The 209,368-nt window shown below is 67.9% G+C and carries 199 protein-coding genes, 2 tRNA genes and 2 riboswitches (1 of these 203 running past the window's edge); of the genes, 147 read left to right on the plus strand and 54 right to left on the minus strand.

Annotation, left to right across the window (positions count from 1 at the left end; genetic code table 11):
* A protein-coding gene (locus tag AC6EUH_RS05290; protein ID WP_056432741.1) for a LysR family transcriptional regulator crosses the window boundary here: on the minus strand, positions 1-108 show its start. 801 nt of this gene lie to the left of the window's left edge; only the first 108 of its 909 coding nucleotides appear in the window; its start codon is at positions 106-108; the stop codon falls past the left edge of the window.
* 146 nt (positions 109-254) lie between these two features.
* Here AC6EUH_RS05290 and tdh point away from each other — a divergent pair, with 146 nt between their 5' ends.
* From tdh to hutI, 4 genes are all read left to right on the plus strand, one after another.
* Positions 255-1,301, plus strand: a complete 1,047-nt coding sequence (tdh, locus tag AC6EUH_RS05295) for an L-threonine 3-dehydrogenase (protein ID WP_499738002.1) — start codon at positions 255-257, stop codon at positions 1,299-1,301.
* 50 nt (positions 1,302-1,351) lie between these two features.
* Positions 1,352-2,560 carry a glycine C-acetyltransferase gene (locus tag AC6EUH_RS05300; protein WP_499738003.1) on the plus strand — a complete coding sequence of 403 codons (1,209 nt, stop codon included), beginning with the start codon at positions 1,352-1,354 and terminating at the stop codon, positions 2,558-2,560.
* An 82-nt stretch (positions 2,561-2,642) separates the two neighbouring features.
* Entirely contained in the window at positions 2,643-3,767 is a 1,125-nt protein-coding gene (locus AC6EUH_RS05305; protein ID WP_499738004.1) for an NAD(P)/FAD-dependent oxidoreductase, read from the plus strand.
* Between the two features lie 11 nt (positions 3,768-3,778).
* Positions 3,779-4,987, plus strand: a complete 1,209-nt coding sequence (gene hutI, locus AC6EUH_RS05310) for an imidazolonepropionase (RefSeq protein WP_499738005.1) — start codon at positions 3,779-3,781, stop codon at positions 4,985-4,987.
* Between the two features lie 17 nt (positions 4,988-5,004).
* Here the strand turns inward: hutI and AC6EUH_RS05315 are convergent, their stop codons facing one another.
* A complete protein-coding gene (locus AC6EUH_RS05315) occupies positions 5,005-5,685 on the minus strand; it encodes a histidine phosphatase family protein (RefSeq protein WP_235500302.1) in 681 nt (226 codons plus the stop codon).
* Positions 5,686-5,762: 77 nt separating this feature from the next.
* Here AC6EUH_RS05315 and AC6EUH_RS05320 point away from each other — a divergent pair, with 77 nt between their 5' ends.
* Complete coding sequence (locus AC6EUH_RS05320; RefSeq protein WP_056432722.1) at positions 5,763-6,545, plus strand: CPBP family intramembrane glutamic endopeptidase; 783 nt, start codon at positions 5,763-5,765, stop codon at positions 6,543-6,545.
* Positions 6,546-6,725: 180 nt separating this feature from the next.
* Here AC6EUH_RS05320 and AC6EUH_RS05325 read toward each other — a convergent pair whose 3' ends face one another.
* Complete coding sequence (locus tag AC6EUH_RS05325) at positions 6,726-7,364, minus strand: VOC family protein (RefSeq protein WP_056432719.1); 639 nt, start codon at positions 7,362-7,364, stop codon at positions 6,726-6,728.
* Positions 7,365-7,568: 204 nt separating this feature from the next.
* Positions 7,569-7,684: riboswitch (SAM riboswitch) on the plus strand.
* Between the two features lie 62 nt (positions 7,685-7,746).
* Here AC6EUH_RS05325 and AC6EUH_RS05330 point away from each other — a divergent pair.
* The 5 genes from AC6EUH_RS05330 to AC6EUH_RS05350 all read left to right on the plus strand — a co-directional run bounded on the left by AC6EUH_RS05330 (position 7,747) and on the right by AC6EUH_RS05350 (position 13,311).
* On the plus strand, positions 7,747-9,063 hold the full coding sequence (locus AC6EUH_RS05330; protein WP_499738006.1) for a bifunctional o-acetylhomoserine/o-acetylserine sulfhydrylase: 1,317 nt from the start codon (positions 7,747-7,749) through the stop codon (positions 9,061-9,063).
* 182 nt (positions 9,064-9,245) lie between these two features.
* A riboswitch (SAM riboswitch) is annotated at positions 9,246-9,361 on the plus strand.
* An 11-nt stretch (positions 9,362-9,372) separates the two neighbouring features.
* Positions 9,373-10,539: a homoserine O-acetyltransferase MetX gene (metX, locus tag AC6EUH_RS05335; RefSeq protein WP_499738007.1), complete on the plus strand. Its 1,167-nt coding sequence runs from the start codon at positions 9,373-9,375 to the stop codon at positions 10,537-10,539.
* A 90-nt stretch (positions 10,540-10,629) separates the two neighbouring features.
* The gene (locus AC6EUH_RS05340; protein ID WP_499738008.1) at positions 10,630-11,169 is read left to right on the plus strand and encodes a DinB family protein; all 540 of its coding nucleotides are present in this window, start codon (positions 10,630-10,632) and stop codon (positions 11,167-11,169) included.
* 161 nt (positions 11,170-11,330) lie between these two features.
* A complete protein-coding gene (locus AC6EUH_RS05345; protein WP_056432708.1) occupies positions 11,331-12,713 on the plus strand; it encodes an MFS transporter in 1,383 nt (460 codons plus the stop codon).
* A 130-nt stretch (positions 12,714-12,843) separates the two neighbouring features.
* Complete coding sequence (locus AC6EUH_RS05350; protein WP_499738009.1) at positions 12,844-13,311, plus strand: SRPBCC domain-containing protein; 468 nt, start codon at positions 12,844-12,846, stop codon at positions 13,309-13,311.
* A 30-nt stretch (positions 13,312-13,341) separates the two neighbouring features.
* Here AC6EUH_RS05350 and AC6EUH_RS05355 read toward each other — a convergent pair whose 3' ends face one another.
* The gene (locus tag AC6EUH_RS05355; protein WP_499738010.1) at positions 13,342-14,241 is read right to left on the minus strand and encodes a LysR family transcriptional regulator; all 900 of its coding nucleotides are present in this window, start codon (positions 14,239-14,241) and stop codon (positions 13,342-13,344) included.
* Between the two features lie 196 nt (positions 14,242-14,437).
* On the opposite strand from AC6EUH_RS05355, the gene mmsB reads away from it, so the two are divergent.
* On the plus strand, positions 14,438-15,340 hold the full coding sequence (mmsB, locus tag AC6EUH_RS05360) for a 3-hydroxyisobutyrate dehydrogenase (RefSeq protein ID WP_499738011.1): 903 nt from the start codon (positions 14,438-14,440) through the stop codon (positions 15,338-15,340).
* A gap of 74 nt (positions 15,341-15,414) precedes the next feature.
* Positions 15,415-16,899: a CoA-acylating methylmalonate-semialdehyde dehydrogenase gene (locus AC6EUH_RS05365; RefSeq protein ID WP_056432696.1), complete on the plus strand. Its 1,485-nt coding sequence runs from the start codon at positions 15,415-15,417 to the stop codon at positions 16,897-16,899.
* 77 nt (positions 16,900-16,976) lie between these two features.
* Here AC6EUH_RS05365 and AC6EUH_RS05370 read toward each other — a convergent pair whose 3' ends face one another.
* Together AC6EUH_RS05370 and AC6EUH_RS05375 are read right to left on the minus strand one after the other, a co-directional pair.
* Positions 16,977-17,495 (minus strand): hypothetical protein, encoded by a 519-nt coding sequence (locus tag AC6EUH_RS05370; protein WP_499738012.1) that lies wholly within the window; start codon positions 17,493-17,495, stop codon positions 16,977-16,979.
* Between the two features lie 148 nt (positions 17,496-17,643).
* Positions 17,644-18,519: an SGNH/GDSL hydrolase family protein gene (locus tag AC6EUH_RS05375; RefSeq protein WP_235500301.1), complete on the minus strand. Its 876-nt coding sequence runs from the start codon at positions 18,517-18,519 to the stop codon at positions 17,644-17,646.
* Positions 18,520-18,589: 70 nt separating this feature from the next.
* Between AC6EUH_RS05375 and AC6EUH_RS05380 the strand changes: the two genes are divergently transcribed.
* On the plus strand, positions 18,590-19,240 hold the full coding sequence (locus AC6EUH_RS05380) for an alpha/beta hydrolase (protein ID WP_056432691.1): 651 nt from the start codon (positions 18,590-18,592) through the stop codon (positions 19,238-19,240).
* Between the two features lie 76 nt (positions 19,241-19,316).
* Here the strand turns inward: AC6EUH_RS05380 and AC6EUH_RS05385 are convergent, their stop codons facing one another.
* Entirely contained in the window at positions 19,317-19,553 is a 237-nt protein-coding gene (locus AC6EUH_RS05385; RefSeq protein ID WP_056432688.1) for an RNA-binding S4 domain-containing protein, read from the minus strand.
* 33 nt (positions 19,554-19,586) lie between these two features.
* Here AC6EUH_RS05385 and AC6EUH_RS05390 point away from each other — a divergent pair, with 33 nt between their 5' ends.
* The 3 genes from AC6EUH_RS05390 (at position 19,587) to AC6EUH_RS05400 (ending at position 23,221) form a co-directional block, all read left to right on the plus strand.
* The gene (locus tag AC6EUH_RS05390; protein WP_056432685.1) at positions 19,587-20,555 is read left to right on the plus strand and encodes a DMT family transporter; all 969 of its coding nucleotides are present in this window, start codon (positions 19,587-19,589) and stop codon (positions 20,553-20,555) included.
* A 261-nt stretch (positions 20,556-20,816) separates the two neighbouring features.
* Positions 20,817-22,202 carry a glycine--tRNA ligase gene (locus AC6EUH_RS05395; RefSeq protein WP_056432683.1) on the plus strand — a complete coding sequence of 462 codons (1,386 nt, stop codon included), beginning with the start codon at positions 20,817-20,819 and terminating at the stop codon, positions 22,200-22,202.
* 2 nt (positions 22,203-22,204) lie between these two features.
* Positions 22,205-23,221 carry a GNAT family N-acetyltransferase gene (locus AC6EUH_RS05400; RefSeq protein ID WP_499738013.1) on the plus strand — a complete coding sequence of 339 codons (1,017 nt, stop codon included), beginning with the start codon at positions 22,205-22,207 and terminating at the stop codon, positions 23,219-23,221.
* An 81-nt stretch (positions 23,222-23,302) separates the two neighbouring features.
* Here the strand turns inward: AC6EUH_RS05400 and AC6EUH_RS05405 are convergent, their stop codons facing one another.
* The 4 genes from AC6EUH_RS05405 to AC6EUH_RS05420 form a co-directional block, all read right to left on the minus strand.
* Positions 23,303-24,751, minus strand: a complete 1,449-nt coding sequence (locus AC6EUH_RS05405) for a short-chain fatty acid transporter (RefSeq protein ID WP_235500300.1) — start codon at positions 24,749-24,751, stop codon at positions 23,303-23,305.
* 73 nt (positions 24,752-24,824) lie between these two features.
* Positions 24,825-25,682, minus strand: coding sequence for a lysophospholipid acyltransferase family protein (locus AC6EUH_RS05410; protein ID WP_056432673.1), 858 nt, complete (start codon positions 25,680-25,682; stop codon positions 24,825-24,827).
* A 1-nt stretch (position 25,683) separates the two neighbouring features.
* Positions 25,684-26,544 (minus strand): DUF1295 domain-containing protein, encoded by an 861-nt coding sequence (locus tag AC6EUH_RS05415; protein WP_499738014.1) that lies wholly within the window; start codon positions 26,542-26,544, stop codon positions 25,684-25,686.
* Positions 26,544-27,302, minus strand: coding sequence for an alpha/beta hydrolase (locus AC6EUH_RS05420; protein ID WP_499738015.1), 759 nt, complete (start codon positions 27,300-27,302; stop codon positions 26,544-26,546). The genes AC6EUH_RS05415 and AC6EUH_RS05420 overlap by 1 nt, the downstream gene beginning before the upstream one ends.
* Positions 27,303-27,549: 247 nt before the next feature.
* On the opposite strand from AC6EUH_RS05420, the gene AC6EUH_RS05425 reads away from it, so the two are divergent.
* The 6 genes from AC6EUH_RS05425 to AC6EUH_RS05450 all read left to right on the plus strand — a co-directional run bounded on the left by AC6EUH_RS05425 (position 27,550) and on the right by AC6EUH_RS05450 (position 35,168).
* Positions 27,550-28,923, plus strand: a complete 1,374-nt coding sequence (locus AC6EUH_RS05425; protein ID WP_499738016.1) for an FAD-binding oxidoreductase — start codon at positions 27,550-27,552, stop codon at positions 28,921-28,923.
* A gap of 85 nt (positions 28,924-29,008) precedes the next feature.
* A complete protein-coding gene (locus AC6EUH_RS05430) occupies positions 29,009-30,463 on the plus strand; it encodes a YibE/F family protein (RefSeq protein WP_499738017.1) in 1,455 nt (484 codons plus the stop codon).
* Positions 30,464-30,528: 65 nt separating this feature from the next.
* Positions 30,529-31,710, plus strand: a complete 1,182-nt coding sequence (dusB, locus tag AC6EUH_RS05435) for a tRNA dihydrouridine synthase DusB (protein ID WP_499738018.1) — start codon at positions 30,529-30,531, stop codon at positions 31,708-31,710.
* Positions 31,703-32,992 carry a deoxyguanosinetriphosphate triphosphohydrolase gene (locus AC6EUH_RS05440; protein WP_056432657.1) on the plus strand — a complete coding sequence of 430 codons (1,290 nt, stop codon included), beginning with the start codon at positions 31,703-31,705 and terminating at the stop codon, positions 32,990-32,992. Before dusB ends, AC6EUH_RS05440 begins: the two co-directional genes overlap by 8 nt.
* A gap of 52 nt (positions 32,993-33,044) precedes the next feature.
* Positions 33,045-34,985, plus strand: coding sequence for a DNA primase (dnaG, locus tag AC6EUH_RS05445; protein WP_056432654.1), 1,941 nt, complete (start codon positions 33,045-33,047; stop codon positions 34,983-34,985).
* 110 nt (positions 34,986-35,095) lie between these two features.
* Positions 35,096-35,168, plus strand: a tRNA-Asn gene (locus tag AC6EUH_RS05450).
* A gap of 76 nt (positions 35,169-35,244) precedes the next feature.
* Here AC6EUH_RS05450 and AC6EUH_RS05455 read toward each other — a convergent pair.
* Together AC6EUH_RS05455 and AC6EUH_RS05460 are read right to left on the minus strand one after the other, a co-directional pair.
* Positions 35,245-35,652, minus strand: a complete 408-nt coding sequence (locus tag AC6EUH_RS05455; RefSeq protein WP_499738019.1) for a hypothetical protein — start codon at positions 35,650-35,652, stop codon at positions 35,245-35,247.
* Between the two features lie 688 nt (positions 35,653-36,340).
* Complete coding sequence (locus tag AC6EUH_RS05460) at positions 36,341-37,564, minus strand: multidrug effflux MFS transporter (protein WP_499738020.1); 1,224 nt, start codon at positions 37,562-37,564, stop codon at positions 36,341-36,343.
* 184 nt (positions 37,565-37,748) lie between these two features.
* Here AC6EUH_RS05460 and AC6EUH_RS05465 point away from each other — a divergent pair, with 184 nt between their 5' ends.
* The 6 genes from AC6EUH_RS05465 (at position 37,749) to AC6EUH_RS05490 (ending at position 43,149) form a co-directional block, all read left to right on the plus strand.
* Complete coding sequence (locus tag AC6EUH_RS05465; RefSeq protein ID WP_499738021.1) at positions 37,749-38,642, plus strand: phage holin family protein; 894 nt, start codon at positions 37,749-37,751, stop codon at positions 38,640-38,642.
* Between the two features lie 55 nt (positions 38,643-38,697).
* Entirely contained in the window at positions 38,698-39,339 is a 642-nt protein-coding gene (locus AC6EUH_RS05470) for a CDP-alcohol phosphatidyltransferase family protein (protein ID WP_056432642.1), read from the plus strand.
* On the plus strand, positions 39,339-40,268 hold the full coding sequence (locus AC6EUH_RS05475; RefSeq protein ID WP_056432639.1) for a DMT family transporter: 930 nt from the start codon (positions 39,339-39,341) through the stop codon (positions 40,266-40,268). Before AC6EUH_RS05470 ends, AC6EUH_RS05475 begins: the two co-directional genes overlap by 1 nt.
* A 79-nt stretch (positions 40,269-40,347) precedes the next feature.
* Positions 40,348-41,544, plus strand: a complete 1,197-nt coding sequence (locus AC6EUH_RS05480) for a glycosyltransferase (protein WP_056432637.1) — start codon at positions 40,348-40,350, stop codon at positions 41,542-41,544.
* A 77-nt stretch (positions 41,545-41,621) separates the two neighbouring features.
* Positions 41,622-41,698, plus strand: a tRNA-Ile gene (locus AC6EUH_RS05485).
* A gap of 260 nt (positions 41,699-41,958) precedes the next feature.
* Positions 41,959-43,149 (plus strand): acyl-CoA dehydrogenase family protein, encoded by a 1,191-nt coding sequence (locus AC6EUH_RS05490; protein WP_056432634.1) that lies wholly within the window; start codon positions 41,959-41,961, stop codon positions 43,147-43,149.
* Positions 43,150-43,201: 52 nt separating this feature from the next.
* Here AC6EUH_RS05490 and AC6EUH_RS05495 read toward each other — a convergent pair whose 3' ends face one another.
* Positions 43,202-43,786, minus strand: coding sequence for a murein hydrolase activator EnvC family protein (locus tag AC6EUH_RS05495; protein WP_499738022.1), 585 nt, complete (start codon positions 43,784-43,786; stop codon positions 43,202-43,204).
* 450 nt (positions 43,787-44,236) lie between these two features.
* Here AC6EUH_RS05495 and rpsB point away from each other — a divergent pair, with 450 nt between their 5' ends.
* The 6 genes from rpsB to AC6EUH_RS05525 all read left to right on the plus strand — a co-directional run bounded on the left by rpsB (position 44,237) and on the right by AC6EUH_RS05525 (position 49,332).
* The gene (gene rpsB / locus AC6EUH_RS05500; protein WP_056432628.1) at positions 44,237-45,118 is read left to right on the plus strand and encodes a 30S ribosomal protein S2; all 882 of its coding nucleotides are present in this window, start codon (positions 44,237-44,239) and stop codon (positions 45,116-45,118) included.
* Between the two features lie 157 nt (positions 45,119-45,275).
* Entirely contained in the window at positions 45,276-46,112 is an 837-nt protein-coding gene (gene tsf / locus AC6EUH_RS05505; protein ID WP_056432625.1) for a translation elongation factor Ts, read from the plus strand.
* Between the two features lie 222 nt (positions 46,113-46,334).
* Complete coding sequence (gene pyrH / locus AC6EUH_RS05510) at positions 46,335-47,072, plus strand: UMP kinase (protein ID WP_056432622.1); 738 nt, start codon at positions 46,335-46,337, stop codon at positions 47,070-47,072.
* A 122-nt stretch (positions 47,073-47,194) separates the two neighbouring features.
* Positions 47,195-47,752 (plus strand): ribosome recycling factor, encoded by a 558-nt coding sequence (gene frr / locus AC6EUH_RS05515; RefSeq protein WP_056432619.1) that lies wholly within the window; start codon positions 47,195-47,197, stop codon positions 47,750-47,752.
* Positions 47,752-48,672: a phosphatidate cytidylyltransferase gene (locus tag AC6EUH_RS05520; protein WP_056432616.1), complete on the plus strand. Its 921-nt coding sequence runs from the start codon at positions 47,752-47,754 to the stop codon at positions 48,670-48,672. The genes frr and AC6EUH_RS05520 overlap by 1 nt, the downstream gene beginning before the upstream one ends.
* Positions 48,673-48,753: 81 nt before the next feature.
* Positions 48,754-49,332: a DivIVA domain-containing protein gene (locus AC6EUH_RS05525; RefSeq protein WP_499738023.1), complete on the plus strand. Its 579-nt coding sequence runs from the start codon at positions 48,754-48,756 to the stop codon at positions 49,330-49,332.
* 3 nt (positions 49,333-49,335) lie between these two features.
* Here AC6EUH_RS05525 and AC6EUH_RS05530 read toward each other — a convergent pair whose 3' ends face one another.
* From AC6EUH_RS05530 to AC6EUH_RS05545, 4 genes are read right to left on the minus strand one after another with little or no spacing between them, the layout of a single operon-like run.
* Entirely contained in the window at positions 49,336-50,802 is a 1,467-nt protein-coding gene (locus tag AC6EUH_RS05530) for a sodium/solute symporter (protein ID WP_499738024.1), read from the minus strand.
* Between the two features lie 7 nt (positions 50,803-50,809).
* Positions 50,810-51,247 carry a DUF485 domain-containing protein gene (locus AC6EUH_RS05535; RefSeq protein WP_499738025.1) on the minus strand — a complete coding sequence of 146 codons (438 nt, stop codon included), beginning with the start codon at positions 51,245-51,247 and terminating at the stop codon, positions 50,810-50,812.
* On the minus strand, positions 51,244-51,963 hold the full coding sequence (locus AC6EUH_RS05540) for a LytR/AlgR family response regulator transcription factor (RefSeq protein WP_056432607.1): 720 nt from the start codon (positions 51,961-51,963) through the stop codon (positions 51,244-51,246). The genes AC6EUH_RS05535 and AC6EUH_RS05540 overlap by 4 nt, the downstream gene beginning before the upstream one ends.
* 42 nt (positions 51,964-52,005) lie before the next feature.
* Complete coding sequence (locus tag AC6EUH_RS05545; protein ID WP_056432604.1) at positions 52,006-53,223, minus strand: sensor histidine kinase; 1,218 nt, start codon at positions 53,221-53,223, stop codon at positions 52,006-52,008.
* 229 nt (positions 53,224-53,452) lie between these two features.
* On the opposite strand from AC6EUH_RS05545, the gene AC6EUH_RS05550 reads away from it, so the two are divergent.
* Both AC6EUH_RS05550 and AC6EUH_RS05555 read left to right on the plus strand, forming a co-directional pair.
* Positions 53,453-53,833 carry a DUF485 domain-containing protein gene (locus tag AC6EUH_RS05550; RefSeq protein WP_056432601.1) on the plus strand — a complete coding sequence of 127 codons (381 nt, stop codon included), beginning with the start codon at positions 53,453-53,455 and terminating at the stop codon, positions 53,831-53,833.
* Positions 53,830-55,446 carry a monocarboxylic acid transporter gene (locus AC6EUH_RS05555; RefSeq protein ID WP_056432598.1) on the plus strand — a complete coding sequence of 539 codons (1,617 nt, stop codon included), beginning with the start codon at positions 53,830-53,832 and terminating at the stop codon, positions 55,444-55,446. The genes AC6EUH_RS05550 and AC6EUH_RS05555 overlap by 4 nt, the downstream gene beginning before the upstream one ends.
* A 96-nt stretch (positions 55,447-55,542) precedes the next feature.
* Here the strand turns inward: AC6EUH_RS05555 and AC6EUH_RS05560 are convergent, their stop codons facing one another.
* A complete protein-coding gene (locus AC6EUH_RS05560; protein WP_056432596.1) occupies positions 55,543-56,016 on the minus strand; it encodes an Lrp/AsnC family transcriptional regulator in 474 nt (157 codons plus the stop codon).
* Between the two features lie 195 nt (positions 56,017-56,211).
* Between AC6EUH_RS05560 and pdhA the strand changes: the two genes are divergently transcribed.
* Genes pdhA through AC6EUH_RS05575 form a run of 3 tightly spaced genes read left to right on the plus strand, consistent with a single transcriptional unit; the run spans position 56,212 to position 59,794 of the window.
* The gene (pdhA, locus tag AC6EUH_RS05565) at positions 56,212-57,390 is read left to right on the plus strand and encodes a pyruvate dehydrogenase (acetyl-transferring) E1 component subunit alpha (RefSeq protein ID WP_499738026.1); all 1,179 of its coding nucleotides are present in this window, start codon (positions 56,212-56,214) and stop codon (positions 57,388-57,390) included.
* Positions 57,390-58,400 (plus strand): alpha-ketoacid dehydrogenase subunit beta, encoded by a 1,011-nt coding sequence (locus AC6EUH_RS05570; protein WP_499738027.1) that lies wholly within the window; start codon positions 57,390-57,392, stop codon positions 58,398-58,400. Before pdhA ends, AC6EUH_RS05570 begins: the two co-directional genes overlap by 1 nt.
* Positions 58,397-59,794, plus strand: a complete 1,398-nt coding sequence (locus AC6EUH_RS05575) for a dihydrolipoamide acetyltransferase family protein (protein WP_499738028.1) — start codon at positions 58,397-58,399, stop codon at positions 59,792-59,794. Before AC6EUH_RS05570 ends, AC6EUH_RS05575 begins: the two co-directional genes overlap by 4 nt.
* Positions 59,795-60,082: 288 nt before the next feature.
* Here AC6EUH_RS05575 and AC6EUH_RS05580 read toward each other — a convergent pair whose 3' ends face one another.
* Positions 60,083-60,430: a hypothetical protein gene (locus tag AC6EUH_RS05580; protein WP_499738029.1), complete on the minus strand. Its 348-nt coding sequence runs from the start codon at positions 60,428-60,430 to the stop codon at positions 60,083-60,085.
* Positions 60,431-60,705: 275 nt separating this feature from the next.
* Entirely contained in the window at positions 60,706-61,395 is a 690-nt protein-coding gene (locus AC6EUH_RS05585) for an SACE_7040 family transcriptional regulator (protein WP_499738106.1), read from the minus strand.
* A 169-nt stretch (positions 61,396-61,564) separates the two neighbouring features.
* Here AC6EUH_RS05585 and AC6EUH_RS05590 point away from each other — a divergent pair, with 169 nt between their 5' ends.
* From AC6EUH_RS05590 to AC6EUH_RS05620, 7 genes are read left to right on the plus strand one after another with little or no spacing between them, the layout of a single operon-like run.
* The gene (locus AC6EUH_RS05590) at positions 61,565-63,172 is read left to right on the plus strand and encodes a carboxyl transferase domain-containing protein (protein WP_499738030.1); all 1,608 of its coding nucleotides are present in this window, start codon (positions 61,565-61,567) and stop codon (positions 63,170-63,172) included.
* Positions 63,173-63,185: 13 nt separating this feature from the next.
* Positions 63,186-65,429, plus strand: coding sequence for an acetyl/propionyl/methylcrotonyl-CoA carboxylase subunit alpha (locus AC6EUH_RS05595; RefSeq protein WP_499738107.1), 2,244 nt, complete (start codon positions 63,186-63,188; stop codon positions 65,427-65,429).
* Positions 65,430-65,478: 49 nt separating this feature from the next.
* Positions 65,479-66,642 carry an acyl-CoA dehydrogenase family protein gene (locus AC6EUH_RS05600; protein ID WP_056432579.1) on the plus strand — a complete coding sequence of 388 codons (1,164 nt, stop codon included), beginning with the start codon at positions 65,479-65,481 and terminating at the stop codon, positions 66,640-66,642.
* A 39-nt stretch (positions 66,643-66,681) separates the two neighbouring features.
* Entirely contained in the window at positions 66,682-67,500 is an 819-nt protein-coding gene (locus tag AC6EUH_RS05605; protein ID WP_056432576.1) for a CoA transferase subunit A, read from the plus strand.
* Between the two features lie 3 nt (positions 67,501-67,503).
* A complete protein-coding gene (locus AC6EUH_RS05610) occupies positions 67,504-68,265 on the plus strand; it encodes a CoA transferase subunit B (RefSeq protein ID WP_499738031.1) in 762 nt (253 codons plus the stop codon).
* Positions 68,262-68,810, plus strand: coding sequence for a MaoC family dehydratase (locus AC6EUH_RS05615; RefSeq protein ID WP_056432570.1), 549 nt, complete (start codon positions 68,262-68,264; stop codon positions 68,808-68,810). Before AC6EUH_RS05610 ends, AC6EUH_RS05615 begins: the two co-directional genes overlap by 4 nt.
* A gap of 4 nt (positions 68,811-68,814) precedes the next feature.
* Positions 68,815-69,648: an HpcH/HpaI aldolase/citrate lyase family protein gene (locus AC6EUH_RS05620; RefSeq protein ID WP_499738032.1), complete on the plus strand. Its 834-nt coding sequence runs from the start codon at positions 68,815-68,817 to the stop codon at positions 69,646-69,648.
* A gap of 347 nt (positions 69,649-69,995) precedes the next feature.
* Here the strand turns inward: AC6EUH_RS05620 and AC6EUH_RS05625 are convergent, their stop codons facing one another.
* Together AC6EUH_RS05625 and AC6EUH_RS05630 are read right to left on the minus strand one after the other, a co-directional pair.
* The gene (locus AC6EUH_RS05625) at positions 69,996-70,730 is read right to left on the minus strand and encodes a response regulator (protein ID WP_056432565.1); all 735 of its coding nucleotides are present in this window, start codon (positions 70,728-70,730) and stop codon (positions 69,996-69,998) included.
* Entirely contained in the window at positions 70,727-72,307 is a 1,581-nt protein-coding gene (locus AC6EUH_RS05630) for an ATP-binding protein (RefSeq protein WP_499738033.1), read from the minus strand. The genes AC6EUH_RS05625 and AC6EUH_RS05630 overlap by 4 nt, the downstream gene beginning before the upstream one ends.
* 172 nt (positions 72,308-72,479) lie before the next feature.
* Here AC6EUH_RS05630 and AC6EUH_RS05635 point away from each other — a divergent pair, with 172 nt between their 5' ends.
* Genes AC6EUH_RS05635 through AC6EUH_RS05645 form a run of 3 tightly spaced genes read left to right on the plus strand, consistent with a single transcriptional unit; the run spans position 72,480 to position 75,557 of the window.
* Positions 72,480-73,508: a Bug family tripartite tricarboxylate transporter substrate binding protein gene (locus AC6EUH_RS05635; RefSeq protein WP_056432560.1), complete on the plus strand. Its 1,029-nt coding sequence runs from the start codon at positions 72,480-72,482 to the stop codon at positions 73,506-73,508.
* Positions 73,509-73,510: 2 nt separating this feature from the next.
* The gene (locus tag AC6EUH_RS05640) at positions 73,511-74,032 is read left to right on the plus strand and encodes a tripartite tricarboxylate transporter TctB family protein (RefSeq protein ID WP_056432558.1); all 522 of its coding nucleotides are present in this window, start codon (positions 73,511-73,513) and stop codon (positions 74,030-74,032) included.
* Entirely contained in the window at positions 74,025-75,557 is a 1,533-nt protein-coding gene (locus AC6EUH_RS05645) for a tripartite tricarboxylate transporter permease (protein ID WP_499738034.1), read from the plus strand. Before AC6EUH_RS05640 ends, AC6EUH_RS05645 begins: the two co-directional genes overlap by 8 nt.
* Positions 75,558-75,645: 88 nt before the next feature.
* On the opposite strand, the gene AC6EUH_RS05650 is transcribed toward AC6EUH_RS05645, so the two are convergent.
* The gene (locus tag AC6EUH_RS05650) at positions 75,646-77,157 is read right to left on the minus strand and encodes a lipase maturation factor family protein (RefSeq protein ID WP_499738035.1); all 1,512 of its coding nucleotides are present in this window, start codon (positions 77,155-77,157) and stop codon (positions 75,646-75,648) included.
* A gap of 144 nt (positions 77,158-77,301) precedes the next feature.
* Here AC6EUH_RS05650 and dxr point away from each other — a divergent pair, with 144 nt between their 5' ends.
* The 10 genes from dxr to AC6EUH_RS05700 all read left to right on the plus strand — a co-directional run bounded on the left by dxr (position 77,302) and on the right by AC6EUH_RS05700 (position 88,273).
* Positions 77,302-78,486 (plus strand): 1-deoxy-D-xylulose-5-phosphate reductoisomerase, encoded by a 1,185-nt coding sequence (dxr, locus tag AC6EUH_RS05655; RefSeq protein ID WP_499738036.1) that lies wholly within the window; start codon positions 77,302-77,304, stop codon positions 78,484-78,486.
* 33 nt (positions 78,487-78,519) lie between these two features.
* Positions 78,520-79,851: a M50 family metallopeptidase gene (locus AC6EUH_RS05660; protein WP_499738037.1), complete on the plus strand. Its 1,332-nt coding sequence runs from the start codon at positions 78,520-78,522 to the stop codon at positions 79,849-79,851.
* A gap of 249 nt (positions 79,852-80,100) precedes the next feature.
* The gene (locus AC6EUH_RS05665) at positions 80,101-80,889 is read left to right on the plus strand and encodes a MarR family transcriptional regulator (RefSeq protein WP_499738038.1); all 789 of its coding nucleotides are present in this window, start codon (positions 80,101-80,103) and stop codon (positions 80,887-80,889) included.
* On the plus strand, positions 80,865-81,338 hold the full coding sequence (locus AC6EUH_RS05670; protein WP_499738039.1) for a hypothetical protein: 474 nt from the start codon (positions 80,865-80,867) through the stop codon (positions 81,336-81,338). The genes AC6EUH_RS05665 and AC6EUH_RS05670 overlap by 25 nt, the downstream gene beginning before the upstream one ends.
* Before the next feature lie 52 nt (positions 81,339-81,390).
* Positions 81,391-81,684, plus strand: coding sequence for a YciI family protein (locus AC6EUH_RS05675; protein WP_499738040.1), 294 nt, complete (start codon positions 81,391-81,393; stop codon positions 81,682-81,684).
* A 38-nt stretch (positions 81,685-81,722) separates the two neighbouring features.
* On the plus strand, positions 81,723-82,889 hold the full coding sequence (gene ispG, locus AC6EUH_RS05680; RefSeq protein WP_056432543.1) for a flavodoxin-dependent (E)-4-hydroxy-3-methylbut-2-enyl-diphosphate synthase: 1,167 nt from the start codon (positions 81,723-81,725) through the stop codon (positions 82,887-82,889).
* Positions 82,852-83,739 carry a GNAT family N-acetyltransferase gene (locus AC6EUH_RS05685; RefSeq protein ID WP_499738108.1) on the plus strand — a complete coding sequence of 296 codons (888 nt, stop codon included), beginning with the start codon at positions 82,852-82,854 and terminating at the stop codon, positions 83,737-83,739. Before ispG ends, AC6EUH_RS05685 begins: the two co-directional genes overlap by 38 nt.
* A 442-nt stretch (positions 83,740-84,181) precedes the next feature.
* Positions 84,182-85,993, plus strand: coding sequence for a proline--tRNA ligase (locus AC6EUH_RS05690; protein ID WP_499738041.1), 1,812 nt, complete (start codon positions 84,182-84,184; stop codon positions 85,991-85,993).
* Positions 85,994-86,008: 15 nt separating this feature from the next.
* Entirely contained in the window at positions 86,009-86,803 is a 795-nt protein-coding gene (locus tag AC6EUH_RS05695; RefSeq protein ID WP_499738042.1) for a sulfite exporter TauE/SafE family protein, read from the plus strand.
* 42 nt (positions 86,804-86,845) lie between these two features.
* On the plus strand, positions 86,846-88,273 hold the full coding sequence (locus AC6EUH_RS05700; RefSeq protein ID WP_499738043.1) for a pyridoxal phosphate-dependent decarboxylase family protein: 1,428 nt from the start codon (positions 86,846-86,848) through the stop codon (positions 88,271-88,273).
* On the opposite strand, the gene AC6EUH_RS05705 is transcribed toward AC6EUH_RS05700, so the two are convergent.
* The 3 genes from AC6EUH_RS05705 to AC6EUH_RS05715 form a co-directional block, all read right to left on the minus strand.
* Entirely contained in the window at positions 88,270-89,352 is a 1,083-nt protein-coding gene (locus AC6EUH_RS05705) for an aminoglycoside phosphotransferase family protein (RefSeq protein WP_499738044.1), read from the minus strand. The two genes, AC6EUH_RS05700 and AC6EUH_RS05705, sit on opposite strands and share 4 nt — an antisense overlap.
* A 27-nt stretch (positions 89,353-89,379) precedes the next feature.
* On the minus strand, positions 89,380-90,111 hold the full coding sequence (locus tag AC6EUH_RS05710; RefSeq protein WP_056432851.1) for a VIT1/CCC1 transporter family protein: 732 nt from the start codon (positions 90,109-90,111) through the stop codon (positions 89,380-89,382).
* 94 nt (positions 90,112-90,205) lie between these two features.
* Positions 90,206-91,384, minus strand: coding sequence for a ferritin-like domain-containing protein (locus AC6EUH_RS05715; RefSeq protein ID WP_056432529.1), 1,179 nt, complete (start codon positions 91,382-91,384; stop codon positions 90,206-90,208).
* 97 nt (positions 91,385-91,481) lie between these two features.
* Here AC6EUH_RS05715 and rimP point away from each other — a divergent pair, with 97 nt between their 5' ends.
* The 5 genes from rimP to rbfA all read left to right on the plus strand — a co-directional run bounded on the left by rimP (position 91,482) and on the right by rbfA (position 97,547).
* Complete coding sequence (gene rimP / locus AC6EUH_RS05720; protein WP_056432526.1) at positions 91,482-92,099, plus strand: ribosome maturation factor RimP; 618 nt, start codon at positions 91,482-91,484, stop codon at positions 92,097-92,099.
* Entirely contained in the window at positions 92,099-93,079 is a 981-nt protein-coding gene (gene nusA / locus AC6EUH_RS05725) for a transcription termination factor NusA (RefSeq protein ID WP_056432523.1), read from the plus strand. Before rimP ends, nusA begins: the two co-directional genes overlap by 1 nt.
* A gap of 273 nt (positions 93,080-93,352) precedes the next feature.
* Positions 93,353-93,685, plus strand: a complete 333-nt coding sequence (locus AC6EUH_RS05730) for a YlxR family protein (protein ID WP_499738109.1) — start codon at positions 93,353-93,355, stop codon at positions 93,683-93,685.
* Between the two features lie 152 nt (positions 93,686-93,837).
* Positions 93,838-96,756 (plus strand): translation initiation factor IF-2, encoded by a 2,919-nt coding sequence (gene infB / locus AC6EUH_RS05735; RefSeq protein ID WP_499738045.1) that lies wholly within the window; start codon positions 93,838-93,840, stop codon positions 96,754-96,756.
* A 281-nt stretch (positions 96,757-97,037) separates the two neighbouring features.
* The gene (gene rbfA / locus AC6EUH_RS05740) at positions 97,038-97,547 is read left to right on the plus strand and encodes a 30S ribosome-binding factor RbfA (RefSeq protein WP_056432514.1); all 510 of its coding nucleotides are present in this window, start codon (positions 97,038-97,040) and stop codon (positions 97,545-97,547) included.
* 112 nt (positions 97,548-97,659) lie between these two features.
* Here the strand turns inward: rbfA and AC6EUH_RS05745 are convergent, their stop codons facing one another.
* Complete coding sequence (locus AC6EUH_RS05745) at positions 97,660-98,793, minus strand: ScyD/ScyE family protein (protein WP_499738110.1); 1,134 nt, start codon at positions 98,791-98,793, stop codon at positions 97,660-97,662.
* A gap of 205 nt (positions 98,794-98,998) precedes the next feature.
* Between AC6EUH_RS05745 and AC6EUH_RS05750 the strand changes: the two genes are divergently transcribed.
* From AC6EUH_RS05750 to AC6EUH_RS05760, 3 genes are all read left to right on the plus strand, one after another.
* A complete protein-coding gene (locus tag AC6EUH_RS05750; protein WP_499738046.1) occupies positions 98,999-99,484 on the plus strand; it encodes a nucleoside deaminase in 486 nt (161 codons plus the stop codon).
* A 101-nt stretch (positions 99,485-99,585) separates the two neighbouring features.
* Entirely contained in the window at positions 99,586-100,023 is a 438-nt protein-coding gene (trxA, locus tag AC6EUH_RS05755) for a thioredoxin (protein ID WP_056432507.1), read from the plus strand.
* Positions 100,024-100,051: 28 nt separating this feature from the next.
* Complete coding sequence (locus AC6EUH_RS05760) at positions 100,052-100,399, plus strand: CU044_2847 family protein (protein WP_499738047.1); 348 nt, start codon at positions 100,052-100,054, stop codon at positions 100,397-100,399.
* A gap of 6 nt (positions 100,400-100,405) precedes the next feature.
* On the opposite strand, the gene AC6EUH_RS05765 is transcribed toward AC6EUH_RS05760, so the two are convergent.
* Together AC6EUH_RS05765 and AC6EUH_RS05770 are read right to left on the minus strand one after the other, a co-directional pair.
* Entirely contained in the window at positions 100,406-100,615 is a 210-nt protein-coding gene (locus AC6EUH_RS05765; RefSeq protein ID WP_056432501.1) for a hypothetical protein, read from the minus strand.
* A gap of 152 nt (positions 100,616-100,767) precedes the next feature.
* Positions 100,768-101,925: a pyridoxal phosphate-dependent aminotransferase gene (locus AC6EUH_RS05770; protein WP_056432498.1), complete on the minus strand. Its 1,158-nt coding sequence runs from the start codon at positions 101,923-101,925 to the stop codon at positions 100,768-100,770.
* A 69-nt stretch (positions 101,926-101,994) separates the two neighbouring features.
* Between AC6EUH_RS05770 and truB the strand changes: the two genes are divergently transcribed.
* From truB to AC6EUH_RS05785, 3 genes are read left to right on the plus strand one after another with little or no spacing between them, the layout of a single operon-like run.
* Positions 101,995-102,963 (plus strand): tRNA pseudouridine(55) synthase TruB, encoded by a 969-nt coding sequence (truB, locus tag AC6EUH_RS05775; protein ID WP_082492798.1) that lies wholly within the window; start codon positions 101,995-101,997, stop codon positions 102,961-102,963.
* Entirely contained in the window at positions 102,963-103,316 is a 354-nt protein-coding gene (locus tag AC6EUH_RS05780; RefSeq protein ID WP_499738048.1) for a hypothetical protein, read from the plus strand. The genes truB and AC6EUH_RS05780 overlap by 1 nt, the downstream gene beginning before the upstream one ends.
* Before the next feature lies 1 nt (position 103,317).
* A complete protein-coding gene (locus tag AC6EUH_RS05785) occupies positions 103,318-103,851 on the plus strand; it encodes a hypothetical protein (RefSeq protein ID WP_499738049.1) in 534 nt (177 codons plus the stop codon).
* Between the two features lie 5 nt (positions 103,852-103,856).
* Here the strand turns inward: AC6EUH_RS05785 and AC6EUH_RS05790 are convergent, their stop codons facing one another.
* Entirely contained in the window at positions 103,857-104,285 is a 429-nt protein-coding gene (locus AC6EUH_RS05790; protein WP_499738050.1) for a VOC family protein, read from the minus strand.
* A gap of 76 nt (positions 104,286-104,361) precedes the next feature.
* The gene (locus AC6EUH_RS05795) at positions 104,362-104,952 is read right to left on the minus strand and encodes an NUDIX domain-containing protein (RefSeq protein WP_499738051.1); all 591 of its coding nucleotides are present in this window, start codon (positions 104,950-104,952) and stop codon (positions 104,362-104,364) included.
* A gap of 289 nt (positions 104,953-105,241) precedes the next feature.
* Here AC6EUH_RS05795 and AC6EUH_RS05800 point away from each other — a divergent pair, with 289 nt between their 5' ends.
* Complete coding sequence (locus tag AC6EUH_RS05800) at positions 105,242-106,810, plus strand: HNH endonuclease signature motif containing protein (RefSeq protein ID WP_499738052.1); 1,569 nt, start codon at positions 105,242-105,244, stop codon at positions 106,808-106,810.
* A gap of 47 nt (positions 106,811-106,857) precedes the next feature.
* Here AC6EUH_RS05800 and AC6EUH_RS05805 read toward each other — a convergent pair whose 3' ends face one another.
* Positions 106,858-107,283, minus strand: coding sequence for a GNAT family N-acetyltransferase (locus AC6EUH_RS05805; RefSeq protein WP_499738053.1), 426 nt, complete (start codon positions 107,281-107,283; stop codon positions 106,858-106,860).
* Between the two features lie 203 nt (positions 107,284-107,486).
* Between AC6EUH_RS05805 and AC6EUH_RS05810 the strand changes: the two genes are divergently transcribed.
* Positions 107,487-108,056 carry a P-loop NTPase family protein gene (locus tag AC6EUH_RS05810; RefSeq protein ID WP_499738054.1) on the plus strand — a complete coding sequence of 190 codons (570 nt, stop codon included), beginning with the start codon at positions 107,487-107,489 and terminating at the stop codon, positions 108,054-108,056.
* 34 nt (positions 108,057-108,090) lie between these two features.
* The gene (locus AC6EUH_RS05815; protein ID WP_499738055.1) at positions 108,091-108,507 is read left to right on the plus strand and encodes a hypothetical protein; all 417 of its coding nucleotides are present in this window, start codon (positions 108,091-108,093) and stop codon (positions 108,505-108,507) included.
* Between the two features lie 53 nt (positions 108,508-108,560).
* Here AC6EUH_RS05815 and AC6EUH_RS05820 read toward each other — a convergent pair whose 3' ends face one another.
* Entirely contained in the window at positions 108,561-109,376 is an 816-nt protein-coding gene (locus AC6EUH_RS05820; RefSeq protein ID WP_499738056.1) for a DUF937 domain-containing protein, read from the minus strand.
* 234 nt (positions 109,377-109,610) lie between these two features.
* On the opposite strand from AC6EUH_RS05820, the gene AC6EUH_RS05825 reads away from it, so the two are divergent.
* From AC6EUH_RS05825 to AC6EUH_RS05895, 15 genes are all read left to right on the plus strand, one after another.
* The gene (locus tag AC6EUH_RS05825) at positions 109,611-110,606 is read left to right on the plus strand and encodes a bifunctional riboflavin kinase/FAD synthetase (RefSeq protein ID WP_499738057.1); all 996 of its coding nucleotides are present in this window, start codon (positions 109,611-109,613) and stop codon (positions 110,604-110,606) included.
* Positions 110,607-110,753: 147 nt separating this feature from the next.
* Positions 110,754-111,608, plus strand: coding sequence for a tryptophan 2,3-dioxygenase (gene kynA / locus AC6EUH_RS05830; RefSeq protein ID WP_056432471.1), 855 nt, complete (start codon positions 110,754-110,756; stop codon positions 111,606-111,608).
* A 65-nt stretch (positions 111,609-111,673) separates the two neighbouring features.
* Positions 111,674-112,897, plus strand: a complete 1,224-nt coding sequence (locus tag AC6EUH_RS05835) for a kynureninase (RefSeq protein WP_056432843.1) — start codon at positions 111,674-111,676, stop codon at positions 112,895-112,897.
* A 185-nt stretch (positions 112,898-113,082) separates the two neighbouring features.
* On the plus strand, positions 113,083-113,352 hold the full coding sequence (gene rpsO / locus AC6EUH_RS05840; protein ID WP_056432468.1) for a 30S ribosomal protein S15: 270 nt from the start codon (positions 113,083-113,085) through the stop codon (positions 113,350-113,352).
* 248 nt (positions 113,353-113,600) lie between these two features.
* Positions 113,601-115,850 (plus strand): polyribonucleotide nucleotidyltransferase, encoded by a 2,250-nt coding sequence (locus AC6EUH_RS05845; protein WP_499738058.1) that lies wholly within the window; start codon positions 113,601-113,603, stop codon positions 115,848-115,850.
* A 109-nt stretch (positions 115,851-115,959) separates the two neighbouring features.
* Positions 115,960-117,303: a M16 family metallopeptidase gene (locus AC6EUH_RS05850; protein ID WP_499738059.1), complete on the plus strand. Its 1,344-nt coding sequence runs from the start codon at positions 115,960-115,962 to the stop codon at positions 117,301-117,303.
* A gap of 148 nt (positions 117,304-117,451) precedes the next feature.
* A complete protein-coding gene (locus tag AC6EUH_RS05855) occupies positions 117,452-117,937 on the plus strand; it encodes a DUF1579 family protein (protein WP_056432461.1) in 486 nt (161 codons plus the stop codon).
* A 297-nt stretch (positions 117,938-118,234) separates the two neighbouring features.
* Positions 118,235-119,431: a substrate-binding domain-containing protein gene (locus tag AC6EUH_RS05860; protein WP_499738060.1), complete on the plus strand. Its 1,197-nt coding sequence runs from the start codon at positions 118,235-118,237 to the stop codon at positions 119,429-119,431.
* A 99-nt stretch (positions 119,432-119,530) separates the two neighbouring features.
* Positions 119,531-120,295 carry an ABC transporter ATP-binding protein gene (locus AC6EUH_RS05865; protein WP_056432455.1) on the plus strand — a complete coding sequence of 255 codons (765 nt, stop codon included), beginning with the start codon at positions 119,531-119,533 and terminating at the stop codon, positions 120,293-120,295.
* A complete protein-coding gene (locus AC6EUH_RS05870; RefSeq protein ID WP_499738061.1) occupies positions 120,292-121,092 on the plus strand; it encodes an ABC transporter ATP-binding protein in 801 nt (266 codons plus the stop codon). The genes AC6EUH_RS05865 and AC6EUH_RS05870 overlap by 4 nt, the downstream gene beginning before the upstream one ends.
* Positions 121,089-121,964: a branched-chain amino acid ABC transporter permease gene (locus tag AC6EUH_RS05875; protein WP_056432449.1), complete on the plus strand. Its 876-nt coding sequence runs from the start codon at positions 121,089-121,091 to the stop codon at positions 121,962-121,964. The genes AC6EUH_RS05870 and AC6EUH_RS05875 overlap by 4 nt, the downstream gene beginning before the upstream one ends.
* Entirely contained in the window at positions 121,961-123,232 is a 1,272-nt protein-coding gene (locus AC6EUH_RS05880) for a branched-chain amino acid ABC transporter permease (RefSeq protein WP_499738062.1), read from the plus strand. The genes AC6EUH_RS05875 and AC6EUH_RS05880 overlap by 4 nt, the downstream gene beginning before the upstream one ends.
* A complete protein-coding gene (locus AC6EUH_RS05885) occupies positions 123,229-124,908 on the plus strand; it encodes a class I adenylate-forming enzyme family protein (RefSeq protein WP_082492795.1) in 1,680 nt (559 codons plus the stop codon). The genes AC6EUH_RS05880 and AC6EUH_RS05885 overlap by 4 nt, the downstream gene beginning before the upstream one ends.
* On the plus strand, positions 124,905-125,585 hold the full coding sequence (locus tag AC6EUH_RS05890; RefSeq protein ID WP_056432443.1) for a TetR/AcrR family transcriptional regulator: 681 nt from the start codon (positions 124,905-124,907) through the stop codon (positions 125,583-125,585). Before AC6EUH_RS05885 ends, AC6EUH_RS05890 begins: the two co-directional genes overlap by 4 nt.
* Entirely contained in the window at positions 125,582-126,514 is a 933-nt protein-coding gene (locus AC6EUH_RS05895) for an alpha/beta hydrolase (RefSeq protein WP_082492794.1), read from the plus strand. The genes AC6EUH_RS05890 and AC6EUH_RS05895 overlap by 4 nt, the downstream gene beginning before the upstream one ends.
* A 53-nt stretch (positions 126,515-126,567) precedes the next feature.
* Here the strand turns inward: AC6EUH_RS05895 and AC6EUH_RS05900 are convergent, their stop codons facing one another.
* The 3 genes from AC6EUH_RS05900 to moaA form a co-directional block, all read right to left on the minus strand.
* Positions 126,568-126,849, minus strand: coding sequence for a hypothetical protein (locus AC6EUH_RS05900; protein WP_056432440.1), 282 nt, complete (start codon positions 126,847-126,849; stop codon positions 126,568-126,570).
* A gap of 120 nt (positions 126,850-126,969) precedes the next feature.
* Positions 126,970-127,236: a MoaD/ThiS family protein gene (locus tag AC6EUH_RS05905; RefSeq protein WP_056432439.1), complete on the minus strand. Its 267-nt coding sequence runs from the start codon at positions 127,234-127,236 to the stop codon at positions 126,970-126,972.
* 7 nt (positions 127,237-127,243) lie between these two features.
* Complete coding sequence (moaA, locus tag AC6EUH_RS05910) at positions 127,244-128,380, minus strand: GTP 3',8-cyclase MoaA (protein ID WP_200913075.1); 1,137 nt, start codon at positions 128,378-128,380, stop codon at positions 127,244-127,246.
* 128 nt (positions 128,381-128,508) lie between these two features.
* Between moaA and AC6EUH_RS05915 the strand changes: the two genes are divergently transcribed.
* The 7 genes from AC6EUH_RS05915 (at position 128,509) to AC6EUH_RS05945 (ending at position 134,427) form a co-directional block, all read left to right on the plus strand.
* Positions 128,509-130,242, plus strand: coding sequence for a molybdopterin-dependent oxidoreductase (locus AC6EUH_RS05915; protein ID WP_499738063.1), 1,734 nt, complete (start codon positions 128,509-128,511; stop codon positions 130,240-130,242).
* A 104-nt stretch (positions 130,243-130,346) separates the two neighbouring features.
* Positions 130,347-131,570 carry a molybdopterin molybdotransferase MoeA gene (locus AC6EUH_RS05920; RefSeq protein ID WP_499738064.1) on the plus strand — a complete coding sequence of 408 codons (1,224 nt, stop codon included), beginning with the start codon at positions 130,347-130,349 and terminating at the stop codon, positions 131,568-131,570.
* Positions 131,558-132,061, plus strand: a complete 504-nt coding sequence (gene moaC, locus AC6EUH_RS05925) for a cyclic pyranopterin monophosphate synthase MoaC (RefSeq protein ID WP_056432433.1) — start codon at positions 131,558-131,560, stop codon at positions 132,059-132,061. The genes AC6EUH_RS05920 and moaC overlap by 13 nt, the downstream gene beginning before the upstream one ends.
* Complete coding sequence (locus tag AC6EUH_RS05930; RefSeq protein ID WP_056432430.1) at positions 132,058-132,570, plus strand: MogA/MoaB family molybdenum cofactor biosynthesis protein; 513 nt, start codon at positions 132,058-132,060, stop codon at positions 132,568-132,570. Before moaC ends, AC6EUH_RS05930 begins: the two co-directional genes overlap by 4 nt.
* Positions 132,560-133,075, plus strand: a complete 516-nt coding sequence (locus AC6EUH_RS05935; RefSeq protein ID WP_499738065.1) for a molybdenum cofactor biosynthesis protein MoaE — start codon at positions 132,560-132,562, stop codon at positions 133,073-133,075. The genes AC6EUH_RS05930 and AC6EUH_RS05935 overlap by 11 nt, the downstream gene beginning before the upstream one ends.
* 105 nt (positions 133,076-133,180) lie before the next feature.
* On the plus strand, positions 133,181-133,939 hold the full coding sequence (dapB, locus tag AC6EUH_RS05940; RefSeq protein WP_056432424.1) for a 4-hydroxy-tetrahydrodipicolinate reductase: 759 nt from the start codon (positions 133,181-133,183) through the stop codon (positions 133,937-133,939).
* 5 nt (positions 133,940-133,944) lie between these two features.
* A complete protein-coding gene (locus tag AC6EUH_RS05945) occupies positions 133,945-134,427 on the plus strand; it encodes a hypothetical protein (protein ID WP_499738066.1) in 483 nt (160 codons plus the stop codon).
* A gap of 27 nt (positions 134,428-134,454) precedes the next feature.
* Here the strand turns inward: AC6EUH_RS05945 and AC6EUH_RS05950 are convergent, their stop codons facing one another.
* A complete protein-coding gene (locus AC6EUH_RS05950; RefSeq protein ID WP_499738067.1) occupies positions 134,455-135,690 on the minus strand; it encodes a heparan-alpha-glucosaminide N-acetyltransferase domain-containing protein in 1,236 nt (411 codons plus the stop codon).
* 116 nt (positions 135,691-135,806) lie between these two features.
* Here AC6EUH_RS05950 and AC6EUH_RS05955 point away from each other — a divergent pair, with 116 nt between their 5' ends.
* From AC6EUH_RS05955 to AC6EUH_RS05990, 8 genes are all read left to right on the plus strand, one after another.
* A complete protein-coding gene (locus AC6EUH_RS05955; protein WP_056432831.1) occupies positions 135,807-136,166 on the plus strand; it encodes a hypothetical protein in 360 nt (119 codons plus the stop codon).
* Between the two features lie 20 nt (positions 136,167-136,186).
* Positions 136,187-136,948 (plus strand): carbon-nitrogen hydrolase family protein, encoded by a 762-nt coding sequence (locus AC6EUH_RS05960; RefSeq protein WP_499738068.1) that lies wholly within the window; start codon positions 136,187-136,189, stop codon positions 136,946-136,948.
* Between the two features lie 117 nt (positions 136,949-137,065).
* Positions 137,066-137,974 carry a 4-hydroxy-tetrahydrodipicolinate synthase gene (gene dapA, locus AC6EUH_RS05965; RefSeq protein WP_499738069.1) on the plus strand — a complete coding sequence of 303 codons (909 nt, stop codon included), beginning with the start codon at positions 137,066-137,068 and terminating at the stop codon, positions 137,972-137,974.
* Positions 137,975-138,035: 61 nt separating this feature from the next.
* A complete protein-coding gene (locus AC6EUH_RS05970; RefSeq protein WP_499738070.1) occupies positions 138,036-139,727 on the plus strand; it encodes a ribonuclease J in 1,692 nt (563 codons plus the stop codon).
* Between the two features lie 187 nt (positions 139,728-139,914).
* Positions 139,915-142,872, plus strand: a complete 2,958-nt coding sequence (locus tag AC6EUH_RS05975; RefSeq protein ID WP_499738071.1) for an FtsK/SpoIIIE family DNA translocase — start codon at positions 139,915-139,917, stop codon at positions 142,870-142,872.
* Positions 142,873-142,881: 9 nt separating this feature from the next.
* Entirely contained in the window at positions 142,882-143,523 is a 642-nt protein-coding gene (gene pgsA / locus AC6EUH_RS05980) for a CDP-diacylglycerol--glycerol-3-phosphate 3-phosphatidyltransferase (protein WP_056432403.1), read from the plus strand.
* Positions 143,520-144,032 carry a CinA family protein gene (locus AC6EUH_RS05985; RefSeq protein WP_499738072.1) on the plus strand — a complete coding sequence of 171 codons (513 nt, stop codon included), beginning with the start codon at positions 143,520-143,522 and terminating at the stop codon, positions 144,030-144,032. Before pgsA ends, AC6EUH_RS05985 begins: the two co-directional genes overlap by 4 nt.
* Before the next feature lie 140 nt (positions 144,033-144,172).
* A complete protein-coding gene (locus tag AC6EUH_RS05990) occupies positions 144,173-144,625 on the plus strand; it encodes a helix-turn-helix domain-containing protein (protein WP_056432397.1) in 453 nt (150 codons plus the stop codon).
* Positions 144,626-144,705: 80 nt separating this feature from the next.
* Here the strand turns inward: AC6EUH_RS05990 and AC6EUH_RS05995 are convergent, their stop codons facing one another.
* The gene (locus AC6EUH_RS05995) at positions 144,706-145,215 is read right to left on the minus strand and encodes a MarR family winged helix-turn-helix transcriptional regulator (protein ID WP_056432827.1); all 510 of its coding nucleotides are present in this window, start codon (positions 145,213-145,215) and stop codon (positions 144,706-144,708) included.
* Positions 145,216-145,259: 44 nt separating this feature from the next.
* Here AC6EUH_RS05995 and AC6EUH_RS06000 point away from each other — a divergent pair, with 44 nt between their 5' ends.
* From AC6EUH_RS06000 to dapF, 6 genes are all read left to right on the plus strand, one after another.
* Complete coding sequence (locus AC6EUH_RS06000; protein ID WP_056432394.1) at positions 145,260-145,478, plus strand: DUF3046 domain-containing protein; 219 nt, start codon at positions 145,260-145,262, stop codon at positions 145,476-145,478.
* 280 nt (positions 145,479-145,758) lie between these two features.
* Entirely contained in the window at positions 145,759-146,811 is a 1,053-nt protein-coding gene (gene recA / locus AC6EUH_RS06005; protein WP_018774457.1) for a recombinase RecA, read from the plus strand.
* Positions 146,812-147,022: 211 nt separating this feature from the next.
* Positions 147,023-147,514: a regulatory protein RecX gene (locus AC6EUH_RS06010; RefSeq protein ID WP_082492793.1), complete on the plus strand. Its 492-nt coding sequence runs from the start codon at positions 147,023-147,025 to the stop codon at positions 147,512-147,514.
* Positions 147,515-147,553: 39 nt separating this feature from the next.
* Positions 147,554-149,128, plus strand: a complete 1,575-nt coding sequence (gene miaB / locus AC6EUH_RS06015; protein WP_200913074.1) for a tRNA (N6-isopentenyl adenosine(37)-C2)-methylthiotransferase MiaB — start codon at positions 147,554-147,556, stop codon at positions 149,126-149,128.
* A 126-nt stretch (positions 149,129-149,254) separates the two neighbouring features.
* Entirely contained in the window at positions 149,255-150,142 is an 888-nt protein-coding gene (miaA, locus tag AC6EUH_RS06020) for a tRNA (adenosine(37)-N6)-dimethylallyltransferase MiaA (RefSeq protein ID WP_056432821.1), read from the plus strand.
* A gap of 68 nt (positions 150,143-150,210) precedes the next feature.
* On the plus strand, positions 150,211-151,167 hold the full coding sequence (gene dapF / locus AC6EUH_RS06025) for a diaminopimelate epimerase (RefSeq protein WP_499738073.1): 957 nt from the start codon (positions 150,211-150,213) through the stop codon (positions 151,165-151,167).
* On the opposite strand, the gene AC6EUH_RS06030 is transcribed toward dapF, so the two are convergent.
* Positions 151,148-151,762 (minus strand): class I SAM-dependent methyltransferase, encoded by a 615-nt coding sequence (locus AC6EUH_RS06030; protein ID WP_499738074.1) that lies wholly within the window; start codon positions 151,760-151,762, stop codon positions 151,148-151,150. The two genes, dapF and AC6EUH_RS06030, sit on opposite strands and share 20 nt — an antisense overlap.
* Before the next feature lie 492 nt (positions 151,763-152,254).
* On the opposite strand from AC6EUH_RS06030, the gene hflX reads away from it, so the two are divergent.
* On the plus strand, positions 152,255-153,823 hold the full coding sequence (hflX, locus tag AC6EUH_RS06035; RefSeq protein ID WP_499738075.1) for a GTPase HflX: 1,569 nt from the start codon (positions 152,255-152,257) through the stop codon (positions 153,821-153,823).
* Complete coding sequence (locus AC6EUH_RS06040; protein WP_499738076.1) at positions 153,816-155,957, plus strand: ATP-dependent DNA helicase; 2,142 nt, start codon at positions 153,816-153,818, stop codon at positions 155,955-155,957. The genes hflX and AC6EUH_RS06040 overlap by 8 nt, the downstream gene beginning before the upstream one ends.
* 265 nt (positions 155,958-156,222) lie before the next feature.
* On the opposite strand, the gene lexA is transcribed toward AC6EUH_RS06040, so the two are convergent.
* Positions 156,223-156,972, minus strand: coding sequence for a transcriptional repressor LexA (gene lexA / locus AC6EUH_RS06045; protein ID WP_056432811.1), 750 nt, complete (start codon positions 156,970-156,972; stop codon positions 156,223-156,225).
* Positions 156,973-157,314: 342 nt separating this feature from the next.
* Here lexA and AC6EUH_RS06050 point away from each other — a divergent pair, with 342 nt between their 5' ends.
* From AC6EUH_RS06050 to AC6EUH_RS06085, 8 genes are all read left to right on the plus strand, one after another.
* Positions 157,315-157,839 carry a LysM peptidoglycan-binding domain-containing protein gene (locus AC6EUH_RS06050; RefSeq protein WP_326952626.1) on the plus strand — a complete coding sequence of 175 codons (525 nt, stop codon included), beginning with the start codon at positions 157,315-157,317 and terminating at the stop codon, positions 157,837-157,839.
* A gap of 133 nt (positions 157,840-157,972) precedes the next feature.
* Positions 157,973-159,091: a histidinol-phosphate transaminase gene (locus AC6EUH_RS06055; RefSeq protein WP_499738077.1), complete on the plus strand. Its 1,119-nt coding sequence runs from the start codon at positions 157,973-157,975 to the stop codon at positions 159,089-159,091.
* A gap of 64 nt (positions 159,092-159,155) precedes the next feature.
* Positions 159,156-159,782 (plus strand): imidazoleglycerol-phosphate dehydratase HisB, encoded by a 627-nt coding sequence (gene hisB / locus AC6EUH_RS06060; RefSeq protein ID WP_144674031.1) that lies wholly within the window; start codon positions 159,156-159,158, stop codon positions 159,780-159,782.
* Complete coding sequence (gene hisH / locus AC6EUH_RS06065; protein ID WP_499738078.1) at positions 159,779-160,558, plus strand: imidazole glycerol phosphate synthase subunit HisH; 780 nt, start codon at positions 159,779-159,781, stop codon at positions 160,556-160,558. Before hisB ends, hisH begins: the two co-directional genes overlap by 4 nt.
* The gene (locus tag AC6EUH_RS06070; RefSeq protein WP_200913073.1) at positions 160,559-160,717 is read left to right on the plus strand and encodes a CG2302 family histidine operon protein; all 159 of its coding nucleotides are present in this window, start codon (positions 160,559-160,561) and stop codon (positions 160,715-160,717) included.
* A 52-nt stretch (positions 160,718-160,769) separates the two neighbouring features.
* Positions 160,770-161,516 carry a bifunctional 1-(5-phosphoribosyl)-5-((5-phosphoribosylamino)methylideneamino)imidazole-4-carboxamide isomerase/phosphoribosylanthranilate isomerase PriA gene (gene priA / locus AC6EUH_RS06075; protein WP_056432369.1) on the plus strand — a complete coding sequence of 249 codons (747 nt, stop codon included), beginning with the start codon at positions 160,770-160,772 and terminating at the stop codon, positions 161,514-161,516.
* Between the two features lie 12 nt (positions 161,517-161,528).
* The gene (locus AC6EUH_RS06080) at positions 161,529-162,428 is read left to right on the plus strand and encodes an SseB family protein (RefSeq protein ID WP_499738079.1); all 900 of its coding nucleotides are present in this window, start codon (positions 161,529-161,531) and stop codon (positions 162,426-162,428) included.
* Between the two features lie 62 nt (positions 162,429-162,490).
* Complete coding sequence (locus AC6EUH_RS06085) at positions 162,491-163,858, plus strand: MFS transporter (RefSeq protein ID WP_499738080.1); 1,368 nt, start codon at positions 162,491-162,493, stop codon at positions 163,856-163,858.
* A 10-nt stretch (positions 163,859-163,868) separates the two neighbouring features.
* Here AC6EUH_RS06085 and AC6EUH_RS06090 read toward each other — a convergent pair whose 3' ends face one another.
* Positions 163,869-164,255: a DUF1844 domain-containing protein gene (locus tag AC6EUH_RS06090; RefSeq protein WP_056432358.1), complete on the minus strand. Its 387-nt coding sequence runs from the start codon at positions 164,253-164,255 to the stop codon at positions 163,869-163,871.
* Between the two features lie 456 nt (positions 164,256-164,711).
* Between AC6EUH_RS06090 and infC the strand changes: the two genes are divergently transcribed.
* From infC to AC6EUH_RS06110, 4 genes are all read left to right on the plus strand, one after another.
* Positions 164,712-165,782, plus strand: coding sequence for a translation initiation factor IF-3 (gene infC / locus AC6EUH_RS06095; RefSeq protein WP_499738081.1), 1,071 nt, complete (start codon positions 164,712-164,714; stop codon positions 165,780-165,782).
* 115 nt (positions 165,783-165,897) lie between these two features.
* Positions 165,898-166,092 (plus strand): 50S ribosomal protein L35, encoded by a 195-nt coding sequence (gene rpmI, locus AC6EUH_RS06100; protein WP_009358635.1) that lies wholly within the window; start codon positions 165,898-165,900, stop codon positions 166,090-166,092.
* Positions 166,093-166,210: 118 nt separating this feature from the next.
* Positions 166,211-166,690 carry a 50S ribosomal protein L20 gene (rplT, locus tag AC6EUH_RS06105; protein ID WP_056432352.1) on the plus strand — a complete coding sequence of 160 codons (480 nt, stop codon included), beginning with the start codon at positions 166,211-166,213 and terminating at the stop codon, positions 166,688-166,690.
* Positions 166,691-166,753: 63 nt separating this feature from the next.
* Positions 166,754-167,677, plus strand: a complete 924-nt coding sequence (locus tag AC6EUH_RS06110; RefSeq protein WP_499738082.1) for a TrmH family RNA methyltransferase — start codon at positions 166,754-166,756, stop codon at positions 167,675-167,677.
* 56 nt (positions 167,678-167,733) lie between these two features.
* On the opposite strand, the gene AC6EUH_RS06115 is transcribed toward AC6EUH_RS06110, so the two are convergent.
* Both AC6EUH_RS06115 and AC6EUH_RS06120 read right to left on the minus strand, forming a co-directional pair.
* Positions 167,734-168,354, minus strand: coding sequence for a dihydrofolate reductase family protein (locus AC6EUH_RS06115; protein WP_499738083.1), 621 nt, complete (start codon positions 168,352-168,354; stop codon positions 167,734-167,736).
* A 100-nt stretch (positions 168,355-168,454) separates the two neighbouring features.
* Positions 168,455-168,724, minus strand: a complete 270-nt coding sequence (locus AC6EUH_RS06120; protein WP_056432344.1) for a GlsB/YeaQ/YmgE family stress response membrane protein — start codon at positions 168,722-168,724, stop codon at positions 168,455-168,457.
* A gap of 307 nt (positions 168,725-169,031) precedes the next feature.
* On the opposite strand from AC6EUH_RS06120, the gene AC6EUH_RS06125 reads away from it, so the two are divergent.
* On the plus strand, positions 169,032-169,952 hold the full coding sequence (locus AC6EUH_RS06125; protein WP_056432341.1) for a cation diffusion facilitator family transporter: 921 nt from the start codon (positions 169,032-169,034) through the stop codon (positions 169,950-169,952).
* Between the two features lie 65 nt (positions 169,953-170,017).
* Here AC6EUH_RS06125 and AC6EUH_RS06130 read toward each other — a convergent pair whose 3' ends face one another.
* Positions 170,018-171,226, minus strand: a complete 1,209-nt coding sequence (locus AC6EUH_RS06130; RefSeq protein ID WP_056432340.1) for an MFS transporter — start codon at positions 171,224-171,226, stop codon at positions 170,018-170,020.
* Between the two features lie 171 nt (positions 171,227-171,397).
* Here AC6EUH_RS06130 and AC6EUH_RS06135 point away from each other — a divergent pair, with 171 nt between their 5' ends.
* The 4 genes from AC6EUH_RS06135 (at position 171,398) to AC6EUH_RS06150 (ending at position 174,772) form a co-directional block, all read left to right on the plus strand.
* A complete protein-coding gene (locus AC6EUH_RS06135; protein ID WP_056432337.1) occupies positions 171,398-171,853 on the plus strand; it encodes a (deoxy)nucleoside triphosphate pyrophosphohydrolase in 456 nt (151 codons plus the stop codon).
* Between the two features lie 86 nt (positions 171,854-171,939).
* Complete coding sequence (locus AC6EUH_RS06140) at positions 171,940-173,085, plus strand: Re/Si-specific NAD(P)(+) transhydrogenase subunit alpha (RefSeq protein ID WP_499738084.1); 1,146 nt, start codon at positions 171,940-171,942, stop codon at positions 173,083-173,085.
* Positions 173,085-173,402, plus strand: a complete 318-nt coding sequence (locus AC6EUH_RS06145; protein WP_056432805.1) for an NAD(P) transhydrogenase subunit alpha part 2 — start codon at positions 173,085-173,087, stop codon at positions 173,400-173,402. The genes AC6EUH_RS06140 and AC6EUH_RS06145 overlap by 1 nt, the downstream gene beginning before the upstream one ends.
* Entirely contained in the window at positions 173,399-174,772 is a 1,374-nt protein-coding gene (locus AC6EUH_RS06150) for an NAD(P)(+) transhydrogenase (Re/Si-specific) subunit beta (RefSeq protein ID WP_499738085.1), read from the plus strand. Before AC6EUH_RS06145 ends, AC6EUH_RS06150 begins: the two co-directional genes overlap by 4 nt.
* On the opposite strand, the gene AC6EUH_RS06155 is transcribed toward AC6EUH_RS06150, so the two are convergent.
* Positions 174,769-175,974, minus strand: coding sequence for an Rv2578c family radical SAM protein (locus tag AC6EUH_RS06155; protein WP_499738086.1), 1,206 nt, complete (start codon positions 175,972-175,974; stop codon positions 174,769-174,771). The genes AC6EUH_RS06150 and AC6EUH_RS06155 overlap by 4 nt on opposite strands.
* 124 nt (positions 175,975-176,098) lie before the next feature.
* Here AC6EUH_RS06155 and pcp point away from each other — a divergent pair, with 124 nt between their 5' ends.
* The gene (pcp, locus tag AC6EUH_RS06160) at positions 176,099-176,740 is read left to right on the plus strand and encodes a pyroglutamyl-peptidase I (protein ID WP_499738087.1); all 642 of its coding nucleotides are present in this window, start codon (positions 176,099-176,101) and stop codon (positions 176,738-176,740) included.
* 30 nt (positions 176,741-176,770) lie between these two features.
* On the opposite strand, the gene AC6EUH_RS06165 is transcribed toward pcp, so the two are convergent.
* On the minus strand, positions 176,771-177,409 hold the full coding sequence (locus tag AC6EUH_RS06165; protein WP_056432323.1) for an SIMPL domain-containing protein: 639 nt from the start codon (positions 177,407-177,409) through the stop codon (positions 176,771-176,773).
* Between the two features lies 1 nt (position 177,410).
* Complete coding sequence (locus AC6EUH_RS06170; protein ID WP_499738088.1) at positions 177,411-177,878, minus strand: hypothetical protein; 468 nt, start codon at positions 177,876-177,878, stop codon at positions 177,411-177,413.
* Positions 177,879-178,149: 271 nt separating this feature from the next.
* Between AC6EUH_RS06170 and pheS the strand changes: the two genes are divergently transcribed.
* The 3 genes from pheS (at position 178,150) to AC6EUH_RS06185 (ending at position 182,536) form a co-directional block, all read left to right on the plus strand.
* A complete protein-coding gene (gene pheS / locus AC6EUH_RS06175; protein ID WP_499738089.1) occupies positions 178,150-179,211 on the plus strand; it encodes a phenylalanine--tRNA ligase subunit alpha in 1,062 nt (353 codons plus the stop codon).
* Between the two features lie 2 nt (positions 179,212-179,213).
* Positions 179,214-181,757, plus strand: coding sequence for a phenylalanine--tRNA ligase subunit beta (gene pheT / locus AC6EUH_RS06180; protein WP_499738090.1), 2,544 nt, complete (start codon positions 179,214-179,216; stop codon positions 181,755-181,757).
* A 125-nt stretch (positions 181,758-181,882) separates the two neighbouring features.
* The gene (locus AC6EUH_RS06185) at positions 181,883-182,536 is read left to right on the plus strand and encodes a 4'-phosphopantetheinyl transferase family protein (protein WP_499738091.1); all 654 of its coding nucleotides are present in this window, start codon (positions 181,883-181,885) and stop codon (positions 182,534-182,536) included.
* A 39-nt stretch (positions 182,537-182,575) separates the two neighbouring features.
* On the opposite strand, the gene AC6EUH_RS06190 is transcribed toward AC6EUH_RS06185, so the two are convergent.
* The 4 genes from AC6EUH_RS06190 to AC6EUH_RS06205 form a co-directional block, all read right to left on the minus strand.
* Complete coding sequence (locus tag AC6EUH_RS06190; RefSeq protein ID WP_082492789.1) at positions 182,576-183,961, minus strand: M1 family metallopeptidase; 1,386 nt, start codon at positions 183,959-183,961, stop codon at positions 182,576-182,578.
* Between the two features lie 44 nt (positions 183,962-184,005).
* Positions 184,006-187,884 carry a Pls/PosA family non-ribosomal peptide synthetase gene (locus tag AC6EUH_RS06195; protein WP_499738111.1) on the minus strand — a complete coding sequence of 1,293 codons (3,879 nt, stop codon included), beginning with the start codon at positions 187,882-187,884 and terminating at the stop codon, positions 184,006-184,008.
* A gap of 249 nt (positions 187,885-188,133) precedes the next feature.
* Positions 188,134-189,099 carry a quinone oxidoreductase family protein gene (locus AC6EUH_RS06200; RefSeq protein ID WP_056432305.1) on the minus strand — a complete coding sequence of 322 codons (966 nt, stop codon included), beginning with the start codon at positions 189,097-189,099 and terminating at the stop codon, positions 188,134-188,136.
* A gap of 206 nt (positions 189,100-189,305) precedes the next feature.
* Positions 189,306-190,397: a fatty acid desaturase family protein gene (locus AC6EUH_RS06205; protein WP_056432301.1), complete on the minus strand. Its 1,092-nt coding sequence runs from the start codon at positions 190,395-190,397 to the stop codon at positions 189,306-189,308.
* 207 nt (positions 190,398-190,604) lie between these two features.
* On the opposite strand from AC6EUH_RS06205, the gene argC reads away from it, so the two are divergent.
* From argC to AC6EUH_RS06255, 10 genes are all read left to right on the plus strand, one after another.
* Positions 190,605-191,636 (plus strand): N-acetyl-gamma-glutamyl-phosphate reductase, encoded by a 1,032-nt coding sequence (gene argC, locus AC6EUH_RS06210; RefSeq protein WP_499738092.1) that lies wholly within the window; start codon positions 190,605-190,607, stop codon positions 191,634-191,636.
* Positions 191,633-192,799 carry a bifunctional glutamate N-acetyltransferase/amino-acid acetyltransferase ArgJ gene (argJ, locus tag AC6EUH_RS06215; protein ID WP_499738093.1) on the plus strand — a complete coding sequence of 389 codons (1,167 nt, stop codon included), beginning with the start codon at positions 191,633-191,635 and terminating at the stop codon, positions 192,797-192,799. Before argC ends, argJ begins: the two co-directional genes overlap by 4 nt.
* A gap of 24 nt (positions 192,800-192,823) precedes the next feature.
* On the plus strand, positions 192,824-193,780 hold the full coding sequence (gene argB, locus AC6EUH_RS06220; protein ID WP_056432292.1) for an acetylglutamate kinase: 957 nt from the start codon (positions 192,824-192,826) through the stop codon (positions 193,778-193,780).
* Positions 193,777-195,048 carry an acetylornithine transaminase gene (locus tag AC6EUH_RS06225; RefSeq protein WP_499738094.1) on the plus strand — a complete coding sequence of 424 codons (1,272 nt, stop codon included), beginning with the start codon at positions 193,777-193,779 and terminating at the stop codon, positions 195,046-195,048. The genes argB and AC6EUH_RS06225 overlap by 4 nt, the downstream gene beginning before the upstream one ends.
* Positions 195,045-196,034 carry an ornithine carbamoyltransferase gene (argF, locus tag AC6EUH_RS06230; RefSeq protein WP_499738095.1) on the plus strand — a complete coding sequence of 330 codons (990 nt, stop codon included), beginning with the start codon at positions 195,045-195,047 and terminating at the stop codon, positions 196,032-196,034. Before AC6EUH_RS06225 ends, argF begins: the two co-directional genes overlap by 4 nt.
* The gene (locus AC6EUH_RS06235) at positions 196,034-196,567 is read left to right on the plus strand and encodes an arginine repressor (protein ID WP_056432286.1); all 534 of its coding nucleotides are present in this window, start codon (positions 196,034-196,036) and stop codon (positions 196,565-196,567) included. The genes argF and AC6EUH_RS06235 overlap by 1 nt, the downstream gene beginning before the upstream one ends.
* A gap of 135 nt (positions 196,568-196,702) precedes the next feature.
* Positions 196,703-197,908: an argininosuccinate synthase gene (locus tag AC6EUH_RS06240; protein WP_499738096.1), complete on the plus strand. Its 1,206-nt coding sequence runs from the start codon at positions 196,703-196,705 to the stop codon at positions 197,906-197,908.
* A 5-nt stretch (positions 197,909-197,913) separates the two neighbouring features.
* Positions 197,914-199,350 (plus strand): argininosuccinate lyase, encoded by a 1,437-nt coding sequence (argH, locus tag AC6EUH_RS06245; protein WP_499738097.1) that lies wholly within the window; start codon positions 197,914-197,916, stop codon positions 199,348-199,350.
* Between the two features lie 157 nt (positions 199,351-199,507).
* The gene (locus AC6EUH_RS06250; RefSeq protein WP_499738098.1) at positions 199,508-200,038 is read left to right on the plus strand and encodes a pyridoxine/pyridoxamine 5'-phosphate oxidase; all 531 of its coding nucleotides are present in this window, start codon (positions 199,508-199,510) and stop codon (positions 200,036-200,038) included.
* A 38-nt stretch (positions 200,039-200,076) separates the two neighbouring features.
* Positions 200,077-200,817 (plus strand): maleylpyruvate isomerase family mycothiol-dependent enzyme, encoded by a 741-nt coding sequence (locus tag AC6EUH_RS06255; protein ID WP_499738099.1) that lies wholly within the window; start codon positions 200,077-200,079, stop codon positions 200,815-200,817.
* A gap of 59 nt (positions 200,818-200,876) precedes the next feature.
* Here AC6EUH_RS06255 and AC6EUH_RS06260 read toward each other — a convergent pair whose 3' ends face one another.
* Together AC6EUH_RS06260 and AC6EUH_RS06265 are read right to left on the minus strand one after the other, a co-directional pair.
* The gene (locus tag AC6EUH_RS06260; RefSeq protein ID WP_499738100.1) at positions 200,877-201,398 is read right to left on the minus strand and encodes a methylated-DNA--[protein]-cysteine S-methyltransferase; all 522 of its coding nucleotides are present in this window, start codon (positions 201,396-201,398) and stop codon (positions 200,877-200,879) included.
* Positions 201,395-202,939: an AlkA N-terminal domain-containing protein gene (locus AC6EUH_RS06265; RefSeq protein WP_499738101.1), complete on the minus strand. Its 1,545-nt coding sequence runs from the start codon at positions 202,937-202,939 to the stop codon at positions 201,395-201,397. Before AC6EUH_RS06265 ends, AC6EUH_RS06260 begins: the two co-directional genes overlap by 4 nt.
* 91 nt (positions 202,940-203,030) lie before the next feature.
* On the opposite strand from AC6EUH_RS06265, the gene AC6EUH_RS06270 reads away from it, so the two are divergent.
* From AC6EUH_RS06270 to tyrS, 5 genes are all read left to right on the plus strand, one after another.
* A complete protein-coding gene (locus AC6EUH_RS06270) occupies positions 203,031-203,723 on the plus strand; it encodes a DNA-3-methyladenine glycosylase (RefSeq protein WP_499738102.1) in 693 nt (230 codons plus the stop codon).
* Positions 203,724-203,803: 80 nt separating this feature from the next.
* Entirely contained in the window at positions 203,804-204,475 is a 672-nt protein-coding gene (locus AC6EUH_RS06275) for a hypothetical protein (protein ID WP_499738103.1), read from the plus strand.
* Between the two features lie 72 nt (positions 204,476-204,547).
* On the plus strand, positions 204,548-205,090 hold the full coding sequence (locus AC6EUH_RS06280; protein WP_499738112.1) for an adenine phosphoribosyltransferase: 543 nt from the start codon (positions 204,548-204,550) through the stop codon (positions 205,088-205,090).
* Positions 205,091-205,255: 165 nt separating this feature from the next.
* Positions 205,256-207,484 (plus strand): HelD family protein, encoded by a 2,229-nt coding sequence (locus tag AC6EUH_RS06285; protein WP_056432256.1) that lies wholly within the window; start codon positions 205,256-205,258, stop codon positions 207,482-207,484.
* A gap of 150 nt (positions 207,485-207,634) precedes the next feature.
* Positions 207,635-208,948: a tyrosine--tRNA ligase gene (tyrS, locus tag AC6EUH_RS06290; protein WP_056432253.1), complete on the plus strand. Its 1,314-nt coding sequence runs from the start codon at positions 207,635-207,637 to the stop codon at positions 208,946-208,948.
* Positions 208,949-209,368: the final 420 nt, after the last annotated feature.

The raw sequence follows: 209,368 nt of genomic DNA on the forward strand, positions 1-209,368 counted from the left end.
CAGCTGCTGCGACACGGCGGAGGGGGTAACCAGCAGGGTTTCGGCGACCGCCTTAACGCTGCCGAGTGCCCCGAGTTCGCGGAGCATCTCAAGCTGGTGGATTTCCATGCCGACCAGTCTATGCGCAAGTAAAAGCTAAATCGTCGATTGAGAAAAACCCGGTTGTGCTAATGCTTTGCAGCGGCTCTAATGGGGTGAGTTGACCCACACCACCTGTCCACAGGGCGGGTGCACCCAGAAGTTAGGAAGGCCCCATGAAGGCTCTCTACAAGGCCGGCGCCCATGCAGGATTCGAACTCGTCGACCGTCCGGAGCCCGAGACCGGCGCCGGCGACGTCAAGATCCGCGTGATGACCACCGGCATCTGCGGCACCGACCTGCACATCCAGTCCTGGGACGCCTGGGCGCAGGGCATCATCAACGCCCCCCTGATCGCCGGCCACGAGTTCTACGGCGAGGTGGTGGAGATCGGCGAGGACGTCCTGGACGTCAAAGTGGGGGACCGCGTCTCCGGCGAGGGCCACATCGTCTGCGGCATCTGCCGCAACTGCCGCGCCGGCCGCCGCCAGATGTGCATCAACACCGTCAGCGTCGGCGTCCAGCGCGACGGCGCCTTCGCCGAGTTCGTCGTGATCCCCGAGACCAACGTCTGGGTCCACACCGACCAGTCAGTGACGCCGGAACTCGGTGCCATCTTCGACCCCTTCGGCAACGCCGTCCACACCGCGCTCAGCTTCCCCCTCGTCGGCGAGGACGTGCTGATCACCGGCGCCGGCCCCATCGGCCTGATGGCAATCGCCGTCGCCCGCCACGCCGGCGCCCGCAAGATCGCCATCACCGACGTCTCCGCCCCGCGGCTGGAACTGGCCCGCAAGCTCGGCGTCGACCTGGCGATCGACGTCTCGAAGATGCGGGTCAAGGACGCGCAGCGCGAACTGGGCATGCGCGAAGGCTTCGACATCGGCATGGAAATGTCGGGACACCCCACGGCCCTGCCTGAGATGATCGACAACATGAACCACGGCGGCCGGATCGCGATGCTGGGACTGCCCAGCCAGTCCATCGACATCGACTGGGGCAAGGTGGTCACGCACATGCTGACCATGAAGGGCATCTACGGCCGCGAAATGTTCGAGACCTGGTACGCCATGAGCGCCATGCTGTCCTCCAACCCGGTCCTGCACGCCAACATCTCCGCCGTCGTGACGGACACCCTTCCTGCCACCGACTGGGAGAAGGGCTTCGAGATCGCCCGCGCCGGCGTGGGTGGCAAAGTGGTCCTCGACTGGACCTGCTTCTAACCTCCACCGTTCCGGACCACCGACCCCCACCCGCTGAGGAGCGCACCGACATGTATTCAGCCATCAAGGACCAGCTGCAGCACGAACTGGACGAGATCCGCAGCGCCGGCCTGTTCAAGACCGAGCGGCACATCGACTCACCCCAGGCCAACCACATCAAAGCCGGCCAGATCGGCGAGTCCAGCGCGGATGTGCTGAACTTCTGCGCCAACAACTACCTGGGCCTCGCGGACCACCCGGACATCATCGCCGCCGCCAAGGCCGCGATGGACGACCGCGGCTTCGGCATGGCCAGTGTCCGCTTCATCTGCGGCACCCAGGACCTGCACCTGGCCCTCGAGGAACGCGTCTCCAGGTTCCTCGGCACCGAGGACACCATCCTGTTCTCCAGCTGCTTCGACGCCAACGGCGGCGTGTTCGAATCACTCTTCGGCCCGGAGGACGCCGTCATCTCCGACGCGCTCAACCACGCCTCGATCATCGACGGCATCCGGCTCTGCAAGGCCCAGCGCTTCCGCTACGCCAACCAGGACATGGCCGATCTCGAATCCAAGCTGATCGAAGCCACCACGCAGGAGAACCCGGCCCGCCGCAAGATCATCGTCACGGACGGTGTCTTCTCGATGGACGGCTTCCTCGCCCCGCTGGAAGCGATCTGCGACCTCGCGGAAAAGTACGACGCCCTGGTCATGGTGGACGATTCCCACGCCGTCGGTTTCATGGGCGCCACCGGCGCGGGTACCCCCGAGCACGCCGGCGTCTCGGACCGCGTGGACATCTACACCGGCACCTTCGGCAAGGCCCTCGGCGGCGCCTCCGGCGGCTACGTGTCCGGCCGCCGCGAAGTCGTGGCCATGCTCCGCCAGAAGGCCCGCCCGTACCTGTTCTCCAACTCGCTGGCCCCCGCCATCGTTGCGGCCACGCTCAAGGCCCTGGACCTCGTGGAGAACTCCGGCGAACTGCGCAGCAAGCTTTTCGCCAACGCGGAGCTCTTCCGCAGCCGCATGTCCGAGGAAGGCTTCGAGCTGCTCCCGGGCGAGCACGCCATTGTCCCGGTTATGTTCGGCGACGCCGTCATGGCCGCCAAGGTGGCCGACGCCATGCTGCACCACGGCGTCTTCGTGACGGCGTTCAGCTACCCGGTGGTGCCCAAGGGGGCCGCCCGGATCCGCGTCCAGCTCTCCGCTGCGCACAGCGCCGAAGACGTGGAGGCCTGCGTCCAGGCCTTCGTGCGCAGCCGCGCCGCCGTCGCCGGCTAAGCGGAGCTTCAGCGGCTGCGAAGAACCGAGGTTGCGGCGCCACAAACGGCGCCGCAACCGTTCCGTCTGCAAGGATGGACCCATGTCAGCTAATTACGATGTCGTGATTGTCGGCGGCGGGATCGCCGGCCTGTCCCTTGCCTCAGCCCTGGCCGGAAAATGCAGCGTCGCGCTGGTGGAAGCCGAGCAGACCCTGGCGTACCACACCTCGGCGCGCTCGGCCCGGCAGTTGATCCCCAGCTACGGCCCGCCCGCGGTCCAGGAACTCACGCTCCGCACCCTCGAATTGATCGCCGCCCAGGATGCCGGCCGGCCCGCACCCGTGCTTACACCGCGCAGCTTTATGCTGATCGGCGACGACGCAGCCGTCCGGGAACAGGCCAGCGGCCACATGCGGCCGATCACCCACGCCGAGGCCCTGGCACTCTGCCCGGCCCTGCTCCCGGATTCCTTCGCCGCTGCCGGCCTGGACACCGGCTCCTTCGCCTGCAACGCGCCCCTGCTCCTCGAGGACCACCGCCGCCGCGCCGAAGCCGGCGGGGTGGACATCATCACCGGCGCCCGGGTGCACTCGGCCCAGCGCCTCGGCTCCGGCTGGGAACTCGGCGCCGGGCAGGAAGGCTTCCAGGCCGCCGTCGTGGTCAACGCCGCGGGCGCCTGGGCCGACGAACTTGCCGTGCTCAGCGGCGTCGAGAAGGTCCAGCTGCAGCCGTACCGGCGCACCGCGGCGATCGTCGACGTCGAACACCCCCTCCCGGAGAGCTGCCCCATGGTGGCGGCCGCCGACGACTCGTTCTATTTCCGGCGCGACGGCGAACAGGTCCTCATCTCGCCGTCGGAGCACGAACCGAGCGGGCCCGAGGACGCGCAGCCGCACCCCGGTGACGTCGAGGCGCTGATCGCCCGGCTCAACACCCTCACCACGTTCGGCATCCGTGGCGTCCGCACCGCCTGGACGGGGCTGCGGACGGAAGCGGCCGACGGTGTACCGGTAGTGGGGTTCGACGCCGAGGCCCCCGGATTCTTCTGGCTCGCCGGCCAGGGCGGCTATGGCTTCCAGACGTCCTCCGGCATCGCCGAACTGGCCGCGGACCTCATCCTTGCAGGCCAAGGCCCCTCGGCGGTTCCGGGCGGGGCCCAAGCGGCCGGTCCGGCATCCCGGACAGCGGAGGCGCTGGCGGCGACCCGCTGGTCCATCCGGCGCTGAAGAATGGACTCATGAGCACCCTCATTACCAATATTGCCGAGCTGATGACCCAGGACGCGGATCAGCGGGTCCTGAAGAACGCTGCGGTGGTGGTCGAGGGAGAACGGATCTCCTGGCTCGGCCCCGCGTCCGAAGCCCCGGCCGCCGACGACGCCGTCGACGCCGGCGGCCGCGCCCTGCTGCCGGGCTGGGTCGATTCGCACACGCACCTCATCTTCGCCGGGGACCGGACTGCGGAGTTCGAGGCCCGGATGGCGGGGGAGAGCTACAGCGCCGGCGGAATTGCCGTGACCACCGGCGCCACCCGGAGCACCAGCGACTTCGACCTCACCCGGCTCGCCATGGGCCGGGTGGCCGAGGCCGTCTCGCAGGGCACCACCTACCTCGAAACCAAGACCGGGTACGGCCTGGACGTGGAGAACGAGGCCCGCAGCGCCCGGATTGCCTCCACCGTCGCGGACGAGGTCACCTACCTCGGTGCGCACCTTGTGCCCGCCGGCGCGGACGCCGAGGAATACACGGAGCTGGTGTGCGGCCCCATGCTGGCCGCCGTCCGGCCGTTTGTGCGCTGGGCCGACGTCTTCTGCGAACGGGGGGCCTTCACCGAGGACCAGTCCCGGCGCGTGCTCCAGGCCTGCCGGGACGCCGGACTGGGCCTGCGCGTGCACGGCAACCAGCTCGGCGAGGGGCCCGGCGTGCGGCTCGCCGTGGAATACGGTGCGGCCAGCGTGGACCACGTCAACTACCTGTCCGCCGCCGACGTCGACGCCCTCGCGGCCAGCTGGTCCGGCTGGGACAGCGGCAGCGGCACCGGACGCGGCACCGTGGCCACGTGCCTGCCGGCCTGCGACCTGTCCACCCGCCAGCCGCTGGCGCCGGGCCGGGAACTGCTCGACGCCGGCGTGCAGCTCGCCCTGGCCTCCAACTGCAACCCGGGCACCTCCTACACCAGCTCGATGGCCTTCTGCGTCACCACCGCCGTGCTCCAGATGCACCTGAGCGTCCGCGAGGCCGTGCGCGCCGCAACCTACGGCGGTGCCTTGGCGCTCGGCCGGGAGACCGGGAACGACGCCGACGGCGAACGCGCGGTCGGCTCGATCGCCGTCGGACACCGCGCGGACCTCCATCTGCTCAACGCACCGTCAGCCACGCACCTGGCCTACCGGCCCGGCATCCCGCTGACCCACGCCGTCTGGCGGGCCGGGGTCCGCGCCCGCTGACCCACCCGTTTCGTTCGTTAGAAGAACATCGGCGGGGCGTCCAGCACCGTCTCATCGACGCGGCGGGCCTCCCACTGGCTAAACGGCTTGTCCAGCTCGTACTTGCCCTCCCCGGTGCGGTACAGGGTCCGGACCTCGGCATTCTCCGGATTGTTGAGGGACTCGAAGTACTCCACGGACCAGTGGAACCAGCGCATGCAGAACAGCCGCATGGTGAGCCCGTGGGTGACGAACAGCGCGTTCGGGGCGTAGCTCGGTTTCGACCAGTGCCGGTACAGGGTTTCCATGAAGGATGAGATCCGATCATACACATCGGATCCCGACTCGCCCTCCCGGAAGCGGTAGAAGAAGTGGCCATAGGCGTTCCGGAGTTCCTTCTGGTCCTCGATCTCACCGGCGATCTGGAAGTTGGCCCAGTCCTGCTCCCGCAGCCGCGGCTCCTCGATCACCCGCTCGACCAGGGGGCCGAGGTTGAGCGCCTCCAGGGTCTGGTAGGCCCGCAGGTACGGGGAGACATATACGCAGGCCTGCCGGCCGTCCAGCAGCCGCCGGACCTCCTCGCCGGCGGCCCGCGCCTGTTCCACGCCGAGTGCGGTCAGCGGAATCCGGTAATCGGGGACCCGGTTGTAGATCGAGGTGTCGGCGTTGGCGGCGGACTGGCCGTGCCGGATCATGATGATTTTCCCGGGCGCACTCATAAACCCCAAGCATAGGGCCCGGCGGTGTGGCGGCCCGGATTCAGGCAACTACCGGCAACTGCGGGCAAGATGGGACTATGTTGGTTCCCTCCCGCCGCCGGCTGCGGATTGAAATGTGGATTGTCCTGGGATTGTCCCTGGGCCAGTCGGCCGTGTATTCGGTGGTTCAGCTGCTGGACAAAATGACCAGGGCCCCGCTCGCGGAGGGGACTTCCACACTGAACCGCTCGCAAAGCAGCCGCGAGTACTTTGACCTCACCTACCAGCTGCTGGACATCATCTTCGCCCTGGTGCCCGTGGTCCTGGTGATCTACTTCCTGACCGAAAACCGGCCGTCCGGCCTGCCCGGGAGCAGCGGCCGCGGCATCACGGCCTTCCAGAGGCTCGGCCTCGATTTCGACCGGCCCGGCAGGGACCTGCTGCAGGCGTTCGGCCTGGCGGCGCTTATCGGAATCCCGTCGCTGGGCCTCTACGCCGCCGGCCGGGCGCTCGGCATCACGACGGCGATCATTCCCAGCGCGCTGGACGCGTACTGGTGGACAGTTCCCGTGCTGGTGCTCTCCGCGATCCGGCACGGGATCGTGGAGGAGGTGATCGTGGTGGGTTATCTCCTGGACCGGCTCGGGAAGCTCGGCTGGGCTACGCCCGCGGCGATCTTCGCCAGCGCCATGCTGCGCGGCAGCTACCACCTGTACCAGGGCTTTGGGCCGTTCATCGGCAACGCCATCATGGGCGTCATCTTCGCCGTGTTCTACACCAGGACCCGCCGGTTGATGCCGCTGGTGATCGCCCACGCCGTGCTGGACATTGTGGCGTTTGTCGGCTTCAGCCTCTTCGGCAGGGCCATCGGCCTGGGCTGAGCGTACACAAAACAACGCGGGTCACTTGTCACCCATCCGGAGCCCCTGGATGGACGCGATCTGACCCCGCGTTGCCTGTCACGGGCCGGCAACCCGTGCCGCTTAAAAGATTCGGCCGCCATCGGTGGGTGACGTCATTGGCACCCGCTGATGGCGGCCGAAGTGTGGGGCGGTGAAGGGTCAGATCGTGACGGCTCCGGAGGACGTCTCGAATGTGACCGAGAGGATGCCGGGTGTCCCGCGCGGAGCGAGCCAGTTCACGGCCACGTCTTCCAGCGGCTTCTCGACCGGGACACCGAGCCATTCGGTGACCCGCTCTGCCGAGCCTGCGATCGTGAGCGCGGACATCTTGACGTTGCTCTCGTAGGCCTTCGACGGGTGGAGTTCCGGGTCGCCTTCCCACTTGAGCATGTACGGAACCTGGGGATCGGCGATGAGCCCCAGGATGCCGATCTGCTTCCAGACGAGCTCGCGGCCGTCCGGGAACTTGCGGTTGCCGTTGACGGCGGCGCGGCCCAGCCGCTCCTCGAACGGGGCCAGGTCGTCAACCTCGACGCACCAGCCCATCCAGCCGCCGCCTGCTTCGGAGCGGGCACGGACGGCCTGGCCGAAGGGGGCCTTGTCGGATGCCGGGTGGTTCAGGACCTCCACGACCTCGACGTATTTGTGTCCCGCGAGCGGGATGATCATGTTGCGGGTCCCGAATCGGGGGTGTACTCCGCCCTTCACGGCTTCGACGCCGAGGGCAGACGCAATTCGTTCGGTGGTGGCAGCGAGGCCATCTTGTTCACAGGCGTAAGAGACGTGATCCATGCGCATGCCCTCATCTTGGCACTTTGTGATGCGGCTCTCAGCTTAGGCTGGCCTAACCGTGATGGGATGTCATTTTCGGCGAGCGCCGGAGGGGGACTTTTCCGCGTCCTGACGGGGAACCAAGGGCCCCGGCAGGACGCACCGGGCGCCTGGCTTCATCTTCGTCACAAAGCTATCCACGGCCCCGAACCGGTTCCTAGACTGAGGTCAGGTCATGAGTGCCAGCACACAGCCCCGGCTTGCTGGCCGGCAACCCTCGTATCGCGGTGGGGTGCCCCGGGTGAAGACCTGGCCGTCCGGCACCCGCCGGAAGGCAAGCGCGGCGCCAGTGTTAACCGGTCCATGGAGTTCCGGAGCTGGTGTGCCCAGACCCTTAAGGAGTCTCACGATGTCCAATGCCTGGTCCTTCGAAACCCGCCAGATCCACGCCGGACAGGAACCGGACGGCGCCACCGGCGCCCGGGCGCTCCCGATCTACCAGACGACGTCGTTCGTCTTTCCCAGCGCCGAAAGCGCCGCCAACCGCTTCGCCCTCGCCGAACTTGCCCCCATCTACACCCGGATTGGCAACCCCACGCAGGACGCCGTGGAGCAGCGGGTGGCCAGCCTGGAGGGCGGGCTCGCGGCGCTGCTCCTGAGTTCCGGACAGGCCGCGGAGACCTTCGCCATCCTCAATGTCGCCGAGGCCGGCGACCACGTGGTGGCCAGCCCCAGCCTGTACGGCGGCACCTACAACCTGCTGGCGCACACCCTGAAGAAGTTCGGCATCACGCTGACGTTCGTGGAGGACCCGGATAACCTGGCGCAGTGGCGCGACGCCGTGCAGCCCAACACCAAGCTGTTCTTTGGCGAAGTGGTCTCCAACCCGCGCCAGGACGTCCTGGATATTGAGGGCATCTCAAAGGTTGCGCACGAGGCCGGTGTCCCGCTCATCGTGGACAACACCCTCTCCACGCCGTACCTCATCCGTCCCATCGAGTGGGGTGCGGACATCGTGGTGCACTCCGCCACCAAGTACCTCGGCGGCCATGGCGCCGCGATCGCCGGCGTGATCGTGGACTCCGGCAACTTCGACTTCGGCGCGGATCCGGAGCGGTTCCCGGGCTTCAACACCCCGGACCCCACCTACAACGGGCTGGTCTACGCCCGGGACCTGGGCAAGGACGGCGCCCTGGGCGCCAACCTCTCCTACATCCTCAAGGCACGCGTGCAGCTCCTGCGCGACCTCGGCTCGGCAGTCTCGCCCTTCAACGCCTTCCTCATTGCCCAGGGCATCGAGACCCTGAGCCTGCGCGTGGAGCGGCACGTCGCCAACGCCACCAAGGTGGCCGAATGGCTCGAAGCCAGGGACGACGTCGAATCGGTCGCCTACGCGGGGCTGCCGTCGAGCCCCTGGTACGAGCGCGGCCGCAAGTACGGTCCCCGGGGGACCGGCGCCGTCGTGGCCTTCAATATCGGCGGGGGAGCGGAGGCCGGGAAGCGCTTTGTCGATGCCCTGGAGCTGCACTCCCACGTGGCGAACATCGGTGACGTGCGCTCGCTTGTCATCCACCCGGCGTCGACAACGCACAGCCAGCTCTCGGCGGAACAGCAGGCCGTTGCGGGCGTGAACCCGGGCCTCGTGCGTCTCTCCGTGGGCCTGGAACACATCGACGACATCCTCGCGGACCTCGAAGCCGGATTCCGGGCGGCCAAGAACGCCTGAGACACGTTAACGCCGAATTTCCCCACCTTTGCGGGCATGACGCCGGGAATCGCCGAGACTTCGGGGCGGCCCGCCGGACACGGCCTTCGAAGGTGGGGAAACTGCGGTGCTGGCGCGTACGGCTGTCACATGGAAGTCACAATCTTCGCCATTCCGCCGCCGTGTTTCGTAGACTCAGTGCAGGTCATGAGTGCCAGCGACAGCCCCGGCTTGCTGGCCGGCAACCCTCCTTTTGCGGCGGGGTGCCCCGGGTGAAGACCTGGCCTGCCGGTCAGCTGACGGTGGGCAAGCGCGAAGTTAGGTCCTCACATGACGATTGCCGTCACCCGCCAGGGTGCACCCGTAAACACGACCTCCCACCCCCAGGCAGCCCCTGTCTCCGAAGGCGCTGTCCTGGATGGAACAGTCCAGTACCTCCCGATCGGCGACCTGGACCTCGAATCCGGCGCCCGGTTGCCGGACGTCACCCTCGCCTATGAGACCTGGGGGACCCTCAACCCGGACGGCTCCAATGCGGTGCTGATCGAACACGCCCTGACCGGGGACACCCACGTCACCCGGGGCGCCGGCGAGGAACCGGGCTGGTGGGAGCAGCTCGCCGGCCCCGGTGCCCCCGTGGACACGGACAAGTACTTCGTTGTCTCGATCAACATCCTTGGCGGCTGCTACGGCTCGACGGGACCCTCGACGCCGGCACCGGACGGCCGGCCCTGGGGCTCCCGTTTCCCGTTGGTCACCCTGCGGGACACGACGGCGGCCGAGGCCAGGCTGGCAGACGCGCTGGGCATCCGGAGCTGGTACGCCGTGCTTGGCGGTTCGCTGGGCGGAGCGCGTGCCCTGGAGTGGGCCGTCAGCTACCCGGACCGGGTCCGGCGCTGCGGCGTGTTTTCGGTGGGGGCCAGCAGCACCGCGGAACAGATTGCCTTCGCCCAGGCCCAGACGCTTGCCATCCGGCAAGACCCCAATTTCAACGGCGGCGACTACTACGGGGGCCCGCAGCCGGAAGCAGGCCTGGCGCTGGCCCGGCGGATCGCGCACATCACCTACCGCTCCGCCGCGGAGCTGGACGGACGGTTCGGCCGGAAGGCCCAGGACCCGGAGGCACCGCTGGAAGCCGGTTCGCTCGCCGGGCGCGGGCGCTACCAGGTGGAGAGCTACCTTGACCACCAGGGCAACAAGCTCGTCCGCCGCTTCGACGCGAACAGCTACATCGCCATCACCGAAGCGCTGATGAGCCACGACATCAGCCGGGGCCGCGGCGCCCTCGCGGACGCCCTGGCTCCGGCCACGGCGGAATTCCTGCTGGCAGCCGTCGACTCGGACCGGCTCTACTTCCCGGCCCAGACCCGCGCGCTTGCGGCCGCCCTGCCGGGCGAGGTTGCCGTGCACACCATCGAGGCGCCGATCGGGCACGACGGCTTCCTGACGGAGATCGGCCAGCTCACCAACCAGCTCCGGCAGCACTTCTTCGGCTAGGCGGGCGGCGGGCCTTTGCGTGACCGGCCGGCAGAACAGCGTCGGGCCCGGACTTCCACTGACGCGAGTCCGCCGGTAGGCTCACGGCGCATGATCACCATCGATGAACAGGGACGTCCGGAACCTCCCCTTGCGGCCGATGAGGCCGCCACACTCCTGGGTTTCCTCGACTACCAGCGGGCCACCCTGGAGTGGAAGTGCGCCGGCCTTGATGCCGCCGCCCTGGGCGCGAAGACCGCCGTCTCCACCTTGACCCTGGGCGGGCTGCTGAAGCATATGACCTATGTGGAGGACAGCTGGTTCTCCCACTCGTTGCATGGGCAGGACCGGCAGCCGCCGTGGAACGCGGTGGATTGGAAGGCGCAGCCCGACTGGGAGTTTGACTCCGCCGCCGAGGACTCCGCCGACGACCTCCGCGGACGCTGGCAGGACGCCGTCGAGCGCTCGCGCTCCCTCGTGGCCGAGACCCTGGCCGGGAGAGGTCTGGACTCGCTGGCCAGGCGTGCATGGTCCGACGGCGGGGTGCCAAGCCTGCGCTGGATTATGTGCCACATGATCGAGGAGTACGCCCGGCACAACGGCCATGCCGATCTCCTGCGCGAATCAGTGGACGGAAGCGTCGGGGAATGAGCCCGGTTGTGCATTTTTGCAGATGCGCTCTGCACTAATGGCCGTTGAGGCCCGGGGCTTGAGCGTCCATACTCGTTGAGAATGATGCCCGTGTCACACATCACAGGTATCCATTGCCCAGAGGTCCATAGGGTGTCGACGGAGACGCCAAAGGAGTCGAAATGAGTACGCAAAACGCTGCCGCCAGGCGGCCGGAAGAGGAAGACGTCAAAGCGTCAGGCCTCAAGAAAGTAGTAACGGCCTCCATGGCCGGCACCGTTGTCGAGTGGTATGAGTTCTTCCTCTACGCCTCCGCGGCGACCCTCGTCTTCGGCAAGATCTTCTTCCCGAATTCGGGCACGGAGCTGGACGGCATCATCGCCGCGTTCCTGACCTACGCTGTCGGCTTCATCGCCCGCCCGATCGGCGGCATCGTCTTCGGCCACTTCGGCGACAAGTTCGGCCGCAAGCAGCTGCTCCAGCTCAGCATCATCCTGGTGGGTGTCTCCACGTTCCTGATGGGCTGCCTGCCCACCTTCCAGCAGATCGGCTACTGGGCTCCGGCCCTCCTGGTCTTCCTGCGCTTCGCCCAGGGCTTCGCCGTCGGCGGCGAGTGGGGCGGCGCTGTCCTGCTCGTGGCCGAGCACAGCCCCAGCAAGTCCCGCGGTTTCTGGGCCGCGTGGCCGCAGTCGGCCGTTCCGCTGGGCAACCTGCTCGCCACCGGTGTGCTGTTCACTCTGTCCGCCACCCTGTCTTCCGCCGATTTCCTCAGCTGGGGCTGGCGTGTGGCCTTCTGGCTCTCCGCCGTGATCGTGCTGGTGGGCTACTACATCCGGACCAAGGTCACTGACGCCCCCATCTTCCTGGAGGCCCAGAAGGAAGTCACCGTTGAGAAGAAGGGCTACGGCGTCGGCGAAGTATTCCGCCGCTACCCCCGTGGCGTCTTCACCGCGATGGGCCTGCGCTTCGCGGAGAACATCCTCTACTACCTCGTGGTCACGTTCTCCATTACGTACCTGAAGGTCATTGTGCAGACGGATACCTCCCGCATCCTCCTCCTGCTGCTGGTGGCGCACTTCATCCACTTCGCCGTGATCCCCATGGTAGGCAAGCTCTCCGACAACGTCGGCCGCAAGCCGGTCTACATGGCCGGCGCTGTCCTCGGCGGCACCTGGGGCTTCTTCGCCTTCCCGATGATGGACACCAAGAACGACCTCGTCATCCTCGCGGCGATCACCATCGGTCTGCTGTTCCACTCGCTCATGTACGCCGGCCAGCCGGCCATCATGGCTGAAATGTTCCCGACCCGGATGCGCTACTCCGGCGTCTCGCTGGGCTACCAGGTCACCTCGATCGTGGCTGGTTCGATGGCCCCGATCATCGCTGTCGCCCTGCTGAGCCAGTACAAGTCCTCCGTCCCGGTGGCCATCTATCTCCTCGGCGCCTGTGTGGTCACGATGGTGGCCGTGTTCTTCCTCAAGGAAACCCGCGGCATCTCCCTGCACGACGTCGACGCCGCCGATGCCCAGGGCACCGCGGACCTGCTTGCCGCTTCCAAGAAGTAGGCACGTGTAACGACGAATCAGCGGCAACAGCCCGGGCCCCGCACTGCGGGACCCGGGCTGTTGCCGCTGTGCTGTCCGGGCTGCTGGCCGCTCCTGCGGCAGGGACCCAGCACTGCGCTAGGCTCCGGTTATGCCAATCATCAACAGGTCGCTCGATGCTGCGGACAGGCGGTTGACCCACAACTGGTCCATGGCCGCGCCCCCGGAGCGCATCTGGTGGGGGCTCACCGACCCTGAGGCGTTGCCTCGCTGGCTGGGTCAGCTGACTTCTGGGAGCTTCATCGTCGGTAACGCCATCACGATTCAGCATGCCGAAGGCTATTTCTGCAGCAGCCGTATTCAGGAGTGTGAACCGGAGCGGATTCTTGGCATGACGTGGGAGTTCCCAGACGAACCACTCTCGCGAGTGAGGATTGTGCTCACCCCCGCCGGTGGGCCAACACACTTGGCGTTGCAGCACGAAGGGCTCGGAAACCAGGCCGCCGACTACCTGCCTGGCTGGCACACACACCTTCTTTACCTTGAAGCGCTGCTCTTGGGTCAGCCCCGCTCCATGGCCGACTTCTGGACCACCTATGATGGACTAGCCGACTCCTGAATCTCCGGATCGGGGCGCCTCCGCGACGGCTCAGCCTGCCAGGACTGCCTGGCGGGTGGAAATCTCGGTCCGGATGGTTTCGAGCACGGCCTGGACGGGGGCCGAGCGCAGTGATTCCGCGCGTGCCACCGCCCAGATGGGCAGCTGCCGTTGGAAGTCGTCCGGCAGTACCGGCAGGAACACGGGGTCACCGGCCACCAGGAAATTGGGCAGCAGGCCGATCCCGGCTCCCCGCCGGACGGCCTCCAGTTGGGCAAAGATGCTGGTGGCCTGGAAGCTGGACCGCGGGACGGGAAGCTGGGTGGAACGGTGGCCCAGTTCCGCGACCTGCAGCGCCGACTCCACGTAGGAGACAAAACCATGCTGCCGGACGTCGTCGAGCGTCTCCGGCAGTCCGTGTTCCCGGGTGTACTGCGGGCTCGCATAGAGCCGCAGGAAATAGTTGGACAGGAAAATCGTCTGCGCATTGCTGACGTCCAGGTTGCCCACCACCACTTCGAGGTCCACGCCGGAGCGGTTCTGGCTGACCTTGCGGGTGGCGCTGAGCATTTCGACGTTGAGCATCGGGTGCTGCCGCTGCAGCCGCACGAGGGCCGGCGCAACGAACCCGGCGCCGAAGCCGTCGGGGGTGCTGATGCGGACCAGGCCCGAGAGTGCATCTTCGGACTGCGCGATCCGGTTGCTCAGCGCGCCGAGGGTTCCCTCGATCGCCTCGGCGGCGGCCACTGCCTCGTTGCCGAGATCGGTGAGTTCCCAACCGTGAGGGCTCCGCTCCAGGGTGCGTCCGCCCAATTGTTTGTCCAGGGCCAGGATCCGCCGGGAGATGGTGGTGTGAGTGGTGCCGAGGGTCTCGGCCACCGCATTGAACCTGCCCAGCCGGGCGACGGTCAGCAGGATCAGCAGATCATCCGGACTCGGAAGCCGCCTCACGTCCACAAGAACTCCTCTGGATCCAGGTATGTGCATCCATGCACATACCATCTGTAAATTTTTCCCTTGATTGCACTGTAACAGGGTGTGATGCTTGACACGGACGATCCGGCGGACAGCCGGAGCACACGCACCGCGCACCGCAAACAGCGCAGCAAAGACGCACCGCACGACGCAAAGCAAAGGAGCTTATGCCATGGCAGTAATCGCTTGGATCGGACTGGGGAACATGGGCGGGTCCATGTCGGTGAATCTCGCCAAGGCAGGCCACGACGTCCGCGGATTCGACCTCAACGCGGAGGCCGTCGCCGCCGCGGAGGCAGGCGGCGTGAAGCCTGCCGGAAGCATCGCCGACGCCGTGGACGGGGCCGACGTCGTCTTCACCATGCTCCCGAAGGGCGAGCACGCCCGCGCCGTTTACCTTGGCGACGACGGCGTCTTGGCCCACGCCGACACGCGCACGCTGCTGGTGGACTCCTCCACGATCGACATCGCCTCAGCCCAGGCCCTGCACGACGCCGCGGCGGCCGCCGGCTTCCGCTTCGTCGACGCCCCGGTGTCCGGCGGCATGAGCGGCGCGAAGGCCGCCACCCTGACGTTCATGATCGGCGGCGAGGCCGGCGCCGTGGCCGAGGCCACCGAATACATCAAGCCGATGGCCGCCAACATCATCCCGACCGGCGGCGCCACTACCGGCCAGGCCGCGAAGATCTGCAACAACCTCATGCTCTTCATCAACCTCGCCTCCACCGCGGAAGGCGCTGTCCTGGCCGACCGGCTCGGGCTGGACAAGCAGGTCTTCTGGGACATCGCTTCGGTCTCCTCCGGCGACAGCTGGGCGCTGCGCACGTGGTACCCGGTCGCCGGCGTGGTTCCCACCGCGGCCTCCAACAATGATTTCGCCCCGACGTTCACCACCGAGCTGGCGAACAAGGACATCGGACTCGCCATCAGCGCCGCACGGGACACCGGCACCCCGCTGGAAATCGGCGAGCACGTCCAGCAGCTTTTCCAGCGCCTCATCGACTCCGGCCAGTCCGGCATGGACTGCTCCGCGATCGTCAAGCTGGTGGACGGCTCCCTCGACGCCGCCAAATAGCCGCCCCTGCCAGTTCCCCCGCAAAGCGGCCCCGCCGCGGCCCCGTACACAGCACCACGAAAGAGACATACCCCATGGAACGCATTCCGCACTTCATCAACGGCGCCCTGATTTCCGACGCCGAGCGCTACGGGCCGGTCTTCAACCCGGCCACCGGAGAGCAGGAGAAAGAGGTGGCGCTGGCCTCCGCCGCCCGCGTCGAGGAGGCTATCCAGGCCGCCCGCGCCGCCCTGCCCGGCTGGCGCGCCACCAGCCTCGCCAAGCGCACCAACATCTTCTTCAAGGTCCGCGAACTGCTGATGCAGCGCCGGCCCGAGCTGGCGGCCCTGCTGACCAGCGAACACGGCAAGGTCCTCTCCGACGCCGAGGGCGAGATCACCCGCGGCCTGGAGAACATTGAGTTCGCCACCGGACTGTCCCACATGCTCAAAGGTGAGCGCTCCGAGCAGGTGGCCGGCGGCGTCGACGTCCACTCGGTGCGCCAGCCCGTGGGTGTGGTCGCCTGCATCACGCCGTTCAACTTCCCGGCCATGGTGCCGCTCTGGATGATCGGCAGCGCCCTGGCCTGCGGCAACACCGTGCTGCTCAAGCCCAGCGAAAAGGACCCGTCCTCGGCCATCTTCATCGCGGAGGTCTTCGCCGAGGCCGGCCTGCCCGCCGGTGTGCTCAACGTGGTCCACGGCGACAAGGAGGCCGTGGACGTCCTGCTGGAGCACCCCGACGTCAAGGCCATCAGCTTCGTCGGCTCGACGCCGATTGCCCAGTCCATCTACAAGCGCGCCGCCGACCACGGCAAGCGCGTGCAGGCCCTGGGCGGGGCGAAGAACCACATGGTGGTCCTGCCGGATGCGGACCTGAACATGGCCGCCGACGCAGCCGTCTCGGCAGCCTACGGCTCCGCGGGCGAGCGCTGCATGGCGGTCAGCGTCCTGGTGGCCGTCGGCAACATCGCCGATGAGCTGGTCGAGGCGATCAGCACCCGCATGGCCACGCTCAAGATCGGCCCCGGCACCGACCCGGCATCACAGATGGGCCCGCTCATCACCGCCGAGCACCGCGACAAGGTGGCCTCCTACGTCGCCGGCGCGGCCCAGGAAGGCGCCACCGTGGTGGTGGACGGCCGGGACCAGGCCTTCGACTCCAACGGCTTCTTCATCGGCGTCAGCCTGGTTGACCACGTCAAGCCCGGCATGAAGGTCTACGACGACGAGATCTTCGGCCCGGTCCTGTCCGTGGTCCGCGTCGAGACCTACGCCGACGCCGTCAAGCTCGTCAACGACAACGAGTTCGGCAACGGCGTGGCGATCTTCACCCGCGACGGCGGCGCCGCGCGGCAGTTCGAGTTCGACGTCGAGGCCGGCATGGTGGGCGTCAACGTGCCGATCCCCGTCCCGGTCGGCACGTTCTCCTTCGGCGGCTGGAAGAATTCGCTCTTTGGTGACACCCACATGTACGGCCCGGAGAGCATCCGCTTCTATACCCGCGGCAAGGTGGTCACTACCCGCTGGCCGGACCCGTCCACCTCCGTGATCGACCTCGGCTTCCCCCAGGTCGACTGACGCCTGCCCCGACGAAAGGGGGCCCTGCAGCACTGCTGCAGGGCCCCCTTTCGTCGGCCTTGTTGGTGTGGCGCCGGTTAGCCCTTCATGATCTCCGCGCGCTGGGCCATGTAGTCCTCCATGGTGAGGTCGCCGTCGCTGTAGCGCTGGTCCAGTTCCGCGAGCTTGCGCGCCCGGAATCCCTGCGGCGCCGTCGGTGACGGCGGCGGGGGCACGGCGGGGCCGGGCTGGTTGGCCGGGTAGTCGGGGCTGTCCTCGTAGGGGACCGGGGGCTGGTACGCCTGCTGCCCCGGGTACGGCTGGCCCGAATTCTGCTGGCCCGGGTACGGCTGCCCCGGATTCTGCTGGCCATACGGCTGGTTTGCCGGGGGAGCGGGCTGCCGGGGAGCGCCCAGCTGGCCGAAGGCCCCGTAGTAGTCCCGTTGGGTGAATCCGTCACGCGGCTGCTTGTTCTGCTGGCCGGGGTAGTTTCCGGGAGCATCCCCCGGGAACTGCCCGAACTGGCCAGGGTAGCCGCCCGGCATACCCTGGTCCTGGTTCCGTCCGCGCACCGACTTCTTGTAGTAGCGCATCGCCATCGGGATCAGGAATGACAAAATGATGATCCAAAAGAACAAACTGTTCACAGCACCGGGCCTCTCAGGAAGTGTCCTTCCAGCTTAACGCCCGCGGCCATCCGTCAGTGCCCGCGCGGCCGTGCCCGGCTGCCTCGCGGCCGGGGCAGCTTAGAACTCAGGGCAGGGGTCAGGAGCGCACTGGCTCTTCGGCGCCGGGCGGACCCTCGCCCGAGCCGAGCGGCATCCCGGGGCCGAAGACCGGCCCGGGGAGCGGACGTTTGGCCGTGATGCCGTCGCCGGAGGAGCGGTGCCGGAGCCGGCGGACCACCCACGGCACAAAGTACTCGCGGGCCCAGACCAGATCGCCGGAGCGCGCCTGCCGCCAGCTTTGCTGCGGGAGGGGCTTGGGGGAGAGCGGCTCCAGGGTGTGCTCGACGTTGAGGGAATCCAAGACCATGGCCGCGATGGTGTGATGGCCCAACGGGGAGAAGTGCAGGCGGTCCACGTCCCACATCTGCGGATCGTTCAGCTGCCGCAGGGACCACATGTCCGCGATGACGGCGTCGTGCCGCGCCGCGACGGTGCGGAGGTTCTCGTTGTAGATCGCCACCTTGCTGCGCACCCGCCCCAGCACGGATGAACCGGTGTCGGGGCCGTTGAACAGCACCACCGTGGCGCCGGCCAGGGTGAGGATCTGCACCACCGAGTCCAGCTTTTCCGCCAGGGCATCTGGATCGCCACCGGGACGGATCAGGTCGTTCCCGCCGGCGGAGAGCGTCACGAGGTCGGGCCGGAGGGACAGGCAGTGCGCAAGCTGCTGGTCCACGATCTGTTGCAGGAGCCGGCCGCGGACGGCCAGGTTGGCGTAGGCGAAGCCTTCGTGGCCGCGGCTGAGCTCCTCGGCCACACGGTCTGCCCAGCCCCGGTGGCCCCCCGGACTGGCCGGCTCGGGATCACCGATGCCTTCCGTGAAGGAATCCCCCATGGCCACGTAGCGGGTCCAGGGGTGGGTCACGGCATTGTCTGGAGTGTTCTCCATGGCTTCGGTTTCGCTCACCTTCATATGGTGCACTGTTCCTGCAAAGCTACGCCACCGTAGGTTGTTACCAACGGGTAACTGTAAGAATGGAGCCATGACTCACGCCGCTGCCTTCCCCGCCCCCGTTGTCCTATGGTCGAAGCCCGAAGAGGAGCGCGCCGGAAAACCGCTCCTGGTCCTGCTGCACGGCTACGGAGCCAACGAAGAGGATCTCCTGAGCCTGGCGGACCTGCTGCCGCAGGAATTCGTGGTGGCCTCGGTGCGCGCTCCGATGGTGTCCGGGGCCGGCTTCACGTGGTTCCCGCTGACCGCCTCGATCGACTACTCCCTCGACGCGGTCAACGATGCCGCCTCATACGTGGAGAACTGGCTCGATACCGTCCGGCCCAACCACCCTTCCGTGACGCTGCTGGGCTTTTCCATGGGGATGGCCTTGGCCACCACGCTGCTGCGGCGCCGGCCCGCCGACTACGCCGCCGTCGTCGGGCTGTCCGGTTTTGCCGTCGACGCCGACGGTGACCCCGCCTTCCGCGACGCGGAACTGGACGGGACGGTGCCGATGTTCTGGGGCCGCGACCAGCAGGACCCGGTGATCACGCCGGACAAGGTCGAGTTCACCATGGGCTGGGTGCGCAAGCACGTGAAGCTCACCAAGGTGCTTTACACCGGGATGTGGCACGGCATCAACCAGCAGGAAATCGGACACGTTTCCGAGTTCCTCACGCACGGGGTGCTGAACAAGTAGGCCCACGAGGCGAGTAAACCTCACGACGGTGGGCGGGTTGCCGCCCGTCGTCCGGCGCCCTGCCCCGGTGCCGGGGCTAGGCTCCGGCGGGAGTGCTGATCCGCACGGTCCGGCCGTTGACGGTGACCGTGTCGCCGTGGTGGAGCTGGCGGCCGCGGCGTTCGTCGATCTCACCGTTGACCTTGACGAGCCCGGCTTTGATCAGCTCCGCCGCCTCCACTCCGTCCTCCACCAGGCTGGCGAGCTTCAGTAGCTGGCCGAGCCGGATCATGTCGTCGCGGATGGGGATTTCTTCAATTTCCGGGTTGCTCATACAAGCAATGATGCCTGACGTAAGGTGACAGCAATGACCCACACTCCCCGGCTTCCGTTCCTCGCGGGGCTGCCCCTCGCGGTGGCGGCGGGGCTGCTAATGCCTGTCCAGGGCAGGATCAACGGCGCCCTCGGGGCGGCGCTCGCTGACGGGATCGCCGCAGCGGTGGTGAGTTTCACCATCGGGCTGGCCCTGATGATTGTGATCTCGCTCGCGCTGCCACGCGGCCGGGCCGGGCTGCGGGGCATCCTCCCGGCCGTCCGGGAGCGCAAGTTCCCGCCCTACTACCTCCTGGCCGGTTGTATCGGCGGGTTCTTCGTCTTTGCGCAGTCCTTCACCGTGGGCCTGTTGGGGGTCGCCCTGTTTACCGTCGCCACCGTGACCGGGCAGACCCTGAGCGGGCTGCTCGTGGACAGGATGGGGATCGGCCCGGCCGGCAAGAGATCCATCACCGGGATCCGGGTGATCGGCAGCATCCTGACCGTCGCCGCCGTCGCCTGGGCCGTCTCGCCGCGGTTCTCCGGCGCCGGGCCGGGCCCCGGGGAACTGCTGGTTCCGGTGCTCCTTCCGGTGCTGGCCGGGTTTCTCATGAGCTTCCAGCAGGCCATGAACGGCACGGCCGCGGTGCATTACGGCACGCCCATTGCGGCGACCCTGATGAATTTCATCGCGGGGTCGGTCATGCTGTGGGCCGCCTGGCTGATCAAGACGGCCGTTACGGGACCGGGCAACGCGCTGCCGGGGGAGTGGTGGTATTACCTGGGCGGGCCCCTGGGGTGTGTGTTTATCGGGGTCGGGGCACTGCTGGTCCGCAGCCTGGGCGTGCTGGTGACGGGACTCGGCATGATCGCCGGCCAGCTGCTGGGCTCCCTGGGGCTGGACCTTGCCTTCCCGGCGCCCGGCACCGTGGTGGCGCTGCCCACCGTGCTCGGAACCCTGCTGACGCTCGCCGCGATCGTGCTCGCGAGCCTGCCCTGGCCCAAAGGTGCGCTTGGGCGGTGACGCTGGAGCGGCAACCCGCACGACGCCGGGCGGCCGTCCTGACGCTGACGGACCGGTAACTGGCGGCGCCCGGAGCCGGCAGGCCGGTAGGCTAGGAGGCGCAGCTTCCTGCGCCGCCATCATTCAGTACCGCACCTTGTTGTGTGTGCTGTTGGGCGGACAAGTTTTGCGTTTTTGTAGTGCCCCGTCCGGCAACCAGCCGGGGTCCCGGGGCTGAGACCGCGGACCGCACCCAGCGGCCCTGTAGAAAGTGGAGTTCCCATGGCAGCAAAATCCGTCCTCGACCAGATCATTTCCCTCGCCAAGCGCCGGGGTTTCGTATTCCAGGCCGGTGAAATCTATGGTGGCTCGCGTTCTGCCTGGGACTACGGGCCCCTCGGTGCCGAGCTGAAGGAAAACATCAAGCGCCAGTGGTGGCAGTCCGTGGTCCGCGGCCGCGAGGACGTCGTCGGCCTCGACTCCTCGGTCATCCTGCCCCGCCAGGTCTGGGAGGCGTCCGGCCACGTCGACGTGTTCTCCGACCCGCTGGTGGAGTGCCTCTCCTGCCACAAGCGCTACCGCGCAGACCACCTCGAGGAAGAATACGAGGAGAAGAAGGGCCGGCCGGCCGAGAACGGCCTCAAAGACATCGCCTGCGCCAACTGCGGCACCCGCGGCGAGTGGACCGAACCCCAGGAATTCTCCGGCCTTCTCAAGACCTACCTCGGCCCGGTGGCCAGCGAAGAGGGCCTGCACTACCTGCGCCCCGAAACGGCCCAAGGCATCTTCGTCAACTTCAGCAACGTCCTCACCACCTCCCGCAAGAAGCCCCCGTTCGGCATCGGCCAGATCGGCAAGTCCTTCCGCAACGAGATCACCCCGGGCAACTTCATTTTCCGCACGCGTGAGTTCGAGCAGATGGAGATGGAATTCTTCGTCGAGCCCGGCACGGACGAGCAGTGGCACCAGTACTGGATGAAGGAACGCATGTCCTGGTACACCGGCCTCGGCATCAGGGAAGACAACCTGCGCTTCTTCGAGCACCCGCTGGAGAAGCTCAGCCACTACTCCAAGGGCACCACGGACATCGAATACCGCTTCGGGTTCCACGGCTCGGAGTGGGGCGAGCTCGAGGGCATCGCCAACCGCACGGACTTTGACCTCTCCACGCACGCCAAGGCGTCCGGCCAGGACCTGAGTTACTTCAACCAGGCCACCAACGAGCGCTACACCCCGTACGTGATCGAGCCCGCGGCCGGCCTCACCCGGTCCTTCATGGCGTTCATGATCGATGCGTACACCGAGGACGAGGCACCCAACGCCAAGGGAGGCGTCGACATCCGCACCGTGCTCAAGCTCGATCCGCGCCTGGCCCCGGTCAAGGCGGCCGTGCTGCCGCTGAGCCGCAACGAGGACCTGTCCCCGAAGGCCAAGGACCTCGCCGCCCAGCTGCGCAAGAGCTGGAACATCGAGTTCGACGACGCCGGCGCCATCGGCCGCCGCTACCGCCGCCAGGACGAGATCGGCACCCCGTTCTGCATCACCGTGGACTTCGAGACGCTGGACGACCAGGCCGTCACCATCCGCGAACGCGACACCATGAGCCAGGAACGCGTCTCCCTGGACAAGGTGGAGGGCTACCTGGCCGCACGGCTGATCGGCGCCTGATCATGGCGATTGCATACCGTGAATGGCGCGACGGCGATGACCTCGCCCTCCTGGAAATCTGGGGCGGGCCCGAAACCGAACAGGCCCGGCAGTTCCGCGGCACCCTGGCACCCTCGGGCAACTCGCCGTGGCGCCGGTGCATCGTCGCCGAGGACATTGTCGACGGTGTGGCCATCCCGGTTGCGGCCGGTGTGGTCCACGAGGCCTCGCTGCACCCGGAACGGCTCTGGGCCTACATCGAGGTGGATCGGCACCACCGCCGCACCGGCGTCGGCTCCACCCTGCTGACCATGCTGCGGCACGAAGCCGCACAGTCGCCGTCGGGCATCTCCCGGCTCCGGACCAAGGTGGAACCGGGCACCCCCGGCGCGGCCTTCGCGGAAGCCGCCGGCCTCGCCCCGATCCAGCGGTCCCGGCTGGTCGTCGTGGAGCCGGGGGCGCTCCGGCTGCCCGTCTTCGGTGACGGTTCCGAGGCCGCCGCCTCCGAGCAGGTCGAGGACCTGGCCACCGGCTCGGTGGAGCTCAGCGACGTTGTGGGCCGGTACTACACGGCTGTTCACGGCTGGGACAGCCCCGGCGACCTCAGCATCGCGACGGTCCAGCGGTTGTTCCTGGACGAGCTCAGCGGAGCCCACGGCGCAATTGTGCTCCGGGCGCCGAAGGCCAGCGCGTTCGGCCAGGGCGTGGAGCCCAGCAGGAAGGGCCGGCTCGAAGCCTTCGCCATCAGCTACGCCGAGCTCGCTGCGGCAGACAACGCGGCGGGGGCCCATGGGGAGGGCGGGACGCCCGCGTCCGGCCAGCCGACCGACGTGTTCCTGGGCCACGATCCGAAACTCACCGCGGACGAGGCACAGGCCGCCGTCCGGGACTTGCTGGCGCTGATTGCGTTCCAGCACCCCGTGATGCTGGAACTGGACGACTCGATGGAGGCGCTGCGCGCCGTCGTCGAGCCCCTGCTGGAGACCGGCAAGGCCCGTGTCCGGGGCGCCGAAACGCTCGTAGTTTCGGACCCCGCCTAGGACTTAACCCAGCTGACCCGCAGTAGTGGAACTACTGCGGGTCAGCTGCGTTTAAGGTCGGTGGCGTTTGGGGCAGGGTGGCTACTTGCCCGGCGGCATCACCGGCGGAACGAAGTCGAAGGTCATGCCCAGGAGCCAGACGAGCAGCAGCACCACCGGCAGGTGGAAGACGAACTGCAGGAACGTGAAGCCGACCAGGTCGCGGGCCCGCAGCCGCAGCACCGCCAGCAGCGGCAGCATAAAGAACGGGTTGATCAGGTTCGGCAGGGCCTCGGCGATGTTGTAGATCTGCACCGTCCAGCCGAGGTTCATCTGCACATCCGTGGCGGACTGCATCACATACGGCGCCTCCACGAGCCACTTGCCGCCGCCCGAGGGGACCAGCAGGCCCAGCAGCGCCGTGTACAGCGCAATCACGACGGCGAAGCCGCCGCCGCTGCCGATTCCCGAGAAGAACTCGGCCAAATGCGCGGAGATGGTCATGCCGCCGTGGCCGGTGGCCTTGGTCAGGATCGCGGCCATCGCGGCGTAGAGCGGGAACTGGACCAGGATGCCGGCTGTCGCGGGGACCGCCTTGGTGACGGCCTGGAGGAAGTTCCGCGGGGTGCCGTGCAGCACCAGGCCCAGGATCAGGAAGACCAGCAAATAGCCGTTGAGGCTGCTCACCACGGTCAGGAAGGGCTTCGTCAGGAACTGCGAGACCAGCCATCCGAGCGTCAGGACCCCGGCCAGGACGGGCAGGAGCTTGCTGTATTCGAGCCATTCGCCCGGGCGGGAGCGCGGCGCCGGTTCGCTGGGTTCGTCGTCGAGGTCGACGCCCAGATCCGCCGCAGTGCGGATGGCCCCGCCCTGCGGCGCGGAAAAGTGCGCGATCACCGTGGTGAGCGCCATCAGGATGGCCAGGGTCAGCAGCGACTGCCACGTGAAGATGGTGGTGCCGAAGTCCAGGATGCCGGTGATCTTCAGCAGGGCCGGCGGCAGCGAGGCCTCGGTGGCCTGCAGCTGCGCCGCGGAGGAGGACAGGCCCAGCGCCCAGACGGCACCAAGGCCCATGAACGCTGCGGCGCCCAGGGCGCGGTAGTCCACGGTCAGGTCCCTGCGGCGCGCGATGGCACGGGCCAGCAGGCCGCCGAAGATCAGGCTGAGTCCCCAGTTGAGGACGGACACGGACATGGACATCAGCGCCACGAAGCTCACGGCGGTGCGTGCGGTGGCAGGAACCAGGGCCAGCCGGTTGATCAGCTTCGCTACGGGCGGGGAGGTTGCCACGACATAGCCGGTCAGCACCACCATGGCCATCTGCAGGGTGAAGGCGGTGAGGTCCCAGAAGCCGTTGCCGAAGGAATCGGCGATCGACTGGGGCGAGGCGCCGATGGCCAGGGCGGCCAGGGCGATGATCATGACGCCGGCCAGGGCGAAGACGTACGCGTCGGGGAACCACTTCTCGGTCCACGCCGCCATCCGTTGGGCTATTCGGGCGAGACCGCGTTCTTCGCCGATGCCGCTTTTCGTCAGGACTGTGTTTGCCACAGAGGAGTACCTCTCCATTGAGTGCGATTTTGTACCCCATGGAGTTTAGTCAAGACGATCGCGGAAACCGGGCTTATCGGCGCCGGCCCCCTGCGCGCCGCGGACCCTCGGCCTGGTCCAGGCGCTGCCGTTCCTCGTCGCTGGGCGCCCCGCCGCCCAGTTCCGCCGGCATCCACCACGCGCCCGGAGCCGGTTTCAAGGGGAAGTCCGCGATGCAGGCATCGATTCCGGCCTGGAGGGTTGCGCGCAGCGCCTCCGTGGCCGCCACGGCGTCCCGGGACGGGGCCATGATTACCGGTTCAAGGGTCACCGGTTCGCCGACATGGATCCGCACCGGGGCACGCCAGGCGCGGGCGGGGGAGAATCCGTGGCGGCGGGTCATCAGCCGGTGCGCGCCCCAGACGGAGACCGGAATGACCGGCACCCCGGCTTCTGCCGCCATCCGCACGGCTCCGGTCTTGCATTCGCGCACACGGAAACTGCGGCTGACACCGGCTTCTGGCAGGATCGCGATGTACTCGCCCGCCCGGAGCCGGGCGACGGCGGCGTCGTAGGCGTGGGTTCCGCTCTCATAACCGACCACAACGTGCCCGGCGGCACTGATGGCGGGCCCGGCAAACCAGTGGTCAGCGGCCCCCTGGGTGACAAGGAAGCGCAACTGGGCCCTGGTGTGCCGCCACAACAGCAATTCGGCGAACGCGAAGTCGAGGTAGCCGAAGTGCGTAATGGCGACGACGGCGCCCCGGCCCGGGACCACCCGGCGGGACGGTCCGTGCGGGGTGTTGCTGTTTGGGTCGCTGCGCGGCTCCGGCGGGGGGAGGTGCTCCTGTCCGGTCACAATGACGCGGATCCGGAACAGCCAGCGCAGCGCCAGGCCGGTGCGGACAATGAACCGGTAGAAGCGGTCGCTGGGCCGGGGGCGCCAGGGCATGTCAGCGCCCGCCCGGCTTCTGTTGGTCGGGCTGGGGTCCGCCCGGCCGGTGCCCGCCGCTGCGCGGCCGGCGCGGCGGCAGCGGCAGGAAACCCGAAGTGGATTCCACGTACTCCTTATAGCCGGGGCGGGCGGACATGGCCTTCTCGGTGAGGGGCTTGCCGGATTTGCCGGCGAGCAACCAGATCATCAGCGCGGGGGAGAGGACAGTCAGCACGCCCGGCCAGGAATCAGCGGCCACCAGGAATATCCCGGCCCAGACGGCGGCGTCGCCGAAGTAGTTCGGGTGGCGCGTGTAACGCCAGAGCCCGGTGTCGAGCACAGTTCCGCGCCTCGACGGATCGGCCTTGAACTGCGACAGTTGCCAGTCACCGACCGTCTCGAAGACAAAACCGACTACCCAGAGCACCACGCCCAGCCAGGCCAGCCAGCCGAGGTCTCCGGTGCTGAGCATTCCCACCTGGACCGTGAGCGAGACGAAGAACAGGATCACGCCCTGCGGCAGGTAGACCTTGCGCAGTGCGTAGACGTTGCGGGACCCCGGGGCGGAGGAGAGCATGTCCACGTACCGGGGGTCCTCGTGACCGCCCCGGGCCCGGAGGCCGATGTGGAGGGCCAAGCGGATGCCCCACACCGCCACGAGCGCCAGCAGCAGCAGGCGGCGGGCGCCGTCGCCGTGTCCGGCCGAAAGGAACCAGGAGATGGCGGCCGCGACGACGAAGCCGAGCCCCCAGACGGTGTCGATGACGGAATGGCGGCTCTGGCGGACTCCGACGGCGAACGTGACGGCCAGCAGGGCCGCGATCCCGGCCGCAACCCATGGCAGGCTGGCCAGGAAAGCCCCCAGCGGGAAGTCCGGCATCACAGCACCACCGGGAGGCTGGCGCCGGACGCGGGCAGGAGGCTGCGGAACGCGTCGGCGCCGCCGTCGTCGTTCCGGCCTGAACTGCGGGCGAAGGCATCAAGGATGAAGCCGTTCGCGAGTGAATTCCACAGGCCCACCCGCCGGAACATAAAGTGCCCGGCCCCTTTGAGGGCGACGTAGTCCACGGACTCCGCGACGCCGTCGGCCCGGCGGGCGTAGGCGAGCGAGTTCGCGGGGCTGGTCCAGCGGTCCTCGGTGCCATGGACAATCAGAATCCGGCGGCCGGCCACCCGGTTCACCGGGGTTTCGCCGTTGAGCCAGGGCGCGAGGGCGACGACGGCCTCCACTTGCGGGTGGTCCGCGACGCAAAGCGCGGTAAGACCGCCCATCGAGTGGCCGAGGAGATAAATGGGGACGCCGGGGTGTTCGCGGCTGATGTGGGAGAGCGCCCAGCGGGCGTCCTCGACGGGGGACATGTCCTTCCCGTTCCAGCCCCGGTACCGGTTCCGGAGGGTCCAGACCGCCAGCCCGTCGCCGCCGCCCGCACGCCGGAGGGCCCGTGCGAAGGGCAGCATCCGGGCGGGGCTGAGGTGCGTCCCACGGACGGATTCATAGCTGTCCGCGCGGCCGCCGTGCAGGACCAGGGCGACCCCCCGGGTTTCCCCGGCGGCCCCGGCAATGCTCAACACGGCCCTGGCGCCTGCCCCGGCGCCCGGCGCTGCAGGTTCACGGTCGTCTACCTTGCGTTTGGCCACGCTGTGTCCTCCACGTCTCGTCCGTCAATTCCATCATGCTATTGAACATTCGGAGCGGCGCCTCCGGAAGATGGGGCGGCGTAATCGCCGTCGTGCGGTGCTGCCCCTCCGGCCGCGGGCCGGATCCCCTTGACGGTTCCGGGGCGGAGGAGTAAGCCAGTGCTCGTAAACCTCCGGACGTCATGCCGGCTGGGAGCACAGAGATCGCCGTCCGGGTCGGAACCACGACGAAATCGACGGTACAGAAATGAACGGAACGATCTTCGATAGCCTGCGCGAGCAAGTCCGCGGGCAGGTCATCACGCCCGGCGATGCGGACTACGACGCCGCGCGGGCAGTGCACAACGGAATGATCGACAAGCGGCCGGCCGCGGTGGTCCGCGTGTCGCAGGTGGCGGACGTCATCGCCAGTGTCAACTTCGCCCGGGACAACTCCCTGGACCTGGCCGTCCGCGGCGGGGGCCACAGCGCCCCGGGGTTCGGAACCTGGGATGATGCCCTCGTCATCGACTTCGTCAATACCAGGGGCGTCCGGGTCGATCCGGCAAACAGGACGGCACGCTCCGAGGCCGGGGCCACGTGGGCGGACTTCAATCACGCCACGCACGCCTTCGGGCTGGCGACCCCCGGCGGCATCGTCGGCACCACAGGCGTCGCCGGGCTCACCCTCGGCGGAGGGATAGGCTACCTGGCCCGGAAATACGGGCTCAGTTGCGACAACCTCATCTCGGCCGACGTCGTCACCGCGGACGGGAAGTTCCTCACGGCCAGTGAAAGCGAGAACGACGACCTTTTCTGGGCGCTGCGCGGCGGTGGTGGGAATTTCGGCGTCGTGACCTCACTGGAATACCGTCTGCACCCGGTGGACATGGTATACGTCGGTATCGTCGTCTACCCCCTGGAGCACGCCGAAACCGTGTCGAGGTTCTATCGGGACCACCTGGCGTCGGCACCCGAAGAACTGGGAGCCTTTCTGGCGTTCGCCCTGGGCCCGCCGGTGCCGTTCCTGCCCGAGGAGTGGCACGGGAAGCCGGTCTGCATAGTGGTCGGGATGTGGACCGGAGACCAGACCGAGGGTGCGGCCCGCTGGCAGCCATTCCTCGACGTCGCCCCGGTGGCGGGTTCCATGATGGGACCGATGCCCTACCCGGCCCTCAACCAGGCCTTCGATGCCCTGCAGCCCAAGGGAATCCTGAGCTATTGGAAAGCGGACTTCATGACGGATCTCACGGACGCGGCCATCGGAGAGCACATCCGCTACGGGGCAACGATTCCCACCGTCCAAACCGCCGTGCATCTTTACCCCATTGACGGAGCGGTCCAGCGCGTGGGGACGACAGAAACAGCGTTCGCCAACCGTGACGTGAAGTTCGCCCCGGTTATTGCCGCTTTCTGGGACAATCCGGCAGACAATGATGCAAGAGTCAGCTGGGTGCGGGAATACGCGGAGGCGCTCCGCCCCCATTCGGCTCCCGGCGGCTATATCAACTTCATGGACCGCGACGATCTGCCCCGGGTCGCGGAAAACTACGGGCCGAACTACACCCGCCTGCGCGGGATCAAGGCCAAATACGATCCGCAGAACCTCTTCCACGTGAACCAGAACATCTCGCCCGGGTAGCCTTTTGCGGGCATTCCCGGCACATCACGCGTCCTGACGGCGCCCCGAAACCCCGTAAAGTCTTCGGCATGAGGTTGAACTGCTGATGGGCGCCGGACATTCACACGCTCCACAAGGGCAGACGGAACCGACGCCCCGGGCGCTCGCCGCCCGGAAGCGGGCCAACCTCATTCTGGCCGCCATCCTGATCCCGCTGACGCTGCTCACGCTCGTGGCGATGGCGTTGCTGTGGCCCTCGGGCAGCAAAGAGGGGATCACGCTGGCCAGCCCCTACGCGGCCGCACCGGGAGTCACGTTCGACACCGGAAAGATCCAGCGCGTTGTCACCGGCAGCTGCATGGACGCCACCCAGCAGGGACCGGCCGGGGCGGACGCGGCGCCGCAGCAGGGGTCCGAGTGCACTTTTGCGTTCACGGACCCGGACCGGGGCGGCAACCCCGTCAAGGTGGTCATCAACCCCGACGTCGCCAAATCCCACGGCGTGAAGACCGGCGACAACATCCGCTACCTGAATCTCTCCAAGGCCCAGGGCGCCGCCGCGCAGGGCACCCCGGCCTACGTCTTCGTCGACTTCGTCCGGACCCTGCCGATCATTTTCCTCGCGGTACTCTATGCCGTCGTCGTGATCGCCGTCGCGCGCTGGCGCGGGCTGCGCGCGCTGATCGGCCTCGTCGGCGCCTACGGTGTGCTGGTGTCCTTTATGCTCCCGGGACTGGTGGAGGGCAAGCCGCCGCTCCTGCTGGCGCTGGTGGGGTCCACCGTCATCATGATCGGGGTGCTGTATTTCGCCCACGGCTTCTCCGCCCGGACCTCGACGGCACTGCTTGGCACGATGTTCGGCCTGGCGATTACCGCGCTGCTTGCCGCCTGGGCCACCGACGCCGCCAACCTCGCGGGCGTCGGCAGCCATGATTCCGCCACCCTCGCGAACATCTCGGACAACATCTCCATCTCCGGCATCATTCTCTGCGGCCTCATTATTTCCGGCCTGGGCGTCCTCAACGACGTCACCATCACCCAGTCCTCGGCCGTGTGGGAGCTCTGGGAACTGGCCCCGGAAACGTCCGCCCGCCAGCTCTTCACCTCAGCCATGCGGATCGGCCGGGACCACATCGCCTCAACCGTGTACACCATCGCGTTCGCCTACGCCGGTGCGGCCCTGCCGGTGCTGATCCTGGTGATGCTCTACGAGCGGCCACTCGGTGACGCCCTCACCAGCGCCGAGCTCTCCGAGGAAGTCATCCGCACTCTCGTCGGCTCTGTCGGGCTGGTCCTGGCGATCCCGGTCACCACGCTGATCGCCGTGCTCGTGGTCAAGGCAACGGGAATGAAGGCCGCCGGCACGACGGCAACCGGCGTCGGGTCTTCCCGGAGCAGGGCCTTGGAAGACAGCGCACTCAGCGACGACGCCGGCCGGCGGCCGGAGGTCGACGCCGACGCGCCCGACGAGGCCCTCGAAACGGCGCCGGCGGGGCGCCGCGGGGCGTTCGACACGCCGCCGGAGGGGCGCCGCGGGCGCCGTGCCGCCGTCCCGGACTGACGCCGGGTTTTCCACATGGCCGGCGCGGATCCTGCCGATTTGCCCGGATTTGAGACAATGAACGGGTGACTGTTGTAGCGACCCCTCCCGCCCCCAAGCTGGAACTCCCGCCCCTGAAGCTGGGCCCCCTCACGGTGGACACCCCCGTGATCCTGGCTCCGATGGCGGGCATCACCAACTCCGCGTTCCGCAGGCTCTGCCGTGAATACGGCGGCGGCCTGTATGTCGCCGAGATGGTCACGTCCCGTGCCCTCGTGGAGCGCACGCCGGAATCCCTGCGCATCATTTCGCACGACGACGACGAGAAAGTCCGGTCCGTCCAGCTCTACGGTGTGGACCCTGTGACCGTCGGCCGGGCCGTCCGGATGCTCGTCGAGGAAGACCGCGCGGACCACATCGACCTCAACTTCGGGTGCCCCGTGCCCAAGGTGACCCGGCGCGGCGGCGGTTCCGCGCTGCCCTGGAAGATCGACCTCTTCACCTCGATCGTGCAGACCGCGGTCAAGGAAGCCTCCAGGGGCAACGTCCCGCTGACCATCAAGATGCGCAAGGGCATCGACGAGGACCACCTCACGTACCTCGACGCCGGCCGGATCGCCCGCGATTCCGGCGTCGCCGCCGTCGCACTCCACGGCCGCACCGCCGCGCAGTTCTACTCCGGCCAGGCCGACTGGTCCGCGATCGCGCGCCTGCGTGAAGCGCTGCCGGACATCCCGGTACTCGGCAACGGCGATATCTGGTCCGCCGAGGACGCCATCCGCATGGTCCGCGAGACCGGCGTCGACGGCGTTGTGGTGGGCCGCGGCTGCCAGGGCCGCCCGTGGCTGTTCGGAGACCTCATGGCCGCTTTCGAAGGCAGCGACGCCCGCCACAAACCGGATTTGGGGCAGGTGGCGGAAGGCGTGTACCGCCACGCCGAGCTGATGGTGGAAACCTTCGGCAACGACGAAGGCAAGGCGCTCCGCGAGATCCGCAAGCACATGGCCTGGTACTTCAAGGGGTACGTGGTCGGCAGCGAACTGCGGACCAAACTGGCGATGGTAACCAGCCTCGAAGTGCTCCGCGCGACGCTCGACCAGCTGGACCTCGATTCGCCGTACCCCGGCGTTGACGCGGAAGGCCCGCGCGGCCGCGCGGGTTCGCCCAAGAAGCCCGCCCTCCCCAAGGACTGGCTCCTGGACCGCAACATGGACGCCGAGCAGTCCCGCGAGATCTGCCACGCCGAACTGGACGTGTCCGGTGGCTGAAACCAGGACCACGGCACCGGTACTGGACGGCTATGTGGCCCGCGACTCCGCCCGCTGGGTGGAAGAGCCGCCCAAGTCCACCTACCGCTCCGACTTCGAACGTGACCGCGCACGCGTGCTGCACTCCTCGGCCCTCCGCCGGCTCGGGGCCAAGACGCAGGTGGTGGCGCCGGACACCGACGACTTCGTCCGTACCCGCCTCACCCACAGCCTCGAGGTGGCCCAGGTGGGCCGCGAACTGGGCCGTGCCCTGGGCTGCGATCCGGACGTCGTAGACACCGCCTGCCTCAGCCACGACCTCGGCCACCCGCCCTTCGGCCACAACGGCGAATCGGCCCTCAACGAAGTCGCCCACGCGATCGGCGGATTCGAAGGCAACGCCCAGACCCTGCGCCTGCTGACCCGGCTGGAACCCAAAGTCGTTGCCCTGGACGGGCGGCCCGCCGGACTGAACCTCACCCGGGCCAGCCTGGACGCCGCGGCGAAATACCCCTGGTCGGCCGAGAATGCCCCCGTCATCCACGGCGAGCGGACCAGCAAGTTCGGCGCCTACGAGGACGACCTGCCGATCTTCGACTGGATCCGCGAGGCCGCCCCCGAGCGCCGCTCCTGCCTTGAAGCGCAGGTCATGGACCTCGCAGACGACATCTCCTACTCCGTGCACGACGTCGAGGACGCTATCGTGGCCGGCCATTTCCAGCTCCGCTGGATGGATAATCCGGACCACCGTGCCCGCGTGGTGGGCTACGCCAAGCAGTGGTACCTGCCGCACAACGACCCCGCCGCGATCGATGCCGCCCTCGCCCGGCTGGAAGCCACCAGCGTCTGGGTCCGCGAGGCCGACGGCAGCCGCAAGTCCATGGCCGCGCTCAAGGACATGACCAGCCAGCTGATCGGCCGGTTCTGCCAGAGTGCCTTGGCGTCCACCCGCGCGGTGTACGGCCCGGAAAACCTGACCCGCTACAACGCGGAGCTGATCGTTCCGGACGAGACTGTGATGGAAATCGCCGTGATGAAGGGCCTGGCCACCACCTTCGTGATGACCACCGAGCACCGCCAGCCCATCTACGAACGCCAGCGCGAAGTCCTGCACGCCCTCGTCACCGCCCTGAGCGCCACCGGCGACCGCCATCTGGAGCCGATGTTCGCGGCCGACTGGCGCGACGCCGCCGACGACGGCGCTCGGCTGCGTGTGGTGATCGACCAGGTCGCGTCGCTGACGGACGGCTCCGCGCTGGCCATGTACGAGCGGCTCGTCGGAAGCCTGCCGTCGCTGTGGTGACTGGCGCCATAACCGGCCCTCCGGCGTCGTACCCGGGTACTAGGATGGCACTGTGGCCGGCCTGATCAAACGTGAAGACATCGACGAAGTACGCCAGCGCACGGACATCAAGGAAGTCGTCGACGGCTACGTGACGCTCAAGGGCGCGGGCCTGGGCTCCTACAAGGGCCTGTGCCCCTTCCACGACGAGCGGTCACCCTCGTTCACCGTCCGCCCCCAGGTGGGCAGGTACCACTGCTTCGGCTGCGGCGAGGACGGCGACGTCATCTCCTTCGTGCAGAAACTGGACCACACGTCGTTCCATGAAGCCGTGGAGAAACTGGCCGCCCGGATCGGCTTCGAGCTCCGCTACGAGGACGGCGGCTCCGGACCGAACCGCGAAGACGTCGGCCGGCGGCAGCGCCTGCTCGATGCCCACAAGGTCGCCGACGAGTACTTCCGCGCCCAGCTGCTGACCCCGGGTGCCACTGAGGGCCGCAACTTCCTGCACGCCCGCGGCTTCGACCGCGCGGCAGCGGACCAATTCGGTGTCGGCTACGCCCCGCAGGGCTGGGACTCCCTGCTCAAGCACCTCCGCGGCAAGGGCTACACCGATCCTGAACTGAAACTGACGGGAATGTTCTCCGAAGGCGGCCGGGGGATCTACGACCGGTTCCGGGGCCGGCTGATCTGGCCCATCCGGGACATCGCGGGGGAGACCATCGGCTTCGGTGCCCGCAAGCTATACGAGGACGACCAAGGCCCCAAGTACCTCAACACCCCGGAGACCGCGCTCTACAAGAAGTCTCAGGTCCTCTACGGGATCGACCTCGCCAAACGCAACATCGCCAAGGACCGCCAGCTCGTCGTTGTGGAGGGGTATACCGACGTGATGGCCTGCCACCTTGCCGGGATTCCGACGGCGGTCGCCACCTGCGGTACGGCGTTCGGCACCGAGCACATCAAGATTGCCCGCCGCCTGCTCTCCGATGACGGCAGCGGCGGCGAGGTCATTTTCACCTTCGATGGCGACGCCGCCGGCCAGAAAGCGGCCCTGCGCGCCTTCGAGGAGGACCAGCGCTTCGTCGCGCAGACTTACGTGGCCGTGGAACCCAACGGCGCAGACCCCTGTGAGCTGCGCCAGTCCAAGGGGGACGCCGCCGTCCGTGACCTGATCGGCACCCGGCGCCCGCTGTTTGAATTCGCCATCCGCGCCGCCCTGAAACGGCACAACCTGGACACCGTCGAGGGCCGGATCGCGGCCCTGCGCGAATCCGCCCCGGTAGTCGCCCAGATCCGTGACGCCGGCATCCGCCCCGCCTACGCCCGGGAACTGTCGGGCTGGCTGGGCATGCCGGTGGAGGAAGTCAGCCGTGCCGTGGGTGCCGCCGCCAAGCGTGCGGCCCAGCCGCCGTCGGGCAGCGCCGGTTCCGGCCACCAGGGGCAGGGAAACAGCCAGGGCCGCGGCTCAGGATACGGCGCGGGATCCGCGCCGGGAGTTGCGCCCCTGCCGCCGTCGCCCGCCCTGCCGTCGTTCAACCGGCCGGACCCGCGCGACCCCGTGGCCGCGATGGAACGGCAGGCGCTGGAGGTTGCCCTGCAACAGCCAGGGATGCTGGAAGGTGAGACCTGGCAGCGTTTCTCCGAGGCGAGGTTCTCGACGCCGGCCTACCTGGCCATCCACGAGGCCATCCGGGCCAGCGGGCTGGCGCTCACCGGCGACCCCGTGCGCTGGGTGGAACAATTGCTGCACGAGGTCCCGGAGCCACTGCGCCCGCTCGTGTCCGAGCTGTCCGTCGTGCCGCTGCCGGCCAGCACCGCCGACGGCGTCCTGCGCTACTGCCGGGACATCCTGGCACGCCTGTTCGAGCTGCAGATCACCAGGGTCAAGGCTGAAAAGATGGGACAGCTGCAGCGGCTGGACGCGACCTCCGCCCCGGAGGAGTTCCAGCGGCTGAACCGCGAACTTATGCAGCTGGAGATGCAACGGCGGTCGCTGCGCTCGGAGGGCTGATATCGCGGATTGTCCCGTTCGGCGGTCGTGACTGGTCCCATTCGGGGGTACCCGTTCGGGGTCAATTTCACTTCCCGGCCGGGAGTTTGCTAGGCTTATATCCGCTTCATTCCTCCTTAGCTCAATTGGCAGAGCATTCGACTGTTAATCGAAGGGTTGCTGGTTCAAGTCCAGCAGGAGGAGCGGACAGGTCCCGCAGCCGGTGAATCACTGGCTGCGGGACCTTTTTTGTGCCCTCTTACGGCGGCTCGTCCCGTCCTTAGACGAAGTACATCTCCACCTGCAGGAACCGCTCGGCTTCCGCCACGGCCCCCTGGAAGGCGTCGAACTCGGTGGGCGACTTGCGGGGTTCGCGCGGGTGCCACTCGTGCGGGGCGGAATGGATCTGGGTGAACCCGCCGCCTGGCGGGGCATAGAAGATGCCGAAGCGCTGCACCGGCCACTCGGGGGAGGTCTCGGGGGCGACCAGGAGCGCCGAATCGTAGGCCGGGTTGTACCACTGGGCGATCGGTCGCCGCCGGTCCTCGGCAAAGAGTCCAGCCGCGAAGAGCGCCGCCGACTGCTGGCTGGTCTGGCTGCACAAGCGATCCCACCACAGAGGCAAAATGCCGGCGTCACACCGCTGCCACGTGGCCGGTAGGGGCGGCTGTTCCTTCCAGTGGGGCACATCTACAACTTTATCGCCCGGGGGTGGGCGCGAACAGGGCCGGTGGGCGCCAGCCGCGTGCCCCGCCCTCCGGGACATGCCCCCTGCCGGCGCCGGGGAGTGGGCATAGGGCCCATATGCTCATTCCTGGCCGCGGCGACTGGACGTGCCCAGCGAGGGAGACTGCCCGGTGCCGGGGTCGCCGCTGGACATGCCCAGTGGGGGAAGGTGCCGGGTGCAGTCCTTGCCGCTGGACATGCCCAGTGGGGGAGGCTGCCCGGTGCCGGAGTTAGCCCGCCTCGCGACGTTCCTTCCCAGTTGCTGTGAAGCGCAGCGGAATCTCCCGGGAGATTCCGGGGCTTTTTTCGGGCCTAAGGCAGTCTCGGGGCAGGCAACTGGGCAGGAGCGCTTTCTGACTTGGCCGAGGTTCCGCTCGCCGTGGCGACTGGACATGTCCATTGGGGTAGGCGGCCGGGTCCTAACTTCGCAAGGGGGCATGTCCACTGCCGGCGCCATCGAGGGGACATAGCGCCCATATGCTCAGTCCTGACCGTGGCGACCGGGCATGCCCAGCGGGGAATGCGCCGGGCCCGACTCCGCAGGGGGGCATGTCCAATGTTGGTGGCATCGAGGGGACATAGCGCCCATATGCTCAGTCCTGGCCGCAGCGACTGGACATGTCCAGTGGGGGAAGGCGCCGGGTGTCGGGCTACTGGATCGGCGGGACGGTGCGGGGCCTGACGACCAGCCAGAGCGCGGCTGCCGCCAGGAAGATGCACGCGGCCTGGACGGCGCCCATCGGGGTGGCGGAGGAGACGCCCAACCAGCCCACCACCGGCGAGATGAGGCCGGCCATCAGGAAGGTCGCAGCACCGAGTAGGGAGGCAGCGGTGCCGGCCTGCGCACCGTGCTTGGCCAGCGCCAGCACCTGGACGCAGGGGAACGTGAAGCCGGCGCCAAGGATATAGAACCAGAGCGGCACCATGACACCCCAGAGCCCGAAGCCCAGCTGGTCGAAGATCACGATCAGGACGGCCATCAGGAACATCCATGCCGTGGAGCAGGCCAGGATCCACTGCGGCGGTACCTTCCGGATGATCCGCGAGCTGGTCTGCACCCCGGCGACAATGCCGAGGGAATTTATGCCGAAGAGGAGGCCATACTGTTGCGGGCTGAAGCCGTAGACGTCCTGGAAGAGGAACGGCGACGCGGAAAGGTAGGTGAACAGCCCGGCAAAATTCATTCCGCCCACCAACAACAGCCCAACAAAGATCCGGTCGGTGAACAGGACGCCGTAGCGCTGGCGGGCGGTCATGCCCGTTTTTCCGCGGAGTTCCCGGGGCAGCGTCTCGCGCACCACGAACACGGCGGCAATCAGCACACACATGCCGTAGCCGGCCAGGAAGAAGAAGATCCCCGGCCACGGCATGAACAGCAGCAACTGCGAGCCGATCACCGGCGCGAGGATCGGCGCCAGGCCGTTCACCAGCGCCATCCGGGAGAACATCCGCACCATGGCGAATCCGCTGAACAGGTCCCGAACCATGGCCATGGCCACCACACCGCCCCCCGCAGCGCCGATGCCCATCAGTACCCGGAAGGTGCCCAGAGTCGCGATGTCGGTTGAGAGCGCCGCCCCCAGGGAAGCCATGATGTGCACCGCAGTCGCCAGGATCAGCGGGATCCTGCGGCCGAACTTGTCGCTGAGCGGGCCCACCACAAGCTGGCCGACGGCAAAACCGATCGTGGTGCCGGTCAGCGTCAGCTGCACGGCCGCCTCGGAGACGCCCAGGCTCTCCTCCAGTGCCGGGAAGGCCGGAAGGTAGAGGTCCACCGTGAAGGGTCCCAAGGCGGTGAGGGCGCCGAGCATCAGTATGTAGAGGAGCTTGCGGCGGCGGCTCAGGGAATCGCCGGGATTGGTGGGTGTAGTCACAGAGGTCAATCCTAGGGCTCGCGGCACCCGTTCCCGTGTGCGGCCAGGGCGCGCCACAGCCCGCCGCCGCGTCCCGGTCAGGAGCCTGAATGGTAGTTTTGACACCGGGGTGTGCGTGAAGCTGCGCAGACCGGCAAGCCGCGCGAAAGCGGGAATCATGGATGTAACCAGTTAGGCGGGACCGATGAGCGGACGTCACAGCGGCGGGACAAGCGAGGGGCTGCGCATTTCCGCACTCCCCAGAACCCTCAAACTGATCTTCAAGCTGGCTCCGCGGCAGCTCAACGACGAGATCGCCCTCGCCAAAGTCGAGCTCAAGCGCAAGGGCATCGCGGTCGGTGTCGCCGCTGCGTTTCTCGCCGTCGCGCTGGCCTTTGTCGCGTTCCTGGTCGTCGGCCTCATCGTTGCCGCCATCATGGGCCTCGCCACGATCATGCCCGCCTGGCTCGCGGCGCTGCTCGTCTGTGGTGTTTTCCTGGTGATCGCCGCCATCGCGGGCCTGGTGGGGGTCGGCAAGTTCAAGAAAGCCATGCCGCTGGTTCCCGAGGATACGATCCGTGGCATCAAGTACGACCTCGGCATCGCCAAAGAAGGCGCCGCCTTCGATCCTGCCGTGCTGGACCCGGAGTCCGACGTCTACAAGGCGGCCAAAGCCGCCAAGGCGGAGGCCGCCGCGAAGGCCAAGGCTGAGAAGGAAGCCAAGAAGGCCGCCGAGCCGGACTTCGGTCCGCCGCCCACCGAAGCGGAGCTGCGACGCCGGGTGGACCAACGCCGCACGCACCTCACCGGGGTCCGCGATGAACTCAACGAGGAACTCGACGTCAAAACCCAGGCCCAGGCGCTGCTGGCCGCGGCCCAGGTGAAGCTGCGGGACGGCAAGGAACAACTCAGCGGCAAGGTGGCCGGTTTCCGGTCCGCGGCGGCCCGCACAGCGAAGCGTCCGGCGACCCCTGCCGGCGCCACTGGGGAGGGCACCGGCATGGCCGACCAGCTGAGCCAGCGGTGGAAGCCGCTCGTTGCGCTCACCGCCTCAGCAGCCGCCCTCGTGTTCCTCCTGCGCAAATTCATCAAGGGCTAGGCAGCCCGCTGAACTGCAACGCCCAATCGTTGCCGGCCACGGAAAGGGGGACTGGATGAAGTTCATCGGCGCTGGTTCCCGGCCTGGTCAGGCCCAGATCCACCACGACCGGGTCTTCACCGTCCCCAATGTCCTGACCATTGTGAGGTTCCTCGGCGTCCCGCTTTTCGTCTGGCTCGTCCTTGGGGTTCAGGAGTACGGCTATGCGGCACTCGTCCTTGCCATCATGGGCAGCACCGACTGGGTGGACGGCTACGTGGCCCGCCGCTTCAACCAAATGTCCAACCTCGGCCGGATCATGGATCCCATCGCGGACCGTCTGTCGCTGATCGCGGTTGCCGTCACTCTGGTAGTCGCCGGCGTCGTCGAATGGTGGTACCTCGCGGCGCTCCTCATCCCGGACGCCATCCTGCTCGCCTTGTCGCTCTACTACTTCCACGGCCACCCCGATCTGCCCGTCAGCAAGATCGGCAAGATCCGGACCGCGCTCCTGCTGGTCGGCACGCCGCTGCTCGTCCTCTCGAAACTTCCTGTCCCGGGCGCCGAGGCGTACTTCGTGGCCGCCTGGATCTTCCTCGGGCTGGGCCTCGTGGGGCACTGGATTGCCGCCTACAACTACTTCTGGGCCATTATCCGCAAGGGTAAAAAGGTCAAGAGCAGCATGCCCGACGCCGACGCCGACGGCGGCAGCCGCTGATGATGTGGTTCGCCGTACTGCTGGCCGTCCTGGGCGCGTTCTGCCTCGCGTTCGGCGCCCAGCGCCAAGGCAGTGCAGTCAAGGCGGATACCGGGGGACTGGCGCTCAGCAACCATGGCATGCTCCGGCTGCTCCGCAATCCCCGCTGGGTGTTCGGTCTGCTGCTCCTTTGCGTGGGCATGGCGTTGAACTCGGTCGCCCTGGTGATGGCGCCGTTGACCGTGATCCAGCCGATCGGAGCGATCGCCCTCGTTATCACCACGATCGTCAACGCCAAGGACCAGGGGCTGAGCATCAACCGGGCCACGGTAGTGGCCATCACCGCCTGCGTCACGGGTTCGGCCCTGTTCGTGATTCTGGCGGTTAACGTCACTCAGGAGAACCACCAGGTCAGCGCCTCTGACGAGCTGACGGTGGTGCTGCTGCTGGCCCTGGCTGTCGGGCTGTTCGGGACCCTCGCCCTGGTGTTCCGGCACCGGATGAGCGCCTTCATCTACATCCTTGGCGCGGGCATCCTGTTCGGCTTTGTCGCTGTCCTGACCCGGATCATCGGCAAGCACCTGCTGGATCCCAACGGCTTGGGTGTGCTGAACGTGCCATGGTACTCGGTGGTCGCGATTGTGGCCGCCGGCGTCCTAGGCTCGTGGTTCGTCCAGAACGCCTACTCCGGTGGCCCGCCGGATCTGGTGATAGCCGGGCTGACCGTGATCGACCCGATCGTGGGCATCGGGATCGGCATCACGATCCTCGGCGAACTCCGCCCGGATGTCCACGCCGTGACGGCGATTGCGATGGGCGCGGCCGGTTTGCTTGCTATCGTGGGAGTGATCGCCTTGTCCAGGCACCACCCCGAAGTCACCAAGCGCAAGAAGGACGCGCGGAAGGCCGCGGGGCGGGCGGCCCAGGACAAGACCAGACTTCAGCAGTAGGCCCGGTACGCCTGCGCCGACGGCCAGCCGGCCACTTCAGATCCAGCTGCCCGCACCGTGACCACCAGGAGCTCTCCACGTGACCATGCCTGACCACCAGCATCCGCTGACCATCCTGATAGCCGCGGACACCTACCCGCCCCACGTCAATGGCGCTGCGATGTTCGGCTACCGCCTGGCGAAGGGCATGACGGCACGCGGACACGATGTGCACGTCTTGGCCTGCCGTCCGGACAAGGGCAAGAGCTACACCGAGTTCAGCGACGAAGGCACAGTCCACCGGATCCGCTCCCACTCAGTTCCCACGCACGAGTACTTCCGGATTACCTTCCCGTGGGAGATCAAGAAGGAAATCAGCCTGCTGTTCGACCGGATCCAGCCGGATGTGGTGCACATCCAGAGCCACTACATGATCGGCGAGCACGTGCTCTACGAGGCCGTCAAGCGCGGCATCCGGATCGTGGCGACCAACCACTTTATGCCCGAGAACCTGAACCCCTTCCTTCCTTTCCCGCAATGGTTCAAGGACATCGTGGGTCGCATTTCGTGGAAGGACATGGGCAAGGTCATGGGCCAGGCCGACGTCGTCACCACGCCCACGCCGCTGGCCGCGAAGGCGATGCACCAGCATGCATTCCTCCGCCAGGTCCTGCCGCTCTCCAACGGCATCGACTCGGCGGCCTACGAACTCAAGCCGGGTGAGGAAGTGGCCCGGCACAGCAGCCCCACGGTGCTGTTCGCCGGCCGGCTCGCCGAGGAGAAGCACGTTGACGTGCTGATCGAGGCCGTTGCCAAGACTCCCAAGGAGCTGGACGTCCACCTCGAGATCGTAGGCGGCGGCGAGGTGCGGCCGGCGCTCGAGGCCCAGGTCGCGAGGCTGGGTCTCCAGGACCGGGTCAAGTTCCTGGGACTGGCGAGCGACGCCGAACTCCGCCGGGCCTACATCGCCGCCGACCTGTTCTGCATGCCGGGCACAGCCGAACTGCAGTCCCTCGTGACGCTGGAAGCGATGTCCGCGTCCACGCCGGTGCTGCTGGCGGACGCCATGGCACTCCCGCACCTGGTGCGGGACGGCGAAAACGGCTACCTGTTCACGCCCAACGACAGCGACGACCTCGCGGCCAAGATGGTCCGCGTCCTGTCGCGTCCGGCGGATGAGCAGGCGGCGATGGGCAAGGCCAGCCGGGGGATGGTGGAGAGCCACAGTATCGAGCGGACTCTGCAGGCCTTCGAGGATCTCTACTGCGGCGCAAGCTACGACGACCTCGTGGTCTGAGCCGGGCCACTACTATTGTTAGAGTGATTTTCGCCCGAGAACCATCCGGCCTTCGCCGGGCCGGTTTCCGGGCCCACGGGGCTATAGCTCAGCTGGTTAGAGCGCGGGACTCATAATCCTAAGGTCCTCGGTTCAAGTCCGAGTAGCCCTACCAACACGCGGAACCCGGACCGGGATCCGCGTCCTCGGGAGCCGGGCCGATGTTTCGACGTCGGCCCGGCTCCTTTCTCGTTTCGCCCGACTCCGGCGCTGTGCCGCCTTGGCCTGGCAGGAACCTTCCCGGCGACGCACGTCCCGATGGGTTCCGTCACTTGCGGGGGCTTGCTCACTGCGGTAAGTTACTGATGAGTAACATAGCGCAGGCGCGGAGCCGGCGTCATTCTGGTCGCCGCTGATCACACGTGAAGGAACACCATGTCCAAAGCTGACATTGACATCAACAACCTCCCGTACGCCGATGGCGACTTCTTCGCCTTCGAGCAGCTGCTCAGCGGCAAGGAGCAGGACCGTCTCGCAGAGGTCCGCGAGTTCCTCGCACGCGAGGTCAAGCCGATCGCCGTCGACTGCTGGAACCGCGCCGAGTTCCCGATGGACCTGATCCCGAAGCTTGCCGAGATCGACCTGGTCAGCCCGGTCCGGAGGCAGGGCTACTCCAACGTCTTCGCGGGAATCATGCACGCCGAGGCAACCCGTGCCGACACGTCCATCGCCACCTTTATGGGTGTCCATGACGGACTCTTCACCGGCTCCATCGAGGCACTCGCCTCCCAGGAGCAGCAGGAAGCGTGGCTGCCGGACATCTACTCCCTCAAGAAAATCGGCGCCTTCGGCCTCACTGAACCGCTCGGCGGATCAGACGTCGCCGGCGGCACCCGCACCACGGCGCGCAAGGAGGGCGACAGCTGGATCCTCAACGGCGCCAAGCGCTGGATCGGAAACGCCACCTTCTCCGACTGGGTGGTCATCTACGCCCGGGACCTCGCTGACAACCAGGTCAAGGGGTTCCTCGTCGATACCAAGACCGAGGGCTACCGCGCCACCAAGATCGAGAACAAGATCTCGCTGCGCACCGTGCAGAACGCGGACATCACCCTCGACAATGTGGTGGTACCGGACTTCTTCAAGCTCGCGAACGCCAACAGCTTCCGCGACACGAACAAGGTCCTTAAGGTCACCCGGTTGGCCGTTGCCTGGCAGGCAGTCGGCCAGCAGCTGGCGGCCTTCGACGTCGCCCGCCGCTACGCGGTGGAGCGCAGCCAGTTCGGGCGGCCGATCGCTTCCTTCCAGCTGGTGCAGCATCAGCTTGTGCAGATCCTCGGAAACGCCGTCAGCTCGATGGGCATGATGGTCCGGCTCTCCCAGCTGGAGGACCTCGGCCAGGCCAAGGACGAGCAGTCGGCCCTGGCCAAGGCCTTCACCACGGCGCGGATGCGGGAGAGCGTAGCCCTCGGCCGCAGCATCCTGGGCGGCAACGGGATCGTGACCGACTATGAGATGGCCAAGGTCTTCTCGGATGCCGAGGCCATCTACTCCTACGAAGGAACGCACGAGATCAACACGCTCGTCACCGGCCGGGCGATCACCGGCATCTCCGCGATCGTCTAGCCCGCGGCGCCGGGCCTGGCTGCGGCCCTTCGTTGCGCATCTCCGCCGCGCCCTATCCGGGCGCGGGATCCACGGGAGGGAGCAGGACGGAGGGCCGCAGGTCTGTCACGAAGGCCAGCGGATTGAGGTATTCATCGCCGCGGCGGACGCCCCAGTGCACGCAGGGCCCCGGTCCGCAGTGGCCGGGTTGGATCCACCCCAGGACCTCTCCCTCCGCGACGGCGTCGCCCGGGTTGAGATCGCTGCGCACTGCCTCGAAGCTGCTCCGCAATCCGGTTCCGTGGTCGATGGTGATGACCGGGCGGTCCACCACGATGCCGACAAAGCTCACCGTCCCGGCCGCCGGTGAGGTGACCGGGGCGCCGTCGAACCGGGCCTGAAGATCTACGCCGCGGTGACCGCTCAGCCATGGCCTTGCCGGCGGATCAAAGGCGCGCATAACGGCGGGCCGGGGATTCAGCGGCCAGCTCCAGCCGCCGGCCGCCATGCCGGAACCCGGGCCAGGCGTGATGCCGGAGCTTGGGCGGCCGTTGGGGCTGGACCCCATGGCCGGGCCAGCGCCCGCTGACCCCACCACGAGGGCGAGGGCGAGAAGCAGGGCGGGAACAAAGGCGGCACGGTTCGCCGGAATCTTCATACACCCAGCCTGCACCTGCCGCCGTTTTGCTGTAAGCGCCGCCGCTGGCTATGTGGATACAGCAAGGAGAGCAGGCTGCGGCCACCTCCGCAGCCCCTGCGAAGACCCTCCGCAGCCCCCGGAAACCGTCCATTTTGGCACCGCCCCTGTAGTACACTTGGTGGAGCAGTTTGCTGTGCCCTCACGCTTGATCAAGCCGGCACGCCTCATTCAGGGGTGCGGGGAAGCAGTGGCTGACTACGCGTATCCAGCCCTCCTCATTCGAAGCTTCAACTCTTCAGGGTGCGGAGGACTGCGCCTCTTTCGGTCCCGGCCCATCGTCGGGATAAGAAGCGCAGTGGATGCCAGGAGCACCGCCCGCCTGGGTGTTGCTAATCAACCGTCAACTATTGGCAGGGTAAGACAGCCCATGGGCTGTCTCATGAATGACCTGCCGGAAGGAGCGTCGGCATGCCCGTCGTAACTATGCGCCAGCTGCTTGACAGCGGCGTCCACTTTGGACACCAGACCCGCCGTTGGAACCCGAAGATGAAGCGTTTCATCTTCACGGAGCGCAACGGCATCTACATCATTGACCTGCAGCAGTCGCTGTCCTATATCGACCGTGCCTACGAGTTCGTGAAGGCCACCGTTGCACACGGCGGCACCGTCCTCTTCGTCGGCACCAAGAAGCAGGCGCAGGAATCCATCGCCGAGCAGGCCACCCGCGTTGGCCAGCCGTACGTCAACCAGCGTTGGCTCGGCGGTATGCTGACCAACTTCCAGACGGTCTCCAAGCGCATCCAGCGCATGAAGGAACTCGAAGAGATTGACTTCGACGACGTCGCCGGTTCCGCTTACACCAAGAAGGAACTGCTGCTCCTTCGCCGCGAACTCACCAAGCTGGAAACCAACCTCGGTGGTATCCGCAACCTGACCAAGGCGCCTTCCGCGCTGTGGATCGTGGACACCAAGAAGGAACACCTTGCTGTCGACGAAGCCAAGAAGCTGAACATCCCGGTTGTTGCCATCCTGGACACCAACTGCGATCCGGACGAAGTCGACTTCCCGATCCCGGGCAACGACGACGCCATCCGCTCCGTCAACCTGCTGACCCGCGTTGTTGCTGACGCCGTTGCTGAGGGCCTCATCGCCCGCAACCAGCGCGCCACCGGCACCACGGAAGCACCGGAAGAGCCGCTGGCCGAGTGGGAGCGCGAGCTCCTCGAAGGCAGCAAGACCGAAGAAGCTGCTGCTGCTCCGGCCGCAGAAGCCGCTCCGGCCGCTGAAGAAGCACCCGCTGCTGCCGAGGAAGCTCCGGCTGCCGACGACGCCGCCGGCGAAGCCAAGTAGTCAGACACCCTGACTGCCAGCTCAGCTGACAAATAAATCCGGATCTCCCCGCACGCTCTCCGCGGCGCAGGGGAACTGACAGGATGGCCGCTCACAAGGTGAGCTGCCGTCCTGTCAGTCCGTACACCACACAAAATTTCTAGACAGAGGGGTTCACATGGCGAACTACACTGCCGCTGATATCAAGGCTCTGCGCGAGCGCACGGGCGCCGGCATGATGGATGTCAAGAAGGCTCTTGACGAAGCCAACGGTGACGCCGAAAAGGCCATCGAAATCATCCGCATCAAGGGCCTCAAGGGCGCCACCAAGCGCGAAGGCCGCTCCACCGCAGAAGGCCTGGTTGCTGCCAAGGTCGACGGCGGCGTTGGCGTGATGATCGAAGTCAACTGCGAGACCGACTTCGTCGCGAAGGCTGACAAGTTCATCCAGCTCGCCGACAAGGTCCTGGCCATTGCCGTCGAGTCCGGCGCTGCCGACCTCGAGACCCTGCTGGCCACCGAGGTCGACGGCAAGCCGCTGTCCGAGGTCGTCGTCGAAGAGGGCGCCGTTCTGGGCGAGAAGGTTGTTGTCCGCCGCATCTCCCGCATCGAGGGCGCAACGGTCGACGCTTACCTGCACAAGACCTCCAAGGATCTCCCGGCCCAGGTCGGCGTCCTGTTCGCTGTTGACGGCGAAGGCGAAGCAGCTGCCACCGCAGCCCACGACGTCGCCGTCCACATTGCCGCGATGTCCCCGAACTACCTCTCCCGCGAGGATGTTCCGGCCGAGCTCGTCGAGTCCGAGCGTCGCATTGCCGAGGAGACCGCCAAGGCTGAAGGCAAGCCCGAAGCAGCAATGACCAAGATTGTGGAAGGCCGCGTCACGGGCTTCTACAAGGGCGAGGTCCTCCTCGACCAGGCATTCGCCAAGGATGCCAAGAAGTCTGTCGCACAGGTCCTCGAAGAGGCCGGCGTCAAGGGCACCGCATTCACGCGTTTCCGCGTCGGTTCCTAGTCAGACACTAGTCAGACACTAGTCAGACACTAGTCAGACACGCTGAGGGGGTGGTCACTGCGGTGGCCACCCCTTTTGCATGCACCCGGGACACCGTCCCGGAAAAAACCGGGTAGTCCCGGGTAGATCCGGGCAGTCCAGGAAAATCCGGGTCCGGGCCGAATGACTCCTTTGGCCCCCGGCACGATAACCTTTTGCAGAGTTCACCAACGGGAAGGCACCATGGAAACCGTCACTACTTCAGCCCAGCCAAAGAAGAGCCGGCGCCGAGTCCTGTTGAAGCTTTCCGGCGAGGTCTTCGGCGGCGGCAAGCTGGGCGTCGATCCCGATACAGTCCGCGGCGTGGCCAAGCAGATCGCCGCGGCAGTCCCCGACGTCGAGGTCGCGATCGTCGTCGGCGGTGGAAACTTCTTCCGCGGCGCCGAACTGTCGCAGAGCGGCATGGACCGTTCCCGCGCCGACTACATGGGCATGCTCGGCACGGTCATGAACTGCCTGGCCCTCCAGGACTTCCTGGAACAGGCCGGCGTCGAAACCCGTGTGCAGAGCGCCATCACCATGGGCCAGGTCGCCGAGGCATACATTCCCCGCCGCGCCATCCGCCACATGGAAAAGGGCCGTGTGGTCATCTTCGGCGCCGGCGCCGGACTGCCGTACTTCTCCACCGACACCGTGGCCGCCCAGCGTGCCATGGAGGTCCACGCCGACGTCGTCCTCATGGCCAAGAGCGGGGTCGACGGCGTCTACACCGCGGACCCGAAGAAGGACCCCACGGCCGAGAAGCTGCACCACCTCAGCTACGATGATGCGCTGCGCCGCGACATCCGCGTGATGGACCAGACCGCCATGACCATGTGCAAGGACAACAACCTCACCATGGTGGTGTTCGGCATGGAAGGCGAGGGCAACGTCACCCGGGCCATCCTGGGCGAGGACCTGGGCACCGTCGTCACCCCCTAGCAGCGGCTAGGATGTTTTCAGGACATTTCCGCACCTCGAAGCCCGGGGCCAGCAGGCGGAACGCCACCAAGACCGTGCAGCACCCCGCCAGCGGCGGGTGCACCAATTTCTGAGGAGAGATCGTGATCGAAGAAACCTTGCTCGAAGCCGGGGACAAGATGGACAAGGCGGTTGAAGTAGCCAAGGAAGACTTCGCCTCGATCCGCACCGGCCGCGCCAACCCGGGCCTCTACAACAAAGTGCTGGTGGACTACTACGGCTCACCCACGCCGTTGCAGCAGCTGGCTTCCTTTGCCATCCCGGACGCCCGCACCATCCTCATCACGCCGTTCGACAAGACCGCCCTGCGCGACATCGAGCGTGCCCTGAGCGACTCCGAAGTGGGAGCCAACCCCTCCAACGACGGCAACGTCATCCGGATCACCATTCCGGACCTGACGGCCGAGCGCCGCAAGGAATACGTCAAGATCGTCAAGTCCAAGGGCGAGGACGCCAAGGTGTCCATCCGCAACATCCGCCGCAAGGCCAAGGAAACCCTGGACAAGCTGGTCAAGGACGGCGAAGCCGGCGAGGACGAGGGCAGCCGCGGCGAAAAGGAACTGGACGCCATCACCAAGGCCCACGTCGACGGCATCGACGAGCTTCTCAAGCGCAAGGAAGCCGAGCTGCTCGAGGTCTGATGGCGCAGGAACAGGGGGACCCCGGAGCGCACCTCCGGGTACGGGGGAAGCAGCGGAGGAACCCGACGCCGAAGGCCGGCAGGAATCTTCCCGCCGCCACCGCTGTGGGCCTCGGCATGCTCATCTTCGTCCTTGGCGGACTATTGTTCCTTCCGCTGGGGTTTGTGCTCATTGTCACCACCTTCGCGATCTTCGGTGTCTGGGAAGTTTTCCGGGCACTGGAGACCTCGGGCACCCGGCTGCCGATCATTCCGGTGATGACAGGAACGGTTGCGATGCCGGCCGCGGCCTACTTCGGCGGCCTCGAAAGCCTCCTGTTCGCGATGATGCTCAGCAGCGTTGCCGCGCTGATCTGGCGGTCCCTCGAGGGCGCCGCAGGATCCGCGCGCAGCATCTTCGCCGGCGTCTTCACGCTGGCCTGGGTCCCGTTCCTGATCAGCTTCGCCGTGCTGCCGCTGCACACGTTCGTGGGGGAGACGCCCGTGGGGCTGTGGCCCGACGGCGTTGTTCCGCCGGGAGCGTGGCAGATCGCCACCCTGCTGCTGCTGGTGGTGGCCAACGACACCTTCGGGTACCTTGTTGGCGCCTCGCTCGGCAAGCACCCGATGGCGCCGAAGATCAGCCCCAAAAAGAGCTGGGAAGGCTTCGCCGGTTCGATGGGCGGGGCCACGGCAGTCGGTGTTCTCGCCGCCGTTTTCCTGCTGGACAGGCCCTGGTGGGTGGGAGTGGTGCTGGCCGTGGGCATGGTTGCCGCAGCCACCGCAGGGGACCTCTCCGAATCCATGGTCAAGCGCGAACTCGGCATCAAGGACATGAGCAGCATCCTGCCCGGCCACGGCGGGGTCATGGACCGCCTGGACTCGATCGTCTTCGCATCCCCGGTAGCCTTTATCCTCTACTCAATCTTTGCCGGCGCGTGAGGAACTTCCGCTTCCGTCCTCCGGCCCTAGAATGGTGCCGGGCAAACCAGCCGAACGGCATTGAAGGAAACAAAACTAACAGTGGACATTCAACGGCAGATTCCTGCTTCCTTTGACCGCGTGCAGCGGAATCAGTACGGCTACAACGCCAAGCAAGTGGACCAGTTCATGCAGCGGGCACGGGTGTCCTTCGAATCGCCCCGTTCCGCCGCCCGGCCGGTCAAGAGCGCGGACGTCCGGGCAGTCTCCTTTGACCCCGTCAAGGGCGGCTATGCCGCATCCGACGTGGACGCCGCCCTGGACCGCCTGGAGGACGCGCTCGCCTTGCGGGAGCGCGACGAACTGGTCGCCGAACGCGGCGAGGACGCCTGGCTGCGCGAGATCGGCCGGCTGGCCGGCCTGCTCCGCGGACGGCTGCACCGCCCCGACGGTGAGCGTTTCCGGCGTCCGGCCAAGGCCAAGGCACGCAGCTACAACACCGCGGACGTGGACGACCTCTGCCACGATCTGATCGGCTACCTCGAAGAGGACAAGCCGCTGAGCGTGGACAATGTGCGCCGCGCTGTGTTCCGGCCCGCCGTCGGCAAGGACGGCTACGAGGAAAACCAGGTGGACGCCTTCTTGGACCGCGTCGTCGAGCTGATGGCCGCCATCGACTGAGCGTCAGCGCTCGGTGACCAACGGCCGTTCCGGTGTATGCAGCCGGGTCATGAGCCGGGTGATGGTCCGCGGCACGCGGCCGCGGGTGGCACGGGAGACCAGGACCATCACGGCAAACGCTGCCGGCACCGTCCAGGCAGCGGGCTGCGCCAGCCAGGGCGGGGTCCCGCCGGGACTCAGCCAGGCTCCGGCCACCATCGCCCCGCCGCACAGCACGGCCCCCGTCACCATGCCGGCGATCGCCCCGGCGTCGGTCAGTCCGCGCCACCAAATGCCCAGCAGCAGCACCGGACAGATCGTCGACGCGGTAAACGCAAACACCATCCCCACGCTCCCGGCCAGCGCGAGCGAACCCGTCATGGACGCGATGCCCAGCGGGACCACCGCGGAAATCACGGCCGCCCGGCGGAAGCCCTGGACGCTGCCGCCGAACAGGTCCTGGCTGATCACCCCGGCGAGCGAGACCACCAACCCGGAGGTCGTGGACAGGAACGCGCCGAACGCTCCGGCCACCACCAGCGCGGACAGCAGGTCACCGGCCATCCCGCCAACCAGCTCCCCGGGCAGCAACAGCACCAGTGCATCGGCCTGCCCGCTTTGCGCCAGGTGCGGGGCGAACACCCGGCCGATCAGCCCGTACGCCGTCGGGAACAGGTAGAAGACCGACAAGAGGCCCAGCACTATCAGGGTGGTCCGGCGGGCCGACTGCCCGTCCGGGTTCGTGTAGAAGCGCACCAGCACGTGCGGCAGGCCCAGCGTCCCGAACAGCAGCGCCACCAGCAGGGAAACATTTTGGTACATGCCGGCCGGGGCCGCGCCGGTGGGGTTCACGGAGCCCTCCGCCACCGCGGGAGTCCCGGAGTCCGCCAGTACGAAGACGATGAACAGGATCGGCACCGCCAGCGCCGTTAATTTCAGCCAGTACTGGAACGCCTGGACAAAGGTAATGGACCGCATGCCGCCCGCGACGACCGTGACGCACACGACGACGACCACCGCCACCATCCCCACCCACGCCGGCAGCCCGGTGGTGATCCGGATGGCCAGCGCCGCGCCGTGGAGCTGCGGGACGATATAGAGCCAGCCGACAATGACGACGACGACGCTCGTGACGCTGCGGACCACCCGAGAATCGAGCCGGGCCTCGGTGAAGTCGGGAATCGTGTAGGCGCCGGAACGGCGGAGCGGGGCGGCGACGAAGAGCAGCAGCATCAGGTAGCCCGCGGTGTATCCCACCGGAAACCAGAGGGCGTCCGTGCCGGAGAGCAGGATGAGCCCGGCTACGCCCAGGAAGCTCGCCGCTGACAGGTATTCGCCGCCGATCGCCGAGGCGTTCCACCAGGGCCGCACCGTCCGGGACGCCACGTAGAAATCCCCGGTGGTGCGCGAGATCCGCAGCCCGTAGAAACCGATGCCCGCCGTGGCCAGCGAGACTGCGGCGAACGCTGCGATGGCAACGGCCGGGTTCACGGACGCCTCACTTGTCCCCGACGAGATCCCGGTAGCGGGACTCGTTCCGGGCCGCCGTCCGGATATACAGCCACGCGCTGAGCCCGACCACCGGGTAGATCCCCGCGCCCAGCAGCACCCAGTCGAAGGGCAGGCCCATGATCGTGGACTCCGCGAGCCCGGGGACCAGCCCCAGCATCAGCGGGAACGCGACCAGGATCAGCAGGAATCCTGCGGCCACCACCACCCCGAGCCGCAGCTGCGAGCGGATCAACGAGCGGACAAACACCTGGCCGGCGTCGGATTCCTCGGCGGCCTCGCGGGAAGCGGCGGCCAACCTCGCGGCCGTCACAGCGCTGCCGCCCTGACTGGCGCTGCCTGCCGTGACGCTGCCCGCTGTGGCGCTGCCTGCCGTGATGCCGCCAGCCCGGACGCTGCGGGGCGCGGTGACGCGGACGCGGGTCATGCCTGCGGCCGGATCCGGGTCGCCTCAAGCTTCTCCCGCACTGACGGCAGGTGCCGCCGGCTGATTGGCAGTTCGGCACCCGTCACGGTGACGCTGGGACGGGCGGCGGCGAGCTTCATGTGGCTGACGTGGTTCAGCGCGATGAGGTAGGACCGGTGGATGCGGATAAAACCTGCTTCGGCCCATTGCTGTTCCAGGTCGGCCAGCGGAACGCGGATGAGGTAGCTGGCGTCCGCGGTGTGCAGCCTGGCGTAGTCGCCCTGGGCCTGGACATAGGTGACATCCTCGCGGCGGATCATCTTGGTGGTGCCGCCGAGGTCCACGGTGATCATCTCCGGCCGCGGGGCGCCCTCCTTGAGCAGCTCGCTGATCCGGCCGATCGACTTCGCCAGCCGCTCGGCGCGGACGGGTTTCAGGAGGTAGTCCACGGCGGCCAGCTCGAAGGCTTCCAAGGCGCAGTCCTCATCGGCAGTGACGAAAACCACCGCGGGCGGCCTGCTGCTGCGCGAGATGACGCGCGCGATGTCCAAGCCGGAGAGGGCCGGCATGTGGATGTCCAGAAAGACGGCGTCGACAGCCTCAGCCTCGAGGGCGCGCAGGGCCTCGGTCCCGGAGGACGCGCGGTAGATGGTGCCGATCCGGTCGTCCCGGCCGAGCAGGAAGGCCAATTCCTCAACAGCGGGCAGCTCGTCGTCGGCGACGAGGACGTTAATCATGGATCAAGACTACTGCCGCAGGCACGGCAGCCGGCCGCAGGCTCAGGCATCGTGGCGGGGCTGCGACTTGGGGACGCGCATGGTGATCAGCGTGCCTTCCCCGGGCGCCGTCTCGATCACCAGCCCGTTGTCGTCGCCGTAGACCTGCCGCAGCCGGGCATCGACGTTGCGCAGCCCGACGTGATCGCCCTCGCCGTGCCCGGCGAGGACCGCCCGCAACTGCTCCGGATCCATGCCCACGCCGTCATCCTCGATGGTCACCTCGGCGAAGGCGCCGGAATCGTTGGCCGTAATGGAGATGTGGCCCGGTCCCTCTTTCGCCTCGAGACCGTGCCGGACGGCGTTTTCCACCAGCGGCTGCAGGCTCAGGAACGGGATCACGGTGCTGAGCACTTCGGGGGCGATCCGCAGGCTCACTTGCACGCGGTCGCCGAACCGGGCACGTTCCAGCAGCAGGTAGCGGTCGATGCAGCGCAGTTCCTCGGCGAGCGTGGTGAAGTCACCATGCCGGCGGAAGGAGTAGCGCGTGAAGTCCGCGAACTCCACCACCAGCTCGCGCGCCCGGACCGGGTCCGTGTTGATGAAGGAAGCGATCGCGTTCAGGGAGTTGTAGATGAAGTGCGGGCTGATCTGGGCCCGGAGGGCGCGCACCTCGGCCTCCATCAGCAGCGTGCGCGACGCGTCGAGTTCGGCCAGTTCCACCTGCGTGGCCACCCAGTCGGCCACCTCGCTGGTGGCCCGGACCAGGCCGGAGCCCACCGCCGGGGCGAAGGCGGCCACCACGCCCACCACCCTGGTCCCCGTTTTGATCGGGGCGATCACCGCGCCGCGTTCCACGTCCGTGCGGGTGGCCACGGTGCCCTGGCCCTGGGCCAGTTCCTGCACCTCGCCGGCCGGGATCACGGCGGTATGGCCGCCGTCGAGCACTCCCGCCGACAGTTCCATCAGGAGCGGCTTGAGCTCCTCCCCGGCCCCGTCCCAGGCGAGGACACCGGACGTGTCGGCTATCGCCAGCGCGTCGCAGCCCAGCAGGCTGCGCAGCTGCCGGCTGGCCTTGGCGGCGCCGGTCGGATTGAGCCCGGTCCGCAGATGCTGGCCGGCGCGCGAGGCCGCGTGCAGCGTCTTGTAGGTGGCCCGCTCCGCGTCGGTGCCAAGGTCCCTGAAGGAGCGGAGCACCTTGAGCCCAACGGCGACGACGACGGCGATCGCCGCTGCGATCACGGCGATGGCGGCGGCGGTGAACAGGGGAGAGTCGGGCATGGGCCCAGCGTATCGCGGCGCCCGCCGGGCGACGGCCGTTCGGGCGCCGGACCGTGCTGGAGGCACCGCTGACCGCAGCATCCCGACCGCTGAGCGACGCAGGGCCGGGCGGTTCTGTTGGTTGGCCGCATCACGGGAGACAGTGATAGCAGTCACATTGGCCCGTGGGCTGTTCGGAGCAGGTCAAAGCAAGCCGGTGTGGACTCGCCAGTCTCAATGAGGAGGAACGATGGGTCACGAAGCCCAAGAAACGGACGCTACGGCGGCCGTGGACTTCAAGGAAGTCCAGTCGACGGAGCGGTTCCAGGAACTGCGCAAACGTCACCGCAGCTTTGTCTTTCCGATGGCCATTGCATTCCTGCTCTGGTACTTCGCCTATGTCCTGCTGGCCGACTACGCGGTGGAGTTCATGTCCACCAAGGTCTGGGGCAACATCAACATCGGCCTGATCATGGGCCTGCTTCAGTTCGTGACCACGTTCGCCATCACCGGCTGGTACGTCAGCTACTCGAACCGGAGGCTGGACCCGATCGCAGCGGAAATCCGCCATGAAATCGAAGGCCACGAGTTCGACAAGCACGGCAACCAGATCAGCGGGGTAGAGAAATGACGTTTATGGTCCCCGCAGTGAACGTTGCGGATCTCAAGGAAACCACGCTGCTGAACATGGGCATCTTCGCCCTGTTCGTGGCGGTCACCATGATCATCGTGATCAAGGCAAGCCGAAACAATAAGACGGCCGCGGACTACTACGCCGCCGGACGGTCCTTCACCGGGCCGCAGAACGGCACCGCCATCGCCGGCGACTACCTGTCCGCGGCCTCGTTCCTCGGCATCACCGGCGCCATCGCCATCAACGGCTACGACGGCTTTATGTACTCCATCGGCTTCCTGGTCGCCTGGCTCGTCGCCCTGCTGCTCGTGGCCGAATTGCTCCGCAATACCGGCAAGTTCACCATGGCCGATGTTCTCTCCTTCCGGCTCAAGCAGCGCCCCGTGCGCATCGCAGCCGCCATCTCCACCCTCGCGGTCTGCTTCTTCTACCTCCTGGCCCAGATGGCCGGAGCCGGCAGCCTGATCTCCCTGCTGCTGGGCATCAGTGACTGGGGCGGACAGGCGCTGGTCATCATCGTCGTCGGCGCCCTGATGATCATGTACGTACTGATCGGCGGCATGAAGGGCACCACCTGGGTCCAGATCATCAAGGCCATGCTCCTGATCGCCGGCGCTGCCGTGATGACCTTCTGGGTCCTCGCTATTTACGGCTTCAACCTCTCCGACCTGCTCGGCGGAGCGGTGGAAACCTCGGGCAACCCGAACATCTTGAACCCGGGCATGCAGTACGGCAAGACCGAAACCTCCAAGCTCGACTTCATGTCCCTGGGCCTGGCCCTCGTGCTCGGCACCGCGGCCCTGCCCCACGTGCTCATGCGCTTCTACACGGTCCCGACCGCCAAGGAAGCCCGCAAGTCCGTGGTCTGGTCCATCTGGCTGATCGGCCTGTTCTACCTGTTCACGCTGGTCCTGGGCTACGGTGCTGCGGCGCTGGTGGGCGCTGAAACGATCAAGGCTGCTCCGGGCGGCGTCAACTCCGCGGCACCGCTGCTGGCGTTCCACCTCGGTGGCCCGCTGCTGCTCGGCTTCATCTCGGCCGTGGCGTTCGCCACCATCCTGGCCGTCGTCGCCGGCCTGACGATCACCGCGGCGGCATCGTTCGCCCACGATATCTACGCCAGCGTCATTGCCAAGGGCAAGGCTGACCCGGCCACCGAGGTCAAGGTGGCCCGCAAGACCGTCATCGTGATTGGTCTCCTGGCCATTGCCGGCGGCATTTTCGCCAACGGACAGAACGTTGCGTTCCTCGTGGCGCTCGCCTTCGCGGTGGCGGCATCGGCCAACCTGCCCACCATCCTGTACTCGCTGTTCTGGCGAAAGTTCACCACCCAGGGCGCCATCTGGAGCATGTACGGCGGGCTCGGCTCGGCGATCATCCTGATCGCGCTGTCCCCGGTGGTCTCCGGTGCCAAGACGTCCATGATCCCGGGCGCCAACTTCGCGATCTTCCCGCTCAGCAACCCCGGCATCGTCTCCATCCCGCTCGCGTTCTTCCTGGGATGGCTCGGTTCGGTGCTCGACAAGAGGCTGGAAGACACCACCAAGCAGGCCGAAATGGAAGTCCGCTCCCTCACGGGCGTGGGCGCCGAAAAGGCCACCGACCACTAAGGCATCACCCGCTGGTGATCCACACCGGCTGACAGACGGCAGGAGCCCCCATGCAACCGCATGGGGGCTCCTGCCGTTTGGCGTCCGGCGGAATCCTCAGCCTTCGGCGGAGCCACGTTCCAGCAGCGGCTGGATCCGGAAGGGGATCATCTCGCTCATGGCCAGGGCAGTGTCCGTCCGGTCCACGCCGTCGCAGGCCAGGATCTTGCCGTTGATCCGGAAGAGGTCCTCGGCGTCGAGGGCCACCACCCGCAGCAGCAGGTCCGCCGAGCCGGTCAGGCCGTAGCCCTCCAGGATCTCCGGAATATCGGCCAGTTCCGCCGCCAGCTGGCCGAGCTTCTGCTGCTGGACGTGCACCGAGATGAATGCCATCAGCGGGTAGCCCAGCGAGGCCGGATTGATGCGGCGCTCAAAGGACAGGAAGACGTGCTTCTTCTCCAGCTGCGCCATCCGGGCCTGCACGGTATTCCGCGACAATCCCAGTTTCTGGGCCAGCGCCACGACGGTCCGCCGGGGATCCCGGGCCATGGCCGAAAGCAGGCGGGTGTCGGTGCCATCCAAGGGTTGCATAATGCGCAAGATTAGCACGGTGCCAAACTGCCAGACAGTGCAGAATGCTCAACTTCTTTGCGGGTGGTTGTACCCAATGGGCATTGTGAGTAGGGTCACAGATATCCGGGGCAACGGCGCCCGGGCGGCCGGCGCGCACCGGGATCACGAGTCCTGCGAGCACCGGTCAGACGACGTCAGAAGGTGCGGACAACTGTGTTTACCGACGACGCGGGCAAGAGCGGCATTGCCGCCGGTGGCCCCGGGAACAGTGCAGAATCAAACAGGCGGACAGGCGGGGATCTCGTCCAGCTCGTCACTCCCGGGGGAGAACGGGTAAGCCATCCCGAGTTCGATCCCTGGCTCCAGGATGTCACCGATGAGCAGCTCGGTGCGCTCTACGAAGACATGGTGGTCATCCGCCGGATCGATACCGAGGCCACCGCGCTGCAGCGCCAGGGCGAACTCGCGCTCTGGCCGCCGCTGCTGGGCCAGGAGGCCGCCCAGATCGGCTCGGCCCGGGCCCTCCGCGACGATGACTTCGTGTTCCCCAGCTACCGCGACAACGGCGTCGCGTACTGCCGCGGGGTCAACCCGGAGGACATCGTCAAGGCCTGGCGGGGCAATGCCCTGGCGGGCTGGGACCCGTACACGGTCAACGTCGCAACACAGCAGATCATCATCGGCGCCCAGACCCTGCACGCCACCGGCTACGCGATGGGAATACAGAACGACGGCGCCGATTCGGTCGCCGTGGCCTACTTCGGCGACGGCGCCACGAGCGAGGGCGATGTCAACGAGGCCCTGGTGTTCGCCGCCAGCTTCCAGTCCCCGGTGGTCTTCTTCTGCCAGAACAACCACTGGGCCATTTCCGAGCCGGTCCGGCTGCAGTCCCACATCCAGATCGCGGACCGCGCCGCAGGCTTTGGCATCCCCAGTATGCGGGTGGACGGCAACGATGTCCTGGCCGTGATGGCCGCAACCCGCATCGCCATCGACCGCGCGCGCCGCGGCGGCGGCCCGACCTTCATCGAGGCCGTCACCTACCGTATGGGCCCGCACACGACGGCGGATGACCCCACCCGCTACCGTGACGCCAACGAGCTTGAGGACTGGGCGGCGAAGGACCCGATCGCCCGGCTGAAGTCGCTGCTGGAACGCAAGGGGCTGCTCACCGAGGACCTCGAAACCGCCGTCGCCGCCAAGGCCGACGCCGTGGCCAAGGCGCTGCGGGCGGGCACCATCAACATGCCCGAGCCGGCGCCGATGGACATCTTCAAGCACGTCTACAGCACCCCCCATTCCACGCTGGAGCGCCAGCAGGACCACTATTCCCGTTACCTGGCTTCCTTCGGCGATCCCGCAGAAGCCGCTTCTGAAGAAGGTGCACGCTGATGACGCAGATGACCTTTGCCCGAGCCATCAATTCGGGCCTGCGCAAGTCCCTGGAAAATGATCCCAAGGTGATCCTCATGGGCGAGGACATCGGCGCCCTCGGCGGTGTCTTCCGCGTTACCGACGGCCTGCAGAAGGACTTCGGGAAGCACCGTGTGGTGGACACCCCGCTCGCCGAGTCCGGCATCATGGGCACCGCCGTCGGACTCGCGTACCGCGGCTACCGCCCGGTGGTGGAGATCCAGTTCGACGGTTTCATCTACCCGGCGTTCGACCAGATCGTCAGCCAGGTCGCCAAGATGCACTACCGGACCCAGGGCGCGGTGAAGATGCCCATCACCATCCGCGTGCCCTTCGGCGGCGGCATCGGCTCTCCGGAACACCACTCCGAATCGCCGGAGGCCTACTTCACCCACACCTCGGGGCTGCGCGTCATCAGCGTCTCCAACCCCCAGGACGCCTACACGATGATCCAGCAGGCCATCGCCTCGGATGATCCGGTGCTGTACTTCGAACCCAAGCGCCGCTACCACGACAAGGGTGAGGTGGACGAGGCCCTTGACCTCGGTGCCGCCCTGTCCCTGGAGAAGGCCCGTGTGGTCACCGAAGGCACGGACGTGACGCTTGTGGCGTACGGCCCGCTCGTCAAGACCGCCAAGGACGCCGCCCTCGCCGCCGCGGACGAGGGCGTGTCGATCGAAGTCATCGACCTGCGCTCGCTCGCCCCGCTGGACTTCGCCACGCTGGAGGCCTCGGTCCGGAAGACCGGCCGGCTGGTCATCACCCATGAAGCCTCCCAGACCGGCGGCATCGGCGCCGAGGTTGCCGCCAGCATCACCGAACGCTGTTTCTACCACCTCGAGGCTGCCCCGGTCCGGGTCACCGGCTTCGACGTCCCGTACCCCTATTCGAAGCTTGAAATGCACCACCTCCCGGGTCTGGACCGGATCCTGGACGGCGTGGACCGTGCCCTGGGCCGCCCCAACTCCCTGAGCGGGCTGGAAGGATGAGCGCCACCATGATCAAGGAATTCAGGCTGCCGGACCTCGGCGAGGGTCTCACTGAATCGGAAATCGTCGCGTGGAAGGTCGCGGTGGGGGATACCGTCGCGCTCAACCAGATCATCGCGGAGGTCGAAACGGCCAAGGCCGTCGTCGAGCTGCCCTCGCCGTTCGCCGGTGTGGTCGCGGCCCTCCACGAACAGCCCGGCACCGTCGTCGAGGTCGGCAAGCCGATCGTTTCCTTCGAAGTGGAGGGCGACGACGGCGGTTCCGCCGGCGGTTCCGGTGCGGACGCGCCGGCCAAGCGTGAACCGAACCTCGTTGGCTACGGCGCCGTCCTGGAGAACTCCGGCCGGCCCGCCCGCCGCGCCCGCAGCTTCGCCGCCCCCGCCGTGGCCGACGCCGCGCCTGCCCCGGTGGTTGAGCCGGTCGCGCCCGCACCGGTGGTTGAGCCGGTCGCGCCCGCCCCGGCGGTTGCGGAGGCACTGCCTGCCGTGCCCCGGTCCGCGGAGCGCCCGCGGTCCACGCCGCCGGTGCGCAAGCTGGCCAAGGATCTCGACGTCGACCTCGCAGCCGTCACCGGTACCGGTGAGCACGGGCTCATCACCCGCGACGATGTGCGCAACTTCGTCGGAGGGGGAGACCTGCCGGTGGCACCGCAGGACCTGGCCGGTGTGTCCGCGCAGGCTCCGGCGCAGGGCGAGCGGGAAACCCGGACCCCGATCAAGGGCGTCCGGAAGTTCACTGCCGCCGCCATGGTTTCCAGCGCCTTCACCGCACCGCACGTGACGGAGTTCCTCACCGTCGACGTCACCCCGACCATGGAACTGCTGGCGAAGCTCAAGGCCAGCCGCGCGTTTGCCGGCTACAAGCTCACGCCGCTGACCGTCGTGGCAAAGGCCGTGCTCATCGCCCTGCGCAACCACCCAACGCTCAACACCCGCTGGGACGAGGCCAAACAGGAGATCGTGCAGTACAACTACGTGAACCTGGGCATCGCGGCCGCCACGCCGCGCGGCCTGACCGTGCCGAACATCAAGGACGCCGACCGGATGTCCCTGCTGGAGCTCTCCACCGCCCTGACCGAGCTGACGGACACGGCACGCGCGGGCAAGACCGCTCCGGCCGAGCTCTCCGGGGGCACCATCTCCATCACCAACATCGGCGTCTTCGGCATCGATGCCGGCACCCCCATCCTCAACCCGGGTGAGGCCGCGATTTTGGCGCTCGGTGCGGTGCGGAAGATGCCCTGGGAGTTTCAGGACGAGGTGGCGCTGCGCCAGGTCATGACGCTCAGCCTGTCCTTCGACCACCGCCTGGTGGACGGCGAGCAGGGCTCACGCTTCCTGCAGGACCTCGGCGCCATCCTGTCCGACCCGGGCATGGCGCTTGCCATGGTTTAGCCGACCCAAGCTCAGAGCTGCCGGCCGCCCCTGCCCAGGGGCGGCCGGCAGTTTTGTTGTCTGGAGTACGTGGCGGCGGCGTATTTGCCGTCCGGGGGCACTTTGCGGCCAACGTTCGACGTCGGAGCCCTGGTTCCCGGCGTGTCCGCGCCAAAGTGCCCCCGGAGCGCGGGCAGGCCACAGCACCAATGCTTGTGCTCACCCTTTTGTAAGTCTGGCGGAAGCGGCTCGTTAGGCTTCAATCCGTGGGTGCCGGCAACAGGGTGGCATGCTTGACGCCCCGCCTGTCTATTTTTTCCTGAAGAGTCTCTTGATTGCTTCAGTCAGCATTCCACGTATGGATGAGTCCTCGCCCAGATGTGACCTCTGGTCAAAGTTCAGGTCTTCAAGTTGGTTCTCTTGCAGGTTTCGGGCCAACCATACGATGCCCAGTTCGGCAATGACTTCTCCAGCGGCTTGGTCCGATATTGGGTAGAAATCCAGCATCTCTTCTTCCGCAGAAGAGCTTGCTATGAAGGTCCAGGTCCCAAGGGCGTCCGGATAAACCAGAATCAGGCGATTGGTCCAGGCCCCTTGGGTAATGACGCCGAGACGGCCATCATCCCCCCAGAAGTCCGGGTCGCGTAATGCCGCCACTCGAACCCCTTCTTGCCGGTTGAATTGGAATGAACAGTAAGTCAATTGACCACGGCTGCCAAAGCCCTGGTGCCCTGTTGCCTGACTGGAAGTGTAAGCCTGGTGGCTGCCCTTCCAGGAGGCGGCGCGGCCACCGGCGCTTCTCCGCCCGGGGGCACTTTGGGCGCGATGTCCGACGTCGGGGTCCTGATTGCCGGCGTGTCCGCGCCCAAGTGCCCGGACCGCCGACGGCGGGAACCCGCGGAGGCGAACGGGGGCGCCGCGGTGCTCTTGGCTCAGCCGGGCAGGCCGGGGAGGGCCGGGGCCATCAGTGCCGCCAGTGCCATACTCTGCAGGAGAGGCCGGGCCCGCTTGACCGCGATCCGCCGCCCGTGGCTGCGCACCGAGTGCGGGGTGGAGTTGATCAGGCCGAACGTGGCGTGGGCGCGCATCCGGAGTTCGGCATCCTCGGTGTCGGGGTGCAGCCCGGACAGGACGTCGACCCACAGCTCCACATAGTTGCGTTGCAGGGTGCGGACCTCGGCCTGGTCGTCGTCGGCGAGGTTGCTGAAGTCCTGGTCCTGCACGCGGATGACGTCGGGATTGTTGAGCGCGAAGTCCACATGGAACTCGACCAGGCTGCGCAGCGCAACGGCGGCGCCGTCGGAATCGGCAACCACCCGCCGGCCGCCGTCGAACAGATCCTGGCTGACGCTCAGCAGCAGCGCCCCCAAGACGGCCTGTTTACCCGCAAAATGTCGGTAGACCGCCGGCCCGCTGACGCCGGCCGCGGCGCCCAGGTCCTCCAAGGACACCCGGTTGAAGCCGTCGACGGCGAACAGGGCGGCCGCTGAGGACAGCAGCGCCTGGCGGCGGTTCTCCTTGGCCTGGCCGCGCTGGGTGGTGGGCGGCAGCGGCGTCGGGGGCAGGACGGCCGCAGGCGGGGCGCCGGTCTGGTTCGTCTGGCTGGGGTCGGTCACCGGCACATTCCTCGTCTTGTGAACCAGCCGCCCGCGCGGCGTCGCGCAGGGTGCTGTGTTGGACATCACAGTTAATAGAGACTAACCTAAATCTCAGTTATGCGGTACTAACCGAAGTGGCTGGAACGGTTGCAATTGAGGCCCCCAGCATGAAGGCCCGGAACGGAAGCAGTCAATGGAGACAATCGCCAGCCAGGTGGACGCCACGAGCGCCGCCTTCGCCGCGAACCGCGAGGCCCAGCTGGGGCTGGCCCGCGAGCTGAAGGAACGCCTCGCCGCGGCAGCCCTGGGCGGACCGGAAAAGTCCCGGGAACGCCATGTGGCCCGCGGCAAACTCCTGCCGCGCGAACGCATCGACCAGCTGCTGGATGACGGCAGCCCCTTCCTGGAGATCGCGCCGCTGGCCGCCAACGGCATGTACAACGACGATTCGCCCGGTGCAGGTGTCATCGCCGGGATCGGCCTTGTGCACGGCCGCCAGGTGCTGGTCATCTCCAACGACGCCACGGTCAAAGGCGGCACCTATTACCCGATGACGGTCAAGAAGCACCTTCGGGCCCAGGAAATCGCCCTCGAGAACCGGCTGCCCTGCATCTACCTCGTGGACTCGGGCGGGGCCTTCCTGCCCAAGCAGGACGAGGTCTTCCCGGACAAGGAGCACTTCGGCCGGATCTTCTTCAACCAGGCCAAAATGTCCGCGGCGAAGATCCCGCAGATCGCCTCCGTAATGGGTTCCTGCACGGCCGGCGGCGCCTACGTCCCGGCGATGAGCGACGAGACCGTGATCGTCCGCAACCAGGGCACCATCTTCCTGGGCGGCCCGCCGCTGGTGAAAGCCGCGATCGGGGAGATCGTCACGGCGGAGGAACTCGGCGGCGGCGACGTGCACTCGAAAATCTCCGGGGTCACGGACCACCTGGCCGAGAACGATGAGCATGCCCTCCAGATCGTCCGCGACATCGTCTCCACCCTGCCCCGCCCATCCGCCCCCGCCTGGGACATCGATACGGTCGTCGAACCCCTGGCTGACCCGGAGGAGCTGTACGGCGCCGTCCCCACCGACGTCAACGCACAGTACGACGTGCGCGAGGTCATCGCCCGGCTGGTGGACGGCAGCCGCTTCCACGAATTCAAGAAGAACTACGGCACCACCCTGGTCACGGGTTTCGCGAAGCTGCACGGCCACCCCGTGGGGATCGTGGCCAACAACGGTGTGCTGTTCAGCGAATCCTCGCTCAAGGGAGCCCACTTCATTGAGCTCTGCGACCAGCGCGGCATCCCGCTGATCTTCCTGCAGAACCTCTCCGGCTTTATGGTCGGCAAGGACTACGAACAGGGCGGCATCGCCAAAAACGGCGCCAAGATGGTCACCGCCGTCGCCACCGCCCGGGTCCCCAAACTGACCGTGGTGATCGGCGGGTCTTTCGGTGCGGGCAACTACTCCATGTGCGGCCGGGCCTACTCGCCGCGCTTCCTCTGGATGTGGCCGGCGTCCCGGATCTCCGTGATGGGCGGCAACCAGGCCTCCAGCGTGCTCGCCACCGTGAAACGGGACCAGTACGAGGCCCGGGGCGAGGAATGGTCCGCCGCGGACGAGGACGCGTTCAAAGCCCCGATCAAACAGCAGTACGAGGACCAAGGCAGCCCCTACTATTCCACCGCCCGCCTCTGGGACGACGGCGTGATCGACCCCGCGGACACCCGCACCGTCCTGGGACTGGCGCTCGACGTCGTCTCCCGCACCCCGCTGCCGGAGACCTCCTTCGGCCTTTTCCGGATGTGAGCCAGCAGTGACTATTTCTGAGCCGACTCTTTCTTCGCCGACGACAACTTCCCCGACGCCACCCACGAAGCCGCTCTTCGGCACCGTGCTCGTCGCGAACCGCGGTGAGATCGCCTGCCGCGTGATCCGCACGCTGCGCGCGCTGGGCATCCGTTCGGTCGCCGTCTATTCCGACGCCGACGCCGGAGCCCGCCACGTGCGCGAGGCCGACGTCGCCGTGCGGATCGGCCCCGCCGCGGCGGCCGAGAGCTACCTCAAGATCGAGGCCATCATCCAGGCCTGCCGCGACACCGGTGCCGAAGCCGTGCACCCGGGCTACGGCTTCCTGAGCGAGAACGTCGACTTCGCCCGTGCCCTGGAAAAGGCGGAGATCACGTTCATCGGTCCCGGCGTCGAATCCCTCAATGTCATGGGCGACAAAATCCGGTCCAAGAACCATGTCACCGGCTACGGCGTGCCCGTGGTTCCGGGCATCGCCGAACCCGGCATGACGGACGCCCAGCTGATCGAGGCCGCGGCCGGCGTCGGCTTCCCGCTGCTGATCAAGCCCTCCGCCGGCGGCGGGGGAAAGGGCATGCACATTGTCGAGCGCCCCGAAGACCTCGCAGCCACCCTGGTCACCGCCCGCCGGGTCGCGGCCAGCGCCTTCGGCGACGACACACTGTTCCTGGAACGGCTCGTCCTCACCCCACGGCATATCGAGGTCCAGGTGCTGGCGGACAACCACGGCAACGTCATCCACCTGGGGGAGCGCGAGTGCTCGCTGCAGCGCCGGCACCAGAAGGTCATCGAGGAGGCACCCTCCCCGCTGCTGGAATCACTGCCCGACGGCGCGGACATCCGTGCCCGTCTGGGCGATGCCGCCTGCAACGCCGCCCGCAGCGTCAACTACTCCGGCGCCGGCACCGTGGAGTTCCTGGTCTCCGACAACGCCCCGGACGAATTCTTCTTTATGGAGATGAACACCCGCCTGCAGGTCGAACACCCGGTCACCGAGATGGTCACCGGCCTCGACCTCGTCGAATGGCAGGTGCGCATCGCCGCCGGAGAGAAACTCACCGTCCGGCAGGACGACGTCGTCCTCACCGGACACTCGGTGGAGGCGCGCGTCTACGCCGAGGTTCCGGAGAAGAATTTCCTGCCGTCCGGCGGAGAGGTGGTGCTCCTGGATGAGCGCGGCACGATCTTCACCGCGATGGATGACCTGGATGCCTTGACACCAGCCTCCGCCGATCCGGACATCCGGATCGATTCCTCCCTGCTGGAGGGCCTGAAAATTTCCAGCGACTACGACCCGATGATCTCCAAGGTCATTGCCTGGGGCAGGGACCGGACGGCGGCCCTGGACAAACTCGACACCGCCCTCGCCCGCTACACCGCGCTGGGGATCGACACCAACGTCGAGTACCTGCGCCTGCTGATCAACGACGCCGACGTCCGGGCTGGCCGGCTCGATACCGGCCTGATCGAACGGAAAATGGCAGGCTTCACGTTCCGCCGGGCCGGCGACGCCGAACTGATCGCCGCGGCTATGCCGTTCTGGGTCCTCGCCGAGGCGCCGGAAACGGTCGGCTCGCCGTGGGACACCACCACCGGGTGGCGGCTGGGTGCACCGGCGGCCTGGACCATGAGCTTCGGCGCCCCGGGCGGCAAAATCTCCACCGTGGCTGTCACTTGGCTCAGCAACATCGATCTCGGTAGTGCTCGGGTCCGCGTCGACGGCGGGCCCGAGCATGAGGTGAGGGTCATTGGGATGTCCAGTGACGATGTCTTACTGGAGATCGACGGCGGGGAACTCCGGTTCGCCCATGCGGGGTCCGGGCAGGACTATCAGCGGGAGGACCCACCGGAATTTGTTTTTCTCGGCAACGACGGCTGGTCCTGCCGGCTCGAACCGCTGGGCCGCGAAGCCAAGCTGGCCCGGGTGCTGGCCGCCGTCGAACGCGAGGAAGGCGCTGCCGACCCCGCGGTGCGCTCGCCGATGCCGGGCACCGTGGTGTCCGTCTCCGTGAAGAACGGGGACGCCGTCACCGCTGGGCAGGTGCTGCTCGCGGTGGAGGCCATGAAGATGGAGCACCAGCTCGTGGCCCCGCTGGACGGGACCGTGCACATCAGTATCGCCTCCGGGGAACTGGTGAAGGCAGACCAGGTCCTGGCCACCATCCACCCCGTTCACCAGACGGAACCGGCTCCGCCGGACAACGCAGCCGAGGACACCATCGAAGAAGCCGTTATCGCCATGGGCGCGGCGGAGTAGCTTCCACACTTTCAGCACCACAGACAGCACCACAGACAAAGGAGTCACCATGCCAGATTTTGAACTCAGCGAGGACTACCAGGACCTCAGCGACACCGTCCGCCAGTTCGCCGACGAAGTGGTGGCTCCGGTCTCCGCCAAGCACGACGAAGAGCACAGCTTCCCCTACGAGGTGGTCTCCCAGATGGCGGACATGGGCCTCTTCGGACTGCCCTTCCCGGAGGAATTCGGCGGCATGGGCGGCGACTACTTCGCCCTCGCCCTCGCCCTCGAACAGCTCGGCCGGGTGGACCAGTCCGTCGCTATCACGCTGGAGGCCGGCGTCTCCCTCGGCGCCATGCCGATCCACCGCTTCGGCAACGAGGCGCAGAAGCAGGAGTGGCTGCCGCTGCTGGCCTCCGGCAAGGCGCTCGCGGGCTTCGGCCTGACCGAGCCGGAAGCAGGCTCCGACGCCGGTGGCACCAAAACCACCGCGAAGCTCGGCGGCGGGGAGTGGGTCATCAACGGCAACAAGGAGTTCATCACCAACTCCGGCACCGACATCACCCGGCTTGTCACCGTCACCGCGGTGACCGGCCAGGAAGAACGCTCCGACGGCAGCATCAAGAAGGAAATCTCCACCATCCTGGTGCCCACCAACACCCCGGGCTTCAAGGCGGAGAAGGCCTACAACAAGGTCGGCTGGAACGCCTCGGACACCCACCCGCTGACCCTCGACAACGTCCACGTCCCCGAGGCAAACCTCCTCGGCACGCAAGGCCGCGGCTATGCCAACTTCCTGTCCATCCTGGATGAGGGCCGGATCGCGATCGCCGCACTGGCCGTCGGTGCGGCGCAGGGATGCGTGGACCAGTCGGTGAAATACGCCAAGGAACGCAGCGCGTTCGGGCAGAACATCGGCAAGTACCAGGCCATCGCCTTCAAGATCGCCCGCATGGAAGCGCGGACCCACACTGCCCGCCTGGCCTACTACGACGCGGCCGCCCGGATGCTCGCCGGCAAGCCGTTCAAGACGCAGGCGGCCATCGCTAAGATGGTCGCAGGCGAGGCAGCCATGGACAACGCGCGGGACGCCACCCAGGTGTTCGGCGGCTATGGCTTCATCAACGAATTCACCGTGGCGCGCCACTACCGCGACTCCAAGATCCTTGAAGTCGGCGAGGGCACCACGGAGGTCCAGCTGATGCTGATCGCCCGCGAACTGGGGCTCTAACCGGCCCGCTGGCCGCAACCGTCGAGGGAAGGATCACCGATGATCAACAAAGTTGTGGCCAGCGCCGCCGAGGCCGTGGCGGACATCCACGACGGCGCCTCGCTCGCCGTCGGCGGGTTCGGCCTGTGCGGCATACCCGTGGCCTTGATCGAGGCCCTTCATCAAAGCGGCGCCACGAACCTGGAGACCGTCAGCAACAACTGCGGCGTCGACGACTGGGGTCTCGGGATCCTGCTCAAGGACGGCCGGATCCGCCGCACCATCAGCTCCTACGTGGGGGAGAACAAGGAGTTCGCCCGGCAATACCTCGCCGGCGAGCTCGAGGTGGTCCTCACCCCGCAGGGCACGCTGGCCGAAAAGCTGCGTGCCGGCGGGGCTGGGATCCCGGCGTTCTACACACCGGCCGGCGTCGGCACCCAGGTCTCCGACGGCGGCCTGCCGCAGAAGTACGACGCCGACGGCACCATCGCGATCGCCTCGGCGGCCAAGGAGGTCCGCAGCTTCCACGGCGCCGACTATGTCCTCGAGGAATCGCTGACCCCCGATTTCGGCCTAGTGCACGCCTGGAAGGGCGACCGCCACGGCAACCTGGTCTTCCATGCCACCGCGATGAACTTCAACCCGCTCTGCGCCATGGCCGGAAAGATCACCATCGCCGAGGTCGAGGAGCTCGTGGAGCCTGGCGAGCTGGACCCCGAACACGTCCACATTCCCGGCATCTTCGTCCAGCGCATCGTGCTCGCGCCGGACGTCGAGAAGCGGATCGAGAAGCGGACGGTGGCGCTGTCTGCAGCGTCCGGAAGCCCAGCTGCCGCTACCTCCACTGCAGCCCCCGCAACAATCCCGTCAGGAGCCTAGGCCATGGAATCCAACAGCCTGCCCGGGGCGCCGCCCCGTCCCGAGGCGATCCGCCACGAATACCGGCCCGCCGCCGTCGAACACCCCGCCGGTGTGGAGAGCAAGGGCTGGACGCGGAACGAACTGGCAGCGCGGGTGGCGCAGGAGCTGCACAACGGGCAGTACGTCAACCTCGGCATCGGCATGCCTACGCTGATTCCCAACTACATCCCCGCGGGCGTCGAAGTGGTGCTGCACTCCGAAAACGGGATTCTCGGCGTCGGGCCGTATCCGGCGGAAGACGCCGTGGATCCGGACCTGATCAATGCCGGCAAGGAAACCGTCACGGTCAACAAGGGGGCTGCGTTCTTCGACTCCGCCGCCTCCTTCGGGATGATCCGCGGCGGGCATGTGGATGTCGCTGTGCTCGGCGCGATGGAAGTGGCCCGGAACGGCGACCTGGCCAACTGGATGATCCCCGGCAAGATGGTCAAAGGCATGGGCGGCGCCATGGACCTGGTGTTCGGCGCCAAGAAGGTGATCGTGATGATGGAGCACGTGGACCGGAACGGCCGGCCCAAGATCGTGGAACAGTGCACGCTGCCCCTGACCGGCAAGGCCTGCGTGGACCGGATCATCACGGACCTCGCGGTGATCGACGTCGTGGCTGAAGGCGGACAGTCCCGGCTGGTGCTGCGCGAACTCGCCCCCAACGTAACGGCCGAGGACGTGGCAGCGGCCACCGGCGCCGAACTCTTCGAGGAAGACCAGGAACTGACGGTATGACAACTGATTCCCAGCACACGGCTGAACGCCGCGTCGCAGAGCCCCGGGTCATTGAACAGCGCGGACTCTACTTCGACGAGCTTGAGGAGGACGTGGTCTACGCGCACCGGCCCGGCCGGACTGTGACGGAGGCGGACAACGTCCTCTTCACCACCATGACCATGAACACCCAGGCGCTGCACCTCGACGCCGCGTGGAGCGCCGAGCAGCCCTTCGGCCAGCGCCTGATGAACTCCATGTTCACCCTGGCCACGGTGGTGGGACAGTCCGTCCCGCAGCTGACCCAGGGCACCATCATCGCGCAGCTGGGGCTCACGGACGTGTCCTTCCCGCACCCGATGTACCACGGCGACACTTTGTACACGGAGACCGTAGTGACAGGGAAACGGCTGTCCTCCTCCCGGCCCGGCCAGGGGATCGTGACCATGAAGCACACCGGCCGCAACCAGCACGGCGACGTCGTGGCGCTCGCCACCCGCAGCTGCCTGATGTGGACACGGGAAGCCCACTCCCAAGCCCAGACCCCGCACAAAAGGGCAGAATAGATCCATGAGCTTCCTGATGGGCCCCGCCCTGCTGTTCTGCCCCGCCGACCGCCCCGAGCGGTACCAGAAGGCCGCCGAGCGCGCCGACGCCGTGATCGTGGACCTCGAGGACGCCGTCGCGCCGGCGGACAAGCAGCGGGCCCGCGGCGCGATCCTCGCCCAGCTCGGCGCCACCGGGGACGTCCCCGAGCTGGACCCGAGCCGCACGATCGTCCGGATCAACCCGGCCGGCACGGAGGAGTTCGAGAAGGACCTGCATTGCCTCAAACACACCCCCTACCGGCACATCATGCTGGCCAAGGCCGAAAGTGCCGCCCAGCTCAAGGAGCTTGAGGGCTACAGCGTCATCGCGCTCTGCGAAACGGCGCTGGGGGTGGTCAACGCCGCCGCCATCGCGGCCGAACCCAATGTGGTCGGGCTGATGTGGGGCGCCGAGGATCTGCTCGCCTCCCTCGGCGGCACGTCCAGCAGGACGGACGACGGCGCCTATCGGGCGGTCGCTCTGCATGCCCGCTCCACCGTGCTGCTGGCCGCGCGCGCGTTCGGCAAGGAAGCCGTCGATTCGGTCTACGTCAACATCCCGGACCTTGAGGGCCTCGCCGTCGAAGCCCGCGACGCCGTCGCCTCAGGATTTGGCTCCAAGGCCTGCATCCACCCGAACCAGGTGGCCGTTGTCCGCGGGGTCTACGCGCCGTCCGAAGCCGACATCGCAGCGGCCACCGAACTCCTGGCCGCCGCCGCCGCGGCAGGCTCGGGTGTGTTCCAGTACAACGGCAAGATGATCGACGGGCCCATCCTCAAACACGCCGAATCCACCCTCCGCCGCGCCGGGCACTAGCTTCTGGAAGTCCGGTGCCACGTTCGCGGGTCTGAAATCTCGTCGATTCGCCACGAATGGCCGCTATGGCGGGTGGTTTAGCGGCCATTTGCGTCGAATGGGTGCTCACGGCCCATGCCCTGTGTGGTGTTCCGCCGCGACCAATGGACATGCTCCGTGTCGCTCGCGAATGCGGGACATGCCCCGGGTCGCTCGGTCGTGGACTTCGTTGATTCGCCACGAATGGCCGCTATGGCGGGTGGTTTAGCGGCCATTTGCGTCGAATGGGTGCTCCCGGCGCAAACCTGCGTGGTGTTTCGCCGCGACCAATGGACATGCTCCGCGAAGCATTTATAAGCGGGGCATGCTCAGCGTTTCCACAGATACCGGTTCTCCGGCCGCCCGGCCGCACCGTAGCGGGGCGTAAGTCGTGCGAAGCCGTGGATGACCAGGTACTCGAGGTAGCGCCGGGCGCTGACCCTCGACAGTCCGAGCTGAAGGGCCATCCCGGCTGCCGAGACGTCCTCGGGGCTTGACTTGAGCGCCTCGATGACGGCGTCCAGGGTCGGCCGTGACAGGCCCTTCGGCAACCTCACCGCCGGGACTGCCGCCGGCACCGCCCCCGGCCCGGCAGCCGAATCCGCGGCTGAGGCCCGTCGGCTCGGCGCGACGAGACGGTCGATGCTGTCCTGGTCCAGCGGCCCGGCAGCCCCGCCCGCGGCAAGTTCCCGGCGAAGAAGCAGGTACTCGTCGAGCCGCTCGTTCAATGCCTGGGACGTGAAGGGCTTGACCAGATAGTGCAGCACCCCGCCGGCCATGGCGCCGCGCACCGTGTCGAGCTCCCTCGACGCCGTAATGACCAGGACGTCCAGGGGCTGCTGGCGGCCACGGAGCTGCTGCAGCACGTCCAGGCCGGACATGTCCGGAAGGTGGATGTCCAGCAGGACCAGTTCCGGCTGCAGCTCCGCCGCCAAGTCGAGGCCCTGCTGCCCGGTGTGGGCCAGGCTGACGACGTCGAAGCCGCCGCGGGCCAGCAGGAACCCGTGGTGGATCCCGGCCACTGCCACGTCATCGTCAATGATGAGGGTGCGAATGGAGCTCATAGTTTTTGCAGTTCCGCCTCTTTTGTCCGGAGTACCACCGTAAAGCAGGCTCCGCCCAGCGCGGACGGCGACACAGACGCCGCGCCGCCCCGGCGCCGGGCCACCCGCTGGACAAGGGCCAGGCCGAAGCCCCGGCTGTTGATTCCCTCGGCCTGCTTGGTGGTGACGCCGGCCTCGAAGACGGCGGCCCGCTGCCGCTCGGGGACGCCGGGCCCGTCGTCCTCGACCATGATGGTGCGTTCGCCGTCGGCAGTTTCCTCAAGCCGGACCGCGACAGTGCTGTCGTAGCCCGCGGCATCCACTGCATTGTCGATCAGGTTTCCCAGGACCGTGATGACGTCGCCGGTCCTGTCCGGCGTGCACACTGAATCCGGGCTCACCAGGATTTCCACGCCGCGCTCGGCGCAGACCGTGGACTTGGCTATCAGCAGTGCCCGGACGTCGTGATCGGTGACTCCTGCGGCCAGCGGACGGTTGACGAAGGCGGCGTCGCTGTGGCTGCGGCCGAGGTATTCCACGGCCTTGGCCTGCTCGCCGAGCTCCAGGAGACCCGAGATCACGTGCAGTTTGTTGGCGAATTCGTGGGCCTGGGCCCGCAGCGCCTGGGTCACGTCCAGGGCACCGTCGCGGTCGCGGAGGATCGTGTGGAGTTCGGTCCGGTCGCGAAGAATGAGGACCTTGCCCACTTCACGGCCGTCCACCGTGGCGTCGTTGACCTTGCCCAGGAGGATCCGCTCGCCGGAGAGCACCAGTTCTTCGGTGGCTGAGCCGGCGGCTAGCAGCGCGCGGATCCCGGGTTCCAGGCATTCGCTGGCCGGCTTTCCGGTGATTTCCTCGCCAACGCCCAGCAGACGGCGGGCCTCGTCGTTGACCAGCGCCACCTTCCCCTCGGCATCGACGGCGACGAGCCCCTCGCCCAGGCCGTGGAGCATCGCGTCGCGGGTCTCCAGCAGGGCCGCGATGTCCTCCGGCTCCAGCTTGTAGATCCGGCGCCAGACGAGTTTGGAAATGTACATCGCCCCCAGCGACCCGAGGAGTGCCGCCCCGAGGAGCCAGCCGAACAGCTGCGGCAGATCCTCGTAGAGGTCCTCGGCCAGGGTACTTTCCAGCACACCGACCGAGGCCGAGCCGATCACGGTCCCGGCGGCGTCGAAGATGGGAACCTTGACCCGCCACGACTCACCCAGCGTCCCTGTCTGGGTGCCGACGTAGATCTCGCCGGAGAGCGGCACCGACGGATCGGTGGACACTGGCCGGCCGATTTCCGCCGGGTGCGGGTGGGACTGGCGGACGCCGTCGCGGTCCGTCACCACCACATAGGTGACATTCGAGGCCTGCCGGATGACTTCGGCGATGGGCTGGATGGTCTGCGCCGGCCGCGGCGTGCCGAGGGCATCCACCACGGAGGGCAGCCGGGCCACACTTTCCGCCACTCCGATCAGCCGGCCTTTATACGCGTCCCGGAGCTGTTGTTCCTGCATCCGGATGGTCACGGCCCCTACTGCCGTCAGGACGGCCAGCACAATGCCGAGCTGCAGCGCCACCAGTTGGAAGCGTAAGGGAATCCTGTGAACCATGTCACAAGTTTCCCATCCGGCCGCGGCCTCTCGGCCCAAACCGGGGCTTCGGGCCGTGACCAATATGACCACTACTACCTCTATGGCCAAATTCTGGCCCCCGCCCCGGGCCGCTCCTAGTCTCTGGGAAGTGATTCCGATGACGTGCATCACATTTCTACTAGGAGAAACCATGACCTCCCACTCCAATTTCACCCGGCCCAACTTCACCCGCCGGGCCGCCCTCGCGGCCGGGGCAGCCGGCGTCGTCCTCGCCCTGTCGGCCTGTGCAGGCGGCGCAAGCGGCGCGTCCGGCCAGAACGCTGCCGGGGACCAGATCAAGAAGCTGAGCATCATCGTTCCGGCCAATCCGGGCGGCGGCTGGGACCAGACGGGCCGTGCCATGCAGCAGGACCTGCAGTCCAACAAACTGGTCACCTCCGCCCAGGTCAGCAACATCGGCGGCGGCGGCGGCACGAACGGCCTCGCCAAGCTGGCCACCGAGAAGGACGTCAACACGCTCATGGTGATGGGCTACGTCATGGTGGGCGCCGTGGAAACCAACGCCGCCAAGACCCGGCTGGAGGACACCACACCCATTGCGCGCCTGACCGAGGAGCCGCTGGTTCTGGTGGTCCCGGCCTCGTCCAAATACCAGTCCGTCAAGGACCTCGTGGATGACATCAAGGCCAACGGCAAGGGCGTGGCGATCACCGGCGGCTCAGCCGGCGGAGCGGACCACATCCTGGCCGGCCAGATCCTCAAGTCCCAGGGCGTCGAATCCGACAAGCTGAACTACATCGGCTACTCCGGCGGCGGCGAATCGATCGCCGCGCTGCTCGGCAACAAGGTCCAGGCCGGCATCTCCGGCGTGGGGGAGTACGCCGAGCAGGTCAAGGCCGGCAAGGTGCGGGCGCTCGCCGTATCCGGCACGTCCGAGGCGCCGGCCCTGCCGGGCGTCAAGCCCCTGAAAGACCAGGGAGTCGACGTCGTGCTGACCAACTGGCGCGGGGTGGTGGCGCCCGGTTCCATCGATGACGCGCAGAAGGCGAAGCTGACCGAGGTAGTCACCAAGCTGCACGGCACCGAAGCCTGGAAGGCCACCCTGGCCAAGAACAACTGGGCCGACGCCTTCCTCGCCGGCGACGAGTTCAAGACCTTCCTCACGGAGGACATCGCCAAGGTCAAGACCACGCTGACTGAGATCGGCCTGGTCAAGTAACAATGTCCGTCCAAGTCAGCACCCCCGCCAGGCGGCCCACGGGGGAGATCCTCTTCGCCCTGGTGTTCGTCAGCGTGGGCGTGGCGGGTCTCCTGGCGGCGGGGTCCATCCCGATCCCGCCGTCGGAGACCGGCATCGGCCCGCGGGCCTTCCCGTACATCGTGTGCAGCATGCTGGTCATCGTTGGCGCCGGAATCGTCGCCCAGGTGTTCCGCGGCAAGGTGGGCCAGGCCGAGGAAAGCGAAGACCTCGACGCCACCGCCAAAACCGACTGGATGGCCCTCGCGAAACTCGTGGGCTTCGTGGTGCTCCACATCTTCCTGATCGAACCGGCGGGCTGGCCCGTTGCCGCCGCCGTGCTGTTCAGCGGGGCGGCCTGGTCGCTTGAGGCCAAGCCGCTCTGGAAGGCGGTCATCATTTCCGTGGTGCTGGCGCTCGTTCTCCAGTACGTCTTCGGCGGGCTGCTGGGCGTATCCCTGCCGCCGGGCCCGCTGCTTGAGGGGGTGCCGTTCTTCAATGGATAGCTTCATGATGCTCCTTGAGGGCTTCTCGACGGCGCTGCAGCCGGTCTACCTGCTGTATGCCCTGGGCGGCGTCTTCGTCGGCACCGCCGTCGGCGTGCTGCCCGGCATCGGTCCGGCGATGACCGTCGCTCTGCTGATGCCCATCACCTACGCGCTGGATCCCGCGGCCGCCCTGATCGTGTTCGCCGGCATCTACTACGGCGGCATGTACGGCGGCTCCACCACCTCCATCCTGCTCAACACGCCGGGCGAGTCGTCCTCGATCGTCACCGCGCTCGAGGGCAACAAGATGGCCAAAGCGGGCCGGGGCGCGGCGGCACTGGCGACGGCGGCGATCGGCTCGTTCGTCGCCGGCACCATCGCGACGGTGCTGCTGTCCTTCCTGGCGCCGGTGGTCGCGGAACTGGCCGTCGGCCTGGGACCCGTGGACTATGTGGCGCTTATGGTCGTGGCATTCCTCACCGTCGGTGCCCTGCTGGGCGCCTCCGTGCTGCGCGGCCTCGCGTCGCTGGCCCTGGGGCTGTTCATCGGGATGATCGGCATCGATGACAGCACCGCGCAGCAGCGCTTCACCTTCGACAACCCCACCCTGGTGGACGGCATCGACATGGTCCTCGTGGCGGTGGGGCTCTTCGCCCTCGGTGAGGCCCTGTACGTGGCCTCGAAACTGCGGCACGGGCCGGTCGAGGTCATCCCGGTCAGCAAGGGCAAGAACGCCTGGCTGTCGAAGGAGGACTGGAAGCGGTCCTGGAAGCCGTGGCTCCGGGGCACCTTCATCGGGTTCCCGATCGGCACGGTGCCGGCCGGCGGCGCCGACGTCTCCACGTTCCTGTCCTACGCCGCGGAGCGGAAACTGGCCAAGGGCAGCAACAAGGCACAGTTCGGCAAGGGTGCCATCGAGGGTGTGGCCGGTCCGGAAGCGGCGAACAACGCCGCGGCCGCGGGCGTCCTGGTCCCGCTGCTGACGCTCGGGATCCCGACGACGGCGACGGCAGCCATGATGCTGACGGCGTTCCAGCGCTACCAGATCCAGCCCGGGCCACTGCTCTTCGAAAACCAGGGCGCGCTGGTGTGGACCCTGATCGCCTCCCTGTATGTCGGAAACCTGATGCTGCTGGTGCTGAACCTGCCCCTCGTGGGCCTGTGGGTGAAGATCCTGCAGATCCCGCGGCCCTACCTGTACGCGGGAATCCTGGTCTTCGCGGCACTGGGCGCGTTCTCGGTGAACTTTGCGGCGGCCGACGTCGGGATCCTGCTGGTGGTGGGCATACTGGGCTACTTCATGCGCCGCTACGGCTATCCCGTGGCGCCCATGGTGGTGGCGATGATCCTCGGGCCGATGTTCGAAGTTCAGCTGCGGCGCTCACTGCAGCTGTCGCAGAACGATCCCGTGGCCCTGTTCTCTTCGCCGTTCGCGGTGATCGTGTATGTCTCCATGGCCCTGATCTTCGTGGGCTCGTGGTGGCTTCGCCGCCGTCAGGCCTCGCTGGAGGCCGCGCCGGTGAAAGAGGAGTTGTCCGTCTAGGCAGGACGCAGTGATTCGACACAGATGGCCGGAATGGTGACCACCATTCCGGCCATCTGTGTCGAATGGGACTCAGTCCTCCGGCGGCTCAGTCCTCCGGAGGCAGGGACAGCGGCGGGATGGACTCGTGCAGCGGAATCCGGATCCAGCGCTGGCCCGTGGTGCGGAACTCCGCCCGGGTGGCGAAACGGTACAGGTAGCTGCGGGCACGCACCCAGCGGGGCCGGGCGCCGTCGAACGGGTCATGGCGCAACAGGCGCAGCGTGGGGCGGTCGGCCTCCAGGAGCCTGGCCAGGAACGCGTAGAACCACTCCTCGTGCACGGTGCGCAGCGGCAGGAACCACATCAGCCAGTCGAGGCGCAGGTGATAGGGCGCCCACTGGCGCGGGATACGGCGGACGTCACCGGGTTTGCCGCGGAAGCCGTATTCCCGCCAGTCCGCAGTTTCGTCGGGCTCCGCTGAGAGGGTTCCTTCCACCGCGATTTCGATCCGCTGCTTGGTCACCGAACCGAAGGCGCCGTAGGTGTTCCCGAGCTGCCAGCGGTTGAAACTGGCGTTCATCAGCTGGTAGTGGGAGAACAGGTTCTCGATGGGCCGGTAGCTGAGCACTACGAGGAACACGGTGGCGACCAGCACCACCACGAGCCACGCGACCGGCGCCTGGCTGCCCGCCGCAGCCGCAGCCGCAGCCGCAGCCGCAGCCGCCCCGGTATCCGCGGTGTTGCCTGCCGCAGCAGTGTGCCAGTCGAGCGGGATGGCCGGGACCAGGGCATGCGCCACTGGGTCGCTGACCGCGGCGAAAGCGAGCAGGATCGCCATCCAGTTGAGCCAGGCGAAGTTCCCGCTCGCCACCAGCCAGAGCTGCGTGAAGATGATGATTCCCGCGGCCACGCTGGCCAGCGGCTGCGGGGCGAACAGGAAGAACGGCACCACCAGCTGGGCGAAATGGTTGCCGAGGACCTCCAGCCGGTGCCACGTCTTGGGCAGCAGATGCGCCTGCCGGCTGAGCGGCCCGGGCATGGGCTGGGTCTCGTGGTGGTAGTACAGGGCTGTCAGGTCACGCCATTCCCGGCCGCCGCGGATCTTGATCATGCCTGCGCCAAACTCGAGGCGGAACACCAGCCAGGCCAGCAGGATCAGGATGGTCCGCGGCGGAGGAGTCTGGTCGGAGCCGAGGAAGGCCACAATGAACCCGGCCTCCAGCAACAGCATCTCCCAGCCGAAGCCGTAGAAGGTTTGCCCCACATTGACGATCGACATGTACAGCAGCCACAGCGCCAGGAACGCCAGCATGGGAACCCATGGCGGGCCAAGCTGCGGCAGGCCCAGGACCAGCGTGGCGGCAATCGCCATCCCGGCCCGGCACACCGTGCGCAACAGCCGGTCCGAGTACCGCCAGCTGAACAGGGTGGGCCGGCGCAGGCGGCCGGAGCGGGCCACGAAATCCGGCACCGGCAACAGTCCGCGCTCGCCGAGAAGGGCCGGGAACTGGTTATGCGAGGACAGGAAGGCGACCAGGAACAGGGCGGCGACGCCGCGCTGCAGCACCTGCCGGGCGAACTCGTACTCCGGCGCGTCGAACCAGGCGGTCCATTCCACGAATCCCACGTTACGCCAGCGGTCCGCGGCGTCAACACGGGCGCCGAGGTGGCACTTCGCGGCAGTGTTTCGCGCCGACACTGCCGCGACATGCCCACTCGACGGGCAAACCCGGGCACCGGGCGCGTGCGGGATACTTGAATCATGCAGCCGCGCAAGATCGTCCTCCTCGGGTCCACCGGTTCCATCGGCACGCAGGCGATTGACGTCGTCGACGGCGCCCCGCACCTCTTCGAGGTTGTGGCGCTCAGCGCTGGCGGCCGCAACCTCGACCTCCTGGCCCGGCAGGCCGTCCACACCCGGGCCCGGGCCGTCGGCGTCGCGTCCGGAGACGCGGACGCCCTCAAGGCACGGATCGACGACGCCGCCGGCGCGGCCGGCGTGACCGGCTACCGGCCCGAGATCATCACCGGGCCGGACGCCTCCACCCGGATCGCCGAGATCGAAGCCGACGTGGTGCTCAACGGCATCACCGGCTCGATCGGCCTGGCGCCCACCCTGGCCGCGCTCAAATCCGGTGCCACCCTGGCCCTGGCCAACAAGGAATCCCTGATTGTCGGCGGCGCGCTGGTCAAGGCCGCGGCCCGCGAAGGCCAGATCGTCCCGGTCGATTCGGAACACTCGGCCATCGCCCAGTGCCTGCGCTCCGGTTCCGCGGCCGAGGTGGACCGGCTCATCCTCACCGCGTCCGGGGGTCCCTTCCGCGGCAAGACCCGCGAGGAGCTGCACGATGTCTCCCCGCAGGATGCCCTGGCCCACCCCACCTGGGACATGGGGCTCATGGTCACCACCAATTCCGCCAGCCTGGTCAACAAGGGCCTGGAAGTGATTGAGGCGCATCTGCTCTTCGACATCCCGCTGGACCGGATCGACGTCGTGGTCCACCCGCAGTCCGTGGTCCACTCGATGGTCCAGTTCATCGACGGCTCCACGATTGCTCAGGCCTCACCCCCGGATATGCGCCTGCCCATCGCCCTGGGCCTCGGCTGGCCGGACCGTGTGCCGCAGGCGGCCCGGCCGTGCGACTGGAGCAAAGCCACCAGCTGGACTTTCGAGCCGCTGGACACCACGGCGTTCCCCGCCGTCGGACTGGCGAAGGACGCCGCCCGGCAGGGGAGCACCTTCCCGGCGGTCTTCAACGCCGCTAACGAGGAAGCCGTGATGGCGTTCCATGCCGGCCGGATCCGGTTCACCGACATCGTCGATACCATCGAAGCAGTCCTCAGCGAACACACAGGATCCTCCGGGCTGACGGTGGAGTCCGTGCTGGATGCTGAAAGATGGGCACGCGCCCGCACCCACGAACGTTTAGCCGTCAGAAGCGTCTAGTTTGCCAGTTTTTAGGAAGCAGCAGATTCAAGCATGAGCCCCGTCCTCCTCTTTATCCTCGGTGTCGTCTTTGTGGCGATCGGCATCGCCGTGTCCATTGCCCTCCACGAGGTGGGCCACCTGCTGCCGGCGAAGCTGTTCAAGGTCCGGGTCACCAAATACATGATCGGCTTCGGACCCACGCTCTGGTCCCGCAAGAAGGGCGAGACCGAATACGGTTTCAAGGCCATTCCGCTGGGCGGCTTCGTCTCCATGATCGGCATGTACCCGCCGAACAAGGACGACGGCACGGTGCGCCCCTCCAGCACCGGCATGTTCCAGTCCCTCGCCTCGGACGCCCGCTCGCTGGCCCACGAGGAAGTCGGCCCCGCCGACGGGGACCGCGTCTTCTACAAGCTGCCGGTCTGGAAGAAGATCGTTGTGATGCTCGGCGGGCCGGCCATGAACATGCTGATCGGGCTCGCGCTGACGGCCGTGCTGCTGATGGGCTTCGGCACCGCCACACAGACCACCACCATCGCCGACGTCTCCAAATGCCAGGTCGCGGCCGGCGAAACCGTGGACCCGGACTCCGCCGACTGCAAGCTCACGCCGGCCGCCGCCGCGGGACTGTTGCCCAACGACGTCATCACCTCCTTCGACGGCAAGGCCGTCACCAGCTGGGAAGAACTCACCGGCTGGATCCGCGCGTCCGCGGACAAACAGGTCAGCATCACGGTGGAGCGCGACGGCGTCCCGGTCACCACCACCGTCACGCCGGTCCTCTCCGCGCGTCCCGTGGTGGGCGAGGACGGACGCCAGGCCAAGAACGACGACGGCACCCTGCAGTACCAGGACGTCGGCTTCCTGGGCATCGGCGCGCAGACCGCCCTCGTGCCGCAGCCGGCGTCGACGGTACTGCCCATGGCGGGGGAGAACATCAAGCAGATCACCGGCGTCGTCCTGAACCTGCCGGCCCGGGTGGCCGGCGTGGCGCAGGCGGCCTTCAGTGAGGAGCCGCGCGACCCCAACGGGCCCATCAGCGTGGTGGGTGTAGGGCGGGTGGCCGGCGAGGTCGCCGCGATGGAGCAGGTGCCCATGCAGTCCCGGGTGGCTACCCTGGTGGGGCTCCTGGCCGGCCTCAACTTCGCCCTGGCCGTCTTCAACCTCATTCCGCTGCTGCCGCTCGACGGCGGCCACGTGGCCGGCGCGCTGTACGAAGGGGCCCGCCGCCGGATCGCCAAGCTCTTCGGCCGCCCGGACCCCGGCGCCTTCGATATTGCCAAGCTGCTCCCGGTGACCTATGTGGTGGCGGTGCTGCTGATGGGCATGGGCGCCCTGCTGATCTACGCGGACATCGTCAAGCCCGTCAACCTCTTCGGCTGACCCGGCAGGTTCCGGCATTCCCTGCGGTCCGGGGGCACTTTGCTGTGGTCCGCCGTCGAAGTGAACGATGGCGCCCGGCGTGTTTGTGTCAAAGTGCCCCCGGGCGGTCGCCGGAGACGTTCGTAGGTGCGGGCGCCCCGCCGGCGAACCGGATCACGATGATTTACCAACATCAGCCTAATTTGGCTGATTAGTAGAAATCAGTTGAAAGTGATTGATTATCGAACATCAGCCCTTTAGGGTGGGGCTATGTACGTGATGACCATCGACCAGCGCGGCAGCAGCGCCGACGTGGACCGTGTGCCGGGCCTCCTGGCGGAGCTGGCCGGGCTGTCCACGGCCGGGCGCTTCGAGCGCTCAGTGGGCGACGAGGTGCAGGGCGTCGTGGAGCGTCCGGACGAAGTCGTCGACATTGCCCTGCACGCCCTGAGAAGCGGACGCTGGTACGTGGGAATCGGGGTGGGCGCGGTGGACCTGCCGCTGCCTGCCAGCCCCAGGGAGGGATCCGGGCCGGCTTTCGTGGCGGCGCGGGTGGCCGTCGAGAATGCCAAATCCGGATCCGCCCATGTGCCGCTGGCCGTTGTCTCCGGAGGGCTGCGCAGGGGAGCGGCCGCTCCGTCGCCCGCAGGATCCGCCGGCGCCCGCGCCTGCGCCAATGCCGAGGCAGTGCTGCGGCTGATCGGGCGGCTCGTCCAGGACCGGTCTGCCGCCCAGTGGAAAGTCGTGGATGTGCTGCGCTCGGTGCAGCACGATCACTCCGGCACACACGGCACGCAGAAAATCGCCGCCCGGGAACTGGGAATTACCGAACAATCGGTGAGCCGTGCGCTGCTGCGCTCCGGCTGGCAGGAAGAATGGGCAGCGAGGCCGGCGGCGGAAATGCTGCTGTCCTTCGCCCATGGAGCAATCACCGGCACCGGCGACGCCGGCGGGCAGCCTGCGGGCCAGGCCCGGGACGCGGGCGTGGCCCAGCAACCGGATTCCCGCCCCCGGGACAGTACAGAAGGAGACCGGTGGACGCCCTCTGGATCACGCTGACCCTGCTCACAGCCGGCTTCGCCGGCTGGCCCGTGACCGCGCTGGTCTTCCGGCTCGCCCGCACCATCGACGACAGGGCCGACGCCGGCGCCGCGGACCCGGCCAATGACCCCGCGGCGGATGTCACCGTTGACCCCTCGACCGCCGGCACCCCCACTTCCGGCTCCGCCAGTCCCGGCGCAGGCTCCGCGGCCGTCTCGGTCAACAGCGTCAGGATCCTGCGCGGCGGCGCGATCATCGGTGTGCTGGAGCGGCTGGCAGTCTGCCTCGCGATTCTGGCCGGCGAGCCGGTCGCCATCGCCTACGTGGTTGCCATCAAGGGCCTGGGCCGCTTTGCCGAGCTGAAGGAGACGCCGGTTGCCGCGGAGCGGTTCATTATCGGCACCCTCACTTCCCTGCTGTGGGCTGCCGGCGTCGCAGCCCTGGCCAAAGTGCTCTTCCTGGGCTGACGCGGCGGCCGCCCGGATGGGTACCTGCCCGGCGGGGCGATAGTGTATCCGTATGACTGTTTTTGCTGTTGAGTACGTCTACGTCGCCGAATCCTCCGAAGCCCGCGACGCCACCCGCCCCGCGCATCGCGAATGGACCGCAGGACTTGCCCAGGAGGGAACGCTGCTCGCCAGCGGCCCCTATGGCGACGGCGCCGGTGCCCTGCTCATCTTCAAGGCCGCCGACGAACAGGCCCTGAATGAGGTCCTGAAGCAGGATCCCTTCGCCTCCGCCGGTGCCATCTCCGGTACCCGCACCATGGTCTGGGCACCCGTGACCGGCCTCCTTGCCGGCCACGCCGCCTGACCAACCCCGCCAGACCTACTTCGATACAAGGAGTCCATGTGACCTCGGTCAGCCTGGGAATGCCTGCAGCACCGCCCCCCGTCCTTGCGCCGCGCCGCAAAACCCGCCAGATCAAGGTGGGCTCGGTGGGCGTCGGTTCCGATTCGCCCATCAGCGTGCAGTCGATGACCACCACGCCCACCACGGACATCAACGCCACTCTGCAGCAGATCGCCGAGCTTACGGCCTCCGGCTGCGACATTGTGCGCGTCGCCTGCCCGTCCGCGGACGACGCCGAGGCGCTGCCGATCATCGCCAAGAAGTCCCAGATCCCGGTGATCGCGGACATCCACTTCCAGCCGAAGTACGTCTTTGCCGCCATAGAGGCAGGCTGTGCCGCGGTCCGGGTGAACCCCGGCAACATCCGCAAGTTCGATGACCAGGTCAAGGAAATCGCGCGCGCTGCGAAGGATCACGGCACCTCGATCCGGATCGGTATCAACGCCGGATCCCTCGAGCCTGGCATCCTGAAGAAGTACGGCAAGGCCACACCGGAGGCCCTCGTGGAATCCGCCGTATGGGAAGCCTCGCTGTTCGAAGAGCATGGCTTCAACGACTTCAAGATCTCGGTCAAGCACAACGATCCGGTCATTATGGTTGCCGCATACGAGATGCTCGCCGAACAGGGCGACTGGCCGTTGCACCTCGGCGTCACGGAGGCCGGTCCCGCGTTCCAGGGCACCATCAAGTCGGCCACGGCCTTCGGTGCGCTGCTCTCCCGCGGCATCGGTGACACCATCCGTGTGTCCCTTTCCGCGCCGCCGGTGGAGGAAATCAAGGTCGGCAACCAGATCCTGCAGTCGCTCAACCTGCGCCCGCGCAAGCTCGAGATCGTCTCCTGCCCGTCCTGCGGCCGCGCCCAGGTGGATGTGTACACGCTCGCCGAGCAGGTGACGGCCGGGCTGGAAGGCATGGAGATCCCGCTGCGGGTTGCCGTGATGGGCTGCGTCGTGAACGGACCCGGCGAAGCCCGCGAAGCAGATCTGGGCGTCGCGTCTGGCAACGGCAAGGGCCAGATCTTTGTGAAGGGCGAGGTCATCAAGACTGTCCCCGAAAGCCAGATTGTTGAGACACTGATCGAAGAGGCCATGCGTATCGCCGAAGAGATGGGGGAGGCCGATGGCGAAGATGCTGTCAAGGGTAGCCCCGTGGTTAGCGTCTCGTAAGGACGGCGCCGGTACCGGCGTCGCCGTCCGGACCCTGGGGGGATCGGACACGTCCCAGCTGCGGGACCTGGCCCGGCAAGACGCCGTCGCCAATGTCTTTATCCTGTCCCACCTGGAGACAGCCGGTTCGGCGGCTCCCACCGCCGGCGGCGCCAGCATCCTTGGCGTGTTCGACGGCGGCACGCTCCTGGGAGCCTGCTGGGCCGGTGCCAATCTGGTGCCGGTGCAGCTGGACCCGGAGCTGGCCGTCGCGGTGTCGCTGGCGGCGCACCGCTCGGGCCGCCGGTACGCCTCCATCTTCGGCCCGGCCGACTCGGTGCTTGCCCTGTACGCGGGGCTGGAACAGTTCGGCCAGACGGCCCATGAGATCCGCGAGGACCAGCCGCTGCTGACGATCACCGGGCCGCCCGACGTGGCTCCGAATCCGCAGCTGGGCTTTGGCCAGCTGGCCGACTTCGACAAGATCCTGCCTGCGTGCGCGGCGATGTTCGAAGAGGAGGTGGGTTATTCCCCGTACCTGGGCGGCCGGGAGTACTACAGCCGCCGGGTGAAGGGCCTTATCCGTGAGGGGCATTCGCTGGTCCACCTCGACGCAGCCGGCGAGGTGGTCTTCAAAGCGGAACTCGGAGCAGTCACCCCGGAGGTGACGCAGGTCCAGGGCGTGTGGATGAACCCCGCCCTCCGCGGACAGGGCCTCAGCGCCGGATACATGGCCGCCGTCGTGGTCCAGGCGCAAAGCCGGGCACCGGTGACCAGCCTTTATGTGAACAGTTTCAACACCCGTGCGAGGGCCACCTACGACCGGGTGGGCTTCCGCCAGGTAGGCACGTTCGCCACCGTACTCTTCTGACGTCGGACGTTTCTGACCCCGTACTCTTCTGACCTCAAATCTTTCCTGACCAGCACGGAATTAACTTCAGTGCACTTCTATCCCGGTGGTAACACTGGCCACACGGAAAAATATCTGGATGCGGACTCTTGTTTTCGTGCCCTGCGTCACATAGGTTCGAGCTAGCCGTGTCGCTTGGGCACGTGTTTCCCCGGGGGCAATAGCCGGGGGTGCAGACGCCCTGGAGGGCAACACAACGGAACTCACAGCCAAGACTTTGGCGGTGCTGGGGCCGCGGAGCCACGCCATGACAGGATGACCAGCCGGAAACGGCCAGGGGCTTCCGTCAGTTATGGCGTGGCTCTTCCGCGTCCGGGCTGGCGGTAGATTAGTACCTAGACTCTTGCCCGGTTGCCCGGTCTTACTGTTGCCCCGCACCTTCCCAGAAACGGATAGATACCCAGTGGTCCTTCGACTCTCCAAGCTGTTCCTGCGCACCCTGCGTGAAGATCCCGCCGACGCCGAAGTGGCCAGCCACCGGCTCCTGGTCCGTGCTGGGTACATCCGCCGCGCCGCCCCGGGCATCTACACCTGGCTTCCGCTGGGCCTGAGCGTGCTGCGCAAGGTGGAGACGATCATCCGCGAGGAAATGTCCGCCATCGGCGCGCAGGAAGTCCACTTCCCGGCCCTGCTGCCCAAGGAACCCTACGAGGCCACCAACCGCTGGACCGAGTACGGCGAGGGCATCTTCAGGCTCAAGGACCGCAAAGGCAACGACTACCTGCTGGCGCCCACGCACGAGGAAATGTTCACCCTGCTGGTCAAGGACCTGTACTCCTCGTACAAGGACCTGCCGCTGAGCATCTACCAGATCCAGAACAAGTACCGCGACGAGGCACGTCCCCGGGCGGGTCTGCTGCGCGGCCGCGAATTCATCATGAAGGACTCCTACTCCTTCGACGTCGACGACGCCGGCCTGGACGCCAGCTACGAGGCGCACCGCGGCGCCTACCTGAAGATCTTCGAGCGCCTGGGCCTCGAGGTCGTTCCGGTATCCGCCACCGCCGGAGCCATGGGCGGGTCCAAGAGCGAGGAATTCCTGCACCCCACCGAGATCGGCGAGGACACCTTCGTGCGCTCCGCCGGCGGGTACGCAGCCAACGTGGAGGCCGTGACAACCGTTGTCCCCGCGGACATCGACTTCAGCAACGCCCCGGCTGCCGAAGTCCGCGACACCCCGGATACCCCCACCATCGAGACGCTCGTGGATGCCGCCAACGTCCTGGTGCCCCGGGCAGAGGCCGACGGCGGCGCCTGGACTGCCGCCGACACGCTCAAGAACGTCGTCCTCGCCGTCACCCTGCCCACCGGCGAACGCCAGCTCGTCGTCATCGGCGTTCCGGGCGACCGCGGCGTGGACCTCAAGCGCGTGGAAGCGAACATCGGCTCCTTCCTGCCCATCGCCGGTGAGATCACCCTCGAAGCCGCCGGCGAGGAGGACCTCAAGAAGCAGCCCCTCATCGTCAAGGGCTACCTCGGACCGGGCCTGTCCCTCGACGCTCCGCTGCTCGGCACCGAAGGGGCCGCCAAGCTGCTGTACCTGGTGGATCCCCGGGTGGTCAGCGGCACCGCGTGGGTCACCGGCGCCAACGAGGCCGGCAAGCACGTCTTCGGCCTGGTCGCAGGACGCGACTTCGGCTGGGACGGCGTCATCGAGTGCACCGAGGTGCGCGCCGGCGACGAAGCCCCGGACGGCTCCGGCCCGCTGGAAACCGCCCGCGGCATCGAAATGGGCCACATCTTCCAGCTCGGCCGCAAGTACGCCGAAGCCCTGGAACTGAAAGTCCTGGACCAGAACGGCAAGCAGGTTGTGGTGACTATGGGGTCCTACGGCGTCGGCGTCACTCGGGCCGTCGCGGCCCTGGCCGAATCCAACCATGACGACAAGGGCCTCGTCTGGCCCCGCGCCGTCGCGCCGGCCGATGTCCACGTTGTGGCCGTGGGCCGCGGCGAGGAAATCTTCGCTGCAGCCGAGAAGCTGGCGCTCGAGCTTGAAGCCGCCGGCCTCGACGTGATCTACGACGACCGTCCCAAGGTGTCCCCGGGTGTGAAGTTCGGCGACGCGGAGCTGGTCGGCGTGCCGACCATCCTCGCCGTCGGGCGCGGGCTGGTGGACGGCGTGGTCGAGATCAAGGACCGCCGCAGCGGCAACGCCGAAAACATCGCCGTTGAGAAGGCTGTCGACTACGTGGTCGACGCCGTCCGCAACCACTAGCCCGCACTTCCAGGCGTGGTTTCCGGACTCGAATCAATCGAGCTCAGCACCCTCATCCTGATCGTGGTCGCCGGCTTTGCCGCGGGCTGGGTCGATGCCGTCGTGGGCGGCGGGGGACTGATCCAGCTCCCGGCGATGCTGCTGGTGCCGGGCATCAGCCCGGTCCAGGCGCTGGCGACGAACAAGATGGGGTCGATTTTCGGCACCACTACCAGCGCCGTCACGTACTACGGCCGGGTGCGGCCGGATCTGCGCACAGCGCTGCCCATGGCCGTCATTGCCATGGCCGGGAGCTTCGGCGGGGCCGTGCTCGCGGCCAACCTCCCGGCCAGCGTGTTCAAACCCATCATCCTGGTGGCGCTGGTCGCCGTCGCGCTGTTCACCGCGTTCCGGCCCAACGTGGGGGAGCTGACCAAGCTGCGGCACAACGGCCACCGGCACTATGTGCTCGCGTGCCTGATCGGCGGTGTGATCGGCTTCTACGACGGACTGATCGGCCCCGGCACTGGGTCCTTCCTGGTCATCGCGCTCGTCTCGGCCATGGGCTATGCCTTCCTCGAGGCCAGTGCCAAGGCGAAGATCGTGAACATGGCCACGAACGCCGGGGCCCTGCTGTTCTTCGTGCCGCACGGTGCCGTGCTGTGGGGTCTTGGGCTGGTCCTTGGCGTTGCGAACATGGCCGGCGGTTACCTCGGCGCCCGGACAGCCGTGACGCAGGGAAACAAATTCATTCGCATCGTGTTCCTCGCCGTGGTGGCGGCGCTGATCGTCAAGCTCGGCTCCGACATCTGGCACGACAACTTCGCCTGACACCCCTCCCCGTCCCCGTGGCCGCGGGCGTAGCATGCAGCTATGTCAGCTCCTGAAGAACGCTACAGCGACGCCCTGGAGTCCGCTGCCCGGCACGCGCGCCGGTGGCTGGAGAGCCAGGAGACACGGCACGTGGGCCCGCGGGTGACCGCGGCGGACCTCGCGTCCGCCTTCGGAGGTCCGCTGCCCCGCGGCGGAATGCCGGCGGCGGAGGTGGTGGACTACCTGGCCGCGAAGTCCGAACCGGGGCTTATGGCCATGCCCTCCGGACGGTTCTTCGGCTGGGTCATCGGCGGCACCCTGCCGGCCGCGCTGGCCGCGGACTGGCTGGTTAGCGCGTGGGACCAGAACGCCGTGCTCCGCTTGGCCACCCCAGCGACGGCGGCCATCGAAGAGGCCGCCGGCGCCTGGCTGCTTGAGCTGCTGGGTCTCCCAGAAGAATCCGACGTTGGTTTTGCCACCGGCGCCACGATGGCGAACTTCGCCGGTCTCGCCGCCGCGCGGTGGCGCCTGATGGCCGACGCCGGCTGGGACCTCGACGGCGACGGCCTCGCCGGCGGCCCGCGGATCCGCTGCTTCGTGGGCCAGGAACGACACGACTCGATCGACCTCGGCCTGCGGTATTTGGGGCTGGGCCGGCCCACGGTGGTCCCCGCGGACCGGCAGGGCCGCATCGACCCGTGGGAGCTGGACCGGGCCCTGGGCAGCGCCGTCGAGCAGGCGTCAGCCACCGGATCCGGCCCGGCCCCGCTGTTGGTCTGCCTGCAGGCCGGCAACCTGCACTCCGGGGCCTTTGATCCGTTCCTGGAGGCAATCGCCGTCGCAAAGGCACGCGGCGCCTGGGTTCACGTGGACGGCGCGTTCGGGCTCTGGGCCGCGGCCGTCCCGGAGCTCGCCGCCCTGACCGCGGGGATGCAGGGCGCCGACTCGTGGGGCACCGACGCGCACAAGACCCTCAACGTGCCCTATGACTGCGGGATCGCGGTGGTGCGGGATGCCCGGGCCCTGCGCGCGGCCATGGGCCTGCACACCAGCTACCTGATCCAGGATGCGGACGGCGCGGCGGACCCCTTCGAGTCCGTACCGGAATTGTCCCGCCGCGCCCGCGGGGTGCCGGTCTGGGCCGCGCTGAAGTCACTGGGCCGGGACGGCGTCGTCGCCCAGGTCCGCGGGCTGGTGCTGCACGCCCGGCAACTGGCGGAGCGGCTGTCGGCGCTGGACGGCGTCGAGGTGCTCAACGACGTCGACTACACCCAGGTCTCGCTGGCCTTCGGCGACGACGCGACGACCCGCGCGGTAACCGCCCGGATCATCGCCGACGGCAGGGTCTGGATGTCCGGATCGCGCTGGCAGGACCGCGACATCCTGCGGATCTCGGTCAGCAACTGGAGCACGGACGACGCCGATGTGGCAGTCGCCGTCGACGCCGTCCGGGACGCCCTGGCGGCGGTCCGCGGGTCCGGCGGCTAGCCGCCGGCTTCCCCGGGCGCCGGCAGTTCGTGCGGCGCGGGAAGCCCGGGGAGGGTCCGGCCGGCCAGCGTGCTGGCCACCCAGAGCGACCGGGCAAGGTCGCCCTCGTGGCGTGGCTTCGCGGCGTACCAGAGGGCGTTTTCCACCTCGCGGGCCAGGCTCCATTGCAAGGCCACGTCGGCGTCGAGCCCTGCGGCCATGCTGAAGTCCTTGCAGCGCTCCAGCAGGCCCCGTTGGGGATCGGCCCGCGGCAGCTCCCGGATCCGGTTCCACAGCAGCGGTGCCACCGCGAATTCGGCCTCGCCGATCATGGGCTGCGGATCGATCGCGGCCCAGCCATCGCCCGGTTCACCTCCGTCGCCCTGCCGTTCGTCGCGGCCGGGCCGAGCCAAGATATTGAGGTAGTGCAGATCGGTATGCACCAGCACGTCCTTTCCCGAGCGGCGGCCGACGGCCCCGCGGGTCTGGCAGACCTCCAGCGCCGCTTCCAGCAGCCAGCGTGGGAAGGGCCGGCCCAGCCGGTCCCAGCTCTCCGGCAGCTCATCACTCCACTGCTCGGCCCGGGCCGCGACGTGGTTGAACTCCCGCCATTCAGGCCGCCCGTCCGGGGCAAGGCTCAGCTGGCGGACCAGCGCGCCCCAGACCGGAACGGCCTCGTCCATGGGCACGTCCTGGAGGGAACGGTCAGCGGCCAGGCGTTCCAGAAGCAGTGCACCCGCATCGGCGTCGTGGGCAAGGAGCCGCACCGCCCCGTGCCCGTTCCAGAGGGCCAGGGCATGGGGTTCCACGAGGGCTTCGTCGTGCGGATAGGCGACTTTCAGCACGGCGGCTATACCGCCGGCGGCGTCACCAACTGTGACTTTACTGACTGCGTCGGTGCGGCGCCGCACCGGGACCACGATGGCCCCGTGGCCGTTCCACGGCAGTGCGCCGGGCGCGAGGTCCAGCTCAAGCTGCCACTGCTCCAGGCAGTGCCTGACCAGCCGGGGCAGCGAGGAAAGCCAGTCGCGGCCGGGGGAGCTGCCGCCGTAGCGGCGGCCGAGATCGGGCGGAATGGGGATGTCTGCAGGCTGGCTCATCGGAGCCAGCGTAGTAGCTGGCGTGCGTCAGACGGTGATGCCGCTGGCGCCGAGCCAGCTGCCGATGAGGAAGGTCGCGATGAGCGCCGCGGCCCCGCCGATCACCACGCGGACGGCCGCCTTCGTCTTGGAGCCGCCGCCGATCCAGGCGCCGATGGCTCCGGTCAGGGCCAGGGCGACCAGCACGGCCACGAACGTCAGCGGCACGCGGATGTCCTCCGGCGGCAGCAGGATGGCCAGCATGGGCAGGATCGCGCCGATGAGGAACGCCGCGGCGGAGGCGAACGCGGCGTGCCACGGGCTGACAATGTCCGTTTCGTCGATGTGGAGTTCCGCGGAAAGGTGGGCACCGAGGGCATCGTGGGCAGTGAGTTCCTTCGCCACCGTGCGGGCCGTGTCGGCGCTGAGGCCCTTACCCTGGTAGATCGCGGCGAGTTCCTCGAGCTCCTCCTCGGGCTGTTCGGCCAGTTCCCGGCGTTCCTTTTCGATCAGGGCCTTCTGACTGTCCTTCTGGCTGCTCACGGAGACGTACTCGCCCAGGGCCATCGAGATTGAACCGCCCACGACGCCGGCCGCACCGGCGACGAGGATCGGCCCGGAATCAGTGGTCACGCCGGCGACGCCCACCACGATGGCGGCGACGGAGACGATGCCGTCATTGGCGCCCAGCACGCCCGCCCGCAGCCAGTTGAGCCGGTGCGCGATGTCGTTGTGGTGGGGTTCGTTCTCATGCTGGGTGGGGGCGGCTTGGCTGTCCATGACTACAGCAAAGCACCGGAGCCCACGGTTGGCCAGCATGAGGAGGCTAAGCAAAGTAAGCCCCGGCTTCCCCGGTGAGGGGAAAACCAGCAGGCTAGTGGCTGGGAGTGGGCGACGGCTCGGGCAGTTCCGGGAACTCTTGCGGGTCGGCCGCCAAGCCGGGCAGGGCGCCGGTCTCCGCTCCCCAGAGAGCTGAGCGGCGGGCTGCACCCACCAGGCCGGAGATCGCCCACTGACGGGTCTGGCCATCGCTCAGGCCCACGAGGTCGCCGTAGGCGGTTAGCGCCGAGGCCTCCAGAGCGCCGAGACCGGCGGCGGGGGAGGCGAGGAAGTCCGGCGCCAGGGTGTAGCCGGCCTCCCGGGGCGGCACCGGGGCGCAATGCACCCTGCTCAGGCCTTCAGCGTCCGTGGCGAGGGACTCGTGCCTGGTGAGCTGCCGCGACGCCGGGACGGCGGCGTCGCCGTCCATCCGGGTCAAGGCCACCTGATAGCCGTATACGGATTCCAGCTCGGTCCGCACGATGGCCGCCAGCGCTCCATGCAGCGTAGCGGCGGGGGAGTCCTGGTCAGCCGAAGCACCCGCCGGGGAGGACGACGGCGACCCCGTGGCGCCCGGGCAATTGCCGGACAGATCGTCGATTTCCGGGACCCCGACAGCGGGATCGGGCCCGGCGGGGGCCGGGGCCCCTGCGGCCGCGGCCAGGGACGACGCCTGGAGCAGCTGGGCGGTTCCGACGGCGGCCAGCAGCCTGGCCATGCCGCCGTCGGACTCGGCAGCGTCGGCGAACCGTTGCGAGGCGCTGGCCGCCAGTTCCGTCGCCAGCGCGGCGGCCGTAGCAGGCGGAGGGGAAGCGGCAGGGGAAACAGACGCGGAAGCGGTGGGGGAATCGGACGGGGAAGCAGACGCAGCAGCGGAAGAGGAGCGGGCCGGCGCCGGAAGGGAAGCCGGGACGCTTTGGCCCGGCACCAGGAGGGCCCGGGCCTGGCTTGTCAGCAAACTCACAGTCCCCGCCACGGCGGCTTTTTCGTCGCCCGCGGTGGAGCGGCCAAGTTGCTCGCCGGCAGCCCGCAACCGCAAGGTGTCAGTGAGCGCAGCGGACCTCGCCTGTTCGGAAAACGGCGGTTCGGCAGGCGCTGGAGGGCTCACCGGACGCAGTGCCATACCCAGGCTGACCACCACCAGGGCAAGGCAGGCCAGAAGTGCGACGCGGGGAATGAGCTCCCGCCGCCGCTTTTCCCTGGTGTCGTCATTCACAACAGACCATTTTGTCATGGTTGGCATGCCGGCCGGGAACTGAAGTGCACCACGGCGCCCGGAAAATGGCTAGGCTAGTACACACAACATCATCTAACGGGAGGCGGCCGGCATCATGACCAACGCAGAAGCCACGACTTCAACAGACCGGACCGGAACGGGTAAGGCTGAAGCCGCACCCGCCCACAACTTCGAGGCCGAGCGGTTGCATGCCCTCCTGGAGCCCGAAGTTCTCGCAAACCGGCTGTATCTGGAGGACGTTTCCATTCATGTCGCCGGTGCCAACCGCGTAGTCCACGTAGTGGTGGACCTGCCCCAGGAGGAGACCGGCGGCGTCGGTCTCGACGTCATCGCGGAGATCTCCAAGACCCTCTCCGACACCCTGGACAACGATCCCAGCACCGACTCACGCCCTTACGAGCTTGAAGTCTCTTCGCCCGGCGTTGGCCGGCCCCTGACCGAAGAACGGCACTGGCACCGCGCCCGCGGCCGGATGGTCAAGGTCAACGTCCTGCAGGGCGAGAACGTCACCGGCCGGGTCCAGACCGTCGACGACGACGGCGTCACGCTGGTCCCTGAGATCACCGTGAAGAAGGGCATGAAAGCCAAGCAGGGCGAGCCCATCAAGCTTCCTTTCGACAAAATCCGCAGTGGAAAAGTCGAAATAGAGTTCAGCCACCTCGACGAGGCCGGCCTGAAGAACGCAGACAACGGACCTTCTGAGGAGGCCTAATGGATATTGACATGAGCGCACTGAGACTCCTGGAGCGTGAGCGTGAAATCCCGCTGGATCTCCTGATTCCAACCATCGAGCAGGCCCTGCTGGTGGCCTACCACAAGACGCCGGGAGCCTTCGAGAAGGCCCGGGCCGAGCTGGACCGCAAGAGCGGGCACGTGACCATCTGGGCCACCGAGATCGACGACGACGGCGCCCCGGTCGGCGAATTCGAAGACACCCCCGCCGGCTTCGGCCGCATCGCCGCCAGCACCGCGCGGCAGATCATCCTGCAGCGCCTGCGCGACGCCGAGGACGACAACGTGCTGGGCCAGTTCAAGGGCCGCGAGGGCGAGCTGGTGGCCGGCACCATCCAGCAGGGCAACAACCCACACATGATCCAGGTCAACCTGGGCACGGTGGAGGCACTGCTGCCGCCGCCCGAGCAGGTCCCGGGGGAGAAGTACACCCACGGAAACCGGCTCCGTGCCTTCGTCATCGATGTACACCGCGGCACCAAGGGCCCGTCCATCACACTGTCCCGGTCCCACCCGGGTCTTGTGCGGAAGCTCTTCGAAATGGAAGTTCCGGAAATCGCGGACCGTTCCGTGGAGATCGTCGCCTTGGCCCGTGAGGCCGGACACCGCACCAAGATGGCCGTCAAGGCCAACAACCCCGGCATCAACGCCAAAGGCGCCTGCATCGGCGAAATGGGCTCCCGTGTCCGCGCGGTCATGAATGAACTCAACGACGAGAAAATCGACATTGTCGACTACAGCGACGATCCGGCGACGTTCATCGCCAGCGCGTTGTCCCCGTCGCGGGTGAATTCGGTCACCATCACGGACGAGGCAACCCGTTCCGCGCGCGTGGTGGTCCCGGACTACCAGCTCTCGCTCGCGATCGGCAAGGAAGGCCAGAACGCCCGTCTCGCCGCCAAGCTCACCGGCTGGCGGATCGACATCGTGTCCGACGCCGCAGCCGGCCGCGACAAATAGCTCCAGAGAATTCGGTCCCCGCATGCGGGAACCGGCACCAGGCCCGCAAATCAGGCCCGCCCGTCAGCGTCCGCGTCCCCGCAAGTTCGGGGGCCGGGCGCTTGAGGGGCTAGAATAGACATGACCGCGCCTAACGGCCGGTATCCGCGTGTCCTCGATGCGTCCGGGTTTCAGTCCGGCGAAGGTGTTGTTCGCAATCCTTGGCCAGGCAAGCTCCGGGAGCCCGGGGCCGGCAGATATGTACTGGCAGGAAGATACTCGTAAGTGGCACATGTGCAACACCTCGAGAATCAGCCGCAGCGTACCTGCATCGGATGCCGGAAAAAAGGTCCGCGGTCGGAGCTACTCCGGCTCGTCGCCGACGGCAGCGGTTCACCCGCCGTCGTGGTGGATGAACGACGCCGGATGGCTGGCCGGGGTGCATGGTTGCACCTCAGCGAAAAGTGCCTGGCACTGGCGGTCAAACGTCGAGCGTTCGGTCGCGCCCTCAACGGCGCTGCCGGAGCAGCCGACGTCGAACGCCGGATCCTGGCAGGCACGCAAGCCGTGGACACCCCGGTGGCCGCAGCAACAACCGTCCAACCTGAAAGCGGGTCAGAAAACTGATGGAAACCCGATGAGTTCCCAGCGATGAGTGCGCAACGATGACAACTTTGTTGCGCTCTGCAATGGGCCTTTCAGCTGCACTCGCGGCGGAGGTCCGCAGTAAGAAGTAGACGGTTCGTGCCTGGCTCGGTGCGGACCGAGACAGGAGAAATGTGGCCAAGGTCCGCGTACATGAGCTTGCTAAAGAGCTCGGTATTACTTCCAAAGATGCAGTAACCAAACTGCAGGAACTGGGCGAATTCGTTCGCTCCGCCTCTTCCACCATTGAGGCCCCCGTTGTGAGGAAACTCCGCAACGCTTACCCCGACGCAGCCGCGGCTTCGAAGTCCGAAGCACCCGCGTCCGCCCCCAAGGCACCCGCCAGCCCCTCGGCAACCCGTCCGGCGCCCGCGCCGGCCCCGGCAGCGCCGGCAGTTGCAGTGACCAAGACTGAAGCTCCGGCTCCGGCAGCAGCTGCTCCGGCACCCAGCGCCGCCCCGGCAGCCCCTGCCGCACCGGCAGCCCCCGCCGCCCAGGCTCCCGCTGCCCAAACTCCGGCTGCGCAGGCTCCGGCCGCGCCGTCGACGGGCATCAAGCCCGGCGCACGTCCGGCTCCCAAGGCTGAAACCCCGGCTGCTCCGGCACGCCAGGGCTCGGCTCCCCGCCCGGGCGGTCCCCGTCCCGGCAACAACCCGTTCGCCACGTCCCAGGGCATGCCCCGCGGCCGCGGCGGCGACAACGATCGTCCCTCACGTCCGGGCAACAACCCGTTCGCTCCTTCCCAGGGCATGCCGCGTCCGGGCGGAAGCCGCACCGAGGGCGAACGCCCCGGCGGCCCGCGTCCCGCAGCAGGCGCTGGCGGTCCCCGTCCGGGTGCTCCCCGCACCGGCGGCGCTCCGGGTGCACGCCCGGGTGCTCCCCGTCCGGCAGGCGCCCCCGGCGCAGGCCGTCCGGCAGGCGCTGGCGGAAACCGTCCGACTCCCGGCATGATGCCTAACCGCACCGAACGTCCCGCACCGGCTGGTGCAGGTCGTCCCGGCGGCGGCGCACGTGGTCCGGGACGTCCGGGTGGCGCTCCAGGTACCGGTGCTCCCGGTGCCGGTGGCGGCGCTCCGGCCGGCGGCGGCTTCGGCAAGGGTGGCCGCGGTCGCGGTGGCACCCAGGGTGCTTTCGGTAAGGGCGGCGCAGGCCGTGGCAAGCAGCGCAAGTCGAAGCGTGCCAAGCGTCAGGAACTCGAGCAGATGAGTGCTCCGTCGCTGGGTGGCGTGAGCGTACCCCGCGGCGACGGCAACACCGTAGTCCGGCTTCGCCGTGGCTCGTCCATCACGGACTTTGCCGACAAGATCGAGGCGAACCCCGCCGCGCTGGTGACCGTGCTCTTCCACCTCGGCGAAATGGCCACGGCCACGCAGTCGCTGGATGAAGAGACCTTCGCCCTGCTCGGCGAGGAGCTTGGCTACAAGCTCCAGGTCGTGTCCCCGGAGGATGAGGAGCGCGAGCTCCTGTCCGGCTTCGACATCGACTTCGAAGCCGAACTCGAAGCCGAAGGCGACGAGGAACTTGAGGCACGTCCTCCGGTTGTCACCGTCATGGGCCACGTCGACCACGGTAAGACCCGTCTGCTCGATGCCATCCGCAAGTCCGACGTTATGGCGGGCGAGCACGGCGGTATCACGCAGCACATCGGTGCATACCAGGTCACTCACGCTCACGAGGGTACCGATCGCAAGATCACCTTCATCGATACTCCGGGCCACGAGGCGTTCACCGCCATGCGTGCCCGTGGTGCGAAGGTCACCGACATCGCCATCCTGGTGGTTGCAGCGGACGACGGCGTAATGCCGCAGACCATTGAAGCCCTTAACCACGCCCAGGCGGCCAACGTGCCGATCGTCGTGGCCGTGAACAAGATCGACAAGGAAGGCGCCAACCCGGAGAAGGTCCGCGGCCAGCTGACCGAGTACGGACTGGTCCCGGAAGAATACGGTGGCGACACCATGTTCGTGGAGGTCTCTGCCCGCCAGAACCTGCACATCGACGAGCTGCTCGAGGCCGTTCTGCTCACCGCAGACGCAGCCCTGGACATGCGCGCCAACCCGAACAAGGACGCCCGCGGTATCGCGATTGAAGCCAACCTGGACAAGGGCCGCGGTGCGGTTGCTACCGTCCTGGTGCAGTCCGGCACCCTGAACGTCGGCGACACCATCGTGGCAGGCACGGCCCACGGCCGCGTCCGTGCGATGTTCGACGACGACGGCAGCGCCCTCACCCAGGCGGGTCCGTCCCGCCCCGTTCAGGTACTGGGTCTGTCCAACGTCCCGCGCGCCGGCGACACCTTCTTCGTGACCGCTGACGAGCGCACCGCCCGCCAGATCGCCGAGAAGCGTGAAGCTGCGGACCGCAACGCCGCCCTGGCCAAGCGCCGCAAGCGCATCAGCCTGGAAGACTTCGACCAGGCCGTCGCCGATGGCAAGATCGACACCCTCAACCTCATCCTTAAGGGTGACGTGTCCGGTGCTGTGGAAGCCCTCGAAGACGCGCTGCTCAAGATCGACGTCGGCGAGGGTGTCCAGCTCCGCGTTATCCACCGCGGTGTCGGTGCGATCACGCAGAACGACGTCAACCTGGCGACGGTCGACAGCGCCGTCATCATCGGCTTCAACGTCAAGCCCGCTGAGCGTGTTGCCGAACTGGCAGACCGCGAAGGCGTGGACATGCGCTTCTACTCCGTCATCTACGCAGCAATCGATGACATTGAGGCGGCCCTCAAGGGCATGCTCAAGCCGGAGTACGAAGAGCACCAGCTTGGCACCGCCGAGGTCCGCGAAGTGTTCCGTTCCTCCAAGTTCGGCAACATTGCAGGCTCGATCGTGCGCTCGGGTGTTATCCGACGCAACGCCAAGGCACGCATCAGCCGCGACGGCAAGATCATCGGTGACAACCTCACCGTTGAGACGCTCAAGCGCTTCAAGGACGACGCCACTGAGGTCCGCACGGACTTCGAGTGTGGTATCGGGCTTGGTTCGTTCAACGACATCACCGAAGGTGACATCATCGAGACCTTCGAGATGCGCGAAAAGCCGCGCGTCTAAGGTGTTGCTTCGGTGGCGGGGCCGTCGGAAATTTTCCGGCAGCCCCGCCCAAGGTGCGGGGCCGTTGGATTCTTTCCGGCGGCCCCGCCCCTTCGCCGGACGGTTTCCGATCTTCGATCGCAAACCGCCCGGCTCCGACAGGCCCGATGCCACTCCCTGGCCGCCGGAAAGAATCCAACGGGTCCGTCGTAGACTCGCTTTAGGCGCGTGGCAACAAACCCAAACGTGTGTACGTGAGCCGTTAACGCGCCGTCGTACATCCAAATTCTTTAGGAGTGGAAATGGCTGATCCCGCACGGGCTGCCAAGTTGGCGCAGCGGATTAAGGTTGTTGTTGCTGAGGCGCTGGGCCGGAGGGTCAAGGATCCTCGGCTTGAGGGCGTCACTGTTACCGATGCGCGGGTGACCAACGATCTTCAGCACGCCACCGTCTACTACACGGTGTTCGGCGACCAGTTGGTCCAGGCCGAGGCCGCCAAGGGGCTTGAGAAAGCCAAGGGCGTGCTGCGTCAGGAAGTCGGCCGGAACATCACCGTCCGGCTGACCCCCACCCTCGAGTTCGTGGCGGACCAGATCCCGGTCAATGCCTCGAACCTGGAGGAACTGCTCCGGGCCGCGAAGAAGCGCGACGCAGAGGTGGCCGCACTCGCTGCCAGCGCAAAGCACGCCGGCGACGCCGACCCCTACAAGAGCGATACTCCGCAGGACGTGGAGCTCGACGAGGACGATTTCGACGAAGAGGACCTGGACCTCATCGACGAAGACGACGTCGACGAGGACAGCAACAAGTAGCCCAGCAACAACACAGTCACTGAACAACTGAGTTTCTGTACCGAAATGGCCGGCCCCCGCAGGGGGACCGGCCATTTTTGTCGGGTTCTCGGTGGGGGACAGTTCTGTCCGATCAGTCGTCGTCGAGCTCCAGGTACACGACCCTGCCGTCGGGCGGCCCATTGGGGCCGGGCAGCGCGTTGACCGTGGCATACAGGGTGTCCCCGCGGAGATCGACGTCGGCTGTGAAGACGGCGGCCAGCACCACGGTCTGTTCGCCTGAGTCCGGATCAATCTTGAGGACGCCGTCGCCGAAGAGCGAGGCAACGTACATGTCGCCGTTGTCGGCCAGGGCCAGTCCGGTAGGCGTCAGTATGTCATCCGCCACCAGCTCCACGTCGTGGCCGTCCGGGTCCACCTTGAAGATCGCCCCACGGGCGCCGAGCTTCGGGTCTTCCGGGCCGCCCGGGAGCGAGGTCACGTACAGCCAGCCGTCACGCCCCACGGCGACATCCGTCGGGACGGCTTCGAAGTCGTATGTTGATCCCACCACGCAGTCCGGCAGGCCATTGGCTGCCGCGACGTCCTTGGTGATCTCATACGGCCGCGGCGGCAGCACCGCGACGGTCTCGGTCGTTCCGCTGCTGGTGTCAACGGAGACCACGCTGTTCGCCCCGGCATCAGCCACGTAGATGGTCTCGTCGGTGAGCGCGATGCCGTACGGGTGCGAATCTACTTCTCCCTCGTAGGTTTCGGGCATCGTGGGAGGCAGTTTCGCCGCGCAGCCATCCGGCAGGTCGCGGTAGCCGTACCGGGTTTCGCCGTCGGCGTTCTCTTCCGTTTCCAGCGTGGCGAAATCGCCAAGAGTCCGCTGCTTCCCGTCTTCGTCGATGATGCGGACGTGACCGGCCAGCGCTGCAGGGTTGGGGCCGGCGCCCTTGCTCTCCAGGACATACGTCTCGCCATCCTGGTGGGCATTACCCGCAACACTCCAGTCAGGAGTTTCGTAGAGGACGTGTCGGGTGCCCTTCGAGTCGACCCGGGTCAGCCGGCCGCCGAAGGACTCGCTCACCGTCACGGAGCCGTGGCGGCCGGCAGTGACATGCAGCGGGCCCACCAGCTTGTCGGTGAGCACCACCGGAGCCTTCGCTCCGGTGGTCCCGCCAGAGGATATGCCGGTGGCATTGTCCGGGGCGGCGCCGGCAGGTGCCCCGGTCGAGAGGAACACGGCCGCCGTGGCGGCCGTGGCTAGCAGTGACAATCTCATTCCCATGGTTGGCTCTCCCGAGGCGAGTGATGGCGTATCCAGACCACTGAGACCGCTGAGACCATTGAGACCGGTGGATTGGCCGCCGGGATGATTCGAGGCGGCCCCTATAGCGGATATTAGGCCGCGGGAGCCACAAAGTCGATGACCTTCCGGCACACACGGATCCTCCGCGGCCGACGGTGGTTCTGGCTATGATCGGACCATGGCGACTCCACCCCCGGCCCCTGACATCAACCGATTCCTGGATCAGGCCATCCAGCTCGCCGCCGGGAGCGCGGCCGACGGCGGCGGACCGTTCGGGGCGCTGGTGGTGACGGCCGACGGGCGGGTCCATACGGGCGTCAACCGGGTGGCCCGGGACAACGATCCCACCGCCCACGCCGAAGTGGTGGCCATCCGCACGGCCTCGGCGGCCGCCGCCAACTTCGATCTCAGCGGTGCCGTGCTCTACGCAAGTTGCGAACCGTGCCCGCTGTGTCTCGCCGCGGCCCTGTGGGCCCGGGTGGACCTGGTCTACTTCGCCGCGGACCGGCACGCGGCGGCCGCCGCCGGGTTCGACGACGCGCTGTTCTATGAGTACTTCAACGGAACCCGGCCGGAACTCATGCCGGTCCGCCAGGCGGCCGTCCCGGCGTCGGACGTTCCTTTCCAGGCGTGGCGCGAGAACCCGGACCGCATCGAGTACTGAGGCGGCCGGCGCCGGCCCCGGGGTCTTTGGACTCTATGCCCTTTCCGCGCCGGGGCGTCCCATGGAACCATGACTGCGGGGACACCGAAAGGCGGCGGGCCGTGGGTTCCAGCTTGACCAAGTGCCCCCACTGCGGGAAGACCAACCGGATCCCGGCGTCGGCTCCCGGTCACCCGCGCTGCGGCAACTGCCGCAAGGACCTGCCCTGGATCGTCGCGGCCGGCGATGCCGACTTCGCCGTTATCGCCGAGCAGTCCTCGACGCCGGCGCTGATCGACTTCTGGGCTGCCTGGTGCGGTCCCTGCCGCATGGTCAGCCCGGTGCTGGACAAGCTGGCCCAGGAGCGTGCCGGCCAGGTCAAACTCGTCAAGGTCGACGTCGACACGTCACCGGCACTCTCGCAGCGCTTCGGCATCCAGGCGATCCCGACCATCCTGCTGATCAGGGACGGCAAAGTAGTTGCCCGCCAGGCGGGCGCACCTCCCGCCGCGGCCCTGCGCCAATGGCTCGACGGGGCGTTGGCGGCGGGCCGTCCGTGACGGGCCCAACGGCGAGACGGAGGAAGCAATGACCGAGATAGTGCGCTACGAGGTGGGATCCGGGACCGTCCTGGTGGAGGTCGCGGACAACAGCTTCGGCGTCGAGCGGCCCGCACGGAACGAGCAGGGAATTACGGACGCCGGGCGGCGGCTGGAAGATGCGCTCTCCGCCATCCGGCCGGCGGCCAACGCGGCGGCGGAGGTCCTCAAGGAAGTCGGCGCCGAGCGCCTGGAACTACAATTCGGCGTGAAGCTGGCCGGGGAGGCAGGGGCGATCATCGCGCAGAACTTCTCCGAGGGCCACTTCATCGTCACCATGTCCTTCACTCAGGCGCCCGCCGCGCACCTGGCACCGGAGGAAGAAATCATGCTGTGAGCGGCTTCAGCGACGCCTGCTCCGCGCTCCCTGGGCTCCCAGACCGCCCAGGAAAGGCGAGCCGACCCCCAGCAGGAAGCCGAAGTCGTACCAGTTCCCGGCACGGGCCGAATTGTAGAACGGAAACTCGCTCCACTGCCCGAAGACGTGGACGATCAGCACAATCCACGCCGTGAGCCCGTTCCAGATGCCCCATAACAAGTCCTGCCACCACATGTGAACCTCCCTCACCGGGCCCGGATACACCAGGCACGGAACAACCAACCCGGGACGGACGTCCGGGGACGCGCGCGGAAAGCATGCGTTGCGCTCAGGGTAGGCGCTGCCCGCCCCCGGCGGTAGGGGACAGGGACCCGCTGGCGCTGCCCTCAGCCCAGCCGGGCCGGGAGCCGGCCGAGGCCTTCCACCAGTTCAGCCTGACTGCCACACAGCGCAATCCGGATCCAGCCCTCGCCGATCGAGCCGAACGCGGTGCCCGGGGCAAAGGACACCCCGGAATCGGCCAGGAAGCGCCGGACCCAGGAGCGCACATCCCCGCCGCTGACGTGGGACACATCGGCCCAGAGGTAGAAGGCCCCTTGCGCGGTGAGGAACGGGATCGCCTTGGCCTCCAACACCGCCGAGGCGGCGTCCCGGTTGGCCCGGTAGTGCGCGTGGGCGTGGCTGACGTAGTCCTGCGGGCCTGTCAGTGCGGCCAGCGCCGCGTACTGCGAGGGGGAGGCCACGCAGGAGACGATCGCCTCCATCACGTTGTTCATTTGCTGCTCCAGGCCGGGCGGGCAGATCAGGGCGCCGATGCGCAACCCGGTCAGGCCGTAGGTTTTGGAGAGCGTGAGCGAGGTGAACACGCGGGCTTCGCCGGCGACATCGCTGTCGAAGCGTGCCGGGCTCACATGCGGTACGTCGTAGGTGAACGCCTCGTAGCATTCGTCGGAGATGATCCACAGGTCGTGGCGGACGGCCAGTTCCACGAGGCTGCGGGTCAGCTCCTCGCCCAGGACGGCACCCAGCGGATTCGACGGCGAGTTGAGGATCAGCACCTTGGTCCGCGGCGTGATGAGCTCCTCGATGTCCGCGATCCGGGGCTGGAAGTCGTGTTCGGGGTACAGCGGGTACTGGATGGGGACGGCGTGCAGCAGGCTGGACGTCATCGCGAAGGTGGGGTAGCCCGGATTGGGGATCAGGATCTCATCGCCGGGGGAGAGCAGCAGGCTCATCGCGAAGTGCAGGCCCTGCTGGGCGCCGTCGACGACGTATACCCGGTCCGCCCCGACCGGCGTCGCGTTGTGTTCGCGGAACCTGGCCGCGAACGCCTCGCGCAGGGCCGGGATGCCGGCATTGGGGGTGTAATTGGTTTCGTCGCGGTCCAGGCAGGCCATCCCGGCGTCGAGGATATGGCGGGGCACGGCGAAACCCGGTTCCCCGATGCTCAGGACGATCGCCCCGGGAGTTCCCCAGGCGGCCTCGGTGATCTCGCGGATCTGGTTGATGGGAACATCGCGGACGTGGGCGGCTAGCTCGGGCATTCTGCCATCCTAGCCGTCGCGTGCAGCTCCCGCGCCGGGGGCAGCTCCGGCGCAGATATACTGGGAAGCGTGCTTTCTGGACTGGTAATAGTGGACAAGCCGCAAGGCTGGACCAGCCACGATGTGGTTGGACGGATGCGGCGGATCGCCGGTACCCGAAAGGTGGGCCACGCCGGAACGCTGGACCCCATGGCCACGGGCGTCCTGGTGGTCGGTATCAACAAGGCCACCCGGCTGCTCACCTATATCGTGGGCACCTCCAAGACCTATACGGCCACCATCCGGCTGGGCGAATCAACTGTCACCGACGACGCCGAGGGTGAGGTCACCGCCACCCGCAGCGCCGCCTCGGTCACCGAGGAAGCGGTCCGCGCCGGCGTCGCCGCGTTAACCGGGGAGATCGAACAGGTTCCCAGCAGCGTCAGCGCCATCAAGGTCAACGGCGAACGCGCCTACGCGCGGGTCCGCTCCGGCGAAGAAGTCAAGCTGGCCGCGCGTCCCGTCACCATCCACCGCTTCGAGGTCCACGGGCTCCGTCCGGCGCGCGGCGGCGAGGCACTGGACGTGGATGTCCTTGATGTGGATGTCACCGTGGAGTGCTCCTCCGGCACGTACATCCGGGCGCTGGCCCGCGACCTGGGCGAGGCGCTCGGCGTCGGCGGTCACCTGACGGCGCTGCGCCGGACCCAGGTGGGCCCCTACACTCTGGACCAGGCCCACACTCTCGAACAGCTCGCCGAAGAGCTGGACGTGCTGGAAATGTCGCAGGCCGCCCGGGCACTTATGCCCAACCGCGAACTCACGGACGAGGAAACCACCGAGATTTCCTTCGGCCGCAGAATCGCCGCAGGTGCGGCCGCCGGAACGCCCGCCGCAGCCACGCCGGAGAGCCCGGCCGCCGGCTTCGCGCCGGACGGGACGCTGGTAGCGCTGCTGGCCGACGCCGGCAGCTACGCCAAGCCGGTGCTGGTCTTCGCGCCGGACAATGAGAAGCGGGCCCCGCAGCCGCCGACGGCGGAACGGCAGGCAGGGCAGTAGTGGACGCGTATTTCTACATCATCATGGTGGTCGGGCTGGTTTCCACGGTCATCTGCCTGACCGCCGGCATCCTCAAAAAGGCGCCGAACGACACAACGATCCTCTCGGTGGCCGCCGTCGAACTGTCCCTGCTGGTGCACCTGGTCGGTTCGATCGTGCGGGTCGCGGCCGGCGAGCCGATCGCGGGGGAGCCCTGGGAGTTCTGGGGATACCTGCTGACGGCCCTCCTGCTGCCGGTCGCGGCGGTCTACTGGGCCATCCTGGAACGCACCCGCTGGAGCAACTTCGTGCTGGCCGCCGTCGGCGTCACCGCCCTGGTGATGGCGGCCCGAATGAATCAGATTTGGTACTGACATGGAAGAGGCAAAGAACGTGACGGCGAAACCTTCGCACGAGGACATCGGAACGACGCCGGGCGCTGTTCCGCCAAGCGCCGTCGCCTCCGGATCCACCGCGGCCGGCGACCCTTCGGCGGCACCGGTGGCGCGCGACACCCGTAACACCGGTCCCGGCCGTCTGCTGATTGCCGTCTACGCCGTCTTCGCGATCTCGGCGACGGCCCGGGCGGGTTACCAGATCCTCACCAAGTTCTCCGAGGCCCCGCTGGCCTACCTGCTGTCGGCGTTCGCCGCCGTCGTCTACGTCGTGGCGACAGTGTCCCTCGCGAAGTCCGGCCGCACCTGGTTCAAAGTCTCCGTCGCGGCAGTGCTCGTGGAACTGGTGGGTGTGCTGGTGGTCGGGGCACTCAGCGTGTTCGACTCGGTCAACTTCCCGCATGAGACTGTCTGGTCCCTGTTTGGCCGCGGATACGCATTTATCCCGCTGCTGCTGCCGGTCCTGGGCCTGATCTGGCTGTACCGCCGCCGTCCGGCGCCGAAGCGGACCTGAACGCATTAGTCCGCGGGCCGGTCCAGTTCCTGGAACAGCGTGATTTGGAGCCCGGCAGGGCCGTTCAGCCGTGAGTTCAGGGAGCGCCACGGTGTTTCCCGCGGCTCCGCGATGAGGGTGCCGCCGGCCTCCACGAGGTCCCGCGTCGCCGCTTCCGCGTCGTCAACTTCGAAGGCCACCCGGATCCTGGCGCTCGGCTGACCGTCGGCTTCCACCTGGTCAATGTATTTGACCTGCGCCGGGTTGGAGAGTTCCACGGTGGCGCGGCCCGCATCCAGGATCGTGATGCGTGCTTCGCCCTCGCTGGGGACCGTCTCGCGTTCCACGAGTCCGAGAACGTCACGGTAAAAGGCCAGGGCGGCGTCGTAATCCTCCGTCTTAACGACGAGACGCAGCTGCCGAACAGGAGGTGGGGTGTGATTTTCGGTAGTCATACCCGAACCCTAGAACGGACGGTTCCAGAGCGGAATACTGCTGATCGCTACTGCCGCCCGGGCCGGCGTCGCGGGCTCAGTCCGTCCCGGCGTCGAGTCCCAAGAGTCTGCGGCGCAGGCCCGGCCATGCCGCGCCGAAGCCCGGATGCAGCTCCTTGTCGCCGACAAGCTCGACCGGCACCCACTGCAGCTCCAGGCTTTCCGGGTCGCTGATCTCCGGTTCGAACGGCTCCACAACGTCGACTGCAACGGTCGTGTAGGTCCAGTAGCCGACGTCGAACACCGACGTGAACAGCACCCGGACGCTCTCCGGCGGAACGGCGGCTTCTTCCTTTGCCTCGCGCAGGGCGCCGTGGACTGCTTCTTCGCCCTGATGGAGGGCCCCGCCGGGGAGTCCCCAGGTGCCGCCCTGATCGCTCCACAGGGCACGGTGCTGCAGCAGGATGCCCTTGGCGGGGTCGTGGACGAGGAGACCTGCCGAGCCGAAGCGCCCCCAGAACCGGCCGCGGTCGCCTTCAACCCAGGCATCACCGGGATCGCGGGGACAGAGGGGACGGCGCAGCTCGAAGGGAAGCTCGTGGGTTGGTGCGGCGCCGGGCTGCGAGTCGTCGGGCCGCTCCTTGTGGGGGAGTGCCGGGCTGGAGGTCGGGGCAACAGGGCTGTCCATGCCCTCAGTTTCCCACGGCACTGCTCACCCCGGCCGAAGTGTGACCCCGCGGGCCGGGCGCGGTGCCTGTCTTCGCGGGATGCTGCCTGCCTGAGATCAAGTGACGGCCCGATCGGTGAAAATTGTCGTAGCCTCGCGGGATGATTTGAGTGTGGACAACAGGACGGCGTTGAGTGTTGAACTCAGGGAGGCGGCGGAGGCCGTTGCCACGTCTGCTGCTGCGTTGGCTGCTCTTGCTGGCGTGGGTGTGGATGTCGATGATCAGCCGGGGGCTGATCGGTTGCGGGATATGGCGGATGCCTGTCTGGACGGGTTCGCGGAGGTCGGGGGGCTGGAGGCCCGGGCTGCGGCGGTGAAGGTGCGGCTGGCCGCGGAGTACGCGGCGGCCGCTGCGGCGTTGGTGGCACCGGCGGCGTCTCCGCAGGAATGTACCGCCCGGGAGATGGCGGTGGTGGCCGAGGTCGCGTGCGTACTCACGGTCAGCGAACGTTCTGCCTCCGCCCTCCTGTCCGACGCTCAGGTATTGACGACGGCGCTGCCGCTGACCCTGGGGGCCTTGCAGGCCGGGGCGATTTCGTGGCAGCACGCCCGGATCATGGCCGACGAAACCGCCGGGCTGGACGCGGCCGGGGTGGCGGCACTGGAGGCGTATTTCCTGGACCCGGACGTACCGGTCCCGGCCCGGGGGTGTTCGGTCGGGGAGCTCGTGCCGGGCCGGTTCCGGGCCAAGGCACGGGTGTGGCGGGAACGCCACCACCCGGTGAGCATCGAGAAACGCCATAAGAAGTGTGCGGCGGACCGGAGGGTCGAGTTCGTCCCGGACCGCGACGGCATGGCCTGGCTCAACTCCTACCTCCCGGCCGACACCGCCGCGGGGATCTGGGAAAGGACCACTGCCGGGGCCCGGGCGCTGCAGGGCCCGGGCGAGTCCCGGACATTGGCCCAGCTCCGCGCCGACGTCGCGGCCGGCCTGCTTCTGAGCAGCGGACTGGCCGACAGCGTGACAGTAACCCCGGCCGGCGGGACAAGAACCCCGGCCGGGGAGGGGTTCGCCGGCGCGGTGGACGGCGCCAGTGCCGGCGGCCTGGCCGGCCCGGGGATCTGCGGGGGTGTGCAGGTCCCGCGGGCGCAGGTCCTGGTCACCGTCCCGGTGATGTCCCTCCTGGGCCTCACGGATGAACCGGCGATGCTGGACGGGTACGGGCCGATCCCGCCGTCCATGGCCAGACGCCTGATCGCCGAAGGCGCCGACTCGTTCCACCGGGTTCTGATAGACCCGCGGGACGGGGCGCCGCTGGAAATCGGCCGGACCAGCTACCGCATCCCGAGGCCCCTGCGGCAATGGCTCCGGCTCCGGGACGGAAAATGTCCCTTCCCGGGCTGCAACAACCCCTCCCTCGACAACGAGGCAGACCACCTGCTGGCATGGGCCGGCGGAGGCACCACCGGGATCTCCAACCTCGGCCAGCCCTGCCGCAAACACCACGGCCTCAAACACACCTCCGCCTGGACACCCACCGGCGCCAGCAAGGACCATCCGCCGGGCTGGATTTCACCGTCAGGACGGCACTATCCCAGCGAACTCCAGGACTGGGAACCACCCCTCTGGCCAGGCCACATTTTCCGCATAGATGACGGACCGAACCGAAGCATTCCCCCGGACCCCGGCCCGCTCAAAGACGAGGGCCCCGAGCCGGACCTGCCTCCTGACCCGTTCCCGGACTGGCACGAATTCACTGCCCGGCACGAATGGCCTGTGGCGGAAATGGACGATCAGGGCTGGCTGGTGCCCCTCGACCAGTCATTTCCGGAAGACCTCCCGTGGCAACTTGTCTGCACGGTTGGGGCTGAAGCCTGACGCCACCGCGCATTTGAGGGAATTGCGCAAGTAAGGCAACTGCGCAATTAGTGGAAGTGCGCAAAGACCCTCACCGGTTCGGGACGAAAATCCGATCCTTCCGTGAAGCCGAGTGCCTCGTAAAAGGCGCGCTGTCCGGGTTCGTCGTCGGTGATCAGCACCAGCTGCCGGACGTGCTCATAGCGTTTTTGCACGGCCTCGAGCAGCGCGCGGCCGGCACCTGATTTTTGGAAGCCCGGATCCACCAGGATGTCCTGCAGGTAGCAGATGGTCGCGTCGTCGGAGACCGCGCGGGCCAGCCCGACCAGCCCGCCGCCGGCAGTCCGGGCAGTGACAACGAAGGAAGAGCCCCGGATGGCGCAGGCGAGTACGTCGGGTTCGCGGGTATAGGCGGTCCAGCCCACGGACTCGTACAGCGCCAGCACCTCGGAGTCGGAAACTGGAGTGCCGGCAAGGACCGTGAACTCTGGCATCGGAACAGTGTCGCACACCGGCGCACCCCGCGGCCCGGGCGGGAGGTGTTAGCGTATCGCCGAACGTGCGCTGCGGTCCGGGCTGCAACGGCGCCAATCCAGAGGGGGGAGTACCTATGAACTCATCAGCTGGTGACAGAAGTGCAAAGGCCCCCGCGCGCCCGGCTTCACCGCCGCATACACCCCCGGCTCCACCCCCGGACATGCCCCCAGCTGCGCCCTCGCGGGTCCTCTTCTACGGGGTGACGGGCAGCGGCAAATCGTCCGCTGCCCGCGCATACGCCAGGGCCACGGGGCTGCCTGAATTCTCGGCGGACGATGACATTGGCTGGCTGCCCGGGTGGCAGCAGCGCACCGTGGAGGAGCAGCGGGACATCGCCGCCGGGATCGCGGCCCAGGATCGCTGGGTGCTGGACAGCGCCTACGGTGTCTGGCGGGACGTTGTAGTGCCGCGGGCGGAGCTCGTCGTCGGCCTGGATTATGCGCGCTGGCTCTCGCTGGCCAGGCTGATACGCCGATCGCTTCGGCGGGCCTTGACCCGCGAACCCGTCTGCAACGGCAATCATGAAACCCTGGCCCGGCTCTTCGTCGAAGACTCGATTATCCGCTGGCATTTCCGTTCGTTCACCAGGAAACGGCAGGTCATGCGGCGACTCCAGGCCGACCCCGGCATGCCGCCGGCGATCATCTTCCGTCATCCCCGGCAGCTTGACGCCTGGCTCGCGCAGCTGACCGCCACGGCCGAGCGGTCCGGGCGGGCCGAAGGCCTCTGACCGAACGACGGCGGAACGTGCTTACGCTGGACCCATGGCTGGACGCATGGCTGGACCCATGGCTGAACTCAAGGTTCCGCGTGGGCTGCAGGAGGCTGATCGTGCTTCGCTGCTCGGGGCCGTGAAAACAATCCATACCTTTGCGTGGTTCACCATCGAGGCCTGCATGGTCTACGTCCTATATGCCGGCGCCCGCGGCCGCACCGACAGGAAAGTAGGTCTGGCCGCCGGCGTCGTGGCGGCGGAGACCTTGGTCTTTGCCGCCAACGGATTTCATTGCCCGCTGACCGCCGTGGCCAAGGACCTGGGCGACGAGACGGGCTCTGTCACCGACATTTATCTGCCACGGTGGTTCGCGAGGAACCTCCCTGGCATCCACGTACCGTTGATCCTCGCCGCCGTGCTGCTGCACTGGCGCAACCACCGGGCCGGATCCGGCACAACGGTGTAGGGAACATCCGTGATCTGGGTGGGCCGCCCGGCCACCACGCCGAGCTGCGCGGCCTACTTCTTGCCGAACAGGCCGCCCAGGATCCCGCCGAGCCCGCCGCGTCCGCCAGATCCGTCGCGCCCGTCTTCCTCGTTGTTGCGCTCGACCGGCTGGCTCCCGGGGAAGTCGACGTCGATCAGCTCACCGGGGCGCGGCGCACCGCCGGCGGGTTGGCCCGGCGGGAAGGCCTGCGGTTCCAGCGGAGAGTCCTGTCCGGTTTCCGGCACGGCTGCCTGAGACGACGGCTGGCCGCCGCCAAGGATCCCGCCCAGCAGATCGCCGAGCCCGCCCATCCCGCCGGCGCCCCCGGCAGCACCGGCACCGCCAAGGATCCCGCCCAGAATTCCGCCAAGGTCAATGCCGCCCGGCGCACCCGACCCGTCGGCGCCGCCGGATCCGCCCGCTTCAGCCGACGGCCCGCGGCCGCCGAGGATCTTGTTCGCAAGGTAGGACATCACGATCGGGGCCAGGATCGGCAGCAGCTTCTTCATCAGATCGCCACTGACGCCGCCGAGTGGGGACGTCCCGGCCAGCTGGCTGGCCACCTGGTCCTGCCGCCCGCCGAAGACGTGGCTCACGATCTTTTCACCGTCCGCCGTGTTTACCTGCGAGACATCGACCCCGCCCTCCAGCAGCCCGTCCTGGTGCTGGCCGAGCGCTGACTCCAGCGAGGCGGCGCCGTCGGAGGCCTGCGCGTTGACCTGCATGCCGGCCAGCAGCGTGGGCACGGCGGCCTCCACTGCGGCCTGGGCGGTCTGCTGGTCGGTGCCGAGCAGGCCGGCAATCTGGTCTACCGGAATCTGCCGCAGGATGTCGTGGAGCTCGGTCATGGGTACTCCTTCAGCCGCATGTCGGTGCGGGCCTCGCTGGAACCGGCGCCAGCGCAGGCGCCGCCGGACTGTTGCCCTTGCATCGTAGTCCGGGCATCCTGAACGCGAAAGGACGCCGCCCAGGGGCCGGGAACGCCGTCGGAGGCCTGCCGCGTTTGCGGGTAATCTAGGAGAGTTCCGGAGCCGGCAGGTTTCTCCGGAGAAGCACATGGCAGGAAGCAAAAGGCGAGGTTGATGGTCCACATCTGGAACGATCCGTCCGAAGTCCCGGCGGACTTTGGTCCTTCCGTCGTTACCTTCGGCAACTTCGACGGCGTCCACCGCGGCCACCAGCAGGTGCTCTCGCAGCTCATCCGCGTCGCCCGCCTGAACCACGCCAAGGCCGTCGCCATCACCTTCGACCCGCATCCGGCGCAGGTCCACCGCCCCGAAACCGCCCCCGAACTGATCATGGGCCTGGAGGACAAGCTGGTGGCGCTCGGCGAGCTGGGCCTCGACGCCGTGCTGGTGATGAAGTACTCCCTCGAGCTGGCCAGCCTCACTCCCGAAGAATTTGTCGCCGACATCCTGGTCGGCAGCCTCAAGGCAAGCCACGTGGTGATCGGCCACGACGCCCGGTTCGGCCGGGGCAACTCCGGGGACCTGGACACCATGCAGGAGCTTGGCAGGAAGCTCGGCTTCGAGGTGCTGGTCATCAGCGAGTTCGGCTCGGAAGGCTTCCCGCTGCACGGTGACGTGCACGACGACGGCGGCACGGACCGCCGCTGTTCCTCCACCTGGGTTCGGGAGGCTTTGCGGGAGGGCGACGTCGCCACGGCCGCCGCCGTCCTGGGCCGGGCGCACAGGATGCGCGGCGAGGTGGTCCACGGCGCAGCACGTGGCCGCGACCTCGGCTTCCCAACCGCCAACCTCGCCGCCGACGCCAGCGGCTACATCCCCGCGGACGGCATCTACGCCGGCTGGCTCGTGGACCAGACCGGAACACGCTGGCCCGCCGCGATCTCCGTCGGTTCCAACCCCACGTTCTACGGCGTCAGCCGGCAGGTCGAAGCCCATGTTATCGACCGCCCGGAAGAAGCTGTTGAGGACTTCGATCTGTACGGCCAGACAGTTGTGGTGGAATTCGTCGCCCGGCTGCGGGGGATGGTGGCGTACCGTGGCCCTGAGGCCTTGGTGGACCAGATGCGCCTGGACGTGGTCCAGGCCCACAACATCCTGTTCGCCCGCTAAGAAACTGCGCTAAAGAACCGCGCAAAATACTGGGCTGGACAGCTGCGCAACCGCCGGGAGGACCGCCGAGAAATTCGGAGCGGTTCCGGCGGTTCGCCGGCCGGTCGGCACTGAGACTCACAGCCATTTGGCAAGGAAGGCAAGACTGTGACACTTGAGAAGAATACGAGGGAACTCGACAAGGAAATCGTCCGGGACTTCAGTTCCCGGATGAGCTACGCGTCCTACCTGCAGCTGCCGACGCTCCTGAGCGCCCAGCAGCCGGTCAGCACCCCGGAGCACCACGACGAGATGCTGTTCATCATCCAGCACCAGACCACGGAGCTGTGGCTCAAGCTGGTCCTGCACGAGCTCCGCAGCGCCGCCGCCTGGCTCCGCTCCGACGATCTCGGCTCGGCGCTGAAGGCGATCGCCCGGGTCAAGCACATTCAGAAGACCCTGACCGAGCAGTGGTCCGTGCTGGCCACCCTTACCCCCACCGAGTACTCGCAGTTCCGCGGTTTCCTAGGCAACTCCTCCGGTTTCCAGTCGAGCCAGTACCGCGCGGTCGAATTCCTGCTCGGCAACAAGAACCGCAAAATGCTGCCGGTCTTCGAATCCGACCCCGAGGCCCACGCGATGCTGCTGGAGCTCCTCGAATCCCCGAGCATCTACGACGACTTCCTCGCCTACCTCAAGCGCCAGGGCTTCGACGTCCCCGCGTCGCTGCTGGAACGGGACGTCACCCAGGCCCACGAATTCTGCGCCGAACTGGTCCCGGTGTTCAAGTACATCTACGAGAACGCGGCGGACAACTGGGGCGCCTACGAGGCCTGCGAGGAACTCGTGGACCTCGAGGACAACTTCCAGCTCTGGCGCTTCCGGCATTTGCGCACGGTGCAGCGCACCATCGGCATGAAGTCCGGGACCGGCGGCTCCAGCGGCGCGGCGTTCCTGCAAAAGGCCTTGGAACTGACCTTCTTCCCCGAGCTGTTCGCCGTCCGGACGGAGATCGGCCAGTGAGCGCCCTCCAGCCGGAAACCGCGGGGGCCGAAACGCAGGCCACCCCCGGCAACAACACAGCACTCCTGCAGCGTGCCCGGGAACTGGACGCCGCCGACCCGCTCGGCGCCTACCGGGAGCACTTCATCGGCACGGACACGGAGCTGTCCTACCTGGACGGCAACTCCCTGGGCCGCCCGCTCAAGCGCACAGTCACGGACATCAGCAGCTTCATCGAGGGCAGCTGGGGCGGCCGGCTGATCCGCGGCTGGGACGAGGAATGGCTGGAACTCCCGCAAGCGATCGGTGACCAGCTCGGCCGCGCCGTCCTCGGCGCCGCGCCCGGGCAGACGATCATCGCCGATTCCACCACCGTGGTGCTCTACAAGATGATCCGGGCCGCGCTGGCCGCCGTCACGGACCCGGACCGCACCGAAATCGTGCTGGACACGGACAATTTCCCCACCGACCGCTACCTCGTCGAGGGCATCGCCCGCGAAGAGGGTCTCACGCTGCGCTGGATCGACGCCGACCCCGCCTCCGGCGTGACCGTCGAGCAGGTGCGGGCCGCCACCGGTCCGGCCACCGCCGTCGTGGTCCTGAGCCAGATCGCCTACCGCTCGGGGTTCCTCGCGGACCTGCCGGGGATCACCGCGGCCGTGCACGACGCCGGCGCGCTGGTGGTGTGGGACCTGTGCCACTCCGCCGGTTCGGTGGAGATCTCCCTGGACGCCGCCGACGTCGACTTTGCCGCCGGCTGCACTTACAAGTACCTCAACGGGGGACCGGGCTCGCCCGCTTTCGCCTACGTCAACGCCCGCCACCTGCCGGGGCTGCAGCAGCCCATCTGGGGCTGGATGGGACGCAAGGACGCCTTCGAAATGGGGCCCGGCTATGAGGCTGCCGCCGGGATCCGAGGGTTCCTCAGCGGCACCCCGGCGATCTTCGGGATGCTTGCCATGCGCGGCACCCTGGACCTGCTCGAGGAGGTCGGCATGGCCGCGGTCCGGGAGAAGTCCCGCTTGCTGACCGCGTTCGCCGTCGAACTCCACGACGCATGGCTCGCCCCGGCCGGCGTCGAGCTGTCGACGCCGCGGGATCCGGAACTGCGCGGCAGCCACATCACGGTGGACCACCCGGCCTTCCGGGAGATGACCGCTGCGCTGTGGGACCAGGATGTCATTCCGGACTTCCGGGCGCCGCAGGGCATCCGGATCGGGCTGTCCCCGCTCAGCACGTCCTTCACAGAGTTGTACCGCGGCATGGCGGCCATCAGGGAACGGCTGGCAGAGGTCCCTTCCGGGCAGTAGCGGGACCGCCCGTTTCGACAAGATTAGCGGCGTGCCGGTAAACTAAACGTTGGATCCGGCTGCAGTCCGTGGCGGCTGGCTCTTGTTGTGTACGGGAAGGCTCTTCTTTGGAGAGCGGATCCGGCGCGGCACCCCCGGCAGTGAGTTACTGATTCGGGCCTCACGGCACATCTCTAGGAGTTATCGTGGCACTTGAAGCCGCTGTAAAGCAGTCCATCATCAAGGATTTCGCAACGTCCGAGGGCGACACCGGTTCGCCGGAGGTCCAGGTTGCAGTCCTGACTCAGCGGATCAAGGATCTCACTGAGCACATGAAGGTGCACAAGCACGATTACCACACCCAGCGCGGTCTGCTGGCCATGGTTGGTCGTCGCAAGCGCATGCTGACCTACCTCAAGAACACTGACATCACCCGCTACCGTCAGCTCATCGAGCGCCTCGGCCTGCGCCGCTAGTCAGCTCTAAGGGGCGGCCCCTTCCGGACCGGAAAGGGCCGCCTTCTTCAAACAAAAACTCAACAGGAGGATCAACCGCATCACGCATTCGCGGTCTTCGGTAGTGATCCCCGGGAACGGCTTCAAGGAATGAAGCCTTAGCCCGTGGGTCTCGATCGATGACCGGGTGCAGTGCAGGCCAGTAGACAGATGCTGGGCTGGGTTGATGCGGCTGGACTCCGTGAACCATGAAACGGAGGTGACTCTCTATGGAGGGTCCCGAAATCCAGTTCTCAGAAGCAGTCATTGACAATGGCCGCTTCGGCAAGCGTGTAATCCGCTTCGAAACCGGCCGCCTTGCCAAGCAGGCAGCCGGCGCAGCAATGGTCTACATCGACGAAGAGACCGCGCTGCTGTCCGCCACCACCGCCGGCAAGCACCCGCGTGAAGGCTTCGACTTCTTCCCGCTGACCGTCGACGTCGAAGAGCGCATGTACGCCGCCGGCCGCATCCCGGGCTCGTTCTTTCGCCGCGAAGGCCGTCCCTCCACGGAAGCCATCCTGGCCTGCCGTCTGATGGACCGCCCGCTGCGCCCCGCCTTCGTCAAGGGCCTGCGCAACGAGGTCCAGATCGTCGTCACCGTGCTGTCCATCAACCCGGACGAGCTCTACGACGTCGTGGCGATCAACGCTTCCTCGATGTCCACCCAGCTTTCCGGCCTGCCCTTCTCCGGCCCGATCGGCGGCGTCCGCGTTGCCCTCGTTGCCGACGAGCACGGCTCGCAGTGGGTTGCGTTCCCGAAGCACTCGCAGCTTGAGAACGCGGTCTTCAACATGGTCGTTGCCGGCCGCATCGCCGGCGATGACGTCGCCATCATGATGGTTGAAGCCGAAGCCACCGACAACTCCTGGAACCTCATCAAGGAACAGGGCGCCACCGCCCCGACCGAAGAGGTTGTCTCCGAGGGACTCGAAGCCGCCAAGCCGTTCATCAAGGCCCTCTGCGAAGCACAGTCCGACCTGGCAGCCCGCGCCGCCAAGCCGACCGTCGAGTTCCCGGTCTTCCTGGACTACCAGGACGACGTCTACGCCGCTGTGGAGTCCGCTGCCGCCGACAAGCTGGCCGCTGTCTTCCAGATCGCCGACAAGCAGGAACGCGACACCGCTTCCGACGAGCTCAAGGACGAGGTCACCTCTTCCCTGGCCGGCCAGTTCGAAGGCCGCGAGAAGGAGCTGTCTGCAGCCTTCCGCTCCGTCACCAAGCAGGTTGTGCGCCAGCGCATCCTCAAGGACCAGGTTCGCATCGACGGCCGTGGCCTGACGGACATCCGCCAGCTCACTGCCGAGGTTGAGGTCCTGCCCCGCGTTCACGGCTCGGCCATCTTCGAACGCGGCGAAACCCAGATCATGGGTGTCACCACGCTGAACATGCTCAAGATGGAACAGCAGATCGACTCGCTGTCGCCCGTGACGCGCAAGCGCTACATGCACAACTACAACTTCCCGCCGTACTCCACCGGCGAGACCGGCCGCGTCGGCTCCCCGAAGCGCCGCGAAATCGGCCACGGCGCCCTCGCAGAGCGCGCCATCATGCCGGTGCTGCCGTCCCGCGAGGAATTCCCCTACGCCATCCGCCAGGTGTCTGAGGCTCTCAGCTCCAACGGTTCGACGTCGATGGGTTCCGTTTGCGCCTCCACGCTGTCCCTGCTCAACGCAGGTGTGCCGCTGAAGGCCGCTGTTGCCGGTATCGCCATGGGCCTGGTCTCCGACCAGGTTGACGGCCAGACCCGCTACGCCGCTCTGACCGATATCCTCGGCGCCGAAGATGCCTTCGGCGACATGGACTTCAAGGTCGCCGGTACCTCCGAGTTCGTCACGGCTATCCAGCTGGACACGAAGCTCGACGGCATCCCGGCCTCCGTCCTGGCAGCCGCCCTGAAGCAGGCCCGCGAAGCCCGCCTGCACATCCTGGACGTCCTGAACTCCGCGATCGACACCCCGGACGAGCTCTCCGAGTTCGCGCCGCGCGTCATCGCGGTCAAGATCCCGGTAGACAAGATCGGCGAGGTCATCGGCCCGAAGGGCAAGATGATCAACCAGATCCAGGAAGACACCGGAGCCGACATCTCGATCGAGGACGACGGAACTGTCTACATCGGCGCCACGAACGGCCCGTCTGCCGACGCAGCACGGTCCGCGATCAACGCCATCGCCAACCCGCAGATCCCGGAAATCGGCGAGCGTTACCTGGGTACGGTCGTCAAGACCACCACCTTCGGCGCCTTCGTTTCCCTGACTCCGGGCAAGGACGGCCTCCTGCACATCTCCGAGCTGCGCAAGATCGCCGGTGGCAAGCGCGTGGACAACGTCGACGACGTCGTCTCCGTCGGCCAGAAGATCCAGGTGGAAATCACCAAGATCGACGACCGCGGCAAGCTCTCCCTGTCACCCGTTGTGGCTGACGAGGCTGGCGCCGAGAGTGCCGACAACGCTGAGGTCTCCCTGGAGTCCGCAGAGTAGTCTTTCCTGACTCAAGCAGCGGGGCCGGTGGATCATCCACCGGCCCCGCCGCCGTTAAAGGCAGGTAGGATTGCAGGCAGATTTGGCATGTGTTAACTGAAAGGCCTTAATGACTGTCGTCCCCCTGCCGCTTGAGCAGAACCAGCACGCTAACACCCTCATCCACGGAGCCGACGGCGGTTCCGAGGTGCGCCGTTCGGTCCTGCCCGGCGGCGTCCGCGTGCTGACCGAGGCGATGCCGGGGCAGCGCTCGGCCACCATCGGCTTCTGGGTCGGTGTGGGCTCGCGCGATGAGGCTCCCGGCCAGCACGGCTCCACGCACTTCCTGGAGCACCTCCTCTTCAAGGGCACCAGGCGTCGCACCGCGCTGGAGATCGCCTCGGCCTTCGACGAAGTGGGTGGGGAATCCAACGCCGCGACAGCGAAGGAAAGCACCTGCTACTTCGCCCGCGTGCTGGACACCGACCTGCCCATGGCGATCGACGTCATCGCGGACATGATCACCGGCGCCGTGCTGGATCCGCAGGAGATGGAACAGGAACGCGACGTCATCCTCGAGGAGATCGCGATGGACAGCGACGACCCCACCGACGTCGCCCACGAACACTTCGTCGCCGCAGTGCTGGGAACCCACCCGCTGGGACGGCCGATCGGCGGCACCCCGGACGCCATCCGCGCCGTCGCCCGCGACTCCGTCTGGGACCACTACCGCCGCTACTACCGTCCGGACGAGCTGGTCATCACCGCCGCCGGGGGACTGGACCACGACGTTGTCTGCGGGCTGGTGGTGGATGCCCTGCACTCCGCCGGCTGGAGCCTCGAACCCGACGCCGCCCCGGTACAGCGCCGCTCCACCGACCGGGCCGACATCACCGGCACCGCCGGACTGCACGTCGTCAAGCGTCCCGTGGAACAGGCCAACATCATCATGGGTTGTCCCACGATCGTCGCAACCGACGACCGCCGCTTCGTCATGAGCGTGCTGAACGCGGTGCTCGGCGGCGGCATGTCCTCCAGGCTGTTCCAGGAAGTCCGGGAAAAGCGCGGCCTGGTCTACTCGACCTACTCGTTCGCCTCCTCCTACGCCGACGCCGGCTACTTCGGCATGTACGCCGGCTGCACGCCATCGAAGGTCCGCCAGGTTCTTGAGCTGCTCGGCGCCGAACTCGACAAGCTGGCCGAGGGCGGCATCTCGGACGAGGAACTCCGCAAGGCCGTCGGGCAGCTGTGCGGCGGCATCGTGCTGGCGCTGGAGGACACCGGCTCCCGGATGTCCCGGCTGGGCCGCGCCGAACTGGTCTCCGGCGAATACCAGGACATCGACGAAACCTTGCGCCAGATCAAGGCCGTGACGGCGGCCGAAGTCCAGGAGCTCGCCCGCGAACTCGCGGCCGCCCCGCGGACCGTCACCGTGGTGGGCCCCTTCGAGGAATCCGAGACCTTCGGCCTCTGACGTCGGGCCCCCGGGCCGCTGACGCGGTTACGTAGCCCGCTGATCTGTGCCCGCAGTGGACCGGGTTGCCGGGCCGCACCTAGACACGGCAGGCGGCGCCGCGTGATGATGGGGACGGGTTCACTCGGGAGGCCCCTGGAAGGAAGAAATGGACCGGCCGCTGCCAGGCAGTGCACACGAAGCGCTTGAGGCGTTCCTGGGACACTGGACCGGGACCACGCAGTGGGAGGCCACACCCTGGGGCCCGGCGCGGGTCGCCGCCGTCGAAGTGACCTTCGCACGTGCCGCCGCCGGGCTGGCCGTCACGCACAGCTACCGGCACACGGAGGCCGACGGCGCCCGCTCGGAGGGCCACGGCGTCTTCACCATGGACCCGGACCGTCCGGACACCCTCTGGTACCACGTCAACAGCATGGGGCTGCCCCCGGAAGCACCCGCGCGCGCCAGCTGGCTGGAGGGCACGCTCACCATGGAACGGCGCAGCGACCGCGGCACGTCCCGGCACACCTTCCGGGTGGACGACGGCGTGCTGACGCACAGCGCCGGGCTCCGGCTGGGGTCCGCTACAGACTTCACGCCCTTGATGATCTCGGTCTGCCGGCGTGTGGACGAAGACGCTGCCGTCCCGGCCTGACGCTCGCTCCCTCGGTTGGTGCGATAGAGCGTCGGATGCTCCCTCACCTGATCTGATGGACGGTCGGATGCTCCCTCACCTGATCTGATGGACGGTCGGATGCTCCCTCACCTGATCTGATGGAGCGTTGGCAGCGGCCTAACGTTGCCATAACGTTGCAAAGCCGCCCCGGAAATCCGTTGACACGCCTTGACCTGCGCCTTTAGATTTACCGTAATCTGAATCACCTTTCAGGTTCAGTGCAGTTCGAGTCAGATCCTGTGCTCAGATTCCGCGGATTCTCAAGAAAGGCATCCCGTGAAGGATACAAAGAAGTTCCTGATGGCCGCCGCCATGGCCACCGGGCTCGCCCTCAGCGCCTGTGCCCCCTCTGCCGGCACCGCAGCGCCGGCCGAGTCGGGCAGCACCACGGCCGCCGAGCCGGTCAATGTCGGCATCATCTACTCCAAAACCGGACCGCTGGCAGCCTACGGCGCCACCTACTACGAAGGCCTGCAGGCGGGCATCGACCACGCCACCGGCGGGACCGGCGCCGTTAACGGGGCCAAGATCAACCTCACCTATGCCGACGACGGCGGGGATCCGGACAAGGCCGTGACGGCCGCGAAGGACATGATCGGCAAGGGCTACAAGATCATCGGCGGGACGGTCGCCTCGGGCATTGCGCTCAAGCTCGCCGAACAGGCCGCCCAGAACAAGGTCCTGTACATCTCCGGACCGGCGGCCACCGACGCCATCCAGGGAATCAACAAGTACACCTTCCGTTCGGGCCGCCAGAGCCTCCAGGATGTCGCCACCGCCGGCTCCTTCATCGACACCAACGGCAAGAAGGTGGTTGTCTTCGCGCAGGACAATGCCTTCGGCCAGGGCAACGTTGCCGCGGTCAAGGCCGTCCTCGGAGCCAAGGGCGCCACCGTTGAGGAAGTTCTCGTTCCGGAAGGACAGGAACTGACCCCCTTTGCCCGCCAGCTCATCGATGCCAAGCCCGACATGGTCTTCGTGGCGTGGGCAGGGGCCACGACCGGCACTATGTGGCAGAGCCTGAGCCAGCAGGGCGCCTTCGACGCCGCGCCGGTGGTAACCGGGCTTGGCGACGCCGCAACCTTCGGGGCCTACGGCGAGGCGACCTCCAAGATCAGCTTCCTGAACCACTACTTCCCGGGCGCCTCGGGGACCGAGGTGGAGAAGAAGATGATCGCTTCGGTCGAGAAAGCCGGCAAGAAGGCGGACCTCTTCACCCCTGACGGCTTCGTGGCCGGCCAGATGATCGTCCAGGCCATCAAGGAGGGCGGTTCCGACGCCGACGCCATGGTCAAGGCACTCGAGGGCTTCAGCTTCGACGGCCCCAAGGGCAAGCAGACCGTCCGCGCCTCGGACCACGCCCTCATCCAGGACATGTACCAGGTGAAGCTCGTCCAGACAGGCGGCAGCTGGGGCCCCGAGCTCGTCAACGTCGTTCCGGGCGACACCGTCGCCCCGCCGGAAAAGAAATAACACTTCGCGGCGCTGTGCCACCGGACACCGGTTAACACCGGAACACGACACAGCGCCGCGCACCATCCCCACGGCCCCAGCGAGTCACAAAGGATCCGAATGAATTCCCCAGCCCTGCCCGCCCTCGCGGTGGACGGCCTCGGTCTCCAGATCGGCGGTGCCCGCATCCTCCAGGATGTGAGCTTCACGGTCGGCACCGGCGAGATGATCGGCGTCATCGGCCCCAACGGCGCCGGCAAGACCACCTTGTTCAACCTGATTTCCGGTGTCATGCGGCCCACCACGGGCAGCATCGCGCTGAACGGCAGGGAGATGACGTCCGCGCCGATCCACCGCCGAGCCAAGGCAGGGCTGGGCCGGACCTTCCAGACCTCCAACCTGTTTCCCCGCCTGAGCGTGCTGGAAAACGTCCGGCTCGCCGCGCAGGCGAAACTCGGCGGCAGCAACAGCCTCCTGCGCTTTCCCTCCGCCTCCGATGAGGCCACCCGGACTGCCCGCAGCACCATCGAGGAGGTCGGCCTTACCGGCCAGCTCACGACGGCGGCGGGGGACCTCTCGCACGGCGAGAAGCGCAAAGTGGAGATCGCCGTCCTGCTGGCGACGAATCCCGCCGTCGTGCTTCTGGACGAGCCGATGGCCGGGGTGGCGTCGGGGGACGTCCCGTCCCTCAGCGCGATTATCCGGGGGATGCACCGGGACCGCGGCTGCACCGTGATGATGGTGGAGCATCACATGGACGTGGTCCTGGGCCTCGTGGACCGGGTGGCCGTGATGCATCACGGCAGCCTGCTCGCCTTGGACAGCCCGGAGGCCGTGATGTCGGACCCCACCGTACAGAGTGCCTACTTGGGAGAACCCGTATGACCGCCGCAGCGGAAACCCGACCCATCCTCAGGATCGAGGGCCTCAGCGCCCATATCGCCGGGCAGCAGGTGGTGGAGGATGTCTCCTTCACTGTCCCGGCCACCGGCATCACCGCGCTGCTGGGCCGCAACGGCGTCGGAAAGACCAGCACCATCAAGGCCATCATCGGCCTGATCGACCGCACCGGGGCCGTGGAGCTCGACGGCGTGCGGATCGAGAAGGATCCGACCTTCAAGATCATCCGCAGCGGTGTGGGCTACGTACCCGAGGACCGCGAAGTGTTCTCCAAGCTCACCGTGGCGGAAAACCTCCGGCTCGCCGAACGCGACGACGCACCCCGGCGCGAGCTGGTCGAAGACCTCTTCCCGGACCTGCTTGCCCGGTCCGCCCAGATGGCCGGGACCCTCTCCGGCGGCCAGCAGCAGATGGTTTCCCTGGCCCGTGCACTGCTGAACACCAACAAGATCCTGCTCGTCGACGAACCCACCAAGGGCCTGGCCCCGAAAATCGTGGCCGAAGTCGCCGAGACCCTCGCCGAAGCAGCGAAGACCGTCCCCATCCTGTTGGTCGAACAAAACCTGCACGTCGTGCGCCAGCTCGCCGAAGGCTCGGTGGTCCTCTCCGGCGGCCGGGTGGTCCACACCGGCAGCGCCCTGGGATTCCTCGACGACGCCGAGCTGACCCAGCGGCTGCTGGGCGTCGCCGCCGAAGCCCCCGCACCGGAAATCCGGGAAAACACCGGCAAATTTCCAGTGACAACAGAGGCGGCCCCCGCCGGGAAAGGCGCCGCCCTGTGAGCACCGTCGTCCTGCTCCTCTTCACCGGTCTGGGCCTCGGAGCACTGTACTTCCTCGTGGCCGCCGGGCTGTCCCTGATCTACGGGCTGATGGGTGTGCTCAATTTTGCCCATGGCGCGTTCCTGACCCTCGGGGCCTTCGCCGGCTGGGAAGTCGCCCGCCGCACCGGCTCCGACAACTGGGGGATCTTCCTGCTCTCCCTGCTGGTGGGCGCCGCGGCCGGTGCCGCCTTCGCCGCCTTCACCGAGTTCGTGCTCATCCGCCGGCTGTACCAGCGGCACATCGAGCAGCTCCTGATCACCCTGGGCCTGTCACTCGCGGCAGTGGCATTGTTCGATGGCATCTGGGGCACTGACCCGGTCTTCATCCAAGGACCTGCCTGGTTCAAGGACACCACCGAAATCCTGGGTGCCCGCATTCCCAACGATCGGTTTGTCTGCATCATCGCCGCCGTCCTGGTGCTGCTGGCGATGGTGTTCTTCCTGAAGAACACCCGCTACGGCATGATCATCCGGGCCGGCGTCGAGAACCGCTCCATGGTGACGGCCCTCGGCATCGACGTGCGGAAGGCCTTCACGCTGGTCTTTACCATCGGCGGTGCCGCCGCGGGGCTGGGCGGGGTCCTTGCCTCGCACTACTTCGGCTACGTCTCGCCGATGCTGGGCGGCTCCCTGCTGATCTTCGCCTTTATCGTCACCGTGATCGGCGGACTGGGCTCGCTGACCGGCGCGGCCATCGCCTCCGTCGCGGTCGCCGTCCTGCAGCAATTCGCCAACTTCTACTTGGGCGGCACCGGTGACTTCGTTGTGGTGCTGGCCCTGGCGCTTGTGCTGCTGTTCCGTCCCTCCGGCCTGCTCGGGAGAACCTCATGACCACCGATACCGACGCCGCCGGCACCAACAGCACGGGGGCCAACAGCCAGGACGTCTCCGGCGCGGGCGCGCCCGGCACGGCCGGGGCCGGTCCCCGCCGGACCGCGGCCGCACAGCGCTCCGCCCCGCCCGGCAAGCCGCGCCGGACCCGCCCGAAGGTCGTCGGTGCCGCCGCCGGGCTCGCCGGAATCGTGCTCCTGGTCCTCCTGCCGTTGCTCAACCTGTCCCTGCCCGGAGTGCTGCCCGGGCCCACCTACACCCCGGGATCCCTGCAGTTGCTGGCCATGTGCATGCTGATGGCCGCCGCGGCCCTGACGTACCACCTGCTGCTCGGGGTCGCCGGACTCCTCTCCTTCGGCCATGCCCTGTACTTCGGCGCCGGCGTCTACGGGCTGGCGATCATCCTGCAGAACCTGGACATCCCGTTGCTTCCCGCGATGGGGCTGACCCTGCTGGTTGTGATCGTGCTGGCCCACGTCGTAGGCAGCATCAGCCTGCGGGTCAGCGGCATCCCCTTTGCCATGGTTACCCTCGCCTTCGCCCAGGCCGGATCGGTCATTGTGGGGCGCAACCCGGACGGCACCACAGGCGGAGACGAAGGCCTCTCGCTGCGCACCGACAACCTGCCCGATTTCCTGGTGGGCGTAGCCAACACCCGCAACCTCTACTGGCTGGCGTTGGCGGTGCTTGTGGCGGTGTTCATCGTGGTCACCTGGGTGCAGTCCTCCCGGGCCGGCCACGTCGCCGCCGCGGTCCGGGAGAACGAACTCCGCGTCCGCGTCCTGGGCCTGCAGCCGTACCTCGTGAAGCTGCTGATCTTCGTCGTCTCAGCCGTCCTGGTCAGCATCATCGGCATGGTGTTCCTGCTCCTGCAGAGCGGAGCCGTCCCGCGGGCCATCTCCGCCGACCTGACCATCACCCTGCTCGTTATGGTGGTCCTGGGCGGCGTCGGCTCCCGCTGGGGCGCCGTGATCGGCGGCGTTTTCTATACCATCCTGGACCAGCGACTCACGACCCTCGCGAATTCCGACGCCATCGACGCGCTGCCGGACATCCTGCGGATACCGTTGTCTGAACCCTTGTTCATCCTGGGCACCCTGTTCATCCTTGTGGTGCTGTTCTTGCCGGGCGGCCTGACAGGCACCGCCCAGCGGCTGGCCCGGCGCCGCAAGCGGCTCCGGGGCGCCGGGGAAGCCCGCACCGGGGAAGACAGCACGGCACATGACAGGACAGAGACGTCCCGCGAGATCCTGGAGGAATCGGCATGACACCCGCTGACGGACTGCACACCCTGGGCCGCTGGACCACCGACCGCAGCCACGCCACCCCGCATCGGATCGCCGTCGATGACCGCGGCTGCACGCTGAGCTACGGCGAGCTGGAACGCCGGGCAACCCACCTGGCGGCCGGCCTGGCGTCTGCCGGCTACGTGACGGGGGACCGGATCGCGACCCTGACCGGCAACAGCTCGGATCACGTGGTGGTTTTCTTCGCCTGCGCCAAGGCGGGGCTGGTCCTCGTCCCCCTGTCCTGGCGGCTCTCACCCCGGGAACTCGCCGCGCAGCTTGAACTCGCCGACCCTCAGGTGATGCTCGTGGAGGACGAACTGGATTCCCTCGCGGCAGGAGCGTGCGCGCTGCTGCCGCACCGGCCCCGGACCGCCGCACTGGGTCCCGGCGGCGTTGAAAAATCCGTGCCTCCGCCGTCCCGGGCGCTGGCCACCACGGTGCCCGCTTCAGGTACCGGCCGGCTTGACGATCGCGGGATTGACGATCACCGGCCTGAGCAGCCGCGGGAAGTCCGTGACGACGACCCGCTCCTGATGATCTTCACATCCGGCACCGAGGGGGCCAGCAAGGCCGCCGTACTGACCCACGCCAACTGCTTCTGGACCAACCTCTCGCTGTCCCGGACGATGGATCTGGGCAGCACCGATGTGGTGCTGGCCGTGCTGCCGCAGTTCCACGTCGGCGGCTGGAATATCCAGCCCCTGCTGGCCTGGTGGACCGGCGCCACGGTGGTCCTGGAACGGGGCTTCGAACCGGGCCGGGTCCTGCAGCTGATCGCGGAGCGAAAGGTCACCATGCTCATGGGCGTCCCCACCCAGTACCTGATGCTCGCCGAGCACCCCGACTTCGCCACCGCCGAGCTGGGCAGCCTCCGGCACGCGGTGGTGGGCGGGGCACCCATGCCGCCGGCACTGCTGCGCATCTGGCACCGCAGGGGAGTGGCGTTGAGCCAGGGCTACGGCTTGACCGAGGCATCGCCCAACGTGCTCTGCCTCGCCAACGAGGATGCCCTGCGGATGGTGGGATACTCGGGCAAACCCTATCCGCACGTCGCCGTCGCGGTGGCCGATCCAGTCACCGGGGAAATCCTGGAGGGTGCCGCCTCCGGGGAGCTGCTGGTGGGCGGACCGGGGGTCTTCGCGGGCTACTTCCGCGATCCCGCCGCCACCGCCGCCGTCCTCGCCGGGGACTGGCTGCGCACCGGCGACCTGGTGGAGCGCGACGCCGAGGGCTACATCAAAGTGGTGGACCGGCTCAAGGACATCTACATCTCCGGTGGCGAAAACGTGGCCCCGGCCGAGGTCGAGGCGGCGCTGCTGGCCCATCCGGCGGTGGCCCAGGCCGCCGTCGTCGGCGTGGCGGACGAACGCTGGGGCGAAACCGGCGTGGCATTTGTGGTGATCCGCCCCGGGATGGCCACGGATGAGCAGGAACTCCTGGAACACTGCGGGGCCCGGCTGGCGCGGTTCAAGGTCCCCGGACGGATCGAGACCGTGGCCGCGCTGCCGCGCACGGCGCTGAACAAGGTATTGCGCGCCCGGTTGCGGCAACAGCTGGATGAGCATGGCCGGGCGGGACGCCCCGACGGGCGCGGGCCCGCTGCCCGCCCCGACGGCTCGGCCGCGTCCCTGCCCCTTGACGGGAGCCGGAGGTGAGCGCCGTGCCGCGCACCGCGAGGGGCACCCGAACCCGGGCCAAACTACTCCAGGCTGCCGAAACGGTGTTTGCCTCCGTGGGCTATCACGAAGCCTCGATCGTAAAAATCACCGAGGAGGCCGGCGTCGGCCTGGGCACCTTCTACCTGTACTTCGAGGGAAAACAGACCATTTTCGATGAGGTGGTCGAGGACCTCAACCGGCGGGTCCGGCACGCCATGACCGACGCCGCCCGCTCCGCCGGCACCCGGCTTGAAGCCGAACGGGCCGGCTTCCGGGCCTTCTTCAAGTTCACGGCGGAACACCCCGCGCTGTACCGGATCATCCGGCAGGCCGAGTTCGTCTCGCCCGGGGCCCTGCGCCTGCACTACACCCGGATCGTCAACGGCTACATCGAAGGGCTCAAAGCCGCGCAGCTCAGCGGCGAAGTCCGGGAGATGGATCCCACCGTGGCGGCCTGGGCGCTGATGGGCATCGGCGAGCTGATCGGCATGCGCTGGGTGCTGTGGGACGAGGAAGGCGCCGAACCCGCGCAGGGCGCCCGGCCGGACGTCCCGGAGGAAGTCTTTGAGGAAATGATGCAGTTCATCGAACGCGCACTCGCCCCCGCACCGGGGGCCACGGCGCGAAGCACCGCTACCGGCACCACCCCTACCCAGGAAGGGACAGCCTCGTGAACCAGGCAGCCAGTAACACAGCCGGCAACAATCCGGCCGGCAACTCCACGTACCGGACCACGGAGGTCCAGGTCCGTGGCGGAACCCTGCATACCGCCCTCTGGGGCCCCGAGGACCCGGCCGCGCCGACCATCCTCGCGGTCCACGGGGTGACGGCGTCCCACAAGGCCTGGCCGAAGCTGGCCGAAGCCCTGCCGGACGTCAGGATCATTGCCCCGGACCTGCGGGGCCGAGGGCTCAGCAACGCGCTTCCCGCGCCCTACGGCATGCCCTCCCACGCCGAGGACCTCGCAGCTGTGCTTGACGCGCTGAGCACGGGACCGGTGGTTGTGGTTGGCCATTCGATGGGTGCTTTCGTGTCCGTGGTGCTCGCGAACCTGTTCCCGCAGCGGGTGCGGTCCCTGGTGCTGGTTGACGGCGGACTGCCGTTGCAGGTGCCCGCCGACCTCAGTGACGAGCAGATCGTCGCGGCGGTGCTGGGACCCGCGGCCGAGCGGCTGAACGCCGTCTTCCCCAGCCGGGAGGCCTACCGCAGCTACTGGAAGCAGCATCCGGCCTTCAGCGCGGACTGGAGCCCCCTGGTGGAGGATTACGTCGACTACGACCTCACCGGCGAGGAACCGGTGCTTCGGCCGGCCACCCGCTACCAGGCGATGGCGGACGACACCGCTGAACTGCGCCGTGGTCCCTCACTCCTCAAGGCCCTGGACGAGCTCGCGGTGGAGACCCTGGTGCTGCGGGCGCCCCGCGGCCTGCTGGACGAACCCGGCGGCCTGTACGCACCCGGGTATCTGGATGCCTGGGCCGACAAGCTGCCGGCGCTGACAGTGCGCGAGGTCCCGGACGTCAACCACTACACGATCATCATGGGCGCTGCGGGCGCCGCCGCCGTCGCGGACACCGTGCGGGACGCGCTGGCGGTGGCTTAGCCGTCGGGGCTCCACGTGGGCCGCCCCCGCCGGGCAACTTTCTGCCTGAGGGCTTACGGCGCCGACTCGAGGATCCGGGTCTTCGGGGCACCCAGGAGGGCGGGGGCAACGGTGGAGGAATTCCAGACGTTCGCCTGAAGGTTCGCCAGCAGCGCTTCGGCCTGGTCGCGGCTTTCGAAATCGAGTTCGACCACCACGTAGTTCGGATCGTCCACCGGGCGGCTGACCCGGTGCGCGGTGACCCCCGACGCCACTCGGTTCACCGGATCACTGTCGAATGAGGCTTTCCACATGCCAAAATCCTTGATCTCGTGCTCTATCTGCAAGGTGTACATCGCACTCAGTCCTTCCGGCGCCAGATCTGCAAATTGTGGGGATGCCTCCAAGCTACGCGCGGCAGGCAGCCAGCGGTACCCCAAGATCTGGTGGAGGAGTGTCGGGATCCGGCGCTTCGCCTAGCCGCCGGCGAACGGCGGCAGGACGTCGACGACGTCGTCCGGCTTCAGTGTCGCCGCACGGTTCCGTACCGCCACCTCGTTGAGCAGGAAGCTGCTCCGGGACAGGAGCCGCGCCAGCGGCGGCGTTCCGGCCGGGGGTTCCGGGCGCTCGACGGCGAGGATGGCCTCCAGCAGCGAATCGACCGTGGCGTCCGCGGGCAGGTCGAAGTGCTCCTCGTCGGCGCCGGCGGCAGCGCGCGCGGCAGCGAAGTAACGTACATTCACGGGTGGTTCAGCCTCCGATGGCGCTCATGCTGCGGTCCGGCTGGACGAAGTCCGGGGCGTCCAGTCCGACGTGGTCCATGCCGTGGGCCTTGGGCTTGATCCACATGGCGTCCTGCCAGCGCTCTGCGAGTTGTTCGTCGCTGGCGCCCTCGCGGAGCAGCCCCAGCAGGTCCACTTCCTCGCGGGAGAACAGGCAGCTCATGATCTTGCCCTCGGCCGTGATGCGGGTGCGGCGGCAATCGGAGCAGAACGGCTCGGTCACGGACGCGATGATCCCCACGGTTCCGAGCACCGGCCCGGTGGCTTCGGCCGTGCCGGGAACGCGGGCCCGGACCTCGAAGCGTTCGGCCGGGGCGCCATCGCGGTCCCGCGGATCACTGCTGAGCACGTAGTCGACGGAGAGCAGCTCACGGATCTCCGCGGCGGTGATCATGTTCCGGCGGGTCCAGCCGTGGTCGGCGTCGAGCGGCATCTGCTCGATGAAGCGCAGCTCGTAGCCGCGGTCCAGCGCCCAAGCCAGCAGGGCGGGGGACTCGGCGTCGTTGATGCCGCGCATCAGCACGGCGTTGAGCTTTACGGGGCCCAGGCCGGCGGCCCAGGCGGCATCCACGCCGGCCAGGACCTTGTTCAGGAAGGGGCGGCGGGTCAGTTGGGTGAACGTTTCCTCATGGAGCGAGTCCAGCGAGACGTTGATCCGCGAGAGCCCGGCGGCCTTGAGCCCGGCAGCTTTTTTGTCCAGGCCGACGGCATTCGTGGTCATGGAAATCGGAAGGTCGGGGTGGGCGTGGCGGAGGGCCGAAATGATGTCCATCAGATCGGCCCGCACCAGCGGTTCTCCGCCGGTGAGCCGGAGTTCCCGCACTCCCAGCATGTCGACGCCGATCCGCACGATCCGGACAATCTCCTCCGCCGACATCACGGCCTGCTTGGACAACCACTCCAGGCCCTCGGCAGGCATGCAGTACGTACAGCGCAGATTGCATTTATCCGTCAGGGAAAGCCGCATGTCGGTGGCGCGGCGGCCGTAGCGGTCCACAAGGCCGGCGGGCATCCCGGCCGGGCGCCCGGGCACCTGCGCGCCGGAAGTGCCCGCGCCGGAACCGTCCTCCGCGCGGGGCTGGGGCATACCAAGCTGAACACTCATAGAGTCAGGCTACGCCACCTCGGCGCCGGCATCACTCCTGTTGGGCGCCGTCGTGCTTGTTGGGCCCCGTCGTGCGCCGGTCCCGGCGGGCGGTGCCGCCCGGAGCGGCGCGAATCTATGCTGGGAGCGTGAACACCTCCCAGCACGGGCAGCCGGGCACACTGCCAAACCCCGGCCCGCAAACCCCGGTTCCGCGCCTGACGGACCGGCAAGCGTCTGCCTGGGCGGCCGCGGCCGGAGTCGTGGCCGTCGGTACCGGGCTGGCGCTGGGGGAACTCGCGGCAGGACTCGTGAGTCCCTCGCTCTCCCCGGTGACTGCCGTCGGGGGCGCCGTGATCGATGCGGTCCCGCCAGGCGTCAAGGACTGGGCCATTTCGCTCTTCGGCACGGCGGACAAGATCGCCCTGCTCGGCGGCATGGCGCTCGTGATCGCCGCGCTGGCCGCCGTGGCCGGAATCGCGGAGCTGCGGCGCCGCTTCGCCGGGGTAGCCATCATCGCCGTCTTCGGGGTGGCGGGGCTGGCTGCCGTGCTGGGCCGCAGCGAACTGACCGGGAATGCGGTCCCCGTTCCGCTGCTCGCCGCCGTCGTGAGCATGGTCCTGCTGCGCTGGCTGATCCGCCGGCTGGGGGAGTGGCAGGCCGACGCCGGACTCCCGGCCGAAGGCACAGCACCCGCAGTGGAAGACACAGCACCCGCAGTGGAAGACACAGCACCCGCAGTGGAAGACACAGCGCCGCCGGCCGAAGACACAGCGCCGCCGGCCGAAGGACCTGCCCCCGCGGCGCAGCCTCCCTCCCGCCGCCGCTTCTTCCAGGTGCTCGGCGGAACTGCCGTCGTCGCCGCGGCCGCCGGCGTGCTCGCCGCGACGATCCGGGGAGCCGCCGCCGTCGTGAGTGACCTGCGCAGCAAGCTCGCGCTCCCCGCGCCGGCGTCACCGGCACCGCCCATTCCGGCCGGAGCCGAGGTGGGGCTGGACGGGGTGAGCCCGCTGGTGACGGCCAACAAGGACTTCTACCGGATCGACACCGCCCTGCGCGTCCCGGTGCTGGACCCGGGCCAGTGGACCCTGAAGGTCACCGGGCTCGTGGAGCGCGAGGTCTCGCTGGACTTCGCCACGCTGCTGGCCAAACCCTTGGTCGAGCGGCACGTCACCATCGCCTGCGTCTCCAACGAGGTGGGCGGTGACCTGATTGGCAACGCCCGCTGGCTCGGCTGGCCGGTCCGGGACCTGCTGGCCCTCGCAGGCCCGCAGGACGGCGCGGACATGGTGCTGTCCCGCAGCGCTGACGGCTGGACCGCCGGCACCCCGCTCGAGGTGCTGACGGACAACCGGGACGCGCTCCTGGCCGTCGGGATGAACGGTGAGCCGCTGCCCCTGGAGCACGGCTTTCCGGTCCGGCTCATCGTGCCCGGTCTCTATGGCTACGTGTCGGCGACCAAGTGGGTCACGGAGCTCAAAGTGACGCGCTTCGCGGACGACGTCGGGTACTGGACGCCCCGCGGCTGGAGCGAGAGGGGACCCATCAAGACCTCCTCCCGCATCGATGTGCCCCGCAACGGCCGCTCCGTGCCCGCCGGCACCGTGGCCTTCGGCGGCGTCGCCTGGGCCCAGCACACCGGGATCGGCCGGGTGGAGCTCCGGGTCAACCGTGGCGCGTGGCAGCAGGCCGAGCTGGCCCCAGGGATATCCACGGACACCTGGTCCCAGTGGAAGCTGGCCCTGCCGCTGACCCCCGGCCAGTACGAGGTCCAGGTCCGCGCCACGGACCTCACCGGCGCCGCGCAGGTGGAGGACCGCACGCCGGTGGCGCCCAGCGGGGCCACGGGCTTTCACACGGTTAGAGTTGACGTGAAGTCCTAATACGCCGGGCCAACACGCCCGGCCAAGCAGCCGGGCAAGGCCCCGGACCAGGGAGCCGGACCGGCAAATTCAGTAACCGGCTCACGACGAGGGGTTACCAACGCATGCACCGCACCCAGACACGGCACGTCACCGTGGAAGCGCACCGCGAGTCCGTCCGCCGGCTGCTGGCTCCGCTCCGCACCCCGGACCAGGTTGAACAGCTCCCGCTCCTCGCGGCGCTGGGCAGGGGACTCGCGGCGGACGTCAAGGCTCCGCTGGACCTGCCCCCGTTCGCGAATTCGCAGATGGACGGCTACGCCATCCGCAGTGCCGACGTGCCCGACGACGGTGCCGAACTGCGCGTCGTCGCGCCCGTCCCGGCCGGTGCCACACCCCCCGAACTGGCCCCCGGGACCGCCGCCCCGATCATGACCGGCGCCATGATGCCGCCCGGGGCGGACGCCGTCGTCCCGATCGAACAGGCCCTGCCGGCGGACTTCCCCGCGCCCGGCGTGCCGGCCACGGTCCGGCTGCCCGCCGTCCCGGCACGGAACTTCGTCCGCGACGCCGGCAGCGACATCCGCAGCGGGGCACTGGCACTCGCCGCCGGAACCTTCCTCGGACCCGGCCAGCTGGGACTCCTGGCCGCCATGGGATTCACCGAGGTCCCCGTCTACCGGGCGATGCGGATCCTCCTCGTCACCACCGGCGACGAGGTCGTGGAACCGGGCAGCCCGCTGGGCCCCGGCAAGATCTACGACTCCAACGCCACCCTGCTCGAAGCATCCATGCGCCAGGCCGGCCTCAACGTCACCCGGACCGGGATCTCCACGGACCGCCCCGAGGAGCTCGCGGCCCTGCTGCGCAGGCACGCGGCGGAGGTGGACCTGATCATCACCACCGGCGGAGTCAGCAAGGGCGCCTACGAGGTGGTCCGGCAGGCAATGGAGGGCCACGACGTCGACTTCCTCGGCGTCGCGATGCAGCCCGGCGGTCCGCAGGGGATCGGAACTTTCGACGGCGTCCCGGTCCTCGGGTTCCCGGGCAACCCGGTGAGCTGCCTCGTTTCCTTCGAGATGTTCCTCCGGCCCGCCCTGGCCGACCTCTTCGGCTCGCCCGCGCCGCGTCCCGTGGTGAGGGCCCGGCTGACCCAGGCGCTGGCGTCCCCGCCGGGCAAGCACCAGGTGCGGCGCGGGACCGCCCTCCCCGACGGCACCGTCCGGCTGGAAGGCGGCGCAGGATCGCACCTCGTCAGTGCCCTGGCCCGGTCCAACGCGCTGATCCAGATCCCGGAAGGAATTTCCGCGCTCGCCGAGGGCGCCGAGGTGGAAGTATGGATGCTGTGAATGAAGATAACCCGGCAACGGGAACCCCACGCCTGACCCACCTCCGGCAGGACGGCACGGCCCAGATGGTGGACGTGTCCAACAAGGCGGAGAGCACCCGCGAGGCCACGGCCACCGCCACCGTCCGCAGCACCGCAGAGGTCCTGGCCCTCCTCGGCGCGGGGGAACTGCCCAAGGGCGATGCCCTCTCCGTCGCCCGGGTTGCGGGCATTATGGCCGCGAAGAAAACCCCGGAGCTGATCCCGCTGTGCCACCCGCTGCCGATCGCCAAGGTCACCGTCGACTTCGAGCTCGACACCACCACGGTCACCGTCTTCGCCACCGTTAAGACCCGCGGCATCACCGGCGTCGAGATGGAAGCGCTGACCGCGGCCTCCGTGGCCGCCCTCAGCGTGTACGACATGATCAAGGCCGTGGACAAACACGCGGTGCTGACCGACATCAAGGTGCTGGCCAAAAGCGGCGGCAAGAGCGGGGACTGGACAATATGAGCATGCCCGAACCACACCGGCACGGCGAAGCCACCGGGCGGAAGGCCGGCGTCGTGATCGCCTCCACCCGGGCCGCGGCCGGGATCTATGAGGACCTCACCGGCCCCGTCATCATCGACTGGCTCACCGAACACGGCTTTGAGCCCTACCCGGCGCTCGTGGTCCCCGACGGCGAGGCGGTGGGCGCAGCCCTGCGCGCGCTCCTGACCCAGGCGCCGGCCGTGATCATCACCAGCGGCGGCACCGGCCTCAGCCCCACCGACGCCACCCCGGAACAGACGTTGCCCCTGCTGGACCGCGAAATTCCGGGCATCATGGAGGGCATCCGCGGCGCCGGGACCGCCAAAACCCCCCTGGCGATGCTCAGCCGGGGCCACGCGGGGGCGGCCGGCCAGACTTTCATCGTCAATCTCCCCGGATCCCCCAAGGGCGTTATGGACGGCCTCAGCGTGCTGGATCCCATCCTCGGACACCTGTGCGACCAGCTGGAAGGCAGCCATGGCCACTGAATCAACCTTTGAACCGGACTTTGTCGTGGTGAACGCGGTACTGAGCGCCGAGCCCATCTCGGTGGACCAGGCCATCGCCGCCGTCGAATCCGACACCGCGGGCGCGGTGGTCAGCTTCAGCGGCGTGGTCCGGAACCACGACGGCGGCAAACCTGTCCGGCGGCTCAGCTACAGCGCGCACCCGACAGCGCACCAGGTGATGGCCGACGTCGTCGCGCAGCTCGTCGCCGAACAGGCCGCCGGCGGTGACACCGGCAGCGAATCCGGAGAACCCGGCGGGACCGGCAGCGGCACGGCACAGCCGGTGCGGATCTGGGCGGCCCATCGGATTGGGATGCTGGAGATCGGCGACCCCGCCCTGGTCTGCGCCGTATCCGCCGCGCACCGCGGCCAGGCCTTCGCGGTCTGCTCGGAACTGGTGGACCGGATCAAGGCGCAGGTTCCCATCTGGAAAGAACAGTTCTTCACCGACGGCACGGTCGAGTGGGTCGGTGCGGGGGAATAGTCCTCTCGCATCAAGGCGTCAGCGCCGCGCTGCGGGCCTGTTAGGGCCTGTCATGCGCGGCCGCCGGTTCAAGGCGGCACCCGCCCCGGCGGTAGGGTTGATGGCATGACCGAACAACTCGCAGTCGCCGTGCTGGGCGCGAACGGGCGCATGGGCGCCGAGGCGGTGCAGGCCGTCGAGGCCGCCGCGGACCTGAAGCTTGTCGCCGCGCTGGGCCGGAACGATTCCCTGGACACGCTCGTCGACGCCGGCGCCCGGATCGTGGTGGACCTGACGGTCCCCGAAAGCACCGAAGCGAACGTCCGCTTCGCCGTCGAACACGGCATGCATGCCGTTGTGGGGACCACCGGCTGGGACGCGGAGAGGCTGCGCCGGCTCGAGGAACTCCTCGCCGGCCATCCCGGCGCGGGAGTCCTGATCGCGCCGAACTTCGCCCTGGGCTCGGTCCTCGCCTCCGCTTTCGCGGCCAAGGCCGCGCGCTACTTCGAATCGGTCGAAATCGTCGAACTGCACCACCCGGACAAGGTGGACGCCCCGTCCGGAACGGCTGTGCGGACCGCGCAGCTGATCTCCGCAGAGCGCGCGGCCGCCGGCCTCCCCGCCAGCCCCGACGCCACCACCAGCGAGCGCCCTGGCGCGCGCGGCTGCGACGTCGACGGCGTCCGCGTCCACAGCGTCCGGCTGCGCGGACTCGTAGCCCACCAGGAAGTCCTGCTGGGCGGGCCGGGGGAGCAGCTGACCTTCCGGCACGACTCCTTCGACCGCGCCTCCTTTATGCCCGGCGTGCTGCTGGGTGTGCGCAGCGTTGCGGCGAACCCGGGCCTCACTGTCGGGCTGGACGGCTACCTGGACCTGGGGGTCTGAGCGCCTTGGCCAATGTCCTGACCGCGTTCAAAGCCAACCGCACCAAGATCTGGGTCGGCGCCGTCACGCTCCTTCTGGTTTTCTACCTCGTGGTGTCTTTCCAGCGCGCGGTGCTCCTGATGACGGACCCCAATCCCGTGGCGAAGGCCATCGGTGTGGCGTATCTGCTCCTCCCGGTGATCGGGGCCTGGGCCCTGGTCCGCGAGCTGCTTTTCGGCGCCCGGACGGAACGACTGGCGAAAATCCTCGAAGCCGAGGGCGGGCTGCCGGAAGACACGCTGCCGCGCACGCCTGCGGGGCGGATCGTCCGCGAGGCTGCCGACCTCGAATTCGAGAAGTACCGTGCCGAAACGGAAGCCGCGCCGGAGGACTGGCGCTCCTGGTTCCGGCTCAGCTGCGCCTACGACGCCGCGGGCGACCGCAAGCGGGCGCGCGCCGCGATGCGCGACGCCGTCCGGCTGTACCGCACGGGATCCCGCCAGGCCTGAGCCGTTTCCGGGGCGACTCCGGGGCAGTTACCGGACGCGGGCCGGCTGGAAGCGGCCCAGCTGGTTGGCCGCATGCGCCACCCACTCCAGCGGACCCCGCCATGACAGGGCCGCGAAGATGCCGCCCAAGACCAGGATCGCCACGGCCTGTCCCCAGTAGACGCCCTCAACTGTCCATCCGGACGGCAACGGCCGGCCGTAGAGCGAGGCCATCACGCACAGGTGCGCCGTGTAGAAGCTCAAGGTCATGGCACCGGCACCGCGCAGCGGGAGCAGCACGTCCAGCCCGGGCCGCTGCACCAGCCGGCCCACCAGAAGAAAGACTCCGACGACGGCGGCCGCCACCCCCGAGGTGTGCAGCAGGTCCAGCGTGGTTCCCGAGTGCGGGGCGCTGGAGGCGAGCCACCAGGCCGAACCGGTCTGGTCTACGCCGGCCAGATTGACCTGCAGGAGGCTCTCCAGCGGGTACGAGGGATCCAGCAGTGTGGCCTGCAGCGCCGCCCGGCCGCCCCAGTCCTCCATCATCACGACGCTAAGCCACTTGGCAAGGACCGCCACCGCGGATCCCACCGCCAGCAGCAGGACCGGGACCGATGCCGACGTGAGGGCGAGCCGGCCGATCGCCAGGCCGATCAGCAGATACGTAATCCACTGCAGGACGGGATAATAGCCGGTCAGGAAGAGGTCCCCGAGCAGGACGGCCGGCGTGGACAGGTCCTCCCACAGGGGGTTGTGACCCAGCTGCAGGGGCGGCTCGGCGGTGAGGAGCCAAGGCCGCAGCAGGAAGGCGACAGCCGGGCTGACCAGCACCCAGCCGGCGGCCAGCACCAGAAGGTGTTTGACGTCCAGCCCGAGGAACGGCAGCACGCACAGGAACAGCACGGCGTAGTGGACCAGGATGATGGCGATGTTCACCTCGAGCCCGCCAAGGGAGAGCCCGACGGCGCCGATCACCAGGGCCCGGAGCGCGACGCCCCGGCGGGCCGCCCACAGGTCGGGGCCGTGGAGCGGTTGCTGCTTGCCGGTTGACAGGGCCAGCCCGACTCCCGCGAGGACGGCGAACAGGGCGGAGGCGCGACCGGAAAACACGAGTCCCGTCCACGTGGGGGTGAGGTGGGCGTTGGACTCGAAAGTCGGGAAGACGTGCGTGGCCATCATGCCCAGGAGGGCCAGGCCGCGGGCGGCGTCGATGCCGGACAACCGCGTTCCAGCGAGCTTGCCTGCTGCGGGCCGTGAAGTGGAGGCTGTTCCGCGCGACGTCATCGTCCGATCGTCTCATGAGACGCGCCGGCGGGCTGCGGCCAGGAACGGATCCGGCGGTGTTCACAGGAGCTGCACAGGGCCTTGTGTTCGAATATATGTTCGAATACTATGTCGTCATGAACAACCCACCAGAACCCGCACAGCCCTTGGATGCACGGCGGCCGGACGAAACCCCCGGTGTGCTCAAGGCGATGAGTCCCGGCGTCGTGGACTTCCTCTTCCGGCAACTCGTCGCCGGCGAGCCGGCGGAGGACGTCCAGTGGCGCGAAGAGGGGACGGTCCTGTCGGCGCAGGCGCCGGGCGCCGAACTTGCCCGCCGGCTGGCCGAGACCGAACTCGATGCGCTCACTCCCGGCGAACTGTTCCACTACGTGCGGGCTGCCCAGCGGCTCGCGGCGTGGGCCGAGGGCCTGCGGGAGCATGCCGTGAGCCGCTACTGTGCCGCACCTTCCGGCGGCGCCGCGCCGGCCACGTAGGCCGCGCCTAGGATGGCAGGGTGACTACCGCACTGACGCTTTCCGCCATTCAGTACACGGCTCTCGAGGGCGGCATTCCCGCCAACGTCCTGGAGCACATCCGCCTCATCGAAGACGCGGACGGCCACGGCGCCCGGCTGGTGGTGTTCCCTGAGCTCTCCCTGACCGGCTACGGGCTGGAAGCACTGGCGGAACCAGAGCGGTGGGTGAGTGCGGCGGACCCCCGGCTCGACGGCCTGCGCGAAATCTGCCGGCGGACCGGGATCACCGTGGTCGTCGGGGCCCCGTTCCGCGAAGCTGACGGCACGCCCCGCCTGGCCTCGCTCGCCCTGCACCCGACCGGAGAGCTGCAGGCCTGCTTCAAAGTCTGGCTCCACGGCGCGGAGCGGCACGCCTTCCGGCCCGGGGACCGCACGGTCATCCTGGGCGTCGACGGCTGGAAGATTGCCCTGGCCATCTGCCGGGACGCCTCCCGCCCGGAACATGCCGGCGAGGGGGCGGCGGCAGGCGCCGACATCTATGCCGTCTCGGCCCTCTACGCCGCCGGTGAGGACCACCGGCTGGCCCTGCACCTCGGCGCGCGCGCCATGGACAACCGGATGTACGGAGTGCTGGCCAACCTCGGCGGCACCACTGAACTCGGGCCCTCGGCCGGCGGGAGCGGATTTTGGGGACCTGACGGGCGTGTGATCCGGCAGGCCGCCGGGACGGGGACCGAGGTGCTGACCGCGACCCTGCAGCACGACGTCCTTGGCCGATACGCCGACGAACGCCACGCATGAGTCGCCCGGGCCTGCACTCCGCCGGCCGGCCTCCGGCTGAGGTTCCGGTCCGGGATTGATCTTCATCACGTCGCCGTCATTGTCCGATCACGCCGGGGACAGGGTAACGTTTTTCATATGGCTGACTCTCGCACTCGCTCTTTCACGTTCGGATCCCTCGTGACCGCCATGGTCACGCCTTTCACGTCCGACGGTGAGGTCGATTACCAGCAGAACGCGGAGCTGGCCAACAAGCTCGTCGACGACGGCCATGACGCCCTCGTGATTTCCGGCACTACCGGGGAAACCTCCACGCTGGAAGACGATGAGAAGGAAAAGCTCTTCCGCGTCGTCGTGGAAGCAGTGGGGGACCGCGCCAAGGTGATCGCCGGAACGGGCACCAACCACACCTCGCACTCGATCGAGATGGCCAAGCGTGCCGCCAAAGCCGGGGCCCACGGCCAGTTGATCGTCACCCCGTACTACAACAAGCCCAGCCAGGCCGGGATCCAGGCCCACATCGAAGCCGTCGCCGACGCCGCCGATCTTCCCGTGATGGTCTATGACATCCCCGGCCGCGCCTGCGTTCCGATCCTGCCCGAAACCATGATCCGGCTCGCGGAGCACCGGAACATCGTGGCGCTCAAGGACGCGAAGGCCGATTTCGCCGCCGTGACCCGGGTGCTCGCCAACACTGACCTCGATGTCTATTCCGGCGACGACGGGCTGACCCTGCCGTGGATGGCAGCCGGCGCCGCCGGACTCGTGAGCGTCTCCGCGCACGTCGCGACGCGGCAGTTCCGCGCCATGATCGACGCCGCACTTGCGGGCGACTTCGCCGCCGCCCGCACCATACATTTCGAACTGGACCCCGTGGTCCGTGCAGTGATGACCCATATCCAGGGTGCTGTTGCTGCGAAGCAAGTTCTTAAGTGGCAGGGAGTCCTGCCCAACTCGGTTGTCCGTTTGCCCCTCGTGGAGCCGGACGAAGCTGAGATCGAAACCATCCGCGAGGACTTGGCGGAAGCCGGAATGGTCTTTTCCTGATCAGGTATTTGATCCTGATGAGTAAAGGCCAGGCCGGCAACCGCCTGGAAAGTAGTGCATTATGACCCAAACCGCCCTTCCCGGCCTTGTCACGCCGCCGAAACTGCTCAAGGACACCCTGCGGATCGTTCCGCTCGGCGGCCTCGGGGAGATCGGCCGGAACATGACCGTCTTCGAAATCGACGGCAAGCTGCTCATTGTCGACTGCGGCGTCCTCTTCCCGGAAGAGACCCAGCCCGGCGTCGACCTGATCCTGCCCGATTTCTCCTACATCGAGAACCGCGTGGATGACATCGTCGCCGTCGTCCTGACCCACGGCCACGAGGACCATATCGGTGCCGTTCCGTACCTGTTGCGCCTGCGCGCCGACATTCCCCTGGTGGGCTCCCGGCTGACGCTGGCCCTCATCGAGGCGAAGCTGCAGGAACACCGGATCAAGCCGGTCACCCAGACCGTCACCGAGGGGCAGGTGCAGAAGTTCGGTCCGTTCGAGTGCGAATTCGTGGCCGTCAACCACTCCATCCCCGACGCCCTCGCCGTCTTCCTCCGCACCTCCGGCGGCACGGTTCTGCACACCGGCGACTTCAAGATGGACCAGTTGCCGCTGGACGGCCGGATCACCGACCTCCGCCACTTCTCCAAGCTCGGTGAAGAAGGCGTCGACCTGTTCATGTCGGACTCCACGAATGCCGACGTGCCGGGCTTCACCACCGCCGAGAAAGAGATCGGGCCCACCCTGGACCGGCTCTTCGGCCAGGCCTCCAAGCGCCTGATCGTCGCGTCCTTCTCCTCGCACGTGCACCGTGTCCAGCAGGTCCTCGACGCCGCCGCCAACCACAACCGCAAGGTGGCCTTCGTTGGCCGCTCGATGGTCCGCAACATGGCCATCGCGGAAAAGCTCGGCTACCTTGACGTGCCTGCGGGCATCCTCGTCGACATCAAGAACATCGACAACCTGCCGGACAACCGCGTGGTCCTGATGTCCACCGGTTCCCAGGGGGAGCCGATGGCGGCCCTGTCCCGCATGGCCAACGGCGACCACCGCGTCGTCGTGGGCCCGGGCGACACCGTCATCCTCGCCTCCAGCCTGATCCCAGGCAACGAGAACGCCGTCTTCCGCATCATCAACGGCCTGCTCAAACTCGGCGCCGACGTCATCCACAAGGGCAACGCCAAGGTGCACGTCTCCGGCCACGCCGCCGCCGGCGAGCTGCTGTACTGCTACAACATCCTGGAGCCGCTCAACGCGATGCCGGTGCACGGGGAAACCCGCCACCTGATCGCCAACGGCAAGATCGCCCTGGACTCCGGCGTCCCCGAGGAAAGCATCCTGCTCGCGGACAACGGCACCGTCATCGACCTTCGGGACCACCAGGCCGACATCGTCGGCCAGGTGGAAGTCGGCTTTGTCTACGTCGACGGCTCCAGCGTCGGCGAAGTCACGGAAGCGGACCTGAAGGACCGCCAGACGCTCGGCGACGAAGGCTTCATCTCCATCATCACCGTGATCCACCGCGCCACCGGCAAGGTGGTTTCCGGCCCCGAGATCCACGCGCGCGGCGTGGCGGAGGACGACTCCGTCTTCGACGAGATCATCCCCAAGATCAACGCAGCCCTGGAAGAAGCCGTGCTCAACCGCACGGACCACACCACACACCAGCTGCAGCAGGTTGTCCGCCGCGTGGTGGGTACCTGGGTCAACCGCAAGCTCCGCCGCAAGCCCATGATCATCCCGGTGGTCCTGGAAGCGTAAGTCCCCGGTCCCACGCGCTGGAGGCCACACGCCTCCCTACGCACCACAACGGCCCTCCCGGCCTGCCGCAGCCTCGCGCTTGCGGTGGGCCGGGAGGGCCGTTTTTGCGTGTCAGGCCAGCAACATGATCCCTTCGGAGGCCCGGAAATCCGCGGAATTCGGCCCGGGGTCGGGTACCGTAGCGGGTATGGCGACACGTACTTCCTCCGCGCCAAGAGGAAACTCCAGCGGTAAATCAGGCAGCTCTGCGGCCCGGGGCTCCCGCCCGGCTGCATCCAAAACCACCAAGTCCTCCGGAACAACGGGCACCGCGCGCACCCGCCAACTGGCCGCCGTCGAACCCAAGCAGCCCTGGCTGGTCCGGGTTGTGGCCGGCGCCTGGCTGGGCGTTGCCCACGTCCTCGGGGCGGGCATCCGCCGGATCGGCTACGACGTCAGCGACCTCGCGCCCGAAGACCGCCGCGACGGCGCAGCCCTGTTCAATCTCGCACTCGGTGTGTTCGTTGCCACCTTCGCCTGGTGGGGATTCCAGGGCTGGTTCCCGGACATGGTCTACGGGATCGTCAACGGCACCTTCGGCTGGATGGCGCTGCTGCTGCCGCTGATGCTGTTCGTCTGCGCCTTCCGGCTGTTCCGCCAGCCCGTCGACGGCCGCGGCAACAACCGGATCGGCATCGGGTTCCTGATCATGGCGTTCGCCGGCTCCGGCCTCGCCCACGTCATTGGCGGGGAACCGACCGTCGCTGACGGGTTCGACGGGCTGCGCCGTGCCGGCGGCATGCTCGGATACCTGGCCGCCGCCCCGCTGGCCGCCATCCATTCCGCCGTCCCGCTGGCTGTCTACGGCCTGCTCGCCTTTACGTCCCTGCTGATCGTCACGGCCACGCCCTTCGGCGCGATCCCCGGCCGGCTGCGCGACGCCTACGAACACCTCATGGGCATCGACCTGCAGGACCAGTACAGCGACGACCACGACGGCGACGGTCACGACCGCAGCTACCTCTACGAAAACGACGCCCCCGCCCCGGCGAAGAAGAAGCGCCGGCGCCTCTTCGGCAAGGACCAGGACGACGAGGCCGGACTCGAAGGCTACGTCGGCGACGAGGCCTTCGAACGCGCACTCATTGCCGACGAGGAAGCGGAGGCCGCGAAAGCCGCCGGTGGCGGCAAATCCGGCTCCAAGTCCGCCGCCAAACCGGTCGCCCCCGGGGTGCGCCGTCCCACCCAGGCCGAAATCGCCGTCGAAAAGATCAAGGCAGCCCAGGGGCTCGGGAGCGCCGCAGCGGGGGAGAACGCCACCGAGGCCATCCCTCTCGTCACCCCCGGGATGGTCGCCGCCGGGTCACTCAACCCGGCCGCCCCCGCGCCCGCGGCTGCCGCCGTCGCAGCCGCCGCGAAGGTCCCCTCCAACCCCGTGGCAGCGGCGCCGCTGCCCACGCCGATCCCGCAGCGCACGGAACAGCTCTCGCTCGCCGGCGACGTGACGTACACGCTCCCGGCGTCGGACGTCCTGACCCCGGGCTCCATCCCGAAGGAGCGCACCGAGGCCAACGACGCGATCGTCGCGTCGCTGACCGAAACGCTGAACCAGTTCAACGTGGATGCCCAGGTCACCGGCTTCAGCCGCGGCCCCACCGTCACCCGCTACGAGATCGAGCTCTCCCCGGGCACCAAGGTGGAGCGCGTCACCGCACTGTCCAAGAACATCTCCTACGCCGTCGCCAGCTCGGACGTGCGTATTTTGAGCCCCATCCCGGGCAAGTCGGCGATCGGCATCGAGATCCCGAACACGGACCGCGAAACCGTGTCCCTGGGCGATGTGCTGCGCAGCCAGAACGCCCGGCGCACCGACCACCCGATGGTCATGGGTGTCGGCAAGGACGTCGAGGGCGGGTACGTCGTCGCGAACCTCGCCAAGATGCCGCACCTCCTGGTCGCGGGCGCCACCGGCGCCGGCAAGTCCTCGTTCGTGAACTCGATGATCACCTCCATCCTCATGCGCGCCACGCCCGACGAGGTCCGTATGGTCATGGTGGACCCCAAACGCGTGGAACTCACCGCCTACGAGGGTGTGCCGCACCTGATCACCCCGATCATCACCAACCCCAAAAAGGCCGCCGAGGCCCTCCAGTGGGTGGTCCGCGAGATGGACGCCCGCTACGACGACCTCGCCAACTACGGCTTCAAACACATCGACGACTTCAACAAGGCCGTCCGCGCCGGCAAGGTCCACCCGCCCGAGGGTTCCAAGCGGGTCATCCGGCCGTACCCGTACCTCCTGGTGATTGTGGACGAGCTCGCCGACCTGATGATGGTCGCCCCGCGCGACGTCGAAGATTCGATCGTCCGCATCACCCAGCTGGCCCGTGCAGCCGGCATCCATCTGGTGCTCGCCACGCAGCGGCCCTCCGTCGACGTCGTCACCGGCCTGATCAAGGCCAACGTGCCGTCCCGGATGGCGTTCGCGACGTCCTCCGTGACCGACTCCCGCGTGGTCCTCGACCAGCCGGGCGCCGAGAAGCTGATCGGCCAGGGCGACGCCCTTTTCCTGCCGATGGGCGCCTCCAAGGCCATGCGTGTCCAGGGCGCCTGGGTCACGGAGTCGGAAATCCACAAGGTGGTGGAGCACGTCAAGGGCCAGCTCAAGGCCGTCTACCGCGACGACGTCGCCCCCGAGGCGCCGAAGAAGCAGATCGACGACGACATCGGAGACGACCTCGAGGTCCTGCTGCAGGCCACCGAGCTCGTCGTCACGACGCAGTTCGGCTCCACGTCGATGCTGCAGCGGAAGCTTCGGGTCGGCTTCGCGAAGGCCGGCCGGCTCATGGACCTGCTCGAGTCCCGGGGTGTGGTGGGCCCCTCCGAGGGCTCCAAGGCCCGCGATGTCCTGGTCAAGCCCGACGACCTGGCCACCGTCCTCGCCGCCATGAAGGGCATGGAAATGCCCGCTGCCGCCGATTCCCAGACCGCAGCGCTGAGTGATAACGCCAACGCGAACATCGCCCAGGGCGGCTACGCGGAGGACCTGGTCGCTGCCGACCTGGACCGGCGGCCCCAGGACCCCCAGTACTACGACGGCGCTGACGGCGGCTCCGGAGATGATGAGGACGGCTCCGAGGACGCCTGGTCGCTCACCGGACGGTAGCCTAGGAAGGTGACTAGCGCCGAAGCAAACAGTGCCGGATCCGCGTCCCGGATCTGGAACCTGCCCAACATCCTGACGATGCTGCGGATTGTGATGGTGCCCTTCTTCGTCTGGTTCCTCCTGCTCGACGCACCGGGACTGGTCGCCCAGAACGGCGTCTGGCGCTGGATCGCCGCGGCGACCTTCGCCGTCGCCATTTACACGGACAAGCTCGACGGCGACATCGCCCGCAGCCGCGGCCTCGTCACGGACTTCGGCAAGATCGCCGACCCCATCGCCGACAAGCTGCTGATCGGCTCGGCCCTGGTGATGCTCTCGCTGCTGGGGGAGCTGCCCTGGTGGGTCACCATCCTGATCCTGGTCCGTGAATGGGGCGTCACCGCCCTGCGTTTCTTCGTCATCCGCTACGGCGTGATCCCGGCGTCGCGCGGCGGAAAACTCAAGACCGTCATCCAGACGGTGGCCATCTTCCTGTACATCCTCCCGCTGGCCTCGATCGCACCGTGGCTCGGGTTTGTGGCCTTCGCGGTCATGCTGGTCGCCGTCGCCATCACTGTCTGGACCGGCGGCGAATACGTCATCGAGGCCCTCAAACTGCGCGCCAGCGGCATCCGGGCCCGGCAACAGAAGATCCAGGACGGCAAGCCATGAGCAATCCCCACCGCACGATCAACCTGCATCACCTGGCCGAAGAGGCAGTCACCGAAGCGATCCGCCGCGGCCAGACCGTGGCAACCGCCGAATCGCTGACCGCCGGCATGGTCGCCGCCGTCCTGGCGGACACGCCCGGCGCCTCCGGAATGCTCCAGGGCGGCGTTGTGTCCTACCAGAACACGGTCAAGGCCGATGTGCTGGGAGTGCCCCGGGAGCTGCTGGACAGCGTCGGCGCCGTCGACGGACGTGTCGCCGAGGCGATGGCCGAGGGCGCCCGCCGGGTCTGCGGCGCCGACATCGGCGTCTCCACGACCGGCGTCGCCGGACCGGAGCCGCACGGCGGCAAGGATGTGGGCTCCGTCTACATCGGCGTCGCCACCGCAGCGGGCGCGACGTCGTTCGGGTACAGCTTCGACGGCAACAGGCCCGAAATCCGCGGCCAGGCCTGCGCGGCGGCCCTGGAACGCCTGCTGGAAGCGCTGGCATCCGTAAGCTACCGGGCGTAAAGTAGCCGGGAACAAAAACCGATTCCTAATAGTTGTTACATTGTGTCGCTTCCGAATAAGGGAGGCGCCTAGGATGAAAGCATCATCAGTGTCCGCTTTGACCAGCGGGCTCGACACAAAGAGGGAGCAAGGCGATACAGATGGTAAAGCAGCCCGTATCCGTTAACGGCGTTGTCCGCTGGAAGGATGTGGGCCTCGCCGATCAGGCTAAGAGCGAACAGAAGGAGCGCAAGATGGTTGTACTTCGTCACGAAATCGGTGATGTGCTGCGCGATGTCCGCCAACGCCAGGGCCGTACCCTCCGCGAAGTCTCGCACAGTGCCCGCGTCTCCTTGGGCTACCTGAGTGAAGTGGAGCGCGGCCAGAAGGAAGCTTCCTCGGAGCTCCTCTCCTCGATCTGCTCGGCCCTCGATGTTCCGCTCTCCAGCATGCTTCGCGAAGTCAGCGACCGTGTCGCCGTCGCCGAAGGTGTTGCTGTTCCGGACACCGTCCCGCAGGAGTTTGCCCAGCGCTACGGCCGTGACCTGGACCGTGAGCTCAACACGGACCTCAACGAAGAGTTGGCCAAGGGCCTTCTTTCCGGGGCGCGCTAGCCCCGGCACCCACTACTCGACAGAAAACCCCGGCGGTGTGCCGGGGTTTTTTGCGTTTCCGGCCGCGCCGGGGCCACAGGCTACTGCGGTTCGTCCCGGGGGAACCCGTCCCGTTCGTAGGTGGCGTTGAGCTTGGCGATATAGCGGGCCAGGGTCTGCAGTTCCTCCGGCGGCCACTCGCCCAGCCGTTCGCGGAACACTTCGCGCCGGGCGTCCTGCACCTCGTGCATCTTCTCCTCGCCCATGGCGGTCAGGCGGATCATCTGCGCGCGGCCGTCGAGCGGGTCGGCTTCCTTGGCCACCAGGCCGAGGCGTTCCAGAAAGGCGATCTGCCGGCTTACCGAGGGCTTCCCGACGCCGATGCTGGACGCGAGTTCGGTCAGCCGGATCGCGCCCTGTTGGCGGATCACGGAAAGCAGCCCGTAGGCCGCCGGTTCCATGTCCGGGTGGACCTGGCGGGAGAGGTGATGGGAGATGGACCGGGCGCGGCGCCAGAGCATGCTCAACTGGTGCTCGACGGCGGTCAGGGCCGCTTCGGTAGAATCGTCAGTGCCGCCGGGGATCCCAGGGCCTTCGGCGGGGTTGCTCATGGCAACCATTCTAGAGTCCTCCTGCATCGTGAGAGACTCTAGGGGTGCGAATCAGTGAATTTTGGCGCCTTATGGATGACGAATTCGGGGCGGGCTACTCCCGCGTCCTCAGCAGCTCGCTGGTCCTGGCGGGAGTCGGCGGACGGACCGCCGACCAAGCCCTGGGGGCAGGCGTGCCGCCCCGGCAGGTGTGGCTGGCGTTGTGCGACGTCCAGGATGTCCCGCCCGAGCGGCGGCTGGGCCGCGACGTCAAACCCCGCTGATTCCTGGCGCTTCAGCCCCGGCCCGGCAGTAAACACCTGACACGCCGCCACGATTGTTCGAATATCTGTTCGGGTAGGACTATGCTTTTTTCAGAGTGTTTTCCACATGTACGTTTTCCACATACACGTTTTCCACATGCAACGGGGCAGTCAGGCAACTCTGTCGGTGGGTGCCAGTAGCTTCAGTAATGACAGAAACTGATCACCAGCACTGATCACGAACACTACCCGGGGCCGGCAACGGTCCCTCCCCAGCGAGAAAGTATTAGAGGTGTGAACCATGGCCGCAGCCCCGGATCGCCAGAAGGCGCTCGACGCAGCGCTTGCCCAGATTGACAAGCAGTTCGGCAAGGGCTCGGTCATGCGCCTCGGTGACGAAGTCCGTGCGCCCATCGAGGTCATCCCGACCGGCTCCATCGCGCTGGACGTCGCCCTGGGAATTGGCGGCCTTCCCCGCGGCCGTGTTGTGGAGATCTACGGGCCGGAATCCTCCGGTAAGACCACCGTGGCGCTGCACGCCGTCGCCAACGCCCAGCGCCAGGGCGGCATCGCCGCCTTCATCGACGCCGAGCACGCCTTGGACCCGGAATATGCCGCCAAGCTGGGCGTAGACACCGACGCCCTGTTGGTCTCCCAGCCGGACACCGGCGAGCAGGCGCTCGAAATCATGGATATGCTCATCGGCTCCGGCTCCCTTGACGTCATCGTCATCGACTCGGTCGCGGCCCTCGTTCCCCGGGCGGAAATCGAAGGCGACATGGGCGACAGCCACGTGGGCCTTCAGGCCCGCCTGATGAGCCAGGCCCTTCGAAAGATCACCGGCCGCCTGAGCCAGACCAAGACCACTGCCATCTTCATCAACCAGCTGCGCGAGAAGATCGGTGTCTTCTTCGGTTCCCCGGAAACCACCACCGGTGGTAAGGCCCTGAAGTTCTACGCCTCCATCCGCATCGACGTCCGCCGGATCCAGACCCTCAAGGAGGGCGCGGACTCCGTCGGCAACCGCACGAAGGCCAAGATCGTCAAGAACAAGATGGCCCCGCCCTTCAAGATTGCCGAATTCGACATCATTTACGGCCAGGGCATCTCGCGTGAAGGCGGCATCATCGACATGGGTGTCGAGCACGGCCTGATCAAGAAGTCCGGCTCCTGGTTCACCTACGACGGTGACCAGCTGGGCCAGGGCATGGAGAACTCCCGCCGCTTCCTGCGCGACAACCCGGAACTGGCCGCCGAGCTCGAACGGCTCATCAAGGAGAAGCTGGGCGTCGGCGTGAAGGCCCCCGCCGAGACCGAAGAATCTCCGAAGCTGAAGGCCGTTGACGGCTTCTAACGCCGGAGCCGGCACCGGGTCGGGGTTCCTTCCGTGGAGCCCTGACCCGGGCGGCGGTGCCGACCCGCGTGCCGGGTCTCCCCGGCGCAGTTCACGCGGGTCTCGCAGTTCACGCGGCTCAGGTTCACACGGCTCAGGTTCTCGCGGCTCGGGTTCTCGCGTCGCAGGGGCGCCGTCCCCGGAACTGGATCCTGACGCAGATCCCGCCGCGGTGGCCCGCGCCATTGTGCTGCGGCAGCTGACCAACTCGCCCAAGAGCCGTCTGCAGCTCGCCCGGAAGCTTGCCGAGCGCAACGTCCCGGACGACGTCGCGGAGGCCGTGCTGGACCGCTTCGAAGAAGTGAAGCTCGTTGACGACGCCGACTTCGCCGACATGTGGGTACGGTCCCGGTCCCAGAGCCGTAAACTCGCCAAAGGGGCCCTCCGGCGGGAACTCGCCGAGAAGGGCATTGACGAACACACTGCGGCCAGCGCCCTGGAACAGCTCAGCGACGCCGACGAAGAAGCGGCGGCCCGTGAGCTCGTGGGGCGCAAGCTGCGGGGATTCACCGGCGGTGAGGACCGCGCAGAGCGCGACAAGATCACGCGCCGTCTGGCCTCAATGCTTGCCCGCAAGGGATACCAGCCCTCGCAGGCCTTCCGGATCGTGGGCGAGGTCCTCGACGAGGCCGTGGCCGGTGCCGGGTCTGAACCGGATTTCTGAGCTGGCCCCGGCCGCGTGCCGACCCGGTACCCTTAACAGGTGAGTTTGACCATTCCCTCCCCAGCAGCCGGCACCACCCCTTCCAGAGACGCCTTGTCAGCCCCGGGCGCCGAACCGGTGCCCGCCACACCTCAGCCGCGTACCTACCAGGTCCGGACGTTCGGCTGCCAGATGAACGTGCACGACTCCGAGCGGATGTCCGGGATGCTCGAGGCCGCCGGCTACGTCCCAGCCGCCGGTGAGCTGGCAGACGTCGTGGTCTTCAACACCTGCGCCGTGCGGGAGAACGCCGACAACAAGCTCTACGGCAACCTCGGCATCCTGGCCCCGGTCAAGGCCGCCAACCCAGGCATGCAGATCGCTGTCGGAGGCTGCCTGGCGCAGAAGGACCGCGACGCCATCCTGAAGAAGGCCCCGTGGGTGGATGCCGTGTTCGGGACGCACAACGTCGGCGCGTTGCCTGCCCTCCTGGAACGGGCCCGCCACAACAACGAAGCGCAGCTTGAGATCCTGGAGTCCCTCGACGTCTTCCCCTCCACGCTGCCCACCAAGCGCGACTCGGTCTATTCCGGCTGGGTGTCGATCTCCGTCGGCTGCAACAACACCTGCACCTTCTGCATCGTCCCGGCCCTGCGCGGCAAGGAAAAGGACCGCCGCCCCGGCGACATCCTGGCCGAAATCCAGGCCCTCGTCGACGACGGCGCGATCGAAGTCACCCTGCTGGGCCAGAACGTAAACTCCTACGGCGTCGAATTCGGCGACCGGCAGGCCTTCTCGAAGCTCCTGCGCGCCTGCGGCGACATTCCCGGCCTCGAACGCGTCCGTTTCACGAGCCCGCACCCCGCGGCTTTCACTGACGACGTCATCGATGCCATGGCCGAGACCCCCAACGTTATGCCGCAGCTGCACATGCCCCTGCAGTCCGGTTCGGACAAGGTGCTCAAGGACATGAAACGGTCCTACCGGTCCACGAAGTTCCTTGGCATCCTGGACAAGGTCCGCGACAAAATTCCGCACGCCGCCATCTCCACCGACATCATTGTCGGCTTCCCCGGTGAAACCGAGGAGGACTTCCAGGCCACGCTCGACGTCGTTGAGAAGTCCCGCTTCGCCACGGCTTTCACCTTCCAGTACTCCAAGCGTCCGGGCACGCCCGCCGCCGACCTCCCGGACCAGCTCCCCAAAGCCGTGGTGCAGGAGCGCTTCGAACGCCTCACCGCCCTCCAGGACCGGATCGCCGCCGAGGAAAACGCCCGCCAGCTCGGCCGGCGGGTGGAGGTTATGGTCACGGCCCAGGCCGGCCGCAAGTCAGGGGAAACCCACCGGCTTTCGGGGCGGGCGCAGGACCAGCGCCTGGTGCACTTCTCTGTGCCTGCCGGCGCCGAGACGCCCCGCCCGGGCGACCTGGTCACGGTGACCATTACCGAGGCCGCGGCGTTCCACCTGGTCGCCGACCCTGCCTCGGCGGAGGACTACAGCATCCGCCGCTCCCGCGCTGGCGACGCCTGGGACAGGTCCCAGGCGGACTCCTGCGGCGCACCCGCGCCGGGATCCGGGTCCGGCTCATCCGGAGTATCCCTCGGCATGCCCACACTTCCCGTCCGGGGCCGCTAGCCCGTGGATGCCCCGCAGGGCACCACGGCCGGCACAGAACCGGGCGGCGCAGCAGGCGACGGCACAGAACCGGCCGGCGCAGCAGGCGACGGCGCAGTACCGGCCGGCGCGGTACCGGCACCGCCGGTGATCGCCGTCGTGGGGCCTACTGGCTCCGGCAAATCCGATCTGGCGGTCTCGCTCGCGCTGGAACTTGACGGCGAGGTCATCAACGCCGATTCCATGCAGTTTTACCGCGGCATGGATATCGGCACCGCCAAGATCACCGAGGCCGAACGCAGGGGAGTGCCGCACCACCTCCTGGACATCCTGGACGTGACCCAGGAAGCCAGCGTCTCGGACTTCCAGCAGCAAGCACGGGCGCTCATCGCGGACATCCACGGCCGCGGCAAACGCGCCATCCTGGCCGGCGGCTCCGGGCTCTACGTCCGTGCCGCCCTGGACGTGCTGGACTTCCCGGGCACCGACCCTGCCATCCGGCGCCGGCTCGAAGCGGAGCTGGAAAGCGCCGGTGCAGCCCCGTTGCGGGCGCGGCTGGAAAGCGTGGACCCCGTGTCTGCGGGCCGGCTCGGGGACGCGCGCCGGATCATCCGAGCGCTGGAGGTGTTCGAACTGACCGGACGGCCTTTTAGCTCCTTCATGCCAACCCGCGAGTACCACCAGCCCGCCGTGCAGATCGGACTCGAGGTGGACCGCGAAGAGCTCCGGGTACGCCTCGCCCGCCGGGTTCACGCCATGGTGGACAGCGGCCTGCTCGAAGAGGTCCGGAAGCTCGACGCCGGAGGGCTCAGGCTCGGCCGGACCGCGCCGCGTGCCCTCGGCTACGCCCAGTTCCTCAAGGTCCTCGACGGCGAATCCGACGCCGCGCAGGCGGCGGAGGAAACCATCGTTGCGACCCGGCAGTTCGCGCGCCGCCAGCTCACCTGGTTCCGCGCCGATCCCCGCATCCACTGGCTCGACTGGCAGGACCCGGAACTCGTGGCCAAGGCCGCCGCGCTCTGCGGCGCCGGCTGAGGTTCGGGGGCGGATGGGTGGCAGAGGCGGTTTGCTGGCGGCCCGAGCCGGAACGGTAACCTTGGTGCATGGACGAACCCCAGGCCGTGGCCGCTGATCACAACTCCACCGCCGACACTGCAGCCCTGAGCGGACTCAAGTTTTCCAAAGGCCACGGCACCGGCAACGACTTTGTGCTCGTCGCCGATCCCAACGGCACCCTCGCCGTAACCCCGGAGCAGGTCGCGGCACTTTGCGACCGCCACCGCGGAATCGGCGGAGACGGACTAATCCGCGCCGTACCGTCCCGTCTGCTCCCGGAGGGCCAGGAACTGCTGACCCGGACCCCGGACGCCGAATGGTTTATGGACTACCGCAACGGCGACGGCTCACTCTCCGAGATGTGCGGCAACGGCGTCCGCGTCTTCGTGCACTTCCTGATCACTGAGGGCCTGGTCGACCTGCCCGCCGGCGAATCATTGACCATCGGCACCCGCGGCGGCGCCAAGACGATCGTCCGCACCGCGGCCGGATACGCCGTCGACATGGGCCCCTGGGAATTCATCTTCCCGGGCGAGGCCACGGCACGGGCCATGGATTCGCTGGTCAGCGCGGCGGGGCTGGAGGTCGCCCGGCCCGCCCTGTCCGTGAGCATGGGCAATCCGCATACCGTCGTGGCGCTGGCCGAACTCGCCGAGCTGCAGGCCACGCAACTCTTCACCGCACCCCGCGTGGACCCGACCCCGCCGCACGGCACCAACGTTGAGTTCGTTGTGCCGTCCGAACCGTTGGTCCATGAGGGTGTCGGAACCATCACCATGCGCGTCCACGAACGGGGAGTCGGGGAAACGCAGTCCTGCGGCACGGGAGCTTGCGCGGCCGCCGTCGCGATCCGCCACTGGGCCGGCCAGGGCGCACCGGACGTCTGGAATGTCCAGGTCCCCGGCGGCGTCGTCGGTGTGAAGTTCTTCCTCGGCGCCGAGGGCCACGAACACGTCGAGCTCAGCGGCCCCGCGGTGATCGTCGCTAGTGGGACGCTTTCCTGACCCGAAGGATGCGGAACGACTTCGAGGTGCTCTCGCGGGTCACCGTGAGGCTGCTGTCGAGCTCCGCCGCGAGCCAGCGCTGCAGCGAATCCGACCCCAGGTTCTTCTGCACCACCAGCCAGGCCGAGCCGCCCGGCGCCAGCCGCGGCAGCCACAGGAGCAGCAGGGCGTGGAGCTCGTCCTTGCCGATCCGGATGGGCGGGTTGGACCAGATGGTGTCGAAGCGAAGGTCAGGATCGACGGCGTCGGGCGTGCTGGCCGTGACGTTGCCCAGTCCCAGGAGCGCCGCGTTTTCGTTGGTCAGGGTCACGCAACGCTCGTTGACGTCCACGGCGTAGACCTGCGAGTGCGGTGCCCGCAGGGCCATGGTCAGGGCGATCGGGCCCCAGCCGCAGCCGATGTCCAGCAGGGTCCCCTGCGGGGCCGGGGCAGGAACCTCGGCCAGCAGCACAGCCGTGCCCTTGTCGATGCCGTCCGGGCTGAAGATGCCCGAGGACGTCTGGAGTTGCCGGGTCGCGCCGGCAAGTTCCACGGTGAGTGGCTTGCGGGTGAACGGCCCGGCCGGCTGGGCGCTGAAATAGTGTGCAGACTCCATAACTGGCCAGATTAGTTGGCCCCCGGCCCGTATGGGAAACCGCGGCAAGCGGCCGGAAACCGGCAGAAACCCTGGGGGGCAGCGCCGTCTGTGCCGTCTGCTAGGCTTAAAGACATGTTCTTGAACTCCAAGTAGTAGCCGGCACGGGCTTATACCCGTCCCCGCAGCGACGCAGGTAGTTACCTTCCGCTCAGCGCGCCACCCCACGATGATCCTGCCAAGGACACACCCGCTGGCGCCCGAACCACTTGGATTCCGGCAGTGCTCACTGGAGCCCGGCCGGGCGGACCGTCTCTTCCTCCTCAAGGCAAAAAGAAGCCTGATCCCTCTCTTCCCATCGCTCCCGCCCGGAGCCCTGCCCTGCCGGCGGCACCGCTGCCACCGGCATCCCAGGAGGCCACGTTGACCAATAGTCGTCAGCCCAGCGCGAATACCGCCCCACACAGCACCGATCGGCACTATTCTGAAACTGCCGAACCTCTAAAGGAGACCATGACCAGTCAGCCCAACACCGGACCCGAGTCAGCAGCCCAGGACATGAGTCCTGCGGAAATCCAGGCTGTCATCGACCGGATCCTCGCCAAAGACACCCCTGCCCGGAAGGCAGCGCCGGCTGCCGGCGAGCCCGCCTCGGTGCTCGGCAAGGCGCAGGCGATCTCCCGCTTGGACGAGGAACACAGCACCTTCGACGGCGACCAGCAGGACCTCGAGGAACGGCACGCCCTGCGCCGCACCGCCGGGCTGTCCACCGAACTCGAAGACGTCACCGAGGTCGAGTACCGGCAGTTGCGCCTTGAGCGGGTCGTGCTGGCCGGGCTCTGGACCGAAGGCACCCTCGCCGACGCCGAGAACTCGCTCCGCGAACTCGCCGCCCTCGCCGAGACCGCCGGCTCGGAGGTCCTCGACGGGATCGTCCAGCGCCGCCAGAAGCCCGATCCGGGCACTTTCCTCGGCTCCGGCAAGGCCCAGGAACTGAAGGACATCGTGATGTCCACGGGCGCGGACACCGTCGTCGTCGACGCCGAACTGGCGCCGTCCCAGCGCCGCAGCCTGGAAGACATCGTCAAGGTCAAGGTCATTGATCGTACGGCCCTGATCCTGGACATTTTCGCCCAGCACGCCAAGAGCCGTGAGGGCAAGGCGCAGGTGGAGCTGGCCCAGCTCGAATACCTGCTCCCGCGCCTGCGCGGTTGGGGTGACTCGATGTCCCGCCAGGCAGGCGGCCAGGTGGGCGGTGCGGGTGCCGGCATGGGCTCGCGTGGTCCCGGTGAAACCAAGATCGAACTGGACCGACGCCGGATCCGCACCCGGATGGCCAAGCTGCGGCGTGAGATCGCCGCGATGAAGCCTGCCCGGGAAACCAAGCGCGCCAACCGCCGTCGTAATTCCGTGCCCTCCGTCGCGATCGCCGGGTACACCAACGCCGGCAAGTCCTCGCTCCTGAACCGGCTGACCGACGCCGGTGTCCTGGTGGAGAACGCCCTGTTCGCCACCCTGGACCCGACCGTCCGCAAAGCCGAGACTTCGGACGGGCTGGGCTACACCCTCGCCGACACTGTGGGCTTTGTCCGTTCGCTGCCCACCCAGCTCGTGGAGGCTTTCCGCTCCACGCTGGAGGAAGTCGCCGACGCGGACCTGATCCTGCACGTCGTGGATGTCTCGCACCCCGATCCGGAGGGCCAGATCGCCGCCGTCCGCAAGGTGTTCAGCGAGGTCGACGCACGCAAGGTGCCCGAAATCATCGTCCTGAACAAGGCGGACGCCGCGGACCCCTTCGTGGTGGAACGGCTCAAGCAGCGCGAGCCGCGCCACGTCGTGGTGTCGGCACGTACCGGCGCAGGCATCCCGGAGCTGCTCAAGGCCATCAGCGAGGGAATTCCGCGGCCCAGCGTCAAGCTGGAACTGATGATCCCCTACAACCGCGGGGACCTGCTCAGCAAGCTGCACGAGGCGGACGCCGAGATCCTCAGCCTCAACCACGAGGAAGCGGGCACCCGCGCCGTCGTGATGGTGCGTGAGGGATTCGCCGCTGAACTGGATTCGTTCATCAGCAATGACTGAGGCAGCGGTGACCGGGGCGGACACAGGTACGGACGAGCCGGCGGGGGAGGACGCCCCGGGGACCGAAACCGCGGAGGCGGACGCCGCGGGGGCACGCGCGGCAGGCCCAGGCGGCAAAACCAGCGGGGAGTTTGTCATCGAACTGCTCGACCGTGCCGTGTCCGGCATGGGCGGCCAGAGCCGCGACGGCCAGCACGAAATGGCCCGGCAGGTGGCGCAGGCGATTGACAGCGGCGACCACCTGCTGGTCCAGGCCGGCACCGGAACCGGCAAATCCCTCGCGTACCTGATCCCGCTGATCGCCCACTCGCTGGTCAGCGACAAGCCCACCCTGGTCTCCACCGCCACTCTGGCCCTGCAGACCCAGATCGTGGGCCGGGACTTGCCCCGGCTGCTCAAGACCATCACCCCGGCGCTGGACCGGCCCGTCAAGGTGGCACTGGTCAAGGGCCGCTCCAACTACGTGTGCCGCCACAAGCTCGAAGGCGGGTTCCCCTCGGAAGAGCCGTCGGAGGGCCAGCTCTTCTCCCTCGGCGAGGACACTTCCGTGCCGCACTTCGCCGCGGCCATGGGCGGCCCGTCCTCGCAGCTCGGCAAGGAGGTCGTCCGGCTGCGCGAATGGGCCGAGGACACCGTCACGGGGGACCGCGACGAACTTCTGCCCGGCGTCACCGACCGGGCCTGGCGGCAGGTCTCCGTCACCTCCATGGAATGCCTCGGCGCGCAGAAGTGCCCCCTGGCGGCCGAATGCTTCAGCGAACTGGCCCGGCAGAACGCCGCCGACGCAGACGTGGTCGTCACCAACCACGCGATGCTCGCCGTCAGTGCCTTCGAGGGCCTGGCCGTGCTGCCGGAATACGACGTGGTGGTGGTGGATGAAGCCCACGAGCTCCAGGACCGCGTGACCGGCGCCGTGTCCGGCCAGCTGTCCGTCGCGATGGTGCACGCCGCCGCGTCCGGGGCCCGGAAGCACACCGGCATCACCGTGGACGCGCTGAACAATGCGGCGTCCAACCTGGAACTCGCCATTGAAGGCGTCCCCAGCGGGCTCATGCCCAACGGACTCAACAGCGAACAACTGGACTGCGTGGACCAGTTGCGTGACGCGTGCCGCGCCGCCCTTTCGGATTCGAAGGGAGACAGCGCCAACACGGCCGACGGCGGACGCCAACTGGCGCGCTCCCGGCTCATGGTGATCCTGGAGCTCTGCGAACGGCTGCTGGCCGCACGCGAAAACCGCGAGGTGGTCTGGTTTTCCCGCAACAGCACCTTCGACCCGCAGCAGGGCTATTCCCAGCCGGACGAGTCCGCCCCGGCGCTGGTCAATATCGCACCACTCAGCGTCGCCGGACGGCTCCGCGAGGGCCTGTTCGCGGACCACACCGTCATCCTGACCTCGGCCACCCTGGCGATCGGGTCCGCGTTCGAACCGGCGGCCGGGGGTCTGGGCCTGGTGGGACCCGGCGCCCCCAGCTGGACCGGCGTCGACGTCGGATCGCCCTTCGAGTACCCCAAGCAGGGCATTCTCTACGTCGCCAAGCATCTGCCCAAGCCCGGCCGCGGCACGTCCCCGGAGGCGCTCGATGAGCTCGAGAAGCTGATCCGGGCCTCCGGCGGCGGGGCCCTGTGCCTGTTCTCCTCCCGGCGCGCCGCCGAGGATGCCGCCGAGGCCCTGCGTCCCCGGCTGGACATGTCCATCCTCTGTCAGGGGGATTCGACCATGACGGCGCTGGTGAAGCAGTTCGCCGACGAACCGGACACCTGCCTGTTTGGCACCATGTCCCTGTGGCAGGGCGTCGACGTGCCGGGGACCTCCTGCCGCCTCGTGGTGATTGACCGGATTCCGTTCCCGCGGCCCGACGATCCCCTGATGACGGCGCGGTCCCGGGCGGTGGCCCAGGCCGGCGGGAACGGCTTTATGAGTGTGTCCGCGACCCACGCCGCCATCCGGCTGGCCCAGGGCGCCGGCCGGCTGATCCGCACAACAACGGACAAGGGAGTGGTGGCGGTGCTGGATTCCCGGCTGTCCACCGAGCGGTACGGGGGATTCCTCCGGGCCGCGTTGCCGCCGTTCTGGCCCACTACCGACCCCACGGTCGCCCTCGCGGCCCTGGAGCGGCTCGCGAAGGGGTAGGGCAGCCCATCACGTGACCGAGGGCCGGAGCGGGGCAGGAGCGGGCCGGCAGGTTTTTCGCTCAGGTCTGCCCCGGCCGGGGCTCTGACGTTCCTGCCCGGCTGCTGCCGTCTGCGGCCGCCCGGCTCCCACGACATGCGCGGAATTCCGGGACGTTGCTGCCGCTGTGGCGCCAGCAACTGGGAGGGAACGTGAAAGGCCCCGCCCGACGTGACATGGTCAACGCCGGCGGGGCCTTCTTCGAAAGGGCTGTGGAGGGCGGTTCCTAAAGCGAACGCAACACGGAGACGACTTTGCCCATAATGACGGCGTGGTCGCCGAGGATGGGCTCGTACTGCGTATTCTGCGGCAGCAGCCACGTGTGGCCGTCGCGCTGACGGAAGGTCTTGACTGTTGCCTCGTCGTCCAGCAGGGCGGCCACAATGTCACCGTTGACGGCATCGCCCTGCCGGCGCACCACCACCCAGTCGCCGTCGCAGATGGCTGCGTCGATCATCGAGTCACCCGCGACCTTGAGCATAAAGAGCTCGCCGTGGCCCACCAGTTGGCGGGGAAGGGGCATCACGTCCTCCACGACCTGGTCGGCCAGGATTGGTCCGCCCGCCGCGATGCGGCCCACCAGCGGCACCATGGCTGTGTCGGTGGCGCTGGCCAGCTCCGAAACGGACAGGCCGCCTACGGCGCGCAGACCGCTGGACTTCTCAACCCCTGAAATCTTCGCGGCTCCCTCATCAAGGGTCAGCGGCATCAGGACTTCCATGGCGCGGGGGCGTTTGGGGTCGCGCCGCAGGTAGCCGAGTTTTTCCAGCTGCGACAGCTGGTGGGTCACGCTGGAGAGGCTGGCCAGTCCGACGGTATCGCCGATCTCGCGCATGGACGGCGGGTAGCCGTTGTCCGTCACGGAGCGCTGGATGGTTTCCAGGATCTTCTTTTGCCGGACGGTGAGGCTCTTGGGTGGCCGGGCTGCCTGCGGGCCCCGCTGGGTGGCCCTGCCGCCAGTGGCTTGTGCTGCCATGTTCGCCAACGCCTTTCCGTTCCGCCCGGCCGCCCGTGGCTGCAGCTGCCGGGAACTTCCGGCCTGAAATGTCAGACCCTGCTGATCAACTGCAGAAGTGGTTGTTCTTTGCATCAAACGTAGGCCAGCCGCACTGCTTTTTCAAACATTTGTTCTAGCGAGTCTCGACAATGTTCGTCAATAAGTGCTAAAACAGAACCAGCAAGATTCGAATATGTGTTCTAGTTTTGTACGACTCGGGTCGAACGGTGTGTTCGGTTCTTTGTTCGAAGGTATGGCCGGTTGGCGGCGGGTACGTGGAGTACGCCGGGCGGCACAGTATGGTCCAGGAGGGCTCAGTTCATGTCAGCAACAAGCGCGTTTCACGACACTTTCGGCCGCGACGCATTCGGCGACTACGGCCGGCCCGGGGGCGGTTCCCCCGTCGGCGGGCCGAGCCGTATGAGCCTGCAGAGTCCTATGAGAGGGCAGGCCCGTAAAAGCCAGACCCGCCACGCTGTCCAGGACGGGACCACAGGAGCCGCGCAGCCGGCAAAGCAGCAGTCGGCAAAGCCGGCGCCGCTGCGGCTTACCCGGCGGGGGCGCTTTGTCTTCATCGCGATGCCGCTGATCCTGCTGGCCGCACTGGTCCTCTCCTTCAGTGGTTTCCTCAACGCCCCCGCCAAGGCGGCGGAGTCCGCCGCCGAACTTTCCCTGACGCCCACTGTCACCGTCACGGTGCAGCCCGGTGAGTCATTGTGGGCCATCGCCGAGGCCGTCGCCCCGGAGCGCGATCCCCGTGACGTCGTCTCGGACATCATGCAGCTGAACAACCTGGAAGCCGCCCGCGTCGTTCCGGGCCAGGCGCTTTTCATTCCGTCCAACTAGCACCGCCGGACCCGCGCGTTCCGGGGCGCGCGACGGCCCCCACGGCCGATATAGGGCCCGTGGCCTTGGCTACCCGCCTGCCCTGCGGCGTCACAGATTCGGAGCCCGTGACGATCTCACTTAAACTGGTGAAGTGACTGACCAGTTAGAGCGACTGAACCGACTTCCCCTCCGGACGAACCTCCGGGGCCTGACGCCGTACGGGGCGCCCCAGCTGGACGTTCCGATCCTGCTCAACGTCAACGAGAACACACATGGCGTCCCGGCGGACGTCCGCGCCGCCATCTCCGAGGCCGTCACGATCGCCGCCGCCGGACTGAATCGCTATCCGGACCGCGAATTCACGGAACTGCGCGAGGCGCTGGCCGAATATCTTGGGCACGGACTGGGCGCGGACAACATCTGGGCGGCCAACGGATCCAACGAGGTGCTCCAGCAGATCCTCCAGGCCTTCGGCGGCCCGGGACGCACTGCGCTCGGCTTCCCTCCCACGTACTCCATGTACCCGCTGCTGGCCTCAGGCACGGACACCGGATACATCGTCGGGGTCCGCGCCGACGACTACGGACTCAGCGCCGAATCAGCCGCCCGCCAGGTCCGCGAACTCCAGCCGAACATCGTCTTCCTGTGCTCCCCGAACAACCCCACCGGCACCGGCCTGGGCCTGGACGTCGTGGAAGCCGTCTACGAGGCGGGCGAGGCCAGCCAGACCATCGTGATCGTCGACGAGGCGTACCACGAGTTCGCCCACGACGGGACGCCCAGCGCGCTTACCCTGCTGCCCGGCCGGGAGCGGCTGATCGTCTCGCGCACCATGAGCAAGGCCTTTGCCCTGGCCGGCGCCCGGGTCGGCTACATGGCGGCAGCGCCGGAGGTCACCGACGCCCTGCGCCTTGTCCGGCTTCCGTACCACCTCTCCGCCATCACCCAGGCCACCGCCCTGGCCGCCCTGCACCACCGGGTCGCGCTGATGGCCGATGTCGAGGACATCAAACGCCAGCGGGACCGGATCGTGTCCGAACTGCAGCGCATGGGCCTCAAGCCGGCTGCGTCTGACTCGAACTACGTCTTCTTCGGCGGCCTGGACAACCCGCACGAGGTCTGGCAGGGCCTGCTGGATGCCGGTGTGCTGATCCGGGACGTCGGAATTGCCGGGCACCTGCGCGTCACGGCCGGGACTGAGACGGAAACCACAGCGTTCCTCGAAGCCCTCGAACGGATCCTGGCCGGCCGCGCAGTGCAGCCCGCCTAGACTTAACCCAGGACATCCACACTGCCTGGCTGCCGGGCACCGTCGTCATCCAAAGGACACCCACATGAGCAACACCGGAGCAACGCCTGCCGAGGGCCGGACCGCACGCATGGAGCGGACCACCAGCGAGTCATCCGTGCTGGTCGAGATCAACCTGGACGGCACCGGCGTCTCGGACATCAGCACCTCGGTCCCGTTTTACGACCACATGCTGACGGCGCTTAGCAAGCACTCCCTGATCGATATGACGGTCAAGGCCACGGGCGATACCCACATTGACGTCCACCACACGGTCGAGGACGTTGCCATCACCTTCGGCGAGGTCCTGCGCACCGCGCTCGGCAACAAGGCCGGCATCCGCCGGTTCGGCGAAGCCACGGTCCCCCTGGACGAGGCCCTCGCGCAGGCCGTCGTCGACGTCTCCGGCCGCCCCTACCTGGTGCACGGCGGGGAGCCTGCAGGCCAGGAATACCACCTGATCGGCGGACACTTCACCGGGTCCCTGACCCGCCACGTCTTCGAGGCAATCACCCTGCACGCCGGCATCTGCCTGCACATGAACGTCACCGCCGGCCGGGACCCGCACCACATTGTCGAGGCCCAGTTCAAGGCCTTCGCCCGCGCCCTCCGTGCCGCCGTCGAACCTGACCCGCGCGTCGAGGGCATCCCCTCCACCAAGGGTGCCCTGTGACCGGCAAAGTTCTCAAGGACGGCGCCATCCTCAACCCCGTCGCCGGCAGGAAGCCGGTGTCGCCCGAGGGAAAGCCCACCGTCACGGTCCTCGACTACGGCTCCGGCAACGTCCGCTCCGCTGTGCGCGCCCTCGAACGCGCCGGTGCAGAGGTGATCCTCAGCTCCAAGCCGGAGGACGTGCTCAACGCCGACGGACTTGTGGTCCCGGGCGTCGGCGCGTTCGAAACGGTCATGCGCGAACTCAAGGCCGTGGACGGCATCCGCATGATCGGACGCCGCGTCGCCGGGGGCCGCCCCGTGCTGGCCATCTGCGTGGGACTTCAGGTCCTCTTCGAGGCCGGCGTCGAGCACGGCACCGAAGCCGAAGGCATGGGGGAGTGGCCCGGCAAGGTGGAACTCCTTCCCGCCGATGTCGTCCCGCACATGGGCTGGAACACGGTGTCCGTCCCGGAGGGCTCCAAGCTCTTCGCCGGCGTCGAGGACGAGCGCTTCTACTTCGTGCATTCCTACGGCGTGCAGCAGTGGGATTTCGACGTCATCCAGCCGAAGATGACCGCGCCCCTCGTGACCTGGTCGGAGCACGGGGCCCCGTTCATCGCAGCCGTGGAAAACGGCCCTCTGTGCGCCACGCAGTTCCACCCTGAGAAGTCCGGCGACGCAGGGGCGCACCTGCTGCGCAACTGGGTGCAGGGACTCCCGGACCGTTCCCGTCCTGCGGAATCCGCTGCCGCCGCGGGCAGGCCCTCCGACACCAGCCCGGACGGGACCGCCTAGATGTGGTCCATCGTGCTGATGGGGCTCGCCGGCCTGCTGGTCGGCGGGGCGTTGTCCTTCCGCCAGCAGAAGAGCCCCCGCTGGGTCCAGGCCGTGTTCTACGTTCTGGCCGGGATGGCGTTGCTGGCCGCCTACCTCCTGACCCTGCCTGCCGCCTGACGGCCCGCGGCGCCCCGACCACCTGACGTCCCTGAAGAGCTGAGGATCCACGATGACCACCGAAACCCCGCTGCCCGTGCTCGAGCTGCTGCCCGCCGTCGACGTCGTCAACGGCCAGGCCGTCCGCCTCGTCCAGGGCGAGGCCGGCAGCGAGACGAGCTACGGCACGCCGCTGGAAGCCGCGCTCAACTGGCAGCAGCAGGGTGCTGAATGGGTCCACCTCGTCGACCTCGACGCCGCCTTTGGCAGGGGCTCCAACGCCGAACTGCTCCGCGAAGTGGTGGGCCGGCTCGACATCAAGGTGGAGCTCTCCGGCGGCCTGCGCGACGACGAGTCCCTCGAGAAGGCCCTCGGGCTGGGCGTCGCCCGCGTGAACCTGGGCACCGCGGCACTGGAGAACCCCGAATGGACTGCGCGGGTGATCGAGCGCTTCGGCGACAAGATCGCCGTCGGGCTGGACGTCCGCGGCACCACCCTCGCCGGCCGCGGGTGGACCAAGGAAGGCGGCGACCTCTGGGAGGTCCTCGGACGCCTCGAAGAGGCCGGCTGCGCCCGCTACGTCGTCACCGACGTCACCAAGGACGGCACCCTCCAGGGACCCAACGTCGAGCTGCTGCGCCAGATGGTGGAAAAGACCGGCAAGCCCGTGGTGGCCTCCGGCGGGATCTCCAGCCTGGAGGACCTGCTGGTCCTGCGCTCCCTCGTGCCGCTCGGCGTGGAAGGCGCCATCGTCGGCAAGGCCCTCTACAACGGCAACTTCACGCTGCCCGAGGCCCTCGACGCCGCCGGCCGCCGCTAGCGGGTCCGCAGCATGGAGCAGCGGCCCGCGGGCTTCAACGCACCTGAGAATCCCACCCCTTCACGCCCGTTGCCCGGGCACATCGCGGCGGCCCTGGCCGGCGCCGGCGGAGCGACCGACTCGGCGGGCCGGCCCTGGGCGGGCCGCAGCCTGGCCGGCGAGGACGCCACGATCCACAATTTCGAGGACGACGACGGCGCGGCGGACGCCGGTTACGTCGCGGCGCTGGCGGGACTCGGGGCCGGCACCGGCGATGAGGCCGCGGTGGTCGCTTCGCTGGCCACGGCACGGGTCTTTGTGCCGATCCTGGCCACGCTCGCCGAGGAAGGCGAAGGCGCCGGCGGCCTGCATTCCGACAAACAGGCCGACATGGCCCTCGTAACGCTCAAGGCCCCGGACGGCCGGACCGCGATGCCCGTGTTCACCTCCGCTGCTTCCCTCAAGGCCTGGCACCCCGAGGCCCGCCCGGTGGCCGTGTACGCTGCCCGCGCGGCGCTCTCCGCCGTGGCTGAGGGCGCGGAACTGCTTGTGCTGGACCCGGGATCCACTGTCACTTTCGTCGTGCGCCGGCCCGCGGTCTGGGCCCTCGCGCAGCAGCGGGACTGGACGCCGTCGTATGCGGATCCCGGGCTCGCCCGCCACATCGGCGAGAGCGTGGTTGGCTTTCCCGCGGTCCGCCGTGTTGAAATTCATCCGGGCGGTGGAGTTGCCGCGGTGGCGGCCGATGGACGGCAGCTTCCGGGCGGGGGCTCCGGCCCGGAGCTCCGGGTGGTGCTCTACCTTGAAGACGGACTCGACGCCGCCGGCGTCCAGTCCATCGTGTCCGGCCTCAACAGCGCCTGGGCACGGAATGAAATATTTGCTGAGCGGGTTGACTCGATCGAGGTCAAATTGCGGCGAGCAGCACAGTAGCTGAAGGCCAGCCGGGGACATCCTGGGTGCTGCCGGGGGCAGTACCAGAAGGAAATAGTTTCGTGAACTTCGCGCTTTACCGGGAACTGCTGGCCGTCCGGCCGATCAGGCGGCTTCTGCTGGTCGGGATGGTTGCCCGCGTACCGCACTCTGCGGCCGGGGTCCTACTGACCCTGCACATCGTCCTGACGCTCGGCCAGGGCTACGCCGCCGCCGGCGCCGCGGCCGCCGTGATGACCATCGGCATCGCTGTCGGGGCGCCATGGCGCGGGCGGCGGGTCGACACCGTGGGCCTGCGGCGGGCACTCATACCGTCGGTCATTGCCGAAGCCGTCATCTGGTCCGTTGTGCCGCATGTGTCCTACGAAGTCCTGCTGCCGCTGGTGTTCGTGGGCGGCCTGCTTACGCTGCCGATCTTCAGCGTTGTGCGCCAGTCCCTCGGCGTCCTCGCGACGGGGGAGCAGCGGCGCACCGCCTTCGCCCTTGACGCCATCTCCACCGAACTGGTCTTTATGATCGGCCCCGCGGCCGGCGCCCTTGTCGCCACCGCCGGTTTCTCCGTCCTGGGGCTGACCATCATCGGCATCGCGACGTCGGTAGCCGGGCTGTTCCTCATGTGGTTCAACCCGCCGACCCGCAGCGCCGAACCTGTCCTTGGGGCCAATACAGCGGCCGACACAGTGACCGCTGCCGAATCCGAGGCAGCGTTCGAGGCCGGCCAGCAGGAAGGCGCCGAGGTCGCCGTCGTCGCCGCCGCCCCGGCCCACCTGCAGGAAGCCGCCGCCGAGTTCGCCCCGCTGGCGGCCGCCGGCGAAAGGCGCCAGGAACGGGCCGGGCTGCGGCACAAAGTCGCCCACAACTTCGCCTGGTTCACCTCCGCCGTCGCGGCCGTCTTCGCCGTCGCCGCCGGAGCCGGCATGGTCCTCAGCGGCACCGACGTCGGGATTGTGGCCGCGCTCGAATCCGGCGGCCACCAGGCCGAGATCGGGCTGGTGTTCCTGTTCTGGTGCGCGGCTTCGGTGGTGGGCGGCCTCATCTACGGCGCCATGCACCGGCCCATCTCACCGATCCTGCTGCTGCTGGGGATGTCCGCGCTGACCATTCCGATGGCGTTCGCGCAGGACACCTGGACCCTGTGCCTGCTCTCGCTGCTGCCGGGCCTGTTGTGCGCACCCGTGTTGTCGGCAGCCTCGGAGAAAGTCGCGGAACTCGTCGACGAGCGCCGCCGCGGCGAGGCGATGGGCTGGTACGGCTCGGCACTCACCGGCGGTGTGGCCCTCGGCGCGCCTCTCGCCGGCGTGTTCATCGACGGCGTCGGCCCCTGGGCCGGGTTCGTCGCCGTGGGGTTGGGCGGCGTCGTGCTGTGCCTCCTGGGGCTCGTGCTGCAGCGCCACCGCAGGCTGCGACTCGCCGCCGCCGGTGTTTTGTAACTGTGGATGCCTAGTTCACCGGGCCGGTGTACTTCTCGCCCGGGCCCTTGCCCGGCGCGTCCGGAATGATGGACTCCTCGCGGAAGGCCAGCTGCAGGGACCGCAGTCCGTCGCGCAACGGTCCGGCGTGCTGGGAACCGATCTCCGGCGCCGCGGCGGTGACCAGCCCCGCCAGGGCCGTGATCAGCTTGCGGGCCTCGTCCAGGTCCTTGAGCTCCTCGGCGTTCTCCTCGGCGGCAAGGCCAAGCTTCACGGCCGCGGCACTCATAAGGTGCACGGCGGCGGTGGTGATGACCTCGATCGCGGGCACCTCGGAGATGTCGCGGATCTGCTGTGAGACGTCGCCCTGGGCGCCGGCGGGCTCGTAAACGTGTGAATTACTGTCTGAAGTGCTCATGCTGGTAAGCTTGTCACAGACCGACTGATTGTCGTTATTTCGCTCAGCACCACTTAGACACAAGTTCCACTGTGACTCAGTAGTCCTGCAGCGACATAGCAGCCGGAACCCGTCAGCAACCAACATGCCCGTCATGTAGGTGCGCCGGACGGGATTTCTTCTGTAGAATCGATTTTCAGTTTGCAAGCGGAGTTCTCTCCCACCCGCGTCAGCCGCTCTCCTTCGGGAAGCTTCGCAAGAAGCAAGGTTGCCGGGTATCTGGTCGGGCATTCTCCCGGGCGTCAGCCTGGCGGGATGCATGCCGCCTCACCCGAGGCAGGCAGCTCCGATCTTCGAGGCCTTCGATTGCTCCGGCAATTGGGGGCCTTCTCTTTTTGCCGGTGGAATACCCCTCACGAACACAGGAGCTTTAACATTAGCGAGCCAAGAATCAATGAGCGTATCCGCGTCCCCGAGGTGCGGCTGGTCGGCCCTGCAGGCGAGCAAGTAGGCGTTGTCCGTATCGAGGATGCCCTGCGTTTGGCTGCCGAGTCCGATCTTGATCTCGTTGAAGTTGCACCGCAGGCCAAGCCTCCGGTGTGCAAGCTGATGGACTTCGGCAAGTACAAGTACGAAGCCGCGGTCAAGGCACGCGAAGCCCGGAAGAACCAGACCAACACGGTCCTGAAGGAAATCCGCTTCCGCCTGAAGATCGACACCCATGACTACGAGACGAAGCGCGGCCACGCGCTCCGCTTCCTCGGTGCCGGTGACAAGGTCAAGGCCATGATCCAGTTCCGCGGCCGTGAGCAGCAGCGCCCCGAGATGGGCATCCGTCTGCTCCAGCGCTTTGCGGACGACGTGGCCGAAGTCGGCGTCGTGGAGTCCAGCCCGCGCATCGATGGCCGCAACATGGTCATGGTCGTAGGTCCCCTGAAGAACAAGGCCGAAGCCAAGGCAGAGGCCCGCCGCGCATCGCAGCGTGCGGAAGCCAAAGCCGAGAACGAAGCCAAGGCTTCGGGGGGAGGCCGCGTTGACACGTCCGGCCCCGAGGCGCCGCTGACGCAGTCGCTCGCCGATCTGCTGCCGGAGGGCTACCAGGTCCGGACCGAGGCGCCCGAGGCTGAGGTAACCGCGACGGAAGCTCCCGCTGCGGAAGCCGCCGTTGTGGAGGCCCCGGCCGAAAAGGTCGAGGCCGACAAGGCTGAAGCCACGGAGGCCCCGGCCGCCGAGGCCAAGGTCGCGGAAGCACCGGCCGAGACGGAGTCCGCCAAGGCAGCCCCGAAGCAGGAGGCCGCCAAGGCTCCCAAGGCTGCCCCGAAGGCTGCTGCCAAGCCGGCGGTCGCCAAGGCGCCCGCAGCACCCAAGGCCGCCGCCAAGGCTCCGGAAGCCGCAAAGGCTCCCGAGGCTGAAAAGGCCGCCCCGGCGGCAGCACCGAAGCCGGTTGCTGCTCCGAAGCCGGTCCCGCGTCCTGCGGCGCCGAAGCCTGCTGCGCGGCCGGCTGCCCCGAAAGCCGCTGCCAAGCCGGGCACCAAGAAGACCAACTAGTTCAGGGCTGCCGGACAGCAATGTCCGGCAGCAAGCAACCAGCACGCCGCCCGCAGGGGCGGCTGCACGAAAGACTGCAGACCCTGTCTGCGGATACGTAAGGAGATCGGTTCCCATGCCGAAGATGAAGACCCACAGTGGTGCTAAGAAGCGCTTCAAGCTGACCGGCAGCGGCAAGCTGCGCCGCCAGCAGGCCAACCGCCGCCACTACCTCGAGCACAAGTCCTCCAGGCTGACCCGCCGCCTCGCCGGCGACAAGATCGTCTTCAAGGGCGACGCCAAGGTCATCCGGAAGATGCTCGGCATCTAAGTTCCAAGTTCTCTGACTGTTGCCGCCTGGCAGCTGTCAACTACCAAAAAGGCTTCTCAGGCCAGCCGGTTCTTCCGGCAGTAGATGCTTGGGATCAGATTTTCGAAGGAGTACGCACGTGGCACGTGTGAAGAGGGCGGTCAACGCCCACAAGAAGCGCCGGGTTATCCTTGAGCGCGCCAAGGGCTACCGTGGACAGCGTTCACGCCTGTACCGCAAGGCCAAAGAGCAGCTGCTGCACTCGTTTGTGTACAGCTACGGTGACCGCAAGAAGAAGAAGGGCGACTTCCGCCGCCTGTGGATCCAGCGCATCAACGCGGCCTCCCGCGCCAACGGCCTGACCTACAACCGTCTGATCCAGGGCCTCAAGGCCGCTGAGGTCGAGGTTGACCGCCGTATGCTGGCCGAGCTTGCCGTTTCCGATGCCAACGCCTTCGCCGCGCTGGTCAAGATCGCCAAGGATGCCCTGCCCGCCGACACGTCCGCTCCGGCCGTCCAGGCTGAGGCTGCACCGGCCGCCAAGAAGCCTGCTGCCAAGAAGGCCGCCGCCAAGAAGCCTGCTGCCAAGAAGGCCGCCGCTGACGAGGCTGCTGAGTAGTACTGAATTAGTTCAGGAACACCCCGTTCAAGAACCGGCCGCAAAAGCCACTAAGGTTCTTATATGAACGAAACCGGGCGCCCGCAAGATGTTCCACTCTCCAATCCCCGAGCTGATCGGGTCAGGAAGGTGGCGCAACTTGCCGGGCGCCCGGCCCGTTTAAAGCGCCGCGAGTTTCTGGCGGAGGGACCGCAGGCGGTCCGTGAAGCCCTTGTCCTTCACCAAAAGCGGATTGCGGCGGGGGAGCCCGGCATCGTCTACGAGGTCTACGCGAGCGAGTCCTGCCTGGACCGGCACCCGGACCTGGAGACGCTCGCGGAGGGCACCACTGCCTACCTCGCCACCGACGAAGTGCTCGCCGCGATGGCGGACACGGTCACCCCTCAGGGAATTCTCGCCGTCTGCGGGTTCCTGGACGTGAGCCTCGATCAGGTGCTCGGGGCCGGCCCGCGGCTGGTTGCCGTGCTGTGCGAGGTCCGGGACCCCGGCAACGCCGGCACCGTCCTGCGTGCAGCCGACGCGGCGGGCGCGGACGCCGTCGTCCTGACCGCGTCCAGCGTGGACATCTACAACCCCAAGGCCGTCCGGTCGACGGCCGGATCCATCTTCCACCTGCCCGTGGTGCTCGGCGCCGACGTCGGGGAAGTGGCGGCTCGGTGCAAGGACCGCGGAATAGGCGTCCTCGCCGCGGACGGCCAGGGCCAGCTGAACCTCGACCAGTTGCAGGACCAGAACGCGGCCCGACGCCTCGGTGCCGCCTCATCCGTTTCGGAGTACGCCCTCGAGAGCCCCACGGCGTGGCTCTTCGGCAACGAAGCCCAGGGGCTCTCCGAAGAAGAGCTGGCCTTGGCCGATCACCGGGTGGCCGTGCCCGTGTACGGGGCAGCTGAGAGCCTCAACCTGGGGACCGCGGCGACGGTCTGCCTCTATGCCAGCGCCCGCTCGCAGCAGGACGGCGGAACCCCGCAGCCAGGGAGCGACTCCTAACCGGTCGCGCGAGCCGGGGCCGGGGGCGGCAGGCCTCCCGCCCTGGACGAGCAGGCCTATGCCGACATGTCGCCCACACCAGGTACGCCGTCGGCGATGGCGTAACGGTGCATCACCGCGCCTTTTGGCGAGGTGACGGCCGGCTCGATGAGTCTGAGGTTGGTCGGAACAACCCCGTCCGCGAAGACCTTCTTGCCACTGCCGAGGAGGATTGGGTATACCCAAAGGGTGAGCCGATCGAAGAGCTGTTCGGTGAACAGGGTCTGCACGAAGTCGAGGCTGCCGATGACATGGATGTTTGCGTGCCGGTCGCGCAGTTCGCGGACGGCGACGCCGGGATCAGGACCCAGCAGCGTGGAGTTGGCCCACTCAAGGCTCCGCGATTGTCGTGAGGCCACGTATTTCGGGAGATGGTTGAACAGCCGCGCAATACTCCCGTCCGCACCCTGCTCCTGGTGCGGCCAGTACGCGGCGAAGATGTCGTAGGTCCGGCGCCCGAGCAGCAGTGCGTCCATCCCCGCCATCCCGGAGGTCACCTGCCCGCCGACCAGCTCGTCGATGAGCGGCGCCTGCCAGCCGCCAAACTCGAACCCGTTCTCGGTGTCCTCGTCCGGCCCGCCGGGCGCCTGCGCGACGCCGTCAAGTGTGGTGAACAGATCGATGTGGATGAGTCCCATGCCGTGCTCCGCCCCGGTCGCCCGCCGTCGTCCCGGCGAGGGGAAAAAAATACGGCGGGGGTCCACCGAAAGGTGGGCTCCCGCCGTCGTAAATCAGCGATTAACTCGTGGTCTTATTGCGTCCCGTGATGGCGCCGTAGGCAAGGGCTACCACCAGGCCGCCGACGATGGCCAGGAGCCAGGAACCGAGATTCCAGAATTCCATCGTGCCGCCGCCAAACAGGAGGTCGCCGATCCAGCCGCCAACAACTGCGCCGACAACACCGAGCACGAGGCTGGTCACCCAGCCGCCTCCGACCCTGCCAGGCATGACTGCCTTAACTATTGCACCTACTATGAGTCCGAGAATGATCCAGCCTAGAAAGCCCATTACTCCTCCTACATATTCGTCGGCATCCAAATAGTGAATTCCGATTATGGCTTCAAGCTAACATAGGCCGGTTTGCTTGTCAGCAGGATTACCCCCAATCGTTACCTGCACGATGACCTGCGGTGTCGCGGGCCAAACGGGCCGCCGCAGCGCGGGTGTCCGCTGCGGGCAACACCGCGGCAGCACTGCGGGCCGCACGCCTGGCTGCGGTGCTTGGCCGGGGCTACAACGGGTACGGTATTTCTTGTGGGCGCAGGCGGCGGCCGGAGTCCACCACCCCGGTCGAAACCCCTAAGGAGAAGCTCTCTTGGCTGCAAATGGCGGTACCACGGCGATTGTTGCGGCGCTTGCTGCCAACCTGACCATCGCCGTCCTGAAATTCGTCGCGTATTTCCTGACGTTTTCCTCATCAATGCTGGCCGAGGCGATCCACTCGCTGGCCGACTCCGGCAACCAGATCCTCCTGCTCGTGGGCGGCAAACGCGCACAACGGGCGGCGAGCCCGGAGCACCCCTTCGGCTACGGACGCGAGCGCTACATCTACGCCTTCATCGTCTCGATCGTGCTGTTCAGCGTCGGCGGCCTCTTCGCCCTGTATGAAGCATGGGAAAAGTTCCAGCACCCGCACGCCATCGAAGGCGCGTTCTGGTGGGTTCCGCTCGCCGTCCTCGTCGGCGCCATCCTGGCCGAGTCCTTCTCGTTCCGGACCGCGATCATCGAATCCAACCACGTCCGCGGCAAACAGGGCTGGGTCAAGTTCGTCCGCAGCGCCAAGCAGCCGGAGCTGCCGGTCATCCTCCTCGAGGACTTCGGTGCGCTTGTGGGCCTGGCCTTCGCACTCTTCGGGGTGAGCCTGACGCTCATTACCGGGAACGGCATCTGGGACGCCCTAGGCACCGCGATGATCGGTTTCCTGCTCGTGGCGATCGCCGCCGTGCTGGCCGTGGAAACGAAGTCTTTGCTGCTCGGCGAGTCGGCAACGAAGGACGACGTCGTCAAGATCCGGACCGCCATCGAATCCGATGGCACCTCGATCATCCACCTCAAGACCCTGCACCTAGGCCCGGAAGAGCTGCTGGTCGCGGCTAAGATCAGCGTCGGCCGCTCGGATACCGGCCAGGACATCGCCAAGGCGATCGACGACGCCGAGACCCGGATCCGCGAGGCAGTGCCGATCGCCCGGGTCATCTACCTGGAACCGGACGTGCAGCGCGTCACCACCCTGTAACCGGGGCCCGCTGTTAGGGCGACATCAGCTCGGAAGGGGCCGCCGGCCCGGCAGCCGCACTGCGGCTACCGGACCAGCGGCCTCCTGCGTTCCACGAGCCCGCTGATCACGGCGACTCCGAGGCCCAGAACGGCCAGCACGGCGCCGACGAGGGCGGGTGCGACGTAGCCCCAGCCCCAGGCGATCACGAGACCGCCGAGGAAGGCTCCCAACGCGTTGGCGACGTTGAGGGCGGCGTGGTTGAGGGAAGAGGCCAGCGAGGGCGCATCGGGGGACGCATCCAGCAGCCGGGTCTGCAGCGCCGGGACCAGCAGTGAACCGGCGCCGCCGACGACGAAGACCATCACGTAGGCGGACCACGGCCAGTGCACGGCCACGGCGTAGACCACAAGGGCCACGGCGATGCCCGGCAGCACCCAGTAGATGGTTCCCATCACGGACTTGTCCGCGATCCGGCCGCCGACGATATTTCCCGCCACCATGCCCAGCCCGTAGAGCGCGACAACCAGGGGCAGCCAGGCGGCGGGAATGCCGGCCACGGACGTCATGGTGTGGGCAATGTAGGTGTAGGTGGCGAAGAAGCCGCCGAAGCCGACGATGCCGATCAGGATCGCCAGCCAGACCTGGAGCCGCTTGAGGGCGCCGAGTTCGCGGCGGAAACTCGCATCGGCATGCGGCTTCTGGAACGGGACGAACTTCCAGAGCATCACCAGGGTGAGGATGCCGATCACGCCCACCAGCAGGAAGAGCAGCCGCCAGCCGTACGTCTGGCCCAGCCAGGTGCCAAAGGGAACGCCGATGACATTGGAGACCGTCAGTCCCGCCATGACCATCGAAATGGCCCAGCCGCGCTTGGTCGGAGCGACCAGTGACGCCGCGATCACAGCCGCGACGCCGAAGAAGGCCCCGTGCGGCAGTCCGGCGGCGAAACGGGAGACCAGCATGGTGCCGTAATCCGGGGCGATGAAGGATGCCAGGTTCGCGATGCTGAAGAACAGCATGAGCCCGAGGGCCAGGTGCTTCCGCGGCATTTTGGCGCCGACGGCGGCAAGCAGCGGAGCTCCGATCACGACGCCGAGCGCATAGGCGGAGATCAGATGGCCGGCCTCCGGCGTGCTGATGTTGAGCCCCAGCTCCACCTCCTTGAGCAGGCCCATCATGGTGAATTCCGTGGTGCCGATGCCGAATCCGCCCATGGCGAGGGCAAGGATTGCAAGGGCAAGATGGCGGGTGCCGGTTTTGGGCGCCGCCGGGGCTTGTGTGGTGGTTGTCATTCGTCTGCTTTTCGGGAACGTTCCCGGCAGAAGCCAGGAGAATGCGGCAAGTTAAATCTGATGTGTGGGCTGGTTCGTGTAACGGGGCGGGCGCGCTCGATATTCCGGGTACTCAGGACGGCGGCTTCTTCCATTCTCCCCTAAGCCGGGGGCGCCCCTAGACTTGGACGCGTGACTGGACTCATTGGCGTCGTCGGCGGCGCCGTACTGGACTCCCTGGCCGAACCCTGCCGGCTGCTCGTGGCGCGGCGGACGGCGCCCCCGCAATTCGCCGGAATGTGGGAGTTCCCCGGCGGAAAAGTGGAGTCCGGCGAAACTGGCGAGCAGGCCCTGCACCGTGAGCTGCTCGAAGAGCTGGGCGTGAGCGTCAGGCTGGGCGCGGAACTGGTCAACGGGTCCGCCGGCGGCTGGCCGCTCAACGAGCGGGCCACGATGCGCGTGTGGTTTGCCGAACTCCTTGACGGCGATCCGCGTCCCCTGCAGGACCACGATGAACTGCGCTGGATCAACCTCCGGAACCGCGCCGAGGTGATCGGACTGCCGTGGATCCCGGCCGACCTGCCCATTGTAGAAGCGTTGCTGGACAGGCTTCAGGTATCGGATTCAACGGCAGTATCCGCTCTCTGAACCGCTGAACCGGCCCGCCGCGGCCACACCTCTCGCCAAAGCGTGAAGCATGTGACTACGCTGAAGCGAATCGAGAGGAGCAACCCGTGCAGGTCGGTGTCAGGCGGGAACAGCGCGCAGGGGAGCGAAGGGTCGCTGCCACGCCTGAGACGGTGCAGCAACTCACGGCACTGGGGCTGGACGTGGCTGTTCAGAGCAACGCCGGCGCAGCCGCCGGGTACGGGGACGCCGCCTTCGCGGCGGCCGGAGCGTCTATCGTTGCTGAGCTGCCCGCCGAAACACTAGATGTCCTGCTGCACGTCCGGCCGCTCGAACCGGAGGCCGCCGCGCGACTCAGGCCCGGCACCGTCACGATCGGATTCGCCTCTCCGGCGTCGGAACTGCCCAGTGTGGGCGCCCTCGCCGCCGCCGGTGTGACCTCGTTCGCGCTGGAACTCGTACCCCGGATCTCCCGGGCCCAGTCCATGGACGCGCTCAGTTCCCAGTCGCTGGTCTCTGGCTACCGTGCCGTCCTGGAGGCTGCGCTGCGCTACCCGAGGTTTTTCCCGCTCTACATGACGGCCGCCGGCACCATCCCGCCCGCCCGGGTGCTGGTGCTGGGGGCCGGCGTCGCCGGGCTTCAAGCGATCGGCACGGCGAAACGCCTGGGAGCGCGGGTCTCCGCCAACGACATCAGGGCAGCATCCGCCGACGAGGTCGCCTCGATGGGCGGCACATTCATCCATCTGGACCTTGACACCAGAACGGCGGACGCCGCCGGCGGCTACGCCCGTGAGCTCGGCCAGGACCGGGCCAAACGCCAGCGCGCCCTGCTGGCCCCGCACGTCGCGGCGGCGGATGTCCTCATCACGACGGCGGCCGTCCCCGGCCGCGCCGCCCCGTTGCTGGTGACCGCGGAGATGGTCGCCGGGATGCGGCCCGGGTCGGTCGTTGTCGACCTCGCCGCGGAATCCGGCGGAAACGTCGAGGGAGTCATCGCGGGGCGGGATCTCCAGATCCCGGTGGAAGGCGGTTCCGTGACCTTGGTGGGCCTGCAGGACGCCGCCTCGGCGATGCCCTCTGATGCCTCCCGGCTCTTTGCCAAAAACGTCGCGAACCTGCTGGCACTGATGACCGCCGACGGCAAGGTTGTCCCGGACTTCGATGACGACGTCATTGCGGGTGCCTGCCTGACCCACGGCGGATGCGTCGTCCATGCCGCCACCGCCGAGGCACTGGAGGCCCTGCCATGATGGATCCGATCACGCTGCTGACGGTGGTGGTGCTCTCCGTGTTTGTCGGGTTCGAGGTGGTCTCCAAGGTGACCAGCAAGCTGCACACGCCGCTGATGTCCGGCGCCAACGCCATCCACGGCATCATCCTGGTGGGCGCCATCATCGTGGCCGGCCAGGCCAGTGACCCGTGGCTGCTGACCATCGCCCTCATCGCCGTGGTCCTGGCGACCGCCAACCTGGTCGGCGGATTCGTCGTCACGGACCGGATGCTGGAGATGTTTGGCGGCCGGAAACCTGCCCGGCCCCGTGCCGGCGCGGGGGAGGACGGCGCGTGAGCGTCCTCGGCCCGGGGTGGACTTCGCTCTTCTACCTGGTGGCCGCAGTCTGCTTCATCCTCGCGCTAAAAGGCCTGAGCTCTCCGCGGACCGCCCGGCGGGGCAACGCCATCGGTGCGGCCGGCGCCCTCGTCGCCGTGGTCACGGTGTTCCTGTCCGCGAAACTGGAGAACATCCCGCTGATCCTCGGCGCAATCGCAGTCGGCTCCGCCCTGGCCGTCCCGGTGGCCCGCCGGGTGCACATGACCCAGATGCCACAGCTGGTGGCCCTCTTCAACGGCGTCGGCGGCGGCGCGGCTGCCCTGGTGGCGGTACTGGAACTGGGCCACAGCGAGAACCCCTGGGTACGGCTGGCCGTGGTCTTCACGATGCTGGTCGGCGCGGTGTCCTTCGCCGGCTCGGCCGTGACGGTGGGCAAGCTGCAGGAGCTGATCAGCACCCGCCCCCTGCTGTTCCCCGGAATGCCGGTGGTGATGGGCGCCGTGGTGTTCGGCGCCGTCACCGCCGCGGGCTTCGTCGTTGCCACGGGTTCAACCGGCTGGGCCGTGGCGCTGCTGGTGCTTGGCCTCGCGGCAGGACTCCTGCTGGTGCTGCCCGTCGGCGGGGCCGACGTGCCAATCGTGATCTCGTTGCTGAACGCCTTCACCGGCCTGGCGGTCGCGGCCTCCGGCATTGTGCTGGGCAATGTGCTGCTGCTGGTTGCCGGCACGCTGGTCGGGGCCAGCGGCACCATCCTGACCAAGGTGATGGCGTCCGCGATGGGCCGCGGCGTCACGGGCATCATGTTCGGCGCCTTCCGGGGCGGCTCGACGGCGGGATCAACTGCGCAGAGCGACCGGCCGGTCCGTTCCGCCTCTCCCGAGGACGTCGCAGTCCAGCTCGGCTATGCGCAAAGGGTGGTCATTGTCCCCGGATACGGGCTCGCCGTCGCTCAGGGCCAGCACACAGTCGCGGAGCTCGCCACGGCGCTGGCGGCCCGCGGCGTGGAGGTGGTCTTTGCCATCCACCCGGTGGCCGGCCGGATGCCGGGCCACATGAACGTGCTCCTCGCGGAAGCGAATGTACCCTATGAGGCGCTGAAGGAACTTGAGGAAGCCAACCCGGAGTTCCCGAACACCGACATTGCGCTCGTCGTGGGCGCCAACGATGTTGTCAATCCGGCGGCCAAGTCCACGCCCGGTGCCCCCATCTACGGGATGCCGATCCTGGAGGTGGCACAGGCGGGGCAGGTGGTGTTCCTCAAACGCTCCATGCGGCCGGGTTTCGCCGGGATCGAGAACGAGCTGCTGTTTGATCCCAAGACCACGCTCCTCTTCGGTGACGCGAAGGACTCACTCACCCGGGTTCTGGGCGCAGTGAAGGCCCTTTAGAACAGGGTGGGCTGCGCCGCCTCCGCGGCGTGGCTCCCGTGCCGGGCGCCGGCGAGAGCGGCCGGACCGGGGATGCTGCCGGCCGGGTACTGGGCCTCTTCGTCCCTGGGATCGACGCTGCCGGAAGCGTTACTGGCGGGATCGCCGTCGACGTCGCGGTGGCTGAAACCGTGCGAGCCGGAGAACCCGTGCAATGCCTTGAAGTACCGGATGCGGCCCGAGAGCCAGTCCCGGTACTCCTTGGAGGCGTAGGACCCCGTCCCGTACAGCCGCCGGTACTTCCCGGCGAGCCGGGGATGTTCCCTGGCAATCCATTGCATAAACCATTCCCGCGTTCCCGGTTTGAGGTAGAGGGCGCCCGCCGTCACGCCGGTCGCCCCCGCCGCGGCCAGGGAACCGAACAGGGAATCGAGGGCCTCGTCGCTGTCCGAGAGCCACGGCAGGATAGGCATGGCCATGACTCCGCAGGGCAGCCCGGCTTCCCGCAGCCGCGTGACCAGTTTCAGGCGTGCCCGCGGACCGGGCGTGCCGGGCTCCACGGCTTCGGAGAGGCGCTCGTCGGTCATCGCCAGCGAGATGCCCACGCCGACGGGCACCTGGGCTGCGGCATGCTTCAGGAGCGGAATGTCCCGGGCCAGCAGGGTGCCCTTGGTCAGGATCGACAGGGGGGTGCCGGAATCGGCCAGCGCCCCGATGATGCCCGGCATCAGCCGGTAGCGGCCCTCGGCCCGCTGGTAGGGATCCGTGTTGGTGCCCAGGGCCACGTGCTGCCGCCCCCAGGAAGGTTTGGCCAGTTCCCGACGCAGGACCTCGGCGGCGTTGATCTTCACCACCACCTGGCTGTCAAAGTCCAGCCCGGCGTCGAAGTCGAGGTAGGTGTGGCTCTTCCGGGCGAAGCAGTAGACACAGGCGTGACTGCAGCCGCGGTAAGGGTTGATGGTCCACTCGAACGGCATCCGCGAACCGGTGACCACTTTGTTGAGCACCGATTTGGCAGTGACCTCATGAAAAGTGACCCCGGCAAACTCGGGGGTGGAAACGGAGCGCACCAGACCGATCAAGGGCAGCAGCGCATTGGTGGCCGGAGCGGAGCGGGACCCGTCGCCGGCACTGGGGGCGGTGTCTTCAGCCGCGCCGGGAGACCCGGATCGTGCGGCCCCGGCTTCGGGCGCCGGCTTCAGTGCTTGTGCGTCCCATCTCATGGCTCTATTCGAATGTATGTTCGAATATAAGTCAAGGCCCCGCGCCGTATCTGGACCTCACCCCGACGCTGCCGCGGCCTGGAGGGCCGGAGACGGTGTCGGGCTGCATTGCTAGGCTGGGGCGATGATTCTCCTCACAGGATTCGAGCCGTTCGGCGGCGAGAGCACCAACCCGTCGTGGTCCGCCGCGCGGGAGGCCGCGGCCCTGCTCCGGGCCGAAGGGCTCGACGCGCAGGCCGCGGAGCTTCCCTGCGTCTTTGGGGACGCGATCCGCGTACTGGAGGCAGCGCTGGAGCAGTACCGCCCGGAGCTTGTGGTCTGCGCGGGCCAGGCCGGCGGGCGGCCCCGGATCTCGCTGGAACGGATCGCGATCAACTGCGACGACGCACGGATTCCGGACAACGCCGGCCAGTCACCCGTGGACCGGCCCGTCGTCGTCGGGGGACCGGCAGCTTATTTCAGCACCCTTCCGGTGAAGGCGGCGCTCGCGGCCCTGCTGGCCTCGGGGATCCCGGCCGAGGTTTCCCAGACCGCGGGCACCTACGTTTGCAATCACGTCTTCTACGGGCTGATGCACACCCTGCGGCACAGACCCGGAACCCGGGGAGGCTTTGTCCATGTTCCCTACGAGCCGGGCCAGCTGCCGCCGGGGAGCACGGATCCGTCCCTACCGTTGGAGCAGCTGACGGAGGCGCTCGCCGTCGTTGTCCGCACCACCCTGGCGACCACAGCGGACCTCAAGATCGCCGCCGGGGCGACGCACTAGCCGGGCCAAATCCTGCCCGCGCACGCCGGCTCAGCCGAGCAACTCCCACACAACGCCGACCGTGGAGCTCACGCTGGACTCGCCTGCCTCCACGGTAAGCGATTCCACCGCGACGGCCCGCTGCATCTTCGCCACGGGGATCGGCGCCGGGTGGCCGGACTGCTGCTCGATCGACACCACCTTGCCCAGTGAAGCTCCGGCGAGGGATGCGAAGTGCCCGGCCGTGGTGAGGGCATCCTGCCACGCGGCTTCGCGGGCCCGGGCGGTGACCGCGGCGGGATCGGCGAATCCGAGTTCCAGCCCGTTGAGCCGGACATCGTTGCCGCCAGCCGCGACCGCGGCCGCGATGACTGCCGATGCTGTTCGCAGGTCCGTGATCCGGACACTGAGCATGCTGGACGCCAGGTAGCCCGAGACCACCTGGCCCCGGCCCTCCTGCCAGTTCACCTCCGCGCGGACGTTGAGGCCCGACGTCGTGATGTCCGGGTCCGCCACGCCGTGTCCGCGGAGCGCCGCGGTGATGGCGGCGGCGGAGCGGCCGGCATCGCCGTACGCCGTGCCGACGTCGTCCCGGCGGCACTCGACGCCGATCGAGAGGGTCAGCAGGTCCGGCGCGGCTTCCGCGCTGCCGGATCCGGTGACCGAGATGGTCCTGGGGTTCTCTGTCATGTTATGTCTCGTTCCGTTCGGGGGCCGCCGGGCCCGTCCTGCCGGCGGTTGCCGCCTGGACCCGGGCGCCCGGCTCCGGGTAGCCGCCGGCCCGCAGCCCGGCGCGACGTTCGAAGAAATTACGGGAGCCGGGGTTGCCGGTGCGGGCCAGGGACCAGCCCGCCGCGAGGAAATACAGCGGCAGGAAGGGAAGGCCCAGGCACCAGGCGTACTGGGTGCAGTGGCGCTCCTCGTGCCCCAGCAACACGGTGTTGGCCAGGGCTTCCTCCGGCCCGGCGCGGAAGAGCACCACATTGCCGACCGTAAAGGCGCCGGCGAAGGGGAGCCGCCAGCGGTAGCCGGTGGCAATCAGCAGTCCCCGGGGCCCCCGGCGGACCGGGGTGCGCGCACAGCCGGCCAGCAGCAACCCCAGTGGAGTTGTTGCATTCAGTACGTTGGCCAGCTGCCGCAGCCGTTGTCCCGGCGTCATGAGGCCATGCTAGCCGGGCGCCCCGCCGCCGGGTACACAAATACCGTGGATGCCAAGCAGTGCGGGCCGCCGCCGTGCCGAAGCCTGGGGAGTGGGAAGGCGAGCCGCCGAGTGCCGTCACGTTCGGGCACCTGAGTGCCTTCAACTAGACTGAAGGGGAGTGCCCGCCGGAGCGATTTTGGCGAGCCCTGTCCTTTGTCAACACGCTGGTCCTTGCACCTTGAAGGGCCGTTGCCGTTGGCATGAACCGACTCGTAGCTAAGAACAGTAGATGACTGAAACTTTGCCGGGCGCCGGCGTCCCGAATCCCCTGGATGAAGCCGCCATCACCGCCGCCGTAGACCAGGCCATTGCCGCCATTGCCGCCGCCTCCACGCTCGACGAACTCAAAGCCGTCCGCCTCGCGCACACCGGTGAGAAGTCCGCGCTGAGCCTCGCCAACCGTGAAATCGGCGGGCTGCCGAAGGACCAGAAGGCCGCCGCGGGCAAGCTCATGGGGTCCTCCCGCGGGCGCGTCAACAAGGCGCTCGCCGACCGCACGGCCCAGCTCGAAGCCGAGAACGACGCGCGCATCCTGGTCGAGGAGACTGTCGACGTCACGGCGGCACCGCGCCGCCGTCGGGCCGGCGCACGCCACCCGCTGTCCACGCTGCAGGAGCGCGTCGCGGACATCTTCGTGGGCATGGGCTGGGAGATCGCCGAAGGCCCCGAGGTCGAGTCGGAGTGGTTCAACTTCGACGCACTGAACTTCAAGCCGGACCACCCCGCCCGCGAAATGCAGGACACCTTCTTCGTGGAGCCGCCCGAGGCCCACCTGCTGATGCGCACCCACACCTCGCCCGTGCAGGTCCGCTCCATGCTGGAACGCGAGCTGCCCATTTACGTGCTGTGCCCCGGCAAGGTGTTCCGCACCGACGAGCTCGATGCCACGCACACCCCGGTGTTCCACCAGTTCGAGGGCCTGGCCATCGACAAGAAGCTCAGCATGGCGGACCTCCGCGGAACCCTGGAGCACTTCGCGCGCCAGATGTTCGGCGACGAGGCCCAGATCCGGCTGCGTCCCAACTACTTCCCGTTCACGGAACCGTCCGCCGAGCTGGACATCTGGCACCCGGGCGCCAAGGGCGGTCCCAGCTGGATCGAATGGGGCGGCTGCGGCATGGTCAACCCCAACGTGCTCCGCGCCGCGGGCATCGATCCGGAGATCTATTCAGGTTTTGCCTTCGGCATGGGCATCGAGCGGACGCTGATGTTCCGCAACGAGGTCGGCGACATGCGCGACATGATCGAAGGCGATGTACGTTTCAGCGAGCACTTCGGGATGGAGATCTAACCGTGCGTATCCCCCTTTCCTGGCTGCGTGAATTCGCGCAGGTACCGGCCGGAGCAACGGCCGAAGACGTGATGGCCGAACTGGTCAAGGTCGGCTTTGAAGAAGAAGCCGTCCACCGCCCCACGGACACCCTGCAAGGCCCCATCGTGGTGGGCCAGGTCCTGAGCATCGTCAAGGAACCCCAGACCAACGGCAAAACCATCAACTGGTGCCAGGTCCGGGTGGTCCCCGAAGGGCAGCAGCAGTCGCTCACCGGCGACGGCATTGATCCCTCGGGGGTCCAGGGCATCATCTGCGGCGCCCATAACTTCGTGGAAGGCGACAAGGTGGTGGTCACCCTCCCCGGCGCCGTGCTGCCCGGCGACTTCCACATTTCGGCGCGCAAGACCTACGGCCACCTGTCCGCCGGCATGATCGCCTCCGTGCGCGAGCTCGGCATTGGCGAAGACCACGACGGCATCCTGGTGCTCTCCCGGATCGGGCTGGACCCGGAAATCGGCGCCGACGCCATGGAGCTCCTGGGCCTCTACGACCAGGCCGCCGAAATCAACGTCACCCCGGACCGCGGCTACGCGTTCTCGATCCGCGGCGTGGCCCGTGAGTACGCCCACGCCACCGGCACGTCCTTCACGGACCCGGCGTCGAAAGTACAGGCTCCGGTTGCCCTGGCCGGCGGCTACCCCGTCAAACTCAACGACGACGCCCCGATCTACGGCAAGCCCGGCTGCGACCGCTTCGTGGCCCGCACCGTCCGCGGCGTGGATGCCACCCGCCCCACGCCCCTCTGGATGGTTTCACGCCTCCGGCTTGCCGGCATCCGCTCCATCTCGCTGCCGGTGGACATCTCCAACTACGTCATGCTCGAACTCGGGCAGCCCACGCACTGCTACGACCTGGACAAGCTGTCGGGCGACATCGTGGTCCGCCGTGCGGTGGCGGGTGAAAAGATCACCACGCTGGACGAAAAAGTCCGTGCGCTCGACGTCGAGGACCTCCTGATCACCGACGGCTCCGGCGCGATCGGCATCGCCGGCGTGATGGGCGGCGCCGCCACCGAGGTCAGCGATTCGACGTCGAACGTCCTCGTCGAGGCGGCCCACTTCGACGAGGTGTCCATCGGACGCTCCCGCCGCCGCCACAAACTGCCGTCCGAAGCCTCCAAGCGCTTCGAACGCGGCGTGGACTGGCACGTCGCGGGCATCGCTGCCCAGCGCGTCGTTGACCTCCTGGTCGAACTCGCCGGCGGCACCGCGGACGAGGCCGGGACCGACGTCGGGACGGCGCCGGGCACCGTCACCGTCGAGCTGCCCGCAGCTTTCGCGTCCGAACGGATCGGCATCGACTTCACCGAGGAGCAGGTGGTCACCTCGCTCGAGGACCTGGGCGCCGTGGTGGTGAAGAACGACGGCGGCTACACCGTGACCGCCCCGAGCTGGCGCAACGACCTGGAAACCAAGGAGGACCTCTCCGAGGAGATCGCCCGGCTGGTCGGCTACGACCAGATCCCCGCGAGCCTTCCCGTGGCGCCTCCGGGCCGGGGCCTGACCCGCACCCAGCAGCAGCGCCGGCGCCTCGTCCAGGCCCTGGCAGATTCCGGCCTCACCGAGGTCCTGGCGTACCCGTTCGTCTCCAAGGCCGCCAACGACACGTTCGGCGTGTCCACGGAGGGAACGCCCCGCAAGGCGCTCAAGCTGGCCAACCCGATCAGCGAGGAGCAGGGCTACCTGCGCACCTCGATCCTGCCGGGCCTGATCGAGGTCGCCAAGCGCAACCATTCGCGCGGCTTCCGGGACCTGGCCCTGTTCGAGGCCGGTCTGGTGTTCCTGCCGGGCGACACGCTGGGAACCGCCTCGATCCCGCCGCTTGGCATCAAGCCCAGCGACGAGGTGCTGGACGGACTGTACGACGGCGTCCCGGACCAGCCGCTGTACGTCGCCGCGGTACTCACCGGCCACGACTCGCCGGCCGCCGCGGGCCACACTCCCCGGGCGTGGGACTGGGCCGACGCGCTGGACATCGCCAGGACCGCCGGCGACGTGCTTGGCGTCGAGATTGTGGTCAGCCAGGGCCAGCACCAGGCCTTCCACCCGGGGCGGGCCGCCCAGCTGGCGCTCCGCACCGGCGAGGTCCTGGGCTATGCCGGCGAGCTGCACCCGAAGCTGCTGGCCGCCCATGACATGCCCGCGCGTTCGGTGGCCCTCGAATTCAACGCGGACGCCCTCTTTGAGGCGGCCGCCGACGTGATCGTGGCCCGGCACATCTCCACCTACCCGGTGGCCACCCAGGACGTCGCCCTCGTGGTGCCGCAGGAGGTCCCGGCGGAAGAGGTGCTCACAGCCCTGCGCGAAGGCGCCGGAGAACTGCTCGAAGACGTCGCACTCTTCGATGTGTACGCGGGCAAGGGCATCGAGGACGGCAAGAAGTCGCTGGCCTTCAGCCTGCGCTTCCGGGCCGCGGACCGCACGCTGACCGCGGACGAGGCATCCGCGGCCCGCGAGGGCGCCGTCGCTGTGGCCCACGAGCGTTTCGGAGCAGTCCAACGCTAAAGCACGGGGAGCACAGCGAGCACAGCGAGCACAGCGAGCACGGGGAGCCCGGAGAGCACGGGGAGCCCGGAGAGCACCGTGAGCCCGGAGGAACCCTCACCGTATCCGGAGTCACCGTCCGGTCCGTGCGTCTTGCCGACGTCGGACCGGACGGCGGGATCCATCTCGATCCCGCGGAACATACACGCGCCGCGGGCATCACGCATCCGGCGGCCCGGCGGGACTTCCTCGCCGGCAGGATCGCCCTGCGCGCCTTCGTCGCCGGGATTCTCGGTGTGGGCCCCGGGGAGCTCACGGCCCACTATTCGTGCCCGGACTGCGGCACGGGACCGGAGCTTGACCACGGCCGCCCCGGCTACCGGATGCACGGCGCCCCCGATGGCCTCAGCCTGAGCCTTTCGCGCAGCGGCGGCTGGGTCCTGCTCGCGGCCGGCAGCACCGGCGTATCCGGGGTGGTGGTCGGCGGTGCGGTCGGCATTGACCTGGAGCACAGCTCCGGCGTGATGTTCCCAGGGTTCGACGACGTCGCCCTCACCTCTGCGGAACGGCAGCATCTCCTTGCCCTGCCGCCGGTGAAGGTGATGCCCTGGCGGGCAGCGGCTTGGGCGCGCAAGGAAGCCCTGCTGAAGGCCCGCGGCACCGGTCTGCGGATCGAACCGTCCTCGGTTGAAGCCTTCGCGGAGCCTGCCGACGGAACTGTCGTGGTTGATCTGGACACGGTTGCCTTGGGCCTGCCCGCCGGCTTTGCCGCCGCGCTGGCCATCGTTGAAATGGCCTAGGAGCCGCCGCAGGCGGGGAGCCCGCCGTCAGGACTGCTGCTAGCCGCCCGTCGGCATCGGCGGCAGGGCCTCCTGGTACAGCCACGGGTGCAGCAGGGACTCGGTATCGAGGCCTGTCGCCCGGTCCGCGGTCAGGATGAACTGCTGTGTTGAAACGGAGCCGTGGCGGTTCTGGCTGGCCCACTCGTGCAGCAGGGAGAAAAAGGCCAGGTCACCGCAGCGCAGGCGCAGGGCGTGCAGCGCCAGGGCGCCGCGTTTGTAGACCCGGTCATCGAACATCAGCTCCGGACCGGGGTCGCCCACGAGCAGATCCTGCTTGCTGGCGCCGAGCTTCCGCCACGCGGTGGCGGCCCGGCGGGCCACGGTCATCACGCCGGCCTCCTCGGACCAGAGCCATTCCGCGTAGCAGGCAAAGCCCTCGTGCAGCCAGATGTCCTTCCACGAGGCCGCCGTCAGCGAGTTCCCGAACCACTGATGGGACAACTCATGCGCGATGAGCCGCTGGGACTCCCAGTCCTGCCGTAGATGGTTGGGGCCGAAGATCGACAGGCTCTGCGCCTCCAGCGGGATCTCCAGTTCATCCCCTGCCACCACAACGGTGTACTCGGAGAAAGGGTAAGGGCCGAAACAGTTGATGAAGGTGCGCATCATCTCCGGCTGCCTGGCCAGCCCGATGCGGGCGGCCTCTGCCAGTGCGGCCGGAACGGCCGCGTACTGGGGCACCTGCACTGCCGGGCGGACAGGGTTGAGCGCCAGGAGTTCGTAGCGGCCGATCTGGACGGTGGCGAGGTAGGTGGACATCGGCTCCGACTGTTCGTACACCCACGTTTCGCGGCTGGACCGGGAGTTGTGCGACACCAGGATTCCGTTGCACACTGCCCGGTAGTTGGCGTCCGTGGTCACCGAGATCCGGTAGCTGGCCTTGTCCTGCGGGTGGTCGTTGCACGGAAACCAGGAGGGTGCGCCGTTCGGCTGCCCCGCCACGAGCACACCATCGGTGAGTTCCTCCCAGCCCACTTCGCCCCAGAGCCCGCGGCGGGGAGAGGGGTTGCCCTCGTAGCGGATATCGAGGGTGAAGTCCTCGCCCGGCAGCAGGGCTGCCTCGGGGACGATGACGAGCTGGTCGGCGCGCTGGCTGAACTTCCGCACCCTCCGCCCGCTCAGCTGGATCTTGGTGGCCCGGAGACCGGTGAGGTCCAGGACGATGGCGGACGTGGGGCGTTCCGTCACGGCGTGCACCACCGCGCGGCCGTTCAGGCGGTTGCTGCTGAGCTTGTAGTCCAGTTCAAGTTCATAGCGCGTGACACGGTAGGCATCCGTGCCGTGGCCCGGCAGATAGGGATCAGGGGATCCGGCCGCATCGTCGGTGGGCAGGCCACTGCCGGTGCCGGGTGCGGCTGTGGAACGTGGGGGACTGGAACTCATCAGCAGGCTTTCGGGATTGCAGGTGCGGGCGGGCAGGGGCGTGGCTACTTCAGCTTGGCTGCAGGCACCGCGGGTCCACTCCAAGGACTCACCGGATTGCCCATCCAGTACGTCGCGGCGGGCACTGTTTCACCCCGCATCACAAGGGACGCGGGGCCCACTGTGCCGCCGTTGCCGATCCGGGCCTGCGGGAGAATGACTCCGTGCGGTCCCATCGTTGCCCCGTCATCGAGCGTAACAGTGTCGATGCTCATGACGCGGTCGTGGAAGAGATGGGTCTGGACCACGCAGCCGCGGTTCACCGTGGAATTCCGGCCCAGGGTTACGAGGTCCGCTTCGGGCAGCCAGTAGCTTTCGCACCACGTGCCGGCGCCGATCTTGGCGCCGAGTGCCCGGAGCCACCAGACAAGCGCCGGGGTGCCGGTTGCGGCGCGGGCGAACCACGGGGCGCTAACCATTTCGATGAAGGTATCCACCACCTCGTTGCGCCAGATGAAGGAGCTCCACAGCGGATGTTCGCCGGGCCTGATGCGCCCCACCAGCAGCCATTTCGCCACGACGGCGCTGCCCGCTGCCACGGCGCCGGCGAGCAGGATGACGACTCCGCCCAGGAGCGCCGCGATGCCGTAATTGAAGACGGTGGCGAGCCAATCGAAGGCGAGGAACACTCCGGCGGCGATCGCGACGGTCGTCACGACGGGGACAAAGCGGCACAGTTCCCACAAGGCCCGGGCGATCTTGAGTTTCAGGGGCGGCTGGTACGTCCTCGTGTCGTCGGAGGCGATGGCCGTGCGCCGGAGCCGGACCGGCGGGCTGCCCAGCCACGAGGTCCCCGCCTTCGATTTCGCCGGGGTCGCCGACAGCACAGCCACAAGGGAGTTCTTGGGCACGTTGCGGCCGGCCGCGGTCATGCCGGAGTTGCCGAGGAAGGAGCGCTTTCCGATCTTGGCGGGGGCGATCCGCAACCAGCCGCCGTCGAGCTCGTAGGAGGCCACCATCGTGTCGTCGGCCAGGAAGGCGCCTTCCCCGACGGTGGTCATCTTGGGGATCAGCAGGACGGTTGAGGCCTCCACGTTCTTACCGATCCTGGCCCCGAGCAGGCGCAGCCAGGCCGGCGTGAAGAGGCTGGCGTAAATGGGGAAGAGGAGGTCGCGGGCCAGATCCAGGACCCGTTCGGTCGCCCAGACCTGCCAGCCGATCCTGCTGCGCACCCGGTAGTAGCCTTCGGCCAGGCCCACGCCGAGGAGACGGGTGGTCAGGAGTATCAGCACCAGGTTGGACAGGAACCAGACCAGGGCGGCCAACGGGAGGGACAGCAGCAGCTGCGGCAGCGCGGCGCCCAGCGATTCCTTGCCCCGGATGAAGCCGAAGACCACCCCTGCCGCGGCGGCGGCGGAGACATACGGGATCAGGGCCAGGATGGCTGACGCGGCGGCGAAGCCGGCGAACCAGAGCCGGCCCATCAGCGGGTGGGCCGGGGGCGTGTCCGGCCAGGAGTGTTTGGCCTTGCCCCGGCGCTCGGCCGGGGACCCGGCGACAAGTTGCCCGGACTTCACTTTGCCCAGCACGGCTGAGCCCGGCTCCACCTTGGCTCCGGCGCCGATCGTGGCGCCCGGCATGAGGGTACTGCGTGCCCCGACTGTGGCGCCGGGGCCGACGTGGATGGCCCCGATGTGGACGATGTCGCCGTCGATCCACCAGCCGGACAGATCGACCTCCGGCTCCACATTGCAGCCGCTGCCGAGCGAAAGCAGGCCGGTGACGGGCGGCAGCGAGTGGAGCTGGACGTCGTTCCCGATTTTCGCCCCGAGGGCCCGGGCGTAGTAGGGCACCCACGGAGCACTGGCCAGGCTGATGGCGCCGGCCAGGTCCTGGATCTGTTCGGCCAGCCACAGGCGCAGGTGCACCCGGCCGGACCGGGGGTACGTCCCCGGCACCACTTTGCGGAGCAGGAGGCGGGCGGCGGCCATGGAAACGAGCATCCGGCCCGCAGGACTGACGAACACCAGCCAGGAGGCGCCCACCCACCACCAGGACACCGTGGGCGCAGCCGTGAACCCGGCGAGGGAGGAGAGCACATTGTTCGCCGCCATCAGGTACGTCAGCCAGCGCATGCCCACGAGAATGTGCAGCGGAACTCCCATGAGAGTCTGGAAGACCTGCGACCTGCGGGCCGTGCGCCGGACGGTGCGTTCCGGGGCCGGGCCCGGCCCGCCCTCGGGGAGCGACTGACGCGCTGCATCGATGAGGGCGCCGACCCGCGGGGTGGCGTAAATATCAGCCACCGTGATGGTGGGGTAGCGCACGCGCAGGGCGGAGACGAGCTGCGCGGCGGCCAGGGACCCGCCTCCGTAGGCGAAGAAGTCGGCATCAAGGCCGGATACCGTGCTGCCCAGCACGGCACTCCACTGCTCCACAATCCAGGCGGCGTCGTCGGGGAGGTTCAGCGGGGCCGCTTCGGTGTCGGCGGCTCCGGCCCCCGCCAGGGGCCACGGCAGCGCGTGCCGGTCCACCTTCCCGCTGGTCTTGGTGGGCAACGAATCGACCAGGGTCAGCAGCGGAATCAACGGCGCCGGCAGGCTCTCGCCGAGGAGCTCCCGCGCGGCGGCCAGATCGATATCCTGGCCCCCGGCCGGGGCCAGGTAACCCACGAGGATCTGGTTGCCGGCCGCCGTCGTCTGCACTGCCGCCGCCGCTCCGGCCACATCCGGCAGCGACTGCAGGGCGGCGTCGATTTCGCCCAGCTCGATCCGGCGCCCGCCAAGCTTGACCTGTTCGTCGGCGCGGCCCTGGAAGATCAGCCCCGCGGCCTCGTAGCGGACCAGGTCGCCCGAGCGGTACGCCCGCGTCCAGCCCAAGGACGGCATGGGGGCATACTTCTCGGCGTCCTTCGCCGGGTCCAGATAGCGGGCCAGGCCGACGCCGCCGATGATCAGTTCGCCGACTTCGCCTTCCTCGACGGGCCGGGATTCGACGTCCACGACGGCGAGGTCCCAGCCGTCCAGCGGCAGGCCGATCCTGATCGGACCGGAACCGCCCAGCGGCGCTGCGCACGCCACCACGGTGGCCTCGGTGGGTCCGTACGTGTTCCACACCTCACGGCCTTCGACGGCGAGCCGCTCAGCAAGTTCCGGCGGACACGCTTCGCCGCCGAAAATCAGCAGGCGGACGCTCTCCAGGGACTCCACCGGCCAGAGTGCGGCCAGCGTGGGCACCGTGGACACAACCGTGATGCCGTGGCTGATCAGCCACGGGCCAAGATCCATGCCGGTCCGGACCAAGGCTCGGGGCGCCGGGACGAGGCAGGCGCCGTGCCGCCAGGCAAGCCACATCTCCTCGCAGGAGGCGTCGAAAGCGACCGACAGGCCGGCCAGGACCCGGTCCTGCGGCCCGATCGGATCGTTCTGCAGGAAGATTCGGGCTTCGGCATCGACGAAGGCCGCCGAGGAACGGTGCTGCACCGCCACGCCTTTGGGCGTCCCCGTGGAACCCGACGTGAAGATGACCCAGGCGTCGTCGTCCGGGCCGGGAAGCCGCGGCGCAGGAAACGGGCGGGGCCGCTGCCCCTCCGTCACAATCTCGCCGGCGCCGCGTAATATGCCGGCGACACGGGCCTCGCCGAACACCAGCCGGGCGCGCTCTTCAGGGTCGTCCGCGTCCACCGGGACGTACGCCGCCCCCACCATCAGGATGGCGAGGATCGAGACATAGAGCAGGTTGGTGCCGGACGGAATCCTGACCCCGATCTTGTCCCCGGCACCAAGGCCGGCCAGATGCAACTCCTTCGCCTTGGCCCGGACCGCGGCGGTCAGCTGGGCGTAACTGAGCGATTCGTGGCCGTCGTCCAGGGCGGAGGCATCCGGGAAACGCGCGGCGGTGTCCCGCAGGATGTCCACCAGCGTCCGCTCCGGCGGTGCAGCCAGGGACCCCGGAAGCTGCGCGCGGAAGTCCGGGCTGACGGTGGCGAGGGCATGCGGGGGGTCGCTGGGTTGCGCTTGCTGATCAGTCACTGGGGGATCGTCTCCGGCCTAGGTGAACGGAAGGTGTCCGGGTTCGCTTTATGTTAATACTCCGCCACCGCCGGGGCATTGGCACGCTGATTCCCTGATCTGTTCCGGGGGCCTGGTCCCGACTCCCGCAACCAGGCCCCCGGAATTAGTCCTTACCGAAGGCTACGGAACGAGGATGACTTTGCCGGTGGTGCGCCGCTGCTCCAGGTCATCGTGGGCCCGGGCTGCCTCGGCCAGATCGTAGCGGGCGCCAACCCGCACCTTGAGGCTGCCATCGGCGACCGCCGCGAAGAGCTCGTCGGAGCGCCAGCGGCGTTCGTGGGCGTCGCGCAGGAAGTGGCCGATCGTGGGCCGGGTCAGGTACAGCGAGCCGCCGGAGTTGAGCCGTTGCGGGTCGAAGGGCGGTACTGGGCCGGAGGCGGCACCGAAGAGCACCAGGGTGCCGCGGATGCGCAGGGCAGCTAGGGACCCGTCGAACGTGTCCCTACCGACGCCGTCGTACACCACATCCGCGCCGGTCCCGTCCGTCAGCTCGCGGACCTTGGCCGCGAAGCCGTCGTAGCGCAGCACGTGGTCGGCGCCGGCGTCGCGGGCCAACTGCTCCTTGTCATCGGTGGAGACGGTGGTGATCACGCGCGCGCCCCTGGCTTTGAGCAGCTGGATCAGCAGCAACCCGACGCCGCCGGCTCCGGCGTGCAGCAGGACGGTGTGGTCCGGCTCCACCTTGAAGGAGGAATTGATCAGGTAGTGCGCGGTGATGCCCTGCAGCGGCAGGGCAGCGGCCGTGAAGTCGTCCACGCCGTGGGGGACCGGCAGCGCTTTGTCCTCGTCGATCAGGGCGTAGCCGGCATAGCAGTTGACGCCCTCGGCCGTGGCCACACGGTCGCCGGCGGAGAACCCCGTCACGCCGTGGCCGAGTTCCTCCACGGTGCCCGACGCCTCGGAACCGGGGGTGAAAGGGTATGGAACCTTGTAGCTGCCGCTGCGCTTGTAGGTGTCGATGAAGTTCACGCCGACGGCGGCGACCTTGACCAGCAGCTGGCCGGGACCCGGAACCGGGCGCTCGACTTGGGCCAGTGTGAGGACCTCCGGGCCCCCGGCCTCGCGGGCGACGATTGCATGCATCATATGACTCCTTGCCTGGACGGAATTTCCTGGGCGAATCTTCGGGGCTGAATTGCGGGTTGAATGTCCTGGACCCGCTCCTGCACCCATCCTAGGGACACCGGCGCCAACGACGAAGTGACGGCCGGTATCCGGCCGTCACTTCGGGTCAAACTGTAAATCCGTGCCCCTGGCAGGCCGTCTCCGCGCCCGCCGCGCCGCGCTGCCGCCTAGTAGCGGCGGGTGACGGTGGCCATCGGGCACTCGAAGTGGCGTCCGGCGGACAGGCCGACGTCGTTGAGGTACCGCACGATGATGCCGTAGGACTGCAGCAGCGTGGTCTCCGTGTACGGAACCTGGTGCTTCGCGCAGAACTCACGGACGATCACGGCGGCCTTGTCGAGCTGCGGGCGGGCCATGTCCGGGAAGAGGTGGTGCTCGGCCTGGCGGTTGAGGCCGCCGAGCAGGATGTCCATGAAGAAGCCGCCGGAGATGTTCCGGGACGTCAGGACCTGGCGGCTGAAGAAGTCCACCCGGCTGTCGGCCGGCAGGACCGGCATGCCCTTGTGGTTCGGGGCAAAGGAAGCGCCCATGTAGAACCCGAAGACCGCGAGCTGGACCGCGATGAACGCGAGCGCCATACCCCACGGCAGGAAGGTGAACGCGAGCACCGGCAGGAGGCTGAGCCGGACCAGGAGGATCGGGATTTCAACCCAGCGGTGCGTCACCTTGGCGCGCTGGAAAATGAACTTGATCGAATCGATCTGCAGGCCCAGGCCCACCAGGAACAGCAGCGGGAAGAAGAACCAGCCCTGCTTGCGGGTGAGGAAGGAGAACCGTCCCTGCCGGGTGGCGGCACCTTCGGGGTGGAACGCGATGGCGCCGGTGGCGATATCGGGGTCCTTGGAGATGACGTTGGGGTGGTTGTGGTGCGCGCCGTGCTTCTGCTCCCACCAGGAGTAGCTGATTCCTGCCACCGAGGTGGCGAGCAGCCGTGCTGCCCAGTCGTTGGCGCGGCGGGAGGCGAAGATCTGCCGGTGGCCGGCCTCGTGGGCCAGGAAGCTCAGCTGGGTGCAGAGGATGCCGATGGCGGCGGCGATGAGCAGCTGGAACCAGCTGTCGCCGATCAGCGCGAAGCCGAACCAGGTGGCCGTCATCAGGAGTACAAGAACCGAAAACACCGTGATGTAGAAGCCCACGCGGCGTTCGAGCAGGCCCGCGGCCTTGACGGTTTTCAGGAGTTCCGAGTAGCTCAGGACGACGGCGTTGGGCTGCCGGATCCGCGATTTCGGTCGCTCCGGCGTTGCGGTGGTGAGGGTCATGTAACGCGTGCCTCGAGACTGTTACGGGCAACGCTGCATCCGACACTCGGACTGCACGGTCTGGATCACCCTTCTCCAAGCATACGCCCCGGCATTCCACGGCCCTCCGGATTCCCGCGGAACGGCGGCGGCAGCAGGGCCGGGGCACGCGGGAGTTGATGCATAAATATCGGCATCTATGCATACTCTTGCTGTATAGTCGTGGCTATGACTATTTCTGTTGCCGTGTCCGGCGCAAGCGGTTATGCCGGCGGCGAGGTGCTGCGGCTCCTCGCCGGCCACCCCGACGTCACCATCGGCGCCATCACGGCGCACAGCAACGCCGGTTCCAGACTAGGGGAATTGCAGCCCCATCTCCACGGTCTGGCCAGCCGCATCCTCGAAGACACCACCGTGGAGAACCTGGCCGGACACGACGTCGTGTTCCTGGCCCTTCCGCACGGCGCTTCCGCCGACATCGCGGCGCAGCTGCCGGCCGGCACCGTAGTGATCGACGCCGGCGCCGACCACCGGCTGGAGGACGCGGCCGCCTGGGAGAAGTTCTACGGCTCGCCGCACGCCGGCACCTGGCCGTACGGCCTGCCGGAGCTTCCCGGCCAGCGCGAGGCCCTCCGCGGCGCCAGGCGGATCGCCGTCCCCGGCTGCTACCCGACGTCGGCCCTGCTCGCCCTCACCCCGGGCTTCAGCAACCACCTGCTGCAGGCGGACGACGTCGTCATCGTTTCCGCCTCCGGCACGTCCGGGGCGGGCAAAGCCGCCAAGGTCAACCTGATCGGTGCCGAGGTTATGGGCTCCATGAGTCCCTACGGCGTGGGCGGCGGGCACCGGCACACACCGGAAATCGAACAGGGACTGTCCAAGGCCCTGAACGCCCCGGTCACCGTTTCCTTCACCCCCACGCTCGCCCCCATGAGCCGGGGCATCCTCACCACCGCGACCGCCAAGGTGCGGCCCGGCGTGACCGCGGAGGAGCTGCGCCACGCCTGGAGCGAAGCCTACGACGACGAGCCGTTCGTGCATCTGCTGCCGGAAGGCCGCTGGCCCTCCACCAAGTCCGTGCAGGGTTCCAACCACGCCGTGATGCAGCTGGCGCTCGACAGCCACACCGGCCGCGTCATCGTCACGTGTGCCATCGACAACCTGACCAAGGGGACCGCCGGCGGGGCCGTGCAGTCCATGAACATCGCCCTCGGCCTGGCGGAAACCGCCGGCCTCGAACTGCAGGGAGTCGCACCGTGAGCATCACCGCCCCCCAGGGATTCCGCGCCGCCGGCGTCACAGCCGGCCTAAAGGCCTCCGGCAACCCCGACCTCGCCCTCGTGGTCAACGACGGCCCCGCCAAAGCCGCCGCGGCAGTGTTCACCTCCAACCGGGTGGCCGCAGCGCCTGTGCACTGGTCCCGCGAGGTGGTCAAGGACGGCCGCGTCGACGCCGTGATCCTCAACTCCGGCGGAGCCAACGCCTGCACCGGCCCGCAGGGGTTCCAGAACACGCACACCACTGCCGAGAATACCGCCGAGGCGCTGGGCGTCTCCGCCACCGACGTCTTTGTCTGCTCCACCGGACTGATCGGCGAGCAGCTTCCGATGGACAAAATCCTTTCCGGGATCAGCGCCGCCACTGCGGCCCTCACCACCGACGGCGGATCCGACGCCGCCACCGCGATCATGACCACGGACTCCGTCTCGAAGCAGGCGGTCTTCACTGGGACCGATGCGGAGGGCAAGGAATTCACCATCGGCGGCATGGCCAAGGGCGCCGGCATGCTCGCCCCGGGACTCGCCACGATGCTGGTGGTCCTCACCACCGATGCGGACGTCCAGCCGGAAATGCTCGACGTCGTGCTCCGCGACGCCACCCGGGTCACCTTCGACCGGGCCGACTCGGACGGCTGCATGTCCACCAACGACACCGTGGTGCTGCTCGCCTCCGGCGCCTCGGGTGCAGTGCCGTCCGCCGTCGAATTCGGCACGGGCCTGACCCAGGTCTGCGCGGAACTGGCGCGCAAGCTGATCGGCGACGCCGAGGGCGCCAGCCACGACATCGCGATCCGCACCTTCAACGCCGCCAGCGAGCGGGACGCCGAGGTGGTCAGCCGCGCCGTCGCGCGGTCCAACCTCTTCAAAGCAGCAATCTTCGGCAAGGACCCCAACTGGGGCCGCGTACTCTCCGCCGTCGGCACCACCGACTCCGCGTTCGAGCCCGACCAGCTCAACGTGTCCATGAATGGCGTGCAGATCTGCCGCAACGGCAGCATCGGCGATGACCGTGGCCTCGTGGACCTGGAACCCCGCGAGGTCCTGGTCGAGATCGACCTCCAGGCCGGCGGGGCGGAAGCCACCATCTGGACCAACGACCTCACCCACGACTACGTCCACGAAAACAGCGCCTACTCCAGCTAGGCAGTTCCCGGAGGGACGAACACTATGAACACCCAGACCCGCGAGACCACCTCCATGGCGGACGCCCAGGGCAAGGCCGGCACCCTCATCGAGGCCCTGCCCTGGATCCAGCGCTTCGCCGGCACCACGATGGTGATCAAGTACGGCGGCAACGCCATGGTCAATGACGAACTCCGCCGAGCGTTCGCCGAGGACGTCGTTTTCCTGCACCACGTCGGGATCCACCCCGTTGTGGTGCACGGCGGGGGTCCGCAGATCAACGCCATGCTCAGCCGGCTCGGCATCGAATCCGAGTTCAAGGGCGGGCTGCGGGTCACCACGCCGGAGGCCATGGACGTGGTCCGGATGGTCCTCACCGGCCAGGTGGGCCGCGAGCTGGTGGGCCTGATCAACTCCCACGGCCCCTACGCCGTCGGGATGTCCGGTGAGGACGGCGGCCTGCTCCGCGCGGTCCGCACCGGCACGGTGGTGGACGGCGAAGAGGTGGACCTGGGCCTGGTGGGCGAGGTCATCGGCGTCAACCCGGAGGGCATCCTGGACATCATCGCGGCCGGCCGGATCCCGGTGATCTCCACAGTGGCCCCCGAAATCTTTGACGACGGCAGCCTGGACGCCGCGACCAAACAGGCGCAGACCACCGGCCAGGTCCTGAACGTCAACGCGGACACCGCCGCCGCCGCCCTCGCCGAAGCCCTCGGAGCCTCCAAACTCGTGATCCTCACCGACGTCGAGGGCCTCTACGCCAACTGGCCGGACCGTTCCTCGCTGATTTCCTCGCTCACGGCCTCGGAACTGCGCGAACTGCTGCCGCGCCTTGAGTCGGGGATGATCCCCAAGATGGAAGCCTGCCTCAAAGCTGTCGACGGCGGCGTCGAACGCGCGCACATCGTGGACGGCAGGCTGCCGCACTCGATGCTGCTGGAAACCTTCACGACGGCGGGCATCGGCACGCAGGTCGTCCCGGACGAGGACAACAAATGAACCAGATCGAAACCGCACCCGAGCTGAAAGAAATAGTCGAAACCGGCGGCCACGCCACCGGCGCGCAGTGGCTGTCCCGCTATTCGTCCTCGCTGCTGGGCGTCTTCGGCACGCCACAGCGGGTCCTGGTCCGCGGCGCCGGCTGCCTGGTCTGGGACGCCGACGGCAAGGAATACCTTGACCTGCTCGGCGGGATCGCGGTCAACGCCCTGGGCCATGCGCACCCCTTCGTGACCTCGGTGATCTCCAGCCAGCTCGCCACCCTGGGCCACGTCTCCAATTTCTTCACGAGCCCCACCCAGATCGCGCTGGCCGAGAAACTGCTGGACATCAGCAAGGCCCCGGCCGGTTCCAAGGTGTTTTTCGCCAACTCCGGCACCGAGGCCGTCGAGGCCGCCTTCAAGCTGGCCCGGCGGAATTCTGGCGTCAGCCACGACTCAGAAGCGCAGCCGCGCACGAAAATCATCGCGCTCGAAGGCGCCTTCCACGGCCGCACCATGGGTGCCCTGGCCCTGACCGCCAAGGAAGCCTACCGGGCGCCGTTCGCCCCGCTGCCCGCCGGCGTCGTGCACATCCCCTTCGGCGACGTCGACGCCCTCCGCGCCGCGGTGGACGAGACGACGGCCGCCGTCTTCCTCGAACCGATCCAGGGCGAGGCCGGTGTCCGCCCCCTGCCGGCCGGCTATTTGAAGGCCGCGCGGGAGGCCACCAGCGCCGCCGGCGCCCTGCTGATCCTCGACGAGGTCCAGACCGGCATCGGCCGTACCGGGAAGTGGCTCGCGAGCGGGGACGCCGGGATTGTGCCCGACGCCGTGACCCTCGCCAAGGGCCTCGGCGGAGGATTCCCGATCGGCGCGCTCATCACCTTCGGCCCGGAAACATCCTCGCTGCTGTCGGCCGGCCAGCACGGGACCACCTTCGGCGGCAACCCGGTGGCGACCGCCGCGGCCCTGGCCACCCTGCACGTCCTGGAAAACCAGCAGGTCCTGACCCATGTCCGGGAAGTGGGGGAGCACCTGCGCTCCGGCCTTGCCGCGATCGACGGCGTCACCGAGGTCCGCGGGGAAGGGCTCCTGATCGGTTTCGACCTCGACGCCGATATCGCCCCGGCCGTCGTCACGGCCGGTCTGGACGCCGGCTTTATCGTCAACAGCCCCGGACCGCACACCATCCGGCTCGCACCGCCGCTGATCCTCACCACCGCACAGGCCGACCGCTTCCTCGCGGCGCTGCCAGCCCTCCTCCAGACCGCAAAGGACGCCCAGTGAACGCTCCGGAGATATCGAAGAGCCAGACCCGCCACTTCCTCAAGGACACCGACCTCACCCCGGCCGAGCAGGCCGAAGTCCTGGACCTCGCCGTCCGGATGAAGGCCGCGCCCTACAGAGTGCAGCCGTTCGCAGCGGAAGGCAGCGGACGGAAGACCGTCGCCGTGATCTTCGACAAGACCTCCACCCGGACACGTGTCTCCTTTGCCGCCGGCGTCGCGGACATGGGCGGCAACGCGCTCATCATTAACCCGGGCGAGGCGCAGATCGGCCACAAGGAATCCGTCGAGGACACCGCCAAGGTCCTGGAGCGCATGGTGTCCACCATCGTGTGGCGCACCGGTGCCCACTCCGGGCTCGTCGCCATGGCCGCTCACTCGGGTGTCCCGGTCATCAACGCCCTGTGCGATGACTACCACCCCTGCCAGCTCCTCGCCGACCTGCTGACCGTCAAGGAGCACAAGGGCGAGCTCAAGGGCCTCACCATGAGCTACCTGGGCGATTCCGCTAACAACATGGCCAACTCCTACCTGCTGGCGGGCGTCACCGCGGGCATGCATGTCCGCATCGCCGGCCCCGCAGGCTACCTGCCGTCCCCGGCCATCATCGCGGCGGCCGAGGACCGCGCGACGGAGACCGGCGGCTCGGTGCTCGTCACCGTGGACGCTGCCGAGGCGCTGCTGGGGGCCGACGTCGTCGCCACCGACACCTGGGTCTCCATGGGCCAGGAGGACGAGAAGGAAGCCCGGCTGCAGCTGTTCCGCGGCTACGCCGTGGACGAGGCCGCGATGAAGCTCGCGGCGCCGGACGCCGTCGTGCTCCACTGCCTGCCGGCCTACCGCGGCTACGAGATCGCTGCGGCCGTGATCGACGGCCCGCAGTCCATCGTCTGGGATGAGGCCGAGAACCGGTTGCACGCCCAGAAGGCCCTGATGGCCTGGCTCATGCACCGCTCCGGGCTGGCGGTTGTGGAAGGGCTCGGCTAGTGTCCGTCCAGCCCGCCTCCCCGGGGGCCAGTCCGGCCACCAAGACGGCACGGCAGGCGCGGATCACTGCGATCCTCACCGGTGAGTCGGTCCGCTCGCAGGCGGAACTGGCGGCCCTGCTCGCGGACGACGGCGTCCAGGTCACCCAGGCCACGCTGTCCCGGGACCTCGTGGAGCTCGGCGCCGTCCGGGTCCGCGGCAAGGACGGCGTCCTGGTCTACGCGGTGCCGGGGGAGGGCGGGGAGCGCGCCGCCAAGAGCGGCGTCACCCAGGAAATCCTCGACGCGCGGCTGGCCCGGCTCTGCGGGGAACTGCTGGTCACCGCCGAAGCGTCCGCGAACATCGTGGTGCTCCGGACGCCGCCCGGCGCCGCCAACTTCCTGGCCCTCGCGATCGACCACTCGGTGATGCCGTCCATCCTGGGCACCATCGCCGGGGACGACACCGTGCTGCTGGTCACCCGCGACCCGCTGGGCGGCGCGGCCCTGGCGGCGCGTTTCCTGCAGCTCGCCGAGGAAGCCGGTACCGGCTGACCGCCCCCCGGCCCGAAGATTGGGCCTGCCACCGGGATGTGACAGGCTTTCAGTAGACACGCTTCACCCCGGGATTTTTCCCGACATTTCCCCAAACAACTCACCTTTTCCCCAAACAACTAAGGAGCGTTTCAAGTGACTGAGCGTATTGTGCTGGCCTACTCCGGTGGCCTGGATACTTCCGTAGCCATCGGCTGGATCGGCGAAGCGACCGGCGCCGAGGTCATCGCCGTGGCGGTCGACGTCGGACAGGGCGGCGAATCGTTGGAGACGATCCGCCAGCGTGCCCTGGGCTGCGGCGCCGTCGAGGCCTACGTGGCCGACGCGAGCGACGAGTTCGCCAACGAATACTGCGTCCCCACGCTGAAGGCCAACGCCCTCTACCAGGGCCACTACCCGCTGGTCTCCGCGATCTCCCGCCCGGTGATCGTCAAGCACCTGGTCAAGGCCGCCCGCGAATTCGGCGCCACCACCGTGGCCCACGGCTGCACCGGCAAGGGCAACGACCAGGTCCGCTTCGAGGTCGGCATCCAGACCCTCGGCCCGGACCTGAAGTGCATCGCCCCGGTCCGCGACCTCGCCCTGACCCGCGACAAGGCCATCGCCTTCGCCGAGGAAAAGGGACTGCCGATCGAGACCACCAAAAAGAACCCGTACTCGATCGACCAGAACGTCTGGGGCCGCGCCGTCGAAACCGGCTACCTCGAAGACATCTGGAACGCCCCCACGAAGGACATCTACGACTACACCGCCGCCCCGGAATTCCCGCCGGCGCCGGATGAGGTCACCATCTCCTTCGAATCCGGCGTCCCGGTCGCGATCGACGGCGTCAAGGTCACCCCGCTGCAGGCCATCAAGGAACTCAACCGCCGCGCCGGCGCCCAGGGCGTGGGCCGGATCGACGTCGTCGAGGACCGCCTCGTCGGCATCAAGTCCCGCGAAATCTACGAGGCCCCGGGGGCGATGGCGCTGATCACCGCGCACAAGCACCTCGAGGACATCACGATCGAGCGCGAGCAGGCCCGCTTCAAGGCGACGGTCGGCCAGCGCTGGGCCGAGCTGGTCTACGACGGCCAGTGGTTCTCCCCGCTCAAGCGCTCCCTCGACGCCTTCATCGAGGACACCCAGCGCTACGTCACCGGCGACATCCGCATGGTGCTGCACGGCGGCCAGGCGATCGTCAACGGGCGCCGCTCGGACACCTCGCTCTACGACTTCGACCTCGCCACCTACGACACCGGCGACACGTTCGACCAGTCGATGGCGCGCGGCTTCATCGAGCTGTGGGGCATGTCCGCCAAGGTCGCCTCCGGCCGCGACATCCGCGTCGCAGGAAAGTAGCCCGCGTGGCTGAGTCGGAAACCACCAAGTCCGAGGCGACGAATACGGGCGCGTTGTGGGGCGGCCGGTTCGCCGGCGGCCCCGCGGACGCCCTCGCTGCGCTGAGCAAGTCCACACACTTCGACTGGCGGCTGGCCCGCTACGACATCGCCGGGTCCAAGGCGCACGCCCGCGTGCTGCACAAGGCCGGGCTGCTGGACGACGCCGAACTCGAGGGCATGCTTGCCGCCCTGACCCGGCTGGATGAGGATGTCGCCTCCGGCGCCTACCTGCCCGCGGAGTCGGATGAGGATGTGCACGGTTCGCTGGAGCGCGGCCTGATCGAGCGCGCCGGCACCCAGCTCGGCGGCAAGCTCCGCGCCGGCCGGTCCCGCAACGACCAGGTGGCCACGCTGGGCCGGATGTTCCTGCGCGACCACGCCCGGATCATCGCCCGCGGCGTGCTCGCCACGATCGATGCACTGGTGGAGCAGGCCAAGGCGCACCAGGGGGTGGCCATGCCGGGCCGCACCCACCTGCAGCACGCCCAGCCGGTCCTGCTCAGCCACCACCTGCTGGCCCACGCCTGGGCTTTGCTGCGCGACGTGCAGCGGCTCCAGGACTGGGACAAGCGCGCCGGCGTTTCGCCGTACGGTTCGGGTGCCCTGGCGGGCTCCTCGCTCGGCCTGGACCCGGAAGCCGTGGCCGCGGACCTGGGCTTCTACTCCGCGACCCACAACTCGATCGACGGCACCGCCTCCCGCGACGTCTTCGCCGAGTTCGCCTGGATCACGGCCATGATCGGCGTGGACCTCTCCCGTGTGTCGGAGGAAGTCATCCTGTGGGCCACGAAGGAGTTCTCGTTCGTGACCCTGCACGATTCCTACTCCACCGGCTCCTCGATCATGCCGCAGAAGAAGAACCCGGACGTTGCGGAACTGGCACGCGGAAAGGCCGGCCGGCTGATCGGCAACCTGACCGGGCTGCTGGCCACCTTGAAAGGCCTGCCGCTCGCGTACAACCGCGACCTGCAGGAGGACAAGGAACCGGTCTTCGACGCCGCCGACACCCTGGAAGTCCTGCTTCCGGCTGTCTCCGGCATGATCGCGACCCTGAAGTTCAACACCGAACGGATGGAATCGCTGGCCCCGCAGGGCTTCGCGCTGGCCACGGACATCGCCGAATGGCTGGTCCGGCAGGGCGTGCCGTTCCGCGAGGCGCATGAGCTCTCCGGCGCCGCCGTCAAGCAGGCGGAAAGCCGCGGCGTCGAACTCTGGGACCTGACGGACGAGGAATACGCCGCCATCTCGGAGCACCTGACACCGGAGGTCCGCACGGTCCTGTCCACCGAGGGCTCGCTCAACAGCCGGAACTCGCAGGGCGGCACCGCGCCGGCCGCCGTCGAGCGCCAGTTGCTGGCCCTCGAGGGCGAGCTCGCCGGCGTCCGCGAGTACGCGGGCTAGCACTACACGCTCCCTCACCTCTGGCCGCGTTTTCGCCGACGCTCCTGCACTGACTGCAGGAGCGTTGGCGGATTTGCTGCCAAAGGCGAGGGAGCGTCGTGCATTTGCCGGGGGGGCCCAGTCGGCGGGGCCCCGTCGCGGCGTTTAAGGTGAGTGCATGAGCGAATCCTTCCGCCAGTACCTGCGTGCCCTGCCCGATTTCCCGGACGAGCTGCCGGACTTCGACCTGGCCTCGGCCCCCGCGGATCCCGCCGAGCTCTTCCGGCTGTGGCTGGACGAGGCGTTGCGCGCCGGCGTGCCGCAGCCCAACGCCTGCAGCCTGGCCACAGCCGACGAACACGGCAGACCGTCATCCCGGATGCTGATCCTCAAAGACATCGACGACGACGGCTGGCACTTCGCCACGTCCCGCACCTCCCGGAAGGGCCAGGAACTCTCGGCGAATCCGCACGCGGCCCTGAATTTCTTCTGGCAACAGCAGGGCCGGCAGGTCCGCGTCGCCGGCAGCGTAGTTGAGCTCTCCCCGGAAGCGTCAGCGTCCGACTGGCACGCCCGGCCCGGTGCGGACGGCAGCGCGAATCCCACCTGGCAGCTGTACGCCATCCGCCCCCGCGAGATCGAGTTCTGGCAGGCCCGGCATGACCGCAGGCACATCCGCCACCGCTACGGCCAGGAGTCTTTCAGTTAATCCGGATTTATCCAGAGCCCTCGGCTAGGATGATCGCCATGACCGCAATCACCCCGGAAGAACTCCTGGAAGAACTCCGCCGCGCCGCCGGCGTCGTGACCGGAATCGCCGCCAGCCTCAGCGAGGAGGACGTGAGAGCCCCCTCGGAGCTGCCGGGCTGGACCCGGGGCCACGTGCTGGCCCACATCTGCGGCATCGCCAACGCGATGGCCCGCCAGCTCGAATTCGCTGCCCAAGGGGAGAGCATCGAGCTCTACGACGGCGGCTACGAGGGCCGGACCCGCGCCATCGAGATGGCCGCCGGGCACACCATCGAGGAACACCGGGCCGATGTGGACGCCGCCCTGGACCGGGCGCTGCGTGCCTTTGGAGCGCTGGACGACGCCGGCTGGCAGACCCCCATCAGCTACCGCGGAGGAGTCGTCTTCGACGGCGGCCTGGCGCTCTGGCGCGAACTGGTCATCCACGCGACTGACCTCGGCGCGGGCCGTGGCCCGGAAACGTGGAGCCGGCCGTTCTGCGAGGAGCTCTTCACTTTCCTGGCCGCCCGGGTGCCGGAAGGGCAGCGGTTCGTGCTCCAGCCGCTGGGCCTGCCCGCGGTGTCCCTGGGCACCCCCGGCGGACGGTCGACGGCAATCAACGGGATGCTGACCGATATCGCGGCCTGGCTCGCCGGACGCACGCCGACCCTTGGCAGCCTGCGCGCCACCGCGGCGGCCGACGGCGTGGATCTCCCGGAGCTGCTGCCGTGGCCCGCCGGGGTGCCCGCCACCCGCTGACACCGCCGCCGAGGTGGGACGTCGCGCCCATGCCCTGGCGGAACCTGGGCGCGGAAACCTTACCCCTGTGCGGTCTGGAGCAGCGCCTGCTGACGTTCCCGGTCCAGCAGGCTTTCCTTGATGGCCAGACCCCAGCGGAAGCCGCCCAGACTGCCGTCGGTGCGGATCACCCGGTGGCAGGGCACAAAGAGCGCCGCCGCGTTGAAGGCGCAGGCGCTTGCCGCGGCGCGGACGGCTTTCGCATTTCCGGAGAGCGCGGCGTACTCGGTGTAAGTCACGGGGTGTCCCGGCGCGACGGTCCGGAGGATGTCCCAGGCGTGGCCCCGGAACGGGCCGGACTTCTGCACCACCGGCACGCCCATGGCCGGCCCCGGATTCCCGGCATAGAACTCGTCCACGGCCCCGGAAATGGCGCCGAGCCCGGCGACAGTTTCGAAATCCTCCGGCAGCAGGTCCGCGTGGATCTGCCCGGTCAGTTCACCCGGGACTGCCGTCCAGCCGGAGGCAAGGACGGCCCCGTCCCGGGCAATGATGGTGAACGGACCGTCCGGGGTGGACATGGTCAACAGTTGGGCTTTCATGATGTCGCTTTCTTCGGGGTGGGGGACGCGGCGCGCGCTGGCCTGGTCCGGACGGCGGACTGTGCTGCCGCGGCCGCGCGCCAGAGGTGCATGGCGGCGTAGGAGCGCCAGGGACTGAGCTCACGGAAGTCAGGACTCAGGGGCGTTTCGGGGGCCGGGGCGGCGCCGGCCGTGGCGGCGGCCAGCGAGCGGATGCCGTTGCGCACGGCGGCGTCGTTGGCCAGGAAAACATCCGGGGCGCCGATCACGCGCATGGCCACATAGCCCACCGTCCACGGCCCGACGCCGGCGAGCGGCAGCAGCTTGGCCTCCAGCCCGGGCAGGTCGTCGCCATAGCCGAAATCGAGCTCACCGGAGGACATCGCCGCGGCAGCACCGCGGACCGAGTCGATGCGGCGCTGCGGGCCGCGAAGGAGTTCAAAGCCGGTCTCCGCGATCTGCGTTGCCGTGGGGAACAGCCGGTGCAGCCCGTCTGCCGGAACCAGGCACTCACTCCCGGACGCGGACAGCTGGACGAGGGCGGTCCGGGCGGCGGCGACGGTGATCTGCTGCCCGATCATGGCCCGGACCAGCAGCTCCTGCGGGTCCACTGCACCCGGCATCCTGATGCCGGGCGTGGCAGCAATGCTGGCGGCCAGGCGGGGATCGGACCCCAGCGCGCCGTCGATGGCGACCGGGTCGGCGTCGAGATCCAGCAACCGGCGGACCCGGCTAAGCAGGGACGGCAGGTCCCGGAGGTCGACTGCGCCGATGGTCAGCACCAGCGGACGTCCGGGCGCTCCGGCGTCGTAGTCCACCCGGAAACGGGCGTCGCCGTGCGCCAGGCGCATGGTCCGGGCGTAGGAAGTGGACGAGCCTTCCTCGATACCGGGGATGGCCCGGACTGCGAGGAAATCGAAGACCCCCGGATCGAACGGTTCGCGGTAGGGCAGGTTCAGCGTCAGGGCCGTCGATGCCACAGCGGCCACCGCGGGCGTGCGGTGGTGCCGCGCGGTGGCCCGCAGCGCCGAGGGGGTCATGGCGAAGACCTCGCCGATGGTCTCGTTGAACTGGCGGACGCTGCTGAAGCCTGCAGCGAAGGCAATGTCGGCGGCTTTCATCGTTGTGGAGACCAGCAGGGTGCGGGCGGTCTGCGCCCGGCTTGCCCTCGCCAGCGACAGCGGTCCCGCGCCGAGCTCGTGGCTCAGGATCCGGTTGAGCTGCCGCGAGGAGTACCCCAGCCGGGCAGCGAGCCCTTCCACGCCGTCGCGGTTGATCACGCCGTCGTTGATGAGCCGCATGGCCCGTCCCGCGACGTCCGAGCGCAGGTTCCAGGCCGGCGTGCCGGGCACGGCCTCGGGCAGGCAGCGCTTGCAGGCCCGGTAACCGGCGTCGTGCGCGGCAGCGGACGTTTCGTAGAAGGTGACATTGCCCGCCTTGGGGGTCCTGGCCGGGCAGGACGGCCGGCAATAGATGCCCGTGGTGCGGACGGCAGTGTAGAACTGCCCGTCGAACCGGGTATCGCGGGCGTCGATTGCCCGGTAGCGCTGCCAGAAGTCCATGACCTCATCCTGCCAGCTTCCCGGAACTGCTGCTAGCGGAAATCGGACACGGCCGTGAAGGGAGAGGTGAGCCGTTTGTTAAAGTCGGAGCATGACTGATGCAACCCCCGCCGGCGTACCCGTTGTCGGACACGCAGCGGGACTCGCTGCCGGCGGGCGGCCCGAGGAACTGCGGAAGCTCCTGTCCCGGGACGCCCGGCAGGTGGCGCCGGAGCTGCTCGGTGCGGTGCTGACGCATGAGGGGCGCGACGGCCCGGTGTCCGTGCGGATCACCGAGGTGGAGGCCTACCTGGGCCCGCACGATTCATTGCACCCGGACCCCGGCTCGCACACGTTCCGGGGCGCCACGGCCCGCAACGCGGTGATGTTCGGCCCGGCAGGCCACCTGTATGTCTACTTCACGTACGGCATGCATCACTGCGCCAACATCGTCTGCGGGCCCGAGGGGGTGGCGTCCGCCGTGCTGCTGCGGGCAGGCGAGATTGTCGCCGGGGAGTCCCTGGCGCTCAAGCGCCGGCCGACGTCGAAAGCGTCCAAGGACCTGGCGAGCGGCCCGGCCCGGCTTGCCACCGCGCTGGGCATCACGACGGCGGACAGCGGCCGGGACGCGCTCCTGGCCCCGTTCCGGCTGGAGCTGCCGGCCGTCCAGGCAGTGGATGTCTTGTCAGGACCCCGTGTTGGCGTCTCCGGCGCCGGGGGTACCGATGACTACCCCTGGCGCTTCTGGCTCAGCGGTGACCCGACTGTCTCCCGCTACAAAGCGGCGAAAGTCCGCCTGAAATAGCGGACCGGCCGGGGCAGTTGCCCGGGCGTGGCGGTCCTGGTGATTCCCACGGTCCGGCAACGGGGGGAGGATGAGGTCTTATGGGTGAGGGCAAGCGCGGAAAGCCACGCAGCGAGCTCGAAAGGCTCCAGATCTTTGCGGCGCTGGCCGCCGACTACTTCCGGATGGTCGAGCTGTTCGAGCCGGAAAGCGGGCCGGTCACGCCGGATTCCCCCGAGGGGGAGCGCCGGCAGTGGGTGGAACTCTTCCGGGCGGCCTTGCTCCGCAAATTCATCGTCCGTGATGAACACGTTTCCCTCAAGCTCGTGGTGCGGGCCCTCCGCCTGTGCAACCACACCGCCGACCGGAAGCTCACGGACGGGGCGGCCGCCGTAGCCGGTCTGTTTACCGCGGAGATGGTCCAGGGCCGTCAGCATGACGTGCCGGAACCAGCGCCGCCTGACGACCGCGACGTTTTTGAGGACGTTCTCTACGGCCGGCTCCTGCACGGTGACGCCGACCGGTTCCGCCGCTCGGAATGGGCGAATGACTCCCGCCGTCTGAGTGCGGCGGCCGCCCTGCGCTTCGACGCGGAGCACGCGCTCCGAAAGGCGCTCGACGTCGTCAGCTACGGCCTCGCGCAGGACCTCCTCCGTTCTCCCGCCGCACCGGTCGACGGGGCGGAAGTTGAGGGGTCCGAAATCGAGGGGCCGATGACCAGACCCGGTGACGAGGCCCGGTCACTAGATCCGATCGCCGGTCCCGAGGCCTAACCCGCAGAACGTGGTGGCGGGGCCAGCAAGTAGGGTTGACGGGTGAATCAAAGCGAGCTGCACCCGACCACTATGGCCACGAACGAGACCACCGCGCCGGTGGACCAGCTGATCAGCAGCCTGTGCGCCACCATCCCCGATTACCCCAAACCCGGCATCGTCTTCAAGGACCTGACCCCCGTCTTCGCCGATGCCGCGGCCCTGAGGGCTGTGGTGGACGCACTGGTGGAGCCGTTCAAGGGCCAGTTCGACGCCGTCGCAGGGGTGGAGGCCCGTGGCTTCCTGCTGGCAGCGGCCGCGGCCTACGCCACGGACACCGGTGTCATCACCGTCCGCAAAGCCGGCAAGCTGCCGCGCGAAGTGGTTTCCGAGGACTACGCCCTCGAATACGGCAGCGCCACCCTGGAACTGCACACCACGGACCTCGCACCCGGCAGCCGCGTCCTGATCCTCGACGACGTCCTTGCGACGGGCGGCACGCTCGGCGCCGCCGCCCGGTTGTTCGAACGCTGCGGCATCCACGTGGCCGGGGTGGGCGTGGTCATGGAACTTGAAGGACTCGGCGGACGCCCGGCCCTGGACGGCCACCGGGTCCACTCCCTCCTGCGCCTGTAGCCCTGTCACCGTTGCGGCGAGACCGGAGGGGCCCCTGACCTCAGTCCCTGATGGACGATTCCGCGGGCCTCGGTAGACTGCCTGCAAAAAGCTGACATGTGCTGCTGGGGAGACCGAAATGGTTGTAGAATGGTTGGTCTGTCTTTTTCGATAGGGGAACGTTCGATGCACGACGCTGATTTGGCCCATGAACGCGACTATGTAGCTGGACTTTACGCCCGGCTGGATGAGCTGCGGGCGGAAAAGCGCGCCCAGCTGGCGCAGGTACGGCGTGCCGGTGCGGTGGGCACCATGCAGAACGTTTCCGAGAGGGACGCGTTCGCGGCACTGTACGAAGACCGCCTGGCGCAGCTCGACGCCGTCGACGACCGGCTCGTGTTCGGCCGCCTTGACCTGGACTCGGGGGAGGCCCAGTACATCGGCCGCATCGGCCTGACCACCGACGACCTGCAGCGCCTCATGCTGGACTGGCGCGCTCCGGAAGCCGGGCACTTCTACCAGGCCACGGCGTTTGACCGGCAGGGTGTGCGCCGCCGCCGCCACCTCATCCTGCAGGGCCGCGAGGTCAAGGCGATCGAGGATGACGTGCTCGACGCCGACATGCTCGCCGACAACGACTCCCTCCAGGGTGAGGGCGCCCTGCTGGCAGCCCTGAACTCCAAGCGGACCGGACGGATGTCCGACATTGTCGGGACCATCCAGTCCGAACAGGACCGGATCATCCGCTCGTCGATCTCCGGCGCCCTGGTGGTACAGGGCGGTCCCGGCACCGGCAAGACCGCCGTGGCGCTGCACCGCGCCGCCTACCTGCTCTACACCCACCGCGACCGGCTCAAGACCGCAGGCGTCCTGCTGGTGGGGCCATCGTCGTCGTTCATGAAATACATCGAGCGCGTCCTGCCGTCGCTCGGCGAAACCGGCGTTGTCATGGCAAGCGTCGGCCGGCTGATGCCGGGCATCCACGCCATCGCAGAGCCTGAAGCCGACGTCGCGGCGATCAAGGGCAGGCTGGACATGGCCGAAGTCGTGGCGAACGCCGTGGCCAACCGGCAGCGCATCCCGGCTGCCAACCGCATCCTCGAAGTGGACGGGCGCAAACTCGTCCTGACGCCCCGGCAGGTCCGCCGCGCCAGGGACCGGGCCCGCTCCACCGGCAAGCCGCACAACGAGGCCCGTGTGTCGTTCGTCAAGATCCTGCTGCGCGAACTGACGGAGCAGATGACGGAGCTGGTGGAAGCCGGCAGCATCGGCAACAACGCCGACCGCTCCTACCTCGCCGAGGACGTCCGCTCCGCCCGGGACGTCCGCATCGCCTTGAATCTGTGCTGGATGCCGATGACCCCGGAGAAGCTCATCGGTGAACTCCTCAGCAGGCCGGCGATCCTGGAGGCCTGCACCCCCATGCTCAGCCCGGCCGAACGTGAATTGCTGCTCCGGCCCGCCGATGCCCCGTGGACCGAAGCGGACGTGCCGCTGCTGGACGAGGCCGCCGAACTGCTCGGCGAGCTTGATGCGGCGGCCGGCAGGGGACTGGCCCAGCAGGAAAACGACCGTGCCCGCGATCTGGCCAACGCCAAGCAGACGCTGGTCAACATGGAGACGGCGGGCGTGGACGTCCTGGTGTCCGCGGAAGAACTCGTGGACCAGAACCAGGAACGCGAAGCCAGGCTCACCGCCGCCGAGCGCGCCACGACGGACCGCAGCTGGGCGTTCGGGCACATTGTGGTGGACGAGGCCCAGGAACTCTCGCCGATGCAGTGGCGTCTGCTGGTGCGCCGCTGCCCGCTGAAGTCCTTCACCATCGTGGGCGACATCGCCCAGACGAGCTCAGTGGCCGGTGCCAATTCCTGGCACAGCGCCCTGGCGCCCATGTTTGGCGACCGCTGGCAGCTTGAGGAACTCACCGTGAACTACCGCACGCCGTCGCAGATCGCGGAAGCGGCCGCACGGATGGCCAACGCGGCAGGACTGGTTGTCTCCGCGCCGAAGGCCGTCCGCGAAGGCCGCTGGGCTCCGGTGATCGACCGCGTCGAGCCCGGCCAGATCATCAACAAGCTCGTCGAGGTCCTGCCGGAGGAGCTCGCATCGCTTGAAGGCGGCCTGCTGGCCGTCATCGCCGACGGCGAGCTCCTCCCGGAGGCGACCGCCGCGCTGCGCGCTGTCTACGGCCGCCGCGTCGGCACGGATGCCGGCAGCTACGTGCAGGACATCGTGGTGATCAGTCCCCGCGAGGCCAAGGGCCTGGAGTTCGACGGCGTTGTGGTGCTGGAGCCGTCCGCGATGCTGAACCACGAGCACGGCCGCGTGGGTGACCTCTATGTGGCCATGACCCGCCCCACCCAGCGGCTGCGGCTCATCGCCGCCGCCGACGTGCCTGCCGGCATCGAAGACTGAGTACTGCCTGCCGTGTCGGGGCGCAGGGGGCGGCCCGGTTCGGGGGAGCGCGCGACGGCGGCGGCAGGCCGCCGTCGTGCCGCTGCCGGCGCTGGGCCGCCGGACGGTCACACGCGCTGAGCGGGCCCTGATCCTGCTAACTTAGATTCCGTGTCCCAGCTAAATGATCTACGTTCCCAGCAGAATGACCCCAGCTTCGCCAACGTCTGGCAGGAGCTGAAATGGCGCGGCCTGGTCCACGTCTCAACGGATGAGGCGGAGCTTGAGAAACTGCTCGCCGGCGATCCCGCCACCTATTACTGCGGCTTCGATCCCACCGCGCCGAGCCTGCACCTGGGAAACCTGGTCCAGTTGCTGCTGATGCGCCGGATCCAGCTGGCCGGCCACAAGCCCCTCGGGCTGGTGGGCGGCTCCACCGGACTGATCGGCGATCCCCGGCAGACCGCCGAGCGGGTGCTGAACACTCCGGAGACCGTTGCCGAGTGGGTCGGCAAACTGCAGGAGCAGGTCCAGCGCTTCCTCAGTTTCGACGGCGACAACGCGGCCCGGATGGTCAACAACCTGGACTGGACCGCGCCGCTGAGCGCCATCGACTTCCTGCGCGGCATCGGCAAGCACTTCCGGGTCGGCACCATGATCAAGAAGGACATCGTCGCCAACCGGCTGAATTCAGACGAGGGCATCAGCTACACGGAGTTCAGCTACCAGATCCTGCAGGGGATGGACTACCTTCAGCTATTCCGCGACTACGGCTGTGTCCTGCAGACCGGCGGGTCGGACCAGTGGGGCAACCTCACCAGTGGCACCGACCTCATCCGCAAAGTCGAGGGCAAGCATGTCCACGCGCTGGGTACACCGCTCATCACCAATTCCGACGGCACAAAGTTCGGTAAGAGCGAGGGCAACGCCATCTGGCTGGATCCGGAGATGTGCAGCCCGTACGCCTTCTACCAGTTCTGGCTTAACACCGCCGACAGCGACGTCGTGGCACGTCTGAAGGTGTTCACGTTCCTGAGCCGTGCAGAGATCGAGGCGTTGGAGGCCGCGGTGGCTGAGCGGCCGTTCGCACGCGAGGGACAGCGGAAGCTCGCGTACGAGGTGACGTCCCTGGTCCACGGCGTGGACGCCACCGAGAAGGTGATTGCCGCCTCCGCCGCGCTGTTCGGCAACGGTGACCTGAGCGTCCTCGACGAGGCCACGCTTAGGGCTGCGACGTCCGAGCTGCCGTCCGCCACTGTGGACGCCGGCGGCCTGGGCATCATCGAACTGCTGGTGGCAACCGGCCTGTCGGAGAGCAAATCCGCCGCCCGCCGGACAGTGGGGGAGGGCGGAGCATACGTGAACAACGCCAAAGTTGCGGATCCGGAGGCCGTCATCGAGCCCGGCCAGCTGCTGCACGGACGCTACCTCCTGTTGCGCCGGGGAAAGAAGAATCTGGCAACGGTCGAAGTCACCGCGGCCTAGCCCGAACACCCGCGCGTCATCTGCACGCTCCTCCCGGATCCAGTTGCAAGGTCGGGGAGGAGCGTGTATTGTTTTCTGAGTCGCCACCGAAGAGTGGCGGCCAACCCCAACAAAAATAGAGAAGCAATTCTTCTAGCACTTTCTGCTCCCCTGGAGCATGTGGTGCAGAAATGAAAGATTGCTTCCAATTTTGCTGGGCGGATTCGCTCCACCGGGTGAAATTCAGATGAAAAACTGGATTTGCAAAGTGGATATGAATGAAATAAGCTTGAAATATCGCAGCGAAGGAAAAGCGAAACAAAGGAATTCAATTACATTGAATTGTTTCGGGTAGTAATTCGAATGTGTCTGTTGTTTGAGAACTCAATAGTGTGCCAAGTTTGTTGATACCAATTTATTGTATTGAATTGGTTGAATTTG

Source organism: Arthrobacter sp. 001422645, assembly GCF_059816125.1.

Excerpts from the sequence above, each read along its gene's own strand:
- tdh (WP_499738002.1), top strand. The coding sequence starts at position 255 with ATGAAGGCTCTCTACAAGGCCGGCGCCCATGCAGGATTCGAACTCGTC.
- AC6EUH_RS05300 (WP_499738003.1), top strand. The coding sequence starts at position 1,352 with ATGTATTCAGCCATCAAGGACCAGCTGCAGCACGAACTGGACGAGATC.
- AC6EUH_RS05305 (WP_499738004.1), top strand. The coding sequence starts at position 2,643 with ATGTCAGCTAATTACGATGTCGTGATTGTCGGCGGCGGGATCGCCGGC.
- hutI (WP_499738005.1), top strand. The coding sequence starts at position 3,779 with ATGAGCACCCTCATTACCAATATTGCCGAGCTGATGACCCAGGACGCG.
- AC6EUH_RS05315 (WP_235500302.1), bottom strand. The coding sequence starts at position 5,685 with ATGAGTGCGCCCGGGAAAATCATCATGATCCGGCACGGCCAGTCCGCC.
- AC6EUH_RS05320 (WP_056432722.1), top strand. The coding sequence starts at position 5,763 with ATGTTGGTTCCCTCCCGCCGCCGGCTGCGGATTGAAATGTGGATTGTC.
- AC6EUH_RS05325 (WP_056432719.1), bottom strand. The coding sequence starts at position 7,364 with ATGCGCATGGATCACGTCTCTTACGCCTGTGAACAAGATGGCCTCGCT.
- AC6EUH_RS05330 (WP_499738006.1), top strand. The coding sequence starts at position 7,747 with ATGTCCAATGCCTGGTCCTTCGAAACCCGCCAGATCCACGCCGGACAG.
- metX (WP_499738007.1), top strand. The coding sequence starts at position 9,373 with ATGACGATTGCCGTCACCCGCCAGGGTGCACCCGTAAACACGACCTCC.
- AC6EUH_RS05340 (WP_499738008.1), top strand. The coding sequence starts at position 10,630 with ATGATCACCATCGATGAACAGGGACGTCCGGAACCTCCCCTTGCGGCC.
- AC6EUH_RS05345 (WP_056432708.1), top strand. The coding sequence starts at position 11,331 with ATGAGTACGCAAAACGCTGCCGCCAGGCGGCCGGAAGAGGAAGACGTC.
- AC6EUH_RS05350 (WP_499738009.1), top strand. The coding sequence starts at position 12,844 with ATGCCAATCATCAACAGGTCGCTCGATGCTGCGGACAGGCGGTTGACC.
- mmsB (WP_499738011.1), top strand. The coding sequence starts at position 14,438 with ATGGCAGTAATCGCTTGGATCGGACTGGGGAACATGGGCGGGTCCATG.
- AC6EUH_RS05365 (WP_056432696.1), top strand. The coding sequence starts at position 15,415 with ATGGAACGCATTCCGCACTTCATCAACGGCGCCCTGATTTCCGACGCC.
- AC6EUH_RS05375 (WP_235500301.1), bottom strand. The coding sequence starts at position 18,519 with ATGAAGGTGAGCGAAACCGAAGCCATGGAGAACACTCCAGACAATGCC.
- AC6EUH_RS05380 (WP_056432691.1), top strand. The coding sequence starts at position 18,590 with ATGACTCACGCCGCTGCCTTCCCCGCCCCCGTTGTCCTATGGTCGAAG.
- AC6EUH_RS05385 (WP_056432688.1), bottom strand. The coding sequence starts at position 19,553 with ATGAGCAACCCGGAAATTGAAGAAATCCCCATCCGCGACGACATGATC.
- AC6EUH_RS05390 (WP_056432685.1), top strand. The coding sequence starts at position 19,587 with ATGACCCACACTCCCCGGCTTCCGTTCCTCGCGGGGCTGCCCCTCGCG.
- AC6EUH_RS05395 (WP_056432683.1), top strand. The coding sequence starts at position 20,817 with ATGGCAGCAAAATCCGTCCTCGACCAGATCATTTCCCTCGCCAAGCGC.
- AC6EUH_RS05400 (WP_499738013.1), top strand. The coding sequence starts at position 22,205 with ATGGCGATTGCATACCGTGAATGGCGCGACGGCGATGACCTCGCCCTC.
- AC6EUH_RS05410 (WP_056432673.1), bottom strand. The coding sequence starts at position 25,682 with ATGCCCTGGCGCCCCCGGCCCAGCGACCGCTTCTACCGGTTCATTGTC.
- AC6EUH_RS05415 (WP_499738014.1), bottom strand. The coding sequence starts at position 26,544 with ATGCCGGACTTCCCGCTGGGGGCTTTCCTGGCCAGCCTGCCATGGGTT.
- AC6EUH_RS05425 (WP_499738016.1), top strand. The coding sequence starts at position 27,550 with ATGAACGGAACGATCTTCGATAGCCTGCGCGAGCAAGTCCGCGGGCAG.
- AC6EUH_RS05430 (WP_499738017.1), top strand. The coding sequence starts at position 29,009 with ATGGGCGCCGGACATTCACACGCTCCACAAGGGCAGACGGAACCGACG.
- AC6EUH_RS05465 (WP_499738021.1), top strand. The coding sequence starts at position 37,749 with ATGAGCGGACGTCACAGCGGCGGGACAAGCGAGGGGCTGCGCATTTCC.
- AC6EUH_RS05470 (WP_056432642.1), top strand. The coding sequence starts at position 38,698 with ATGAAGTTCATCGGCGCTGGTTCCCGGCCTGGTCAGGCCCAGATCCAC.
- AC6EUH_RS05475 (WP_056432639.1), top strand. The coding sequence starts at position 39,339 with ATGATGTGGTTCGCCGTACTGCTGGCCGTCCTGGGCGCGTTCTGCCTC.
- AC6EUH_RS05490 (WP_056432634.1), top strand. The coding sequence starts at position 41,959 with ATGTCCAAAGCTGACATTGACATCAACAACCTCCCGTACGCCGATGGC.
- AC6EUH_RS05495 (WP_499738022.1), bottom strand. The coding sequence starts at position 43,786 with ATGAAGATTCCGGCGAACCGTGCCGCCTTTGTTCCCGCCCTGCTTCTC.
- rpsB (WP_056432628.1), top strand. The coding sequence starts at position 44,237 with ATGCCCGTCGTAACTATGCGCCAGCTGCTTGACAGCGGCGTCCACTTT.
- tsf (WP_056432625.1), top strand. The coding sequence starts at position 45,276 with ATGGCGAACTACACTGCCGCTGATATCAAGGCTCTGCGCGAGCGCACG.
- pyrH (WP_056432622.1), top strand. The coding sequence starts at position 46,335 with ATGGAAACCGTCACTACTTCAGCCCAGCCAAAGAAGAGCCGGCGCCGA.
- AC6EUH_RS05520 (WP_056432616.1), top strand. The coding sequence starts at position 47,752 with ATGGCGCAGGAACAGGGGGACCCCGGAGCGCACCTCCGGGTACGGGGG.
- AC6EUH_RS05535 (WP_499738025.1), bottom strand. The coding sequence starts at position 51,247 with ATGACCCGCGTCCGCGTCACCGCGCCCCGCAGCGTCCGGGCTGGCGGC.
- AC6EUH_RS05540 (WP_056432607.1), bottom strand. The coding sequence starts at position 51,963 with ATGATTAACGTCCTCGTCGCCGACGACGAGCTGCCCGCTGTTGAGGAA.
- AC6EUH_RS05545 (WP_056432604.1), bottom strand. The coding sequence starts at position 53,223 with ATGCCCGACTCTCCCCTGTTCACCGCCGCCGCCATCGCCGTGATCGCA.
- AC6EUH_RS05550 (WP_056432601.1), top strand. The coding sequence starts at position 53,453 with ATGGGTCACGAAGCCCAAGAAACGGACGCTACGGCGGCCGTGGACTTC.
- AC6EUH_RS05555 (WP_056432598.1), top strand. The coding sequence starts at position 53,830 with ATGACGTTTATGGTCCCCGCAGTGAACGTTGCGGATCTCAAGGAAACC.
- AC6EUH_RS05560 (WP_056432596.1), bottom strand. The coding sequence starts at position 56,016 with ATGCAACCCTTGGATGGCACCGACACCCGCCTGCTTTCGGCCATGGCC.
- AC6EUH_RS05570 (WP_499738027.1), top strand. The coding sequence starts at position 57,390 with ATGACGCAGATGACCTTTGCCCGAGCCATCAATTCGGGCCTGCGCAAG.
- AC6EUH_RS05575 (WP_499738028.1), top strand. The coding sequence starts at position 58,397 with ATGAGCGCCACCATGATCAAGGAATTCAGGCTGCCGGACCTCGGCGAG.
- AC6EUH_RS05590 (WP_499738030.1), top strand. The coding sequence starts at position 61,565 with ATGGAGACAATCGCCAGCCAGGTGGACGCCACGAGCGCCGCCTTCGCC.
- AC6EUH_RS05600 (WP_056432579.1), top strand. The coding sequence starts at position 65,479 with ATGCCAGATTTTGAACTCAGCGAGGACTACCAGGACCTCAGCGACACC.
- AC6EUH_RS05605 (WP_056432576.1), top strand. The coding sequence starts at position 66,682 with ATGATCAACAAAGTTGTGGCCAGCGCCGCCGAGGCCGTGGCGGACATC.
- AC6EUH_RS05610 (WP_499738031.1), top strand. The coding sequence starts at position 67,504 with ATGGAATCCAACAGCCTGCCCGGGGCGCCGCCCCGTCCCGAGGCGATC.
- AC6EUH_RS05615 (WP_056432570.1), top strand. The coding sequence starts at position 68,262 with ATGACAACTGATTCCCAGCACACGGCTGAACGCCGCGTCGCAGAGCCC.
- AC6EUH_RS05620 (WP_499738032.1), top strand. The coding sequence starts at position 68,815 with ATGAGCTTCCTGATGGGCCCCGCCCTGCTGTTCTGCCCCGCCGACCGC.
- AC6EUH_RS05625 (WP_056432565.1), bottom strand. The coding sequence starts at position 70,730 with ATGAGCTCCATTCGCACCCTCATCATTGACGATGACGTGGCAGTGGCC.
- AC6EUH_RS05630 (WP_499738033.1), bottom strand. The coding sequence starts at position 72,307 with ATGGTTCACAGGATTCCCTTACGCTTCCAACTGGTGGCGCTGCAGCTC.
- AC6EUH_RS05635 (WP_056432560.1), top strand. The coding sequence starts at position 72,480 with ATGACCTCCCACTCCAATTTCACCCGGCCCAACTTCACCCGCCGGGCC.
- AC6EUH_RS05640 (WP_056432558.1), top strand. The coding sequence starts at position 73,511 with ATGTCCGTCCAAGTCAGCACCCCCGCCAGGCGGCCCACGGGGGAGATC.
- AC6EUH_RS05645 (WP_499738034.1), top strand. The coding sequence starts at position 74,025 with ATGGATAGCTTCATGATGCTCCTTGAGGGCTTCTCGACGGCGCTGCAG.
- dxr (WP_499738036.1), top strand. The coding sequence starts at position 77,302 with ATGCAGCCGCGCAAGATCGTCCTCCTCGGGTCCACCGGTTCCATCGGC.
- AC6EUH_RS05660 (WP_499738037.1), top strand. The coding sequence starts at position 78,520 with ATGAGCCCCGTCCTCCTCTTTATCCTCGGTGTCGTCTTTGTGGCGATC.
- AC6EUH_RS05665 (WP_499738038.1), top strand. The coding sequence starts at position 80,101 with ATGTACGTGATGACCATCGACCAGCGCGGCAGCAGCGCCGACGTGGAC.
- AC6EUH_RS05675 (WP_499738040.1), top strand. The coding sequence starts at position 81,391 with ATGACTGTTTTTGCTGTTGAGTACGTCTACGTCGCCGAATCCTCCGAA.
- AC6EUH_RS05685 (WP_499738108.1), top strand. The coding sequence starts at position 82,852 with ATGCTGTCAAGGGTAGCCCCGTGGTTAGCGTCTCGTAAGGACGGCGCC.
- AC6EUH_RS05700 (WP_499738043.1), top strand. The coding sequence starts at position 86,846 with ATGTCAGCTCCTGAAGAACGCTACAGCGACGCCCTGGAGTCCGCTGCC.
- AC6EUH_RS05705 (WP_499738044.1), bottom strand. The coding sequence starts at position 89,352 with ATGAGCCAGCCTGCAGACATCCCCATTCCGCCCGATCTCGGCCGCCGC.
- AC6EUH_RS05710 (WP_056432851.1), bottom strand. The coding sequence starts at position 90,111 with ATGGACAGCCAAGCCGCCCCCACCCAGCATGAGAACGAACCCCACCAC.
- AC6EUH_RS05715 (WP_056432529.1), bottom strand. The coding sequence starts at position 91,384 with ATGACAAAATGGTCTGTTGTGAATGACGACACCAGGGAAAAGCGGCGG.
- rimP (WP_056432526.1), top strand. The coding sequence starts at position 91,482 with ATGACCAACGCAGAAGCCACGACTTCAACAGACCGGACCGGAACGGGT.
- nusA (WP_056432523.1), top strand. The coding sequence starts at position 92,099 with ATGGATATTGACATGAGCGCACTGAGACTCCTGGAGCGTGAGCGTGAA.
- rbfA (WP_056432514.1), top strand. The coding sequence starts at position 97,038 with ATGGCTGATCCCGCACGGGCTGCCAAGTTGGCGCAGCGGATTAAGGTT.
- AC6EUH_RS05745 (WP_499738110.1), bottom strand. The coding sequence starts at position 98,793 with ATGAGATTGTCACTGCTAGCCACGGCCGCCACGGCGGCCGTGTTCCTC.
- AC6EUH_RS05750 (WP_499738046.1), top strand. The coding sequence starts at position 98,999 with ATGGCGACTCCACCCCCGGCCCCTGACATCAACCGATTCCTGGATCAG.
- AC6EUH_RS05760 (WP_499738047.1), top strand. The coding sequence starts at position 100,052 with ATGACCGAGATAGTGCGCTACGAGGTGGGATCCGGGACCGTCCTGGTG.
- AC6EUH_RS05765 (WP_056432501.1), bottom strand. The coding sequence starts at position 100,615 with ATGTGGTGGCAGGACTTGTTATGGGGCATCTGGAACGGGCTCACGGCG.
- AC6EUH_RS05770 (WP_056432498.1), bottom strand. The coding sequence starts at position 101,925 with ATGCCCGAGCTAGCCGCCCACGTCCGCGATGTTCCCATCAACCAGATC.
- AC6EUH_RS05785 (WP_499738049.1), top strand. The coding sequence starts at position 103,318 with ATGGAAGAGGCAAAGAACGTGACGGCGAAACCTTCGCACGAGGACATC.
- AC6EUH_RS05790 (WP_499738050.1), bottom strand. The coding sequence starts at position 104,285 with ATGACTACCGAAAATCACACCCCACCTCCTGTTCGGCAGCTGCGTCTC.
- AC6EUH_RS05795 (WP_499738051.1), bottom strand. The coding sequence starts at position 104,952 with ATGGACAGCCCTGTTGCCCCGACCTCCAGCCCGGCACTCCCCCACAAG.
- AC6EUH_RS05800 (WP_499738052.1), top strand. The coding sequence starts at position 105,242 with ATGGCGGATGCCTGTCTGGACGGGTTCGCGGAGGTCGGGGGGCTGGAG.
- AC6EUH_RS05805 (WP_499738053.1), bottom strand. The coding sequence starts at position 107,283 with ATGCCAGAGTTCACGGTCCTTGCCGGCACTCCAGTTTCCGACTCCGAG.
- AC6EUH_RS05810 (WP_499738054.1), top strand. The coding sequence starts at position 107,487 with ATGCCCCCAGCTGCGCCCTCGCGGGTCCTCTTCTACGGGGTGACGGGC.
- AC6EUH_RS05815 (WP_499738055.1), top strand. The coding sequence starts at position 108,091 with ATGGCTGGACGCATGGCTGGACCCATGGCTGAACTCAAGGTTCCGCGT.
- AC6EUH_RS05820 (WP_499738056.1), bottom strand. The coding sequence starts at position 109,376 with ATGACCGAGCTCCACGACATCCTGCGGCAGATTCCGGTAGACCAGATT.
- AC6EUH_RS05825 (WP_499738057.1), top strand. The coding sequence starts at position 109,611 with ATGGTCCACATCTGGAACGATCCGTCCGAAGTCCCGGCGGACTTTGGT.
- AC6EUH_RS05845 (WP_499738058.1), top strand. The coding sequence starts at position 113,601 with ATGGAGGGTCCCGAAATCCAGTTCTCAGAAGCAGTCATTGACAATGGC.
- AC6EUH_RS05850 (WP_499738059.1), top strand. The coding sequence starts at position 115,960 with ATGACTGTCGTCCCCCTGCCGCTTGAGCAGAACCAGCACGCTAACACC.
- AC6EUH_RS05855 (WP_056432461.1), top strand. The coding sequence starts at position 117,452 with ATGGACCGGCCGCTGCCAGGCAGTGCACACGAAGCGCTTGAGGCGTTC.
- AC6EUH_RS05865 (WP_056432455.1), top strand. The coding sequence starts at position 119,531 with ATGAATTCCCCAGCCCTGCCCGCCCTCGCGGTGGACGGCCTCGGTCTC.
- AC6EUH_RS05870 (WP_499738061.1), top strand. The coding sequence starts at position 120,292 with ATGACCGCCGCAGCGGAAACCCGACCCATCCTCAGGATCGAGGGCCTC.
- AC6EUH_RS05880 (WP_499738062.1), top strand. The coding sequence starts at position 121,961 with ATGACCACCGATACCGACGCCGCCGGCACCAACAGCACGGGGGCCAAC.
- AC6EUH_RS05885 (WP_082492795.1), top strand. The coding sequence starts at position 123,229 with ATGACACCCGCTGACGGACTGCACACCCTGGGCCGCTGGACCACCGAC.
- AC6EUH_RS05900 (WP_056432440.1), bottom strand. The coding sequence starts at position 126,849 with ATGTACACCTTGCAGATAGAGCACGAGATCAAGGATTTTGGCATGTGG.
- moaA (WP_200913075.1), bottom strand. The coding sequence starts at position 128,380 with ATGAGTGTTCAGCTTGGTATGCCCCAGCCCCGCGCGGAGGACGGTTCC.
- AC6EUH_RS05920 (WP_499738064.1), top strand. The coding sequence starts at position 130,347 with ATGCACCGCACCCAGACACGGCACGTCACCGTGGAAGCGCACCGCGAG.
- moaC (WP_056432433.1), top strand. The coding sequence starts at position 131,558 with ATGGATGCTGTGAATGAAGATAACCCGGCAACGGGAACCCCACGCCTG.
- AC6EUH_RS05930 (WP_056432430.1), top strand. The coding sequence starts at position 132,058 with ATGAGCATGCCCGAACCACACCGGCACGGCGAAGCCACCGGGCGGAAG.
- AC6EUH_RS05935 (WP_499738065.1), top strand. The coding sequence starts at position 132,560 with ATGGCCACTGAATCAACCTTTGAACCGGACTTTGTCGTGGTGAACGCG.
- dapB (WP_056432424.1), top strand. The coding sequence starts at position 133,181 with ATGACCGAACAACTCGCAGTCGCCGTGCTGGGCGCGAACGGGCGCATG.
- AC6EUH_RS05950 (WP_499738067.1), bottom strand. The coding sequence starts at position 135,690 with ATGACGTCGCGCGGAACAGCCTCCACTTCACGGCCCGCAGCAGGCAAG.
- AC6EUH_RS05955 (WP_056432831.1), top strand. The coding sequence starts at position 135,807 with ATGAACAACCCACCAGAACCCGCACAGCCCTTGGATGCACGGCGGCCG.
- dapA (WP_499738069.1), top strand. The coding sequence starts at position 137,066 with ATGGCTGACTCTCGCACTCGCTCTTTCACGTTCGGATCCCTCGTGACC.
- AC6EUH_RS05970 (WP_499738070.1), top strand. The coding sequence starts at position 138,036 with ATGACCCAAACCGCCCTTCCCGGCCTTGTCACGCCGCCGAAACTGCTC.
- AC6EUH_RS05975 (WP_499738071.1), top strand. The coding sequence starts at position 139,915 with ATGGCGACACGTACTTCCTCCGCGCCAAGAGGAAACTCCAGCGGTAAA.
- AC6EUH_RS05985 (WP_499738072.1), top strand. The coding sequence starts at position 143,520 with ATGAGCAATCCCCACCGCACGATCAACCTGCATCACCTGGCCGAAGAG.
- AC6EUH_RS05990 (WP_056432397.1), top strand. The coding sequence starts at position 144,173 with ATGGTAAAGCAGCCCGTATCCGTTAACGGCGTTGTCCGCTGGAAGGAT.
- AC6EUH_RS05995 (WP_056432827.1), bottom strand. The coding sequence starts at position 145,215 with ATGAGCAACCCCGCCGAAGGCCCTGGGATCCCCGGCGGCACTGACGAT.
- recA (WP_018774457.1), top strand. The coding sequence starts at position 145,759 with ATGGCCGCAGCCCCGGATCGCCAGAAGGCGCTCGACGCAGCGCTTGCC.
- dapF (WP_499738073.1), top strand. The coding sequence starts at position 150,211 with ATGGACGAACCCCAGGCCGTGGCCGCTGATCACAACTCCACCGCCGAC.
- AC6EUH_RS06030 (WP_499738074.1), bottom strand. The coding sequence starts at position 151,762 with ATGGAGTCTGCACACTATTTCAGCGCCCAGCCGGCCGGGCCGTTCACC.
- hflX (WP_499738075.1), top strand. The coding sequence starts at position 152,255 with ATGACCAGTCAGCCCAACACCGGACCCGAGTCAGCAGCCCAGGACATG.
- AC6EUH_RS06040 (WP_499738076.1), top strand. The coding sequence starts at position 153,816 with ATGACTGAGGCAGCGGTGACCGGGGCGGACACAGGTACGGACGAGCCG.
- lexA (WP_056432811.1), bottom strand. The coding sequence starts at position 156,972 with ATGGCAGCACAAGCCACTGGCGGCAGGGCCACCCAGCGGGGCCCGCAG.
- AC6EUH_RS06050 (WP_326952626.1), top strand. The coding sequence starts at position 157,315 with ATGTCAGCAACAAGCGCGTTTCACGACACTTTCGGCCGCGACGCATTC.
- hisB (WP_144674031.1), top strand. The coding sequence starts at position 159,156 with ATGAGCAACACCGGAGCAACGCCTGCCGAGGGCCGGACCGCACGCATG.
- AC6EUH_RS06070 (WP_200913073.1), top strand. The coding sequence starts at position 160,559 with ATGTGGTCCATCGTGCTGATGGGGCTCGCCGGCCTGCTGGTCGGCGGG.
- priA (WP_056432369.1), top strand. The coding sequence starts at position 160,770 with ATGACCACCGAAACCCCGCTGCCCGTGCTCGAGCTGCTGCCCGCCGTC.
- AC6EUH_RS06080 (WP_499738079.1), top strand. The coding sequence starts at position 161,529 with ATGGAGCAGCGGCCCGCGGGCTTCAACGCACCTGAGAATCCCACCCCT.
- AC6EUH_RS06090 (WP_056432358.1), bottom strand. The coding sequence starts at position 164,255 with ATGAGCACTTCAGACAGTAATTCACACGTTTACGAGCCCGCCGGCGCC.
- rpmI (WP_009358635.1), top strand. The coding sequence starts at position 165,898 with ATGCCGAAGATGAAGACCCACAGTGGTGCTAAGAAGCGCTTCAAGCTG.
- AC6EUH_RS06110 (WP_499738082.1), top strand. The coding sequence starts at position 166,754 with ATGAACGAAACCGGGCGCCCGCAAGATGTTCCACTCTCCAATCCCCGA.
- AC6EUH_RS06115 (WP_499738083.1), bottom strand. The coding sequence starts at position 168,354 with ATGGGACTCATCCACATCGATCTGTTCACCACACTTGACGGCGTCGCG.
- AC6EUH_RS06120 (WP_056432344.1), bottom strand. The coding sequence starts at position 168,724 with ATGGGCTTTCTAGGCTGGATCATTCTCGGACTCATAGTAGGTGCAATA.
- AC6EUH_RS06130 (WP_056432340.1), bottom strand. The coding sequence starts at position 171,226 with ATGACAACCACCACACAAGCCCCGGCGGCGCCCAAAACCGGCACCCGC.
- AC6EUH_RS06145 (WP_056432805.1), top strand. The coding sequence starts at position 173,085 with ATGGATCCGATCACGCTGCTGACGGTGGTGGTGCTCTCCGTGTTTGTC.
- AC6EUH_RS06155 (WP_499738086.1), bottom strand. The coding sequence starts at position 175,974 with ATGAGATGGGACGCACAAGCACTGAAGCCGGCGCCCGAAGCCGGGGCC.
- pcp (WP_499738087.1), top strand. The coding sequence starts at position 176,099 with ATGATTCTCCTCACAGGATTCGAGCCGTTCGGCGGCGAGAGCACCAAC.
- AC6EUH_RS06165 (WP_056432323.1), bottom strand. The coding sequence starts at position 177,409 with ATGACAGAGAACCCCAGGACCATCTCGGTCACCGGATCCGGCAGCGCG.
- AC6EUH_RS06170 (WP_499738088.1), bottom strand. The coding sequence starts at position 177,878 with ATGACGCCGGGACAACGGCTGCGGCAGCTGGCCAACGTACTGAATGCA.
- pheS (WP_499738089.1), top strand. The coding sequence starts at position 178,150 with ATGACTGAAACTTTGCCGGGCGCCGGCGTCCCGAATCCCCTGGATGAA.
- AC6EUH_RS06190 (WP_082492789.1), bottom strand. The coding sequence starts at position 183,961 with ATGAGTTCCAGTCCCCCACGTTCCACAGCCGCACCCGGCACCGGCAGT.
- AC6EUH_RS06200 (WP_056432305.1), bottom strand. The coding sequence starts at position 189,099 with ATGATGCATGCAATCGTCGCCCGCGAGGCCGGGGGCCCGGAGGTCCTC.
- AC6EUH_RS06205 (WP_056432301.1), bottom strand. The coding sequence starts at position 190,397 with ATGACCCTCACCACCGCAACGCCGGAGCGACCGAAATCGCGGATCCGG.
- argC (WP_499738092.1), top strand. The coding sequence starts at position 190,605 with ATGACTATTTCTGTTGCCGTGTCCGGCGCAAGCGGTTATGCCGGCGGC.
- argB (WP_056432292.1), top strand. The coding sequence starts at position 192,824 with ATGAACACCCAGACCCGCGAGACCACCTCCATGGCGGACGCCCAGGGC.
- AC6EUH_RS06225 (WP_499738094.1), top strand. The coding sequence starts at position 193,777 with ATGAACCAGATCGAAACCGCACCCGAGCTGAAAGAAATAGTCGAAACC.
- AC6EUH_RS06250 (WP_499738098.1), top strand. The coding sequence starts at position 199,508 with ATGAGCGAATCCTTCCGCCAGTACCTGCGTGCCCTGCCCGATTTCCCG.
- AC6EUH_RS06255 (WP_499738099.1), top strand. The coding sequence starts at position 200,077 with ATGACCGCAATCACCCCGGAAGAACTCCTGGAAGAACTCCGCCGCGCC.
- AC6EUH_RS06260 (WP_499738100.1), bottom strand. The coding sequence starts at position 201,398 with ATGAAAGCCCAACTGTTGACCATGTCCACCCCGGACGGTCCGTTCACC.
- AC6EUH_RS06265 (WP_499738101.1), bottom strand. The coding sequence starts at position 202,939 with ATGGACTTCTGGCAGCGCTACCGGGCAATCGACGCCCGCGATACCCGG.
- AC6EUH_RS06270 (WP_499738102.1), top strand. The coding sequence starts at position 203,031 with ATGACTGATGCAACCCCCGCCGGCGTACCCGTTGTCGGACACGCAGCG.
- AC6EUH_RS06275 (WP_499738103.1), top strand. The coding sequence starts at position 203,804 with ATGGGTGAGGGCAAGCGCGGAAAGCCACGCAGCGAGCTCGAAAGGCTC.
- AC6EUH_RS06280 (WP_499738112.1), top strand. The coding sequence starts at position 204,548 with ATGGCCACGAACGAGACCACCGCGCCGGTGGACCAGCTGATCAGCAGC.
- AC6EUH_RS06285 (WP_056432256.1), top strand. The coding sequence starts at position 205,256 with ATGCACGACGCTGATTTGGCCCATGAACGCGACTATGTAGCTGGACTT.